Origin of the sequence: Candidatus Arthromitus sp. SFB-rat-Yit (assembly GCF_000283555.1) — a bacterium.
GTDB lineage: Bacteria > Bacillota > Clostridia > Clostridiales > Clostridiaceae > Dwaynesavagella.
Genome location: NC_016012.1, coordinates 807,400 through 1,038,085 on the forward strand (window position 1 = coordinate 807,400; position 230,686 = coordinate 1,038,085).

Consider the following 230,686-nt stretch of genomic DNA (forward strand, 5'->3'; position numbering starts at 1 on the left):
ATCAATCGACGCAAAACATATCCACGCCCTTCATTACTAGGTATCACACCATCACAAATGAGAAAAGCTATACTACGAGAATGATCTGCAATTACTTTTGAAGAATAATCTAATTGATCTTCCTTACATGATGGATTAGCTATACTCTTAACTTTATCAACTAAACATTTTAAAAGGTCTGTTTCAAAAACATTTTTAACTCCTTGAGTTACGATAGCTAATCTTTCAAGTCCCATACCTGTATCAATATTTTTGTATTTTAAAGTTTCATACACTCCATTTTCATTTTTGTTAAATTGCGTGAACACAAGATTCCATATTTCAAAAAGTTCTCCTCTATCTTGAAATTCTAAAAATTTTTCCTTAGAATCTATTTTCTCATCTAAAAAAGAATAGAATATTTCTGAGCAAGGCCCACAAGGTCCAACACCAATTTCCCAAAAATTATCTCCTTTACCAATTTTAAAAATTCTATCCTCTTCAATTCCAATTTCTTTTTTCCAAATATCAAAAGCCTCATCATCTTCATTATAAACACTTATGTACAATCTATCTGTTGGTATCTCAATAACCTTAGTCAAAAATTCCCAAGCATAAGCTATAGCATCTTTTTTAAAATAATCACCGAACGAAAAATTTCCAAACATCTCAAAAAAAGTACAATGTCTTGCAGTCTTTCCAACACTATCAATATCTCCCGTTCTTATACATTTTTGACATGTTGTAACTCGATTAGATGGAGGAGTTGCAGCACGAGTAAAAAACTTTTTCAGAGGTGCCATACCTGCATTAATAAGCAATAAACTATCATCATCTTTAGGCACTAAAGGAAAGCTACTCATTACATAGTGTGATTTGTTTTTAAAAAACTCAATAAATAAATTTCTCAAATCATCATAAGTATATTTTTTCATAACACATATCACTCCATTTTAATTAAAATCCGCTGAATCATATTTATTTTAAAAATATTTTACTATAATTCCTCCACCCAAAACTATATCGCCTTGATATAACACTAAAGATTGACCACAAGTCATTGCACGTTGTGGTTCGTCGAAAACAATTTTTATCTTATCATCACTAACTCTATATATTTTCCCGGAACAAAGTTTCGCCTGATAACGAATTTTACCCTCAACATTCAATCCATCTTCAAAACTGTCAATATGTACAAGATTAATTTTATCAATTATGGCATTCCTAAAAAATAAATCTTCCTCATCTCCAATAACAATTTCATTAGTCTTAGCATTTATATCTATAACATACGCTGGTTTTCCAAGTGATAAATTAAGACCCTTTCTCTGCCCTATTGTATAATAAACAATTCCTTTATGCTCCCCTAGTATCTCACCATCTTTATTAACAAACTTTCCTTTAACAACCTTTTCTATGTTTGATATAAAATTTCCATGGTTTCCATCAGGAACAAAACAAATTTCCTCACTATCTTTTTTGTTATGTATATCCATACCAATTTCCTTAGCAATTTGTCGAACTTGCTCTTTTGTATATTTCCCACACGGCATCAAAATATTCTTTAATTGATCTTGTTTAAGAACATACAGCATGTATGTTTGATCTTTTTTGTGATCAATCCCTCTTTTTAATATGAATTTTCCATCAACTTCTTCAATGTTTGCATAATGTCCCGTTGCTATATAGTCAGCACCTAAATTTTTAGCTCCTTTTAGAAATTCTCCAAATTTTATATGTCTATTACATTCAACGCAAGGGTTTGGAGTATTACCACCCAAATAATCATTTACAAAATAATCAACTACCTTATCTTTAAATACATCTTTGTAATTCAAAACATAAAAAGGTATATTTAGGAGCTCTGCAACTTTACGAGCATCAAGAACTGATGAAAGAGAACAACATCCACCTTCTTGAAGTAAATAAACTTCATCATTCTGTGATAAATTCAACATAATGCCTATAACTTCATATCCTTCTTTTTTCAATAGATACGCAGCAACTGCACTATCAACTCCACCACTCAAACCAATAACAACTCTCTTTTTATCCAAAACATATCACCCAAACCACAATCTTTTATCCTCTATATCTCTTAACTATAATCTTTAATTCCTCAAGTACATAATCTATATCCGATATTTTTGAATTTTTCCCCAAAGTAAACCTAACAGAACCTTGAGCCTCCAACGGAGAAAGACCTATAGCTTGAAGTACATGTGACGAATTCACAGATCCAGAATTACAAGAACTACCACTGGAGGCACATATTCCTTTTAAATCTAAAGCTAAAAGTATTCCCTCGTCTTTAATTCCGTCAAAACAAACATTTATATTATTGTTTGTTCTGTATTCAAGCGATCCATTTATACGACTATTTGGTATTTCCTTCAAAATCCTATCAATCATATAATCTCTAAGTTCTCTAAGTTTTTCATTCTCTTCTTCTCTTTCTCTGCAAGCAAGCTCAATTGCCTTACTAATACCAACAATACCATAAACATTTTCAGTACCAGATCTACGACCTTTCTCCTGACTTCCACCATGTATATAATTTTCAATATTTGTTCCCTCTTTTATGTACAAAACCCCAATTCCTTTAGGAGCATATATTTTATGACCCGATATAGATAATAAATTTACAAATTTATATTTATCGAGCGATATATCAATTTTCCCTATAGCTTGTATCGCATCAGTGTGAAAAATAACATTTCTATCATGACAAACTTTTGATATAGCATCAACATCTTGAATAGTTCCTATTTCATTGTTAACAAAAGCAACAGAAACAAGTATTGTTTTATCAGTAATTGCATTAATTACGTCGTTTACATTAACAATACCATCAGAATTAACATCTAAATATGTAACCTTAAATCCATTTTGCTCTAAATATTTGCAAGTATACAAAACAGAATGATGTTCTATCTTTGCTATTATAATATGATTGCCTTTTTTTCTATTAGCAAAAGCAACTCCCTTAATCGCCCAATTATTCGACTCTGTTCCACCACTTGTAAAAAATATTTCTTTCCTTTGACATTTTAAAGCATTAGCAATATTTTCTCTAGAATGTTCTATTGCATTCTTGGCAATTCTTGAAAATTCATGTATGCCCGAAGGGTTTCCAAAATTATCAAAAAGATATGGCTTCATTTCTTTCATAACTTCATCTCTTAAAAAAGTCGTAGCAGCATAATCCATATAAATTCGTTCATTCATTGATATCAACCCCTATATTAATAAAATTTAATTTATTATGTTCATCTATTATATCTTGAAGTGTAACCGATGAAAAAATATTGTTAATAGCATCTCTTATTTTAACCCACAAAACACGTGTAGCACATCTATCCAAATTATCACAAGTCGAATTGTTTTCGGCACAATCCGATATATTAATAGGTCCTTCGACTACATCTATAATATCCTTAATTGTAATTTCTTTAGGTTTTCTTGTTAATGAATATCCTCCCTTAGCACCTCTAACACTTTTAATAAGGTTCGCTTTCTTAAGAGTAGAAAACAATTGTTCTAAATAAAGTTCGGATATCTTTTGTTTCTGTGCGATACTACGTACAGACATCATTTCAGTATCATAAGACAGAGCAAGCTCAAGCATTGCCTTTATTCCATATCTACCTCTAGTAGACATTTTCATGTTAATTCTCCTTAAACTCTATAATAATTCAAAATTATAACAATTTCATTTTTTATAGTCAACATGACCCACCCATATAAAAATAAAAAATCTAATCTTAATAAACAATCAGATTAGATTTTTAAAATTACTCAATTCCATATTGTCCAATTTTTCTAAATTTTTGATATCTTTCCTCTTTAATTTCATTTCCTGATTTATTTTTAAATCTATTAATAAAGTCAACTATATCTTTCTTCAAAGATTCAGCAACCTTTTCTTTAGTCACATGTGCCCCTTCGCCGTATTCATCAATTATCTTATCTACAATTCCCAATTTCTTTAAATCGTAAGATGTGAGTTTCAAAACATCAGCGGCCTCTTTAAACTTACTAGAATCTTTCCACAAAATACTTGCACACGCTTCTGGAGATATTACTGAATAAATTGAGTTTTCAAGCATCCAAATTTCATTAGCTATAGAAATACCCAAAGCTCCACCACTTCCACCTTCAGATATTACAATCGATAATATAGGACAAGTAAATCCCATCATTTCAAACAAATTTTTTGCAATAGCTTCACCCTGTCCTCTTTCTTCGGCTTGTTTACCACAAAATGCACCAGGAGTATCAACAAAAGTTATTATTGGTCTATTAAATTTATTCGCCTGTTTCATAAGCCTTAAAGCTTTACGATATCCTTCAGGATTAGTCATACCAAAATTTCTCATAATATTATCTTTGGTATTTTCCCCCTTCATTTGTGAAATTATCGTTACAGGCATATCATCTATAAATCCAATTCCTCCAATCAAAGCTTTATCATCTGAATAATATCGATCACCATGAAATTCTTCAAACGAATCAAATATATTTTCTAAATAAAATTTAGCCGTAGGACGCATAGGCATTCTTGCAAGTAAAACCCTATCCCAAATACTCAAATTACTCATTCACATCTCTCCTATGTGCCTTTAATATATAAGTTATGATATTTTTCAAATCTTTTCTATGTACTATTTTATCTAGAAAACCTTTCTCTAAAAGGAATTCAGCTTTTTGAAAATTATCTGGCAATCTTTCATTAATGGTCTTCTCTATAACTCTTTTCCCCGCAAACGCAATATAAGCATTGGGTTCACTTATTATTATGTCCCCAAGCATAGCAAAACTCGCCGTCACTCCACCTGTTGTAGGATCTGTTATAACTGTTAAATAGATAAGACCACTATCAGATAATTTTTTAAGAGCCGCACTAATCTTAGCCATTTGCATTAAAGACAATGTTCCTTCTTGCATTCTCGCTCCACCAGATGCCGTGAAAATTATAACAGGAAGTTTATGTTCTATAGCATACTCTATGGCTCTAGTTATTTTCTCACCAACAACACTCCCCATGCTACCAATCATAAAAAAACTATTCATAACGCATACAACAGTTTTATACCCTCCGATTGAACATTTTCCAGAAACAACAGCATCCTTTTCATTTGAAACATTCTTAGCATCTTGAAGTTTTTTATCATAGTAAGGAAAATCCAATGGATTAACACTAACCATGTCGTTGTCAAATTCTTCAAAAGTATTCTGATCTGCCAAATATCTAATTCTATCTCTAGGACTTAACCTAAAATGATGCTCGCAAAATGGACAAACCATTAAATTATCTTGAATATCCTCTTTATATAAAATTCTTGAGCAATTATTACATTTAATCCAACGATCATTTGGAATATAAACCTTTCTCTCTTCCTCAAAAGGCATCGTACTTACAGTAACATATTTATTTTTCTTAAAAAAATCGATTATCATCATTTGATATTCACCAACTTATTCAAAAATCCTGTATTATAATTTCCTCTAGCAAAATCTTCGTCATTTAAAATATCAAAATGGAAATCAATATTACTTGTAATCCCATCGATAATAAATTCAGCCAATGATCTCTTCATTTTCATTATGGCTTCATCTCTCGTATTCCCATGAACAATAAGCTTCGCAATCATTGAATCATAAAACGGAGGTATTGTATATCCTTGATAAACAGCACTATCCAATCTAACGCCAAACCCCCCTGGAACATTCAACTGATCTATCTTACCTGGACATGGAGCAAAATTTCTATTAACATCTTCAGCATTAATTCTGCATTCAATTGAATGCCCTTTTATTTTTAAATCACTTTGGGTAAAAGACAATTTTTTACCACTAGCAATTTTAATTTGCTCTTTTATTAAATCTATTCCTGTTATCATTTCTGTTATAGGATGCTCCACTTGAATACGTGTATTCATTTCCATAAAATAAAAGTTTTTATTGTCATCAACCAAAAACTCAATTGTACCTGCATTTACATAATTAACAATTTTGCAAATCTTAACAGCAACTTCACCCATTTTCTTTCTTGTATCCTCATCCAAAAATGCAGAAGGTGCTTCTTCAACTATTTTTTGATTTTTTCTCTGAACTGAACAATCACGTTCAAATAAATGCACAACATTCCCGAAATCATCTGCTAAGACTTGAAATTCTATGTGATGTGGATTTCTGATATACTTTTCTATGTACACTACATCATTATTAAAACACGCAAGTGCCTCAGCTTTTGCCATTAAATATGAATCTTTAAAATCCTCTTCATTTTCTACAATTCGAATACCCTTACCACCTCCACCAAGTGCAGCTTTTATCATAACCGGAAAACCAATTGACTTAGCTATCTCAAATGCATAATGCTCATCTTTCAAATATCCTTCATAACCATCAACAATTGGAATGCCATTTTTTTTCATTGTAATCCTAGCATTTGCTTTATCCCCCATCATATCCATAGTTTTCGGATTAGGTCCTATAAATATAATGTTGCAATCCTTACACATTTTAGCAAATTTAGAATTTTCAGAAAGGAATCCAAACCCAGGATGAATGGCCTCTGCCCCACTAAGCGAAGTAGCTTCTAAAATATTTGGTATATTTAAATAAGAATCTCTAGCCGAATTTGGACCTATACAAATAGCTTCATCAGCAAGTTGAGTATGTAGTGCTTCCTTATCAGCTTCTGAATAGACAGCCACAGAAATTATACCTAATTCTTTGCACGCCCTTATTATTCTTACAGCTATCTCTCCTCTATTTGCAATTAAAATCTTATTTATCATAAAAATCTCCTAACTACTTAATAGCAAACAATATTTCTGCTTCACAAGCAATTTCACCGTTTACCTTAGCAACACCTGCTGCTTTCCCAAAACCAGATCTTATTTTCAAAATTTCACATTTAAGTTCTAAAACATCTCCTGGAACAACAATCCTTCTGAACCTTATCTTATCTGCTCCAGCAAAAAAAGCGAGCTTGCCTTTATATTCATCGCTTGCAAGTATAACTGCTGCACCTGTCTGAGCCAATGCTTCCAAAATCAACACTCCAGGCATTACGGGTTGAGATGGGAAATGACCTTGGAAGAAATTTTCATTAAAAGTAACATTTTTTATTGCTGTAACACTTTTATTCTCCTCAATGTCCACTATCTTATCTATGAGCAAAAAAGGATACCTGTGAGGAACAATCTTTAGTATTTCTGTTATATCAACTACCTTTTTCATTTGAAAATTCACCTTCTATTAATACTTTTTAATTTTAAATAATTTTTGTCCAAATTCCACCATTTGTGAATCTTTAACTAAAACTTCCAAAACTTTTCCCGAAAATTCACTTTCAATTTCATTCATTAACTTCATAGCTTCAACTATACATACAGTATCACCGCAAGATACACTCTGACCTACAGAAAAATAAGGTTGTTTCCCAGGAGCAGGTGACAAATAAACAGTTCCAACCATAGGGGATGTTATGTATTCAACATTTTCTTCAGAAACTTCTTCCTTGATTTCATTTAATGAATTTTTAGGTATTTCTATCTTGTTAACCTCATCTTTTACATTATTATTTACACTAGTTTTAGCAATTTGATTAACTGAACCAGTATCTAAACGATTCGATTCTTTATCAAGTTTTAAATATAAATCTTGATAATTTATCTCCATTAAAGAAAGGGTAGAATTATTTATCTTATCTATAAGCTCCATTATTTCTTTAAAAGATATCATTCTTTAACCCCTCCATTTCTTAAATAATAATACTGCATTATGTCCACCAAAACCCAAAGAATTAGACAATGCATAGTTCACTTCTTTTTCAATTCCTTTGTTTGGAACATAATTTAAATCGCACTCATCATCCTTAACTTTATATCCTGCTGTAGGATGTATAAAATTTTCTTCACATGATTTGATACAAGCTATAGCCTCAACAGCACCTGAAGCTCCCAAAAGATGTCCAGTCATAGATTTCGTTGAACTAACAGCAAGATTATACGCATGTTCCTTGAAAACTTTTTTAATAGCGCTAGTCTCAACAGCATCATTAATTTTAGTACTCGTTCCGTGTGCATTTATGTAATCCACCTGATTATAAGATATACCAGCCTCATCCAAAGCATTTTGCATGGCTTTAGCACTCATCTCACCATCTGGCATCGGGGCAGTAATGTGATAAGCATCTGTAGTTGAAGAGTATCCAACTATCTCAGCGTAAATATGTGCATTTCTTTTTCGTGCATTATCTAAAGTTTCCAATATTAATATACCTGCACCCTCTCCCATAACAAAACCATTTCTCTCTTTGTCAAAAGGTATGGATGCTCTCTCAATATCATCAGTTGTATTCAAAGCAGTTAACGCCGTAAAACCACCCAAAGCCAAACTAGTTATCGCAGACTCACTTCCACCAGTTAAACAAATATCAAGATATCCATGTTTCAGTAATCTATAAGCATCCCCAACTGAATGTGTAGAAGTAGCACAAGCAGTAACTACAGATTTACTTTCTCCCCTAGCTCCATATTTAATGGCAATATTCCCTGCAGCCATATTTATAATCAACTTTGGTATAGTCAATGGAGATAGCCGTACAGAATCTGTTTTCCTTATTTTATCTATAACATCCTCTAAAGTATTAAATCCTCCAACTCCAGATCCAACAATAACCCCAAATCTTTCTTTGTCGATACCATCTAAATCTATCTTCGAATCTTGCATAGCCTCCTCTGCTGCATATAATGCAAATGTGGAATAAGGATCTAATCTAGAACATTCTTTTGCATTAAGTCTTTTTGATACATCAAAATTTTTTATTGGTGCTATCACCTTAACTTTATCATTCCCAATATTTCTATCACCTATTGGATCTATTCCAACAACACCATTTTTAGCATTTTTCCAAAACTCAAAAACATCATTTCCTATGGGTGTAATGGCTCCCATTCCTGTAACAACAACTCTATTATTCATAAAGCACTTCCTCCTACATCACCATTCCGCCATCTACAGTTATAACTTGACCTGTTATATAGTCAGACAAATTACTAGCTAAAAACACTGCTAGATTTGATACATCCTCAGTTTTACCCATTTTTTTCAATGGTATATGAGATAAAATAGTTTCCTTAATTTCATCTTTCAATACATCTGTCATATCAGTTTCTATAAATCCTGGAGCTATAGCATTAACATTTATACCTCTTGAGCCCAATTCTTTTGCCAAAGATTTAGTCATCCCTATTATTCCTGCTTTAGATGCAGCGTAATTAACTTGTCCAGCATTTCCAATAATACCTATGACTGAACTAATATTTATAATTTTACCACTCTTTTGCTTAAGCATAATATTGGATACGTGTTTCGCGCAATTAAACGATCCTTTTAAATTCACATTAATTACATTATCAAATTCTTCTTCTTTCATCCTCATAATAAGTGTGTCTCTTGTTATCCCAGCATTATTAACCAAAATATCAATTTTCAAAAATTTTTCTTTGCAAAAATTTGTTAATTCCTCAGCAATAGAGAAATCACTCACATCACCTTTATGTAATAAGGCAACCCCACCATTTTGTTCAATCTCTTGTTTTACTTTTTCTGCTCCGATATCATCACTTCTATAATTTAAAACTACCTTAGCTCCATGCTTCGCAAAATTAATAGCTATAGATTTACCAATTCCTTTAGATGCCCCCGTAACAATTGCAACTTTGTCTTTAAGCATACCTACACCTCACTCAAAACTTTTAAAGATCTATTTAAAGATGATTCATCTTCTATATTTAACACTGTTACTTTTTTATCTATTTTCTTAACAAAACTTGATAAACTTTTCCCTGGGCCTATTTCAACAAAAGTATCAATTCCCATTCCAATAATTCTCAATATACTATCTTCCCAAAGAACAGAACTCATAATTTGATTAGACAGCAATTCACAAATCTTACTCATATCCATCTTTTCTGAAGTAACATTAGATATAACAGGAACTTTAAATTCAGAATTAAATTCTGTATTCTCCAACTCTGTTTTAAATTTCATCGCTGCCTCTTTAAGAAAACTTGTATGGAAAGGTGCTTTAATTGGAAGTCTTACACTCCTCAAAGCTCCTTTATCCTTAAACATTTTATCTGCCATATCAAGTGCAACAACTTCACCAGAAACGACAATTTGAGAAGGGCAATTATAATTTGCAATTTCCAAATGTCCATAAGACTTAACATCATCTATAACTTCCAATATTTTTTCCTTGCTTAATCCAATAACCGCTGTCATTCCATATAAATTTCCATCTAAAGAATTAACCATAAAATCTGCTCTTTTATTAACTAAAATAATCGCTTTTTCAAAATCCAAAGCACCTGAACACACAAGTGCTGAATACTCTCCCAAACTCAATCCAGCAGTACAAGATGGATTTATATTAACTAAACTTTTAAGTGCCTCAAGTATAGCAATACTTGTTGTCAATATAGCAGGTTGAGTTATTTTTGTATCACTTATTTCATCCATGCTACCATTAAATATTTTATCAGAAAGAGAAAACTCTAAAATTTCATTACTTTTTTCAAATATCTTTCTTGACTCAACAAAATTTTCGTAAAAATATTTTCCCATACCAACATACTGCGATCCTTGACCTGGAAATATAAACGCTACATTATTCATGATTTATTTCTCCTATGTTAATAATTACCATTCAATTAATATCGACCCATAAGTAAGTCCACCGCCAAAACCAACAAGTATAATCAAATCTCCCTTAGATAGATTTTGAGATTCGCTCAATTCAGTTAATGCAATTGGTATACTTGCCGCTGAAGTATTTCCATACTTATGCAAATTAATAAAAAATTTATCTACATCAATCTTTAATCGTTGAGAAGCTGATTCTATTATTCTTTTATTTGCTTGATGTGGCACAATAAACTTAATATCTTTTATAGAAATATTATTGTTTTTGAGCAATACATCAATTCCTTCAACCATAGATGAAACTGCAAATTTAAATACTTCTCTACCATCCATATGTATACTAAAATCACTATTAACCGATTCACCCAATATGAAATTAGATATAGGAACAGCTGCAGAAACTAAAGAATCAGATTTCTCCCCAACTGACCTTGTATATGTATCAACTATTTTATGTCCATTTTTAGATCTTTCAATATATGCAACACCTGCACCATCTCCAAACAAAACGCAGGTGTTCCTATCTTTCCAATCTATGATTTTCGATAACATTTCACTACCTATAACAATAGCATTTCTATATTTCTCGGATGATAAAAGAGCATCCGCCACAACAAGCCCATAAATAAAACCTGTGCATGCTGCATTTAAATCAAAAGCTGTAGCATTTGAAGCACCAATAGTTTTTTGAACTAAACAAGCACATGAAGGCGTGTTATTGTCAGGAGTAATAGTAGAAAAAATAATAAGATCTATATCTTTCGGATCCTTATTTAATTTATTTAATAATTTTTCTACTGACTTAGCCCCCAACACAGATGTATTTTCTGTAGAAATACGTCTTTCTCTTATACCAGTTCTACTGTATATCCACTCATCACTTGTATCAACCATTTTTTCTAATTCATTGTTAGTTAAAATTCTATCAGGCACATACATACTCATACCTAAAATGCAATTACGTATATAATTCATTTAAAATCTCCTCAGATTGTAATTAGCATTTTTAGTATATTACATTATAAAATACATGTCAACTCTTCCAGTTTTTTACATTTAAATTAATATCTAAATAAAGGGAATTGTTCTGTTATATCTCTTACACATTTTTTAAAATATTCAGAATTTTTTCCTCTATCCTTAATTACACCATCTATAATATCTGCTATTAACAACATTTCATTCTCACCAAATCCCCTTGTTGTAACTGCTGCAGTACCAATTCTTATACCACTTGTAATTAAAGCCCCACGTGTATCAAAAGGTATGCAATTTTTATTAACCGTAATACCTATACTATCTAATAACATTTCACATTCTTTTCCTGTTATATTTTTATTTGTTAGATCAATCAAAATCAAATGATTATCCGTACCATTGGATACTAATTTAAAATCTCTCTTTTTTAATTCTTCAGCCAACTTATTTGAATTTTTAATTATTCTTTTTGCATATTCCTTAAAATTATCACTCATAGCCTCTTTAAAACAAATTGCTTTAGCTGCAATCACATGCATTAAAGGACCCCCCTGAATTCCAGGGAATATAGCCTTATCAATCTTTTCTCCATATTCTTTTTTAGCAAGTATAGCTCCCCCACGTGGACCACGTAAAGTCTTATGTGTAGTAGTTGTAACAAAATCTGCATATGGCACCGGATTTTCATGAACACCACCTGCTATAAGTCCAGCTATATGTGCCATATCAACCATCATATAAGCTCCAACCTCATCACAAATTTCTCTAAACTTTTTAAAATCAATTTTTCTAGCATATGCACTATAACCACAAACAATCAATTTAGGTTTAACATTTAAAGCTAAAGTCCTAACCTCATCATATTCTATAACACCTGTTTCTTTATTCACTCCATAAAATTTAAAATTATAAGTCTTTCCTGAAAAATTAACCGAACTTCCGTGAGTTAAATGCCCTCCATGACTTAAATTCATTGATAAAATAGTATCATTGTGTTTCAAAACCGAAGAATAAACCGCCATATTAGCTTGTGATCCAGAATGTGGTTGCACATTTGCGTATTCAGCATTAAACAATAATTTCATCCTATTTATAGCCAAATCTTCAATTTTATCTACAACTTCACACCCACCATAATATCTTCTGTTTGGATAACCTTCAGCATATTTATTTGTTAAAATAGTTCCCATAGCACTTAACACATCATTACTAACAAAATTTTCAGAAGCAATAAGTTCTATATTATTAATTTGCCTATCCTGTTCATCTAAAATTAAGTTAGCTATTTCTCTATCTATTATCATCTATATCATCTCCTAAATTTAATTATAAAAAATAATGCTATGATAACATACCACTTTATCAAAGCAATTACATTAAACATAGCATTCTATTCAACAAATTTTCATTTCTCTATATTTATTCCAAGTTCACGTAGTTGCATATCATCAACTTTACCTGGTGCACTTGATAACAAACACTCACCTTTTTTGTTTTTAGGAAATGCTATAACATCTTTTATATCATTAACATTAGCCAAAAACATAATAATCCTATCAAGTCCAAAAGCAATTCCTCCATGTGGTGGAGTTCCATATTTTAAAGCTTCTACAAAAAAACCAAATTTTTCATTAACTTCATATTCCGAAAGTCCCAATGCCTCAAACATTTTATTTTGGATTAAGTCATTATGTATCCTTATACTTCCTCCCCCAATTTCCTCCCCATTCAAAACTAAATCATAAGCTTTAGCCCTAATCTTAGAATATTCCTTAGTTTCAAAATATTTAATGTCATCTTCATTAGGCATAGTAAATGGATGATGTGATGCGTAATATCTTCCGTCCTCCTCGCTGTACTCATAAAGTGGAAAATCTTTTACCCACAAAAATTTAAATTCTGTATTATCTTTAAGTATTCCAAGCATATCAGCAAGTTCAAGTCTTAAAGCTCCCAATGCACTTAACACAGTTTTCTTTATTCCTGGAATTATAAACAAGCAATCATTATTCTTCAATTCATACTTTTCTATAAGCATATTTTTATAATCATCAGTCAAAAATTTATTAATTGAGGACACAATCTGATCATCTTTATATCTTATATAAATTAATCCCTTAGCATTAAAGTGATCTTTTACAAAAGAGTTAAGGGCATCTAACTGTTTTCTAGTAAAATCAACTCCCTTAGCCTTTATCGCCCTTATCTCCAAGTAATTTTCAATGCATTCCTTAAACATAGGAAAATCTGAATTAACAAAATCATCCTTAACATCTATAATCTGCATATCAAATCTTAAATCTGGTTTATCTGTTCCATATTTATCCATACATTCTTCATAACTTAACTCAATAAATTTATCTTTAATATTTAAATCAAGCATAGAATTGAAAACATGTTTAATGAGCAATTCCATCTTTTCCTTAACATCATCTTCATCGACAAAACTCATTTCAATATCAACTTGAGTAAATTCTGGCTGCCTATTCGATCTAAGATCTTCATCTCTAAAACATGTAGCCACTTGATAGTATTTATCAAAACCACTTACCATTAATAATTGCTTAAAAATTTGGGGTGACTGAGGTAAAGCATAAAACCTCCCCTTATTAAGCCTACTAGGAACTAAAAAATCTCTTGCTCCTTCTGGAGTACTTTTATTCAATATTGGTGTACTAACTTCTGTAAAACCATCATTATGTAAAAATCCTCTAAATAAATTAAGTGCCTTACTCCTAATCCTAAATATGTCTTGATATTTATTATTTCTTAGAGAAATATATCTATACTTTAACTTTAAATTATCATTAACCTCAAAACCATCATCAATCATAAATGGTAATTGTTCTGATTTTGAGTAAATTTCTATATCATCACATATAACTTCTATATCTCCATTTTTAATTTGTGGATTCTTAGATTCCCTTTCTTTAACAATACCTCTAACCTTTATACAATATTCTGGTTTCAAACAATCCCCAATATCAAATATGGAGCTACCTTCTTTAAATACAATCTGTACTATTCCTTCTCTATCTCTCAAATCAACAAATATAAGAGATCCTAAATTTCTCTTTTTATTAACCCATCCTTCTAGCACTACCTGTTGATCCAAATATCGTCTATCAATTACTCCACAATACTCTGTACGACGCATTTTTTTAAATTCCATAAGATTATATCTCCCCTTACAAAAAATATTTTTGTATTTCAGTATCATGGTTTAAATTCAAATTAGTTATTTCACCAGTATCCATATTTTTTATTCTAATTACATTATTGCTTATCTCATCTTTTCCTATAACAACTATATTCTTAGCTTTAATTTTATTAGCATACTTCATTTGTTGCTTAAAACTTCTATTTAAATAATCTACATCACATTTAATATCAAACTTTCTTAATCTATTACATATTTCCAAAACATTCATCTTATATTCTTCCGTATGATTAATTAAAAACAAATCAATTCTAATATCTTTAACATAATCATACAAATTATCACCTAGTGCTAATAAAAGTCTTTCTATACCCATTCCAAAACCAACAGCTGGACAATTTTTACCACCAAGTTCCTCTATTAATTTGTTATATCTTCCTCCGCCACACAAAGTCATATTTGATTCATCTACTACCTCAAATACAGTTTTAGTATAATAATCTAACCCTCTAACAATGTTGCTCTTTACTTCAAAATCGACATTAAATAATTTTAAATATGATTGAACACTCTCAAAATGTTCACTACACGCATCGCATATGTAATCAAGTATACTGGGAGCATCTTTCGATACTATATTTTTACACTTTTCATTCTTACAATCTAATATTCTAAGAGGATTTTTTTTCAATCTTTCATTACAAATACTACATAATTCATGTCTAATATTTTTTAAAAACTCTCTTAATTTCTCATTATAAGTACTTCTGCATTTATCACAACCTAAAGAATTTATATATACTTTAATATTTTTCAATTTAAAATCAGTATATATACTATACGCCATACTTATAATTTCTGCATCAGATGCAGGCGAATCAGTTCCGAATACTTCAACCCCAAATTGATGATGTTGTCTTAATCTCCCCTTTTGCACATTTTCATACCTAAACACAGGTGTTATATAAAATAACTTTGTAGGTTGAGAATTTGAATACATAGAATGTTCAATAAACGATCTTATAGTAGGAGCAGTTCCTTCAGCTTTCAGGGTTATACTCCTATTTCCTTTATCTTTAAAAGTATACATTTCTTTCTGTACTATATCAGTAGTATAACCAACACCCCTTAAAAACAAATCTGTGTATTCAAATATGGGAGTCCTTATTTCTTTAATACCATATACACTAGACTTATTCCTTAAAAATTCTTCTATATATTGCCATATGTAAGTCTCCCAAGGTAAACAATCCTTTGTTCCCTTGGGAGATTTAATAATATTATCCATTTAAATTTTCACCACCTAGTATATGTTTCAAAAACTTATTACTAATTTTTTCTTCTTTAATAGTACTTTCCTCACCATGTCCTGGATAAATTATTGTACTATCTGGCAAATTAAATAGCTTATACCTAATACTTTCTATAATTATATCAAAATCTCCTCCATATAAATCTGTTCTGCCTATGGTTCCTTTAAATAATGTATCGCCGGTAAAAATCAAATCACCAATTCTATAAGTTACACTCCCTAAGGTATGACCAGGGGTAGATATTACATTCACAATAACACCATCAAAATTTAAAACTGAATTATCATATATAGGATTTATATGATTCAATTTTGTAAATAAATATGGTTCTTCATGTTGAGCTTGCATATCTGGTAAAGCCATAAAAAATGTTGTGCCAAAATGTTGTTGCATATATTCTACCCCATTAGTATGATCAAAATGTCCATGCGTAAGTAATCCATATTTCATATTTAAATTAAGATTATTTTTTTCAATATAGTTAACCAATCCTTCTCCATCACCACAATCGATAACAATAGTATTATTATTAATTATATTATGAACTAAATAACAATTACAATCGTAACTACCCAACGGAATTCTATAAACATTAATATCTCTCACAATTTTACCTCCAAAATAGAATAATCAACAATTTATAATATATCTATTCAAGTTAATTAATATTTGTATTTGGTCTAAATACATTATATACTCCCTTAACACTTTTCAAAGATGATATAAGTTTATCAAGTTTTTCTCTTGAATCAATATTAATCCTAATATCTATTCTGGATATCTCAGAATCAAGTTCCCTAAAATTAATACTTCTAATATAAATATTAAAACTTTTAACAAATTTTGAAACATCTTCAATAATAGATGACTTCACATTCCTAAAGGTTACACATATATCTACATCATATTTTCTATTAGCAATATTATACCAATCTAAATCTATGAGTCTCTCTTTATCTGAACATTTAATTATGTTTTTACAGTCACTCCTATGCACAGTTATACCTTTACCTCTAGTTATAAATCCTAATATTTCATCTCCACAAACCGGAGTACAACATTTAGCAAATTTGATTAATAAATTACTCTGACCTTCTATCAATATTTCATCTTTATAGCTAGATTTGCATGAATTATATTTTTTATATATTATATTATATTCTTTTTTATCATTTTTCTTATCTATAATATTTTCTGATAATAATTCAGATATCTTAGACAATACAAGATTAAAAGTTATATTACCTATGCCCAAATTAAAATATAATTCGTCTAAACTAGATAAAGATAAAATCTTTAATAATTTACTAATAAGTACATCATTTAATCGTATAGATCTTTTTTTACACTCTTTTTCAAATAAATATTTTCCCCTGTAAACATTGTCTTCTTTAGTTATTCTATTAAACCATTGACGTATTTTACTTTTAGTATGATTGCTCTTAACAAATCCTAACCAATCTATACTTGGACCTTTTATCTGTTTAGATGTAATAATTTCAACGATATTACCTGTTTCTAATATATGATCTAAAGTAACAATTTTATTATTAACTCTAGCTCCTTCACATCTATACCCTACATCTGTATGAATCCTAAAAGCAAAATCTACGGGTGTAGATCCAATAGGTAATGCTATAACTTTACCTTTAGGAGTGAAAACGAATATTTCTTGAAATATCAAATCAGTTTTAAAATTTTCCATAGCTTCTGTTGGGTTTTTTGTTTCAGTAAGCCACTCTACAACTTCTCTAATCCATACAAATTTTTCATCAAAACGATCTTTTGTATCTGTTTGCTCTTTATATTTAAAATGAGCTGCTATTCCTAATTCTGCAACTTTATGCATTTTTTTTGTTCTGATTTGTATTTCAAAAGGTTTTCCGCCTTTTGTAAGTACTGTAGTATGAAGAGATTGATAATTATTCGACTTAGGCATCGCTATATAATCCTTAAATTTATTAGAAATTGGATTATATTTTTCATGTGCTAATCCTAAAGCCACATAACAATCTTTTATACTGTCAACAATAACTCTTATGGCTATCAAATCAAAAATTTCATCTATAGTTTTATTCTTCTGAATTAATTTTTTATATATGCTATACAAATGTTTAGGTCTGCCCTCAATAACAGCATTTACATCAGATTGATTTAAAACTTCTTTAAACTCTTTTATTATTTCATTAGTTAATTTTTCCCTATCATCCCTTTTTTCAGAAACCAATTTAGCTATTCGATAATATTCATCCGGATTCAAATATCTAAAAGATAAATCTTCTAATTCCCACTTTATCTTACTTATTCCAAGTCTATGAGCTAATGGTACAAATATATTTAATGTTTCCTTAGACTTTTCTTGCTGTTTATACTCAGATAAATATTTTAGGGTTCTCATATTATGTAGTCTATCTGCTAATTTAATTAAAATAACCCTAATATCTTTTGTCATAGCCATCAGCATTTTTCTAATATTGTCAGCCTGAGCTTCCTCTTTTGTTTTATAATTTATTTTATCTAATTTGGAAACCCCTTCAACTAAGATAGCAACTTCTTCACCAAAAGTTGCTGATATATCCGAATACGTAAACTCAGTATCCTCAATAACATCATGTAAAAGACCACCTATTATAGTATTTACATCTAAATTCATCTCTGATAAAATGTACGCAACTTCAAGAGGATGCACTATATAAGGTTCACCATCTATTCTTTTTTGATTTATGTGCGCATTAAAAGCAAAATTAAATGCTGTTATTATTAACTCTCTATTTTCACTACTTAATCTACTTATTATAAACTCTAGTTTTTGATACATAACAACCCCTTGAAAATATAGTAATTTAGGGAGATCAAATATTATTGAAACTCCCTTAAAACATATATTAAATTATAAAATTTGTATTTGAATAATTATAATACATATAATTCAAAATTACAACTACACATCATATTTTACAAATGAATTAACATTATAATCTTTCAAAACATCTCTTCCACCAATTTTTTCTAGTTCTATAACAAAATCTAATTCTACAACTTTGCCCCCGGCTTTCTCTACTAGATCTGCCACAGCTTTAATTGTTCCACCTGTGGCTAATAAATCATCAATTATAGCAACTCTTGGATTATTTTCAAATGCATCTTTATGTATCTCTAATGTATCTTTCCCATACTCTAAGCCATAACTTACCTCTATAGTCTTACCAGGCAATTTACCCTTTTTCCTTACAGGTACAAACCCAATTCCTAAAGCATACGCAACAGGCATTCCAAATATAAATCCTCTAGCTTCTGGTGCAACTATCAAATCTATATTTTTATTTTTCAAATTATCAACAATTAAATCTATAGTATATTTTAGTGTTTTCCCATCCCGTATAAGAGTTGTTATATCTTTAAAGCTTATTCCTTTTTTAGGGAAATCTTCAATAATTTCTATACTTCTTTTTAAATCCATGATTTTTCCTCCATTTTATAATTCACCTCTTTAATCAAATATTTACATATTTGATTAGCCTTCAAAGAATTTGATACTGTAAGTAATTCAACTATTAATTTTGCATTTGTAATCTTATTTTTATTTATATATTCCGGATCAATAAAATTAATTAATTCATTAATAGTTATATTATTAGAGCAAGTTTTAACAAGCTCACATAATCCATAATTCTTAGTATTTTTCAAAAAATAAGATCCTTCTTTTAAAAGCTTATAATTCTCACCATACACTTTAACATTATCATTAAATAAACTTATAAAAACTAAATCTAAAAACTTGACCATACTCTTTAAATTATAAAATCTACTAATACCTTCTAAAATTTTATAAGTTAATGCTGGTAACGTTAAATCTTTAAATGAATATATACAATCATCTGAATATGGATTTATCAATATATATCTTGAAGAATTTAATATATCTGTTTCTTTATTTGAAATATTTATAACTTTTATAGATAAATCTTTATCTATAATTTTATTTAATGAAAACACTATGTCTATCCTCATAAATTCAACATGATCGTTAAACTGTTTCTCATCAAACTCTTGTGTATCATCGTAAATATAATGATATACATTTAATTTCAAATATCGTAATGCTAATATTAAAATGGATGTAGATAATACGCCATCCAATGTTCCTGGAGCATAAATTAATATATTAGTATGTTTACTGATCAAATCATCAATTATATCAATTACTTCTTTTATACCATTAATTTTAAAAGGATTATAATTATCACCAATATATCCCTTTTCAAAAACAAAATCACGATAATTTTCCATAAATATAATCCTCCAAATCACTAGAAAAACAAGTTCAATTATAATTTACAATGTTAATTTTTACAATATATTTAACAAAAATAATAGATAGATTATCGACTATCAAATAATCTATCTACAATTTAACATTTATTTATTTAATTTTCTATTTCCTTTAGAAGCCAACATTACCCATAACGGTGTAGCAATAAAGATAGACGAATATGTGCCTGAAATTATTCCAATTAATATGGGAAATGAAAATTCCCTTACACTAGGTACAAAAATATAAACACAAAGCACTATGATAATAGTTGTAACAGATGTATTAATACATCTAACTAAACTTTGCTTTATACTCAAATTTGCAATATAGTCATTAGATTTTCCTGTATGCAATTTCCTATTTTCTCTTATTCTATCAAATATAACTATAGTGTCATTAATTGAATATCCAACTATCGTTAATACTGATGCTATAAATGGAGAATTTATCGGAACCATAAATATAGAATATGCACTTAATGTTATCAAAACATCATGTATCAATGCTATTATTGCAGCGATACCAAAATAAATTTCAAATCTAATAATTATATAAATAAGCATTCCTAATGTGGCTATTGCCAGGGCTATCAAAGCTCTTAAAGTAAGTTCTTTTCCTATTGATCCACTTATTTCAGTTTGATGTAATAAATTTGAATCCTCTAATGAATATTTTGTTTTAAGTTCATTAAAAAAACTAACAACTTTATCAGTTTCAAAATTTTTACTCCTAACTTCAACTTGAGTTCCATTAATCTTTTTTGAAACAGCATCTTGAGAATATTTTGCTAATATTTCATCCACTTCTGACTTATCAAACTCTTTTCCAATATCTATTAATACCGTTGTTCCGCCAACAAAATCAATACCTATATTTATTCCTCTATAAAAAAACATAGCAACACCGATTAATACGGTAATTATAGATATAGAAAACCATATTTTATATTTTTTCATTATGTTCATCTATAATCACTCCTTTACTTTTCTTATGTTCATTTTCATCAAATCCGTAGCTCCTCTTAGATCTTAATCCCATATTATAGAAAAGCTTAATCAAAAATCTAGTTATAACTATAGAACTAAACATACTTAGAACTATACCTATTAGTAGAGTTGTTGCAAAACCTTTTACACTACCTGTACCAATAAAATATAAAACTAGACCTGCTATTATAGTTGTAATGTTAGAGTCTAGGATAGAATTCATAGCCTTATCAAAACCGATTTTGATAGATACTTTAACTGACTTTCCCTTTGTTAATTCTTCCCTTATTCTCTCAAATATCAAAATATTAGAATCAATAGCCATTCCCAAAGTTAATAATATACCAGCTATACCTGGCAATGTCAGTACAGCACCTATAATTGCAAATACAAATAAAAACAAGATCATATATATCGCTAAAGAAAATACGGAAATAATTCCAGGAAATCTATATCTAATAAACATAATGATTAATATAAAAACAAATCCTATTAAACCAGCCTTTATTGTATTTGGAAGAGATTCTGCTCCTAATGTCGGACCAACCTTATTCACAGATATAGTATTAAGTGTAACTGGCAATGCTCCTGATTGAATAATACTTGCAATTTTATTAGCCTCTTCAAAACTCATTGATCCTTCTATTACTGCTTCTCCATCAGTTATTTGAGTATTAACCACAGGCTTTGTTAATATCTGGTCGTCCATACTTATTTCTATAATTTTATTTATATTTTTACCTGTGGCTTCAGCAAATTTTTTCGTGCCTTCATCAGTAAATTTTAGTTGTATTATTGCTTTCCCATCTTGCGTTAAAACTGCAGTAGCATTTTTAACATCGCTACCAGTGAGCAGTACATTTCCTTCTTCATCTTTAAAATTTAATTGACCCGTAGATGTCAGAGTTTTAACTATATCATTAGAATCAAATTCACCCGCAAGATCAATTCTTATACGATTACTTCCCTCTATAGTAACAACAGGTTCGCTCAGTCCAAATTTATTAACTCTTAAAGATAATAACTCTCTAGTATTTTGAAGTGTTTCTTTGGTTACATTTTCATCAACTATTTCTTGTAAAACAGAAACTCCACCCTGAAGATCTAATCCCTTTAGTATAGAATCATTAAAATTCTTAAATTTGTATCCTAAAATTTCAAATCCCTTAAATCCCCAAAATGTACAAAATAAAAATAATAATAACACTAAAATAAAAATAAATAGTGAGGATCCTTTCGAAGTAAGTTTATCTTTTTTCACAATGTACCTCCTCAAATAGACTTATCCTATAGTAATAATAATTTTATTAACTAGTCACTTTTTCCTTAGACTTTTCATATGCTTTTAATGCTATAGCCATTTCAATTCTTTTTTTCTGTAACTTACATCCTATTTTATATGGATTTAATATAGAATTTGTAAATTCATGATTATTAGCCTGACATCCTCCACTACAATAAAATCTAGCCCAACACTTATTACAATCTTCCTTTTTATATATATTAGCTTCTTTAAATTCATTTATAATTTGGGGTTCTGATATTTTATCCTTATACAAAGAATTTATATTTCCAATAACAAACTCTCTCTTACCAACAAATTGATGGCATGGATAAATATCACCACTTGGAGTAACAGCTATATATTCGAATCCAGCACCACATGCAGAAACTCTTTTGTATACACAAGGACCTCCTTGTAAATTTATATTATAATGATAAAAATTAACCTTTTTACCTTCATCAATAGAATCTCTCAAATATCTATAAATTTTATCATACTCATCATAAATTTGTTCTAAATCTTCAAAGCGTATGGATATTTCCTCATTTTCTTTTACAACAACTGGTTCAAGAGAAATTTCCTTAAATCCTTTATCAACTAAATGTAAAAAATCATTTGAAAAATCTAAATTTTGATGCGTATAAGTGCCTCTTACATAGTATTCCTGACCTTCCTCTCTCCCATCTACAAGTTTCTTAATCTTATCAATTATAATATCGTAAGACCCAGTTCCTACCGCTGTCAATCTCATATTGTCATTAACTTCTTTTCTACCATCTATTGACAATATTATATTTTTCATATTTTTATTTAAATATTCACTAATTTCATCGTTTAATAAAATTCCATTTGTTGTTAGTGTAAATCTTATGTTTTTATTAACTTTCTTCTCTATACTTCTTGCGTATTCTACTAATTTCTTTATCATATCAAATGCCATAAGTGGTTCACCACCAAATAAATCAACTTCGATGTTATATCTTGGACCACTTTGGCTTATCAAAAAATCTAACGCTCTCTTAGCAACATCTAGAGTCATTATTTCTCTTTTTCCTTTATATTCGCCTTCATCTGCAAAACAATATTTACACTTTAAATTACAATCATGAACGACATTTAAGCACATTGCTTTCATATATTCTTGCTCATTATTTATTCTTACCTTCTCTTCATACATATCTTTCGTATACAAAACATTATCATTAATCAATTCTTGTATCTCTAATAAAACTTCATCTAAATCTTGTTTTAAGTATTTATCTCCAAATTTGTCCATAGCTTCATTTAATGTAAGTGGCTTGTCCGATCCCAATACATCATAAGTAATTTCATCAATTTCCATAAGAGATCCTGTGTTAACATCTAAAACATATCTTAAATCATCTATAAAAAATTTGTGAATCAATTCCATAATACTTTACCTCCGTAATCATATAAAAAATAAATAGACCGATCAAATCAGCCTATTTCAATACTTCCAAAAATTATCTGTCATATAGGTTGACAAATTGTAATTTATGCTCAATTATTTTTCACAAACTATATTTGCTACTGTACAAGAGGTCTTACACGCAGATTGGCAAGAATTTGCACATTCTTTACAATTTGTATCTTTTATAGTATCTTTTATAGTATTTTTAACTAAAATTTTAATATGTTTCACTAAAATTACCTCCAAAAATAAACTCCCCAAAATTATAACATATTTAATTCTTTACATCTAGAATTATTATTTTCATAAAACTATATAAAAAGTTCGATAGAATTAAATATTACTATCGAACCTTATTACAATTTTATCTATTAAATCTTTTCTGTTTCTGTAGTAGATTGTGGATTAGAATCATCAAATAAAAATTTCACTTTTTTATCAAACTCATCTGAATTTACCATTTCGTTTGCAATCTTAATTAAGACTGATGAATCATCATTTTCTTCAGCAAATAACTCTTTATAACGATTAGTCCAAAATTCAAATCCAGCATCATCAGGCTCACGATTAACTATCACTCGATAAAGACCTTTTATTTTATCATCAACTGTTTTGTTTTTATTAGTAAATTCATTCTCAGATAAGAGGTTTATTACAAAACTTTTAGGTGATACAGTCTTATTTCCAATTTCATTTACCCAATAAGCAAATCCCACCTCATCAGCATCTCTATCTAAAGCATTTCCATATACTTCAGCTACAAAATCTCTTACTTTATCAATACCACCTTTTGTTTTGAACTGTGATATATCAATAGTTTGATTAACAGAATTTTCATCCTTATAAGTTATAGTAAGATTTTTGTATATCTTACTTGGAACAAGTCCTTCTAATTTAAGTCTAGATGTACCATCAAATGATACTTTTATTCCTTTAGTATTAATAGAAATATCTTTAGCTTTCTTAAATCTATCTATTAAAGTTTGGTTGCTTAAAAGAATTGAAATACTTGTATCTGATATATCTGACCTAGTTATATCAGTAGATGTTATACTTAATATCTCAGTTTTATTATTAGTCATATTATTAGAAGATGTTCCAGAGCTTGATTCTAAAGTTTTAAATGTTTGTCTAGAAATTTCATTACCCAAATTATCAAATAAAGCAGCAATATAATTTGTATTTTGAGATAAATTATTTATCGTATATGATTGCTTTTTATGTTCTGCTCCGTCTAAAACAAGTTTTTCCTTAACAGTTCCAGATTCTTCTCTAATCTCAAGAGTTAACGGATATTGTTTATTCCCATTTTTATCATTACCATTTGTTCCAAAAAAAACATCAAAAGTTACACTATTTGAATCAAGTCTTGACCTTTCAAAATTAAATGTATTAAGTTGTGTATTAAACGTAATATCTAATAATCCATCTGCTTCACTTATAAAATATTCATTATTTTGTTTATCTGTACCTTTAAGAGCAATACCAACAAAACAACTGTATCCACTTTGTAAATCGTTAAAAGTTAAGTCTTCAATTTTATATTCACCATTACCTATTTTGTCAACTTTAGCCGTTTGTTCCATTGCTTGCTGTGAAATAGCTATATGTCCAATTGTAATTTGAACATCCAAATTATCCAATTCAATAGATGTATTTAATAAACCAGATAAAGTTATAGAATCTTGTCCAATAACTTTACTTGTAAAATCAAATTTAATTCCGTCTTTCAATTGATCAAGATTCAAAATACCCTCATTAAATTTACATGAATTAAATGTAACTTGTGTATTAGAAGCTATATCAAACATCGGTTCATTTAAATCCTTATTTGAAACCAACATCCCACTAATATTTAAAGGATTATTAGTTTCTATTCTTATTAAAGGACCTTTCACTTCATCATCTCTTGTTACTTCTAATAAATCATTAACATTTAAACTAGTAACATCATCACCTATTACTAAGGAACTATTATTACTAATTAAGATCTCTACAAGTTCTTCTTTTTTTGTTTTTTCTTCAATAGCATCAACAATTTTTTTAGTTAATTTAACTTGTCCTATTATAATCAAAGACCCATTGTCATTTATTCCTTTAATAAAATCTTCTTCACTTGTTTCAGATGTAATTTCTATTGGTTTTGATTCTGAAGGATTTCTATCATTTTTATTCTTTGAAACAACAGAATTTTGCATATTATTTGCAACTTCACTAGCCATAACATTAATAGAATTAGGTACTAAAACTAGTCCAACCATAACACTTAAAAGTAACTTTGATATTTTTTTAAATAACATTTAATCAATATCTCCTTATAATAAAAATTGATACTATTGTAACATTTTTTATTTATAATTACAATGTATGCTGAAAATATAAATAAAAAAAGGAAAGCCTGAATTAACTTTCCCTTCTGTGTTACGCATTATTAGACTCATTTTCAATTTTTTCTATAGATTCTGAAGCAATCGTTCCTATAGAATTTTTCAAAAAAGTTAATCTTGTTTTATCTGGACCTGTTTCTAAAACCACTTCATTTTTATCATTATCTATTGAAATAACTTTAGCAACAATTCCACCTCTAGTAACAACCTTATCATTAACTTTTATATTATCCAACATTGATTGATACTTCTTTCTTCTTCTTGTTTCTGGAAGTATCATTATTACATATAAAATTATTAAAAACCCTATAGGTATAAGTAGGTTAACAAAAGAACTCATAAAAATCTCCTTTTAGTGTATTCCCCATTCTCTAAACTTTTGATTCTTGAAATTAGAGAATTGATTTAATTCAATAGCTTTTCTACTCTCTTCTAATAGTTTATTATAAAAATTCAAATTATGCAATACACATAATCTCATGGATAACATTTCCTTAGATTTAAATAGATGACGTATGTATGCTCTAGAATAATTTTCACATGCCTCACAAGAACATTTTTCATCAATAGGTCTATCATCAAGTTCAAATTTTTTATTAATTAAATTTATTTTGCCTGTACTAGTAAAAAGTTGTCCATGCCTCCCATTCCTTGCTGGCAAAACACAATCAAAGAAATCAACACCTCTATATATCGATTCTAAAATATTTTCAGGAGTACCTACACCCATTAAATATATTGGCTTATGTTTTGGTAAATATGGAACTACTTCATCTATAATATGATACATTTCTTCTTTCGTTTCACCAACTGCCAATCCACCTATAGCATACCCAGGCAAATCTAAATCGGAAATTTGTTTAGCATGTTCAATTCTTATATCAGAATATACACCACCTTGATTAATTCCAAATAAAAGTTGATTAGGATTAATGGTATCATCCATCTTATTTAACCTGTCCATTTCAGCAATACATCTCTTTAGCCATCTAGTAGTACGAAAAACAGAATCAATAACATAACTTCTTTCGGAAGGATTTGGTATACACTCATCAAATGCCATCGCTATTGTAGAAGCCAAATTACTTTGTATTTTCATACTCTCTTCTGGTCCAATAAAAATTTTTTTGCCATCTAAGTGTGAATTAAACTCTACTCGCTCTTCTGTTATTTTTCTAAATTTAGAAAGTGAAAAAATTTGAAAACCACCAGAATCAGTTAAAATTGGTTTGTTCCAATTAATAAATTTATGTAGTCCTCCCATTTTTTTTATATTTTCATCACCAGGTCTAAGATGCAAATGATATGTATTGGATAATTCAACTTGACAATCTATTTTATTTAAATCCATAGTTGAAACTGCACCTTTAACAACCCCTTGCGTACCAACATTCATGAAAACCGGCGTTTGAATTGTACCATGTACTGTCTTAAATTCACCACGTCTAGCCCTACCATCTACATTCAATAATTTATACATAAATACTCCTCTCAAAAAACATATCTGGATTAAATTATAATCATACTATCACCAAAACTAAAAAATCGATACTCATTTAATATTGCTTCTTCATAAGCAGTCAATATTTTTTCTCTGTTATAAAATGCACTAATTAATATAATAAGCGTAGATTTAGGTAAATGAAAATTAGTTATTAGAGAGTCAACAGCGCTAAACTTATATCCAGGTTTTATAAAAATATCTGTATATCCCTTTTCTCCTACACATTTACCATTTTTACTAAATACAGTTTCAAGTACCCTAACAGTTGTAGTTCCAACAGATACAATTTTATTTCCTTTAGATTTTGCTAAATTAATAAACTCCGCAGCTTCATTGCTAATTTCATAATACTCAGAGTGCATATTATGATTATCTATATCATTTGTCTTAACTGGCAAAAAAGTACCCAATCCAACATGCAAAGTTATATATACAATTTTTACACCTTTATTTCTTATTTTAAGCAATAATTCATTTGTAAAATGGAGTCCTGCTGTAGGAGCAGCAATTGATCCTATTTTATTCGAATAAACAGTTTGATACTTTTCTTTATCTTCCAACACATCTTTTATGTATGGTGGTAATGGAATGGTTCCATTTTTATTTAAAATATCATATATTTCCCCATCATAAGTAAAATTAACAATCCTATTACCATCTGGATTTATACCTATTACTTCCATTTCAATTTTACCATTTATAAAATGAAATTTTTTGCCAACTAAAGCTCTCTTCCCAGGTTTACACATAACTTCCCAAATTTTACCTTCTATATTTTTAACTAATAGAACTTCTATCTTTCCACCATAACTGCTTTCTCCATAAATTCTAGCCGGAAAAACTCTCGTATCATTTAAAACCAATACATCATCTTTATTCATATAATTAATTACATTTACAAACTCACTATGTACAATATTTCCGTTCTTTCTATCAACAACCATTAACTTAGATGCATCTCTGTTCTTTAATGGTTTCTGGGCTATAAGTCTTTCTGGTAAATCAAAATCAAATAAAGCTATATCCATAAATTACCTCATATTATCTATTAATATTAAAATATTTGTAAGTCTTATCAGTTGCTACTCTACCTCTTGATGTTCTAATAATAAAACCTTGTTGTATAAGAAAAGGTTCATAAACATCTTCCAAAGTGCTGGTTTCTTCTGACAAGAAATGTGCTATAGTTTCAATCCCTGTAGGTCCTCCTTTAAAATTAAAAACTAAAGCATATAAAATTCTCCTATCTATTTTATCTAGTCCAAACTCATCGATTTCCAAAAGATCTAATGCATATCTAACCAATTCTAGATCAACAAAATTGTTTTTTTTAACTTGTGCAAAGTCACGAACTCTTTTTAAAATTCTATTAGCAACCCTTGGCGTACCTCGAGAACGTTTCGCTATTTCAATAGCTGCCTCATCAGTTATATCAATAAATAAAATTCGAGATGACCTAACTATTATTTCCCTCAACTCATCATTTGTATAATAATCCATTGCCAGTAATACACCAAATCTATCTCTCAAAGGGGGCGTTAAAAGTCCCAATCTAGTAGTTGCTCCGACTAAAGTAAACCTAGCTAAATCTATTCTTATCGATTTAGCTTGTGGACCTTTACCAATAATTATATCCAGGGCATAATCTTCCATGGCACTATATAAAATTTCTTCAACCGTACGACTCAATCTATGTATTTCATCTATAAACAGTACTTCCTTCTCTTCAAGAGATGTTAATATTGCTGCTAAATCTCCTATTTTTTCTATAGCGGGAGCTGAGGTTATCTTAATGTTACTATTCATTTCTTTAGAAATAATGGTAGCAAGCGTAGTTTTACCAAGTCCAGGTGGACCATAAAATAAAACATGATCTAATGAGTCACCTCTAATATTGGCTGCTTCAATAAACACTTTTAAATTATTCTTAACCTTACCCTGTCCTATATATTCATCAAAGCTTACAGGTCTTAAACTATATTCTTTTGAATCATTTATAGAAAATGATGTGTTAACCAATCTGTCATCCATAACATCACCTCATTAAATTTTTCAAGCACTCTTTTATTATAAATTCCAGCGGCTCATAAGGAAATTTTTTCACTACTTCATTTAACACTTTATTTACACTTTTATCATCAAACCCCAAAGATAATAACGCCTCCTTCGATTCGGATAAAATATCATTGGATTTGTGATCAACAATAATTTCACTCACCTTATCATAACTTCCTAGCACAATCTTATCCTTTAATTCAAGTATTATTCGCTGTGCTGTTTTTTTTCCAACACCATTTGCTTTCATCAACATAGATTCATCAGAATAATAAATAGCCTCTTTAAGTGTATCAACAGTATTAATCGACAATATTGACAAAGCAGCTTTAGCTCCGATTCCACTTATATTTATTAATTTTAAAAACATATCTAATTCATCATGATTTATAAACCCATACAAACCTATAAAATCTTCTCTAACTATTTGTTCAACGTAAAGTTTAATCTTTTTATCTATATCTGGCATCGAGCAAATACTATTTCCCGATGTAAAAATTTTATATCCTATACCATTATTTTCTATAATTACATAGTCTTTATTTAAACCTTTATAAATTCCCTCTATATACTCGTACATACATCATAACCTTTTCAAATTTTGAAATTAATTATTTTAATATTAATTTAACACTCGTAATAACTTTTTTCAACTAAACTTAATTAAATTGGCTAAGTTTCAAGTTCACTCAATATGTACTGCATTTCATCCCTGTTTTCTGAAGTTAATTGATAATTTAATACCAAATTTCTGTCTATCGCAGGTAAAGAATCTACTTTCTTACTACTTATATCTATTTTTTCATTTTCAATAAATAATTTTCCATTTTTATCTGATTTAAATACAGTTATATATCCATTTTTCTCTCCTATATAGTACATATTGGGATTAAAATTGTTTGTATCCTTTTCTTTTAAGATGATAGATTTATCATTGAAATCAACTATATCATACTTATCCATAGAATACATATCCGTAAGAATTTTATTAATATCCGTTAACTCTAACTTTATTCTATTTTTTTCCATAAACTCCCCATCATCATTTTGAGTTACTATAACAAGATCTCTAGTTCCATTTTTAGATATTGTTTCATAACTATTCTTATTAACAAAGTTAGTGTCACCTTTAAAATTAATATTTTTATATGTTATCATGTAAGCACTTAAAAAAACTAATATAGATATACAAATTATTCCCAGTATTATGAAATTGTTTTTGTTATTTAAAAATTTATTTTTCATTCTTTCTCACTCCTTGTTAGGATTATGTATAAAATATTTAATTTTTATACATATTTAGATAAAAAATGAAAAAAGTGTATTGAAGATTTAATACACTTTAAATTTTTAATTATCAATTTCATATTCTGCATTACAAAAAACTTCTTGAACATCATCATCATCTTCTAATGCATCTATAAACTTTTCTATTATATTAATTTTCTCATCAGAATCCAAAAAAACATTTGTATCTGCTTGCAACATTACTTCAGCTTCTAAAAAATCAATATTTTCAGATTCAAGCTCCTCCTTTATTTTTTTAAAATTTTCAACACTACTCTTAATTACATAAACATTATCACTTTCGTGAGTTTGAAAATCATCAGCACCACAATTAAAAGCAATTTCCATTATCTCATCTTCACTAATATCTTGAGAACTATCGACTACAATCTCACCAACTTCTTTAAACATATAACTGACACAACCACTAGATCCAAGATTTCCAGAAAATTTAGAAAATATATGTCTTACATTACCTGCAGTTCTATTTTTATTATCGGTCAACGCTTTAACTATGACTGCAACTCCAAATGGTCCATAGCCTTCGTAAACTAAATTTTCATAATTATCCCCGCTTAATTCTCCTGCCCCTTTCTTAATAGCTCTCTCTATTGTTTCTTTAGGAATATTATTATATTGTGCCTTTTCTATAGCATCTTTAAGTTTCGAATTTCCTTCGATACTTGATCCTCCCATTTTCGCTGCAACAGATATCTCTTTTACAAGTTTTGTGAAAATTTTTGATCTTTTCGAATCAACTTTACTCTTTCTCGCTTGTATATTATGCCATTTACTATGTCCTGACATTATTTCTCCTCCTTATTTTTTCTTAGGATATTTTATAGAATTTTTACGTAATTTTTCCATTATATTCTTGTACAAATCAATATCCAAGCTATTAGCCAAAGAAATTGAATATATCATAACATCTGCTAATTCTTCACAGAAATGTTCAAATTTATCGCTATTTTTAATGTTATTTGCTTCGTCGGTTGTATCCCACTGAAATATTTCCATAAGTTCTGCTGCTTCGATTGCTATACTCATGCTAAGATCTTTAGGATTCCTAAACTTATCCCATCCACGTTCTGACTCGAAATTTTTTATTATTATTTTCAGCTCTTCTAGATTAACTCTTGAATCATTTAACTCCATAATTAATTCTCCTAATTTATTATTGAATCTCATTATTTAAAAAATATCTTCCCTCATTTTTAAAATACATAACATCATCGCTAATTTCAACATCAAAATTATTCGAAGTTAGATCAGTTATATCGGATAAAAGCTTATTTACAATAATTTTTTCAATTCTAACTTTAAATATAACCTTTTCTTCATATAAAACATTATCTACATGAATTTTATTTACATCAAAAAAGTACTGTAATTTTCCAATAATCTCATACGGAACAATTATTGAGATTTCTTTACCTAAAACTCTATCAACTATCTTCGCTTTATCGATCACTCCACTGGCACCATTTACATAAGCCCTAGTCAATCCTCCAACACCTAAAAGAATTCCTCCGAAATACCTTGTTACTACAACAATAATATCTGTTAATCCTCTTTTCTTAATTAATTCTATTATTGGTATTCCTGCCGTACCTCGTGGCTCTCCATCATCTGTATATCTTTGAATCAACATATCATTACCAATTACATAAGCATAAACATTGTGCCTAGCTTCATGATGCTTAGTCTTTATATCATCTATAAATTTTTTAGCCTCATATTCTGACTCAATATGCTTAATGTATCCTATAAAAATAGATTTCTTTTCTTCAAACTTGTATTCTGTTTCACCTATTATAGTTTTGTAATCCAATTTCTAATTCTCCAAACCTTCAATAATATATTTTTTAAATCTATTTAGCTTACTTTTTGGTACATCAAAATTAACAAATGTTCCATTATCCAAATGTTTCTCTTGTATAATTTTGTAATCCTTATAGATAATGTTTAATATTGAATAATCCGAGTATGGAATCAATAATGACACGTTTTTATATTCCAAGCTTAATGTTTCCTCAATCAAGTTCAATAAGCTATCTATGTTAAATCCATTAAATGCAGAAATAAATATTGATTTTTCATTAGGATATAGTCTGTGTATTTTTATTTTAAATTCCTCTAATTCCTCATCTTTTAATTTGTCTACTTTATTAAATATCAGTATCCTATTTAAATTTTTAATTCCAATTTCTTTCAAAACATTATCAGTTGTATCTATTTCAATTTCAAAATTACTAGAAGAAGAATCTACTACATGCAAAAGTAAATTACTATAAATAACCTCCTCCAATGTCGATTTAAATGCATCCACCAAATCATGTGGCAATTTTTTAATGAAACCAACCGTGTCAGTTAAAGAAATTATGGTCTTTCTCGGTAATAAAATCTTCCTGACAGTTGTATCCAATGTTGCAAATAACATATCGGCTTCAAACACAAGTTTTTTATCTAACTCTGTTTCACCTTCATTAGATGTCATATAAATATAATTTCTTAATGTGGATTTACCTGCATTTGTATATCCTACTATTGATACTTGTGGTATATTGTTCTTTATCCTTGCGTCCCTTTGTACACTTCTCTCTAACTTTATTTTTTCAATTTCTTTCTTCAAATAATCAATTCTGCTTCTTATATATCTTCTATCCGTTTCAAGTTTAGTTTCTCCTGATCCTCCTCTTAAGCCTATACCACCTGACGTTCTATTTAAATCAGTATTTAATCCTCTAAGTCTTGAATATTTGTACTTCAATACAGCCAATTCAACTTGATATTTAGAAACTTTAGATTTCGCCCTTCTTGCAAATATTTCTAAAATTAAAGTCGTCCTATCTATAACTCTAATTCCTGATATCTCTTCAAGAGCACGTATTTGTGATCCTGATAAATCATCGTCGAAAATCAACAATTTTATGTTTCTATGATAAATAGAATTTATTATTTCTTTAATCTTTCCCTTACCTATGTAATACATCGAGTCAGCCTTATCTCTTTTTTGAAAAAATGTATCATCAACATTTATACTGCAAGCATAAGCCAACTCTTTTAATTCTTCAAGACTCTCTAAAGTGTCACATCCTATCAAAACGCAATTATCTTCAATTTTATTTTTATATATTTCAAGTTTAAAATTTTTCTCTATCTCTTGTATCTTTGTAAAAATGTCAAAATTCAAATAATTTTCTAAATCTGAAAAAATATATTCTTCATATCCATTTCCTTCATAATTTTCTCCATAATTTCCAAGCACTCCTATTGAAAATCCATCAAATAATTTTTCATTCGTAATATTAACAGCTGATATAGCATCCAATCTCAAATTTTTTAAACTAGCAATATCAACATTTGATAATTTAGGTGATGCATTTAAATGCGTATGAATTACCCTACATCCACTTAATTTTTTCTTCTCTTTCAAATCGATATGAATTTTGGCATCACTACTTGTTCCAATTGAAATGCTATGAACAACTCCAGACCTTTCTAAAACAATGCATATCTCTTTATTAATTTTTAAACTTATTTCACATACCTTATATAAAATTTCTTCACTGATAATTAAATTTTTATCTGTTTTAATATCATGTAACTTTTCAAGTTCATTAAGATAACTTTTTTTAACGCCACTAATATCACCATGTATCATAAAATCACTCCTAAGCTATAATTATTTTTTCAAGAATTATTCATTGTAAAAGTATAGATTATTAATTTCATGAAAGAATTAAAAATATAAGTCAAATAAAAAATAATTACAAATATCTTTAATATCTTTGAATTTTTCATTTGTTTCGATATTGCCATATTTACATTTTTTTTTGATAGTTATATAATTTAAGGGATTGTATAATCAAACAAGGAGCAAGAATTTACTGGGAGGAATATATGTCAAATAATAATAATTCTAGCAATAGTTCAAACTTAAATAATGAAGACAACAAGACTAAAACTATTCAGAATAATATTAACAATAAAAATAGTAAGAAATCAAAAAAAATTCTAACAACATTTTTAATTTTCATATTGTCAGTATTTTTAATTGGTGCACTTTCTGTTTTTGGATTTACTTTTGCAATAATTAAGACTTCTCCTCCATTAACTATAGAAGCCGTTACTGATCTTGATCAAGCATCTCAACTATTTGATGCTAATGGCGAGTTTATGGATGAAGTATTAAAAGCTGAAAAAAGATACGTTATTTCATTAGACGAAATACCTCTTCATTTACGTAATGCATTTATAGCTATAGAAGATGAAAGGTTTTACCAACACTCTGGTATAGATGTGCAACGTATAATAGGTGCAGTAATAACTGACATCAAAAAAATTCTAAACAAACAGACAGGATTACATGGAGCTTCTACATTAACACAACAAGTTATTAAAAATACTATTTTAACTAACGAAGTATCCATAGTTAGAAAAATACGTGAAATTTATTTAGCTTTAGAATTAGAAAAGCAATTAACAAAAGATCAAATATTAGAAATATACTTAAACACAATATTTGTAGGGGGTAATGCATACGGTGTTGAAGCTGGGGCGTTGCAGTATTTTTCCAAAAATGCAAAAGATCTTACTCTTGCACAATCCGCCTTTCTAGCTGGATCAACTCAACATCCTACAAGATATTACTCAAGTGCTATTAATTCTTCAGAGAGTCAATTTTATAAAAATAGGGCATTGACAGTTTTAAATAAAATGCTTGAACTTGGATATGTTGGTCAAGAGGATTATAACAAAGCTGTCGAAGAAATAAACAACGATCAAATTGGTTTCAATATCAAAAAATTTAATGATAGTTATAATTATGAGTGGTTTGCTAGACCTGTAGTTGAAGAATTAACTAAAGATTTAAAAGAAGTTTATGGATATACAGATGAAGAAATTAAGTTGCATTTAAGAAATGATGGGCTTAAAATTTATACTACAATGGATAAAACTTTGCAAGATCATGCTCAAAACATACTTGATAATGCAACAAACTATATAAATTTATCTGAGTGGACAGATGAAAATGGAATAATTCAACCTCAGATGTCTGCTGTTGTTATTGATTTTAAGACTGGTCATGTTAAAACAATTATTGGTGGACGTGGAACTCAAGATGCTAATTCGTATAACAGAGCTGCATCTGATAAATTCTTACGTTCTATCGGATCAACAGCAAAACCATTAACAGCCTACACTCCTCTTATTGACTTAAAATTAGGTCATGCTGGAACAGGAGTTGAAGATTCTCCTTTATCTAAGGAATTATCTGATAAATACGAAGGATGGGATCCGACAAATGAAGTTAAAAATAACTTTATAGGATACACAAATATTAGATACTCACTTGAGAGATCTATCAACTTATCAGCTATAAAAATAGTCGATACAGTTGGAATTAAAAACTCTTTAGATTATGGTAAAAAATTTGGATTACATTACAACAAAAAGTCAGAGAGTAGTATTGCAACATTAGCTTTAGGACAATTTAATAATGATCCTACTGATATAGATGGTGGTAACTCACTAATTTTAGCTTCAGCATTTAGCGTTTTTGCAAATGGTGGTGTTTTAACTGAACCTATTACTTACACTCATGTTGTAGATAAAAATGGTAAAGTAATATTAGAAAACAAACCTGATAAAACTCAAGTTGTTTCTCCTGAAACTGCTTATATAATGTATGATTTATTAAAAGGTCCTGTTGAAAGATATTCTTCTAAACCTGCTAAATTTAATGACATACCTGTAGTTGGTAAAACAGGTACAACTGAAAACAATAAAGATTTATGGTTCGCAGGTACAACTCCTTATATGTCTGCAGCTATTTGGATTGGAGCAGATAAGCCAACAGAACTTAAAGATAAATATGGTAACAAACCTTTTAGTGGATCTACTGCAAGTGCATTATTTGGAAAGATTATGGCTAAAGCTCATGAATCACTACCACCTATAGATATTCCAAGACCTCAAGATATTGTGTCAGCAAATATTTGTAGTGTATCAGGATTATTAGCTGGTCCATATTGTTCTTCTGATCCTAGAGGAAGTAAAGTTTATACAGAGATATTTGTAAAAGGAACTGTTCCAACTCATACTTGTGATATACACGTTCCTGTAACTATTAACTCATTGACGGGAGCTATAGCAACGGCAAGTACTCCTGAATATTTAAAAGAAACTCGTGTGTTCTTAAACAGAAAATATACTCCTAGCGTATATTTAAGTGATCAAAAATATGTTGCACCAAAAGTATACGATGATGGATCATATGAATTACCTGACAATAATGATAATTTAAACCAAGATGGTGTAGATCCAGATGAAGAGTGGTTTGATAAAAACGATACTACTAAACCACCTGCAGATAATAACAATACAAATACTACACCGCCACCTACTGACAATAATACTGAAACTACTCCACCTGCAGATAATAACAACACAAATACTACACCACCACCTACTGACAATAATACTGAAACTACTCCACCTGCAGATAATAACAACACAGATAATAACAACACAAATACTACACCACCACCTACTGACAATAATGCTGAAACTACTCCACCTGCAGATAATAACAATACAAATACTACACCGCCACCTACTGACAATAATACTGAAACTACTCCACCTACAGATGATAACAATACAAATACTACACCGCCACCTACAAATACAGATAAATTTGATCCACCGATAATTGAAGAAACTCCTACTATTCCAACACCAAATCCAACTCCTGAAGTAGGGAATGATTCTAATAATATTAACAACAACAATAACAATAATGAAACTACAAACCAATCAAATACAACAAATAATTCTGAAACAGAAAATACTCAAAATGAAAATCTAGATTCAGCTGATTTTGATTTCGGATAAAATTTTAAAAACAAAAAGGCCATATATCATGTAAATTATTTGATATATGACCTTTTTTTATATATTAAAAAATTTAACTTGAGGTTTACTCTCAATGTTCACTACTGCTAAGCTTATAGGTAGAGAAAATCTTCTTGGTCCAAAACTTCCTGGATTTAAAATTAATGTGTCATTAATATATTCTTCTGATGGTTTATGAGTATGTCCATGTATCACAATATCATAATTTGTATATTCCTCATTCATATAAGTCAAATCATGTATGACATATATACTAAGACTCCCATTCAAATTTAATTTTTTATAATCTGGATATATATTTTGATTTAACATAAAATCATTATTTCCACTAATAGCTTCAACTTTACATATGGATTCTAGTTCATATATGGTGCTTTCTTTCACTATATCTCCTGCATGTATAATAAGATCGCAATCTTTAAAAAATTCATATACTTCTGTTCTTATTAATCCGTGAGTATCCGAAATAACTCCAATATTTTTTAACAATAGATATCCTCCTTAAAACGAAAAACCCCTTCATATATTTATAAGGAGTTTTTTCATATCAATATTAATTTTTCTTCCACCATTTTTTTGAATTCTTCTTCGCATCTAACTTACTTCTTAAATAAGGAATATTCTCATCAAATTTTGATGCTCTTTCTTCAAGCATTTCTAAAGTTTTATAGTACATCGTTTCTTGTAACAATTGTTCTCTATCTTTTTCCATAAGAGATTGACTGTTTTCAATTATAGACATTAACTTTTTAATTTGATTGTCCTTTTCCTTAATTTGTGCAGTAAGAAGACTTATTGACTCATCTGGATTTTTTTTATCTAACGAATGTCCTCCATTAATATGTAAAGTTTCACTATTATTCTCAGAAGAGTCAGTAACCATCTCTATCTGTTCAATCTTAGGTTCATCTTCAACAACCTGTTCTTCCGATTCAATTTCTTTACACATTATTTCAGTTAAAATTTGTAATCCTGACTCGTCTAAGTATGTTTTCTTACTCTTATAAATAATACTCTCATTTAATTCTTTTGTCTTTCTTAATTCTTCATAAATACTTTTCTCTGAAACATTAAATTTTTGTGATAATTCTTTAATGCTATATAACTTTTCCAAAGCCATTCCCCTTTTGTCCCATTTTTTTCCATAATTATATGTTAATTATATAATCATCTTAAGGATTTTTCAAATATAATAATAAATATTTACATTTATTTAACTGTTTCAGTGAATATTTTTAATTTGCTTGTATTGAGTGAGCTTTTACAACATTGCTCAACAAATTAGTTACTGTCAGCAACCCAACTCCCCCTGGAACTGTTGTTATTTTTGAGCATTTCTCTATACAATCAAAAAAGTCAACATCGCCACATAATTTATCATCTAAAAAATTTATACCAACATCTAAGATAACTGCATCTTCTTTAATAAAATCACTCTTTAAAAAGTTTGGTTGCCCTATACCAATAACTATAATATCTGATTTTAAACATATCTCTTTCAAATTATTTGTATGTGAATGACAAACTGTAACCGTTGCATTATTTTGAAGAAATAAATGCATTAATGGTTTGCCTACTAAGTCACTTCTATTAATTATAGCTACATTTTTTCCATCTATATCTAAATCATTATGCTTTAATATTTCTATAACCCCTTGAGCTGTACATGGAATTAAACAATCTTTATTGCTGTATAACTTTCCTTTGTTTATAATTGAAAATCCATCTACATCTTTTGTATACAATATAGAATCATTTATAACTTGTGAATCAATATGAGCTGGTAATGGAAATTGAACAATTATTCCCGTCACATTATCACTTTCATTTAGTCTATGTATAATTTTTAGCAATTCATCCTGACTCACTTTTTCATCTAATTTTATTAGTTCTGATTCAATTCTACATCTTTCACATGCTTTTAGCTTATTATTAATGTAAGAATTACTTGCGAAATCATCACCAACTTGTATAATAACCAATCTTAACTTCAAAGAATTTTCCAATATATATTTTGCTATACCTACTTCTTTTAAATCTCTATATTCCTTACAATTAAGAATCTTATAAGAATAATCTTTCATGAATATCACCTCTTAATAATCATATAAAAATATTTTTTCAAACTCAATATTAAATAAATATAAAATCCTCTAACTCTTTCTTTCCTTGTATGATCAAGCTATCTATAATATTTTCATAATTGTATTTATCCAATATGAAGATATAATTTTTTGTTAAATCTGCAGACTTGTCGTTACTATATTCCTCAATACTCAAATCTCTTACTCTAATATCATTGTTTTTTAAAATTTTGTGTACAGCATTTGAATATTTACTTTTACCGATTATACAAACTTCTCTATTCCTTATATAAGATTGTAAAAATTTAACTTTAGATTTTATAATCTCCTCAGTGTATTTTTCATTTAAATGTTTTTGTTTATGAACAAATTCCGAATTAACCCTATTTAAATAAAGTTTCTTATCTATGATTCCAACTTTAAAATTTTTATTAATCAAATTAAATATAAAATCTAAATCTTCTGAAGATCTAAGTCTAATATCATACTTGATTTTATTAAAAATACTTGACCTACACATAAAAGTTCCATGACATATTTTGTGACCATTCAAAAATTTCACTGAAGGATTCTTATCATCAATTTTAAAATTAAATATTCTTTCACAAAATTTAATATCATCTCCATTTTGGTAATCTGTAAGTTCAATTTCAATAAAAGATCCAACTAATGCAACATCACCATTATCTTTCAAATATTTAAGTTGAACCTCAATACGTTCTTTAAATGAATGATCATCTCCATCCATTCTCGCTATGTAATCACCCTTTGCATATTCAAGCAACTCATCAATTGAATTTGCAACCCCTTTATTATCTCTAGAAATTAATCTAATGTTCTTATTATCCATAGCATACTTTTCAATAATTGAAAGAGAAGCATCTGTAGATCCATCATCTAAAATTAATAATTCAATATTTTTATAAGTTTGATTTAAAATACTCTCGATTGCATCAGCTAAATATTTTTCATTATTGTATACAGGCATTATTATCGAAACCAAATTATTTTCCAACTTTTATACCATCCTTTTCAACGAATTATTATAGAACATTATTATTATTTATCAATAAAATATTTATATACTAACTTTAAATATTAAAAAGGAGCAACTAAATGAATTTTTCAATTGATATAAGGGGATCTCATTTATATCATGGCACTGGAATAGGAACCTATACGAAAAACCTAATAACTCATTTACTTAAAATAGATAAAGATAATTTTTATAATCTGCTTTATTGTGGATATAATCCTACTCAATTTAAACAATCAAATTCCCAAATATATTTCATTTCAAGAAAACACAGCTCATATTTTGAGCAAATTTATATACCAAATTTGTTACAAAAAAATAATTTATCCCTCTTTCACATGCCGCAAAATGGAATTGGATATAAAGAACTTATCTCTTCGAAGAAATTTAAATCCATAGTAACGATCCATGATTTAATTCCTTACATTCTTCCTCAAACAGTTGGTAAATCCTATTTAAAAAACTTTTTGAAACAAATGCCCTATATAGTTGAAAATTCATCTGCAATAATAACAGTTTCAGAATACTCAAAACAAGAAATCATGAAATTTTTCTCCGTTGATCCAAATAAAATTTTTGTTACCCCCCTTGCAACTAGTAAAAATTTTAAACCTTTGAACACTTCATACTGCAAAGATATTTTAAAAGAGAAATTTAATATTGATTATGAATTCATTTTGTATATTGGTGGTTTCAGCAAAAGGAAAAATATATATAATTTGATCTCAGCTTTCAAAATGGCATACAAAAATTTTAATAAACCTTTAAAGCTTGTACTACTTGGTCAAATACGGGAAGAATTTAGAAAACTATTGAAAATGATCAATGAGAATGGTCTTTCAGATTACATTGTATTCACAGGGTTTGTTGAAGAAAAATATTTGCCAATATTCTACAATGCATCAGAATTTTTTGTATACATCTCCTTATATGAAGGATTTGGATTACCTCTTTTAGAAGCAATGAGCTGTAAAAAAGCAATAATCAGCTCTAATGTTAGTTCTATACCTGAAGTTGTTGACAGCACTTCTTATCAAGTTAACCCTTATGACATTTTGGAAATTTCAGAATCTTTATGTAAATTATCAAACGATAATAATTTGAAAAATAAATTATCTGAAAATGCGTACACACGTTCAAAGCTTTTTTCATGGGAAAAATGTACTTATTCAACCTTAGAGATTTATAAGAGTTTACACGAAAATATGAACTAGTTTATATACAAAAAGTAAAATGATCTTAAACATTTTACTTTTTGGGTTTAAATATTTTTCATTTATCTTGGAAATAATATTTTTCAAACAAATTTAAAAGGAGCTTTTTAAATGAAGTTGATAAATAAATTTTTTATACTATTTTCTATATTTGTTATACTAAGTTCAATTCCGACAAAAGCCATAGATGAAACTCAAAAAAAATATGTTTACTTAACCTTTGACGATGGACCAACAAAAGGAAATACTCCAAAATTACTAGATGAACTTGAACGCCTAAATCTTCCTGCTACATTTTTCGTAGTTGGAAATTTAGTTAAGGAAAACACGGAAGCGATGAAAAAGATAATTGATAAAAATCATTCAATAGGTCTTCATACGATATCTCATAATAAAAATAAGTGCTACGAATCTCATGAAAGTTTCATAAGAGAGAATTCAGAATTAAGGAATTTACTTAAAGAAAAATACAACATTGAAAGTAATATTCTTAGATTTCCCTTTGGATCTCAAAATTCTTATTTAAAGATGGATAAGGTATTCCTAGATAAATTACATAACAATAATTTTAAAATATTCGATTGGCATATAGACACAACGGATGCTTTAAATCCTCATAAAACTCCTCAAGAACTCTTAAATATATGTAAAAGACAATATGAAAAATTTTATAAAAATAATTCAAACATAATTATCTTAATGCACACAAATTCGAATAATAATAACACAATAAAAGCTCTTGAAGGAATTAAAAATTATTTTGTAGAGCTCGGATATGAATTTAAATCATTGGATGATAACTCAAAAGAATTATATAATGTAAAATAAATCAAAAAATAGCATAGCTAATTAGCTATGCTATTTTTATATCATTAAATATTGAAACATATTAAACAAATAACCAACGATTATAATTCCAATAATACAAATTGTAACGAATATTCCTAATAATTTTGGTTTTATAACTTTTTTCAGCATTATAAGAGAAGGTAAACTTAAAGTAGTTACTGCCATCATAAAACTTATAACTGTCCCAAGCTGTGCTCCTTTTGCAAGCAAAGCTTCTGCAAGAGGTATCATTCCAAAAATATCTGCGTACATCGGAACACCTATTAAAGTTGCAAGAACTACGCCAAAAGGATTATTATTTCCAAGAATAGTCTGAACCCAAGTTTCAGGAACCCAATTGTGTATAATTGCACCAATAACAACACCAATTAAAATATATATAAAAACTTTTCTAAAGGTTTCAATCACTTGATTCTTAGCGAACACCAATCTATTTCTCACTGTAAGAGTGTAAGATTCAATAGATACTCTCTTTTTATTATCTATAAATTTTTCTACATATTTTTCCATGTTCATTTTATCAATAATACTACCTCCAACTACAGCTATAACAAGTCCGATAAACACATATAAAACAGCAATTTTAGTTCCAAAAACACTTATTAATAAAACCAAACTTGCCAAATCAACCATTGGCGATGAAATAAGAAATGAAAAAGTTACTCCTAATGGTAGTCCAGAACTAGTAAACCCAATGAACAATGGAATAGATGAGCATGAGCAAAATGGTGTCACAGTTCCTAAAAGTGCTGAAACAATATTAGCTCCAATGCCACGAAAACGTCCAAGAATTTTTTTACTCCGCTCTTGTGGAAAATAACTTTGAATATATGAAATTATAAAGACCAGAAAACATAGTAAAATAGAGATCTTAAACATATCATAAATAAAAAACTGAATACTACCTCCAATTGCTGAATGAATATTTATTCCTAAAAAAGATATAGCATTTCCTATAAAATCATTTAACCATCTCATCCCAAGTAACTGATCTTGAATAAATCCCCAAATAGAATTTAAATTCATAAATTAAATCCTCCATTCAAATTGATACATTCAAAAGTATCGAAATATTATGCAAAATAAAAATCATCTTTTCAGATGAATTATTTATCATTAAAACAATTAATATTATCTTCATTAATTCTATTAATATTTAACTGCTGATCTAACAATTTCTTTGCACGCTCTACCCCATCAAGATTAATAGAATAATAAACCCACTTTCCATCTTTACGAGCTCTAACAATATCAGCATCACAAAGTAACTTCATATGATGTGAAAGAGTTGATTGAGTAACACATAAATAATCTAATAAGTCACAAGCACATTTTTCCCCTACTCTAAGCTGTTCCAAAATTTTTAAACGATTTTCATCACAAAGAGCTTTAAATACTTTAACAACATCACTATACAAGATTTCCATATAACATCATCTCACATTCATTCCTTTAGACTACCATTTTATTATATCCATATATTTAAATTTGTCAATATATTTCGTGAAATCTCCAAAAATAAATAGGAGCACTTAGATAAAAATTAAAATATAATCGCTCCTATTTCTCAATATTTAAAATTAACATATCTTAAAATTAAGCTTTAAACTTACTAACTAAATTTTTATATTCAATATCTGACTTCATTTTGTTGATTATTTCATTTATTGATTCTTCAGAACTTTTACCTTCCTTTTTTAATCCCTCAAATTCAGATTCCCAATATTTTTTACCGTCCTCATCTGCATCCCTTAAAAGAACCATCTTATAGATGTCAGATATAATTTCGTCATTTGATCCTCTAAGGGTCAAAAATTTAATGTCTTGAAAAGAATCTAAATTAAGAGAAATTGCATTTAACACATTAATTTTATCTTCTAAACTACAATTTGAAAGATCTATTTGATTTATTGCCCAAATTAAATTTACAGCTTCTCTAATTTTATCTTCAGTAAGATCTTTAAATTTATTTCTTATATATCTATCGATCTTATCATAAATTATCTTTTCTTCAGCATTTAATCTTGACTGATCAGTTATTAATACACTTAAAGATAATTTAAATAATTCTGCATCCGCACCAATCAATTTAGGATTTGCAGTTGTCAAAACGTTCGTAATTTCAATTGGTGTTAATTCTAAATATTTTAATCCCTCTATCATATTCTTATCGCCATAATACATTCCCTTAATAAATGCCCAGTATATTTTTGTCCTAATATGCAACTCCTTTTCTGAATAAAACTTATTCTTTTGCTTATAAATCTCAGATATTTTTTTAAAACTTTCATTATAACTATTTTTAGATTCTTCGTCTAAATAATTTATATCTATCTTCTCTACTTTGGCTAAAAAATCATCAAAACTTGTAGATTCCTGATTACTTTCTGATACCATCATTTCATTTGCATTCACATTAATAAAATTAAAACTAAAAAATGATGATAAACATAGTGAAACACTCACAATAATATTCGAAACTTTTTTTCTCATATTTTCACCCCAAATTTAATCACATAAAATAAGAAAGGACTACAAAATGCAGTCCCTTCTGTTAGTTAAACAAATTTTTACCCATTAAAGTCTTATACTCTTCTGACTCTCTTAATCTATTAACTATATCATTAATGGAATCTTTAAAACTTTTACCTTGATTTATAAATTTTTGCAATAAATCAACCCAAAACTTCTTCCCATCTTCATCTGCATTTCTTAGGAGTACAACATCATAAAGCTCATTTATGATTTCATCACTTATTCCAGAAATTGTTAAAGCCTTAAGATCTTGAAAAGATTCAAAATCTATAGGGATATTTTTCAACATCTTAACCCTATCTTCTAACACAAACTTAGATAAATTTATTCTGCTCATTGCCCAAAATAAATTTATACTACCTCTCATATCATCTGGTTTAAAATCTTTGAATTCATTTACAAACTCTTGCTCAATCAAAGAATAAATTTCACTATCTTCTCCAGATAATTTTGTTGGATCAGTTAACAATGAAGTAAATTTAAATTTAAATAATTCTAAATCAAATGGAGATAAATTCAACTCTAAGCTTGTCAATATTTCCATCATATCATTAATTGATAATCCTAAATATTTTACAGCCTCATCTATATTGCTTTCATCATTATATAAATCAAATATGTACGAAGCATATATATTAGATCTTAATTTCAATTCATCTTCTGAGTAAGACTTATTTTGTGATTTATATTTATCAGAAATTTTTTGATAAATTTTATCATAAGTTTCCTTACTAAATTTATCTTTTAATAAATCAATATTTAAATTCCCCACCTTCTCTAGAAAAGCTTCAAAAGTTTCATCAGATGATGAAGTTGATAATTCTGGTATATTAATTTGCGTTAATGAAATTGCCTGAGTTTTAATAGGTGATATATAACTCAAACACGCCAATGATAATGAACCCGCAATAACAAAACTTAAAAATTTACTTTTCATAATACCTCCTAAATATTGTAATGATTAAAATATAACACAATCAAATAATTATTTGAATAGAATTTCGAAATAAATTTATTTCTAAAACAAAAAGATACAGTAAGTAAAACACTTACTGTATCTTTTTAGCTAAATGTGGAGGCACCAGCGGGATTCGAACTCGCGAATAAAGGTTTTGCAGACCTCTGCCTTACCACTTGGCTATGGTGCCGTATCTTAATTATGTCGTGTCGTATCGTAAAATTTAGAAATTAATGTAAACACCATTTGAAAAGATATGGTGGCTAGAGCAGGAATCGAACCAGCGACACGAGGATTTTCAGTCCTCTGCTCTACCAACTGAGCTATCCAGCCACAATGATTTTTTAGTAATTTGGCGACCCAGAAGGGGCTCGAACCCTCGACCTCCGGCGTGACAGGCCGGCACTCTAACCAACTGAGCTACTGGGCCAATTACTCGCAAACATTTATTTACTGTTTACTTTATTAATTATATGCTCATTTTGTTTATTTGTCAATTATTTATTTCATTTTATTATATAAATTTTTCAAATTATTTTGATTAAACGTATATTTACTTTTGCAATAATCACAAATTATAGTTTCTTCCCTGCCTTCATCGATTATATTTTTGAGTTCCACCTTACCCAAACTTATCAATGCCTTCTCAACTTTTTCAACGGAACAATCGCATTTATACTCAAATAAACTTTCGTCTAGAATTTTAAGTCCCATATCATCAAACATAAAATTTAAAATATCGTAAATTGTCTTTCCATTCTGAAGATGTTCCAACATTTTTCCCATATCTTGAAACCTATATGATATTATATCTGCGAGCATCTCATCAGCTCCAGGCAACATTTGAACCATTAATCCTATTGAATTTTTAACACATCCTCCATTGTCAAAATCTATTTCAACAGAAATTGCCGTGGGTGTCTGCTCAGATAAAGTATAATAATACGCCAAATCATTGCAAATATCTGATTTGTACAATGGTACCTTGCTTGTATATGGATTTTTAAGTCCAAAATCTTTTGTTACAACCAAAAATCCATTTCCAATCAAATCGCTCACTTTTAAACTTTCACAAAATGCATCTGGATCTGAAATATATCCCTTTAAGGTTCCATCTCCTCGTGTAATTGTTGTCATATTCTTCAAAAATCCATCTCCATCAAATCTTATCATAATACTATCTGACTCCGTTTTATTTGTTGATGAAATCATAGCAGATGCGGTCATCAATTTTCCGAACGCTATCATTGTAAGCTCATTTAATTTATGTAATTTTCGGATTTTATTTAATAAATTTGTAGACGTAGTTGCAATTATTCTCACAGTATCATTTTTAGCAACAGCTTTAATAATTTTATCCTTCATAAAAATACCTCATCTTAATATTAATCACCTTATATTCTACAAGCTGAAAAAATTTTTTCAATAACCGCAACAAAAAAACATCTGCATATAAACAGATGTTTAATAAATTAGTGCAAATCCATTTGGATCAGATGACATTTGTCTTTCAACCATGGCCTTTGCATTTGGATCTAACTTTTGAAGATCTTCTTGAGTAACTGTTTTAAATATAATTACAGTTCCTTCTCCCTTTTCCAATATTTCATGATTACCATTTGCATTATATTTAAGTTTAGTTCCTTCTGCTAAAGTCACAATCTCACCATCTTTGTAAACACTCTCACTACTTTGATTTTCATTTCCCATGTTAACTTGTGGCTTTCTATTACCTGTTTCTCTATCAGTTTTAGTTGTATTAGAATTTTGGGTAACATTATTTTGCTGATTACCTCCACAAGACATAAATGATGTTGTTAATCCTGCAAATAATGCTACCGATAATAAAATATTTTTAATTAACTTATTCATATGTAATCTCCTCACATTTTTTGAAAAAATAAGAACCATCCAAACTAAGAGTTAGATGATTCTATTTTTTGAGTTTTTATATGAATTTATTCATTTATTTTCAATTGAAGCCTTATTTGCTTATTATTTCTTACCACCAAAACATTCAATGTGTCTTGTATAGTTTTCTTAAGTTCATTTATTTGATCAATAGAAAATATTTTTGTTCCGTTAAATTCAACAACGCTATCTCCTGGCATTATTCCAAGTCTATCTGATAAAGATCCCCTTTCTACTTCAACAACAAATATTCCAGATGAAACACCAACTTTAAATGGTAATTGATCAGTTATATTAACCCCAGATAATCCTAAAGTTATAACTGGTGTGCTTAATTCTTCAAGTTTAAGCTTTGCAATACTTATAGGAATTGACAAACCAATTCCTTCAACACCATCAACTGAAATTTTTGCAGTATTAATACCGATTACCTCACCTCTTAGATTAAGTAAAGGGCCTCCACTATTTCCAGGGTTTATTGCAGCATCTGTCTGTATAAATGTTGAAATACCATTTTTTGTCTCAACTTTCCTTGATAACCCACTTATAATACCAACTGTTGAACTTCCACTAAATGATAAATCAAGTGGACTTCCTATAGCAATTACCCATTCACCAACTCTTATATTATCTGAAGATCCAAATTGAAGAACTGTTGGACTTGCAAATCCTGGTGTCGTAACTTCTAAAAGAGCAATATCATTAGTAACATCCGTGTTTATTACTTTTGCATCAAGCCTCTGTCCATTGTAAAGTATTATGTTAACAGTTGAAGCGTTAAGTACAACATGTTGATTTGTTAAAATTCTAGTAGGAGTTATAAAAAATCCACTTCCTATACCACTAACTTGATTAGTCGTATTATAAGAATCTACAATAGAATTAACACTTACTGTTACAACTCCTGGACTTAATGCCTCTATTATATCTGCAATACTATTATGTTTAGGTATCATTTTTTCTTCTAAGCTAGATTGATCTGCTGAAACTTTAGCATCATTTTGGTTTTGAAGTTTACTATATACGCTTGTACCAAAACTAAATAAACTTAAAGATACAATTAATAACAACGCTACATAAATAACTGATACAACACTTCTCTTTTTCAAATCTGCTACACCTCTTTTTATTTTAAAAGTTAAAAAATTATTATAATAATTAAGTATTAACTAAAACTAATAAAAAAATATATATGTTTAAAATAATTTTAAAATATTGTTTTAATAAGATGATTAAATAAACTTTTTACATACTCTTCTTTAATATTTCTCTAACATCGTCACGAACTAATTCAACATATTCTCCTATTTTATCATTAATTGGAAATGTATTTTCTACTAAAATTTCTAAACTATCTTCTGTAATGCCACATTCTTTCAAAGATGTTTGTATACCAATGCTTTTGAAAAATTCTTTAAACTTATTTGCAACCTTATGACAAAATTCAATATCTCTAAGTCCACCTTGTTCAAAATCAAATAGTTTTTTACCTAATTTAATAATCTTATCTGGCTTTTTAGTTGCAACATATTCCATCCAATTCGGAGTAATTATAGCAAGTCCAACCCCGTGAGGAATATCAAATATACCACTAACAGAATGTTCAATCTCATGAGTAGCCCAATCACCACCTGCAACAGATAAAGTTCCATTCAATCCTACAAACGAAGTATACATCATTGCTTCTCTTAACTCATAATTATTTAAATCATTTAATAATTTAGGTGCTATTTCCATCATGTATCTAATAGAAGATTCACAAAATCTATCAACAAGTTCTCCATTTTCTCCAGCATTAAAGTATTGTTCCAATAAATGCGATATAGTATCAACAATACCATTTACTGTTTGATTACGTGGGACACTAATCGTATATGTTGGATCTAATATCGAAAAAACCGGAAAAGTAAACGGTCTATGTGCAAATCCTACTTTTTGATTATTCTCATCATTTGTAATAACACTATTAGGATTCATCTCTGTACCTGTTGCAGACAACGTCAAAATAGCCCCCAAAGGTATCCTATCAGTAGGAGTTTCTCTCTTGATTATTAAATCCCACACATCTGCATCACTCTTTGCTCCAATAGAAATAGCCTTAGATGCATCAATTACACTTCCACCTCCTACGGCTAAAATTAATTCAATATTTTTATCTTTACATATCTTAATTCCACTTTTCACACTGGATAGTTTTGGATTTGGTTCAATACCACTCAATTCATATATTTCACAATTTAATTTCTTAAGCATAGATATAATTTCATCATATAAACCATTCTTCTTTATACTTGAAAATCCATAAGTTAATAATACCTTAGTTCCTTCCATGATTTCTTTTTTTAAAACTTCTATCTTCCCTTTTCCAAAATAAACCTTGGTTGGATTATAAAATTCAAAATTCATCTAATCACCTCTTTTTAATACTTGTAAATAATTATACCTCATACTAAAATAAAAAAACAGATTGATTAAATCAATCTGCTTTCTAAATATGTACTATTTATTCCATTCTAGGATGGATTTTTTAGTATCTTTATTTTCCTCATTTTTAGAAGTTAACTCTATGTTAAACGGAACAAAAACATATATTCCTTTTTCAATTTCCTGAAGCTCAGCATTCAAAACATAACTTGCCCCACATAAAAAATCTAACATCCTATAAGATATTTTACTATCTAAAGCAGTTGTGTTAATCAAAACAATTTTTCTTTCTTTCAAATCTTCACATATTCCTAAAACATCACTGTAAACAACAGGTTTAATAATTTTCATTTTTGTATCACTATAAAATCCGTCACCTCCTCCTTTCTTAATTATAGATTTAAGATTCGTAACTTTACCATAGTCATTACTTTTTGTATCATTATCAGATTCCACATCTCCATCGAATTCAAATTCACCATCTTTAAGACCAAAAAACCCCCAAACTTTATCAGCAGCATTTTTCAATCCCATAAATACCCCTCCTTAATCACATACCTAACTACACTATACAAAACTAACTTACTATAGTTCTTAATCTATTGTTATCCATTCCAGTGAAATATATTTTGAATTAAACAATAACATTTTTTGAAGGTGATTTCTGTGATTCCTGAGATATTATGGGAATATTGGTTTTTCTTTAGCTCAGGTTCTCAATTACATTTTTAAAATGTTCCGGAAGATTTGATTTAAATTCAATATATTTCTTTGTCTTAGGATGAACAAAACCAATAATTCTTGCATGAAGCAATTGACCTTCTTTATAAATATTATCTTTCTTAAGTCCATACAAAGGATCTCCCACCAAAGGAAAACCTATATGGCTCATATGAACACGAATTTGATGAGTTCTTCCAGTATATAATTTACACTTAATGAGAGTACATCTTCTATATCTTCTCAAAACTTTATACTCGGTTATTGCCTCTTTACCCTTTTGTACAACCCCCATCTTAATTCTATCTTTCGGATTCCTCCCAATATTTGTTTCAATTAATCCTTTAGATTTTTTAATAATTCCATGAACCAATGCCACATATTCACGTTTAATTGAATGAACTTTAAACTGCTCACCCAAAAATTTATGTGCAAAATCATTTTTAGCCACAACAATAAGTCCAGAAGTATCTTTATCAATTCTATGTATTATCCCTGGACGCTCAACACCATTTATAGAAGATAAATCTTTACAATGATACATAAGAGCATTAACAAGTGTATCTTTATAAACATTTTGTGCTGGATGTACAATCATTCCCTTCGGCTTATTTATAATGATTATATCACTATCTTCATAAACAACATCAAGTACTATATTTTGTTCAAGAACTTCAAGGCGTTTAATCTCAAAATCTAAAATTGAAATTTCATCACCCATTCTCGTCTTATAACTAGCTTTAACACTTTTCCCATTAACAAATATTTTTTCATCATTAATAAGTTTCTGGACAAAACTTCTAGTATAAACATCACCAAAATACTCTAAAACAAATTTATCAATTCTCTCACTTAAATTCTTTTCATTATTAACAATAATTTTTTCCATAAAGCCCTTCCCATAATTATATAAAAACAAAAAAGCACCTAACGAAACAATCTCCTAGGTGCTAACTAAACAAATTTAACTCTCACTTATAAAAAACTTCTTTATATTCTCAAGATCTGAATCAACATCTTCTGATGTCTTAAGTCTTGATGATGAATCTTCATTTTCAAAAGAATTCGCACTAAATTTTGTTTGTACAGATATATCATTTTCATTAGATATTACCTCTGTCGTACATTCTTCTATTTCCTTATCTTTAAAATCTCTATCATTGTTTTCAAAGCTTGTCCTATCATTAACTTTATTTATATTATAATTCTTAATAAAATCTTTCTCCAAATCTTCAAAGGTATCCATTTGAACAGTAATAAAGTTTCTAAATTTTGCTCTAAATTTCACAAATTCTTGCTTAAGTCTATCATACTCTTGAGTTATAGAAACAACATCAGTATGAGCTTTATCCAAAATCTTTTTAGCTGAATCATTTGCATGCTTAATAACCATATCAGCTTCTTTTTGAGAAGAAACTTTCGCTTGTTCAGCAGCATTCTGAGCTAATAACAAAGTGTTTTGAATAGTTGACTCAATCTTTGAATAATGCTCAATTTTTTCATTCATTGCATTAATCTTTTCTTTTAAAAGAGAATTTTCCTTAAAAAGTTCTTCATAATCTTCCACAATTTGATCTAAAAACTCATCTACTTCTTCAGGATCATACCCCCTAAGCATTTTTCTAAACTCTTTATTTGTAATATCAACCGGAGTTATCTTCACGCTCTTCACCTCAAACCATAAATTTAAATAAATTTGTCTACAATGATCTTGTTTTTATTTTTAGATGTACTTCCTAAAATCTCTTTAAATTTAAATTTACCAAATCCAGTTACGACGATTATATCATTTTCACAAATTTTTTTATCTGGATTTGATTCAATAATTCCATTTATTTTAATCTTACCTTCCTTTACAAGAAGCTTAGACTTTTCCCTAGAAACATTTGTTAAGGACGATATTATATTATCAATACGTAATGACGACACAACTTTATATAAAATTTCGAATCTCTTCTGAGGCAACCTATTAAATAACTCAACAGCAACATTAACCGGAGAATGTTTAACTTTTATCAAATTTTGAATTATATAATCTACAAAATCAATAACTACTGGCACATAGACAGAATTATTCTCTATGACTAAATCGCCCATCTTTTCTCTCGAGAAGCCTAACGACATAATACTTCCCAAAAAATCCCTATGCGATAATTTATTGAACTTATCGTTATAAGATATTTTTAACACCTTCGCAACATCATCAAAAATCGAGAGATCAATCTCACCTATTGAAAAAGCGATCAAGCATCTCTCGGCATCATCAACAAAACCATAACATAAAACATTAAGCTCTTTAGTTGATAAAAAACTTTTAAGAACATTGCATACATTGACCGTATAAAATTCATTTGTAATCATCGTTTTTCCACTTTTAAGTGCAGATACATACAATGAAAATAGCTTGTTCGCATCTTCAATAGAATTACCACAGCTTTTTATAAAATCATTCTTAGATAACAATGTTTACTTTGCCCAACTAAACAAACTACTCTTAGTTTGTATTTCTTTTTTAAGCTCATTTGTGACTTCAACATTTGAAGGAGCTAATATGTAAATTGATTTTTCAACTTCTTGAAACTCAGCATCAAGAGCATAGCTTGCCCCACATAAAAAGTCAACTGTTCGCTGAGCAACCTTAGGTTCTAAAATTGTCGCATTAACAATAACTATCTTTCTGTTTTTTAAATCATCACAAATACCCAATACTTCCTCATATGCAACAGGCTTTATTATAGTCATTCGTGCTAAACTATTTCCCGTATGCAAGTTAACAACTTTATTGTTTAAATTTTGTGATTCTGATGTATTATTTTGTTTATTCATCGAAAAAATCTCATCATTATTTTTTTGTTTTTCTTCCCTTTCTAAGGAATCTTCATATTCATCCTTTAAACCAAAAAAGCCCCACACCTTTTCAGCTGCATTCTTTAATGCCATAATATCTCTTACCTTCCCCCATAAATTTCACATTATTTTAGTTAAATATTCTACATTTTTTTTTAAAATCCTTCTCAAAATATATAAAAATTTTATATTATTGAATCGAAATAATAGGATGATTTTTAGTCCTAACATCAATATATCCTGTCATCTTACTATATCCTTCATTAGAATTAATAGTATTTATAACTATATTAAATTTTTGTCTAAGATCCGAATTCTTTCCTATTTTAATTATTATATTTTTATATCCAATAATAACGTTATGGATATCTGTCAAATCAACGTAATCAAACTTTACATTTGTTTTATTTAATTCAAGTAAATCACTTATACTCCTAATCCAATCTAACTCTCTGCTCCCATCTTTCAACAATTGATCTCCAATATTCAAGTTTCCTGAAAAATCAATTCCCTTTATTTCCATAATATCAAGATCTTCTATATAATCTCGTACATCAACAAGCCTCAAATTAGAATCTAATATATAAAATGAATTATTATATGGAATATAATAATCCACTTTCTTTTCTTCGATAATGATATCCAATTTATTAGGAAAAATTTTTTTATACATAACCCCATCAACATATTTATTTTGTCTTAAAACAGAGAGGTTCTGCTCTATTGAATAAAACAGAATATTTTTATTATATAAAATATTTAATTCTTGCTTCACGTAATCCGCAGACAAAAGTTTATTTCCCACAATATTAATATACTTTATATTAAACAGAGGAGAATTGATTAAAACCAATAAAAATATTACAAATATTAAAAATAGTAAAATAATTCTCCTGATCAAAAATATTCTTCGTCTTCTTATTAATCTGTTCTTATTTATTATTTTATTATCCATAATAACGTAAGCTACCTCTTAATTACCATTTAACCCTATTTCTAGATACATTTAAAAGAATTCCAACAGCTGTCATATTAAATAACAGGGACGACCCTCCGTAGCTTATGAATGGAAGCGGAACTCCAGTAACAGGCATAGTACCCGTAACAACAGCCAAATTTATAATTGCCTGTATTGCAATAACAGATGTTATTCCCATCGCAAGTAATGTACCAAAATTATCTTTACATTTTATAGAAATAACCACTCCTCTCCATATCAAAATCCCAAATAAAAATATAATTATTATTCCTCCTAAGAATCCTGTTTCTTCTGCTATAACCGAAAATATAAAATCATTATGTGGCTCAGGTAAATAATACGCTTTTTGCCTAGACATTCCAAATCCCAACCCTAAAAATCCACCTGATCCAAGAGCTAATAGCGACTGGATTAATTGATATCCATCTCCTCTAGGGTCTGCCCACGGATCCATAAAACTAAGTAATCTCTTTAATCTATACGGAGCTACAAGTATAAGTGTCATACCAGCAGCAAGACCAATCCCTCCGAGCGTAAAAAGATGTTTCTTTTTAGCCCCTGATACTGTTATGAGAATAAATGCCACAAACATTATAACTGAAGTTATACTTAGGTTTTTTTCTGCAAGAACAAGACCTGCAAATATCCCAGCTACCATAAGTGTTGGAAATACTCCTGACCAAAAGTTCTTTATCCCATCACCTTTTTTATCTAAACTTCTAGCAAGATATATAACAACTACATACTTAGCCATTTCAGACGGCTGAAGTGACAAAGGTCCTAATTGTATCCATCTTTGAGCTCCATTTATTGGAGGAAACAAAAAAACAAGCAATAATAGTAGTATTGTTATACCCATAAGTACGATTACAAGCCTTGGATTTTTGAATTTATGATAGTCCCACTTTATAAAAAAGACTATAGCTGCTGCACCTACAAATACAAAAACCAATTGTCTTTTTAAATAATACATGCTATCTTGAAGCTCATTAGCAGCCCTATAGGAACTTGCACTATATATCATTATCGCTCCAACTGCAACAAGAAGTATTACTGTATAGAATAAAATATAATCAATCTCACCATGAGCTTTATTCAATTTAAAAAGCCTAGATATTCTAGTACTTTTAATATCCAATTCATTTTCTTTATTCCCCATACAACCCCCACTCCTTTCACAGCACTATCCAAGATAAAATACATGCTATTAATGTGATTGCACCAAAAACACAAACAATTTTATTTTCACTCCAACCCAAATGTTCAAAATGATGATGTATCGGTGCCATTTTAAACACCCTTTTCTTCGTACACTTGTAAACTAAAACTTGAATAATAACGGATAATGTTTCAATAACATAAATGATCCCAACAAAAACTAAAACAAATTCTATTTTCAATATAAAAGCAATAGCAGCAACTGCCCCTCCTAAAGCAAGAGATCCTGTATCGCCCATAAAAACTTTAGCGGGATTAATATTAAATATTAAAAACGCCATCAAAGCTCCAACGAGTATAAAAGCGAAAACACTTAAATGTATCTTTCCAAACATAAATCCAATTACAAACAGAAACAACAATACAATTATTGTTACAGTTGTAGCTAATCCATCTAACCCATCGGTTAAATTAACAGCATTAGTTACACCAGTAAAATAAATAAATAAAAATGGTACATAAAAATAAGATAGATTTATATAGCCGTTTAAAAATGGAATATATATGACTTTAAGATCTTCATAATCTTTCGTAACCAAATATATACCCAACGTTATAAGAATGAGAAAAAACATCTTTTGGTATGCTCTCAATCCTAAATTGTTCTTCCTCAATATTTTAAGATAATCATCTAAGAAACCAATGAATCCAAAGGCTAAAAATATACTCAAAGCTATAAATTCTTCTCCATCAGATGTTTCAGCAAAAAACACAGAATATAAAATCGTAACTACTGTTGTAGCCAATATAAAAATTAGACCACCCATCGTTGGAGTTCCCTGTTTCTTAAAATGGGATTGTGGTCCTTCTTCCCTTATACTTTGTCCATATTTCATACGATGTAAAATTGGGATTAAACCTTTGCCTAATATGTACGCTAAAACAAATGAACAAATCAAAGGAAGAACTAACAATAGTAACATTTCCATAAACACGCCTAAACTTATACGTCCATATAAGTTTAGTCCCTCCCTCTCATTTTTAAAATATATCTCTTATAATATCCAACACTCTTTCAAACTTCGCTGAACGTGAAGCTTTTATAAGTATCGTTTCATTTCCATTTAATATTTGCTCTATATTATTTCTAAGTTCATCTAAGTTTTCAAACTGAAAACACTTTTCCTTATTTTTAAAATTACTACAATATTCATTTCTAAATTTTCCAACAGCTATCAATTTATCTATCTTTTCGTTGGCATATCTAGAAACTTCTCTATGATATTCCTCTGCAAACTCTCCTGCTTCTCCCATATCACCAAAAATACCTACTTTTTCATTTTTGTATAACGAAAGTATATCTATAGCACTTTTCATGGAATTTAAACTTGCGTTATAGCAATCATTTATTATTGTAATATTTTTATAATTAATAATCTCCTGTCTCATACTAGCTGGAGTTAGCGAATTAAATTTATTTCTAAGCACATCCATAGGAATATTAAAAATTTCACAAAGCTTAAAAGCGATTAGAGAATTTAATATGTTATGTTTACCTTTAAGAGGTAATGAAACACCTTCTTCTTCTCCGTTATATAGGACATCAAACTTAATTCCATTTAAAGATACATCTTCATTAACAGCATACATATCACAACAATCTTTTGAAAAACCAACTCTGTTAATTAAAAAATCCGATGAGTTAATTGACTTCAAGAGATCATCTTCATAATTTACAATTAAAATATCATTATGATTAAAATAATTTACTATCTCCATTTTAGCTTTGAGTATATTTTCTTTAGTTTTTAAAAACTCTATATGACTCACTCCAATATTTGTTATAACCCCAATATGTGGTCTTAAAATATTAACTAGATAATCAATTTCACCTAAATTATTCATACCAACTTCAAACACGCCAATTTCAGCATCATCATCAATATTAATAAGAGATATTGGCATACCTAAATGATTGTTAAAATTTCCAAAATTTTTATAAACTTTATAATTTGAAGATAAAAAATCATAAATTAAATCCTTTGTAGTTGTCTTACCTACCGATCCCGTTACAGCTATTAAATCTATATCTAATTTTGATCTTACATAAATAGCAAGTTTTTTAAGTGCATCGAGAGTACTATCAACCAACACAACTGAAACATCATATAGTTCAAATTCTTTGTAAGAAAAATAATCCTTATCAATAATACAAAGTTTAACGCCTTCTTTTATAGCATCAAAAATATATTTGTTTCCATCAAAGTTCTCTCCACTTATTGCCAAAAATATATCTTCGCCATTTATGGTTCTCGTATCAATAGAAATTTTATTAAATTCACAATATGTACCCTTTATTAATAAATTACCTGAAACACATTTAACAATTTCCTCAATGTTAAGAATCATTTTATCACACCTTCAAAGTAAAATATCGCTAAATTATTTTTCTTTTAATATTTCATCAATTACTTCTCTTTCATCAAAATGTATAACCTTATTCTTTAATATTTGGTAGTCCTCATGTCCTTTACCTGCTATCAAAATTATATCATTAGTTTTTCTATTTTTTATAGATTTTTTTATCGCATCAAATCGACTTATCACAACTTCATAATTCGACTTATTAACGCCTGATACGATATCATTTATTATACTTTCTGGATCTTCACTTCTTGGATTATCAGAAGTTATATATACATAATCACTAAGTTCTGTTGCAATCTTACCAATCTGTGGACGCTTTTCTTTATCTCTATCCCCACCGCATCCCACTACACAAATAATTCTTCCTTTGGCAATATTTCTTAGAGTACAGATACAATTTTTAAGCCCATCAGGCGTATGCGCATAATCTAAATAAATATCGCAATTTAACCCATATTTTTTTGAAACATTTTCGAGTCTTCCAACTACAAAAATATTTTTTAAACTTTCTTTAATCACATTTATTGAAATTCCCTCATTGATAGCTATAGCAATGCACGGTATTGCATTATACACATTAAATTTTCCTACAAGATTATAATCAAAATTATATCTATTTCCAAATTTATCACATACAACAAATTCTGTTGAATTATCGTTAAGTACAATATCTTTTGCAACAAAATCATTCATGTTTTCTTCAATTCCATATGTAATAACATTAGAGGGAATTTTATCAATTATCTTTTTCCCATATTCATCATCCCTATTTATAATGATTCTTTCACTGTTTTCAAACAATTTAAACTTAGCATTAAAATACTCTGAGAAATTTTTGTGAAAATCTAAATGATCTTGAGTTAAATTTGTAAATATACCATAATCAAATTTAATTCCATAAACCCTATCAAGTTCTAAAGCATGTGATGAAACTTCCATAAAACAATACTCAACACCATCTTTAACCATTTCACTCAATAAATAATTTAATTGCAAAGCTCCTGGAGTTGTACCCTCAGCCTTTATCTTTCTATCATTAATAAAATTACTTATTGTTCCTATAACTCCTGTCTTAAATCCAGCATTACTAAAAATTTCTCTAAGTATATATGTCGTAGTCGTTTTTCCATTCGTTCCTGTAACACCAAGTATCTTAAATTTTTCATGTGGTCTACCATAAAAATTTATAGCTGCTATTGATAATGCCTTTCTAGTATCATTAACACAAATCAGAGTAACATTATTCCCAAAATCAAAATTCAGCTTGTATTTACTGTCAACAACTATAACTTTAGATCCTTTTGATAAGGCTAAATCGATAAAATTATGACCATCAAAATTATATCCTCTTATACAAAAAAATAAATCTCCATCTAAAATATCGTTTGTGTTGTCAGTTATTTTATTAATATCTACATCATCATTTCCAGAAATGACTCTATAATCGAATGATTTAAATAATTCTGATACTTTCATATTCCCTCCAAGTATTATAATTAAAGAAGGATAGAAATCCTTCTTTAATCTGTTTTATTAATGAAGATCTCTAACACTAAAGATAAGATCAACAACATCGCCTTTTTCTACTATTTTGCCAGCTTCAATGCTCTGACTGACCAGAAGTCCTTCACCACTTATATTGTATTTAAGTCCAATACTATCGAGTATTTCCATAACCCCTTGCTTACTATAACCATATAAATGCGGCATCAATACCTGTCGATCTATTTGTGCAGAATCACCTTTATATATAATTATCTTAGTTCCTTCCTTAACTGAATAACCTGGCTTTGGTGTTATATCTACGATCTTCTCTCCTTCTCCAACAGTTTCATAATCAAGATTCAAATCTTTAAGAAGCTGTTGACCATCCTTAACACTAAACTCCCTAATTTCAGGAACTATTACATCTTTAAGTAAACTCTTTCTAATTTCTTCATCTGTTGATTTAACATCTATCGCCAAATAATTAAATATATCTGAGAACAATTGTCTAGCAACAGGAGTTGTAATTACTCCTGCATAATATTCACCAGCTGAAGGTTCATCAATTGATATAAATATACTAACTTTTGGATCACTCGCTGGTGCAAAACCAACAAAGGATGAAATATATTTTCCTACTCCATAAGTTCCTGTTTCAGTATCAACTTTTTGGGCAGTACCAGTTTTACCAGCTATTTCATAACCCTCAATAAAAGCTCTTGACCCAGAACCCTCAGATATAACAGATTCAAGTATATCTCTCATAAGAACTGAGCTTTCTTCGCTTACAACACGTCTTTCAGAATAATCTTCAAATTTTTTATCAACAACATAATTAAACTCATTATCATAATGAGAAATTTCTTTCATAAAATGTGGTTTAACCCAAACCCCATCATTCGCAACAGCATTAACAGCAGCTAAAAATTGAATAGGCGTAGTTGTGTTTGTTTGACCAAATGAAATTGTTGCAAGATCAACTGTTGATATATTATCAACTTTCTTTATAATTCCTCTAGCCTCTCCAGATAAATCTAATCCAGTCTTTTGACCAAATCCAAATTTTTCTATATACTTGTTCAATGTTTCTGCTCCAAGTTTTTCACCAATTTCCATAGTCCCAACATTGCATGAATTTTGGAGAACTCCCCTAAAATCTAAAGTTCCATGACCTGTTCTCTTCCAACAATGTATAATTCTTCCTCCAACTTCCTTATGACCATTGCAAACAAAAGTATCTGATTCAGAAACGAGTCCTTCCTCAATGGCTGCGATCGCAGTAATAATTTTAAATATAGATCCAGGTTCATAAATGTCATTAACTGCCCTGTTTCTCCAGAGCTTTTGAAGTTCATCATAAGTTGCAACTTCATCCCTAACAGTATTAGGGTTAAAATCTGGCTTATTAACCATCGCAAGAATTTCACCATTTTCAGGATTCATAACAATAACCGAAACTGCCTTTGCATTATTATCATCAAGCGCCTGCTTTGCAACTTTTTCAGCAAAGAACTGTATTTTTTCATCGATTGTCAAAACTACATTTTTACCATCAATAGGCTCTATGTACTCACTTATAGAATAAGGTAGATCTCTTGATTTTGCGTCAAGCTCAACTATTCTAAATCCATCAACACCTGTAAGCTCATCATCATACATAAGTTCAATCCCCGTGAGACCTCTTCCATCAATATCAGTTGATCCAAGTACATGAGATAAATACGCATTGTTTGGATAATATCTTTTTGTATCAGGTGAAACAATTATTCCTGATATGTTAAGCTCTTGAACTTTATCTACTTTTTGCTTTTCAACCCTTCTTATCAAATAAGCTGAACCTGCTGGATTACCTTTACTATCTTTGGTATTTAATACTCTTAAAACTTTTTGCTCATCCATTTCTAAAGAAGCAGCTATTTTAGGTGCAATATCTTCATATGTTAAAGAATTTTTTTCCAAATATTCACGTATAGTTTTTAAATCTAAATCTACACGGTAAACATTAGCACTAACAGCCAACTCTTTTAAATTTCTATCTAAAATCGCCCCTCTCCTCGCTTGAATTTTCACTGAACTAGTCCATTGATTTTCTGCTATTGCGTAATATTCATCACCTTTTATAATCATAACCCTAAAAAGATTCACTAAAATGACTAATATCAAAAAGTAAAATATAAACATAGTCACTAATGCCCTTTTCTTCATCATGAATCTATCAGTAAACTTATGTTTCATGTCTCACCTCTGTAAAAATAAAGAATCTAGATGCTCCTTTAATTCTTTCCCGTTAATTTATCATACAGCTTAATAAGAAATGGTCTATCTGGTTCTTCTTTTACTTCAACATCAAAATTATCTTTGTTCAAATCAACAATCACAAAATCTCCAAGTTTAGGTGGCGTCATTCCCAAAAATTCTGCATACTCCATAACCTTATCAAAGCCTTTTAAATTTAAAATCTCAAGTTGTAAACTTTCAAGCTCCTCCGTCAGATTACTAATTTGAGATTTCAAAACATTAACTTCCCTTTGTTTCTTATAAACCTTCGAACTTCCATTAATAAGAAAAGCACCACAAATAATAAAACATATAAACACGTAAAAAAAACTTCGTCTAACATAAATATTAAAGGAACGTTTCTTTACAAACATCACCTCTTCTTCTTGATTATTAAAAATTTTTCTATTTTCTTCCATGTTTACTCACCTTTTAAGAAATTTATTACTTATTTTAATAAATTAATTTTTCTGCCACCCTCAATTTGGCCGAAGATGAACGTGAATTTTTGGAAATCTCTAAGCTTGATGGCAAAATAGGTTTCCTAGTTATGATTGATATTTCTTTTTTCTTTTCACATTTACAAATAGGAAAATCTTTTGGGCAAATACACTCAGTTGCCAAATAATTAAACGTGTTTTTCACTATCCTATCTTCTAAAGAATGGAAAGTTATAATAGCAATGCGTCCCCCAATTTTCAAATTATTCACAGAATCAACTATTGTATTTTCTAATATTTCAAGTTCCCCATTGACCTCTATACGAAGTGCCTGAAAAACTTTTTTAGAAAGATGACCTCTCTTTTTTATTTCAAATCTTGGTATAGTATCGTCAATTAATTTAACTAAATCATGTGTTGTAGATATCTTGTTTAATTTTCTTGATTCAACGATTTTACGAGCTATTTTTTTATGATACTTTTCTTCTCCATAAACCCTAAATATGTGACTAAGTTTTTCTTCATCATACTCATTTATGATATCATAAGCCGAAAAAGTTTGAGATGTATTCATTCTCATATCGAGCTTACCATTTCTTATATAACTAAATCCCCTTTCATCTGTATCAATTTGATATGAAGATACACCTAAATCCATTAAAATTCCATCGACCTTTTCTATTTCAAGAGTTTTAAGTATTAGATCAATATTTTTAAAATTATCCTGTACAAAATTTATGTTGGTATGATTCGAAAATTTTTGTTTGCAATAATCAATTGCATACTGATCTTGATCTATCGCTATAAGTCTTCCCGTACTATGTAATCTATGTAAAATTTCCGCTGAATGTCCACCGCCTCCAAGGGTGCAATCAACATAAATTCCTTCCTTTTTTATATTAAGAGCATGGATACTTTCGTCAAGCATTACCGAAAAGTGATTGAACTGCAAAATTTTTCCCCATTTCTATTTTTAACTAATTGTATATATTTTACTTAATTATATAAAAACCTTCTATAATCTTCAAAGTTTTTAATTAATAAAACAAAAGCCGAACCGAATAAATAGGTTCAGCTAAATTCTTAAACTACTCTGGAATATACCATGTTAACTTCTTTAAAAATACTTTTAAATTCAAATATAACATCATCGAGTGTAACTTTATTTAATTCATCAAAATAATCAAAGATATTCAAATTATTTTTTATAAGTTTAATCATAAGTTGCGAAATATGATCAATGTTGTTAAATAAATTAATATAATTCCCGTACATAGCTTTCTTAACTCGATCAAAAACAATCTTATCTTTTGAAAAATCATAATTATTATAATGGTCAAACAAAATTTCTGGAAGATTTTTGAACAAATCACCATCACCACCAAATAAATAATGACCATACTCATTTTCGTTTATATAATCTGTATAATAGCTTCCGTTTATTATCCCATCTTTATAAATCTTTTCATAAAAGTTTGATGTCGCTCTAAAAAACATTCTATGTATCATCTCAAAAATTATAAATTTCTTAACATAATTTGTAGATCTAGTCACATCTTTAAATCCTATTAGATTCGTAGGCACGCTCATTTTCATATCCTGCTCTACATAATGCTTACTAATTTCATCAAACATATCAAATTTTTGTCTAACTATATTTTTACTAAATTTGTTTACAATGAATCTCTCTAGCATCTCTTTACACTCTTCTGCCTTAACATTACCGACCAAAACTAAAAACATATTATTATTTGAATAAAATGTATTATAACAATCTTCCAAGTGACTCTTTTCTATAAGTTTTATTGTATTAACATCTCCGCCTATATCAAATCTAACAGGATGATTATTATACATTGCAGAAAGTAAATTTCTATAAACTCTATTGTATGGATCATCGTCATACATTTTAAGTTCCTGTTCAATAATAGGCTTTTCTTTATCAACTCTCTCAGTTGTTAACTTTAAGTTGTAAATCATATCGCAAAGATACTCGAGCGACTTTTCAAAATTGTTGATAGTGCTAAAATAATAATTCGTAATATTATTTGATGTATAAGCATTAACATCTGCACCAATATCCGAAAATTTTTTAAATACCTCATCATCACCCATACCATCAAACATTTTATGTTCCAAAAAATGAGCAATTCCCAATGGATATCTCTTAAATTCCTTTTCATCATTAAACTTAAATGAAATATCATTTGAACCATACTTTATAACAAAATAAGCTGATGCAATGGAAAATTCATTTTTTTCCATGACATAAACTTTAAGTCCATTTATCTCAAAACTTTTTACAGACTCCTTTAGTAAATCATTTTTCAAAATTTTCATTCATTCATCTCCCCACAAGGTCTAACAGAAAATATCGCCGATTTAAATATTCTTTTTGAAACTTCTATTATTCTCCCTTTATCAACCTTATCTATATTGTCTATAAATTCATCTACACCTATGTATTTATCAAAAATATATAACGGTGCAATAAATGCATGTATAGCAGAAATTCTATCATAAATGGACATCAAAATACGCCTTATTGTCATTTTAGCATTTTCTATTTCTAAATCCGTAATCTCTCCACTCTGCATACTCTCAATTTCTTTTAAAATAATTTCTTTTGTATAATCCAAATTTTTATCATCAATTCCGCATTCAATTGAAATTAAACCTTTAAACTTTTCATAATAAGAATTTATATAATAAACAAGACTTTGTTTCTGACGAACTTCTCTATAAAGTTTTGAATATCCACCACCCAAAATACAATTAAACACAAAAAAGGCATAATAATCACCGTTAAAAATCGTGATATCAGTTTTAAAGTTTATAACTAACTTTGTTTGTGTAACTTCATGGTTTTCAAATTCTTCAACAAAAGGAGTTTCTATAAATTTATTATTGTTTGTTGAAAACCTTTTTTGGATATTATCTCCAAATCTATCGCTGAGCATACTCTTTATTTTTTCTTCATCAAAATCGCCCATAACAATAAAATAATATGGAAGAGTCTTCAAATTTTCATAATACTCATAGAGATTAAATTCATCAATTTTATCGAGACTCTCAATACTTCCATAAAAATGGTTTGCATATGGCTCATTTTTAGTAGATAACTGTTCGCATTTTATGTACGCATAATAACCCTTTGAGTCTACAATACTCAAAATATTTGAACGAAGATTTTCCTTCTCTATATCGAGGAAATCCTTTTTAAAACAATTTCCATCATTTAAAGTGTTATAAAAAATTTCATATAAAAAATCAATCACATCTTCCCAAAGTGAAATATTTTCTATGATATATTTATCTTTCAAAAAACTTATGTAAATTGTAAATACAGCAACCTCTCCATATTTATTAAGATAACAATCAAATTGGGCTCCATACATCTCTTGAAGTTTGCTATAAAGTTTTTTGAATGAATCGTACTTCTTTGATCCTACCTTAATCATTTCCGCTATCAAATTTAGATCCGTAATCTTTTCATCTAAATCAATTGGGATATTCAAACTAATGCTATTGGACTTAAATTTATCATTTTTAATAAATTTTATGTTCATAAAAACAGAAACCTCGCTAACATTATTAAATTTGACACAACAAAATTAATCATCTATAATATCTAATATATCTTGGGGGTAGATGAGTTCTGGTGGACTTGCAAGTCTTCAAAACTATGTTATCGTGCTAATACCACGATAGGTGGGTTCGATTCCTACATACTCCCGCCACTAATTGCAATAAAAAGGCATATCTCACGATATGCCTTTTTTATTGAAAAAATATAACATATAAAATAAAATAAATCAATTATCTTTTTTGATATACAACTGTTGAAGTTCCACCATTACCTTCATAAGTTTTAGTGATACTATTGCCATCTTCAAGCACAGTAATCTTTGTTGTTGTATTATTCTTAGAGTCAGTTGTTTTAACCTCTTTTTTAAATTGTGATCCATCTTTAGTATTAGTAACTGTTACTTTCTTAGTTTTAGTTCCTCCGTCAATAGTATTATTACTAGTTAAAATTGTTGTACTATTACCTTGTTGATTTACAAATATATTTTTAGGAAGTCCATCTTTTGTCTTTGTTTCTATTTTAATCTGTCCTCCTAAGGGCACACGAACAATTGTATATGGGCCATTATTAGGATTAATATTTTTTATAATACCATCTCTAGTTATTGTAGTAACATTAGATCCTGGTCTTACATTAAGAGTCTCGTCTCCCCCAGTACCACCTGTAAATTTTACTTTTACAGCATAACCTCCAAATGTATCTCCATTAATAAAAGGTGATTTACCTAAACCCTGTTTTACACCTGTCATTAATCTAAGCATAATCTGAGTAACTCCAACCTTCAGACTAGCCTGAGCTTCAACTTTAGTAAACAAACTAAAACAAGACGCTAATCCCACTACTCCTAAACAACTACCTAAATATTTTTTGTTCATCATATTATGTCAACTCCTATATCCGATTAATAAAATGAGCTAATTAATTATTTTCGTATATGATTACCGTCTTATCTCCACCATGATATTTAGTAGTAGTACCTTCAGGATTTCTAGTTACAGAACGAGCCGTAAGAGAATTTGAATCTCCAAGTGTCATAGTTACAACAAGTGTTGTAGTTGAATCTTTTGTAGGATCAGTTGTTCTAACAGTTTTTGTGAGTTTTGACCCATTTCCACTACCAGTCACCTCATAAAATTTAAACTTACTTCCCCCACCTACAGTAGTCTTATAAGTTGAAGCATCTACTGAACCATCACCATTTGGTTTTATAAGCATCGTCTTAGGAGAACCATTACTCGTAGTCGTATCTATCTTCAATTGACCTCCTGCAGGTAACATAATAGTTTTAGGTCCATTCCCAGTAACATTAATAGGAATATTATCACCATTTCCATTTATCAAAGTATATTTAGATCCCGGTCTTAAATTAAGAGCAGAAGTATTATTTCCACTATCGTTCCCAACGAGCGTCTTAATAGAACTTCCTCCAAATACATTCTTTGTTATAAATGAATTTCCATTACCCAAACCATATTTAGTCAAAGTGGAAAGAAGAGTAGGTCTAGCCTGAGCTTTAGTTCCAGGCAGAAGGCTACTAACAGCTGCTACCCCCCCCCATACTCCTAAACAGATTCCCAAATATTTTTTCTTCATATGTACTTTAACCTCAATACTTAAATTTTTATTTATTAATAAATTGTAACACACTAATGAACAATTTTAAACCAAAACACCAAAATTAAATAATAAAATAAATCCATTAACTATTTTCATATATAATTGTCATATTAATTCCATCGCTATATCTTGTAATCCTCTCTTCTGGAGTTACGGTCACAGAACGAGCTGTACTGTTTGGATTTTCACTACCTCCCGTTACTATAGTAGTTGTTGTCGTTGAATTGTTCCGATCGTCTGTCTCTCTAATTATTTTTTCCATTTTTGAATCCACTCCCGTACCAGTCACAGTTAAGAACTTAATCTTAAATCCTCCATTATCATTTCGTTTTGAAGTTGTAAGAGTTACGCTATCAAAGCCAGTTTCTAATAACATAGTCTTAGGCATTCCATCCTTAGTTTTCGTATTTAATTGAACTTTTGAATCATTCTGAGTGTTTAAATACATCAACGATCCTTCACCAGCTAAATCCATACTCGTTCTTGTTCCATCTTTATCTATTACAATTACCTTAGTTCCTACTCTCACATTAAGAGCCGAAGGATCTCCTCCAGAATTTCCTACACGTATTTTATAAACATTCCCTCCAAATGGACCTCTAGTTAAAAAACCTCTAGACCCACCCATCATAAGTTTTACCATACTAGATGTTGCTCCAAGTTTTGGAATAGCTTTAACATCAACTTTTGTCAAAAAACTAAACAAGGACACTATACCCAATGTACTCAGACAAGTGCCCAAATATTTTTTATTCATATGTACTTTAAACCTCAATACTTAAAATATTTTTATTTGTTAATAGATTGTAACACACTAATGAATAAATTTAAATAAAAATAATAAAAGCATTTTTATTTTGATAATTTGTTTGGTATAATTTACTTAAAAATTTAAATTTTAAGGATAAAGATAGAATTATATGAACAAGTATTATTTAAAAACTTATATAGCTACATTTGGAGTAATGTCATCTTTTTGTTTTTTACCAAGCATCACTTCTAAAGCCACACCTTTAAGATCTACATCCAGAATTTTTAATGCTCTTTTAAGATTAGGTACTTCAAACGAATCGTTTGTAAAAAGATTAGGAGGCGGACGAGCTATCCTCACTCTAGATTACTCAGGTAATGGAAGCGGAAGAGGAATACCTGTACCGCCAAATTCCCTCGTCTTTATTGAAACTAAAGACGGGGTTAAATTAACTTCAACTACCACAAACGAAAAAAGTAAAAATATTTTATTAGATAGTGGTAGCTTCATCTATTACACTAAATTAAGTAAAAATGGTCAACCTTACAAAACTAAAGTAACAGTTGGGAGCAATTCCGTTACAGTCACTACACTTAAAAAAACTATTGACGGCTCAACAGTCAAAAAAGTCACAAAATTAACCGAGTCTTCTAATAAATATCCAGCAGGAAAAGTTCAACAAGACATTCACATGACTCCTTATCAAGGTAATTCTCTTACACATCGTTCGTATCAAAAATTAGATCTACATAATGAAAACAACTATACAAAATATGAAGAAACCAAAACCCCCGTTCACTTCACATCCAAATATGAAGATCCAAATAAATTAATTACAACAGAAAAACTTCCTGGATTTGATTATAAAAATACATTAATTAAAGCCACAGGTGAAACTCAAATCCAAGCTACAAATAAATTTGGAAGTGTAGTTACTACTACAAAAGGTGGTATAACTACAATACATAAATTTAATACAAATGGTGATCTAACTAAAGTATCTACTAAATCTCCTTCTGGACGTTCAGAAACAATATATAACTCTAGCGGAGCTATTGAATCTGGATACAAAATAACTCACCATTAAACAAAAACAAAAAGCAAGTACGATATGTACTTGCTTTTTATATCTTTGAGCTTTAAGCATTCTCCTCAAACTGACTATTATAAAGATCAGCATAAGAACCATTTTGAGCCATAAGCTCATCATGATTACCATGTTCAATTATATTACCTTGTTTCATTACAAGTATTAAATCAGAATCTTTTATTGTTGAAAGTCTGTGAGCAATAACAAAGCTTGTTCTACCTTCCATAAGATTCCTCATAGCTTTTTGAATTAACGCTTCCGTTCTTGTATCTACGTTACTTGTAGCCTCATCAAGAATAAGAATCTTCGGATCAGCAACAATCGCTCTAGCAATAGTTAAAAGTTGCTTTTGACCTTGTGATATATTTGACGCATCCTCATTTAATACTGTATCATACCCATTTTCAAACAATCTTATAAAATCATCCGTATGTGCTGCCTTAGATGACTCTATTATTCGTTCATCTGTCGCACCATCCAAACTATAAGATAAATTTTCTTTTATGGTACCATTAAAAAGCCAAGTATCTTGAAGAACCATTCCAAAGTTACTTCTCAAATAATCCCTGGTCATGTCATTAATATCTACTCCATCAATCTTAATACTTCCACCATTTATATCATAAAAACGCATTAAAAGATTTATAAGAGTTGTCTTACCTGCACCAGTATGACCAACAATAGCTACTTTTTGCCCTGGCTTAACCTCAAAACTAATATTATTCATAAGAGGTTTATCTGGATTGTATCCAAATTTAACATTTTCAAAAACAACTCTACCATGAACATCTGGTATCCTAGCATCTTTAGTAGACTCTGGAGTAAGTTCTTCTTCGTCTAAAAATTCAAATACCCTTTCTGCAGCTGCTAAAGTTGATTGAAATAAACTTGCAATACTTGCAATTTGGTTTATTGGCATTCCAAACTGTCTTGAATATTGAATAAATGCTTGAATATCACCTATTCCAATCTTCCCTATTATGCTGAAGTATCCTCCAATTATAGCTATAATAATATAGTTTATGTTATTAATAAACATCATTACAGGCATTATAATTCCAGATATAAATTGAGCTTTCCAACCGCTTTCATATAAACTTTCATTAATTTCATCAAATCTTTTAACATTATTTGGCTCACGTCCAAAAGCTTTCACAACATTATGTCCAGAATACATCTCTTCAATGTATCCATTAAGCTCACCTACGGTCTTTTGCTGGCTCTTAAAATATTTTTGTGACTTGCCAACTAAAGGTTTTATAAGATTAGTCCCAATAAACAAAATTAAAATAGTAAGTATCGTCATTATAGGACTTATCGTTATCATAGCAATTATAACTCCAACTATAGTTATAACCGAAGAAATAAATTGAGTTAAGTTCTCTTGAAGTGTTGTCGCAATTAACTCTATGTCATTAGTCAAACGACTTAAAATTTCTCCATGTGTTTTGGTATCATAATAATTCAAAGGAATTCTAGAAATCTTTAGATCCACATCTTTCCTCAAATCATACATAGTACTTTGTCCAAAACCAGCCATTATATAGTTCTGCAAATAAGTAAATAAACATCCTAAAGAATAAAGGACAATAAGTATTAGAATTATCTTCCCTATAAATTGAAAATCAATACCACCCATGCCTGTTGCTATTCTAATAGCACCATCAAACACTTCATTTATAGCCTTACCCATAATTTTTGGACCAACAATATTAAATACTTGACCTATTATAGCAAAAACAATAATCACTATTAAAATCCACAATCTAGGTTTAAAATATCCAAATAATCTCTTAGCAGTTCCTTTAGATGGTTTAGATTTTTTAATTTCCGAGAAATGTCCTACATCTTGTTTCCTCATGACAATTCCTCCTCTGATAATTGAGATTTTGCGATTTCTCTATATACTTCACAATTATTAAGTAATTCTTTGTGCGTACCTATTCCAACAACTCTACCATTATCCATTACAATAATTTTATCTGAATGCATTACGGAAGTTACTCTTTGCCCTACAATTAAAATGATTGCATTTTTTATATTCTCTTTAAGAGCAGCTCTCAATTTAGAATCTGTTTTAAAATCCAATGCAGAGAAACTATCATCAAACATATAAATTTTTGAATCTCTAACCAAAGCTCTTGCTATTGACAATCTCTGTTTCTGTCCTCCAGAAAAATTAGTTCCACCTTGAGCTACATAAGAATCAATTCCATCTTCAAGATTACTAACAAACTCATGAGCTTGAGCAATCTTAAGAGCCCTCTCGAATCTTTCATCTGTCGCAGATTCATCACCATATTTCAAGTTAGATCTTATAGTACCAGAAAATAATACTGCCTTTTGGGGCACATATCCTATACTTTCCCTCAATTCTTTCTGAGTTATATCTTTAATATCAACTCCATTTAAAAGTATTTTACCTTTAGTAACTTCATAAAATCTTGAAATAAGATTTAATATAGTACTTTTACCCGATCCTGTACCCCCAATTATCGCAACTGTATCACCTGACTTACATTCAAAATCTATATTTTCAAGATCATATTCTCCAGTATTATTATAAGAAAAACTAACATTATCAAATTTTAAAGTAACCTCATTTGAATCACTTAGTTTCTTAACATTCTCTATATCATTTATAGAAAAATCTGTTTCTAAAACTTCATTTATACGTTTTGCAGAAGAAATAGCTTTCGGTATCATCGCAAAAAGCATGAAAAATATCATAAGTGAAATCATAATCTGATTTGAATATTGTATAAATGCAATTAAATCTCCAACCATAAGAGTACTATCAGCAACTCTATAACTTCCAAACCAAACAACAGCTAAAGAGTTAAAATAAAATATGAGAAACATTATTGGTATTAACTTTGCAAAAATACGATATGCCTTCGTAACCGAATTACTCAAATCCCTATTTGCATCATCAAATCTATTTTCTTCATATTTTTGCTTATTAAAAGCTCTAATAACTCTTATCCCCGTTAAATTTTCTCTCGAAATCAAATTAACTTTATCAAGTTTCTTTTGTATTTTAGAAAATAACTTAATCGCCTTTTTCCCTATCATAAATACAACTATAAAAAGTATCGGTATTGATATCAAAAGTATGATTGATAATTTAATATCTGTATACATTGAAACAATCAAACCACCTATAGCAGTCATAGGTCCAAGTATCATCATTCTTAACATCAATAATGTCATATTCTGAACCTGAGTTATATCATTAGTTGTTCTAGTTATAAGTGATGCAACTCCAAACTTATCTACTTCTTTAGAAGAAAAACTTTGAACTTTAATAAATACCCTTCTTCTTATTTCTTGTCCAAATTTAACAGAAATTCTAGATGACAATAGTATTGATAATAAAGATACTATAATAGAAATCGAAATAACCACTAACATTTTCAATGCCTGAATGCCTATGATTCCCATATCTTTATTTACTATTCCTTCATCTACAACCTTTGACATTATATTTGGTAGCAATAATTCCATCATCGATTGTGCGAAAATAAGAAAAAATATAAGTAAAATCATGAACTTATATTTTTTAAGATATTTAAACAAAGATAACATTTTTTCACCCTCCTTAATCTTAATAATTTATAGCAATTAGACTATTATATCAATTTAAAAATAAAATTTGGTTTCAAATAGGTTAAATTTATTTATTAACCAAAAATTTTTAACTTTATTCAAACATGTAAAATCTTTTCTACTAATAACGCAAAAAACATTTTTTATGTAAAAAATTTATCTAAGTTAATTAAAACGAAATTTCATTTATTTTATGTGAATCAGGAAATTTATTTTTTAGCACAAATTTATTTAATTCCATCAGTTTTATTTTTGGCAATTTCGAATTCACGTAAAATATTTGAGATTTTGTTTTAAATTAAATTTTTTATGATGATGTAATCGTTAAACTAAACCATAAATTTCACATATTTTTAATGATAGTTTTTTAAAAATATGTTAAAATTAAAACATAATATTGGATAAATTTTGATGTATACTTAAGGTTTTGGAGGTAATTTAATGATTGAGGTAATTATAAATGATAAAAAAATATCATCTGAAAAAGGAAAAACCATTTTGCAAATAGCTAAAGATAATAATATAGAAATTAAAACATTGTGTTTTCTAGAGGATTGTCTAAATGTAAATCGTTGTGGTACTTGTATGGTTGAAATTGAAGGAAGTGGGGATGTCGTTCATGCTTGCTCAACTCTAGCTGAAGATGGAATGTCAATAAGAACAGACAGCGAAAAAGTGTCCGAAAAAATAAAAGAGAATATATCAAAAATTCTCGATTCTCATAACTTTACTTGTGGTAAATGTAAACGTCGTGAAACTTGTGAACTCTTACCTTTGGTTGTTCAAACCAAAGCTAGAGCATCCAAACCATTTATTGTAAAAAATCATGAAGAATACATAGACAATAGAAGTAAATCTATAGTTTTAGATAGATCAAGATGTATAAAATGCGGAAGATGTGTTGCAACTTGTAAAGAACGAGTTGGAACTGATTCAATAATTTTTCATGATGTAAATGGTGAAATTGTTGTTGGTCCACAACATTTAGATTGTTTTGATGATACAAACTGTATACTTTGTGGACAGTGCGTAAATATTTGCCCTGTTGATGCTCTATATGAAAAATCACACATTGAAAGAGTAAAGGAGGCTCTTGAAAATCCAGATATTCATGTTATAGCAGCTATGGCCCCATCCGTTAGAACTTCTTTAGGTGAATTATTTAAGATGGATTACGGAATAGATGTTACAAATAAAATTTACACTGCTTTAAGAAAAATTGGATTCGATAAAATATTTGATATAAATTTCGGTGCAGATTTAACTATAATGGAGGAAGCAACAGAATTTGCAAACAAAATAAGAAGTAACAATACAAATTTCCCAATGTTTACATCCTGCTGTCCTGCTTGGGTAAGACTCGCTGAAAATCATTTTCCAGAACTTTTGGATAATCTTTCTTCAACAAAATCACCTCAACAAATTTTCGGTGCTGCAAGTAAGTCATACTACCCTTCAATAGAAAATCTTGATCCAAAAAAAGTATTTACTGTAACTATAATGCCTTGTACTGCTAAGAAATTTGAGGCAGATAGACCTGAGATGATTAATAACGGAGTGCGAAATATTGATGCTGTTATAACTACTCGTGAGTTTGGAAGAATGTTAAAAGAATTAAAAATAGATTTCGCATCTCTTGAAGATGGAGAATTAGATGAGGCTATGGGACTTTATACCGGTGCTGGAGCAATCTTTGGAGTTACTGGTGGAGTTATGGAAGCAGCCTTAAGAAGTGCGAAAGATATGCTTGAAAATAAAGATCTTGATAAAATTGAATATAAAGATGTTCGTGGATTCGAAGGAATTAAAGAAGCAACTGTTGAAATTAACAATAAAGAATATAACGTAGCCGTTGTTAATGGTGCATCTAACTTCTTCAAAATGATGAAAGACAATCTTCTTGATAAAAAACAATATCACTTTATCGAAGTCATGGCTTGTTATGGTGGATGTATAAATGGTGGAGGGCAACCTTATGTTACACCTAAAATGAGAAACAAAATTGATTACAAAAAATTACGTGGAAATGTCCTATATAATCAAGACAAAAATTTAAAATATAGAAAATCACACCAAAACCCTGCCTTATTAAAAATGTATAAAACTTACATGGGAACACCTGGTGAAGGATTAGCACACGAAATATTGCACCAAAAATACAAAAAGAAAGAGAATTAAATATTCTCTTTCTTTTTAAATATCTCTATCGCTCTATCAAGTATTCCAGTCAAATAGGCTATTACAACTCCATAATTTGTGATACTAATCCCTTTCTCTCCACAAAAATTAACACGATTAATAACACTTTTCCTATTTATCATACAGGCACCGCAATGTATAACCAAATCATACTCATCAAGATTATCAGGAAAATCATTACCAACATAAAAATCATATTTTAATTCATAACCAACATGCTTATTTAACAATTTTGGGATTTTAAACCTCCCAATATCTTCATGTGAAACATTATGACTACAACTCTCTGCAATCAATATTTTTGAATCTTTGTTCAATTCTTCAATCTTTCTAACTCCATCAACAAAACTTTTTAAATTCCCTTTATGCCTTGCAAACAAAATTGAAAAACTGGTTAAAGGTATATTTTTTGGCACAACTTCCGAAACTTTTTTAAAAACTTGAGAATCTGTTATAACAAGATCAATATCTTTCAAATCCTTCAGTCCATCTTCAAGTTCTGTATCTCTTAAAACATAGCTTTTTATCCCATGATCCAAACAATCACGAATACATTGAACTTGTGGAAGAATTATTCTACCCTTTGGTGCCTCGGAATCTATAGGTACAACCATAACAACCTTACTATTATAAGGAAGAATATCTCCAATTATTGGAATTTCATACTCAGATTCACTAAAAATTTGGATAATTCTATTTTTTAAATTTTCAATACCTTCACCACTCTCGGTTGATACAAATATAAAATCATTAAAATCTTTAGAAATCTCTTCACGATCCGAATCTTTTAATAAATCAGCTTTATTTATAACAACAATATGAGGAACATTAAATTTTTTAAAATTAATCCTCATTTTCTCATACGAATCTTTATCCAAATCCATACAATCAAAAACATATATAGAAAGATCTACTCTCTTTAAAGTATCATATGTTTTGTTAAATCTTAAACTCCCAAGTTCACTATCATCGTCACTCCCAGCTGTATCTATAAATAAAACAGGCCCTATCGGTATAAATTCCATTGGTTTTGAAACTGGATCTGTCGTAGTGCCACCTATTGGTGAAACAATGGAAACATTTTGATCCATAATTTTATTAATTAAAGAAGATTTTCCAACATTTGTTTTCCCATAAATCCCAATGTGCTTTCTATTAGCATTCGGAGTACTAAACATATAAATCTCTTTCTCCCTTCCTTAATCTATCTATCCTATCTTCAACCATATCACGCACATGCTTCTTTTCAAAATCATTTTTAATATTATCAATAAGTCCATTAACTTGATTCATAATCTCATCATCACCATAATCAAGTGCATATTCTACTAAACTCATCAAAGCATTCGGTTCACAAACATTTTGTATTTGCCCAGTCTTAGCAAGACTCATAAATCTTTCACCAGTTCTACCCTTTCTATAACAAGCAGTACAATAACTAGGAATGTAACCATCATTCACAAGTTCCTTTAAAACTTCGAGAGGACTTCTATCATCACAAGTTTCAAACTGGTTAACATTTTTTCTATCCTCTTTTTCTTTATATCCACCAACTCCTGTTACAGAACCTGCACTAATTTGAGAAACACCATATCTAAGAAGTTCTCTCCTCATTTCCTTATTTTCCCTAGTAGACAGAATTATACCAGTAAACGGAACAGCTATCCTTATGACCGCAACAATTTTTTTGAAAGTTTCGTCATCTAAAACATTTGGAAAATCCTCGAGATTCATTCCTTCAGCCTTTTTAAGACGTGGTACAGAGATTGTATGAAAACCTACTTTAAACTTTTCTTCCAAATACTCATTATGTAACATAAGTGCCAAAACCTCAAATTTAGGATCAGCTAAACCAAATAAAACCCCCGCACCAACATCATCAATTCCTGCTTCCATAGCTCTGTCAAATGAATTCAAATGATAATTATAATCTCCCTTTATTGATTTCGGATGCATCTTTTCATATGTTGGCTTGTGATAAGTTTCTTGAAACAATATATAAGTTCCTATGTTCGCATCTTTCAACTTTCTATAATTTTCAACAGTAGTAGCTGCAATATTTACATTTATACGTCTAATCTCTCCATTATCATTTTGAGTTTTATAAATAGTATCAATACATTCTAAAATATAATCAATAGGAACATTTATAGGATCTTCTCCAACTTCAAGTGCAAGCCTTTTATGCCCCATACTCTCTAAAATCTTAACTTCATTCCTAATCTCATCTTGAGTTAATTTTCTTCTCTCAAATTTGTTATCTCTCCTATAACCACAATACAAACAGTTATTAACACAATGATTACTAACATACAACGGAGCAAACATAACTATTCTCTTACCATAAATAGACTCCTTTATCCCTCCTGCAATTTTATAAATACTTTCTAATTGATTCTTATCTTCAACCTGAAGAAGTATTGCAACTTCCTTATGATTAAGTCCTTCTTTCTTTTTAGCCTTATCAATTACAAATTGAACATCATCTTTTGATGCGGATTTGCTTTCATTTAAAATTTTTTCTATATAATCATGATCAATGAACATAACTACTCCTCCTAAATAAAAATTAAAATCCAAGTATACTATTTATAGAAACTTGTTGTTCATCATACTGTTTAACATCTGGATTATCATGACTCCACTTTACATTGTCACCCCTAGTTATTGCAACCTCAAAACCCGCATTATTAATTCTTCTCTCTATACATTTTCTACATTCTGCTGCTTCATCACCAGTACAAATTTTACCATCATAAAGAGCATATTTTTCTCTAACATTTGTAGGAGATAAATTCGGCATAACAACATTTCCTCCAGCCTTTATTCCCTTTTCTCTTCCTAACTTATCAATACTTCCAAGAGCTGTTGTTGCAGGTAATAAAACATTAGGTAAAAGCAATCTAACAAGTGCAAGCATAATCACTGTATCTTCCAAAGTTCCAGCTGGATATTCACCAAGAGATGTCTCTTTTTGAGGTATAAACGGACCAATGCCACACATATGAGGCTCAATTTCCTTAACAAATCTTAAATCCTTAACTAAATCTCTTTTTGTTTGCCTAGGTAATCCAACCATAAATCCAGCACCAAACTGATACCCTATCTCTTTAAGATTATAAAGACACTTTATTCTATCTCCAAAAATTTCTCCAGGATGAAGCCACTCATACAATTCTTTTGAAGCAGTTTCATGCCTTAACAAATATCTATCTGCCCCAGCATCAAACATTTTTTTATAAGAATCATAACTTCTTTCACCTAAAGATAACGTTATTGCATTATTAGGAAACATTTCCTTAATTCCTCTTATGATTTCAATCATTCTTTCATCAGTAAAATAAGGATCTTCCCCTCCTTGCAACACATAAGTTTTATATCCAAGCCTATCTCCAATAACCGCACACTCCATTATTTGATCATAGGTAAGCCTATATCTATCTGCATTTTTATTTTTACCTTGTATACCACAATACTCACAATTTTTCTTACAATAATTCGTAAATTCAATAAGACCTCTCATAAAAACTTTATTCCCATAAGTTCTCATTCTAGTTTCATGTGACTTTTCTATCAAATATTCTTTACTATCCTCATCAATATTTTCCAAAATATATAAAAGCTTCTCGTCTGAGAGATTATTAAATTCAAACAACTCATCAATATATCCTTTAATCACAACAACTCTCCTTAAAATAAAATACTTTAATTTAATTATACATAATATAAACTTTCACTTAAATAAAAATAAAGGTTATCCTTAAGATAACCTCAAATAAAAATTTAAACTACACATTAAATCTAAAATTTATGATGTCCCCGTCTCTAACTACATATTCTTTTCCTTCTAAACGATAATATCCTTTTTCTTTCGCAACAACCTCACTTTTACATTCGATCATCTTGTCGTATGATATAACTTCAGCACGTATAAACCCACGTTCAATATCTGAGTGAATTTTCCCTGCTGCTTGAGGTGCTTTAGTTCCTTCCGTTATAGTCCAAGCTCTAACTTCCTGAATCCCAGCAGTTAAATAACTTATAAGTCCAAGCAAACTATAACTCTTAACAATCAATTGATCCAATCCAGACTTTTTAATATCATACTCTTCCATCATTTGGGATCTGTCTACATCATCAAGTGAAGATAACTCCTCCTCAAATTTTGCACAAAGAGTAATTGCCTCAGATTTCTCACTCAAAGCAAATTCTTTAACCTTCTTAACCATAGCATTTTCTACTTTATCAACAAACTCATCTTCTGATATATTGCAAGCATAAAGAGTTTTCTTATTAGTTATTAAAAAATATTTTTTAACTCTTTCCTCTTCTTCCTTAGTTAAATCCATGCTCCTAACCATCTTACCCTGTTCCAAATGACTCTTAACCCTTTCAAGAATATCAAGCTCTATCTTAGAATCTTTATCTCCAGATCTTGCAAGTTTTATAATTTTATCTATCCTTCTCTGAACAATTTCCAAATCTGATAAAATCAATTCAAAATTTATAACCTCTATATCATCAAGTGGATTAACCTGACCACTAACATGAACAATATTACTATCTTCAAAACACCTTACAACATGTACTATCGCTTCAACTTCACGAATATGGGATAAAAATTTATTTCCAAGCCCCTCTCCCTTACTCGCTCCTTTAACCAATCCAGCAATATCATAAAATTCAATTGAAGCATAAACTTTTTTCTTCGTATTATATATCTTCTCCAATTCATCCAACCTATTATCAGGTACAGTAACAATACCAACATTAGGCTCTATAGTACAAAATGGGTAATTTGCCGATTCTGCTCCTGCCTTAGTAATAGCATTAAATAAAGTACTTTTACCAACGTTTGGTAACCCAACAATCCCTAACTTCATAAAAAACTACCTTTCTATATTAATTTTTAACATATATTTACACTTATTTATCAAATAAAATAAAGACATACTAAAATAATAAAATTTAAATTATTAAATGGAGGATTAAAAATGAAAAAAAGCATCATCGCTTCACTACTAATATTAACTACTTCACTGTCAACAAACTTCGTTCCCATCCAATCAAAAACATCATACATCACCACAAACAACTTTACAAATTCAAATACTCAAGAACTTGATTGGTACATAGTCCCAAACAAAGAAAATAAACCTCCTGAACCAAACAAAAATGCAATCCCAATATTAAATAACTTCTCAGGGTATTATCTGGGAGATACCGAAAAAAAAGTACTCTACCTAACATTTGATGAAGGATACGAAAACGGATACACTTCAAAAATACTCGATATATTGAAAAAACAAAATGTCCCAGCTGCATTTTTCGTTGTAAAACCTTACCTTAAAACAAATAAAGATCTAATATTAAGAATGGTAAATGAAGGTCATTTAGTTTGTAATCATTCCTCTTCACATCCATCAATGGCAAAAATAACAGATCCTAACAAATTTAAAAAAGAATTCACAGATGTAGAAGAAGAATACAAAAAAATAACAAACTCTGATATGCCCAAATATTTCCGACCACCTATGGGCAAATTTAGTGAATACTCTATGAAGCTTACAAATGAACTCGGATACAAAAGTATATTTTGGAGTTTAGCTTATAAGGATTTTGATGTCAAAAATCAACCATCAAAAGAAACTGCCAAAGATAAAATTTTAAGCAGAATACACAATGGATCTATAATACTATTACACGCAGTATCAAAAACCAACACTGAAATATTAGAAGAAATACTGATCGAATTAAAATCTCAAGGATATGAATTCAGAACTCTAACAGATTTTTAATTTATGATTCATCCTTAACATATCCCATAATTATCCAAAATATAATTCCAATTAAACTTGGTGTATAGACCAACACAGATTCAAACATACCTATAAACAAAAAACTAAGTACAGCAGAATACAAAACTATGTAATTAAATTTATCTATGTTTTTTCTCAATATTTTGTAGATTCTTATAAGATAGACGACTATAAACGAAACAAACAATACTAATGCCACACTACCATAAGATAATAAAATATCAAGAAAAGTATTATGAGTTCCTCCCTCTTTTACTCCAGATAAAAATCTTATAGTGCTATTATCTAAAACATTTATAGAGTGCGTCTTAGAATATCCAAATAAAATGTTATTTTTAATAATTGTTAAAACTTGCTCCCAAATTTCATATCTTCCATTCAATAACTTAACCAACAAAGTATTGTTAATTAACAAATATATCGAAAATAAACAACACCCTACAAAAAACGTTATAACTATCCACTTCTTTTTAAACGTTATCGCTGTAAACACAAAACAAAATACTAAAAATGCAATAACAGCACTACGTGCACTAACCAAAAACAACATTATAATCGACAATATAACATTAATTATCGCTATCTTCTTAAACAAAATTTCTTTATAATAATTCAAAAATATAAACGAGAATACAATACCAATAAAACAAATTATACCTAAAATATTTTCATTATCGTAAATACCCGTAAAAGATCCATCAAAATGAAATCCATAAACCTTAGTTAAAACAAACCTAACCTTAAATATGTAAAAAATTATACTAAATATATGTGATATAAAACAAACACCCAATATAACTGTGGAGAGTATTTTTAATTTAATATCCTTATTTTTATTAATAACATTAAAAAATATAAAAAATTGAAACATTCCTAATAAAATAAGCTTTATTTCATTTATATACTCACCAAAACTATACGAATTTAAATACATGCTAACAACCGTAGAAAATAAAAACAATATAAATACACAATTATAAAAAGTGAATTCAAACTTGTTTTTGTATACAGAATAAACAAATATCAAAATAAATACTACGTAAAATAAATAATTTAATATACTCACAATATGTGACAATTCACCTATTATACTGACATAAGAAAAATTAAATATCAAATATACCAATGTTATATAAAATTTAACCATATCAAAATCTAATTTAAGTCTGTCCCCTGCTGGCTGTAAATCTTTTGATTCTAATCTTTTAAACACGTTACATACACGTCCTTTAATTTATCTATGATAATACTTTTTTCGAAATTATTTAAGAAATAACTATGTATAGTTGTATAATTATATTTATTAATATTAAGAATCATTTGTACTATAGCTTTAGATAAATTCTCCTTACTGTTTGTATCTACTAATATGCCAACATCATCTATAATAATATCCTCAGCTCCTCCATTTTTTACTCCTATAACTGGTTTCCCACAAGCCAAAGCTTCTATATATACAACACCAAAAGTTTCATACGAAGATGCCAAAATAAACGCATCACATTTATTCATATAAAATGCAACTTCATCTCTACTAAGAATTCCCAAAAGCTTAACATAATTATGCAATTTTTTATCATTAATTTTCTTCTCTAATTCATCTCTTAAATATCCGTCTCCACCTATTTCTAATACAAAATCATATCCTATATCAATTAGATATCCGCAAGAATCTATTAAATTTTCGAACCCTTTACCCCTAACCAAAAAACCTAACGTAAAAAATGTAAATCTAAGATTGCGGTGCATTTCTTTTAAAATTTTAAACTTATTTCCATCAATAAAATTATGTATAACACTTATATCATTTTTTACAAACTTCCCTAACTCTTTTTTCAAAGAATTACTCACACTTACCAATCTGTCTGCACTATTGTACGAGTCATAAATATATTTCAAATAACTTTTCTTAATATTACTTGCATAACTTATACCAGTATGCTCAGTTAAAACATATGGTATATTAAATTTTTCCTTTATATACGGAGCACATATACCTGCCCAAAAACAAGAATGAAAATGAAATACATCTATTTTACCTTTATCAGCAATAACTCTATTTATTAATTTTTCAATCCTCTTGGCAAATACATTAAATCTCATACTACTATGTAATAAATAATTAAAATTTTTGTATCTGTATGTATCTAATCCATCCTCAATATCAAATGTTATCTTTTTACTAAATATTGTCTTAAATTCATCATAACAATATATCGGCAAAATTTCATTATAACAAATAGTAATATTTTCACCATGCTCTTTAAGTGCCTGTGCCTGTTCTTTAAAGAAACTACCTAAAACTTTATTTTTCCTGTTTGAATACCATGACGGTATAACCACAATATGCATAGATAAACTCCGCTAAATATTTAAAAATTTAGATAACCTTGATAAAACCATGCTACTATTAAACTCATCTCTATTAAACTCAATACCTCTATTAAAATTCTTCAAAATATTAACCATAATTTTCGTTATATCTTCACATTTATTAAGACAACAATATACTCCATCTACCTTATTAGATAATTTATACAACGGATCATCATAATCTTCAAGTATTACTAAGATAATCGCATTCGAACCCATATAATCATAAATCTTAGCTGGTATTTGTGAAAATTCTTTATTGCCAAATACAAGAAGTATATCTGCATTAACAATCATATTTATAATTTCAATGTATGAAACACGTGATTTCAATCTTATAATACTTTTATTAACTAATTCCTTTTGATCTACATCATTTATACTTCCAACAAAATTTACATTTAAACTTTCAAACACACCTAAAGAACTTTTTTGTATTAATTTCAATGCTTTAACAAACTCGTTTACATTTCTTACACCTTTGACAATATCGCCAGCATACAATATATTAATTTTATCAAATTCGAATTCAACAGGATAATTTTTTTTGGAATCAGCATATAATTTCTTATCAAATCCTCTATGGATTATCTCCATAGATTTTGGCATTAAGCCATATTCTTCTCTATAATATTCCATATTATTTTCAGTTACAAACAGAAACCTATCACTGTTATTCACTATCTTATTCTCAATTATTTTGTTAAAAATTTTTGGAATAATACCTCTATTTCTTCTACTTATCTCATTGCAATAAGGATCACTAAAGTATGATACAAGTCGCACATTTTTATTATACTTCTTAACTATTTTTTTAATTTTATACGCACAAATCAAACTAGATGGAGGTTCATGCATACCAATAATAATATCAAAATTTATATCACTTAAATATTTTTTAAAATATTTACAAGCATTATTAATCCAAGAAGTATATGGATCGACAATAACAATTTTATTTTTAATCCAAATTAAACGCTTAGATTTCTTATGTGTTTCATTTTCAGAAATCTTTTTTTTAGGTAGCATCTTATTTAATATAAAACTTCCATTGACTCTATGTACAACCACATCTTTATTTACAAACTTGGATAGTTCACTATCATAGTAAATACTATTACTAGGAAAATCTAAAGTTAAAAGATGTATTTTAACTTTCTTGTTACTAGCAAGTAAATTCATATAATAAACAAGCTCTATGCTGGCAGAATTGTTTATATCAACTGAGTAACAAGAAACAAATAAAATATTACTCATTACTACCTTTAAAATGATATTTAAAACTTCGTATCATAAATTTAGGTATGCTAATTAATCGTACTATTCTCACTGGCTCTTTCGATACTCTATAAAGCCACTCCAATCCCAAATTTATCATTATTTTTGGAGCTCTATTAAGCTTTCCAGCATACAAATCAAAACTACCTCCAACTCCCATAAATAATTTGCAATTGAACAAATCTATATATTTATTTATAAAAACATCTTGGCGTGGACTACCCATAGCAACAAGTACAACATGTGGTTCGCTTTTCATTATTCTTTGAGAAACACCATCTGAATCATTCCCAAAATACCCATCATCATATCCAGCAATTTTTATATTAGGATATTTTTTTGATATATTATTAACAGCTAATAATATATTTTCGTTCGTGCTGCCTACAAAATAAATTTTCAATAATTGTTCGTTGCAAATTTTTAAAACTTCATCCATTATATCAATCCCAGCAATCTTAGAAATCCTTATTTTATTTAATATCTTTAAGAGCATCGTTATACCCACACCATCCGGTATAATAATACTATCATCTCTACAAAAATACTTTTTAAGAGAACTATCATTCAATCCATTAAATAAGACCTCCGGATTACCAGAAACTATGTTTAATTTTTGATTTCCATTTGACAATAAATGTTTTCGTATTATATGTACCAAGTCATTTTTACTTCCTGTGTATATTTTGTATCCCGTTAAGTTTGTATACATAATTCAACTTATAAAATTAACTTTTCTAACTCCTTTAAAATTTCATCATTCTTGTTTATTCCACGAGCTATTTCAAAATATTTTTTAACATTCTCCATATCATTCAATTTTAAATAACTCATTATCATATTTGTACAAGATTCTATCGAATTTGTAACTTTAAATACTTTCTCAAAATATCTTATAGCATGAGAATACATTCCAAGAGCTGCATAATTCAATCCCAATTCATTTACGACCTCAACAATATCGCTATCTATTCTCCTAGAATTCTCTAAATAATAAATTGCTTGTTGATGCATATTTAGTTTCCTGTGTGCTACAGCAATATAGTAATATATTAAAGCATCATTTTTAAACATATCAATTAATGGAATTAATTTTTCTAATGCTTCTTTAGGTGAAGAATATATTTTTTCTTTACCATCCTGATAATTTTTGCATGACATTAGATGCTCTTTAAATTCTTTTACTCCTTTCTCATCTTGATCTTTATATTTTCCTATGCTTTCAAGTGCAAGTACATAGTTTCCCTCATCTCTTTCAATCATTGCCTTATATAAATATACCTTATTAAATGTTCTATAATTTTTTATTGCATCATCAATATGAAATTTTAATTCTGAATTAAAAAATTCATCCTTGTCTTTTAAATTTATCAAAACTACTATTAACTTTTCCTTGTACTCATCATTAAAATAAATTTTGCACAATCCCTTTAACATTATGTAAGCTTCAAATAATTCATCTTTTTGAATTAATGAATATATGTACCCCTTATAAAACTCCTGACTATTGTCAAAATTTAATATTATTTCTTCATAGTAATTATTGTATATAAAATTTTCATTTCCCCCGATGCATAAGAGCATTCCTACAAAAAACTTATCCATAGTAAGCTCACTACTCTTAGGATTATTTTTATCTGTTATAAGTTTTAAGTCTACAGGGAAAAGCACATCTTTACCCTGTAACTCTTTATACAAATAAGGACTTATTTTGTCTAAAATTTTCAAATCTTTTAACTCAATAAATATTAAATTCGAAAGTCTTTCATTAATATTATAACCCATGTTTACTCCTAATTTTAATCCATACATTTCTTTATTAAATTTAATACATTTTCTTCAAACTCTTCCATCTTAGCAGATATATCTTCCTTACTATTACTTCTAACGCTCATATAAAATTTAATCTTCGGTTCCGTTCCCGAAGGTCTAGCTGCAAACCAACTTCCATCTCCAAACAAAACTTTCAAAACATTCGATGAAGGTAAATCTATTTTACTTTTTATATTATTTATCACATCTTTTTCCACTCCACATTTATAATCTTGGACCTTAACTGTAATCATATTTTCAATATCAATTCGATCCATCCTTCTCAATTTTTCCAGACAATTAGAGATCTTATCTTGCCCTTCTTTACCACTCAACTCCATAGAAACTAATTTTTCAAGCGAGAAACCATATTTACTATATAAACATTCCAAAGCATCACATAAAGTTTTTCCATTCTTTTTATAATACAACGTCATCTCTGCTATAATATTCGTTGCAATAACAGCATCTTTATCTCTCACAAAATCCCCTAGTAAATATCCATAACTCTCTTCAAATCCAAAAATATATTCTCCGCTATTATCACTTTCAAACTCTTTTATCTTTTCTCCTATATATTTAAAACCAGTTAATACCTCAATTAAATTAACCCCATAACAACTACAAATATTTTTAATAACGTCAGTTGTTACAATAGTTTTAATAATAGTAGATTTGTTATTAAGTTTTCCTTGCTCCTTCAAAGAACACAATATATACTCAGATAATAAAATTCCTATTTGATTACCCGTAAAAAATTTATACTCACCATTTTTATCTCTAGATACAACTCCTACTCTATCGCAATCTGGATCAGTTGCTAAAATCAAATCGCTATTATTTTGATTAGCTAATTTTATAGATAAATCAAACACATCCTCAAGTTCAGGGTTCGGATATGATACAGTAGGAAAATTTCCATCAGGATTACTTTGTTCTTTTACAACTTCAACATTAATATACCCTAATTCATCTAGAACTTTTGTAACTGGAACAAGACCAGATCCATGAAGTGGGGTATACACTATTTTTAATTCTTGGCTATGATTCTTAACCAAATCTTTTCTTATAACCAAGCTTTTAACTTTATCAAAATATTTCCTATCTATTTCTTCCCCTATATACTCAAGTTTAAGTTCATTAATAGCTTCATCTTCTCTTAAAATATTTATATCTTCAAATATGTCAACCTCACATATTTTTTCATAAACTTCATTCGCTAGCTCATCTGTTAATTGACCTCCATCCTCTCCATAAACCTTATAACCATTATATTCCTTAGGATTATGTGAGGCTGTTATAACAACCCCTCCCTTACACTTAAGTTCCCTAAGTGCAAAAGAAAGCATAGGAGTTGGTCTCAAACTTTCATACAAATAAACTTTTATACCATTAGTCGCAAAAATAAGTCCCGCCCTTTTCGCAAACTCACTAGATTTATTTCTTGAATCATATGCTATAGCCACACTTATATCTTGATTCTTATATTTATCTTTCAAAAAATTTGCATACCCTTGTGTAACCTTACCTACTGTGTAAATATTAATCCGATTTATACCAGATCCAATTATACTTCTAAGTCCACCTGTTCCAAATTCTAACTCTTTATAAAATCTATCTTCTAATTCCTTTTCGTCTAAATCATATATTTCTTTTTTATAATCTTCGCTAATATTATTAGATGACAACCACTTATCTGCCAACTTTTTATACAAAATTACCACCTCATCAAGATAACATTAATTAATATCTTGATTATACTACATCCATGGGAATATATAAATATAACAGTACAAACAAGACGATTTGTACTGTTATATAACACAATTAATTAATCCCCGATTCAGTTGGTGGTATAACTTCACTCGAATCATCAACAACATTTTTAGCAAAATTTATCGAAGCTACTACAGATTCTAAACTATCCAATATAGTTATTTCATCTCCTATTTCCATATCAGAAATCCTAACAGCGTGTCCTAACATCTGTTCCTTTATAACCAAATCAATTTTATCCGGTATTTTACTTGCCTTACATCTAACCTTTATGCTACTTTTTTCCTTTTGTATAAATGCACCGTTTTTAGTTGCCACAAATTCATTAATATAATTAACTGGAATTTCTGCATTAATTACTTTATCCCCATTAAAACATTCAAAATCAACATGTAAAATATTATTTGTAATATGACATTTCTGAATTTCCTTGATTATTGCGTTGTATTTCTTACCTTCAACATTTACCTCTACAGTATTATGTTCACACCCATGAGCAATTAATTCTTCCACATCTCTTTTATTTAAAACTATTTTAGTCGATGGAATATCCGTCCCATAAATATTGCCAACAACCTTACCTTCTTTTCTTAATCTTTTAGTTGATCCTTTTGTTGTCCCATTATTAATCATTGCGTTTATCATTTTATCAACTCCCTTTGTCTGTATTATCACACTTTTAAATATTTCTTATACAACTTTTTTAACTTGTAGAAAATTTCTTCAATGTTATTGTAGAAATTATAATTTGTGTTATTATAACCATTAGTAATTGATATTTTGAAAGGATGGTTTAAAACTTTGTATAAACTAGATCAAAACAAAACACCAATTTTCGATTCACTAATGAATTATGTATATAATGACACGGTTCCATTCCACGTTCCTGGACATAAAAAAGGAATTGGTATACCTAATGAATTTAAAAATTTTATTGGACAAAACGCATTTAAGATAGATGTTACAGTATTTAAATCAGTCGATAGTTTGCATCATCCTACATCGTCTATAAAAGAAGCAGAAGAATTAGTCGCAGATGCATATAATTCCGATCATTCATTTTTCTGTATAAACGGAACCACCGTTGCAATACAGGCAATGATAATGTCTTCAGTATCTAATGGCGATAAAATATTAATCCCTAGGAATATCCATAAATCAATAACAGCTGGCATTATTTTAAGCGGTGCAATACCTATATACATGAATCCAGATATTGATGAATTTCTTTCTATTTCACACGGAATATCGTTCAATACAGTAAAAGAATCTCTAGAAAATAATCCTGATGTTAAAGCAGTTTTATTAATAAATCCAACATATTACGGAGTTTCAACTGATATTAAAAAGATCGCTGAACTCGTTCATTCATACAATATTCCATTACTTGTGGATGAAGCTCACGGTCCCCATTTAATTTTTAATGATAAATTGCCAATATGTGCCATGGATGCTGGAGCTGATATATGTGCTCAAAGTACTCACAAGATAACTTCTTCACTAACACAAGGATCATTCCTGCATGTAAAATCAAAATATATCGAATCATCAAGGGTAAGACAAAATTTGAATTTATTACAGACAACATCCCCATCATATATAATACTCGCATCTCTTGACTGTACAAGAAAACAACTTGTATTTTCTGGAAGAGAATTACTAAATCATTCAATTGAACTTGCAAATTATGCAAGAAAAGAAATAAACAAAATAGACTCTTTCTACTGTTTTGGTGAAGAATTAAAGAATGATGAAGGATTTTTCACATTTGATCCAACAAAAATCACAATTAATTGTAGAAAACTTGGAATGAGTGGATACGAACTTGAAAAAATACTTGCATCAAAATATAAGATTCAATTAGAAATGGCTGACGCATACAACGCATTAGCTGTTGGATCTTTCGGAGATACAAAAGAAAATATAGATAAATTAATAAATGCTCTCAAAGACATAAGAACAAATACTGAAAAAACAAAAACAAACACCTTTTCAATAACTGTACCTAAAATTCCTAAACAAATTTATTCTCCAAGAGAAGCGTTTCAAGCAAATAAAACATCAGTTAAACTTAAAGAAAGTGTAGGAAAAATTAGTGGAGAATTTCTACTTGCATATCCTCCTGGAATTCCTGTTCTATGTCCAGGTGAAATAATTACAGACGAGATAATTGAATATATCGAACATATCAAATCTTTAGGCTTATTTGTTCAAGGCACTGAAGACCCTAAAATCGAAAATATCAAAATATTAAATTAAAAAATTAAAAGAGTCACATTTATCAAATGTGACTCTAAATTTTCACTTTCAAACAATCACTTACCCTTAAAACTATTATTTAAAAAATAATTTAAAACTAAAATTTATAACTTAATTTGCAGCTCATCGAGGAGGGTGTAACCACCACAAAATATAACAATTAATAACTGCTATTCCTCTATATATAATTTGCTATTTAAATTTTCTCTTTCTTGCGGCTTCAGATTTTTTCTTTCTCTTAACGCTTGGTTTAACATAATGTTCTCTTTTTTTAACTTCAGACAAAACCCCAGCTCTTGCACACTTTCTCTTAAATCTTTTTAATGCACTTTCCAAAGACTCATTTTCTCCAACTTTTATTTCAGACATATATTTCCCTCCCTCCGCTAGTACAAAATACAAACCTTATACTCATTTTGGGTTAGCGATTTCATCTAGAATTATACAATAAATAGTTTTTTATGTCAATAAAGAAAACTTCAAGTATAAATCAGTTTTCAAAACTATATTAAATGATTTAGGCTATAATTAATTATGTACTTTTTTTAAATTAATTATTACATTTATTAAAATTATTTTTGAGAATTTAAAACATCTATTGGATTAAAATTATATGTTGCAGATGGATTGGAAAATATGAAATAAAATTCTTTAGATCCATCAACAATATATTTCGCAATATTTACACCATCAACGTTTGACATATTCCTCGTCCTTCCGAGTTTTACAATTATATCAAAGAAATTCATACCACTTTTTATTTCAGATAATTGAGATGAAGTTATAGCTCTAATTTTATTCCCTTTAGTTAATAACTCCGAATAAAATAAATTTAAATCAATCTTCTTGAAAATTATATTCATTCCTTTAATTCTATCTAAAAATTCTGTATTGTCAGCAATATTCAAAACTATATTAACCATTCTTTGAGTTGTCTTATCTTTTTGATATAGAGAATTCCAGTAATTGAGTCCATCAGAATCAGCTTCTCTATTAAATAATACCTTATATATTTCACCAATAAATTGTTTATCAGAAAGCTTTCTAGCCTTAAATTCATCTAATTTTATAAATTCATTTATTAAATCTATTGCTCCTTTATCATGTGACGTCAATTGACCTTTCCAGTAATTAAATCCTTCGCTATCATAATTTCTTCCTAAAAGATACTTATATGCATCACTTATAAATTCCTCAAGATCACTTAACTTTTCTGGCTGTACTACGATCTCCTGCTTAAATTTTTTAAATAAAATTCCTAAATTATTTATCTCACTCATAAATTCTTCACTATGAGCCATATCATTAATCAATTTTAATCTTTCACTTTTTGATTCACTATCTCCCAATACAGAAACCCAATAATCAAATCCATCTTGATCAGCTTCTCTATTTAATAACAACTCATAATTTTTATTTATAAATTCCTCATTAGACACATTAAGTTCATCAAACTCAGGCTGATCCAAAATTTGATTTAATAAATCCAAAACACCAATTTCTTCATTTAGTACCTTGTTTATCCAATAATATTTTCCTTCTTCATCAGCCTCTCTATTGAAAATTATTGAATATATATTTTCAACAATTTTATATAAATAATCTTCTTTTGTTTGAGCAAATGATGTGGTCGATCCTAAACATATTGATATTGATAGTAAACTACCAAAAATAATTTTTTTAATATTATTCTTTCTCATATTTAACCCTTTCAAACTTGATGTCTATTAACAAAATGTCGGTGAAAGCTCTTCTCCTCCAACAATATGAAAATGTAAATGTTTTACAGATTGGAAAGCATGTCCTCCACAATTATTTACAACCCTGTATCCTGTTTCTTCTATATTAAGAATCTTAACTATTTTCTTTATTGCCAGAAAAATATTCTCAATATATGAAATATTATTTTCATCAACATCATTTAAACTTTGAATATGTATCTTAGGAATCACAAGCACATGATTAGCTGCAGAAGGGTAAATATCCTCAAATGCAATTACAAAATCATTTTCATAAATTATTTTACACGGAACTTCGCCTTGAATTATTTTACAAAATATACATTCCATATTTATATATCCTCCTATTTTAAATGTTGTCCAATAAGATAATCATCTTTTAAATCAATGATATGTGTTGATACAATTTCCCCTAAATATTCTTTACCAGCATTTAAAACAACTTTTGTATAATTTTTTGTATATCCATAAACTCCACTACCATCTGAAATGGATGTACAATATAATACATCTAATGTTTGTCCTAAGTATTTCTTTTGAAAACCAAACTTGTTTACTTTATTAAGTTCTATAAGCTTTTTGCTTCTTTCATCTTTTATCCGTTCATCAACTTGGTTTTCCATCTCAGCTGCCTTTGTTCCACTTCTTTTGCTATATTTAAACACATGCATATCTTGAAGTTTTATATTTTTCAAAAACTCATATGTTTCATTAAATTCACTATCAGTTTCAGCTGGAAATCCAACTATAATATCAGTTGTTATACTAACATCATTAATTTCTCTTCTAAGATCTTCCACAACTCTCTTATAAAGAGCAACATCATACTTCCGCCTCATTCTCTTTAATACTGAATCACATCCACTCTGGAGTGATAAATGAAAATGTGGCATAAATTTTTTAATTTTGCTGATTCTTACAATAATTTCTGTCGTAAAAAATTCTGGATCAACTGATCCAACTCTAATTCTTTCAAGTCCATCTATCTCATCAAGCAGTTCTATTAAACTAACCAAATTAATATTTTCGCTCAAATCATCACCATAAGAAGTCGAATTAATACCTGTTAATACAACTTCCTTATATCCATTACTTACTAATGATTTAACCTCATCAAAAACTTTACGTGGCTCTTTACTACAAACTCCCCCACGTGCAAACGGAATTATACAATATGTACAAAACTTATTACAACCATCTTGAATTTTTATAAATGCTCTATGTTTATCCTTTAAAGTTTTTATACTTCTATCTTCGAATGTTATATTTCTCAAAATATTATCATCAACTTTTATAACCTGATTCCTAGTTTCCAAAAACAATCGTATGTAATACGCTAATTGGCTCTTAAACCTATTGCCCAAAATAATATTTACATCTTTTATATTGGATACTTCATCTTTAGAAACCTGCGGATAACAACCAACCATGGCAATAATCGCATTTGGATTAATTTTTTTACATTTAGCTATAAACTGTCTTGATTTTTTATCGCTTGTATTGGTAACTGTACAAGTATTAATACAATACACATCTGCAAATTCATCATAAGAAACAACTTCAAAATTATCTTCTTTCAATGCAGAAATCATAATTTCTGTATCATAAATATTAACTCTACAACCTAGTGTAGAAATTGCAACTTTCATTTCTTATTCCTCTTAAATTTCAATTTATCTATCACCAAATTCATATTTTAATATAGATGAAATAAATACCGTGGCTGTTTCTGTCCTTAATATATTCTGACCCAAACCAACAGATATACCACCTAAACTTCTTACAAAATCAACTTCACATTCTTCAAAACCACCTTCAGGTCCTATAAATACACAAACATTTTTAATCTCATCCATATCAAAACTACTTATAACCTCTTTTAAATTAAATTCTTCTTTTTCATATGGAATCAATATCAAATCAAACTTTTTTATTTCATCCTGATCTACATCTATAAGCTTAATTGGAAATTTTATTGTTGGAATTGTAGAAATTCCACACTGCTTGCAAGCTTCTTTAGAAATTTTATTTAATCTATCCCATTTAAACTTACTTATATCGATTTTAGCATTAACCCTATTGGTTACTATAGGCACTATTTCCTGAATACCGATTTCTGTGAGTTTCTGTACAATGAATTCAAGCTTATCAAATTTGGGATATCCCTGGAATATTGTTATATTAACTCTGCTTTTATTTGTAATATCTATTCTATTTAATAATTTTACCTTACAAATTTTCGAACTCGTATCTACTATCTCTGCTTCAAAACTTTGATCATTAAAATTGCTTATTATAAACCTATCACCAAGCTTCAATCGCAGCACTTTCAAAATATGTTTTGCTTCCTGTTGATCAATCGATAAAATTTCATTACCTTCTGTAAATTCAAAATCTGTAAAAAATTTACGCATTTTTAAATACCCCACCTATAGATTATACCATATTACCTTTGATTTTTACAGCAAAAGCACACCAACCATTTTCCATAATTTCATCTATAATTTCCATATTATATTTATCTAAATTATTTTTAATGAGGTTAACCTTATCTTCAATTATACCTGATATAATAAAAACCCCGTCTTTATCCATTACTTTTGTAACATCCGGTATCAAATCACAAATTATTTCTGCAATAATATTTGCAACTACAATATTCCCCTTCTCACTCATGTTATCTAAAAGATTTCCCTCAATCACTTCAATATTTGAAATATCATTTAACTTAACATTGTAATTTGCAGCACTAACAGAAACTTTATCTAAATCAATCGCAACAACTTTGCGTGCATTTAATTTAGCTGCCAAGATTCCAAGAATACCAGATCCAGTACCAACATCATAAACAAAATAACCATCTTTCATATATTTACACATCATTTGGATACACAGCTTAGTCGTTTCATGAGTACCAGTTCCAAAAGCCATACCTGGATCTATATTTATCAAAATTTCATTATCTAATTTTTCATAATTTTCCCACTCAGGTTTAATAACAACTTTATTATCAATTTTAAAAGTATGATAATATTTTTTCCAATTATTAGCCCAATCTTCCTCAATAACTTCTTGAGTTTCAAAAGAGAACTCTATGTTTTCATATTGAATCATCGATTTTATAATATTTAAAAATTCAGCAACATTTTCTCTCTCACTTATGTAATATTTAACTGTACAAATTTCTTTTCCATCTACAAGGATCTCATCTTCATTAAAATAAGTATCCAAATTCAAACTATTTTCTTCATATAAATATCTTGGATCTTCAACATACAATTCAAATCTTCCAAGCTTATAAAAAATATTCTCAATCTTTTCTAGATTCTGTATATTAACTTTAATTTTAATTTCCAAATAACTGTTATCCATTATTTCCTCCAACACAAAACATTATTTTTAAAATTATAACACCTAAATTAAATAAATTTCCATTACATAAATAAAACTTTGAAATATAAACTGTGGTATAATTAAAGTGTAAATAATTTTGGGAGATATATGATGTATGACATTTATACGGCTGTGATACAAACTGGTCTTAATAAAGACCGAAAAATCCTAAACCTTAATGATGAAGTAATTTTACTTAAAGAACCTGAAAACATTTATGATACGGAAGCTATAATCTGCGTTGTTCCTGCATTCGGAAAAATAGGATATGTTATAAACAATTTTAAAACTTTACCTAAAGGATGTTTTAGCAGTGGTAGAATATATGACATATTTAAAATTGGAATTTTTGCAGAAGTAAAATTTATAATAAATGATATTTCTATATTAAAATTGAATTTAGAAAGCAGAAACGTTTTAAATGATATTTACAAATCATCTTCTCTATCAAATTTAATATAAAAATAATTAGAGCCACTTTTTTAGTTAGACTTAAAAGTGGCTTTGATATCTTAAACAACTAAAATATTATTACTTTTTAATTCCACAGGATAATCTGGATTAAACTCTATACTTTTTTCACCAATATGTATAGTTTTGAACTTTATATTATTAAGATCCTTCCTGAATTCAATAAATTTTTTCTTGAACAATTCAATATTTTTAACCTCAAACTTCCTCTTTTCTTTATTGATTTTCATATTTCTTATGAATCTACCTATTTTTTTATCAAGCTTCCTTATATATTTAGAAAGTTGCTTTTCTACACTCAAAACGCTATTTTTTATCAACTCATTAACATTTTTAAATATTTCTTCTTTAATATTTTCAAAGGCTTCCTTAATTTTACCTAAAAAATTATCTTTAAACTCTGTAATATCAACAGAATAAATAATCTTCTCTCTTATCCGTGTACTTTTCAATTTTTTTATGTAAAAATATAGTAAACCTATACCCGCTCCGAAAGTTGCCCCTATAGCTGTTTCTAATACGGAAAGATTTTTCCCAAGTATTCCACCAACAGCACTTCCCGCAACACTTGTAGCTGCCATTCCTAAACTAAAAGTTGAAGTGTTAAATTCATCACATTCTTTAACTTTACTTTGGGTTTCCATTATATTTAATTCATTAAAATCAATATTACTCATACAAATATCATCAAAATTATAAATTTGAAATTTGAATTTTATGTGTTCATTCACATATTTATTGAACTCATCTCCAATTTTCCTAAAAGCTTCATTTAAATTTTTATTTATCTCTATCTGAGTATTAAAAAATTCATTATAAATATGATCATTTACTTTATTTAAAGTAACATTCAAACTTTCCTTAATGTTGTTTTCTATTACATTAATCTTATATAACAAATCATCTTTGTTATCAAATTCCAAAATATTTTTCACAGGCAACATTTCATTCACAATATTATCTAAATATTGCGACATTTCATCAAGTTTATCATTAATACTATCTTTTAAGATATTAAGAGAAATTTTAGGTATATTGATAACTTCAATAAATTCTTTTTTCAAATTATGTAATCTACGTTTAACATTTTCAATTTTAGCAAAGGAAATATTATATTTATTGTTTATTAAAGCTATATCGTTATCAATACTATTTATTATATCATTATTAAGCTCAATAATTTTTTCAATTCCAACTTCCAAACTCTCCTCAGCAAAAGTTGAAAATATACAATTCAAAATTTCATCTTCTACTATTTCAATTCTACTTTCTTTCAATAATTTATCACAATACTCATGTGGTTCAAGTTTAAATTGTCTAAGACATCCATTTATCTCTATACTTTCTGTATACTTTGATCCATAAAATTTGTCAATCTCATCTAAAATTTCCTTTGATGCGAAATTATTTTTAACAATTCTAGCTAAAAGTGCCTGTCTTGCAGAAATGTAATTAATATTCGGATTTTTAATTGCAGGTATATATTCCATAATCATATTTCTAGCTTTTTCAATACAATCGTCTATACTTTCATCCTTACTATTAAGTAAATCGATCTTGTTGATAATAAAAAATATCTTATTTTTATCACGTTCTATTAACTTTTCATTACTAGAAATTAATTTCAAAATTTTACCGTTTATATCTGACATGAAATTTTGATAATCCAACACAATAATAAGAGCATCAGAATCTCTAAGTTCCTTAAAAGAAATTTTCTTAACATGCTCAGTATTAAAATTGCTTGTGGAAATTTCATCCAATCCCGGAGTATCTAATAATATAAATTTCTTTATTACGTCCCCGTACTTAGAACCCTCTATACCGCTTATAGGTGTATGTACCAAATACTTTTCTATATTAAAATGGGTGTTATTTTTTCTAACATTTTTTATGTCATTATGAAACATTTGCTCCAAACTAAATCCCTTATTGGATATTATATTTTCAGAGCTACCGTCCTTAAATTGTTTTTTTACATAATTACAACATTCGTTTGAATGAAAAATTTCTATAGATGAAACTGTACATGGTGCATTTTGATTTGGAAGCAAATCTCTCCCAATAAAAGCATTTAACATTGTAGATTTACCAGATTTTATAGCTCCAACAACAGCGACTTTAAAAGTTTTTTGTGTTAAAATATATTTTATATTGTTTAGTGAAGTGCCAAACTCATCATTATCAATTAATTCTTTGTTAGAACTTAACTCTAAACTAATATCATCAATTAAAGAAATAGCCTTCTGATATTTATCAATATACAAAACTAATTTCACCTCAAAAATGGAATATTTTTACAATTATTATAATATATTTAATCCATTTTTAAAATATATTTTTTATTTTTATTTGGAGGATACTATGAAACCATTAGCTGATAAAGTTAGACCTGAAAAAATTGAAGATTTTGTTGGCCAACCACACTTAATAGGAAAAAATAAAATTATAAGCAGCATTATCAAATCAAAAAAAATACCAAACATGATAATGTATGGTCCACCTGGAACTGGTAAAACTTCTCTAGCGAACATTCTCTCTAAACATTGTAATAAATCATTTTATAAAATAAATGGCACAATGACAAACACCGATGAAATAAAACAAATAGTAAATAATGCTTGTAGCATTTCAGATCATAACGGTATTATTTTATTTATAGATGAAATTCATTTCCTTTCAAAAAAACAACAACAAATTATTTTAAAATTCATTGAAAATGGATACGTAAACTTAATAGGAAGTACTACTGAAAATATTAATTTTTCAATTGTTGATTCAATCATTAGTAGATGTATTCTAATTAAATTCGAACCATTAACTAACTTTGATATCGAAAATAAATTAATAAATGTTATTAATGAAAATTTTAAAAATTATGATTTCAGGAAGGATAGTATAGAATACATCTCATATATCTCTAATGGCGATCTCAGAAAAGCACTAAATATTTTAGAATTATGCCTAATTACATTTGAACCAAACACAACCATAACTACAAATGAAATAGAATCACTCTCCCAATCTCCAATAAATCTAAGTATTAAAAATCAAGACAACCTCTATAACAGTTTAAGCTATCTCCAAAAATCAATAAGAGGATCAGATCCAGACGCATCACTAATAGCTCTATCCCTATTAATAAATTCTGGGGATTTAAATTCCATCTGTAGAAGATTACTCGTAATAGCATCAGAAGATATAGGTTTGGCATATCCCCAAGCCATATCTATTGTTAAATCATGTGTTGACTCTGCACTAATGCTTGGATTTCCTGAAGCAAGAATACCTCTTTCACAAGCAACAATACTATTAGCTACATCACCAAAATCGAACACATCATATTTGGCTATAAACAAAGCTCTAGAGGATATACAAAGAAAACAAATAGAAATTCCAACGCATTTATGTTCAAATTACTCAAATAATAAAATAAATATCAAATCAGAATACATATATCCCCATAATTATCCTAATAATTACGTCAAACAAGAATATATTCCAACCAACCTTAAAGGAAGAGTCTATTATAAATATGGTAATAATAAGTTTGAACAATCAATTAAAGATTTTTGGCAAAAAATAAAATAAGTAGCCTAATAGGCTACTTATTAAAATGAGAAAAATTTCTTAAAACCCTTCTTCTTATTCTCTTGTTTCTTCTCAGAAAAATACTCTTTATTCCCTGCATAAGTTTCCTTAAGCATTTCAACTGCTTGTCGTTGACTCTCGTTATGAATACTAGGTATATCTACTATTATATTAACATGATGTTCTCCTCTAAAGTTTGAATTAACCTTATGAACACCCTTACCTTTTAAAACTTGAACAGTCCCTGACTGAGTTCCTTCCTTAATATTAATCTTATATTCACCATCTAGTGTTTCAATAACACTCTCACCACCAAGTATAGCAAGCCAAATAGGTATATGATGATCAGTAAAAACATCATTTCCCTTACGTTTAAACTTATTGCTATTCATTACATTTATCGTAATATATAAATCTCCAGAAGGTGCTCCAAGATCTCCTACTTCTCCCTCACCTCTCATAGAAATTACTTGACCAGTATCGATTCCCCTGGGTATATCAATAGTTATCTTTTTCTCAGCATTAACTTTTCCATTACCTCTACAATTAACGCACGGATTCAAATTTATCTTACCCGCACCAGAACATTTTGAACAAGTAGTCATAGATACCATACTTCCAAATGGAGTATTCCTTTGAACTTTTATTTGTCCACTTCCATGACACTTATCACATGTAGTTTTATCAGTTCCTGCCTTACTTCCTGTTCCGGAACACACACCACATCTATCTTTACGCTTTATAAATATATCTTTAGTGCATCCAAAAACCGCTTCATCAAAAGTTAATGTTAATCTATATTCTAAGTCTTCTCCAGGCTTAGGCCCCCTCTTAGTTTTGCCTCCACCAAATCCTCCAGTGAAAAAACTAGAGAATATATCTCCTAAATCAAAATCCATATCAAATCCTTCGAATCCACCACTTGAAGAAGATCCATAGCTAGCTCCTTTTGTATAGGCATCATGTCCTACCCTATCATAACTAGCTCTTTTATTGGCATCACTTAAAACTTGATATGCTTCATTTATTTCTTTAAATTTCTTTTCGGCTTCAGCATTACCCTTATTTCTATCTGGATGATACTTTATGGCTTGCTTTTTAAAAGCACTCTTTATTTCTGAATCTGAAGCATTACTATTAACTCCTAAAATTTCATAGTAATTCTTATTAGACATAAATCACCTCAATTTATTGACCAAAATTATAACAACAAAATATAATTATTAATTATTATCTTCTACCTTATAGTCTTTAGCTTCATATGTTTGTTGATTTTCAGAATTTTCTGTTCCTGCAGCATTTGGATCTTGCTGATACATTTTACTTGATAACGCATAAAATGCCTGAGTTAATTCTTCCTGATTCTTTTTAATCAATTCTAAATCTTCGCCTTTTAAAGCATCTTTCAATAAATTTAATTTTGATTCTATATCTGTCTTTTCTTCATCGCTTATTTTTTCACTTAATTCTTTTAATGAATTTTCAATCTGATAAACAGAACTTTCAGCGTTATTCCTAACTTCTATTGATTCCTTACGTTTTTTATCTTCTTCAGCATACTTTTCTGCTTCTTTAACTGCTTTATCAATTTCATCATCACTTAAGTTAGTAGTAGCAGTTATTGTTATATCTGCTTTCTTACCTGACGCTTTATCCATAGCACTTACTTTAACGATACCATTTGCATCAATATCATAAGTAACTTCTATTTGTGGAACCCCTCTTGGTGCTGGTGGTATTCCAGCTAGAGTAAACCTTCCTAAGGTTTTATTATCTGCAGCCATCTGTCTTTCACCTTGAACAATGTGTATTTCAACTGATGTTTGATTATCTGCAGCAGTAGAGAAAACCTGACTCTTTGTTATAGGTATCGTAGTATTCCTTTCAATAATAACTGTAGACACTCCTCCTAAAGTCTCAATTCCCAAACTAAGAGGTGTAACATCTAATAATAACAAATTAGAATTCTCATAATCACCAGCTAATATTCCCCCTTGTATAGCTGCTCCAACAGCTACACATTCGTCAGGATTAACCCCTTTTGACGGTTCTTTACCTGTAAAATTTTTTACGGCATCTTGTATAGCTGGAATTCTAGTAGATCCTCCAACTAAAACAACCTTATTTATATCACTAATTTGTAATCCAGCATCTTGTAATGCTTTCTTCATTGGCTCTAAAGTTCTATTTACAAGATCTAAAGTTATTTCATTAAATTTAGATCTTGATAATTGTAAATCAATATGTTTAGGTCCTGAAGAATCAGCTGTTATAAATGGTAAATTTATATTAGTTTGTTGCGAAGATGAAAGCTCAATCTTTGCTTTTTCAGCAGCCTCTTTTAATCTTTGAAGTGCCATTTTATCATTTCTTAGATCTATACCATTATTAGACTTAAAATCTTCTGCTATAAAATCCATTATTTTTTGGTCGAAATCATCACCACCTAAAAATGTATCTCCATTAGTTGCAAGGACTTCGAATACTCCATCACCTAACTCTAATATAGATACATCAAATGTACCTCCACCTAAATCATATACCAATATTTTTTCTTGAGTTGAAGTTTTATCAATACCATAAGCAAGAGAAGCTGCAGTTGGTTCATTTATAATACGCAACACTTCTAAACCAGCTATTTTACCAGCATCCTTTGTTGCCTGTCTTTGACTATCATTAAAATAAGCTGGAACCGTTATAACTGCTTGAGTAACTTTTTCACCTAAATATGCTTCAGCATCTAATTTAATTTTTTGGAGAATCATTGAAGATATTTCCTGTGGTGAATATTTCTTACCATCTATATCAACTTTATAATCTGTCCCCATATGCCTTTTAATAGATATAATTGTTTTATCAGGATTTGTAATTGCTTGTCGTTTAGCAACCTGACCTACTAATCTTTCTCCTCCATTTTGAAATGAAACTACTGATGGTGTAGTTCTACCTCCTTCAGAGTTAGGAATTACAACTGGTTCTCCACCTTCCATTACGGCAACACATGAATTAGTTGTTCCTAAATCAATACCTATAACCTTTCCCATAATAAACCTCCAAATTAAATTTATTTTTTATTTGTTAATTGGCAACTTTAACCATACTATGTCTTATAATTTTATCATTTATCATATATCCTTTTTGCAATACTTCTACTATAGTATTTTTTTCTAAATTTTCATCATTTACATGAATCACAGCTTCATGAATATTTGGATCAAATCCAGATTCACAACTTATTTCTTTAACATTCATCTTATCTAAAACATTGTTAAATAATTTAATTACCATACTAATTCCTTGTTTAAATGAATCCATATCATAACTGGAAGAATTGGCTCTTTCCAAATTATCTAATATAGGTAAAACCTCAAATATTACATCTGCACAAGAATTATTATATATTTCACTCTTTTCTCTTACACTTCTCTTTCTAAAATTATCATACTCTGCACTAATTCTCAACATCTTATCTTTTAAAGAATCTATCTGTGATTTCAACTCTTCATTTTCTTTTTCTAATTCTTGAATTTTATCTACAATATTGTTCTGAGATTCGTCCTCTAAATTTTGTTTTAAATCTTCTTCTACATTCTTTTCTTCTACATTTTCTTCAGAAGTTACATTATTTTCATCCGTCATGTTTAATAACACCTCCATAATATTAGATTTTTAATCAATATTCCTATTTATAAAATCTATTAAAAATTTAGTTATTGTCACTATCTTAGCATAATCCATTCTGGTAAGTCCTATTATGCCTATAGTTCCTAATATTTTCCCATTCCTTACACAATTACCTAAAACAACACTATAATTTTTAGCCTCTTCTACACTATTTTCTTCTCCAATCTTAATCTGAATATTATCAATACAATCACAGCTAAGTAAATCATTAAATCTATTAATATTATTGAAAAAAAACACTAAATCCTTAACTTTATCAATACTATTAAATTCTGGATAACTTAAAACATTGTCAATACCTTCAAAATAATAACTTGCCTCTGTATCATGCATAAATAAATTGTGTAAAATCATTCTTAATTGATCGAATATATTTCTATCTAAATTCAGACATTTTATAGACTCATACACCAATTCAAAATCAATATCTTCAAATTTATACGAAATACAATGATCATTAATTATTTTATTAATCAAAGTAATAGTTTCATAATCCATAGGTCTATTTAATTTAATGATATTACTTTTTATAATACCTTCATTGGTTATAATAACAGTCAATAAATTGTAGGTATTTATTTTTATAAATTCAATTGATTTTATAGAATTTTCAATTACTGGTGGTATTTTTAATACACAAGCCAAATTTGTCAATCTAGAAATGAGAGATAATTTAGATTTTAAAACATTTTCAAGATCAAATAAATCTAAATTTAATAAATTATCTTCAATATACTTTTTTTCCTCATTGGTAATTTTTTTGGGTTTCATTAATTTATCTACATATAATCTATATCCTTTATTTGATGGTTTCCTACCAGAAGAAACATGAACTTGTTCTAAAAATCCCAATTCTTCTAAGTCAGACATTTCATTTCTAATTGTTGCTGAACTTATTCCTAAATCGTATTTCTTTAGTAACGTTCTGGATCCTACTGGCTCACCTGTACATATAAAATCCTGGATTATCGAATATAGTATTTTGGTTTTTCTCTCATTCATAATAATTAACCTCTCTTTATTAGCACTCTATTTATTAAAGTGCTAATGGCTTGAAAATAAAATAACATTTTAAAATCAATTTGTCAATTTTTTTATTATAATTTATTTTGTATAAAATCTTTTAAAATTAAATTCATTAACATCAACCCATCATTTGTTATAAAAATCCTGCCATCCTTCACATTTATTAATCCATTTTTTTTATATTTTTCAATGACTTTTTCAAATCTAGAAACAAAATCTATATTAAATCTACTATAAAAATCCTCTATTGATATACCTCTTATTTTCCTTAGACCTACCATTATATATTCTTCAATATTATCAATAAAAGAATTATCATGAATATTTTTATAAATAATTTTATTATCTTGTTTAAGTGCTCTTATATATTTATTCAAATCTTTTATATTTTCAATTCGCTTATTTTTGTAAAAGGAATGAGATGAAACACCTATACCTATGTAATCATCAAAATTCCAATATATTAAATTATGTAAACAAGGTTTGTTATTTCTACAATAGTTTGAAATCTCATAATGTTCAAATCCATTTGATTCCAAAAAATATTTGGTGTAATTATACATATCTATTTGAATATTTTCATCCAATTCAGTAAACTCACCTTTTTTATACATATTATAAAATTTGGTATTATTTTCTAATATTAAATTGTAAGCAGAAATATGGGATAAATCATATTCTACTAACTTTTGTAATGTAACTTTATAAACATCTAAATTTTCATTAGGTATCCCATATATAATATCTGCATTTATATTTTTAAAACCAATATTTTGTGCATAATTTATACTTTTTTCAAAATCATCAAACGAATGAGTTCTACCAATAAAATTTAAAGTAGATGAATTTGCACTCTGTAATCCTATACTAAGTCTATTTACTCCATAATATTTCATAATATTGAGTTTATTATATGTTAATGTTCCAGGGTTACATTCAATTGTAAATTCCAGAACCTTCGTTAAGTCACATATGCTACTTATACCTTTTAATAATATTTCTAACTGTTTATCATTAAGATAGCTTGGAGTTCCTCCACCAATAAATATGGTGTCGAATTTTTCATGTTTATATAAATCTAGCTCTAACAATAGTGCATCTATATAATCATTAATTAAATATTCATTTTTAATATAAGATGTAAAATCACAATAATAACATTTACTAGCACAAAAAGGTATATGGATATAAAGACCAATCATACTAATCTACCTTTAAAACAGATATAAATGCTTCTTGTGGTATTTCAACTGCCCCCACTTGCCGCATCCTCTTTTTACCTTCTTTTTGCTTTTCAAGTAACTTCTTCTTTCTAGTTATGTCCCCACCATAACACTTAGATAATACATCTTTTCTAACTGCCTTAACTGTTTCTCTTGCAATTATTTTAGCTCCAATAGCTGCCTGTATAGGTATTTCAAACAATTGCCTAGGTATGATAGTTTTTAATTTATCCACAATCGCTTTACCTCTTTGATATGCTTTCTCCTGTGGAACTATCATAGATAAGGCATCAACTGCATTTCCATTTAATAAAATATCTAATTTAACCAACTTAGTTTTTTGATATCCACTTAATTCGTAATCAAATGAGGCATATCCTTTGGTTTTAGATTTTAAGGTATCAAAAAAATCGTAAATTATTTCATTTAATGGTATTACGTACTTTAAAATTACTCTCGATGTATCTAAATACTGCATATCAATAAAATTAGCACGTCTTCCTTGACATAATTCCATAACCCCTCCAACAAACTCTGAAGGTGTTATTATAGTAGCATTAACCACAGGTTCTTCTGTAGATTCAATTTCTGTAGTTTTAGGCATATTATATGGATTTGTAATCTCAATAACACCGCCTGAGGTCTTATTAACTTTATAAATAACAGACGGAGCTGTTATTATTATGTCTAAATTAAATTCACGTTCCAATCTTTCTTGTATTATTTCCATATGTAATAAACCTAAAAATCCACATCTAAATCCAAAGCCCAATGCCAACGATGTTTCGGGTTCAAAGATCAATGCCGCATCATTTAATTGCAATTTCTCTAAAGCTTCTTTGAGTTCATCATACTTATCTCCAACTATAGGATATATACCACTAAAAACTGTAGGTATTGCAGATTTATATCCCTCCAATGGCTCACTAGCTGGATTTTTAATTGACGTTATAGTATCTCCAACTCTAGCATCTTTTACATTTTTTATAGCTGCTGCTACATATCCAACTTCTCCAGCTTGCAAAATATTTACTGACTTATAACTCGGTGTAAAAACGCCTACCTCTGTAACCTCATATTCTTTATTAGAAAACATGAATTTAATCTTCATTTGAGGTTTTATGTATCCTTCTTTCACTCTTATATAACAAATTACACCTCTATATGAATCGTATACAGAGTCAAAAACAAGTGCTTTTAATGGATTATTCACATCCCCTTTAGGTTTAGGTATTTTTCTAACTATAGCCTCTAAAACATCACCTATATTCAATCCTGTTTTAGCAGATATAGCAGGAGCATCTTGTGCTTCTATTCCTATAATATCCTCTATTTCTTCTCTTACTTCTTCAGTTCTCTGACTGGGTAAATCAACTTTATTTAAAACCGGCACAACTTCAAGTCCCGAATCAGATGCTAAATAACAGTTTGCCAGAGTTTGTGCTTGAATTCCTTGACTAGCATCAATAACAAGTATAGCACCTTCACAAGCAGCTAAACTTCTAGAAACTTCATAATTGAAATCAACATGCCCAGGGGTATCTATTAAATTTAATATATATTCTTCATTATCAATAGGACTAGTGTATATAAGCCTCACAGCTTGAGATTTAATTGTTATACCTCTTTCTTTTTCTAATTCCATATTATCCAATACTTGAGATTCCATCTCCCTTTTAGTCAAAGTACCAGTAATCTCTATTAGTCTATCTGCTAAAGTCGATTTGCCATGATCTATATGTGCTATAATACAAAAATTACGTATATTATCTTGTTTTTTATTGTTCATCCAAAAATCACCTACAAATTAATTAAATATACATTAATATAGATTATAAAATATAATTTTAAAAATTAATACTACCTAATTTTGTGCATTGTTCATCTTTTCCATGGAAATTTTATACTGAAAATCTTATTTTCTCCATTAATTCTTAAAATCACATCGTATCCATAGCTTTCTTTATAAATACTTATCAATGTTTTATCATCAAAAGTTGATATGCTTAAATCATTATTGCTATTATCTTGAACTTCTCTAACGTTATTTACAATTCCTGTAGACGAGTATACAACATTGATTTTTACAAAACCCACAGTAAAAACACATATAAACAACAAAATTCCAAAAATATATTTAAATTTTTTTTCCTTAAAAAACAAAATAACACCACCTAAATAGTTTTATTTAAATGATGTCATTTTTTATATTTCTTATTCCATTTTTTTACAATTATTGTGCTAAATATTCTCCTATAACATTTGAGAGTAATTTTGCTGAATTTATAGCTTCTTCCATGGTATTAAGTTGAGCGCCCATCTCAATCAAGGCTAACTTAGAAGACTTGGTTTGATTAAATGCGTTACTTCCACTTTCATAATGAAAAACGCTCCTTGCAAACCCTGGATATAAATCATTTGCTAAACTTGTTAAATCCATAGCAAGTTCCTCATTGTCTAAATAATTAGGATTGTTATGAGCAACAACAAACATTATTTTTGCAACATTTTTTCCTTCTATATTTGCAGTAACTAGATTTTTATTTTCTAAAGAATCTCTATGCAAGTCCAATATCAAATCAAAATCCTCAATCTCAGATAAATATTTATCTAATGTTTCTGCTGATCTCTTATAACTTTCTAAATAACTCGTGTTATGTATAGTTTTGTCATGTATAACTTTAATATTATAATTTTTCTCTAATTCAGTTTTAAGAACATCTCCTACACCTACAATATTATATTGTTCATAAAATGAATCATTTTGAGCTGGTTTAAATGCTTCTGTTGTATGTGTATGATATATAAGTATTCTCTTCTGAGTATTGTTTAAGTTAACAATCCCATTTGTAGTTTTATCATCCGAATTTAAGTTTTGAGATGAATTATTGTACATATTAGATGATAATTCCATTTCATTAATATCAGATGATTTTAAAATATTTATCTCTTTTTCAATTATAGAAATTGGATTCATTAAATCAATTCCTAAAATATTTTTTATGTCTCTAATAAAGGCTTCCTTAGAATTTTCAAAATATTCACCATCCACAAAAGCCATATAATTATTTTTTAGTATCGAGCTATAAGCATAATTAAAATTTCCCGATATATTGAAATATGTTATGTAGGTTTTCAATATTATCCACAAAATAATAATAGAAACTACAGTAACAATTCCTATTATTTTAAAATCTCTTAAGTTAATCTTATATTTTTTCGTCAATTGCATCTAATTAACCCTCCCATATAAAAAATATATGAAAGGGATAATATTTTATTATATTTTTTCTATTTTTTTATTTTAAATCTATAAATTTATTTAACTTGTCCATATCTAAATTAGGATGTAGTGCAATATTTATACCCATTGCAATCATCTTGGACATTGATTCTATTACTGAATCTACATCTTTAGGTGCAACTATCATCTCACCCATAGATATAGACAATGTTTTACGTATCATATCCATCCTTTGTCTTTCTCCCAATAAATTTTTTTCTATATAACTCTCATCTATATCTTTGATTATGGTATCTAAAATTAAATTAACGCTATCACTGACAATTGTGAGTGAATCAACAACTGTGGGTATACCTATTCCAATTACTGGCACACCTAACGTTTCTTCATTAAGTGGTATTCTATGATTATTCACCCCAGCCCCAGGATTTATCCCCGTGCTTCCTACTTGTATCGTTGTATTGAGTCTAGATACTTTTCTTGCGGCTAAAGAATCAACACAAAGAACATAATCAGGTTTAATTTTATTTACAAGAGATTTTACTATTTCGCTTGTTTCTATTCCTGTAGTTCCAAGCACTCCTGGCGAAATAGCACATACAGATGAAATATCATCTTCGATATATTTAGGCATAAATTCTTTAAGATGTCTTGTAACAAATAATTTTGATATAACTTTAGGGCCAAGAGAATCTGAAGTTACATTCCAATTTCCTAGTCCTACAACAAGAGCCGTTTTACTTGAATCCATAGTTATAAATTCTTTTAATACTCTCCCAAATATCGAGCTAATCTTGTCCATCATCTCAACATCATAATATGTTAATTTTGGTAATTCCAAAGTTGAATAGTATCCCATCTTCTTACCAAGAAGTTTTTCACCATATTTATTTTTAACTCTTATATTAGATATTCTTATATTCGAATCTTCGATTTGTTTAAAATCTATATTTGGATTCCCTTCAAATATCTTATTAAAATCATTTTCCGATACTCTACCTTTAACCATAACTTGTCTCCTTATTTTGTAGACATTTTTAAAAATTACACTTATTTATTTTGTGTAGTTTTTTTTAAATTATTTAATTATGTCTTGAAATTATTTTTAATTAATGTTACTATATTGGCATTATTGGTGTTCGATCTAAAAGGATGGTGAAAAATATGGCAAATATTAAATCAGCTAAGAAGAGAATTAAAGTTACTCAAGCTAAAACTTTAAGAAATCAAATGGTTAAATCTGCATTGAAAACTGCTATTAAAAAGTTTGAAACTTGTTTAAAAGATAATAATATAGAATCAGCAAAAACTGAATTCTCTCAAGTTACTAAAGCTTTAGATATGGCTGCTTCTAAAGGTATTTTACATAGAAATAAAGTTGCTAGAAAGAAATCTAGTTTAGCTATAAAATTAAATAAAGCTCAAGCTTAAAAAACCTAATACCAATCGGTATTAGGTTTTTAATTATCTACATACTACATATTGAAATAAGCAAAATTTCAAATTCTGAAAATGCATCAATATCTGTTGATGATCTAATTTTATATTCTAGATCCAAAAAATTATCGAGAACATTTATAATATTTTTCAAACTATATTGTTTTGATAACTTAATAAAATTATTTAAACTATACTTATTAATACGTGTTTTTTTAGTAATTTCATCAATATTGATCCCTTCTTCTAATAATAACTTCACATCTAAAAATTTAGAAAATTGACTACTAATCATGCTAAATATATAATTAAAATCATTTCCGGTCAATGAAAGTTCCCTAAAGCTTGTTATAGATTTATTTAATTTTTTCTCCATAACATTATTTATAAGAACAAAAACATTATTTTCTAAACTTTTAGTAATAACATCATCTATATCTTGTTTAGTTACTTCCCTTCCTTCTACAAAAAATTTCAACTTATTAATTTCATTTTCTATATGAAAAAAATCATTTTCAACTCTAGAACAAAAATATCTAATAAGCTCTTGTTTTATATTAACCCTATTTAATAAAAACATCTTAGAAACTTCTTTGTAAAAGTCATCTCCCTTTAGCTCTTGAATATTGCAAACTTGACCAAATTTAGAAAACGCTTTTAAATTGTCCTTATTCTTCTCCTTATTCCCAAACACATAATAAAAAACTAAAACACAATATGAAGGTAAATCGGCTAAATAATCTTTAATTTTCTGAACAAAATCCCTATTTTCATAATCACTTCTTAAAAATAGTGCGTTCTCAACTACTACCATTTTTTTATCTTGCATCATTGGAATTGTATTACAACATTCAGAAAAATAATTTATATCAAAATTATTATCAAACTTAATTTGATTATAATTAAATTGTTTAAAATCCCTCAATATCAATCTTTTCTCTATGCTTTTCAAAAAATTTTTAATAAGTTTCCCATCATAACTATAGATAAAATAACAATTTTTTATATTATCTACTTCCTTCATCAATAAATCATAATCTAACATATAACTCCCTAAAATATAAAATAATATTTTTGTGGATAAATATCCGAATAATATTTAAAATTATCTTCCATATTATTCACTTCTATCTTTTTCTTATCAACATATAAAACAACCTTCTTATTTATAAATTCCACTTTAACCCCACTTATTATAGATGAATCTTGATTATTATTAATATTTGTAAATACTTTATCAACTCCAAGCTTATCAATTAACTGATCTATATTTTTTAAATTACCATCTAAATACAAATAACTTCTATCTTTATTTCTGATTATAACATAGTTTTTATCATAGTATTTCCCTACTTCCACGCTAGAATTAATCATCGTAATAGTTCCAATATAAACAAATGATAATATAAGCACTAATTTATTAAAAGTTTTAAATGAAATCTTTTTCCTAAAAAAATATAGTATGTACAACATAACTATAAAAATAATCAAAATATTTATTAAGTATATACTTTCTGGGGTAAACATCTTTATTAAAATAATCCCACCATCAATTACATCAAAAATAATCTTTATTAAATAAACAGTGATTTCCTTAAAAAGTGGTATGAAACTAAAAAATACAAATACAATACTCAAAATCACTAACAAACTATAAAATGGAACTAAAAATATATTTGAAAGTAAAAATCCTAACTCTAACTTCCTATTAATTATTAAGTTAACAGGAATAATAAAAATTTGAGCACTAATTATAAGTGAAATGGGTTCACTCAATAATTTAGGTAATCTATATAAATAATCTTTAATTTTACTATTAAATAATAAAATCCCAAGTGTAGATACAAAAGAATATATAAACCCTAATCTCAAAACTTCATATGGTCTTATAAGCAATATTAAACTACCAGCAACACACAACGCATTTATTCCATCATAATTTCTATGTACCCTAGGCGACATTTCTCTTATAAACACCATAGAAAATGCTCTTATCCCAGACACCTTAAATCCAGTAAGCACAAGATAAATAAACGTCGCTATAATAGATGGTAAAAAACTTAATATTTTTGATAAGATTCCAAAAATCAAATTAATATGAAAACCCGAAACACTTAAAATATGTACAATACCTAACTCTTTTAAATCATTTTTATACTCCTTGTCCAATGACGATGTATCGCCGAACACTAGGCTCGACAAAATATTTCCACGTTCAACTCCAAAATTATCTGTAAATAGCTCTTTTATAATAGATTTCATCCCTATAAAAATAGAATAAAGATCTTTTTGATACGAATTAATAGTATAATCAATAATCTCTCCAACCACACCAATATCATAATAATTAGATTTTTCTATATTTCCATTCAAATTCAAAACCATACCAATATCAACTTTGTCTATATTTTCAAAGTTTTTAATCAAATATCTTTTGGGTATTATATTTTTTGAAGAAACAACTATATCTTTTGATAATTTTTCTGATATTCTAAAATTTTTATTAGTTACAAGATTCTGATTATTAGAATAATACGATAATATGTTGAAGAAACTAATTACACTCAATATGATTAGAGTTAATTTAAACACTTTATATATTACATTTCTAAGCAAAAATGTAATCAATAAGAGTAACACAAAACCAAATGATATAAAATCATCTTTCATTAGTTGAATTCCTAATAAATTAGACAATATGATCACTGTAAAACAATAAACAAAAAACTTCATAAGCCAAATGTCCTTCTAATATTTGTTATAATAATTTCAAATTTTCAAGATATTTATTCAAAAAAATAAACCTCCAGAAAATAATTCCAAAGGTTTTATTATTATTTTAAAGACTTAGTTTTAGCCGTAAATATAAAAGAGAATATAAAAGATATAAAAATAGCAAATGTTATTCCAGCAGATACCCCACTAAGTCCTCCCGTTATCACACCAAAAAGTCCACTCTCTTTAACTTTTTCAATAACAGAACTTCCCAAGCTATACCCAAATCCTATTATAGGTATGCAAGCTCCACCAGATGCTTTCTTTATCAAAAAATCATATCCAGGAAATAGTGATAAAACATTACCAAGACAAACCATAAAAACCAAAATATATGCAGGTAATATTTTAAACTTATCCATAAAAATCTGACTAATACCACATATAATTCCTCCAAGCAAAAAACTCCATAGATAATTCATAAACGCATCACCCCCTATTATTAAACTCTATAGCAACAGCATGTGCTATTCCTGGAACACTCTCACCTTGAAATGAGGTTGTTGGACTCATTAATGCTCCTGTAGAAATTATAAGTATCTTGGTAATTTTACCTTCCAATAATTTTTTATAAAAATATCCTGTAAAAACTGAAGCGGAGCATCCACATCCACTCCCTCCTGAACAAGTATCTTGTCTTCCATTATCATAGATACTTTCACCACAATCTACATACACTTTCGAAACATCGTACCCTAACTCTTTAAGCATAGTTTCTGTTACTTGTCTTCCAAATTTGCCTAAATCACCTGTCGCAATACAATCATAATAACTTGGATCTCTTCCTGTATCTTGAAAATGTTTATAAATTGTATCTACTGCTGATGGAGCCATAGCAGCCCCCATATTATTTACATCCTTAACTCCATAATCTTTAACTTTACCCGTCGTTATGTGTGTAATCTCTGGATAATTACCTTCTCTTCCAAGAAGAACTGTTCCTGCTCCTGTAACAGTCCACTGCGAAGTTATCGCTCTTTGACTCCCATACTCTAGAGGAAATCTAAACTGCCTCTCTGCAGAACTGAAATGAGATGATGCTCCAGTTACAACATAATTAGCAAATCCTCCATCAATAAACATCGCACCCAATCCTAATGATAAAGAAAATGTAGAACAAGCACCATACAAACCTATAAACGGTATTTTTATTTCACGAGCTGCAAAATTCGAAGATGTTATTTGATTCTGCAAATCTCCACATAACAAATAATCGATATCATCTTCAGTAAGATTCCCTTTTCTTATACTTTCACTAATTGAAGTATATAAAATACTCGACTCTGCCTTTTCATAAGTTTCCTTACCGTTTTTATCATCTTTAAGAGTAATATCAAAATAAGATCCAAGTGGACCTTCACCCTCTTTAGGTCCTACAACACTAGTCGCAGATATGATTTTAGGTCTATTTTTTAATTCAACCGTCTGAGTTCCAACTCGTTTATTATCATACATAACTTATCTATCACCTATCCTACAAATTTACTAAAAATAAAATATCCAATTCCAACTAAAACAGATGAAGTAACACCAAAAGCTATTACGGATCCAGCTATTGTGAACATCTTTACACACGTTCCAAATACAACTCCCTCTTTTTTAAATTCTATCGCTGGAGAAGTCACAGCATTAGCAAATCCAGTTATTGGCACTATACTTCCTGCCCCTGCAATATTCGCAATTTTATCGTATATACCAATTCCCGTTAAAAATGATCCTATAAATATCATTGTTATAGATCCCAAAGCTCTTACCTGAAGCTCATCAAATATATAATTAGCATAGAATTTAAATAAAAGTTCTCCAATTACACAAAATATCCCACCAATAATAAATGACATAACAAATCTTTTAATGTAATTTGGCTTCGGTTCATAATTTTTGGAATAATCCTCAAATGTCTTTCTTAACCTCTTTTCATCAAAACTCAATCCTTTTATCCTCCGAATATACATGATATTTTTCACAAATATATTATAGGTATATTAAAGTATTTTATACTTTACTTTTTTTCCCAACGATTTAATTAATAAAAGGTTTCAAAAATTAATTTTTATTGAATTATGTTTAAATTTATATTATTATATATACAATTAGTTAATTTTCTAATTGTGAGGTGCCTATGTCAAAGTATTTTAATTTTACAAATGATAAAAGTTTGGATTTCGAGCGTAATGAATTCAAAAATAATTCATTAATTGAAATTGATTATTTAAATAAACGTCTTTCTTTCTTAGAAAGAGTAATTCAAGACAAGTATTCTGATATCATATCTCTTGCATCCGAAATTTGTAATGTTCAGAATATGAACTTAAAATATGATTTGATTGACATATTAATAAAACATGGTTATAACTTATCTAATTACAAATCTGAAAGAAATGACATTAGAGATATACTAATAAACGCTAATAAAAATAAACAAACCAAATCCGAAAATAATGTTTCTGTAGGAACAGATATGGAAATTATAATTAATGACATTGACGACAAAGAACCTCATAATTCTGATAGCGATACAAACAAAATAGTTTCAAAAAATGAATCAAAAGTTATAATAGAAGTCACCGATCAAAATAAAGACTCTAAATCTCAGGATATCAAAGATATTGGACAAGCTGATTTAAAAGCAAAAGAAATTGAAACAACTCAAAAAAGTAAATCAGATACTGCTCGTGAAAAAATTTTAAATAATCTTAATAGACTGATTTCATATAAGGAAAATACATTTAATGATTTAATAGAAATGGTTGACTTTAATACAAGTTCTAATGCAAACAAATCAAATTTAAGTAAATTTATTGAATGTTTAGAAAGCCAGATAGTTGAGCTTAATCAATATAAAGATAATATTTTAAAAAATTACTCTCTAAGTAAGGCAATTGAACTCGGATCAAATGGCAAAATTACTTTTTCAAGAGTGTTTATTGAAAAAGAACGTTTAATTGATAAAAATAAAGATGAATATATAAAAATTGTTAACGAAATGTATGAACTATATTCTGAGTTTGTTGATACTTATCTAAATAATATTAGTTCAATGAAACCTTACCTTGATCATGAAAAAATTACATCAATACAAAATAATTGTGCAAAAGTTATATATGATCTAAAGTTGATAAGAACACTTTATTCTTCTTTGGATAAAATAAAGAGTGTATAGAACCTAGTTCTCTACACTCTTTTTATATTGATAATGTATTTTTCGATTAAACTCTATAATTCTTCTTATAACTTCATCAATACTTTCCTTAACTATATACGTTTTTCCATTTAGTAAAATTATTGCCGTTTCTGGTATAAGTTCTATTCTTTCAATTTCATTTGAATTTAAATAAAACACAACATCATTTGTTCTTGTAAGCTGAATCATATTTGACCTCCTTGACCTTCTCTTAAATACAAGTTTTGCAAATTTTAATTTATATATTCCTCACCATCAACTCTCACAACTCTATTAAGTGTTACTGTTTCTATTTCATTAGTCGTGTTTATTTTCACTCTGAGTTTAATCTCATGATTCTCAATTACAATTCCCTCAACTCTTCCTGTCATAGTTTCATATAAATTTCCATTACTTTCATATGTTACAACTTCACCATTCGCTTTCCTTCCTTCTCTAATGTCCTGTTCCAATATAGATTCCAATTCATCTTGAGCTTCTATTTCATCTGTCATGCCACCATCTATTGTTATGTCATCTTCATAATCTTCATCGATATTTGAATATATAAATTCTACTTCTTTATTTATCATGGATGAACCAACAAGCACAGCTATATTATTATTTATATAATCAAGTCTGTTATCTTGTACCCCAATAACATTCATAATATCATCTCTTTCAAAATCTCCAATTACAAATTCCCCTTTTTCATTCATGTACTCAACATTAACAATTATTTTTGATCCATTTTGAGCAACACCTCGCACAACACCAGTAATTGCATTTCCATTATTGTCGTAAGAATTAAGCATAACTCCCTGTCCCAATAACGATCTAGCCGAATATTCATTCATTGTAGTGTTTAAATTAGACATTTGTTCCATAGCTGCAAACTGTGCAAATTGTGATACATATTCAGTACCATCTTGCGGTTGTGTTGGGTCTTGGTTGGACATCTGGGTTGCCAATATTTTTAAAAATGCATCCTTATTCATATCTTCTCCAGGCTGAATAATTTTTGTTCCTTTTTCTGTATATTGCCCATTATAAACATTTCCTGATCTTGAAAATGCTGAGTTGTCCACTTCATTTTCACTATTTTTACTTGCTTCAGTTTTTTTCTGAATCTCCTCAACCAAATCATTAAATGAACCATCAGAATTACTTGAATTACCTATATTTATAGATTTATTTTTATTAATTGGTGTTATTTTAATATTGTTATTTATCATACTTACTTACCTCAATTTAAACTAAAATTCCATCTCTTAAATTATTTCTATCATCATTGTCATTACCTTCATTATCTATCTCTATTGTTGGAGATTTTAAATTTTTAAAATCAACATTTTCATTATTTCGCTTGTTATTTCCACCACCATCATTTGCATTAAATGAAAATTCTTGGAGATCAACTTGTATATTTTCCAAATTTATATTATGTGTTTCCTTTATCATATTTCGTATATCAGTTATTGTTGATTCCATAACCTTGAATGCATCTTTATTTTCAACTCTTATCATAAGTCTAACATTATCCTTAACTACTTCATACTTTACATCCATTCTCCCTAAATGATCTGGATTAAGTTTAACAACCATTTGATTTTTATTATTTGATGCCATATATTCTATATTTTCAATAAATTCTTTAACAATATTTTGATGGTTTGAAGTATCTAATATTTTATTGAATTTTACATTTACATTCTCTTCAGTATTATTTCTAAATGCATTAACAAAATAATTTTCAATATTTTTATTAATTTGTGCTTCCCCAGAAATTTCCTTTAATATGTGTTCATCACTATTACTCTTATCATCAATTCTAACCATATCACTTATACTTTTAAAATTATGGAGTACTTTATAATCTGAATCATCAGTTTTATTAACCGAAACTTCATTATTTAATTTTGTATTAAGCTTAATACTAATTTCATTTTCTATATTTCTTATTAGTTCCTTATCGTTTAATAAAAATCCCTCAAAATTAATTTCATCTAAAAATTTAACATCTGAATTATTTTCCCCTATCTTATCAAATTCATTCCTTACTAAATTTTTAAAGCCATCAACATTATCCATTACCTTTTGTATAATTTCCCCATTTGAAATATCTTTTGAATTAATCTTTTTCAAATCAAATCCCATTTCAATTAAAACATTCTGTATACTTTCATTGTCAAAACTTGAAATTTGTATTTTTTCTATTTCGTTAAACTCTGGTTTTGATACGTTTTCAAATACATTCATCTTATTTAAAGAATCACTATAAAGTTGTTTTGTATTATCAAATTCAATATCTTTAACTTCTTTCAAATCTCCAATAGTGAAATTATCATTAAACTCAAAGAAATTACTTTGAGTATCAATTTTTTCTGATCCCAAAACGTTTAATATACTTAAAATAACTTGTAATAATTGTTTATCATCCTCATTTAAAGTATCATACAAAGTTTCATCAAAAACTTTCTCTTCTATTTTATGTTTACTATTTAGTTGATTCTCACCTTGTAAACTTAGAGATTCATCAAGAGAATTTTTAAAACTACTCACACTTAAATCACTTTTAATATTTTTGTTATTTTGTTTAACTTCATCTTTTTTAGATACTCCATAATTCAAATTATCTATCTTCAAACTCATACTCTCCCCTCTCCTTCTCATCTTTTTCATCGTAATCTTCTGGTTTGTGTAAATCCTTGTAATACATATTCAAAGACAATTCATCTAAAAAATCTTGCTCTTCCTTATCTTGTGCATGCAAAAATTCTTTATATTCTTTATCTTTAAGTTTATCTAAAACAGTTCTATTTTGCTTCTTTTTCTTATAATCTTCAAATCTATAATCATACTCTTTACTCATTTTTTCCTTTTGTTTTTTATTATAAAGGATTGAATTTTCTAAGAAATATGCATAATTATTTTTTATAATTTCATCAACACGAGTTGTACAAGTTGAAAAAGAATTCTTTTTATACAACTCATTTAAAGTTTCAATGTTATCATTAATAACCCTTATTCTAGCACTGATATCTGTAAATTTTTGAGATGCCTCTTTTTCAAGCCCAAGCCGCATATTCAATAATTTATTGAGCGAATACTTAAACCTTTTCATAACAATCACTACCTTAAATCAAATTATTAAATATTCCTTTTAGTATAGTTAAATTTTGTTCATAACTAGTAAATTCCATTGTTTTTTGCCTCAAATATTCATTTATTTGATTAATATATTGAATAGCCTTATCTATATCTGGATTACTCCCATGAACATATGCTCCAATGTTTATCAAATCTTCAGCATCTTGATATACTGCAAGTAAATTTCTAACCGTTCCTGCTAACTCCTTATGTTCATCAGAAACTATTTTAGACATAAGCCTACTAACACTCTTTAAAACATCAATAGCTGGATAATGATTTTTCTGTGCTAAAGCTCTAGATAATACAATATGTCCATCCAATATTCCTCTCACAGTATCTGCTATTGGATCATTCATATCATCACCATCAACAAGCACTGTATAAAATGCTGTTATAGCCCCATTTTGGGAAGGTCCTGTCCTTTCCAAAAGCTTTGGTAAAAGTGCAAAAACTGATGGAGTATAACCTTTTGTTGCTGGTGGTTCCCCAATAGCAAGACCAACCTCTCTCTGTGCCATAGCAAATCTCGTTACAGAATCCATCATTAAAATTACATTCTTACCTTGTTCTCTAAAATATTCTGCTATTGCTGTTGTAACAAGAGATGCCTTAAATCTTATAAGTGCAGGTTCATCTGATGTTGCACAAACTACAACGGATTTTTTAAGTCCTTCCTCACCCAAATCATGATGTATAAATTCCTTAAGCTCACGCCCTCTCTCGCCAATAAGTCCAATCACATTAACATCTGCAGACGCATTTCTTGCAAGCATTCCCATTAAAGTACTTTTACCAACTCCGGAACCTGCAAATATTCCAACTCTCTGACCAACGCCACAAGTAAGAGTTCCATCAATTACTCTTACACCTGTTTGCATTATTTCTGTGATTTCTTTTCTTTTCATAGCAATTGGCGGCTTATTATCTACAGTAAATTCTGTATAATTTTCTGGTGGATTACCTATTTGAACTCTTCCAAGCCCATCCAAAACACAACCTAACAATTCATCTGAAATTTTAACAGATAATAATTTTTTAGTCGCAATAACCTTACTGCCAGTAGATATACCACGCACATCCCCAAATGGCATTAATATACTTCTTTCTTGATTAATTCCAACAACCTCACACTCTATCTCTTCTCCGTACTCATTATATATGTAACAAATTTCTCCAATGAATGGAATTATACCTTCAGCCTCTATAGTCAATCCAACTAAACGTTTAACTCTTCCTTCTTCATAAATTGGCTCAACTTTTTCAAGAGAATTCTTCATTTTCCTAAAATCTATAAACATATCTAATCCTCACCAAAAATTATCTTCCTTAAAATTTCTATATTTTCATTTACATCGTACTTTATGATTCCTCCATTTCTTTCAATTAAAAACTCTCCTTTGTTTATATCCTTACTAATAACAACATGAAAATCTCCAAGTATTCCAGCTTTCTCTTTCAGTATGTGAATTTCTTCACTTATACCTTTGTAGTTAACTTCGTTACACTTTATAATAACTGGCATCTTATCTTTTATATTTTTTATACGTTCATAAATTATATCATTTAATATTTTTTCATCATTCAATTGACGCTTAATTATTTTCGCAACCATTGTAAATATCATATCTTTAATTTCGTTTTCTTTAGCTGTTATAAATTCTTCTGCTTCTTTTTTAGCATTTTCATAAAAACACATAACATCACTTAATATTTTATCTTTTTCAGCCATAATTTCTTGCATTGCCTTAGCTTTTCCCTCTTCGAAGCCTTCTTTATATCCTTGAACTTTACTTGCAACCCTCTGACGAACTACTTCAACTTGTGCATTTTCAATCATATCAGCAAAAATTTTGGACGATTCTTTCTTTGCTTTAGATATCAACATATCACTTATCTTTTTAAATTTTAAAATTTCATCTCTTCTAACTCTATAAGTTTTTGTCCTTATACGTTTAATTATTTCATTATTAGTTTTAATTTCTCTTGATATATTGTTCTGCGTACTGTATGCATCATATATATTTGGACTAATTATTGTTTTAGTAGAATGTGGATAATTTTTATTATTGCCACCGCTACGAATAATATTTTTATTTGAACTACTGAATAATGTCATCATCTCCTCCTCGAACAATTAATATTTCACCTTGCTCATCTAATTTTCTAATCTGAGAAACAATAACTTGTTGAGCCTTCTCAACATCAGACAATTTAACAGGACCCATATATTCAATTTCTTCACGAACATTTTCTGCTGCACCTTTTGATAAATTGCTAAATATAAGTTCCTTAACAGAATCACTACTACCTTTAAGTGCAAGAGCTAATTCTTTTTGATCTATACTTCTTAAAACTTTTTGTATATCTTCGGATCCCAGAGTCACAATATCCTCAAACACAAACATAGATGCTCTTAATTTTTCCGCAAGTTCTTTATCATGATTCTCAAGACCTGAAGTAATATTTCTCTCCGTATTTCTATCAACTCTATTAAGCATATCAACAAGCGACTCAATTCCTCCGATAACTGTCGCTTCAGGCTTCACAAAATTCGATAATTTATATTCCAAAACCCTCTCAACTTCTTTAACCGCATAAGGCGAAGTGTTCCTAATCGTAGCAACCCTATACGCTACATCGTTTTGGAGATGATCAGGTAAAGAGCTCAAAATTTGTGCTGCCTTCTCTGGTTGAATATAACACAAAACTAATGCAATAGTCTGTGGATGTTCATCAATTATTATATTTAATAACTGAGTTGGATCAGCTTTACGTGCAATGGTGAAAGGTCTATATATATCTGTTGCCTCTTTTATTTTATCTAAAATTTCAATAGCCTTATCTGATCCTAGTGCTTTACTTAAAATATTTTTAGCGTAATCAAATCCTCCTTCAAGCAAAAACTCTTTCGCTTTATTCATCTCTATAAATTCATGCAAAATCTCTTTTCTTTCTTCAATTGTTACCGAATTTATAGTTGCTATTTCAAAAGAAATCTTATTTATTTCATCTTCATTCAAAAACTTCATTATTTCTGAGGCTACTTCTGAACCCAAAGTTATTAATAGTATTGCCGTTTTTTGAACTCCTGATATTTTCTTCTTCAAAAGCATCTCCTCCCATTGTTCTATTTTGCGTAAAATTTATATTTTTAAGCATAATTTAAACAAATAAAAAAACTTCTATCACATTACTCGCGATAGAAGTTATAAATTTACTTTCCTATTTCTAATGCTTTCATAAACATTTGCTTGTTTGCATTAAAATTATCAGCATTAGATTCGTATGATCTAGTAGCTAAAATCATTTCAGCCATTTCATTCAATATATTAACATTGCTTCCTTCAACAAATCCTTCTTCATTTGCATAAGGATGAGTTGGATCTAAAATCATTTTAGATGGAGAGTTATCCTCCATTATCTTTGAAACCTTAACTCCCTTAAATTTATTTAATCCAGACATTGATCTATCTAAATGTTCTTGGAAAACTGCAATCTTGCGTTTATATGCATCTGTTGTATCTGTTTTAATAGAATTATAGTTTGCAATATTTGATGAAATCAAATCCATTCTCATTCTTTCGGCAGCAAGTCCACTTGCACTAATTCTCATTGACCTAAAAGCATTATTAAGCATACATCATTCACCTTCCATTTATGTTCTATCTTCCACTTATAATTGTTGAAATATTTTGATACCTACCATTTATAGCAGAAATCAAAGTATTATACATAAGTGTATTTGCAGCTTGATTTGCTTTTTCTATATCCAAATCAACGTTGTTACCATCACTTCTCATAACTGTTGAATTATCTTGTATAATGCTATAATGTTCATTATCAATTTTTATATGTTTATCATTGCTTGTCTTAAATTCAACCCTCGGTATTCCAAAATTCAAATACTTCTCAAACACAACATCAGAACGTTTAAAATCTTTAGTATTAACATTAACCAAATTATTGGATATAACATCCCTTCTAACAGAAGAAACATCTAAGGCAGTTCTTAATAATTGATACATATCAACTTCTCCTAAACTATTTATATAATTTCCCTAAAACTCCTATCAGATCATTAGGCAAATAAATTGTTTTACTCATATTTTTAATATTAGCTTCAGTTAATAGTAACGTTCTAGAAAATTCAATCATCTCCAAAGCAACATCAGCATCTTCTATCTTACTCTTAGCACCTGTAACAACTTCCTGTATTGATTCCGATTGGTCAATTTTACCCTCAAAAGTCGTACTTATAGCTCCAAGCTTTGTCCTCGCATTAATAACCTGTGATGCTGCATTATCTAATTTTTCCAAATTAACCCCAATATCATCTCGAATATCCATCCCCTCAATACCTAAATTTTTAATAGACAAATTAAATGATGGTATTTCAGCAAACTCTCCAGAGTTACCTGTTGTTAGCACACTCATCAACTTTGGATTAATATTATCAGTGACATCTTCATTTCCCAAAATATTTACTTCATTAAATGAAAAATGTTCAATATCATAGTTCATGCTTTCAAGAATACTATTAACCTCATTTTGAATAACATCTTTTTCCTCCCCTTGAATACTTCCATTTCCCAAACTGATAGTTATTTCTCTGAGTCTCGTTATTCTATCATTAAGCGATCCCATAACATTATCTGCAGATTGAATCATGCTTACAGTATCTTGTATATTTTTTCTAGAACTTTGATATCCCCTAATCTCCTTTTCAAAGTTTGCAAGCTTAGAAATTCTACTAGGATTATCTTTTGCAGAATTAATTTGTTTACCTGTTGATATATTATTTATACTTTTCGAATGATTCGAAATATTTTTTTTATAATTCATAAGCGTTTTTGTAGCATTAGAATTAAAAGTTAATTTCATACTAAAACCTCTCATTTAACAAAGATTAAATATTTTTCAATTTCGATTGCCATTTAAATAAAATATATTTCAACTCATACTTAAGTATTTGACTACAAAGCTCATAATCATTATTACAAAAAGCATCTCCAAAACTCTCAAGTGCAAATTTCAAATCAGTTTCTTTTGAAAATATTACCAAATTCAATTGCTCATTTTCTTTTATAAACTTTACTAATAATTCTAATTGTCCTCCAAATTCGGCAACATAAGTTTTAAGAAGTTCAATATTATTTTTTTTAATAATTACATCACAAACCTTATCTAAAAAATAAGACAATTGAACTAAATAATGATTACATTCATCAATAATATCATTATCTAAATTTATCATAATAATTGTTCTCCCATTAATAATATGTTCATTTTTTTCTTAATTATTTCGTATTATTCTGAAAAATTTAATATTAGGATTTAAATAATTCAATAATAAATATTTGTCATTTATTATACCAATTTTCACAAAATTATATTAAAATAGTAATTATTGATTAATTTTAATAAGGAGTTTTTAAAATGGAAAATAGTTTTTTAAAAGAGTTTCTTATGATATCTTCTTTTAATACACTAGTATGTTTAGTAGTATTAGTATTACTTTTTGCACTTATGTTTTTTTTCAAGAAAAAACATATAAACTTCTCAAATAGAATGTTTATAGGTACAGGTCTTGGAATAATTTTGGGACTTGCAATTCAATTCATATCTAAATTCCCTAAAAATCCACTTGAAATAACTTGGATAAATGAATCTACAAAATGGTTTTCTTTATTTGGAAATGGTTTTATAGATTTAATTAGAATGATTGTTGTGCCCCTTATTATAATTTCAATCATTCATATAATAATCAACATGAAAAAAGAGGCAAAAATAAAGCAACTTACAATCTATACTTTAATAACATTGCTCTCAACTGTAATTATATCTGCAATAATAGGATTAATAGTTTCCTCTGTATTTAAAATAGGATTAAACTCAACTATAACTTCTGGATCATCTAACATAAAAGAAGTACAATCTTTAGTTGACATATTCAGGAATTTAATACCAAAAAATCCGATAGAGGCAATGGCTAATTCAAATGTTATAGCTGTTGTTATATTTTCTATTTTTATTGGTACAGCCGCAAAAAAAATGGGAAAAATATATCTAAAAACAATGGAAACATTCAATAAACTAATAGATGCTCTTCACAAAATAATAGTTAGTGTAACAATGACTATAATAAACTTAATGCCTTACGCTGTAATTCCACTATTAGCTAATACAATTGCCCAACGTGGTATTAAGTCAATTTTAGACGTTATACTGTTCATAATCGCTCTATATATAGCAGTAATTCTAATGTTTATAGTTCATATGATTTTATTATCTTTATTTGGTTTCAATCCTATTACTTATATTAAAAAAGCTATTCCTGTACTTGTACTAGCATTTACATCTAGATCAAGTCTTGGGTGTTTACCTGTAACTATTGAAACACTTGATTCTATGGGATGTAATTCATCGACCTCAACTTTTGTTTCTAGTTTAGGATCAACTACAGGAATGAATGGATGTGCTGGTATCTTCCCTGCAATGCTCATTATAATGATATCAAATATTACAGGGTATCCAATTAATTTGAATTTTATAATAATGACATTACTTGTAGTGACTATTAGTTCTATTGGGATAGCCGGTGTTCCTGGAACGGCAACAACAAGTGCATCAATAAATCTTTCTGCTGTTGGATTAGGTCAATATTTTGACTTAACAAGCCCAATACTTGCTGTTGATCCAATCTTAGATATGGCTAGAACCATGTTAAATATAAATGCTGTTTTAACAACTTCCTTAATTGTAGATAAAAAATTAAAACAAGTAGATATGAATAAATTCGATGACATGAATTCCAAAATAGATGGTTCATTTATGTAAAATAATAAAGACAGGAACATGTTCCTGTCTTTATTTGTCTATGTATTTGATAACCCTTGCTGGTACTCCCGCAACTACAGAGTTACTTGGTACATCCTCGTTAACAATAGATCCATCTGCTACGACAGCTCCGTCATTAATTTTAACACCAGACAAAATTGTCGCTCTAGAACCAATCCAAACATTTTTACCTATCTCAATTGAATTAGTATGAAGTATATCCCTTTTATTTGGATTTAGGTCATGATTTAATGTAGCCAAAATTACATTGTGTCCAATCAAAGCACCATCTCCTATATATATTCCACCTTGATCCTGAAAACAACAACATGAATTTATAAAAACATTTTTACCTACACTTATATTTTTCAAAATCAGTATAAAAAGGTGGAAATAACATAAAAGTTTCATCAACTTCTTTACCAATTAATTCTGAAAACAATTTAACAATTTCTTCTTTAGTATGATAAGTATAGTTAAGATCATTCATTATCTTTCTAGAATTCTCATTTACCTCCATCATAAGATCATACATTTCTGATCCATATATATCATTACCGCCTTCAATTCTCTTAATAAAATCATTTAATTCCATTTAGTAAATCAACTTTACTTTAAATCGTTTTCTTTAAATTTTTTATAAACATCAATGAATTCTCTAGCAATTATTTTAAATCCTTCAGCACTCATCAATTGATCTTCAGCATGCATCAAAATCAAACTAAATGGTAATTTTTCATTATTAGCTTCCATTTGTATTAAGTCAGCATGTGCAGCATGACCAGATTTAAATGCATCAATTCCATCTTTCATTAATTTTTCAGCCATCTCAAAATCAAATTTCTTAGCATAAGAAATAGCCTCGATATAAAACGATCTAGCACTTCCAACATTAGATATTATTTCAAAACTTTTCAACTCTAAATCATTCATTTGTAACTACCCTCCTCATCACGTACAAAACTTATCATAAACTTTAAATTTTTTATTCAGATTTACTTATAACTTTCTGAACAAATACATTTATCTCCTGCATTTTAACACCTGTAAACATTTCCACCTGAGTTTTAACGTTTTCTTGAAGTTCTCTAATAACACTTGGAATCTTAATTCCATATTCAACAGCAACACTTATATCTATACTTGTTTTATTATCACTTAAATTAACCTTAATTCCTTTAGCAATATTTTTCTTATTAAAAGAATCGATCCCACTGTTACTATTAAATAAAGGATATACTCCCTTTACTTCACTTGCAGCTATACCTGCTATGACAGTTATAACATCATCAGATATTTTAACAATTCCAATACTATTATTCACTTACTCAACCCCTCTGCTTAATTACAATTTAATTATATCAAATGATAATTTTAAATACCATATTGTAAAATAAAAAACTACTGATATCATAATCAGTAGTTTTTTAAGTTTTATTTCTTTAACTCAATTTCTACATTTTTAATTTTAGCTACACTCATAACCACTTCTTGAATTTGCTTTCTTTGACTATCTGTAAGCTCAGAATTTTTAACAAATATTCTAGCCTTATCATTCTCAATTAAACATAAAATTTCTTCAAATCCTTTACCCTTAAGAGCAAGTTCAATTTTAGTTTCATTTTCTTGGTCCATAACTAGAGCAATTTTTTGCTTAGCTGCTGTATCTCTATCCATTTGTGATACTTTTTCACTATCTATTATTTCTGCTAAATACTCAAGAGTTTCAGATGATTTCTTATCTCTAACAGATTTTGCTTCATAAAAGAAGTCATACCCAACTTCATCTTGTTTAGAATTATTTATATTTATAACCTCATCAGTATCAGTTATAGAAACTGTTCCTAAATCTTGCATCGAACTATTAACCTTTGCAGCTAATACTCCCGCACATACAATTAATGCAAGTAATGCAAGTATAACTCCAGCTTGTTTTTTATTCATAATTAAATCCCCCTAAATTTTTCAAATTAGTTTTCCATTTTTTCAAAATAATAATTGCTATTTCATGGGTATGATATTAACTTTACTTTCACTTATATCATAAAGAGAAGACACCATTTTAGTTAATTCATATGAAAGTTTATTATCTTCTGCCCCTTCAGCAACTATAAGTATCCCAACTATTTTAGGATTATACGTTTTTAAAATTAATGGTTGTGTACTATTACCTTGATTTGACATTACAACTTTATTACCATCCCTATTGTTATTATTAACTCTATTTCCTCCATTACTATCGCGTTCTTCTGTTACTGTATTTGATTTTTCACTATCAAGTGCTGGAATTTTTTCCTCTCCACCTTCAAAATGTATAACAACATCAACTTCTCCTACTCCCCTTACTTTAGATAAAATATTTTTTAATTCTAATTTAACTTTATCTTCATAAGAAATTTGACTATAATCAATTGTATTTTTATTTTGTTGTGATACATCATTTTTTGAAACATCTAAAAATGTTGGAGTTGAGCTATTAAAATAACTAACTGCAAAAATCATAATTCCAGCTATAATAATTAATATAATCATATAAGTAAATTTATTACTTTTTTTTATAATTTTTTGTTTTATCTTTTCCATTTATTGTAATGCTCCTCAATTTAAATATACCTTTATAATATTTTCTGAAATATTTAACTCACTAGATAAAAATATTTTTATTTCTTTAGCTTTTGATCCTTCTTTAGTTGTAACCTTATTAATTTGTTTGTTATCTATAATCACATCTTCAATTATTTCTACTTTCTTAATACCTGACTCTTGTGCTCTTACAATAATTTCTTGTATCTTAAAATCTCCAGCCTCATAAATACCTGATGTTTCAACATCAAATTTATTATTTTTAAATTTATTTTCAAGTAATATCTTGCAATTATTAGAAAGATTTAGCTCAAAACTTTCTATAGTTGTTTTCCTTGCTCTCTCACTATATTCTTCAAAATTATTGTTAAGGTAATCATCAAATTTATCTATATAATTTTCATTTACGGATATATCCTTATACAAATTATTATCCTGACTAACAAAATTAATAATTGGATTTATCACAACAACTATAAAAATAAGACCTAATACAAATTTTGCATACCTTTTAATGCTATTCTCAGGTAAAATAAGTTCTATTGCTGTCATAAACAAAATAGTTACACAAATATCACTTACCCAATCTTTTAAAATATCCATCTATAATAACTCCTAAACACCTATTATTAATTTCCCTGCAGATGCAATTATAGAAATCATTACAAAAAATAAAATAGACACTACTATAACACATGACATTATAAGGATTAACGAATCACCCACAGAACTTATAGCAGAAACTATCCTATTATCAGAAATAGGTTCAATAATAGCTGCTGTTAATCTGTATAATGTTGCCATTATAAAAATCTTAATTATTGGAACCAATACAATAGCTATAACAATTATAAGTCCTAAAGAACTAACAGCATTTTTTAAAAGTATGGAATAACCTGCAACAGTTGCAATTGCATCAGAAATTGCCTTTCCTACTATTGGAACAAAATTATCTACTGCAAATTTAGCCGTTTTAGCTGTTACAATATCCAAAGACTCTGACGTAAATCCTCTTATAGTTAACATACTTATAAAAAATGTTATAAAAATCCCTTGTGCCCAAAGTACAATTTGATTAGTATGCTTTACCAAATTTGATATCTTAAAATTATTTGATATATTGTTTGCAAATTGTAACATAAATCCCAAAAGTATAATCGGAATCAAAATATTTAAATAAAATGTTGGTCCTATATTTGTAAGCAAAATTATTATTGGGTCGAGCGTCGCAATCTGACTAATTCCTCCTGCAGATAAAAGTAACGTACTAAGCACTGGTATCAATACTAATAGAAAATTATTTAACTCTTTTATGGTTTCTTTAGCTATATCAATTCCTATAAGAAAAGTTTTAGAAAGTACTATTATAAGTAGGGCATAACACGCATAAAAAGCAACGTTTGACAACGTTTGGTTTGAGAAAGCAGTTTGAAGATTTTGTATAAGTGAACAAATGACGGCTATTATTATTACAGTCGAAACTCCTTTCAAAACTAGAATAACTTCTTTTACAACGAATGACATGATGTTCCTAAATATAGTTTTACCAATACTCATTTTCTCATTTCCATGACTCATAAGTGATTTTACATATTCCCTTGGATCTAAATCTTTCAATATTTCAATATCATCTTTCATATTAGTTATGTAATTATACAAGCTTGATATTTCTTTTTCATTTTCTTTAATTATTCGCTGTATATCGTTATCACTAAATACATTTTCAGTATTACTATTACTAACATTAACGCTTGCACTTGTACTTAAATTCGGTAAAAACAAAGTTAATAAAAATATTAACAAGAATATCTTCTTTATCATAAACAATTCCCTACATGATATTTAATATTGATTGCAGGACAGCCATTAATATAGGAACTGCCAAAAATAATATTAAAACTTTTCCACCGAATTCAACCTTTGATGCAATATTATTAGATCCTGCATCTTTACATATTTCACTACAAAAAGATGCTATGTAACTTATTGCCAATATTTTTAAAACAATATTTAAATAAACCGTATTTATATTTGCTTTTAACGCCATCTCCTGAATGAATAATATAATCGCATTAAATTTTCCAAATATAAATATAAAAATAGAAACACCAACAAATAAAGAAATTATAACAGCCAAATCTTTCCTACTTTGTTGAACAATTATTATAAAAAATAATGCTATTAACGCAAAAAATGCTATTTTTATAATTTCCATTCGATCACCTATAATTGAAACATAGTCTTAATCGTATTAAATAAATCACCTATGAGTTGTATAACCATAAATAAAATTAAAACTATCCCCAAAATATTAGATAATGTCGCATACTCTTCCCTACCAATACTTTTTAAAACCTTATCAAGAATTGCAACAAGAATTCCAACCCCACCAATTTTAAATATCATAGAAAAATCTAACATTTTATACACTCTCCCCTATATGAGAAAAATAACAATAATAGCTCCTACTCCAATTCCTAAAGTATTATAAACTTTTTTGTTCTTATTCCTAAATTCTATTGCCTCTCTCAATTGATCCTCTAAACGTTTTGTAAAAACTTCAAATACATTTTCGAATGAATTAAGATTATTATTTTCAATGTTATTGAAAAAATCATATATCATATCTAGATCTGATTGATTCAAATACAATCTATCCTTGTTATTTTCAAAGACTTTCTTAACACAATCAACTAAATTGTAAAAATCCCCATTTTCAATTTCATCTGCAACCATATGTAAATTTGCACTAAGTACAGATTTTTGAGTGCAAGATTCTCTTATTGCATAAGCTATTGGAGTTTTCATGAACATTATATTATTTTTAAATGAGTGAAAAATTGTTTCAAATTCCTGAAGCTCTTTTACTCTAAATTTGTAACTATTCCCAATCATTATTCCAATCAAAGAAATACACACAAAAATTATTAATAAGGCTATAAATTTCACACTTATCATATTTAAATCCTCTTCACTCTTTCCAGAGTTCCAACTCCATTCTTATTACTGAGTATCAAAATACATCTAAATATTTTCTCCATACTAGTATTCAGATTACTCATACGTAACTTATTATAAAAATCTTCCTCACTATTTCCATGTATTGTTGAAATTATAGACACACCCGAATTATACGCAACTAATATACTCTCAAAATCCTCTCTAGTCCCAATCTCATCACAAACTATAACTTCAGGAGCCATAGATCTTATAGCAAGAATTATTCCCTTACTTTTTAAACAATTATCATATATATCAGTTCTAATACCTATATCTAATTGAGGAACTCCCCTGAAACTCGCTGCTATTTCACTTCTTTCATCAATAATAGATACCTTAAATCCTCTATTAAGAGGACTATCACCGTTTGAAATAATCTTGGACAAATCTCTTAATAGAGTTGTTTTACCACATTTGGGCGGAGAAATTATAAGAGTATTTAAAATCTCACCACCTTTGTATATATGGTTAATAAATTTTTTCCCAAATCCTGAAACTTCCCTACATATCCTAATGTTCAATGATGAAATATTTTTCAAATACTTTACTTCTCTATTTTCAAAAACCCATTCACCAGTTATTCCAACTCTATGCCCACCTTGTATCGTTATAAATCCTTGCTTAACATCTTCCTCAAAAGCAAAAATAGAATACTTACTAATTTTATTTATAGTAGCTCTAATATCCTCAATGGTCATTTTTATATTCAACACAATTTCTCTATCTGAAAAAATTAATATAACAGGCTTGTTTACCTTCAATCTAATTTCTTGCAAACCATCTAAAGAACCATTTTTTTCCAATTGTTGTCTTAAATTAACGGAAAATAAATTTATTAAATCACCTAACTTACTAATGACTATATCCCTCCTTTCTAATAAATTATATTTTTTTTATTCTTTTTTAGTACAAAAAATAAAAAAGTTATTAGTAAAATCACTAATAACTTTTTAAAAATACTATTAATTACGCTCTTTCCATGTACTCACCAGTTCTAGTATCTATTCTTACTTTATCGCCTTCATTTATAAATAAAGGAACTTGAATTACAGTGCCTGTTTCAAGTTTAGCTGGCTTTAAAGTATTTGTTGCTGTATTACCCTTAAATCCTGGATCAGTTTCAATAACTTCTAATTCTACAAAATTAGGAGCTTCAACAGAAAAAGCTTCTCCTCTATAAAATTTTATAACAGCATTCATATTTTCTTTTAAATATTTTATTGCATCTTCTACTTTTTCATAATTCAAAGGGATTTGTTCATACGTTTCTAAATCCATAAAATAGTATAAAGATTCATCATTATACAAGTATTCCATTTCTTTTCTTTCAATAACAGCCTCTTGAAATTTCTCTGATGGGTTAAAAGTTCTCTCAACAACTCCTCCAGCTATTACATTTCTTAATTTAGTTCTAACAAACGCTGCTCCTTTTCCTGGTTTTACATGTAAAAAATCTATAACTATGTACACTTGACCATCATGTTCAAAAGTGGTACCTTTTCTTAAATCTCCTGCTGTTAACATAACAATAATTAAACCTCCACATCTTTTATTTCGCACATTAATTCTAACAAATTAAATTAAGGTATTCAATATATACGACTACATTTCAGCTGATATATTAAAGCTAAATTCCAATTTATTTTTCATAATATTGATCCTATTTATTCTTAAATGAGTAATATTATTTAAAAATTCTAAAAAACTATATGCATCATCGATGTACATATTTTGGTTTATATCAAACCTAACCATATCATCTGTTAAATATTCAATATTATCTAAAATGATATTATTATTTAATAAGTCATTCTTAAAATTTAAAAATGCATTTTTTTTAGCCTGCTTAAATTCATCCTCATACGATCCAATACTATGTTGCATTAGCATAAATTTATCTACTTTAATTTTAGTTGATAGACTTATAAATATCATAATAAGTAAACAAAAAATTAAAATTCCTAATACAAATTTATATCTCTTAATTAACTTATTCATATCTATACCCCTATGTCTATCTTATACAAATATAATCCATCATTTTCAGATACATATCCATATGACTTAATATCCAAATTGTGTTGTCTTAAATTATCAACTATACTATATATATATTTTTTATCTGCAATCTTCACATCAACACTTATATGATTTGAAGTACAAACTATATTTTCTATAAATGGTTTTACATTATCAATTAATAGTAAAATAGGTTCAATATTATTTTGATACTCTTGACTTATTTGATTTATAACACTAGATTGTCTTAAATTCATCAAATCATTGTAAATATTCCTATTTGTTAAAATATTTTTAGCTAATACGCCTATCAATATTAAAATTATAAAAATATACGATATATACTTTCTATGCGTTCTTTTTAAAATCCTCTCTCTTTTTCCAAAACTTAGAAAATTTACTTCTAATGTAGTCATGTTCTCTTAATATTCCCTCCACATCATGATTTAAAAATGTGCATTTGAATTTTTCACTAAGTAATATACTATCTTGATCACAATTCAAGAAATATATATCATTATTAATTGAAATTTTAAACTCTTCTTTAACTTCTTTAATATTATCAATTATATACATATCTAAATTGTTGAAAGTTTCTTTATTAATATAATTATTCAATAATATCAAAGAATTTTTAAACATAATAATGTTATAATTCAAATCATCGATTTTATTTATTAGAATACCATTTTTAGTATTAAATTTATTTGATATATACTCAATCATTACAAATTGCAAAGGTCTAACTACTAGATACGATTTATCTATATATTTTAAAATTTCTTGTATATCGTTTTTTATCTTCATAGCATATAACAATATACGAACCTGTCCATTATTAATTTCTGAATCCAAAAGGAAATAATCATACAATATATCATCATCAAATCCATTAAAATAAAACTTTAATGAATTCAATATTCTATCCCCTATATAATTATCCAAAGGCATTATTAGAGATTTAATCAAAAAATCTCTAACCTCAAATATAATAATTGAATTTTTTATGTTGAATCTATTTATATCTTTAATATAAACATCTGATATATTTGATTTTTCATATTTATTTGTTATTTTTTTAAAATATATATCAAATTTATCCTTGTTATAATATATTAAATTCTTCATAATCCCTCCAAAATGTTAAACTCTAAAAATACGAGCAAGATCTAATTTAATATCTCTTCCATTTTCTTCAGCATAAAAATAGTAACCCTTTTTAGTTATCCTATCATAATAAAGTAAAATTTTATCTCCATTTGGATTAATACTATTTCCTAATTTAAAATTCAATATATATAAATCTCCTTTAAATAATTTAATATTATTATTTATTACGTAATTCAAAAACGTCGTATCATCTGCTATTAGAGATTCATCTATAGCACTATAATAATCGTCTTTGTACATTTTAAATTTAAATAAAAAATCATTAATTGGATCTATTTTATCTATTTCAGAAATATTTTCGTAATCCAAATAAGCTGAAATATTTTTGCTCATATAATTTGAATTCATTATCAAACTGAAAATTAATGTTAATACCATTAAAAATGGTATATAAACTATCCCTCTCTTCTTCAAAATAATTATATATTATAAGACATAGATGAAATCGGTTTTATTAATTCTATATCCCCCAATAAGATCTTAATAAAAACTAAATTCCCATTCTTATAAATTTTAAAATCATCCACATTTTTAAGTAAATTAGTTATATTTCTATCATCGTATTTTAAAGTTATTGTGCCATTTCCAAAAGTAATATCTCGTTTTTTTACATCACATCTTGTTGTATTTACAGGAATAATTTTCTTATAAGATAGTTTGTTTTCACTATTCATTTTAAAATCAAACGCATATTCATTCAATTCACTATTTAAAAATGCCTCTAATTCACGAATTTTTAAAACATCTGTAGATGTATTAATATTTGAAATAAGATATTTAACACTACTTATAATGTAATTATTAATAGATAATGCAATAACAATGAATATTGATAAGCTTATAATTGATTCTAAAAGTATATATCCCCTCTTTTTATGTCTTATAATATCAAGTCCACCTCCAATATCAAATTTTTAATTTATCTTCAAATATCTTTTGATCACCTTTAATGTACTCTATATTGATATCATTCATATCTTCATTAAAATATAAATGAAAATATTCAAAATTATCGTACTTGTAATTTTCGAAATGTTGGTTTAATTCTTTATATCCACCGATTTTTATATTATTTGCATTTATGTAAACATCTCCTTTAATATGAAGATATTGCTTATTATAAAATAATTCGTGTTTTACAATATCAACTTTATTTGTAATATCATTTGTTAATAAAACAGATCGCATGGTTTTAAGATTTATATTTATCATTCTTGAAATTGAAATACATAGCGTAGTTACCAAAATTATCGAAAATAAACTTTTAAACAATATTGATCCTCGCTTTTTATATTTACGCATAATTCACTTTCCCTGTTATAGTTGAAATTGTAATTTTGTTCAGCTTATCGTGAAAATAATATGAGAATGTAGCTCCTCTAGTTATAGCTCCATTATCTTCTATAATTAATCTAGAATTATAAATTCCATTAAAATTTACCATCTTTATATATTTTGGAAAATCAAATCTATCTACAATTTCATTTTGATTATTTGAAAGCAAAATCCTTTTCTCATAAAATTTTAATATATAAATGTTCGAAGTATTAATTGCAGAATATTTTCCCCTATTTACAAAATCTATAAATTCCAATTTAAATTTTGTATGAGTATAATTGTCATAAATTTTTTTGATCACAAATAAATTAAGAGTCAGAGCTCCGACTATAATCATCAATATAACCAATGAAGTTATATTTTCTAAAAGTAATATTCCACTTTTCCTCATATCATCCACCCCATAAGGAATTAAAATTCTCATATGATATCAAAGGAATAATAAATATTGAAATAAATACCAAAACGATTATTCCACAAATTACTATAAAAATTGGCTCTATCAATTTTGAATATCTTTCAAAACTTTCATAATGTCTTTTAGAATAGGTTGTCCAAATATTTTTTAATGCTAATGCTAAATTTGAACTTTTCTCACCAACGCTTATTATAGAGATGACTTCTGAATCAAAGATCTTAGTATTTGTTAATGCCTCACAAAAATCAGATCCTTGATTAATCTCCCCATAAATATAATTTGCATATTTACTGCAATCATCATTACCTAAACTACCTATTATCTTTAATGCTGTAGCTAGATCTATTCCACTATCTATTATGTAATATAACATCTGAATAAATTTAAGCTGACACTTCTTAAAATGAATTTTACTAATTATAGGGATCTTAAATATTATCTTGGCAAAACACACTCTATTCTTAATCAAAGTCATAAATAAAGTTATACTTCCTATCATTAATGTACAAAATGTAAAATAGTTGTCTTTTATAAACAAACATACATCTATAAAAATTCTACTTAAATTTGGTAAATTAGAAATTTGTGATTGAAATGAATTGAAATAACTAGGTATAAAAACTAGAATACATAAATTAAACATAATTATTAAAAATGTAAATAATAAAATCGGATATGACATAGAAGATTTAATTTTATTAGATATGTTGATCTTATCTTCATAATATTTATTCAAATTGTTAAGTACATCTGATAGTTTACCTGTTTCTTCACTAACTGATATCAATGATAAAAATATATTATCTAACTTATAATTCATCTTGCTCAAAGCATCATAAAATAAATTACCTTTTAATAACTTGCTGTAGAGAGAATCATAGAATTTATATTCTGATTTAAGTCTTGCGTTATTCTTTGAGTTATTACTAAAAATTTGAATAGCTTCTGTTAATGAAATTCCACTCTCTAAAAGAAAATATAAGTCCTCACAAAATCTCTTGTACCAAGTAATTTTCAATTTCTTCTTGAATACAAAAATTTTAGGGATTTTAAGCTTAAAATAAATTTTTAACTTGCATTTATATAAGAAATCTCTAAAATCACCTTCATAAAACTTAAATTTAAATTTTCTTTCCTCTTTAACCAAAACAAAATAATTCCCAATCATTTCAGAATCTCCATATCTTTTATATAAACTTCTCCACTTTCAATAAGAGTTTGTACATTTTGACTAAAAGAGTACTCAAAATATTTCATTTCAATATATTTTCTTATATCTGCCATTATTTTTTTCTTTAAGAGCATATCCTTTATTATATCATCTATCACTAAAATCTCACTTAATAAAATTCTTCCACTATAACCTGTAAATTTACATTTTTCACATCCATTTGGTGAATAATATTTTGCTTTTTCATATTTCTTGTTAAATACTATCATTTCATCAATATATTTTTTCTTCTTACATCTACATAACTTTTTTACAAGCCTTTGAGATATAACCAAATCCAATGCGTCTATAGCTAAAAATTCACTAACTCCCAAATCAATTAACCTTGTTACTACAGATAATGAATCCTTAGCATGTATTGTTGAAAAAACCTTGTGTCCAACTACAGAAGACGACACAGCAACTTTTGCAGTTTCTTCATCACGAATTTCTCCAATCATTAATACATCTGGATCATGTCTTAATATATTTTTTGATATTTCATCAAAAGTAAGCCCTGCTTTTTCATTAATAGAACTTTGATTTATTCCATCAATTTCATATTCAACTGGATCCTCTATAGTATAGATGCTTACTTTTTCAGTATTTATATGCTCTATAAATTTATATAAAGTGGTTGACTTTCCGCTTCCAGTAGGTCCTGATAATATAATCATTCCATTTTTTTTCATAAGATACTTTTCTATAATTTCGATTTGTTCTTCACTAAATCCAAGATCAATTATATTTTCATATTCATTCCTATTATTATGGATTCTTATAGAAATTTTTTCTCCCTTAGATGTAAGGAGTGTCGAAACCCTCAAATTATATTTAAAATCATTGTATTTATATGTAATTTTTCCATCTTGAGATATCCTCTTCTCGGTTATATCTAAATTACTCATGACTTTTATCTTTGTTGATATGAATTTATGTGCTCGAAATGAAAGTTTTTTAAACATCTCAAGCTCCCCATTACGCCTAAAACGAACATTAGATCCAGATTTATTTGGTTCAATATGTATATCACTTACCTTCATATCTATAGCTGTCCTAATGGTATCATCATATATATCATCTAGGTTTTCATCCGATAAATTTTGTCTCGATTTAAAAACTTCATAATAATGAGCTATATTTTGTTGCACACTTTCTATAGAGCGTATATATGGAACAACGTTATCATTAAACATAACCTTTAAATCATTTATAACCTTGTCCATAATTTCAGAACAAATTATTATAACTCCATTATCATATCTCCTAATTGGTAAAACATTAAATTTTGTCGCAAAATCATAATTAACATAATTTAATAAATCCAATTCAATATCTTCTAAAACCAAACTTATCACCCCGATTAGTTAAATATATTTTGATTATTTCATTAAATTTTCAAAATATACAGACTTTATATTAAATAATAAAATTTTTAATATTTGTATGTTATAATTTAAAATGAGGTGATATATATGCCATTAGACGGAATTTTTCTATATTCATTAATTGAAGAACTAAGACCTAAAATAATAAATGGTAAGATTAGGAAAATTAATCAGTTTGATAAATATAGTTTTGTTTTTAACGTTAGGTGCAGTGGTGAAAACCAAAATTTATTGATAAGTGCGAATTCCAAATATAATTCAATAAACCTAACTAACCAAAAACATGAAACACCAAAATCAAATTTTATGTTTTCAACTATTTTGAAAAAATACATATTAAATGGAACAATCAAAGATATTTCCCAAATAGAAAATGATCGAATTTTAAAATTATATATAGAAAACAGAAATGAACTTGGAAATGTAAAGGAATTTGAACTTATAATTGAGCTAATGGGCAAACATAGTAATGTTTCACTTGTTGAAAAAGATACTCAAAAAGTTTTAGATTCTATAAAACATCTTTCATTAAATAATAATTCTTACAGAACTCTTATACCGAATTCAATTTATAAATATCCACCAAAAGATGATTTAAAATTAAATCCAATGGATTTCACAATACAAAACTTTAAAAAAATATTAAATATCATAGAAAACGAACCGTCAATGTATTCAAAAATATTTCAAGGAGTTTCACCCCAACTATCAAAATTCATATTTGAATTAATCTCAAATGAATCCTTTGATAAAAAATTTGAAATTCTAAGTGAAATATTTAAAAACATAAAACTCAATCCAACTCTATATAAAGTAAATAATACATATAAAGATTTTTATAGTTTTGACATCAATATAAGCAATGATAAAATCACAAAACAAAACTTAAACGAATTAATAGATGATTTTATTATAAACAAAAATATATCTGACGATATAAATGGAAAACTCACAAATATCAAAAAGATTATAAACTCTATCATACAAAAATCTTCTAAAAAAATCTCAATTTTTAAAAATGAAATTAAAAACAGTGAGGATAAATATAAATTTAAACTTTATGGTGATCTAATTTCTTCAAATATCTACATGCTAAAAGGTAAAGAAGATCACATAATGGTTCAAAATTATTTCAGTGAAAATCTGGAAGAAATTAAAATTCCATTAAATCCTAAAATGACTCCATCGCAAAATATAGAGTATTATTATAAAAAATTTAAAAAGCTGAAGAAATCTGAAGAAATAAATTTAATTAACATTTCATCCTGTGAAAAAGAAATAGATTATTTAAACTCTGTACTTCTTAACTTAAACAACGCACAAAGCATTAATGACATTGATGATATAAGAATTGAGCTTGGAGAAAGTGGCTATTTGAAAGTTATAAAAACAAAAAATAAAGATAGCATAATAAAATCATCTCCACACCATTATGTAACCTCGAATGGAATTTCAATTTTTGTAGGAAAAAATAATATACAAAATGAATCACTAACTTTTAAGATTGCAAAAAAAGACTACACATGGTTTCATGTTAAAAATATTGCAGGCAGCCATGTTATACTTGCACATAACAATCCAAATAACAAATTAATAGAAATAGCATCCATGTTAGCAGCATTTTACAGCAAATCATCTTCTTCCTCAAATGTTCCAGTAGATTATACAAAAGTTAAGAACGTAAAAAAAATGCCACACGCAAAACCTGGAATGGTCATTTATACATCATATAATACTGCTTATGTTACTCCCCCCACTAGTATAGATGAACTTAACTTAACAATAAAATCTTAGTTAATTTAATACATAAATAATAATTAAAATTCTAATAATATAAGTGTATTCTAAAATAAAAGGTGGTTTATATTATGGGAAGAAATGTTCAAGATCACGTAGATTCAAGTATAAATTCAATGCAAAACATAATAGATTCTCTACAAAAAGCTGAATGTAATTGTGAAAAAGAATCTAACAAAAAAGTTATAAGATCGGCAATAGAATCTATAAATTGTGCTTGTAATCATCTTTGTGATTACTGCGATTAAAACAAAAATCCTATGAAAATTATTCATAGGATTTTTTGCTATTTATTATGTGCAGGGGCTTTCTTATCTATAAATACTTGTTTTTCAATCCAAGTATTATCTTCATATGTTATATCAAAGGCTTTACCGAAACCTTTAACTAATCTTCCATTTAAAATAGTTATTTCGAAAAAGTCAAAATCCATTCCATACAATACTTCCATCATTCTCTTTCCATGTATTTCCTCAAACTTTTCTCTAATACAATCTGGAACTTCTTCAACTTTTTTTGCATTACCATTAAAACTTACTCTTTCTCTAGCAAATAAATTTTGAGATTTAGATTCATCAGCTACGACCATTAAGCTTATATTTCCATTCTCATCTATATTCTTATGATGATCTGCAATTCTACTTATATAAATATAAACTTTATTATCTACCATTATATAAGGTGAATAACTTATTTGTGGAAACCCTTCACTATTCAAAGATGAAATCATTATAGTTTTTTGTGAATTTAAAATTTCTTTCATTTAATTTTCCTCCAATATTTTAGGATTTATAATTACTAATTGGTATTATTATTGATTTATTTTTGTACTCACATATATGACAATTTATATCATATACCTCTCTTAAATTTTCACAATTTATAACTTCTTTAGGTTTACCATAATCAAAAACTTTGCCATCCTTCATTAATATAATTTTATCACTATATTGAATAGCTTGGTTCAAATCGTGTAAAACCATAACTATAGTTATACTTTTGCTAATATTTATATCTTTAATAAGTTCCATAAGCTCCAACTGATGTGATATATCCAAGTATGTTGTTGGTTCATCCAATAACAATAAATTTGGAGTTTGTGCAAGAGCCATAGATATCCAAACTCTTTGTCTTTCTCCACCAGATAAACTATTAATACTCGTATTCCTATATTTGAAAACTTTTGTGTATTTCATAGCTTGTTCCACTATTTCACAATCTATATTACTTTTCTTTTCATACCATCTCTTATGAGGTGACCTTCCATACTTAACTAACTGCTCTACTGTTATATCCCCTATTAAATCGTTATGCTGCGATAAAATAGCTACTTGTTTTGAAAAATCTTTTAAAGATTTCAAATAAATATTTTCATCCTCAAAATAAATATCCCCAGACAAAGGTTTAAGATATCTAGTTAAACAATTAAGAAGAGTAGATTTACCCGAACCATTAGGTCCTAAAATTGTTACAATTTCCCCTCTTTGTATCTCAATAGATAATTTTTCTATTATAACCTTGTCTTCATATCCAACTTTTAAATCTTTTACACTTAACAAAAATCACTACTCTCCTTTCTTTTTTCTTAATAAATATAGGAAAAATGGGGCTCCTAATAATGACATTATTATACCAACAGGTAATTCTATACTCCCTCCTATTACTCTAGATAATGTATCGGCTAAAAGTACAATTATCCCACCAAAAGAAATAGCTAAAGGTAAAGAATATTTATAATCATACCCAACTATCATTCTACAAATATGCGGTATTACAAGCCCAACAAATCCTATGATACCAACAATAGATGTGCATACTGCTGCTAAAAACACTCCAACTATAGATACAAATAATCTCAAATATGTAATATTGAATCCTAAATTTAAAATTGTTTTTTCTCCAAGAGCTAATATATTAGCTGGTTTTATACAAAACAAAGCCAATATTAGTCCAATAATCACATAAATACTCAAAAGCTTAAAATCAGACCACGTCTTCTGTGACAAACTCCCATTTAACCAAAGCAGTGCACTCTGTATTCTATCACTATAAAAAATTGTAAATATTGATATTATACTTCCAAACACAGCATTAACAGCAACACCAGATAATATAATTCTGCTAGGAGAAATCCCTCCATCTTTCCATGCTAATAAAAATACTAACATGCACGCTATAAGTCCACCCAAAAAAGATGCTATAGGTAAACCATAAGAAAATGAAGGAATAACCAAGAGTATTATAATTGCTACAACACTAGCTCCCGAAGATACTCCAGTTATTCCTGGATCTGCCAATGGATTTTTCATGACAGATTGTAAAAGCATACCTGAAACAGATAAACCAGCACCAACCAAAACAGCAATAAGATTTCTCGGTAGTCTAATTTCATAAACTATTACGTTTAATAAATTGTTTCCCTTACCAAAAAGTGATAACAAGATTTCTTTTAATTCAAACTTTACACTACCAAAGATACACAATACAAATGCCAAAATAAATAATACTACATATGAAATAACTATAATTGCTACTGATTTCTTTTTACTAACCATTAAATATTCTTCCAAGTTCAGTAAGTGCTTTATCAATATTAATATTTGCAGATGTACCAAATAAATTGGAATCTAAATTATAGATCTTGTTATTTTTTACAGCATCCAAATTCATCCAAGCTGGATTCTCTCCAAATAATTTTTCAAGTGACTTATTAGCCTCATCTATATTTCCATGTCCAAAAGTTAATATTAAATCTGGTTGATTTACTAGCAATTGCTCCAAATTTAAGTTAACATAATTGTTCACTGCTTGCACATCTGAATTGCTCGCCATTATCTCATTAACTATATTTTTTACTCCCAAAGCTTTAACCAAACTTCCAACATAAGAATCTTCCGTCGCAAGCATATTGCTTTCTGAAGTACCGGATATTATAGCAACTTTAAGATCTTTATTTACAGCACTTAAATTATTTAGTGGCTCTCTAAATCTTTCTACCAACTTACTTGCTTCTTTCTCTTTGTTTATCTTTTTCCCTAATTCTTCTATATCACGTAAAAATTTATCATAACTAGAAGTGTCAATATAGAATGTGTCAATTCCATATTGTTTTGCTGAATTTTCAATTTTATCCTTAAACAAATAATCGCCAATCAAAAGTTCTGTTCCAACAGATAGAACCTTTTCAAAATCTGGAGAAAAAGAACTACCTATTTCAGGAATATCAACATAAGTAGCTGGTAATTCTAACTTAGTTGTTGGTCTTCCAACTATCTTTTGATTAAGCTCAGATAGAACATGTGAAATCGCAACACTAGCTACTGATATTTTAATTTCTTTTTGTTGCTGATTAATTGACACATTGCTACTATTCGTATCATTTTCTTTAGATGCTTGTCCAACAGAACTACATCCAAGAAGCAAAAAGCTAACTAAAATGATACTCGATACTCTTTTAAATTTCATAAATATACTCCACTATTTTAATATTGATAATCAAAATCATTTATTTTATTTATAATTTTAGGAGCAACATAAATTATTGCCCCTTAAATCATTTATTAAAGTTTTCCAACCAAATCAATTCCTGGTTTTAATGTTTCACTTCCAGGTTTCCACTTAGCTGGGCAAACTTGATCACCATATTGTGCTACAAACTGGCTAGCTTGTAACTTACGAAGTAATTCTGAAGCATTTCTTCCAACATTACCAGCATTAACTTCATAACATACTATTTTACCTTCTGGGTTAAGGATGAAAGCTCCACGCTCAGCTAATCCATTTTCATCTATGTATACTTCAAAGTCTTTTGAAAGTACATGCGTTGGATCTGCAAGCATAACATATTTAATTTTTTTGATACTATCAGATGCATCATGCCAAGCTTTGTGAACAAAGTGAGTATCTGTAGAAACTGAATAAACTTCACAATTATTGCTTTTGAATTCTTCATAAAGATCTGATAAATCTTCTAATTCTGTAGGACATATAAATGTGAAATCTGCTGGATAAAAGAAAAATATACTCCACTTTCCTAAAACATCGCTCTTATTAATCGTTTTAAATTCACCATTACAAAATGCTTGAACACTAAAATCAGAAATTTCCTTATTTATCAATGACATAACACTAACTCCTTTTTAATTGATATTTATTATTATATCAGATTGAATATATATTGTAAATATTAATAATTAATATCATTTAATTATTATTTTAAAATGTCATTATAATTGTTCCAAATACAATCAATATTAATCCCATAAATGAAACCTTGCTTAATTTTTCTTTTAAGAATATACACGAGAATATTATAGAAACAACGATACTCAATTTGTCTATTGGAATTACTAAGCTTACAATTCCATTCTTTATTGAGTAATAATAACATAGCCATGATACTCCCGTGGAAATTCCTGAAAGTAGTATAAATCTTAATTCACGCTTATCAATTTTTGTAATTCCTTTGTATTCTTTTGTTACAAAAATAATAATCCAAGAAATTATAAGTATAACGATCGTTCTTATTAATGTTCCAAGATTTGAGTCTACATTATCTATACCAATTTTCCCAAGTACTGAAGTTAGCGATGCAAAAATCGACGAAAGAATTGCATATAAAATGTAAATGTTCTTCTTTTTGTTCTTATTTATTTGTTTCCTTTCAATCATCAAAATGGTCCCAATTGAAATAAAAATAATACCTATCAATTTAATTAATAAATTATCCGTTTCATTAAATAAAACTATAGCAAAAAGTATGCTTAACACTACACTTGACTTATCTATAACAACAACTTTATTTAAATCACCTATTGATAAAGCCTTGAAATAAAGTATCCAAGAAAACCCTGTCATGATGCCCGACAATAAAAGAAACACAAATGATCTCAACGTAATGTCCTTAATAGAGCTAAACGCTCCGCTTATAATAACTATCACTAATGAAAATATTACAATTATAATTGTTCTTATTGCCATTGCAACATTTGAATTTGTCTTTCTTATTCCACACTTTACAAGTATCGATGTTATACCTGCAAAGAATGCAGACACTATAGCCATAATAAACCACATTTTCAAAACCTCCACTGTTAATTTTAATACATAACAAAAAGAGTAACAAACTAAAACGTTCGTTACTCTTTATTGGATTTTATATATGACTCGATATATCTTATACGTTTTGATGCTCTTTTCCTCGATCTTTTCTTATAGAAAAAATTCATTATCTTAAAATTTAAATTTGCAGTGCCAGTCTTGCCTACAAACTCTTCTTTATATATAACATCAATATTTTCATCATCAATTTCATCAATAATATAACATATAGTATTAACTCCAGATGCCGATTTAAAATTTGCACTGTACATTTTGGGAGAAGCAAAATGTGTTATTACCACCTCAACCTCTCCTCTTCCTCCAAGTTTATTTTTAAGGTTCTTCGTATATTTAAAACCATTGCGTATATCACTAACAACCATTTTTTTGCCCATTGATTGCTCTATATCATAAATTACAGATTCCTCTATCTTACTAAAAAAATCTTTTGCACTTACATTAAGTCTTTCTTTTATCTCAATCATTTTTATCTAAAACCCATTATTATCATGTAATTCTTTAAACCAATATCCAGACTTCTTAATTGTTCTTTCTTGAGTATCAATATTAAGCTCTATTAATCCATATCTATTTTTATATGCATTTATCCAACTCCAACAATCTATAAATGTCCAAACTTGGTATCCGATACAATTACTTCCTTCACTAATTCCTTTATGAAGCCACATCAAATGTTCTTTGTAAAAATCTATTCTATAATCATCCTCAATGCGTCCATCTTTTTTAAAACGCTCTTCACCTTCTACTCCCATTCCGTTTTCAGTTACCATCCACTCAATATTACCGTAATTTTCTTTTATATTTATAGCAATATCATACAATCCTTTAGGATAAATTTCCCAACCCCTATATGGGTTCATTCTCCTACCTGGCATTACGTAATCATCAAAATAATATTGTGGGAAGAATGGTGAATCTGGGTTTGGCATATTCGCTTTTGCACAAACTCTAACTGGATGATAATAGTTAACTCCTAAAAAGTCTACTGTATTTTCCTTTATAATTTTCAAATCTTCATCTGTATATGTTGGCATCAAATCATGTTTTTTGATTATATCAACTAACTCCCTACTATACTCCCCTTTAACCGCTGGATCTAAGAAACTTTTGTTAGCAAATAGCTCAGCAATTCTTGAAGCCTCTACATCTTTTTCATTGTTACTTCTTGGATATGCCGGAGTAAGATTAAGTACTATTCCAATTTTCCCTTCCTGATTCAAGTTGTGATATTCTCTTATAGCAGATGCACTTGCAAGTGCTGTATGGTATGCAACTTGAACAGCAGCCTTTGGATCAACTTTGCATGGATAATGATAGCAAAGCAAGTATCCACATTCAACATGTACAATTGGTTCGTTAAATGTAAACCAATGTTTAACTATATCTCCATAGAGTTCAAAGCATTTTTTTGCATAATCTCTATAATGATCTACAACTTTTCTATTTTCCCATCCACCAATTTTTTGAAGTTCATATGGCATATCAAAATGAAACAAACAAACAAAAGGTTCTATTCCTTCTCTTTTGAGTTCCTCAAATACGTTTCGATAAAATTTTACAGCATCTTGATTTAAATCCCCATATCCATTTGGGAATAATCTAGACCAACTTATAGATGTTCTAAAAGAATTGTGACCTGTTTGTTTCAATAGTTGTATATCTGATTTATAATTTTTATAAAAAGTTGATGTGTCTTTTGGTCCAATGCCATCGAAAAATTTATACGACTCCTCCTCATACCAAATATCCCATATATCTTGTCCCTTTAGACCATCATCATGTGCACCTTCACTCTGAGTTGCACTAGTAGCACTACCATAATAAAAATTATTTGGAAACTTAATCATCTCTTTTTACCTCCGGATTTATTTTTTTTAAATAAAATTACTCCTAACAAAATAATTAACAATCCTCCAATGATCATTATCATAGGATTCGAGTTTCTTGGCGATAACATAATAAATAGCAATCCAATTGATATTAAAAACAAAATCCAAGCTGATTTTTCATCTTTCTTCATTTAATTACCTTAATTTCCTAAAAATTAAGAGTAGGGCTAGCCTACTCAATTAATTTGTTCATTTATCTTTAACTCTGTTTGCTAACAGAATGAATGGAGTCCATATACAAGTAGCTATAACAACATTCAATAATGCAACTCCAGCTGCTAAAATACTTCCACCTGTTGAAAAGAAAGCATATAACCCAACGGGCATTACCCAAGGTACTTGAATATATACAGGCGGAATAACTCCAATAGCTGTAAAAAAGTATGCAACCATTCCACAAATCGGCGGAACAATTAACCAAGGTATCAGGTAAACAGGATTTAAAACTATCGGCATACCAAATATTACAGGTTCATTTATATTGAACACTCCCATTGGTGCCGAAAGTTTTGCAACAGCTCTAGCGTCATCACGCTTTGAAAAAATAAAAATTGCAATTATCAATCCAAGAGTTATTCCTGATCCACCCATTTGTGCAAAGGCATCAATCGATCCTCTAGTCCACAAATATGGCATTCCTTGAGTTGTTCCATTTTGTGTAAAGTATTCTAAATTTTTAAGCAGTGCTGGAGTATAAACTCCTTCTATTATTGGAGCCATAACATTTGATCCATGCAATCCAAAGAACCATAATAGTTGTACTAGGAACAATATTATTATGACACTAAAGAAGCCTTGTGATAAAGATAAAAGTGGTTCTTGAACCCATTTTATTATTAAATCATTCGGATACAATCCTGTTGTTGAAATACAAATTTGTGTCAATATACCAAATGTGTACACAGTCACAACTCCTGGTATAATAGCAGCAAACGCATTACTTACTGCTGGTGGCACTGATTCTGGAAGTTTAATTGTAACTTTTTTAATCATCAATTTTATGTAAATCATTGATGATAAGAATCCTACTATAAGACAAGTAAACAATCCAGATGCACTAGTATAACCTTGACCTATATATCCCCAAGCACTAACTCCTTGAAGAACAACGTCATTATTACTATTTAAAGCTACATTAAGTCCCATATTCCTAAGAGCTTCTAAAGAAGATAAATTTACATTTGGCAATATAAAATCAAAAATAGCACTCTGGTTCATACATGTAACAACCGACGCAAAAGCTACAATACCCCCAGCAACTGGATTAACATTATATGAGCGTGCTAAATTATATCCAAAGGCAAACGTAAATACGATTCCTAAAATAACAATCGAACCAAAATAAACATTACCGTTAATACTTATAATTTGGGACATTGATTCCACGAATTTATTTCCAGGACCAAACCAAGTATTTGGAAGATCTCTCAAAAAAACATTCAGAAGTACAGCAATACTTCCAACCATTGTGATTGGCATTATTGCAACAAATCCGTCACGAATAGCAACTAAATGCTTTTGACTTCCAATTTTGGAAGCAAAAGGCATAAAGTACTTTTCCATCCATTTTAAAAATGCATTCATTACTTATATATCTCTCTCCCTGATAATAATATAACTTACTTACCAACTAGGCTTAAAGCTTGTTCTAAAACTTTTTCTCCATTCATAGTTCCATATGCTACCATATCTATAACAGCTACTGGTTTATCCCCTGCAATACCCTTCATCTTTGTTTCTAAGAATCTAACTTGAGGTCCCAAGAGCAAAACATCAGCTTTTGGCAAATTATCCGTTGCTTCAGATTCAGGAACAGCCCAAATTTCAGCTTCAATACCTTTTGATTTTGCTGAATCCTTCATTTTTGTAACCATCAAACTTGTTGACATACCTGCAGAACATACAAGTAAAATATTGATCATAATAAAACCTCCTAATTATCTCTTCATAAATATCAGATATTCAGAACAATATCATGTTTAAAACATTTAAGCAATCATTTAGCAAAATTTTATTTCAAATTTTGAAAACGTTTCATATTAATTTAATCATATTTATATAGACATGTCAATTTAAACATGTTATAAAATTACTTATATTTGATTTAAGGAAACTATCAATTTAAAACTAATGAATTTTACATCAAATTTAAATATATTTACATTTAATAATTCTAAAAAAACTTCAAACAGTTAAACAAACTTTCTTAAATAATATGTTCATCTAATAATCTTATATAATTTTAAAAATAAGGAGACATTTTAGATTATGAAAGCAATCAAAATTGTTACAATTGGTGGTGGAAGCAGTTACACCCCAGAATTAGTTGAAGGTTTTATAAAAAGATATAGCAACCTACCTGTAAAAGAATTATGGCTCGTTGATATAGAAGAAGGTCGAGAAAAATTAGAAATCGTTGGAAATCTTGCAAAACGTATGGTTAGAAAAGCAGGTATACCGATGGAAATAATTCTTAGTTACGATAGACGTAAAGCTCTAAAAGGTGCTGACTTCGTTACAACTCAAATGCGTGTTGGTAGATTACCTGCTCGTATACTAGATGAAAGAATTCCTTTAAGTCATGGAATGATTGGACAAGAAACAAATGGTGTTGGTGGAATGTTTAAAGCATTCAGAACAATCCCAGTTATACTCGAGATTATTAAAGATATAGAGGAAATTTGTCCTAATGCTTGGCTCATAAATTTCACAAATCCAACTGGAATAATTACAGAAGCAATTTTAAAATATACAAATTTCAAGAAAGCAATAGGTCTATGCAACGTTCCTGTTAATATGATTGAAGGATTTGCAAAAATACTTGGTGTCAATGAAAAAGACGTAACTATGGAAATACAAGGTACAAATCATTTCATATTTGCGACAGATATATTTGTAAATGGTAAATCAAGATTTCAGGAAGTTTTAGAAAAATACGCCTATTTGTCCGAAGAAGATTCAATACAAATGAAAAATTTCGTTTCCCTTCCCTACTCCCCATCATTTATAAAAGGTCTAAATGCAATACCTTGCCCATATCACAACTATTACTTCTTCACAAAAGAACAACTCGAAGAAGAACTTGAACAATTTAAAAAAGGCGAAGTTCGTGGAGAAGTTGTATATAAAACTGAAGAGGAATTATTTGCACTATATAATAAAGAAGAATTACAAGAAAAACCTGAACAATTATCTATGCGTGGTGGTGCTAAATATTCTGATGCTGCATGTAATCTGATTCAAAGTATTTACAATAACACAGGCGATATACAATATGTAAACGTAAAAAATAACGGTGCTATATCAGACATACCAAATGATTGTGCTGTTGAGATTGCTTGCAGGATAACGGCAGATGGTCCAAAGCCAATTGCAACAGGCAATTTAAAACTTCAAATAAGTGGATATATACAAATGATAAAATCATTTGAAAGAATGGTTGCTGATTGTGCTATAAGTGGAGATAGAAATCTTGCTGTTACTGCACTCAACATGAACCCACTTTGTCCTAGTGACACTATTGCAAACATTGTTATTGATGAGCTTATCGAAGCACACAAAGAATACTTACCACAATTCAAAAAAAAGATGTAGCTTAATGCTACATCTTAAACACATCATCCAAAATATTCCTCAAAAATTTCACAGCATCCACACAAACTTCTCTCCAATTTTCATTACCAACATACCAAAACTCACCATTAAACATTCTAACTCCCATTTCTCTAAGAAGTATCACATTCTCTTTGAATTCCGTATGACCACGCCCAAACTCTATTTCTCTATAATGGTTAGGTATCGTTTCCTTAAGGTGTGCTGCAAATATATGACCTTTTCCACTTTTTATATCATCATTAACACTATGATTATACAAAAGGCTCGCATTTTTAAGATTCCCAATATCTGGATAAACTCCAAGATATGGACTATTAATTATATTTACATAATGCATTGCCTTCTTAACTGTGTCCATAAAACTTGTTTCCATAGTTTCAAACCCAAGAATAACACCCTTAGTTGATGCAAGTTCTACGCATTTATATAAATTTTCTTCAAATATTTTTTCAGTTTCACTTGTTGATTCTTCATAATAAACATCATACCCAGCAAGCTGTATTATTCGAACTCCTAGATCACTTGCGATATTAATAGCTTTCTCCATTATATCAAGAGATTTTTTTTGTATTTCTTTATCCAAATGTCCTAAAGGGAATTTTCTATGAGCACTTAAACATATAGAGTTTATTTTTTGTCCACTCTCAAAAATATCATCTCTTAAAGACTTAATTTCATGAGAAGTCCATTCAAGTCTTTTTAATTTTTCATCAGTTTCATCAATGCTCATTTCCAAATAATCAAATCCAAATTCACGATTCAAAGTTAACTTATCAATCCAACTCAAATTTGATGGCATACTTTTTTCATACTGACCTAGCAAATAAGGTTTCATTTAAAATCACCCCTGTCCATAATAAGAGTTTGGTCCATGTTTCCTCTTAAAATGTTTATTTAAAAGTACTGTATCCATTTTTTCTAATTTATTACCTGTTAATTGATTACTCAAATATGCCATATTTGCACATTCTTCAAGTACAACAGCATTATGAACTGCATCAAAAGCATCTTTACCCCAAGAAAAAGGTCCATGACTTTTAACAAGCACAGAAGGAACATGGTTCGCATCTATATTTCTTGTATTAAAAGTTTCAACTATAACTTTTCCAGTTTCAGCTTCATACTCTCCATTTATCTCTTTTTCATTCATATCCCTTGTGCAAGGAATATCTCCATAAAAATAATCTGCATGAGTAGTTCCCAAAGCTATTATATCTCTTCCAGCTTGTGCCCAAGCCGTAGCATATCTCGAATGAGTATGAACAACACCTCCCACATCTTTAAAATTCTTATAAATTTCAATGTGAGTCATAAGGTCAGAACTAGGTTTTAAATTTCCTTCAATAACTTTACCATCCAAATCACAAACAACTATATCGCTTTCTTTCATAACCTCATAATCAACACCGCTAGGTTTTATTAAAACTAATCCAGTTTCCCTATCAATTGCAGAAACATTTCCCCAAGTCATAATTACAAGATTATATTTTGGCAATAATAAATTTGCCTCAAATACTTCTCTCTTTAAATTTTCTAACACAATAACCCCTCCTTAATCTTCAACAATATAAACAACAGCCTCATTTGCAGTGTGGTTTGCACTCAAAATCAAATCCCTATTACCTTCATTTACTAAATGCAGATTTGCAGGACCTACACCCTTGTCTATTATATTAGTAACAAATTTTCCATCAACATATTGAACATAAAATAACTCAGCATCTATACGTCTAACTCCTGCAATAAATGTTGGAACACCTCTCAAGGTTCCAGATGTAAGTGAATGTGCAAAATCAATTTCATTCTCATAAGTATAAACTTTTTTATACTCTCCATCTATCATCTTGTGAATATGAATTTTGTTTCCGTGAAATGCCTCTATTGTCATAATTTCCTTAACTCCATCATTATCAATATCGATTAAAGAAACCTCTCCAACCATTCCATCCATAACTTTCTCCACACTCCACTCACCTCCTAAATTTTTAGGTGGCTTAACCTTATAAAGACCATCATCACAACCAAAGTAACCGCAAACACTTCCATCTGAATCATAATCTCTAGAATATCCATGATTTCTGAACATTCCATCTCTTAAAACTTCAACTTTCAATTCTTCTTCTGGACTTTCTGGGAGAACTCCTACATAAATTTTCCCAGCACGACTCCAATCCTCTTTGTTATCTTTTAATTCAGCTATAGTTGCAACTATAAAATAATTCACATCTCCAACTCTATAAATATCAAATCTATGAATATATGGGATTTGTAAAATATCTTTATATTCCCACTTCCCATCAACAAGTTTTCCCCAAACAACCTTAGCAAGAGATGGTGAAACTTTCATATAAAATTCTTGAATTGCAAGGAACTCTTTTTCCTTATTTGGTATCGGGATAAGTGACATACATCCCCCTGCCTTTTTCCAAAGCTCGCAATCAAATTCAAAATTTTCTCCCTTAAAACTTTCACAAATAACATCAGGATCTTCACTTGCAAAAATGTAATGATTTACACCATCATAATTCATGCTACTAACTGCATAACATCTTTTGATATCATCTAACTTCTTTTTAGTAATCTTCATTTTAAACACTCCTTAACAATTTTCAGATACAAGAAAAGCTACCTTTACGGTAGCCTTAATTATTTTATACCAGCACCAAGTAAAGACTCTTCAATTTCCTTTACTGACATAACGTTTTTCAATCCAACAATTTTTGTTCCTTTTTTCTCTGCATCTTGAAACATTGGAACAAAGTTCTTAGAACATAATACGACGTCATATTGTGATGCTAATGATTTCCCTTCTGATATTGCACAATGGTAAATTGATTGAACATCTAAACCAATTTTTTTAACAACCTTCTCAACATTTAATTTTATCATCATACTAGTTCCTGCACCATTTCCACAACAAACTAGCAATTTTAATTTTCCTGCCATAATATACACCTCAATTATTTATTAGTCTTTTCTTTATAAGCTTCCCAATCTTCAACAATCAAGAAATAAGTATCTGGTCTTTTACGATATTGAAGCTGTGGAATAATAATTAGAATTAGAACAACTATAGCTATTCCAATATATCCAGCAAACTTCATAATAACTGTAAATATTGGCCATACAGTAGCCCAGTCAAACATTCCTATATATCCTCCAAATGCCGCAAGTCCAACCCATCCTGCAATAAGAGCTGAGCCAAATACTTGTATAAGTCCAGATATAAATGGAAATAACATCGCTGCTCTTATTCCTCCGCGGTTATCTGCATAAACAGCTATTACCGCATTATCAAAGAATAAAGGCACAAATCCCGCGATAATAAGCGTTGGAGATTTAATAAGTAAAAGGATTAAAATAGCCAAAAATTGTCCTAATGCTCCCATAATAAATCCAACAGTTACTGCATTAGAAGAACCAAATCCAAACACTGCAGCACAATCGATTCCTGGAACAGATCCTGGTAAGAATGAATTTGAAATTCCTTGGAAAGATTGAGTAAGTTCTGTTACAAACGTCCTAACTCCAAGTTGCAATATCGATAAATAAACTGCAAAGTTTAATGAAGTTGTTAATGTATAGAAGAAGAAATTATCACTCGCACTAAGGAATTGAGATTGAACTAAATAATCTTTTCCCAAAACTGCAAGTATAATTCCAAAGAACACGAACATTAAACATGAAGTCGCAACTATATTTTCATTAAATATTGATAAAAATCCTGGAAACTTTATGTCATCAAGTTTCTTACCGTCGGCTCTCTTAAGTTTCTCTGCGAGTTTTGAGAAAATAGCTATTCCAAACATTTGTTGGTGAGCTATACAAAACCCTCCACCATCAGTTAATTCTTGAGTAATCTCAACTGTTAAGTTTGAACCAACAGCCCAGTAAAGTCCCAATATAATTCCCATTGTTATAAGTATCCAAACATCATTTAAAAATGGGAAACAAAATAGTATAAGCCAAAAAGCAGTTGATGCCTGTTGTACTTGAACGTGACCTGTTGTAAATACCGCTCTCATTTTTGTATATTTTTTAAATTTAACCAACAATAAATTCATTATAAAAGCAATCAACAACAATATTAAAACATTAGAAAAAGTTCTACCAAAAACTGGTGACAAACCTGCATTTACAGCATTCTGTCCAAAATAAGGATCAATAACAGCTGCACTTAAATTAAATCTCTCTTTAAGTCCAACAAGAATTGGTCTAAAATTATTTACAAGTCCTGATGATCCAACCGATAAGATCATATATCCAACGGTAGCTTTTATAAAACCAGAAAATGCATCATATACAGGTTTTTTTAACAATAAATAACCAATTAAAACCATAAAACCTATAAGATAAGCTGGCTTAGTTAAAATATTGTTCGCAAAAAATTCCCAAATACCAATTAAAAATTCCATAATAATACTCCTATTTGTATTTATCTACAATTTTTCGGAACTCCTGTTCATTATCAGCCTCTAAAAGTTCTGATACCAATTCTTCATTTTCCAATACTTCCATTAAACCTTGTAAATTTTTAATGTGCTCCTCGTTATCCCGTATTGAAAGTGAAAAAAATAATCGTGCCTGCTTTTCACTATCATTGGGATCAAATATTACTGGTTTTTTCACTTTCATGAAAGCTATACTAGTTTCTTTACACCAATCTTCATTTACATTTGAATGGGGCATCGCTATATCTTTCATAAGAACGATATAAGGTCCATATTCTTCTACACTTTTAATAACAGCATCTACATAAAAATCGTTTACAATTCCATTTTTAAGAAACGGAACATAACTAGCTTTAATTGCTTCTCTCCAATCGTCAAAACTTTCATGAAATGAATAATAAGATTTATCTAATATTTTTTTTAGCACTAAAATCATCTCCTATAAAATTGAACGGAATGGAACGTTAGGTTCATCTGTGAAACAATCTTCAAAACCTCTTCTATAATGATACTGACGCTTATCTTTATCATTTGGATAAATAAATTTTCCTCCAACATCCCAAATAAATGGTTTAAACTTATATTGAAGTACATCTTTCTTGTACTCATAAAGCATATTAACTTCTTGAGGATCAGCTTTAAAATTAGTCCAAACATCATAATGGAAAGGAATTACAACCTTGCATTGAAGTGCTTCAGCCATACGCAATACGTCAATTGATGTCATTTTATCTTGATTTCCAATAGGATTTTCCCCAAAAGATCCAAGAGCAACGTCTATTTCATAATCTTTCCCATGTTTTGCGTAATACACAGAATAATGTGAATCTCCACTATGGTATATACTTCCAGCATCAGTCTTTATTAAATAGTTAACAGCTTTTTCATCCATATCAGTTGGACAAACTCCTCTGATATCTTCATCAGCAGTAACCAAACAAGTTCTATCAAAACTATCTAAAACTACAATTTCAACCTCATTTATCTTAACTACATCACCAGGTTTAACTTCAACACATCTATCAGCAGGCACTCCATAAGAAAGCCACTTCTCTATACATTTTTTAGGTCCAATGAATGGAACTTTTTTCTCAACATTTTTCATAACTGCAGCTGCATAAAAAGGATCTATATGATCGTTATGGTAATGTGTGGATAAAACTGCATCAACATTTTTAACAGCAAATGGATCAAATACAATTGGAGCTGCCCTTAAATTAGGCTGAGTTGCTCTACCACCCGTCATATTTCTCATTTGATGATACTTATCCATTTCTTTAACTTTTTTACTTCTTTTACCATTTCCAAACCATAAATCGATTGAGATATTAGTATTTTGATGAGTTTTAACCCAAATACCTGTACACCCAATCCACCACATTGCAAATGTTCCTTTTTCTACAACTTCTTCATCTATCTCTTCATTAAGCCAAGTTCCCCACTCAGGAAATGCCCCAAGTATCCAAGACTCTCTAGTTATTTCATCTATCTTACTCAATTTAAACACCCCTAACATTTATTATATATATTTTAAATTTACTATAAGACATTGTCTAAATTCAATTGTTTTTAAGAACATTTTTATTTTTATATGATCATTTTTATTTAATCAATTGTTAATAATAATATAATAATATTTGACAAACCATAATTTTAAACAGTTATAATAAAATTAATCATAAGTGCAATGGTACAATTATTTATTTGATAAAGTGGTGAGTATTTTGAAAATATCCAAGAAAATAATCAATACTCGTAGAGGCAAAATACTAATGGAAATACAAACCTCCGACAAAGTATTCGTAAACACTCTTTCTAAAAAACTTAAAGTATCCCCTCTAACAATTAGACGTGATTTACAAGTACTTGAAGACAATGGTTTTATTGAGAGATTCTATGGAGGTGCAAAATTTAAAAACAAAAATTTATACATAAAAGAAAGGAAGGATTATATTGATTCAATCGCAAAAATAGCTTCAAATTATGTTGAGGATAATGATATTATTTTTGTAAACACTAGTAAAATAACTTTAAAAATGCTTGAATATATACACAATAAAAATGTAAATGTTATCACAAATAACGCAAACGCTATACTCATAAATAATCCAAACATATCAGTTATTTTAACTGGCGGTGATTTAAACACAAACAAAAAATCATTAACTGGTGAACTTGCAGTTAGAACATTGAATAATATTATTGCCACTAAATGCTTTCTTGGATGCAGTGGAATCACTACAAATGGATTTACCTCAATAATCCCACAAGAAGCCTGCGTAAATGAATGCATGATTAAAAGATGTATTGGAAATGTATTTATCTTAGCCGAAACTTCAAAAATCGGACGTGAATGTAACTTTTTAAGTGGTACGATAAATATGATAAATACTTTAATAACTGACTCTTCTCCATCCGATGAACTCATAAATATCCAAAAAAAGGGTATAAAAATAATTTATTCCCATTAAAAACACCAAAAAGAGTATTTGAAAAACAAATACTCTTTTAATTTATAATTTTATTTTTTCCATCTCTTAATTTTAGTTTTTCCATCTTTAGTGCTAGAAATTTTTTGTACAAAGCCCTTAACTTGATCAAAAATATCCATTGCTATCTTTTTGTTATTTTCATTTGTAACAACTGCTTTTGCTTTTCTAAAAATTTCTTTTACAGAAAATTTATCATATCCTATGGTATGAACAACATTTCTCTTTGGTTTTTTCTTAGATTTACTATCGATGATTTTCCTTAACTCAGATATATCAAATTTAAAATTCATAACTATACTTCTCCTCTATTTTTCAGAGTAATTATTTAAAATATTTTTTGCTTTTCTTATCTCATCTTCGTTCGTTACCCACAATTCATATTCACTTAACCCTTGTACACCCATACTCACATTGCTATTTCTAAATTTCATTCCACTATCCAAAACCTGTTTAGCTGACATATGAAACGCTTTAACTTTGGTTTTCAATAAAAATTCCTTCATCACATCTGTATTCATACCTGAACCTGCCATTATAGAAATTTTACCACTCGATTTTTCATTCAAATTATTTATTAAATCAATTCCATTTAAACAATTATTTTGTTGCCCAGAAGTCAAAATTGTATGAATTCCAAGATCTATTGATTGATTCAACACTTCAAATGGATCTCGACAAACATCAAAAGCTCTATGAAGTACGATATTTATATTCCCACTAACTTCCTTTATCTCTTTCATAAAATCATAATCAAGTTCCCCATTACTTTTTAATGCTCCTACAACAATTCCATCAGCTCCAGCATCACGAAATAGTTCGACCTCATATTTCATAATATTTTTTTCATAATTTGTATATAAAAAATCTCCAAATCTAGGTCTTAAAAGAACATGGATAGGTATATTAGATATCTTTCTAATTTCTTTAAACAAGAATATACTCGGACTCGTCCCCCCAATTATCAAATTCGCACAAAGCTCTAGTCTATCTGCACCGCCATTTATTGCATTTATAGCTGATTCAACACTATCAATACAACACTCCAAAATAAATTTATTTTTCATGTAAAAGCCCTCTCACAATTAAAGATATCATTAATAATAAGATACTTTAAAATGAGGATGTTTTAAAGTATAATTTAAATTAAAATTATATAATTTTGAGGTCACAATACATGAAATATATTTATATATTCTTAGGGGGTTTATTTTTTATAATTGGAGTAATTGGAATAGCTCTACCTTTAATACCAACAACTCCCCTATTTCTATTAACACTAGTTTGTTTTACAAAATCTTCTCCCAAACTTGAAAAAAAATTTATCGAATCTAAATTCTACAAAAAATATCTAGAAGACTTCATGAAAAATAAAAGACTTCCTCTAAAACGCAAAATATTTTTGTTATGTTTGGCTACAACCATGATGTCTTTTCCCTTAATAATACTTGATAACCTAATAATTAAACTTATAGTTATAATACTACTTGCATATCTTTATTACTATTTTTTATTCAAAATAAAAAATTATTGAGACCATAATTCTTTTAATGTATAATTAGGAATATAGTAAATTTAAGGAGGTTAATGATGTTAGATTTTAAAGTTAAAAGTATAATAAAAGACTGCGTTCCAGTATTAAGAGAACGTGGAGTTGAATTAACAGAAAATTTTTATGATTTAATGTTCACCAACAATCCAGAAGTTAGACCTCTTTTTGATGAAGATAGACAAAAAAGTGGTAAACAAGCTAAAGCCTTAGCTGCTTCGCTTCTTGCGGTTGCTCAAAATATCGATGACTTAGAAAAAATTCTTCCAACTGTTAAAAAAATTGGAGAATCTCATGTTAAAGCAAAAGTTTTACCTGAACACTACCCAATAGTTGGAAAAAATCTCTTATTAGCAATCAAAAAAACTTTAGGTGATGCTGCAACAGATGATGTTATTAATGCATTTTCTGAAGTTTACACATATATTTCTAAAATATTTATAGACGTAGAAAAGGAACTTTATAATAATCTTTAACATAGTAAAGAGGAACAATTAATTATTTTTATTAATTGTTCCTCTTATCATTTTTTAGACAATTAAAGTTGTATTGAATATCTTTTTGTTGTAAAATCCAAAATATAAATAAACAATTACCTAATTTTTTTTAAATATAAGGGGGATACACATAATGAATCAAAATAACAAAGAATTTATACAAGATCCTTGGGCAAGAGTAACTACAAGAAATGGTCTTGCTGGGGATGAGGTTATATCTTCACTACAAAAATGTATAAGACGTGGACTTGTTGAGGAAGCTTGTAAATTTGCTTACGAAATGTATATAACATCACCCCAAATGGAGGATAAACTTTGGAGAAGACTCATCACTATAACTGTTGAAGATATTGGTATGGGTGACGTTAATGCTCCAATACTAATAAACAACTTAAATGAAATGAGAAAAAATTATGCTTACGCTGATGGCGATAGACCAATATTTTTCATACACGCAATCAGATATCTATGTGAGTGCCAAAAAGATCGCTCAAGTGATTTACTTAAAAATATAATTATAAAGAATTTTGCTATGGGCTTTGTTCCTGAAATTCCAGATTTTGCTTTAGATAAGCACACTATAAGAGGAGCAAAAATGGGAAGAGATTCATTCCATTTCTTGAATGAAGCAAGTAAAGTAATTCCTCAACTCCCTATAAACAACGACTATAAAGAGCGTTACGAAGAAATATTAAAAAAATATAATCCTAATGATGTTTGCGATTCAGCATTTAAATATAATCCTTGGCAGGAATAATAAAACGAAAGGTTTAATGAGAAATGAAATCGAATTCAATATTTGAAAAACTAGATAAAACGTTATCACCAATAAGCACAAAAATAGCAAACCAACGTCATTTAAGAGCCGTTTCAACTGGTATGATGCTCACACTACCTCTAATTGTAATAGGCTCCCTTTTTCTAATAATAGCAAACCCACCAATAAATCCAGATATAATTGATCCAAATACAACAAATATATTTTTAAAATTTCTTCTTTCATGGAAATCGTTTGCAGTAGAAAATTATTCCTTAATCACTACTCCATATGATATGACAATGGGACTTTTAGGTGTTGCATCAGCATTTACAATTTCATATGCTTTAGCTAATGAATATAAGATGAAAAGCATAATGTCAGGGCTTATATCAATGTGTGTATATTTTATGGTATCTGCAACTGTAATTGAAGGAAATATATCGACGGCATTTTTAGGGTCTGACGGGTTATTTGTTGCAATAATCATTGGTCTTTTATCAGTAGAAATAACTAGATTAATAGAAAAAAAGGGGTTTCAAATTAAAATGCCAGACAGTGTTCCCCCTGCTGTAACATCGTTTATAAATTCAATGTTTCCACTACTTGCAAACATCCTAATCATATATGGAATAAACATAATAATAAAAGTTAACTTTAATATGTCAATTCCTCAAGCTATAATGTCTATATTGAATCCTGCTCTTTCTGTCGTAGATAATTTATGGGGATTTTTATTAATCATGACATTTGGAAATCTATTGTGGATTATAGGCGTTAATGGTACATCAATAATTTTCCCAATTGTATTTACTCTTGGGATAACTAACACTGGACTCAATGCTGATTTGCTTGCATCAGGTCAAACTCCAAATCTTTTAATGAACCTACAAATGTTTAGAATTACAGTTCTTGGTGGAGCTGGGAATACATTGGGACTTATAATTTTAATGATGTTTAGTAAATCTGTTCATTTAAAATCATTAGGTAAGCTATCGATTGTTCCAGGAATATGTGGAATCAATGAGCCTATAATTTTTGGTGCTCCAATTGTATTTAATACAATGCTCGTTATACCATTTTTATTAACTCCAATAGTTACAGTAAGCATGACATATTTTGCACAAAAAATTGGATTAATAGGTCTTGGATATTTAGTTGATCCATCATTTACTCCATTCTTTGCTCAAGCTTACTTATCATCACTTGATTTTAGAAATGTTATATTTTCATTCTTTTTAGTTCTCGTAAGTCTTGTTATATACTATCCGTTCTTCAAAGTTTATGAAAAAAATACACTAATCAAAGAAACTAAATAAAAACAATTAAAAGGCATATCAATCTTGATATGCCTTTTATCTTTTTAAATAATCTTGCAAATTTTTAGAGTATTTAAATCAAATATCGGGAATAATATTCATGTTTTATGTTCAATAATTTTTTTCACATTGTAAATTACAAGGAGTGAGATGAATGAAAGATATGGAAAACAACAATTTATTTCCAATTAGTTTGCTAATAGATCGAATAATTTCTAAATTTAATCCAACTAATTGCGAAAATTTATATATTATTTATTCGTTTATATTTGACGATAACGATCCTATATATTTAGAAGTTAAAGATGGTTTTTGTAAAATTTTAAATCATACTCCTTTACATATAAATACAACTATTAGAACAAGTCATAAAATTTGGCAAGAAATTTGTTTAAATAAAGCATCATTAAAAAATGCACTAAAAGAAAACCTAATTAAATGTGATGGTGAAATTAAAAATTACATATTGCTATGCAACCTACTTGAAAAAGATTTACCTAATGACATAAAAAATTCCAATGCATTCTCTATCTCAAAAACTTCATCTAATGAAAACACTTCAAAAAATAAAGAGTTAACCCAAAATCAAAACACCATAACTAAAATCGAAACACCTTCAAACATAATAACCATAACAGAACCTAATCTTCCAGAAATTGAGGTAGATGAATCTACTATTTCAGATAACAAGACATCCATACTAATCAATACCGTACCAAATGATAACATAAAAACAGAAGATAAGAATGCAAATAAAAAATCAATAAAACATCATAAAAAAAGGAAATTCAAGAAAAACATCTTTAGTAAAGATAAGAAACCTAAAAAGAATAAAACTCCCAAAATAAAATCAAACAACATAAAATATCTTTCAATAAGATCTCTATTAAATGTAATGGTAGCAAATTTTAACCACGCTCTTGCAAACGACCTAAACATAACATACAAATTTATATTTGAAAATCCAAAACCAATTTATCTTGTAATTAAAAATAAAACTGCAAAATTACGCTATCAATTAAATGACGAAATAAACACTACAATAATATCAAATTATAAAACTTGGTACAAAATAATTTTTAAAAATTTAAAAATCGAAACTGCACTATTGGACGAAAAAATTAAATGCATTGGGGAAACTAAAAATTTAGAGTTGTTAAACAAATTGTTTAAACATGTCGAAGAAAACAACGAACAAAAAATTACAACTTTAAAACTTAATCCCATAATTTGGTTTGTTTTAGCTATAATACCCTGGTTATTTTACTGGACACTTTTACACATTTGTCAACCACTATTCACTTCAACTTTCGCTGTTTTATACACTACAATTTTTATAACAATCATAAAACCTAGACATTTTAAAAAAATCACAAAACTTGAAGCGTTAACATTAATTATTTTTCCATTTTACAATCTATTTAATGTTTTAAATCCAATTGTATTTAACGATATTGTTTCATCATTTTTCCTCAACATAATATTAATTTTAACTCTTTTCATGAGTTCAGGATGCGAAAAATCAATTATGTCGGAATATTCCGAAATTTCTTATAATTCAGAAATTGCTAAAACAATTCTCTTCAAAAATATAAATAAAAATTTAACAATATTATGGTCAATTTTATTTACAATTAGATTCATTTTATCATTAGTTTTAGACACACCTTTGCACACTATATCTTATATATTTATCGGATTTGGGATATTCATTTCATGGATATATTTGAAATTAAACCTAAATATCAAAGGCTGAATATTTATATATTCAGCCTTTTGTTTACATTTAATTCATTTTTTTGATATTGACTTAACAATAAATTTTTTTTATACTATATTTATGCAATCAAGTTATTGCATAAAAAATATTACAAAATATCACATAGTAATAGTTTTTTAAGAGTTGGTATTTTATTTTATATAGAATTCATTTATAGTATGAATTCTTACATAGTAAATACTCTTTCTATACTTATATCTTTAATTTTAAATACTATAATTGGCATCTTAGTATTTGAGAATAAAAATATAAGTGTTCCTAATTAATACAATAGGTGATTTTAGCTTAGTATTTATTAATTTGAGTGTTAATTGTTTTGTAGCCTGATTAATATTCTTGCTTACGGTTTTACTAAGTTTCCCATTTACATATTTAAATAGGACAAGTTAGAGTGTAAGGCTTAATGCTTTATTCCTATTATTATAAATAAATTATTAACTCAAAACCGATTGTAGAATAAAAAGTCAATACAATCAAAACAACTGGGTATAGGTTTTAAAAATCTATACCCTACTCTATTTTTTAATCAGTAATCTTTTAAAATGCCTTTTAACTTTGCTAATATCTTTTTTTCAATACGAGAAACTTGAACTTGACTAATCCCAAGTACAGAAGCTACCTGTATTTGTGTCTTATCTTTAAAATATCTAAGCATTATAATTTGCCTACTTTTCTCATCAAGTTTACTTATCATTTCTTTCAATACAAGTCTGTTTAAAATAATAGAATCATCAGATGCCTTTTCTTCAATTTTATCAATCAAAAGAATCGGCGATCCATCATCTTGATGCACAGTATCATATAAATACTGTGTACTAGAACAAGAATCTATAGCTAAAATTATATCTTCAACACTCAACTTAGTGTATTCAGCCAATTCATAAACTGTTGGTTCTCTATTTAGCTCTTTTGTAAGCTCATCACGCTTAAACATTATTTTTCTCGATATCCCTTTTACATTTCTGCTAATTTTAACGATACCATCATCTCTTAAAAACCTTTTTATTTCACCCAAGATCATAGGAACAGCATACGTAGAGAATTTAACATTATACTCACTATTAAAATTTTTAATAGCTTTAATAAGTCCAAGTGCCCCGACTTGGTAAATATCATCGTAGTCGTATCCTCTACCCAAAAATTTCTTACTTAGTGATGCAACTAATGGTAAATTAACCTCCAAGAGCAAATCTTCAGCTTTTTTATCTCCATTTCTTACTCTCTTTAAAAGTTCATCATTTTCATAATGACGTAAAGCATTGCTGAAGACTGAATTTTCATATGCCATTATACACTCACCTTACTTTTTTATATACTTTACCATTTTAATATGAGTTCCCTTATCTCTGCTACTATCAACATATAATTCGTCCATAAAACTTTCCATCACTGAAAATCCCATGCCCGAACGTTCAAGATCAGGTCTTGATGTATATAGAGGCTCTCTTGCCTGATCAATATTATCAATTCCACATCCATAGTCTATAATACTTATTGTAACTTTATATTTGTCATTGTCATTATTGTCTTCTTCATTATCTTCAATACCAACATTAATAACTACATTAGTATTTTTATCTTCATTATAACCATGTATTATAGCGTTAGTAACAGCCTCTGACACTGCAGTTTTAACATCGCTAATCTCTTCAAGTGTTGGGTCAAGTTGAGCAATAAATGCAGCGACAGCAACCCTAGCAAAACTTTCATTGCTAGACCTACTGCTTAAAGTTAAACTCATACTATTTTGCATACAAATCCCCCTAAGCATTATTCATAACCTCTGTTAAATCACTATGTATTTTTACAATTTTATTAATACCCGACAATTCAATAACTTTTTTAATTGTTTGATTCAAATTAACTAAAAACACTTGTCCATTCTTAGCTGTTATCTTTTTATGTCTTCCAATTATTATTCCAATGCCTGAACTATCCATAAACGAAACATTTTTAAAATCAAAAACTAAATTTTTAGAAGTGGAAGTATCTATGTAGTAATCTATTTTTATCCTTATATATTCAGCTGAATGATGATCTAATTCTCCATTAAGATAAGCTACAATAGTATTATTTTGCTCTTCACAAAAAACTTCCAAAAAAAACATCCTTTCTAAAAAACGAATTTGGGATATCTTGAATATGTAAAAATTTTACAATATTATAATAATAAATTCAATATAAAAATGTAAATATTTTCTATATTCTTATAAAAATTCAATATACCAAAATTTTTATATGCTAAAATCTTATACTACTTTACTAATTGTATAATCTTGATATCATTATTTATCCTATAAACTAAATGATCACTATTTTTCATAACAAGACAAATATCTTCATCATCATAAAGTTTTTTGAAAAGCTTCAATTTATTTTCAACACTCAATAAAAATTTTTCATTTATTGTTTGTATTGGAACATCATTTTTATATGTAACAGAATCATTCATCTTATTTAATATAAAGCTCAAAACACTATCCAAATCTTCATTCAATAAATACAAATAAATCTCCATAATACATGAAAGATCTATCTCTTCTAAAAGATCTACAAGTTTTATATACAACTTAATATCAAAATTATTTTTAAATTTCATTCCAACTAATATTGAATCGATCTTGAATAAAATATTTTTAATATCTTTATTACTAAAAATTCCATCGCAAATATTTTTGATATGTTTAATATTAATTGGTTGACTTGTATAATGCACATTTAAATTTAATCTACTAACATAACCTTCTATAATTCCAAAAATATTTTTATTAAAATTATTAAAAATCTTATAGAAAACATTCCGAATTTCGTTTAATATAGTCGCCTGGTCAAATGAGTCTTCTAAATCATTCAATAATTTTATAACATTATAACCATCACCAAATAGGAAAAAATATCTTTCACTACAATATTTCATCTATTTTTTACTCCTCATTATTACAAAATTGTTAACTATTTATTACTATTTTAACACATTGTTAACTTTTCACACAATATATTAAAAACAAAAAAACCTCCATTAGGAGGTTAAATACCATTTAATATAAACTCTTTGATCAAACTTACATAATTCGTTAAACGCTCTTTTATTCTCTTGTCAAAAAAATTCTCTAGAAAGTTCATATTATCCATTGGTGTGTGAATTATTCTTCCAAACATTTCGGTCTGTGTACGTCCGTCATTTTCCCCAGCGTTCCAATTTGTCGATTCAAAATATAAAACAGGTATTCCGCTTTCAAAAAAAGGGTAATAATCGCTTTTGGTATTCGTAAAACTTACATCTTCCCCATCTCTTAAATTAACTTTTATATCTATCTCCATATTTTGAGCAATCTCCATAAGCTTCTCCAGAAATAAATTATCTGTTTCTTCAATTTTTTCATCTTTATAAACATTATAGACATACATATTATCTCCAGATACTAATGTATCCAAGTTAATCATGTATTTTATTCTTTCCTTCTCCGAATCACTCAATGACTCTACATAATTATAAGATCCGTGAAGTCCACGCCCCAATAAATTTATCTCTTCCGCTCCAAAAAATATAAATTTTAAATCATACGGGGTATTGATATCTCGAAAAATTTTGCAAAGTTCTAAGAGTATAGAAATTCCTGAACCATTGTCATCAAATGCATTTCCTTCGATACGTCCATCATAATGTGCTCCTAAAATTATAACTTTTGAAGAATCCATACCTTTTTTATTCACTTCGATATTTTCAGTTTCGTGTCCATCGACATCAAATTTATCTATATTGACCTTATAACCCAAATCTTTCAAAACATTTTTTATGTACTTTCTTGAATTTATTTCACTTTGTGTTAAGAACACTCTATTCCCTATCGATGAAAATTTTAATAAATGTTTGTATGCAATATCTCCATTTATAGCCATTACATTAAACGAATCAAAATTATAAATCAATATTAATAGAACTACAACTATATGAATATATTTCTTCAATGCAATATCACCCCTCATAATACTATTTTCTCAAAATTATTTCGTCATAATAAAATGTTTTAAATATGTTAACTGAATTTATTCCAAAAATTCTTCTATTATAAACATCAAATTTCTTACATTGAAACAATGGAATCACAGGCAAATCTTCTTTTAAAATTTCATAAGCTTCAATATAAAAATCCTTATTTGACTCTATATCAAAATTTCTATTGATATGCGTTAATATTTCATCTAATCTTTGATTCGAATAAAAAATATGATTATCCATCCCCGACGTGTGAAAACTTCTATACCAACTACTACCAGAAATAAACCCATCGCTTACTAAAAATAGATCATAATCATTTTTCTTCGAAATAAAATCAGAAATATTATAAATATCGAATTCTTCTTTAATCAATGAGATCCCAGCATTTTTCAAATCTAACTCTATTTTTGGATAAATATTCTGACATAGCTTATCATTTTTTTGGACAAGAATTTTAAATTGTAAGGCTTTTCCATCTTTTTCAAAAATATCGTACCTATTTTTAATCCATCCTTGCTCATTCAAAACCCTAACTGCTTCTATTTTGTTAAAAGTATTTTTCACATTATCCTTGTCATAAAAAAATTTATAAAAAATCCTATCAATCGGACTATCTATAACATTTAATTTTAAGTTTGATACACTTTCCGCAATTTTATTTTTATCTATAGCCAAATTAATGGCTTTCCTAACAGGAATCTCCTTTAACGATTCATTTGAATGATTAATTCCAATCGAAACATAGCCATATGAATCAAATATGTATCCATTTAAAAATTGAGCATTCGCTGTTTTTTCGATATTTTCATTATTGAATAAAACATCATACGCTATATCAATATCACCTGAAATTAAATTTCTTATGTAATTTTCCTCGTCAACTTTTTTAAAAGTTAATGTTTCAATATCTGTTTTACCTTTATAATAGTTTTCATTTGCTTTAAGAATTAAATAATTTTCATCCTCATAACCTAAAAATTTAAATACCCCATTTCCAAAAGGTCTCAAATTTCTTTCAAAAATTTCATTTGCCCTACCCTGATAATAATATTGACCATAATACAAATAAGAAAGAGGATAAATATTTAAAAGTCCTATCGTTTGAACGCTTGGATTTTCCACAGTAACTCTAAAATTATACTCATCTATAATTTCAATACCTTCAATAAAATCCACCGATCCACTGTTATACTCCCTCCAATTTTTAATATCCAAAGTTTCTCGATCAAAACTTCCTCTATAATTTGAATCCATCAAAAATTTATATGTAAAATCAACATCCTTCGTAGTGAGCTTCGTTCCATCTTCCCAAACTAAATCTTCTCTAAGCGAAAAAAAATAAGTCTTTCTATCCTCTGATACTGTTGGAAGTTGTTTCAAAATGTTTGGAAAAAACTCACCATCAAGCCCTGTTTTCATTAAAGGTTCCCAAATAGCATCAATCACCTGATAATCATAATTAGATTCAATTAAATAAGGATTAAAATTAAACTTGTTTAAATACTTTATCCCAACATTCAATATATCTTGCTTTACGATAGCATTATTATTTGAAGAATTAAAATTGCTAGCACTTATGTATAATGTATCTTTATCAAATTTTCCCGATCCTTTATATATGTTATCAACTTGTATTTTATTTCCTGTTTCTCCCTTATTAGATTTGCATGATGAAATGAAACAAAAAATCATAAATATACTCAAAATTAAATTAATTTGTCTTATAAATTTCCTCATTTATAAATGCCTCCACAATTTGTATTAAATATAGTATTTACAACAAAATTGTAATTTATTTAAAAAATAAAAAAGGAGAGGAAAAATCCTCTCCAATTATTAATACGCCAATCCCATAGAAGCAACATATTGTTTGAATTCTGATTCATTCATCATCTCACTAGCTATTTTTATTCTCAAATCTGCTAATGACTCTAATTGTACTCTATACTCATCATATTTTCCTATCCAATATTTTTGTCCTTCTTCTTCTGGATCTCTTCCTACAACTATTTGGTACATCATTTTTATAAAATCTTCTTTGTTTAGATATCTATTTATGAATTCATCTTGTTTCATTAAGCCATAAATAAATTGAGTTACTGTTAATTCTTTAGATTCTAATCTTTGAACCCAGAATTTCCATCCTTCAACCTCTGGCTGGCGTCCAAGTGAAGCAAGATAAATTTTTGATACAAATTCTGCAACTTTTCCAGTAGGTGGCTCTATTGCTGGTTTTGTTGTGAAAGTATTGATTTTATATCTAGTCAATAAACCATTCTCAAGTTTGAAAGTTATTTCTAGACTATTGTATTCAGTCATTGGTTTCAAGTCACTTAATCTTAAAGTTAATGTGCTTACATCCCAAGTAAATTTAATACTTTCATTGTTTAATGCTACGCTAGATATTTTAGATTGTGGATTTGAAAACAGTTCAAACACGATTTCTGCTGTTGTATCTGTAGTAGTTATTGTAGTTCCTTTTACATCTACAGATGAAGCTTGAGGTGTAGTTATCTTTGCGTACTTTGATAAAGTTTGTTCTTTATTATCTTTATCTCTCCAAATGAAATCAAGTTTGTATACTGTTTCAGTTTTTGGCTCTAGATTTGTAAACTTCAACAATCCACCTTCTAAAACCAACTCTACATTAGGATTATTCGCTGGCTTTTGGAAATCAATTCTTACAAATCTATCATTCAAATCATCAACTAACACTGGAATTTCAGCTTTTCTAGCCTCTAATGTCTTAGCATCAAATAAAGTTACATTAAATGCATCTGTTCCTGTTAACTCTGGACCTGTTTCGTTATCAAGATTTACACCTGGAACTTGATGAATACCTGTAGTTGTAAAAACTACTCCTGTGACTGCAGAAGGTGCTGTAGCTATACTAATATTAGTTATTTTATTAATCGTATTTAATACTTGTCTTGTAACAAGCTCTCTCTTATCAATATCAACGTAGCTGAGTTCAAGAATTAAGAATCCATAATCTCTCTTCTCTGATAAATTGTAAAGAGTTAAGATGAAATATATTTTGTCTTTTCCTTCAATTCTCTCAACCTTAAACTTCTCATCACCTTTGAGTCCATTAACAGTTAAATCTTTAATAGTTACATCACTATTATCAACTTCTATAACATACCTTAGAGCTGTTTTATCATTTTTAACAGCAGGCATTACTAACTTATTTGGAAGTTCAACATTTAATTTTGGATAGAATACCTCAACAGTATCACTTCCAGAAACAGTTGATGTAAACATTCCACTTGTAGTATTAACATATTTCTTCTCTGGATCAAGCTCTATATAAAGTTTAGGCTCTGTAAAATTTGAAGTCCTAATAGATAAAGTATGAGTAAGCACAGTTGTTACTGTTGTAGTACCACTTATACTAGATGTCATTATTTGAGATAAAAATATAGTCTTTGTTACATCCTTTTCTTCTGGTTTTGCTGTTACATGTAACTTTCTAAATGTGTATGGAGTTGACCTCTCTAGTCCTGTTACATGCAGGTATCCACCCCTCTCTGGTTTATCTGTATCAATTAAAGCAACAGATGCTGGATATTTATTTAATCTATCATCTTCAACTTCCATTTTTGTTATAGTCTTATCTTTATCAAATATCTTTAACGTATTAAATCTTACACTGTTACCATTAGTTCTCAATGCTATATTTGAAGCTGTAGTTGATATCATTTGTTCATAATCAAAATAAGTCGTATCATCAATTGAATTAAAATCAATATTCATCGCTGAAGGTGTACTATTAGTATGCGTATATATCATTTCTGCTGCTGTTAATGTAGAATTATCTACCTTATAAGTTTCAAATAATGGTAGCTGTTTACCAGTCTTGAAGTTTGTCATACTGAATCCTTCAAGATAATTAACAACACTCTTTGTGTTAGGATCAGAGTAATAGGTAACGTTCTTATTAAGTGCAACAAACTGATAATTTGTATTTGTCTTCATTTTTTCAAATGCTTGGTAATCCTCAGGGTTCTTTATATCAAATCTAACAGCCATTCCCTCTGCATTTAGATTCATATTGGACGTTGTCGTTGTTCTAACATTATTAGTTACAGCGTTATTAACCAATGAATCTTCCGCTATAATACTTCTCAAGTAATCCATACTATCTGGAAATATTGATTCCCCATCATAGAGTACTGTAACTTGCTTAGGAGAAATATCATCAACATCTTTAAATGTAAACATTAAGTTTGGAATTCCACCAGTATAACTCCCAGTATTGGATTCAAATATTGCTCTAAGAGCCCTTGCTAATTGTGCTCTGTGAGTTATCTCTGGTATACCTGCTGGATGAGAAGGAGCAGATGTTGATAAATTAGTTCTAACTCCATTGATATCATCAATCATTTCATTTGCAGCTTTAATCATAAAATCTCTTAAACTAGCTGTTACAGTTGTTGGTGTTGTTCCTCCGGTAATACTTGAATCCATAAAAACAATATTCTGAGAATCAAAAGAAGATACAAGAGATACTGTTGCTAGAACATCAAGCACCTTACCAGTTAATATGAAATCTGCCTTCGCTTTCCCTTGGAAAGTATACATTCCACTTTCAACTGTAGTTTCTGTAGTTGATATTATTAAATCTACTCCACCAATTGTACTTCTAAACTGTGAAATAGTACCAGATGGCTTAGCTGTAGGATCTATCCTATTATCATTTATCGCTCTTGGAGTTAACCCATAAGTTGCTATACGACTCATATCGGCTACAACATCAAAAGCATCTTCTGGAATTTCTTGAACATCAAATGAATCTTGAACATTATTATCGATTATTACTTCCTCTGTTACTTCATCTACTTTTTCATTTCCTTGATTATTTTCTCCTGATCCGGACATGGCAACTCCATCCTCTTGATTATTTTTTTGATCTTGTAAATCGTGTACGCTGTCATCACTGCTGCTGTCAATTTGTATTTGACTGTCTTGACTGATTGTTTCGTCGACCTCAACAACTTTTTCAAAATCTTCTTGCTTTTCAAATTCCACTTCTTCAAAATCTCCTTCCTCCACTAATATTGTTTTCTCGTCATTAGTAGATTCTTGAGAGTTTTGAAATGATTGTTCATTTTCACTCGTGACCGTTTCTATATGTTCTGATATTTGCACCTCTTCTACGCCTTCAGCTGTATTTTCACCAATTCTACTTTTATTAATTCCTCCATTAGCTTGCTCCATAATTTTGTTATAAATTGTATTAAAATTTAAAGAATTATTATCGTTTTGGTCTTTCATGAATTTTGATTCCTTTAAAATTAATTGATTCAATATCATTATTAGTTGTAAGAATAATGTTTTATGACAAATTTAATGAACTTTATTTCACAAAACAAAAAAAAATTAAAGAGTCAACAATAATTGACCCTTTTTATAAAAATTATACTATAGATGTTACTCTATATTAAATTACTCCATTACACTATCTATTAAGTTAGTTGTAACAACTTTAATATCATATCTTGTGTGTTCAATTACTTTTGATACAGATTTTGCTACTTCACTTAAAGCATCATTTGTTGCTCCTTGCTTTATACCTGAAATAGTTTTTGTAAATCTTCTTATCGTTCCATCATCCTCATCAAAATAAAAAGTTATTACCAAATTACTTGTTAATGTTGTAGATGTTATAACTTGTGCATCCATTAAATCAATTTGTTCCATATTTTGTTCCATATTCATATTCTCCAAAAATATATTACTTAAAAATAATAGATGAACTCAATGCAAGGGGTTCTTCTGTGAAATACGGGTGAACTTGAGTTCATCTACTCTAAATAATATTATCTACAACAAAATTTATTACAAAAAATTTTAAAACTTTAATATATAAGTCCTATCCTACTCACTAACTCTTTAAATTCCGGCTGATCCATCATTTCTCTCGCTATCTTAATTCTTAGCTGTGCGATAGTCGAAACTTCATTCCTATATTCAACATATTTTCCTTCCCAATATCTTTGCCCTTCCTCTTCTGCCTCTCTGTCTACTATTAAAGTGTACATTGTTGAAACAAATTTCGATTTAGTAAGTTCCCTGTCAACAAATTCTGGTTGAGTCATTAAATTCTCAGCTATAAATTCCGTAGCTGAAAGCTCTTTACTCTGAAGTTTTTCTATCCAGAAATTCCATCCTCCACCTTCAGGCTCACGTCCAAGAGCAATATTATATACTCTTCTTACAAATTCAGCTACCTCTCCTTTTGGTTTATTCTCATCGACAACCGTTTTAAAAGTTCCCAGTGGATATTCAACACTCTTTCCATTTTCTAAATTTATCCTTATAATTACGTTCGTGTATGTGTATTCTGGTTTAAGTCCTTCTAATTTTATTGTGTTTGTATCGTTATCCCATGTTGATTTAAAAACATTATTTAAATCATCATAAACTGATACAGATTTTACTTTTGATTTTGGCTCTGAATATGTGTTTAATTTAATATTTACCTTAGTTGGATCAACTACATTTATATCTGCAGATTTAATATCATAATCTGGTGTTTCTGTTGTTGTTAATCTAACATATCTTTTTATTTGATTCGCTTCTCTAGCAGTCGTATTATTACAATTAAATATTACAGTAAACATTCCACTTGTTTCTGGTTTCAAATCACTAAATTGTAATACAAAGTTGTCATAACTTACTTTTGCATCTGGATTATCGTCAGGATTTTTAACCTCGATTGAATCTATCCTATTTTCCAAATCATCAATTAAAATTGGAACTCTTGCAACTCTTGCGTACGATGAACTAAAATTATCATTTAATGAAATTTGTACAGCTTCTTCAACTGGTAATGGTTCACCCTCAGTTGTGTTATCATATTTAATGTTTTCACCTTTTGATGGATTTAATGTTGATAAACTTTTTCTAGCAATCTGAACATTTCCATTGCTATCTAAATAATTTAATTCCAAAATTACAAATCCATAATCTTTATTCTTCGTCAAATTATTAAGCGTCACTATATAATAATTTTCCTTCTGCGTTTTATCTATCATCTTTTCTACTCGGTATGTTTCAGAGTCCGTAAGACTTGTAACATTAAGATCTAAAACATTCCCTTGTTTATTATCAACTTTAAATACATATCTTAATGCAGAATCAGAATTCTTAACAATGTTAGTATCAAGACCATTTGGAAGCTTAATCATCGAAGAATTCGTGCCAGCTAATTGAATTTTTGGTTCTGGCTCTTTTAATGTAACTACAGGTTCATAATTTTGTTTAACAGTTCCATTATCATAATAACCTAAATTCAATTCTTGAGTTGTCGTTCTTCCATTCATATCTGATGTTATAAATAATTTTGTAAACACATATGGCGTACTACTCTTAAGCCCATTTACCTCAATTGAAAAAGTATCCGTATTCTCCAAAGTCAAACTACAATTATATCTATAACCTTGATCATCCTGAATCTCAACTCTTGATATACTTCTATCAGTATCTTTGAAAGTTATATTTCTAAATCTTATAGAATTTGTTGTAATAAAAATATCTTGCTCACTTGTCCCATATGATTTCATATCCAAATAAACGCCATCTTTAAATTGAGTGACATACATATCATTTTTAGCAGTACCTTGTAAATTTTGTGAAGTCGTTTCATATAAATTAGATTTTCCTGCATTTTTAGATACAAATAACGCTGGAGCTTTTCCAGTTTTACAGTTACTCAATCCCGTTAAAGTCAACTTAACATCATCACCAACAGTTATATCTCGATTCACTTCCTGTTCCTCTAAAGCATTCAAAGTATAAACCGTATTAGTACGAAGCTTATCTCCAATTGTGTTTTCATTCTCATTTCTAATTACAATTCTTAAAGCAACATCACTAGCTCTTATTTCACCTTCTGAACTCATGCTTGATAAATCAATAATATTTTTAATATACTTTTCTTTATCTGGTGCAAAGTCCGAACTCATCTTAACTTTTTTCACACCACCATTACCATCAAATGATAATTGTGCATTCATATCATCTAAAATTTTAGAAAGAGCATCACGAAGTTTTTTCCTCTCTACAGTTTCATTTGAATTTTTCTTCGCTTCCTCATATGCTTTAATAATTAAATCTCCAAGAGTGCCTTCATCATAATTTCTTATTACATAAGTTGAAATTTTAACTTCTTGTTCTGTATCTTCTTGCTCTGCATCATCTTTTTCCGTAGTGTCTTCTTCTGTATCAGTATTATCATCCTCTACAGAATCATCATCACCTGTAGTTCCATCTTCTCCAGGTTTTGAAGGTTCTGAAGGTTCTTCAGGTGATGGAGTAGTTTCTGATGGTGGTTGTGGTTGAGAGGTTTCTCCATTTTCTTCATTTTCATCTCCTGCTTCACCTTGACCAGGGTTTGATCCAGCATTGTCGCTTCCACTTCCATCTTGTACACCATCTTCAGTTTCGCCCCCTTCTACCTCATCTCCATCTTCTTCTGAACCTTGGTCACCATTTGGCTTATCGCTATCACCTTCACCTTCTGAAGGTTTATCCACTTCTTCACCTTCTGAATTTTCTGGAGGTGTTGTTTCAATCACTTTTTTATTTAATATTTCACCTGATAATTTTAAACTCAACTCTATTGTTCCATAAGGTGTGTATGATTCTCCAGAACCAAGCAATTCAGAACTACCTAAGCTCTTAATAATTTGAACTTGGCTTTGATTTGTTTTATCTGGTTGTGATGGTTGTTCAGGACTATTCTCAACATTAGGTGGTTCTGTACCATTTGATGGTGGAGTTACTGGTGTAGTCGACGGATCTTGAACACTATCCCCCTCACTACTACTTTCATCTTGATCTACAGAACTGTCGTCTGTTGTTGGGGCATCAACTACAACATCTCCATCTCTCAAACTTGAATTTAAATATGCATAAATCAATTTATTATCTTCACCCGTTTCAACAGCCGCACGATCCAAAGCCATTGTAACTTCCATATTTTTTTTCATATTATAAGGCATAAGATGTCCTGAAAAAATATTTGATGTAATAAACATCACAACTAACATAAAGCTAACTTTCCTCTTATTCATTTCAAAACCCTCCCTAGTATAAAAAAAGAGATGGCAGATAAGCCATCTCTCTTTTTTGAAATGATTAATATATCAATTGAAGTTTAGTCACTAACTCTTTAAACTCTGGTTGATCCATCATTTCTCTCGCAATCTTAATCCTTAACTCAGCTATAGACTTAACTTGATCTTTGTATTCATCATATTTTCTTTCCCAATAGTTTTGGCCATCACCGTCTGGCTCTCTATTAACTATCAATGAATACATTGTCGTAACAAACTTCGATTTACTTAACTCTCTATCAACAAATTCTGGCTGAGTCATTAAATTCTCTGCAATAAATTCTGTAGCTGAAAGTTCTTTTGATGTCAATTTATTAATCCAGAAATTCCATCCTTCAACTTCTGGCTCACGTCCAAGTGCTATTGTATAAACTCTTGAAACAAAATTTGCAATATCTCCTGTTGGCTTAACAATTTCTTCACTTGTTGTAAATGGACTCAACTCATACTTACTTGTTAATTTATTTTCTAACGTAAATGTTGCAACAAGTTCACTATATTCTTTATTTGGTTCAAGATTATAAAGTGTTATGGTATTGGTATCTTTGTCCCAAGAACTTCTTATAACATTAGAATTTTTATCTCTAACTTCTACTGATTTAATACCTGATTTTAAATTTTCATAATAATCAAGTTTTATACTTACTTCATTTCCTTTTACACTTGCAATATCAGACTTAACATCTACTTCTGGAACAGATGGCGTCATAACTTTCAAATATCTTGTTAACACTTTATCATTGCCACTTGCATCTTTATAATTAAATTCTAGAGTTATCGTTGTAGTAGAATTAGGTTTTAATCCTGTTATATCTAAATATGAATCTTTAAATTCAACCTTTGCATCTGCATTATTTGCTACAGGTTTAAAAGTCATTCCTGATATCCTTCCATGAATATCATCAACAAAAATTGGAACTCTTGCTTTTCTTGCATAATCACTCTTAAACTCATCGTTTATTACCACATTGATATCATTCAAGCCTGTTAAAGCTTCCTTCTCTGTCCTGTTATCCATTTTTGTATTATTAGGATCAGACTTATAAATATTTCCTATTGATTGTCTTGTTGATTTTTCTGTACCTGTTTCATCTTTATAGCTAAGTTCAAAAATAACATGACCATAATCAGTGTTAGGTGTAAGATTTGTTAAAGTTACTATATAATAATTAGTTTTTGTTTTGCTATCCTCAATCTTTTTAACTTCAGATTTTTCAGTTGAAGTTAAAGAAAGAATTTGCAAATCTCCAATATTTCCTTCACTGTTATCAACCTTAACTATATATCTAAGTGCTGTAGAATCATTTTTAACTGGTTTTACTTTTAACCCATTAGGTAAAGTAACATCGTCATTTACATTACCAGAACCTAATTCTATTTTTGGTTCAGAAACCTTAGTTGTCCTAACTGTCAATTGGTTAGCCGTAATATTATTACTTGAATCTACGTTAGCTAAATCGATAGTAACTGTTTCATCTTGCACTCCAATATTTGAAGTTACAAGAAGTTTCGTGAATGTGTATGACGTATCTCTCTCAAGGCTATTTACTTGAATATAATATCCCTTATCTTTATTTGATGGGTCAACAGGCACCAAACTACATGCATACTTTGTTCCTCTAGCATCTTGCATTTCAACTTTTGTAATTGTGCTATCTGGATCATCGAAAACTATATTTTTATATTTAATAAATGTTCCACCAGTTACTATTCCATCTTTAATATTTTGGTAATCTGTCATATCCAAATAAATTCCTGGTTTAATCATTGTTGTTATATATTTTTGTTTTTCAGTTCCTTTATTATTGCTTGCTGTAGTTTCATATATAAGAGTATTACTACTATCATTCTTAACAGTTAAAGTTGAAGGTGATTTACCTGTTCTACACTCTGGAACTGTAAAACCTGATATAAATTGATTGTCATTTGCATCAACTTTCAAACTATTTCCATCACTATTAGTTCCACCTATACCGACGAATGTATAATCGGTATTAGTTTTAAGTGTTGTATTATCATTTGAAGCCGAACTACTTCTTATCATCATTCTTAATACAATATCTTTAGAATTAATAGTTCTTGCACTTCTCAAAGTTCTTCCTGTTGTCCTCATACCATTTAAATCTATAATACCTCTTACATAATCCTTGTTGCTTGTTGCATCTGGGAATATATCAGAAATAGAAACGTTTACAAGAGTTCCTTTTGGATCTCTAAACATCAATGTTTTTCCTGTATTATTATCAGAAATTACTTTTTTAAGTGCCTTTTGTAATGCTTCCCTAGCTGTTGTTACTTGTCCTGACCACCCACTATTAGAATCTTTAATTGCTTCATCAAAAGCATTTGAAACTAATCCACTTAAATTCTCTTTATTTAATACTTCTCCTGATAATTTAAAGCTTAAATAAATAACACCTTGAATATTCCCAGCATCACCTGTACCTACCACTTCACTTGATCCAACACTTCTTACTGGAATAATTTCTCCTATCGTTGTTTTTTCTGCAGTAGCCTGTGGAACAATACCGCTATCTTGTGTATTTTGTGGGGCAACTACATTAGCTTTATTTTGAGATTCACTAGCTGATGGTGTTACTTCTGCACTATTGATTGCATTATTTAAACTTCCAGTATTTCCTTGAGATGAACTATTTATTTTACTATCAGTTGTATCATTTATCATTGAATCAACATCATCTTGAACAATAGCTCCACCAAATCCTGTCATAGTATTTCCATTATTAAACGAATTAACATTATCGTTTGATATTATTTCATCAGATGGAGTCATTTGATAATCTGTCATTGTTTGATCAAATAAGTTTACATCATTTGATTCTGGATTCATTTTTAAGTTATCTGTTACTTCATTATCTTGAGTTCCATAAATATCGTATGGAGCTACATCATATGGAGCTACATTATTATCAAAATTATTTTTTTCATCTATTATTGATGTTTCATCTATAATTTCATCACCATAATTAACATTTGGATAAGTTTCAGAACCATAATCTTGTGAAGTGTTATTAGTATAAGGATTATTTACTCCATATCCATCTCCTGTATATTCCGTAACAGTTCTATCTGCTGCTCTTCTAAATCCACCCTCTCCTTGTGCTACATTTGCACCATTATCCGCACTTTTATTGTTATTTGATGTGCAACCTGTTAACATACTTGAGGCAACAACTAATCCAGTTAATAGAAGTGTAATCTTTTTTCTATTCATAACCTTCTTAAAACCTCCTAATTCATAAATAACATTTGTTAATTTATATCAACTAATAATTTAATCCCAATGAAGTTACTAAATCTTTAAATTCTTTTTCATTCATCATTTCTCTTGCAATTTTAATTCTCAAACTTGCAACTGTACTTGTTTGTTCTCTATATTCGTTATATTTTCTTTCCCAATAGCTTTGTCCATCTTCATCTGGAGTTCTGTTAACTATTAATGAATACATAGTTGTAACAAACTGTTGTTTATTTAATTCTCTTTCAATAAACTCTGGTTGAGTCATTAGGTTTTCTGCAATAAACTCTGTAGCTGAAAGTTCTTTTGATGTTAATTTATTAATCCAGAAATTCCATCCTTCAACCTCTGGCTCACGCCCAAGAGCTATTGTATAAACTCTAGATACAAAGTTTGCAACATCTCCTGTTGGTTTTGGAGTAACTGTTCCAGTTTTAAATGTAGTTAATGGATATTCTACAATTTCTGTATTTTCAAGAGTAAATTTAGCTATTAATCCTTTAAATTCTGTATTAGCATCCAATCCTTGTACAAGAATTGAATTTGTAGCAGAATCCCAATTAGAAGTATATTTTTTACCTGATGAATCTTCAACTGATACAGATTTAATAGGTGATTTTGGAGTTGAATAATAATCAAGTTTAATTGTCGCCTCATTATCTTTAATAGTAGCCGTATCTGTTTTAATATCTAAATTTCCTATAACTGGAGTTTTTATAGTTACATATTTCCTAATGCTTTGCTCTGTATTTGAATCATTATTATAAACAAATTCAAGGGTAATAGTTGTATTTGTATTTGGAGTTAAACCTGATACGTTTACATAAGAACCATCATACTCAACTTTAACATCAGGATTTGATTCTAATGGAATATAATTCATTCTAACGAATCTTCCATTCATATCATCAATGAATAAAGGAACTCTTGTACTTCTTGCATAATCAGACTTATGGTTTGTTTCAATATCTACTGTAAAAGTACTTTGTCCATTAACAGGGTTATTTTCTGTTACGTTATCAACTGTTGCATCATCTCTCTTGCTATTGATTTGAGCTAATGTTGTTCTAAGAACCCCATTTTTACCATCATAATCTTTATAATCTAATTCTAAGTTAACAAAGTTGTAATCTGTTGCTTTAGAAAGATTACTCAAAGTTACTACATAATAATTAATCTTAGCTTTCTTATCTACTATTTTTTGAATCTTAGACTCTTCTCCTGGTCTTAAACTTGTTACTCTTAATTCACCGATATTATCTTCAGAATTATCAACCTTCAATACATATCTTAATGAAGTTGCATCGTTCTTAACAGCTTGTACGTTTAATCCTCCTGGAAGCGTAACCATTTGTTTAGGTCCACTTGCTCCTAATTCTAATTTTGGCTCACTAAATGTTGTTGTTTTAATCGGCTTAGTATTTTTAGTTGCAGCTCCGGTTGTTTGCTTCTCTTTTAATTGAAGAACACTAACTTGTTCTTTACCATCAGTGTTTGAAGTTATATCAATTTCAGTGAAAATATAGTTACTATCAGTTCTTAATCCTGAAATCTGTAAATACTTACCTTTTGTTTTATCGTCAGGATCAACTTGAATTAATGATCCTGTATAAGTTTTATCCTCTGAATCCTTCATTTCAATCTTTACTATACTATCATCAGGATCAACAAATTTAATTCCTTTAAATCTTATAGTTGTACCTCTAGCCTCAACATTATCAGCACTAGTAAAATCAAAATCTCCTACATTAAGATAATATTTTTTTGCTAACTGGCTTGTATAAAATGTTCCACTAACCTGTGTAGTAGTCGTATTACCACCAGTAGTAGTTTCTTCATATATTGCATTATTCATTACATTTATAGTAGAAGGGGCTTTTGCTGTTGTCGCTTGAGGAATATTTAATCCCGTTAAAATTTTATCATCTTTTATTGGAAGCTCATTATTTTTAATATTGCTTCCTGTTAAACCAACAAATGTATAATTTGTATTTGTAGCTAATTCATCATTACCTTGTCCATCCGCACCTTGTAATCTCATAATAAGAGTAATTGGAATATCTTGTGAAGTAGCTCTTACAGATCTTTGTCCACTTCCTTTATACATACCATCAATATCAATTATTCTTCTTACGTACTGTGAATTTTGATTCTTTGGAGGACAGATATTAGCAGCAGTGTATGGTATATTAACTATTTGACCTTTGCTATCTTGGAATGTAAAATTATTACCAGCTGTCACATTAAATATTTCAGCTAATCCAGCTTGTAAAGCTTCCCTTGCTGTAGTATCTTTAGCTGCTCCTTCAAAATTTGTATTAGCATCTTGTAAAGTTTCCTCATAAGCCTTTTGTATTAAATCAGCTAAAGCAACCTGAGTACCACTTCCATTATTAACTTTAGTAGAAAGTACATCTCCTGTTAACTTAAAACTAAACCTAATAGTTCCTTGTGGTTTTTTCTGTCCTTGAGCTCCAGTTAATTCGACACTACCAATACTTCTAACAGGCACGATATTACCAGCTACATTAGTTTGTGTATTTCTAGCATCTTGTGCTTGTACTTGAGATTGTTGTGGCAATACATTCATAACTTGTCCATTACCATCAACATCTGTACCTGAAGTAACTCCATTATCTTTAACATCATTGGAGTTTATATCATTTGTTGATTCATCAATCCCATTTATATCGTCTGACAATCTTCCAAAACCATTTAATGGTTCCATAATAGACGCATTATTTTGAAATTCATTCATCCCATTTGTTCCAAAAATATTTTCTGATGAAGCCAAATTATTTTCCGTTCCATTTCCATTCATTGATCCATCAGACGTTATATTTTCTGAATAGTTATTTAAATTCTCATCTGCTGAGTTATTAAATCCATTATTAATTTCATTATTTGATTCATTAACTGTATTTGTTCCTGTTTTATCATCAGCATAAGCAATATCTGGATATCCTCCAGATTGATATTGATCATTAGAATTGTATGGATACTCTGCTGCTTCTTTAAATTCTGTTACAATTCTTTCTGTTGCTCTCTGCAATGCATTCTCATCATATCTAGAAACTTTAGTGTTATTATCTTGAGAGTTCTTGCTTGATGATGTACATCCCGTAAATATACTTGAGGCAATTGCTAATCCAGTTAATAGAAGCGTAATCTTTTTTCTATTCATAACCTTCTTAAACCTCCTAAATTTTAAAATAGCACTTATAAAAATAAATAACTCGAACCTTTTAAAAAATTTTTTAATAAATCAGCAATTTCTTAACTACTGATAAAACTATTATGAACATTTTATTTTTTTATATTCATAATTTTAAAATAAAAAAATGGCTATTTAAAATAGCCATTTTTTAATAATCATATTCACTTAATTTTTGTTTGAAAATTTCAAGATCACTTCCACCTGGAATACTAACTCTTTCCATCATCATATAATGATCGAAAAATTTTCCTGGCTCTGTTGATAATGCCCATTCATATCCTACATTTTGTGCAACTCTTATGACCTCAGAATTAAATGAAGAATTTGGATAAACCAAAAATAAAATTGGTTTATTTAACGTTTCTTCCAATATTTTTTTACTTGTATACATGGACTTATGAACTTGAGCAAGTGATGTATTAATAAAATCTTCATTGTTATGACCTTGGCTTTCAATATCTTGACCAGCTTTATGCATCTCTACAAGATTTTCTTTTGTCACGTATCCCTTTTCTCCAAGTTGTCTCGTTGTTACAAAAAAACTTGCCTTTAAATTCCGTTTTTGAAGCTCAGGAAATATAGTATCATATGAACTTTTATCACCATCATCAAAAGTTAAAATTAATGTTTTAGCCGGAATCTCTTCATAAGATTTACGTAATCTATATAATTCTTCCAACGTAACTACATTATATCCATTCTCAACTATATAATCTAATTGCTCTCTAAAATCATCAATATGTACATATAAGTCATCCTCTTGACTTACCTTCTTACTATTTGTCACGTTGTGATAAAGCAAAATTAATACTTCATTTTTTTCCTTCCTATTTAACATTTCTTCATTAATAAGTGCTGGCTTTACTTCATCGTATATTTTTTTCGCATCATAGTATGATTTTGCAACCTGACCACCTATAAATAAAAAGAATATCAAAATTAGCGATGATATAAAAACCTTATATACTTTCCTTCGTTTCAACTAAACACCTCCTTACAAAGATAAAATTAAGTATAGAAAATATGTTAATATACTTGCTAAACTCAATAACAAATAAACAAATTTTAACTTTTTGTTGGAATTTTTAACTATAAGCAAAATTGCAATAAATATCGTTGCAATAAATCCAAATAATAATAAAATTTTCGTTTGTATATGATTAGTAAAATAAAGTGATGTCCTTGTATACAAAAGATCTATTATCGAAATTATAAATAGATTAAACATATTACTTCCAATAATATTTCCTACTACTAAATTAAATTTTGATTTTTTAGCAAGTGCCAGACATGATGTAACCTCTGGGAGTGATGTTGCTATTCCTAAAAATAAAGCACCACTCAAACTTGCAGCTAAATTTAATTTTATAGAAATTATATCTGTTACATACGTTATAGCAATACTTGCAATAACCAATCCTATGCTAGAAAGTATAAATCTTATAAAAATTTGTTTAAGTGTAAGACTATTCTCCTCATCTTCTTCTCCATCTTGACCACCATCTATATCATTAGTAGCCATAAATTTCAAAGAAGTAAAATATAAAATCGAAACTAAAATTGAAACAACACTAATATTAAAAATGTTAAAATCTTTTGAAAAATAAGCTGGTAAAAATAAAATTATATTTATTACTATAATAAACATGGTTATTTTAGTATGACTTTTACTTATTTGGCTTTGTACAAAACCCCTTATAAATAAAATAACAATAACAGACAATGTAGCTAAATTAAAAATATTGCTACCTAGAATATTTCCCAAAACAATCTCAGAATTATTTAAAATAAGCGCTCCAGAAATACTTGTGAATAACTCAGGAAGAGATGTCACTGCTGCAAGCACAACTCCTCCTATAAAAGCCCCAGATATATTTGTTTTTTTATCGATTAAATCAACATAATCAGCTGCTTTTATCGAAAATACTATTACAGCTATTGCCAATATTATATAAATCAAATATACCAACAATGTTTCCTCCCTTAATTTTTTTAAACTTTATCACAAAACTATGTTTTATTATAATAGCTAATCTATTTTTATACAATATATATTAAAATTCCAAATCATGCTACGATTAATATTAGTAAGGCTTATTTACAAGGACGTATATTCTTGATCAAGGAGGATCTAACTATGAAGATAAATAAAAATTCTAACATCACAAAAGCCTTAAATGTTTTTAAAATTGAAAAAATAGATAATAATTTATCCAAAGATAACTCAACTTCTGACCATGTTCAAATTAATTATCTTATGGATGAGCTAACAGAATCACAATATATAACACGCAATTATCAAATAGGTATAACTTATGTGCAAATAGCTAAGTCAACTTTAAGTGAAGTAAAAAAAACCATCATAGAAATGAAAGAAATTTTTGATAAATGTAAAAATGAGAATAATACTTCCTTTGGTCGTGAATCGCTAAATTTTAAATTCGAAGAATTACGTCAAAAATTTAATAAAGATTCAGATAAATTAAGCGTTGATATACGTGAAAATTTATTTTACAACAGCAAAAATGAACTTGTATTTAAAGTATTCGATTCAAAATCTCTAGAAAATTGCATTCTCATTCCAAAACTCGATGCAAACAAATTAAATCTTAAAAATATAAATATAAAAAATGAAATCAATGCCAATGAAGCCTATGAAAAAATTACTGAAGTTCTCGATTACATTATATATTCAGAAAGAGCGATAAAAAATTCTGAAGAGAAACTTCTTAAGGTTAATCTTACAGATATTATGTCTGCAAATCTTATGGCATTGAGCAGCAACGAAAGTAAAGAATCTATCCAAAAATTGTTAGACCTAACAAGAAAAGGACTACTTAAAGAAGGTAATACCTATTTGAAAGACTTGAATAAAGACAAATAGTCAAAATAAAAACGGAAAGTATCATAAATTATGTGATACTTTCCTTTTTTGTATACATATTTCTTTTTAATTTAATACTGTTCTTATCCTACTAAAACATTCTTTCAACATTTCTCTAGGATAGGCCATATTAATTGCAATCTTACCTTGAAGACTTCCTTCAATTTCTTCTCCAAACTTAACTGTAAGTTTACCATTTTTTAAAATTCTATATTCAAGTTCCTCAGGCATATATCCATATTTCGATAAATCAATAAATGCTAAAGTTCCACTCTCAGGTTTTTCAAGTTCCATTGTCCCAAATATATTTTTAAGATAAGTATCAAATAATTCAAAATTTTTATTGACATAATCTCTGAGCTTCCTCAACCAAATATCTATTCTACTATAAAATACATTAAATATTTCAACATCTATTGCGTTAATCGCAAACCTACTATTTTCACTTAACTGGTGCTTCATAAAATCTCTAAATTTTTTATTATTTATAACCAAATTACCCATAGTACTATCCATCAAATTCAATGTTTTGCATGGACTTAAATATGTTATAACATTACTACTATTGTTCAATGCTTTAGAAAGAGGAATATATTTAACTCCTTCTCTTGTTAATTCATACCCTTCTTCAATACTCAAAATCCAAAGATTATTCCTTCTCGCAATATCTCCAAGTTTTTTTAGCTCCTCTTCAGTAAAACATCTTCCAGAAGGATAATGCGGATTACTTATAACCATAACCTTAGAACCCTTAGAATATTTTTCTAAAAGCTCAAAATCAAGTTCCACTTTATCTCCTTCATAAATAAGTGGTATTGATATAAGATTCCTACTTGATGCCAAAATCTTATAACGTAGTATTTTTTCTAAAGGAGAAAGTACAACCACATTATCATTCACCTGAGTCAATGACTCAAATATTAACGTATACGCCATTTCATCACTCGGTATATACTGTATATTTTGTATATCAATCTCCCACTCATACTCTTTCATAAAATAAGCACTCATAAGCATCTTGTATGATTCTTTATCATAATAACCTTGCTTTATCTGATTTTCAAAAAGATCATAATTCTGTATCACAAACATTATAGGTTTTGGACTTAAGAAATACATTTTCTCAGTTTCGTGCATTATTAAATCAAATTTATTAGTATCCAAATTTGAATATTGATAATTATTTTTAATATTAGTTGCTCCCATACTTCTCCCCCTTAACACAAAACTTTTATTCTATGTCGTCAACTTTTTCTCCATTATCTTCAAAATTATTTTGATTCATGGAATACTCCTGATTGCTTTCTACTATTTGTAGATGAAGATCCTCTGAAATTTTAAATTTGTTTACAATATTATTCAATTGAGCTGTTGTAAGTTTATTTTCCTTAATAAAATGTTTCAAACTATCTATCTTCTCAACAATCTGAAAATTCTTATCAGAAATATTTGACAATCCAATAGTTCCAGTATTAACAGTAGTTGAAATTTCAGTTATTGATCCAACTATTGTTTCAACTGCATCACTTACTTTCTTAGATATATCCAAGAAATTTTTCATAAAATCATTAATCTTAAATGTGTCACTTCTATATTCTTCACTGCTATCTATAAAGCTATCATAATCAAGAATAATTTTATTATCTATAAAGTCCAAAATTTGTCTTGAACTTGTAATCAAACTTTCAATAGATGTATTAACATTCTGAGCTATACTCTTAATATTGTTTGCTGTAACTGAACTTTCTTCCGCAAGAGTCCTAATTTCCTCTGCAACAACAGCAAATCCTTTTCCTGCCTCTCCTGCTCTCGCTGCCTCAATTGCCGCATTAAGTGCAAGTAAATTTGTCTGACTAGCAATACTCAAAATAGATTCTGTAAGAGTATTAATTTCATCAACTTCTTTTGATTTATCTATTGCTGTTTCCAAATCACTCTTAACATTTTCATAAATCTGTATAGCTTTATCTTTTGACTCTGTGATATTACTCTTTATCAAATTAGTTCTCTTAGAAATATCTTGAGTACTATCATATCCTTTTTCAGCGTTCATTTTTATGTTAAACATCTCATCACTTATAAGTTTTGATGAAGCTGTTATTTCTTGAAGAGTCGCATTTGTTTCTTCCATACCAGCATATAAATTATCCGTTTCAGACGATGTAATTGTAGTGGAATCTTTCAATTCTTTTGTTAAAAATTCAATATCGTTATACTTAGAGTTCAAATCAACTATCTTAATCTTAATTGTTTTTATCATTTTCCCAATATTTAATCTCATTCTAATTAAACTATTATAAGATTTACTCAACTCATCCTTGGAATTATTATTAAGCTTGTAATTATCTATAAGTTCAAAATTTGATGTCTTATCAATTATCCTATCATTTTCTTCTAATCTTGATAAAATCAGGAATTTAAGTGTAAACAATGATATAATCGTAAGTAAAATTACAAATGCTCCTAACAATATACAAGTAATTATTTGATTCTTTGTAAACGACTCATCCATAGATGATACAGATGCAAAATAAGAAATCTTCCATTTAAGTCCTGAAATATAATAAGTCAACATCTTATAATCTCTTTTCCCGATATTTATATCACTTAAATATAAAAGATTTCCGGAATCAGATTTTGATATATTAGTCAGCATATTTTCATCATTTAAGTACTCTCCAACAATATTTTTAAAATCAGAATAAACAACTCGCTTATCAGCAGTATAAATTTCAACATTGCTATCATGTAATATATCAATTTTCATATTGGAAACGATTTCTTTAATTAAATCAGATGATAATATTCCACACAAATATTTATCCGATAAACCATTAGTATTAGGAATATTCGATACTAAAACAATATCAACTTCCCCTTTATTAGAATCAAAGTCTAAATACACACCATAATCATCTTTTAATTTGTTATTTTTTACAATATCATCTAAATTATCTACCTTTGTTCCCTCTAACCTTCTGTTTGTAGATACTTCAACTACACCTTCAGAATTAATAATTGTTACATCTTTTACAAAATTATTATTCAAATTTATATAATCTCTAATAATAGAATAAGGTTTATCATTATTTATTTGACTATCTTCAACTATGTACTGAGAGTCTTTAATCATTGTTCCTAAAAATTTAAAATCTAAAATATAATTATTTATTTGATTTTCAATCTGTAATGATGTAATTTGTGACTTTCCTCTTAAAGCATCAACTTTTTGAATTAAAAAATCATTTTTAATTATAGAAAGTCCGAACGAAGCAATTAAAACGTTTAATATAGAAATAACTATACTGAATAATAATATCTTAAATTTAAGAGACATATAAAAATTCCCACTTTCTTAAAACCACAATAAGCATAAAATATATAAAATATTATTTGTTATTTTTCTTCATTTAAAACATGATTTATCTAAATTTTTAAAGGTAAAAAAAGCAAGGAATTACATATAATGAAATTCCCTGCTTTAAAATATGTCATTAATAACTTCATGTATATATTTAAAAGCTTTTATTTCTATATTTTTAAAATTTCCCACCCTATAATTCTCACCATAAGGAACATAAACTCTTTTAAATCCCAATCTATCAATTTCTTTAAGTCTAAGTTCCATAGATGGAACTCTTTTTATTTCCCCTGTAAGTCCAACATCACCAATAAACACATAGCCATTATCTATAGCTTTGTTCTTTATAGAAGAAACTATACTAATAATGATGGATAAATTAACACACTGTTCCCTCAATCTAATACCACCAGTAGATTTAATTACAATATTTTTATCAAATAATTTTATTCGTCCTCTCTCTTCTAAAATTGAAATAAGAGTGTTTAATTGATCTCTCTTTAAACAATCAGAAATTCTTGAAGGGTATGGCGTTATAGAATTTGAAACAAGACTTTCAATTTCAACAACAATACATCTATTACCTTCTTTCACAACACCTAGACAACTTCCAAAAACTTCATTATTTTCATCTCTCTGTGTCATAAAAAACTGTGATGGATTATCAATAGAAACCATACCTCTCTCTGTCATAGAGAAAAATCCTACCTCTCCAGTACTTCCAAATCTATTTTTTGTACAAATAAGAGATCTCAATTCCTCAAAATTATCTCCTTCTATCATAAGCACACAATCAACCAAATGCTCTAAAGCTCTAACACCAGCTAATTCATCTTCTTTAGTCATTTGTCCTACTATCATAACAGCTCTAGGCCTATTTGAACTTTTTGCAATTCTCAAAAGCTCATTTGCACACTCCATTGTTTGAGTGGGTGATCCTGGTCTTGACGAATATTCTTCTAGTATAAAAGTTTGTATACTATCGATTATTATAAAATCTGGATCAATGTCATTAATTACGCTAATTACATTATTTAATGAAATATCAGAATATATCCATATATTTTCATCAGATAATTCAGGAATTATTCTATCAGTTCTTTTCCTTATTTGACTTTCACTTTCTTCCCCAGATGCATACAAAACTTTAAACCCTTTTTTTGAAATATCATAAGCAACCTGAAGTAATAATGTTGATTTCCCTGCTCCTGGTCTTGCCGCGAGTATACTTATAGAATCTCTTACAATCCCACCGCCAACAACTCTATTAAACTCACTAATATCAGTTACTATTCTATCGCTATTAAGTACTTCTACATTTAAAAGTTTTTGAGCCTTCTTAGAAGTAGTCAAAGTTTTTGTGTATGTATTAACCTTAGCATTTGCCTTTTTAAGTACCTCAGACTCTTCAAAAGAATTCCAAACATTACAATTAGGACATTTGCCCGACCATTTAGCTTGTTCAAATTTACAATTTGAACATGTATAAACCGTTTTAATTTTCAAATTTACCTCCAACAAATTTTAAATAAAAGGTAAATCGATTATATCATAATATAAACAAATATAAACACTACTTAAAATAAGTAGTGTTTATATTTAAAATACTATTCTCCAAATTCTACCTATGAAGTCTTTAACCATAACAACTTATAAAATTAATATTATAAAAATTAAATCAAAACATTTCACATCAAATATCAACAGCTACCTTATTGTTTAATATTTTGTGTTTCATATAAAAGGCTGTAGGAACTGAAATATCTAAATTTTTTGCAGCTTTCCTTATAGTATTGTCGCTAGTTACTTCTTTTACACACATTTGAATTTTTTCAAACGGTAACTTCGCATTATGAAATATTGTATTTGTTGTATCCGAAAAAGTTTTTCTGCACTCTTTACATCTGAATCTTTCTTTTGTAACTCCATCCTTATATTTAGTATACTTTTGATGTCTTGATATAAATCTACTATCACAATAAGGACATCTTCTATTACTCTTGTCATTTATAATTTTTAATAAAGATATAATTTCTTTTCTGCTCAATATAATTTCGTCATTTGACTTAAAAATATTTATAAGTGCATTATAGTCAATCCTATCTGTGCTTTTAAGATAATTTATTATATCTTCCTTACTTTCAATTTTTATATCTATATCTGTAACTTTAATATTATCCATATTAAATACCCCCGCAGTCATATTTATGTTGTGATTATTTCAATCTTAAAATTTTTTATACACAAAAAAAGCTTACTAAAAAAATTTTTTTAGTAAGCTAAAAATTTTATCTTAAAACATCAAATACGTTTCTTATATTTAAAATTCCATATCCCCAATATCTATTTGGATATTCATAACCTTTTGGAGTTACAGCTGAACTCACAAGCAACCACATTATAATAGTAGAATCTAAATTTAATTTATTTTTTCTTACAATTCCCCATTCTAAAATTAATGCGATACCTCCAGCAGCTACAGCTGCAGCAACAGAACTTCCAGTCATAAAAATTTCCCTTCCACCTTTTCCTATGGTCAAAATATCTACGCCACCTGCAGCAAGAAGCGGTACAATTCTATTATCGAGTGTAAATCCCTGACCCGACTTTGTTACAATTGAAGTAAGGTTTTGATTATAATAAGCCATAGCAATGGCAAGGTGTGCTGAGCTTGGTTGAGTAACTGTACTAATTGATGTTGAATTCAAAAACCTAGTATCTGGTTTTAAAAGTTCCTTAATCGGCAAATAGGCATCATACTTTAATTTTATATCATCTTTTGATACAATAACTATCTGCCAAATTCCTGATTTCAAATTCACAAATGAAATCCCAACATATTGAATAATAGAAATAGATGTTTCTTTAATCTCACAAAATATTTTCATCTCTGTCTGCTCTAACAGAAATTTAAAATTATACTTATTATAAGTAACTCCCTTAACATCAAATTCTCTGGTTCTCTCACCTGAAGGAGAAATTATATAAAATGCTGCCTTTGCATAATATTCTATAAATATATCAATTTTTAAACGCGTTTGTCCTCTATCTGAAAAAAATTCTATAACTTCTTCTCCATTTTTTTTATCAATTTGACCCTCAACATGTATTTCTTTGTTTGCCTGATCTCCACATGGAACTGAAACAATAAATCCTGAATTTTTCGAATACTCTGTAATTTGTTTTGAAATAAAGGATTCTCCAGTATGATATCCAGCATTAGATTGAACTGGCAATAAAACAGAAACTGGTTTATTATATTTAAATCTAATTGACCTCAAATACCTAAGTGCTAAATATATTACAACCTCATTATATATAGCTATATCTTTAGGAAAATCCAATACATCTCTTAAAGTATCATACACTTCTCTTAATTTCACAACAACTATATTACTTGCAGGTGCCGCTCCTCTAATCAAACCAACCCCAGAGGAACTTGTAATTCCAGCCATCGATGTTCCATGTCCATTTATATCTCTAGATGGAACAATTGTATATGGATCTCCTCCGCTTTTTTTAAGCCTGATTGCAGAATCTATATCTTCCTTTGTATAAATTTTCCCAAAAAGAACATTAGGTTGATGTACATCATCATCAATTGTTTGATCCCAAATTTCTAAAATCCTAGTTTGATCAAGCTCATCCATAAAATTTTCATTCAAATAATCAATTCCTGTATCTATTATTCCAATTATCACATCTCTTCCTGTTAAATCCAAATATTCATTACTTTGTGTTTGGTAAATTCCTGAATCTGATAATGGAGATATACTCTCACTACAGAGTGTATAATAATAGGAAGCTTCAATATTTACTGATCCATCCGGAACATAATTTTCATATAACATATCTAATTTATTTATCGGGAATGATAATATTGATAGGTAAACTTCTTCATTTTCCTCTTTTAAAGGATAAATACAATAATCTTTATCAGTAAAGTTCACATTATTTTGAACAGTCACTAAAAATTGTGCTCTACTATCATCGCTAAGATTATTAAGCGAACAAATATTAATATTCATGTCATCATATTTTAAAATATTTATATTTTCAAGTTGATCATAAGTTTGAATAGGGTTTATGATTTCTTGCTCCTCCAATTCTCTATTCTTGCCAAATTCATCCCTTCTTATATCGTATAAAATATTATCAACGCTATCCTCAATATCTATAAATGCCTTAGATCCACAAATAAATCCATATCCATAAGAATTATTCGGATAATCTATTCCCCTAACTCTATTTGCTCCCCTAACTAAAAAATATTTTATAACTTCTCCATACAAATTGGGTTTATTTTTTTTAACAATTCCCCACTCCATCAAGAGTGCACATATTCCAGAAACGATTGGAGTCGAAAAACTTGTACCCGAAACCACATATTCTCTTCCACCAATTCCTATAACTCTAACGTTCTCTCCCGGAGCTAATACATCAGGCTTTAAATTATTTTTGTCGTCAATAGATCCCTTACCTGAGAAAATAGAAACACTTTCACGCCTATAGTTATAACTTCCAACAGAAATTACATTATATACAGTAGCAGGAGAACCTAAAGTATCATTATTATCAGGTTTCAAAAATCGAGTACTTCTACCAATAGACTCAGTTGTTGGCAACCACATATTGTAAGTACTCTCAAACTCATTATATAACTTAATGTTTATATTCCAGATTCCTTCCTCAATAGTTGAATTTCTATATGCTCCAATACTAATTAAACATTCACCAAAAACATTATATCTTGTAGGACCGGTATACAAAACATCAACAACATCTGCTCCTACTCGTGCACGCTGATTACCCTCAAACAATCTTATAGGACGACTTACTCCTGTAGAGGGTGAACTTATCGTTACAACCACATCAGACAGAACTCCTTTATATAATGAAACTATAACAAGCTCATGATTACCTGAAATTTCAATTCCAACATCTTCTCCATCTTGAACAATAGTTCCACTTTTGTGATGTGCTGCACCTCCTTCATTACCAGCAGACACTACAACAGTAGTATTTTCTCTCGTAGCAAAATTTCTTACATATTCTGCAAATAAACTTGTCCCAGTATGAGCTCCATAGTTAGTACTAAAACTTAAATTTACAACTAATGGGAACTTCTCTTCATCTTGTTTTTTTGCTAAAAAATCGAGTCCCATCATAATAGTGTGAAAAAGTACAATAGTTGAATCAATATTTGTTGTACTATTTACACTAATTATAGATGCTCTAGGTGCTACACCATATGAATTAATATTTATATTTCCTCCAGCACAAGCAAGAGATGCAACTTCTGTTCCATGACCTTTATAGTCACGCTCACTAATAACGCTAAAAGGATCTTCACTTCTAAGTGCCTCATTTATTTGATCCGAATTATAAAGATCTCCTGTTGTAGCGTTATACATATATTTAATTCTTGTTGTTCCATCCTCATTTCTAAAAGCATTGATAGTATAATCAATGCCCGAATCTATAAATGCAATAACAACATCTGATCCATATAATTTTTGAGAATTATTAAGATCAGTAACACAGGAATTAAAATTAGAATTTGAATCATTTAATACAATTGGATATGAAAAATCAAAATAAATTTCATTTTTAAAATCATTAAAAATTTCATTTACTATATCAAGCTCACCAATATTTAAATGAATAATACCAAAATTACCTTTTAAAGGATATTGTTCAATCTCCAAATCTTTTAAATAATTTTCAAAATCAACTTCACCTAAGTAACTATAAATTATCGGCACTTTATCATTATGTTTAAACTTATCATGCACAATTGTTTTATAAAGTTTTGATCTATTATAAATAGATTTTTCTTTTAAAACTAATTTTAAAATTTCACTCATTTACTACCTATTTTAAAAAATTATTCTATAATAAACTATATTTTTAAATACTAATAGTTGATTGATATCAAAAATATTTTTTGCTAGAATTATATGGAAAGTAATAATTTTTGGAGGTATTGTTATGTGCGGTATAATTGGATATACAGGATCAAAAAATGCCTTACCTATATTGATTCATGGACTTAAAAAACTTGAATATAGGGGATATGATTCAGCAGGAATAGCCTTATTATCTCAAGGATCTATATTTATCGAAAAGTCAAAAGGCAACATCTCAAATTTAGAAAGAAAGTTATCTAACATAAAACTAACAAGCAATATCGGAATAGGGCATACAAGATGGGCAACTCACGGTGAACCCTCAGATATAAATGCTCATCCGCACACAAATTCAATAAATACAATTGCAATAGTACACAATGGAATAATTGAAAACTACATTGAACTTAAAGAGTTATTGGAAAAAAATTTTAATATTAAATTAAAATCAGAAACAGACACAGAGGTTATAGCACATTTAATAGATCATCTATGGAATGGGAATTTATTAAGTACACTCTATAAAGTCACTCAAAAATTAACTGGATCATATGCTCTGAGTGTAATTGCAAAAGATGATCCTAACAAAATAATAGCTGTAAGAAAAGACAGCCCACTCATAGTTGGTGTTGGTGAAAATGAAAATTTCATAGCATCAGATATACCTGCAATTTTAAAATACACCAAAAATGTAATATTAATTGAAAATAATGAATTTGTAGAGATTACAAAAGATTACATAAATATATACGATGAGTCTGGAAATTCTATTGAAAGAGAATCCATTGAAATCACATGGCAAGTTGAAGAAGCTGAGAAAGAAAATTTTGATCATTTCACACTTAAAGAAATTCATGAACAACCAAAGACACTGAAAAACATATTAAATCACAATATAATTAAAAATAAATTAAATATTCAAAACCTAAATATAACAGAGGAAGAACTGAGAAATTTTAATAAATTTTACATTGTCGGATGTGGTACAGCCTATAATGCAGGGTTAATCGGAAAATATATTTTTAGAAAATTTGTAGGAATAGATATTATATGTGAAATAGCCTCAGAATTCAGATACAACGATCCAATAATTGATGACAAAACTTTAGTTATTTGTATTTCACAGTCAGGTGAAACTTTAGATACGATTCAGAGTATAAGACTTGCAAAAGAAAAGGGAGCAAAGATATTAAGCATAGTTAACATTATCGGATCTTCAATAACTCGTGAATCGGATTATATATTCTATACAATCGGTGGACCTGAAATAGGAGTTGCATCAACAAAAATTTTCACATGCCAATTACTTGCTTTAAATCTTATTGCACTAGAGTTTGGAAAGTTGTTGAAATTTTTAAACGATAACCAAATTGAAAAATTTTTAAAAGAGCTTCAAACAATTCCAGAAAAAGCCCAGACAATACTAGATAATACTCAAAAAATTAAAGACATTGCACATAAACAATTCCAAAATGAAAATATTTTTTATATGGGACGAACTCTAGATATGGATATTTCATTTGAGGCAAGTCTTAAACTCAAAGAAATTTCATATATAAATTCTTTTGCAATAGGTGCTGGAGAATTAAAACATGGAACAATAGCACTCGTTAATGATAAAACCTTTGTTGTTGCTCTCTCGACTCAAGACAAATTAATAGAAAAAATGATGGCCAATACAAAAGAAGTTAAAGCACGTGGAGCAAAAGTTTTAGCTATTACAAAAGAAACTTTAAAGTTCCCAAATGATTGTTGCGACGAACTTATATTAATACCTAATACATTAGATATTTTTACTCCACTATTATCTATAATTCCATTGCAGCTTTTTGCTTATTATGTTTCAACATTTAGAGGTAACGACGTTGACAAGCCTCGCAATCTTGCAAAATCTGTAACAGTTGAATAAAAGGCTACTAGTTAACTAGTAGCCTTTTATTTAAGCAATTTTCTTTAATGATCCCTTTAAATTTTTAACTATATTTTTAAATTCATTTTCATTAACCATAGTTTCAGCAACAACTCTTAAGGCAAATTCATTAGAGCATCCCTTGGAAACAATCGTATCATACTTACTAACCCAATATCTTAACCCCTCATTATCAGACTCTCTGTTAACGATAACTTTATAAAGTCCCTCAATTTTTGATTCAGTTGTTGATCTTAATGTTAAAAATTCCTCTTCAGATAATAAATTTATCACAAAATTTTCAAAACTAACTTTTCCACTAGATAAGCTATCAATCCAAAATTTAAATCCTTTTTCATCTGGATTTCTATTTAAAGAATTAAAATATACAGATCTTACAAAATTATTAATGTCGCTTGTTTCTTGAAGAGTTTTAAATGGTGCAACGTTTAAAACTATCCTATTTCCATCTTTTGAATCAAAATATATTTTTAAATCTGAATACTTCTTTGATGGAACTAAATTACTAACAGTCAATTTACCATTTAAAAATTTTATATCTAAGCCTTCTATATTACTTTTAAAATCCGTTACTCCTATTGCAAATTTTTTAATATCATCATTTAAATTTAAATCAATTTTAATATCTTCAATATTTGAATTGTTTATATCATCACTCGTTAGTGTATAATATAAAATTTTTGAATTTGATGATCCTTGATTTTCATTTTTATCGGATTGAAGCGTTTTGAACATACCATTATCTACAACTTTCTCAATATTTTCACTTTTAGTTACGATATCATAAGTATAATTTAAATTTTCTCTTAACCCTGTAAGATTTAAAACCAAATTATCTCTCTTAGGTAATTCAGCAGTTTTAAATACTTTCCCATCAAGTTTCAAAACTAAATAAAGAGGATAATATTCGTTTGGCAAATTATTTTCTAAAATCTTAATTTTCACATTGTCCGTTCCTTCAAACTCAACTTGTGTTTTAATCTTAAGAGTACTTGCCTCAATTGACGGAGAAAATATTGTATTCTTAGAACTACCTTCACCATATGAGCAAGAAACATATAAATTGTAATTCTTTGATTGATCTAAATTTTTAATTTCTGTAGCAAATTGCCCTCTTCTATTTAAAGTTAATTTTTCGCTTTCATAAACCTTATTATTGTTTTCATCTAAAGCCAAAACACGTAAATCTCCATCACTAAATTTTGGATCAACGTTTCCAGTAAATGAAATTGAGTTTCTATGGCTTATCATATTTACATTTTGAACAACCATTACTTGTGATGCACTTGCAGAAGTTGCAGATACCCCACATACTAAGATAGGAAATGATGAAAGTAAAGCAGACAATTTTTTATACATAAATTTTCTCCTTAGATTACAATTCATTTAAATCTTTATCTTAATATTATTTTAACAATTATGTAATAAATTTGCAACTATTTTTTTAAATATTTTAAAAAATAAAAAGCTCACCAATTAATGGTAAGCTTTCAATTAATTAAATTAAATACCTAAATCTTTAAGTCTAGCTTGGAATTCTGATTCACTAATCATTTCATTAGCTATTGACGTTAAAGCTGATGAATCAGACTGATTACTTCTCTTAAGATCTTCAAATTTATCTGTCCAATATTTTAAACCTACAGCGTCAGAATTTCTATTAACTATTACTTTATATAAAGCGTCTATTTTTGCACTAGTTGTAGTATTTAAAATTGAAAATTCTTTCTCTGATAATAAATTCATAATAAAATTCTCAGGTGATATAACTTTTTTTATTAATTGGTTTTCCCAATAAGAAAATCCTTTTTCATCAGGTTGTCTATTTAAAGAATATTTGTAAACATCAATTATAAATTGTCTTACTTTAGATTCGCTAGATTTAGTTGTAAATGATGCAACCGTTACTCTTCTACTAGTTCCACTCTTATCAGTGTAAGATATAGTTAAATTTCCATAATGTCTTCCAGGAATTAATCCTACTAACTCTATATTTCCATTTCTATATGTTACAGTAACATCATTAATACTAGTAGAAAAATTTCTACCCTCATTCATACTGCTAACCAAACTTGTATTTGAAACTGGTATAATTGCTGTAGTATCTTTTATTGTTGCTCTGTTTATATCAGCTTCCTTAATTTCATAAATGTTTGATGAAATTGAACTATTGTTATTTGAACTTCCACTAGACGATGATGATGAAGTTAATGTTCTAAATGATCCTCTATATAAAGAGCTTTTATTTGATTCATTAATTATTTCATAATAATAGTCAGTATTTGGGTTAAGATTTGTTAATCTAAACTTTCTTGAACGCCATGCATCTTCAGCATAATTACCAATATATGTACCATTATAATAATCTCTATACAAATACAATCTTAATGAATCATTAAGATTCGTACGCACTTCTATATTAGCTGAATTATACGTTCTATCTAAAACTGACACATTTATACTATAATTTGGCGAATATGAATTAGATAATGTTCTAAATGATCCTCTATATAAAGATCTGTTATCTGATTCACTAACTATTTCATAATAATAATCCGTATTTTGGTTAAGATTTATTAATCTAAATCTTCCTGAAAGCCATGAGTCTTCACTATAATTACCAACATAAGTACCATTATAATAATCTCTATACAAATACAATCTTAATGAATCATTAACATTTGTACGTACTTCTATATTGGCTGAATCAGTAGTCCTATCTACAACTGACACACTTATACTGGAATTTGATGAAGATGAAGAAGATGATGATGATAAAGGTAACGTTCTAAATGTTCCACTATATACAAGTCGATCTGATTCATCAAATATTTTATAAGTATAATCTGTTTCTGGAGTAAGACCCGATAATCTAAACTCTCTTGATCCCATTGAAGATTCATTATAACTATAAATTTTAACATCATCATAATCTCTGTATAAATCTAAAGTAAACGAATCAGTGGAATTAGTATATATATCCACAATAGCTGAACTAGTAGTCTTGTCTACAACTGATGCACTTACATTTACAATAGGATCAAACTCAATAACTTCATCTCCTATTCCGCCGTTAATAGTTATGTCATACTTTGGAACTATAATTTTCGATGTTGTATCTGCTGTATCCTTTGTAGTTTGAGATGATATAGCAAAAGCTGTAACAGTCCCACATACTGAAATAGACAATGATAAAATCAAGGTAAGTAATTTTTTATACATAAATTTTCTCCTTAGATTACAATTCATTTAAATATTTGTCTTAATATTATTTAAACAATCATGTAACAATTTTACAACTATTTTTTAAAAATTTTCTAAAAAAATATAAAGCCTACCATAAAGGTAAGCTTTAAATTAAAGACCTAATGACTTAACTCTAGCTTGGAATTCTGATTCATTAACCATTTCATTAACTATAGATGATAGAGCTAAAGAATCAGTGTAACCATTACCCTTTAAAGCATCAAATTTATCTGTCCAGAATTTTAATCCTGTTGCATCAGATTTTCTAGCAACAATTACTTCATATAAAGCTTCAACTCTTGAAGCAGTTGTTGAGTTTAAGTTTAAAAATTCTTTCTCTGATAATAAGTTTGTAACAAAGTTTTCTGGAGTTGTAACCTTAGTTGACAATTGGTTTTCCCAATAAGCAAATCCTCTTTCATCTGCTTGTCTTCCTAAAGAGTATATATACACATTACATATAAATTCTCTTAATTTAGTTTCAGAAACTTTTGTTGTAAATGTTGCAACATTAACTCTTCTACTAGTTCCATTTTTATCAGTATAAGTTATGTGGAAGTTTTTGTATTCTTTTTCAGGAACCAATCCTACTAATTCTACATTACCGTTTCTATATTCTACAGTAACACCTTCAACATTAGTTGAGAAATTTCTTCCATCTCTCATGCTGTTAGCTAAACTAGTATTTGAAACAGGTATAGATGCTGTGATATCTCTTATATTTCCTTTATTTATGTCAGTTGTTTTAATATCATAAGTAGTTGAAGATGAACTACTTGAGCTTCCTCCAGATATTGTTGATGAAGATGCTGTTCTAAACTTTCCTTTAAGTACAACAGTTGTTCCATCTAATATTTCATATGTGTAATCTGTATATGAAGTAAGACCTGTTAATCTAAAATCTACTGGAAGTTTTGAAGTACCTGTAGATGTACCATTAAATGTTTGTCCATTTGGAGTTAATTTTAAAGTTAATCCATTAGTTGCAGTTACTGTATATGTTCCGTTTGCTGTAACAGTAGCTGAACTTGATCCTATATTTGAAACATTTGAACCTAAGTCTAATGTTTTAAAATCTGTTTTGTTTTCAGCAGTTATTCCTTGATATGTATTACCATCTAGAACAACTTCTGCAGTTCCTTTTACTGTGTATTGAGTATTTCGTTTTAAATCAGTAAACTCATGATTTATAATATTTGTACCTGTTGGCTGATCAATATTGATATCTGTTGATGTTGTTCCCTCAATTATGCTTAATTGAGCTTTACCAATAGTTATACCAGCAGTTGATGTACCTTCTGTAACTGTAAATCTAGCATCTGCAAAGTTACCACCAATATTAACTTTAGTTATTTCCATTTTCATATTTTGTCCTACATACAACTGAGATCCTGGAGTAAATATGTTTCCTGTAACTCCTGTAGCAGGCACTGCAGGTTTTGTATCAAATAAAATACCTGTTATAGTATTGTTTTGTATAGTAACATTTTTATTAGTTGTAGTTTTAATAAACGCATCCTTAGCTGGTGAAACTGTATCTTTAAATGTAACATTTGATATAGTTAAATCTTCTTGAGCATCTATAACTGCACCAGTGCTAGTTGTATCTCTAGTTATTGTTAAAGCACCGTTACCGTCTAAAGTTAATCCAGTAGTCTTTACTTCAAATGAACCATTTTTAAAGTTTAAAGTCAATGGATTAGCAGTTGTTACGTTTGCCTTTATAGCATCTACTACAGCTTGAGTTAACTGAACAGTTCCAGTTACATCTGTTGTAGCTTTAGTTGTAGTAGTTGTCTTAGTTAAATCTATATTAATTGTTTTAATTCCTAAATCTTTACTAGCTGTTATAATATTTGCTAACTTAACATCTGCAGATGCTTGTGTAGTACTACTTCCACTACCAGTAACAAGATCATTATTAAATTCAAGTACACCATTAACTACTGGATATTTATCAGTTGTGCTTCCACCATTGTTGTTATCCCCACCAGTATTGTTATCTCCACCATTTCCTTGATCTGGTGTAGGTGTAGTTGTTCCACCATCTGTAGATGGCTTATCTGTTCCTTCTCCACCTGTTCCTGGAGTTGTAGTTTCACTTCCACTTTCAGTGTTTATTGTATCTGTAGTTGCGTTTCCGTTTTCAGTGCTTCCTGAAGCTGTTTCAACATTTGCATTGATTAATTGAACTTGGTTTGCTTTAACAACTTGTCCCATTCCTAAAGATGATGATGTAAATACTCCAAGCATTACTGCACCTAATATGAATTTAGCTAATTTTTTTCTTAACATATAAATTCTCCTTAACATCTATTTCATTTAATATAAAAATTAATTGAATTCTGTTTAACATTTTTGCTACATAGTTTTGTCGTTAATTTTTATCTAGCCACATCATTTCGTCATCTTTTTTACAATTTTATTAAATTTTGTAATATTTTGCAATACTTTTTTAATAATTTTGTTATATTTTTTTAATTTTAAAATTTTTAAAAAAATGAGGGACCACTTTAAAGTGATCCCTCACGATTTATAACTAACCCCATTTATTACATTTCCATGTATTGAAAATTCTTGTAGATTAATCCTCAACTGATTAAATAATCTCTCTCTTGTTTCAAGTGGACACCATCCATAATGCGGTGTAATCACACAGTTCTGAACGCCTAACAAAACATTTGACTCTAACATCGGCTCAACTTCAATAACATCTAGAAAAGCAATCCCTACTTTCCCATTTTGAAGTGATTCTTTTAAGGCTTGTTCGTCTATAAGTTTCCCTCTTGCTGTGTTAATAATAATTACTCCGTCTTTCATAATTGAAAGCGTTTCTTTATTTATAATATGTTTTGTGTCATTTGTCAATGGACAATGCAGAGATAATATGTCACTATTTTTGAATAGCTCTTCTTTTGATACAAATTTTATATTGTCTGTGTCTTCTCTTTTTGTGGTTGTATGAACTAGTACTTTCATTCCAAATGCTACGGCAATCTCAGATACTTTCTTCCCAATATTTCCATATCCAAAAATTCCAAGTGTTTTACCTGCGATTTCAGATACTCTTCTATCGTAGAAACAAAAATCTTTTGACTTCACCCATTCACCGCTGTGAACTCGCCTATTATGTAATGAAACTTTTCTAAAATATTCAAAAATATATGCGAACACGAGTTCAGAAACTGCGTTAGTTGAATAATCTGGAACATTTGTGACTGTTATATTATTTTTTGAGCAAAAATCAATGTCTATGTGATCAACTCCTGTTGCCATTGATCCAATGTACTCAAGTTTTTTACATCTGTCAAGAACTTCACCTCTTAAAGGTACTTTACATGTTAGAACATAAGTTGCATCTTTGACTCTTTCAAAAACTTCATCTTCTTGTGTTCTATCGTGAACCTCAACTCTATCGGCATAATCTAAAAATACACCCCAATTAAATTCTCCAGGGTTAATAGTGTACGCATCTAAAACAACGACTTTATCCATAAAATCTAACCCCATTCATTTTAAATTACTTATATAGTATATAGATAATATCATATAAACAAGTAATATTCAAATTTATTTAAAATTTATAGTGAGTGTGTATTTAGAAATGATGTCTATGAAACCATATATCGCCCCAAATAATATAAACTTTAGAAATAATTAGCAAAATTTTAAAATTAATTTTCATGAATTAAATATTTAATCAATAGTTACGATAATTTTTAAAAAACAATTAAAACCTTGTAACTTGATTAATATAAAATTTTGATTTATATTAATATTACATTAATTATGTTAACTTTATATTAATTTCATTAATTATCAATAATTAATTGAGAATCTAATTTAAGGAGATCAATTATTATGAAAAAAAATACAAAATTGAAGCGTGCAAAAATAATTTGCTCGGCAATCATATTATCATCAACCGTCATAGCATCCTCAGCTCAAGCTGCAAAAGCTGCAGGTTTGGGTACTCGAGTTAGAAATGTAGGTGCTTCTGTTACTTCTGGAATTAGAGGCATTGGTGATTTTTTCAGTGGATTAGGAACTAGAGTATCTAGATGGACTAGTGGTTTAACTTCTTGCTTTGGACGTGGAAATACTACTAGTGGTGGTTATACTGTTGAAGGTACAGTAGGTCCCGACGGAACAGTATATTCTACAATAAAACTTAAGAATAATGGGGGTGGACCTAATAGTGTACTACCTAAAGATGCCGTTTTGATTGAAGAAGTAATATATACTACTGTTAAAAAAACTAACAGCGGAAATAATGGCAGCAGTAGTGGAAGACAAAATAGGCTTTCAACATTCAGTACTGATAGTGGTGGAAGTACATCTCCATATGCTGTTGTTGATTCTAATGGAAAGATTAATGCTCCTTCTAAAAACCCAACTAGCGGATCTACATCAGGTAATAATGGACCAACATATGAAAATTTAGGATATCATGGTCATTCCTCAACTGGCGATCCAACATATGCTGATATTAATGCTACAAACAAAACACCTAAACCAACAGTTACTAGCACTACAACATCTAGCACCACTTCTTCTACAAGCCCAACTAAAACTCCACCACCTGTTGCACCTAAGCCAAAGCTTAATACCACTGGAACATCTACTAGTACTACTACCACTACATCTACTAGTACTTCTACTTCTTCTAGCACTACTTCTTCTAGCTCATCTGGGAATCAAACTAAAACTCCACCAGCTACTCCACCTAAACCAACAAAACCAACACCTCCACTAAGAACTACTTCATTAGGTCCTAATAGTATACCAATAAAAAATAAAGATGGTAATGGAAATACAACTGGTACTAAATTAACACCAATAACTGAATCAGGTACATCACAGACTAAATTAACACAAACTAAATTTTAATTCTACTAGAAGTGATATCTATTTAAGATATCACTTCTTTTTTTTGTAAATTTTCAAAAAGTTGGGACGATAATAAGATTAAATATGAAATGTATTAAATTTTTAAGGATATGCGAGGTTTTAAATTATGAATAAAATATTAAAATCCTTGTTGGCAGGGAGTGCCATAATCGTTCCAATCATCGCACTGTTTAGTTCCCAAAAAGAAGCTGAAGCATTTAAAATAAGTGGTATAAGATTACCATCAAGAGTAACAAGCCCAACTGTTAAACTTAAATCTCCAAATATAACTCCAGTAAAATTTTCTGGAACAACAGTTAGTAACATAAAAAAATCTCCTTCCCAAACTACTACTCCTAAGAAAACTCTAGATAACCTTCCGCAAACTGACCCACAGCTTGCTAAAAGTCTAGATAAACTCGGAGAAATAATAACAACTCACAAACTCAAAATAGTTAAAGTTAATGGTAATGGTAGTACTAAAGCCCCTACAGTACCTCAAAGAGGTGACCAGACATATTCAACTGTGGGAGAATCTCCATATGAAACTCCTACTACTGATCCTATTTACGAAAATGTTCTAACTATTAAACAACCTACTACCAAACCTACTACTAATAATGGGAATTCTACAGGATTAAAAAAGAGACCTGCACATAACCCAAATAAAGGACCAGCTCCTCAACCTCCAAAACAACAACTAAAGCCTGTTGAAGAACACATCTATGAAGAAATCCCTTAAAAACGTTGTTATTAAGGGGTGAAGACAATGAAAAATAATAAAGATAAAATATTGTTAACTGCTTTAATCCTCGGAATACCAACGATTACAACGTTAACAAAATCTGAAGACTCGAACGCTATGTTGAGAGCTGCAAGTGTTAATTCAGTTAAAACTATGGCATCAATGATTAATAAAGCAGCTCTTATTAAACCACCAGTAGCACCAAAGCCCTCTAATATAAAAGTAGTAAATAGTGGTCTTGTTAAAAATGCAGCATCACTATTTAACAATACTACAACTGCAACAAACAAAGTAGCCACAGTAAAGCGTACTCAATCAGTTGGAAGACTAAATCTTAAAAGCACTTTTGCTAGTAACTTAGATAGCCTTTTGGGAGCTACTCATGGATCAGGTGCAGGATTAAAGAAATCTAATAGCGTATCTGTTAATAAATTAGATTCTTCACAAAAAAATAAACTCAGTAGTCTTCTTGGTGGTGGAACGTCATCAAAAGGTTATAGTCTAGACCTTAGCAATCTTCCAAAAACTCCACCACCGCCACCTACTCAGTCACAAGGAACACCTATAACAAGTTCACAACAATTAACAACCACTACAACAACGACTAATACCACACCACCACCTATACCAAACGCTCCACCTCTTCCTGCACCTAAATTAAGTTCAACAAATACTACAACGAACGGAGCAGGAAATTTAAAAAATCAGCTATCAAATAAATTAAGCAGCGGACTCAATAAAACAAATACAACTACTCAAACACAAAAACAACCTACTCCTCAAGATGATTTATTAAAAGAGCTTAAAACAAAACTCCAATTAAGAACAAAATAAAAAAAGTGCCTGTAAAAATTTTTACAGACACTTTTATTTTGTACTCACTGATTTAATTTCAAAAGCTTTCGATATATTATTCAATTTATCCACTCTATCTAAACAACCCATAATTTTTTGAATATATACTTTCTCTTCTCTCAATCCCTGTATTCTTATATCATCATTAATTATAACAAAAGGAACTCCCGTAAGATCGACATCTATAGCATGAGAGGCATCGTTTGAATATTCAACATAGCACTTCTTTAACTCTTCATCAGTAAGATTTGTTGGAATACCAATATTTGCAAATACCTGCTGTATTTTATCAAGATCACTTATATTATCAAGATTTTCAAACATCATTTTATAAATGGCATTTATATATTCCGATTCTTTATTGTATCTTTTCGCAAATTTAGAAAGTATTAACGCTGTCTTCGTATTATATTTCATCTTAACATCATTAATTTTAATTCCATATTGCATTCCTATATTACTTAATATTTGTAAAATAGATGAATAGTTAGGCAACACATCTAATAATTCAGATGTCCTAATTCCATTCTCAGAAATATCAACATGCAACTCTTTAGTATAATATTCAACTTTAATCGGATATTCTTTTTCCAACTTATCAAACATTACCTTACACACATAACTAAATGGACAAATAAAGTCGTAAAACAATTTTACACTTATCAATCTTACTCCTCCTACAAATTACTACGAACTCATAGGCTTATTATTTGTGTAAATATAATTTATATTCACCTATTGACTACCAATCTGCAAAAAAAGATTTCACTATTGCAAAAAATTCTCTTAAAACATTAATTTTAAAAAATTTACTCCGATCTTTGCTTCCTTTTAAATAAACTTTTTTAAATCCAACTCTGTGGGCAATCATCATCGCTCTAAATAAATGATAATTACTTGAGATTATCATAACTTTCTCTATATCCCCTATAATTTCCCTTGAATTTCTCAAATTCTCAAAAGTATTCCTAGACTTATCCTCAACCAAAATCCTATTAATATCAATTCCATGATTAATCAAATATTTTTTCATTACACTAGCCTCAGTCGTAACTTCATCAATTCCCTGACCACCTGTAACTATAATCTTTGACTCAGGAAACTTATTCAAATAATCAATCGCACATATAAGACGATTTTCTAACGCCCTACACGGCCTATTCTCATCCAAAACTCTAGCACCAAGAACTATAACGTAATCACAAAACCTATCACAATTACTCATACTAAATAAAAAAACCGAACACACAAATATTAATATCAAAATCAAAAATATTGTAAGTATAAACACGCTGAATTCACCTCTTAAATTTTAATAACTATTTTTGAAAAATTTAAGAATATTTTTTGCCATTTATTTGCAAACTATAAATATAATAAATTTTTTGGTACATTAAGGAGAACATTATGGCATTAATACAAATTTATCTAGACAAATCAGATGATTCTTCAAGACAATATATAGAATTATTGAGAAATAAAAATATTGATTTCTTACAAACAAACCTCAAAAATGAAACAAGCATTCTAAAACTTCACAAATTAAGCAGTCTACCTGCTATAAGATTTCAGAACAGCTTAATTTACGACATAACAGAAAAATCAGTACATAAAATTGTTAAAAAATTTAATCAGTATGTGTATAATCTAACAGACCTAGGCTCAAACCAAAAGATATTAAACAATTTCAAAAAATCCATAGAGCAAGAAAATTCTAAAGAAAACAAATTTAAAAAAGCCAATACAGATAAAATCAGAATTGGAAACCTCCAAAAATTTTTAAAACTAACTAAAACTATGCTGAAACCAAAAAAATAAAGTCCCCCACTTCATATAATAATTAATTTCCCTAAATGTGTTCTAATTTCCAAAAAATAAAACACCTTTTTAGGTGTTTTATTTTTAATTATTTATTTAATTAATTCCTAGAAACTGATTGAGCTTGTGCAAGTCTTTCTTGATATCCATCTGCTAATTTTCTATTTAAAGATTCAGCAAAGTTAGGATCTACTTTAAGCTTTGTAACATTAGAATCTGTTAAAATCACTTCTGAAGTCTGAGATGAAATTTTAACCTTTCCATCTTTACTTTCAACATTAATGCTTAGAGTTCCATTCGTATTAGACGCTTTTGGTTTTTTATCTTCATCAGATTTCGTTTCAAAAAACTTAGTAAGTACTTGTACACTACCACTTCCTGAAATATCTTCTCTATTTATTTTAACATTTTTTTGTAAATCCGCATCTTTCCTAGATACATCTTTAGTATTAATCAATGCTCCTGAAGATGAAGATCCTGAAGTCGTTGTTCCTCCAGAAGTAGAAACTGGTTTTAATTTTGATTTCACATCATTAATTTCTAAAGTAGATAGAGTATATCCTTTTTCTCCTGTAGAACTACTAGTCCCTATATTTTTTTTTTGACCTGAAGCCTCAGCAGTTTGAGAACTTCCGGTTTTATCTTGAGTTTTTACGTTAGTAGTCGTTGTTGTTCTCGATGCTGGAGATGGAGTAATAATTATTGTACTTGTAAATTTTTGATCAGGTTGTTGTCCACTTGTACCAGTTCCAGTGGATGGCGTAACTGTTGTTTGAGTAGTAGTAGGAGTTTGTGAAGGTTCTTCCACCTTAAGTTTACTTGCAATTTTAGTTGCTGGACCCATAACTTGAGGATTGCTAAACTTAACTGTACCACCAGTACCTGTTTGTTGTTGAGTAGTCGGTTTCGTATCTGTACCAGTTATTTTAGTTACATCTCTTGTTGTATCTGTAGTAGTCGGAATTTTCAACGTAATATTTTTTACTGAAGTTATATAATCTGGGCTAGTGCTTGTCCCCCCAAGTTGCACTCTTAACTCAGTACGATATATATTGTTTCCTTCAGTTTGACTACTCTTGTCTGAAGATGATTGTGTAGTAGATTGAGTTTGTACATTTAATGTTGTTATCTTTGAAGTTTGAGATCCTGTGGCAGCAGTAGAACCTTGTGAAGTTTCTTTCACCTTAAGTTTACTTGCAAGTTCAGCAGCTGGAATCATTACTTGTGGATTTTTAACATTAACTGTTCCTACTGAAGATTGTTGAGTTCCTTGTTTATCAGTTTGAGTAGATGTAGTTGAAACCGGTATTTTATCTGTCTGAGTAGCTTTAGTTCGGTCATTTAATCCGCTTCCATTTACTTTAAATTTACTTGCAATTTGTTGAGCCTTCTGGATAATATCTGGATTATTAACTTTAACTTTAGGCGTTTCTTGTACGAAATTAACATTACCATCCTGATTCTTAACCATCTGCAATTTCAAACTACTAGTAGTAGTGTTGCCTACTCCAGTTCCACTAGCAGCACTTCCACCTGAAACTGCACTACTTCCAGTGCTAGCATTTTGATCATTCACTTTAAGTTTATCTGCAATTTGCTGAGCCTTCTGAATAATATCTGGATTATGAACCTTAACTTCAGGTATTTTTTCTACAAAATTAATACCACCGTCACCATTCTTAATCATTTCTAAGTTTAATCTTGAAGTATACAAGCTACTAATTCCACTCGATCCGCTAGCAATAGAACCTGTTTCTTGTGCTTTAGATTGCTGTGCATTTATTATATCTGCTCCAGTTATCCATCTTGGCTTTGATCTGTATATGTAACTTACTATTCGTCCAGTAGTAGGGTCTACGTATTTATCCCTTCCAACTTTCGTATCACTAAGGAATATTTCAAAACGTGTCCCAAGATTTTTCTCATATGTTTTTAAAGTACCAGAGTCACTAACATATTGCGTATATTTTTTATTAGGATCGATAGGTCCAGTAGCTACAAAAGTATCCGCAGTTGCTCCAAATTTATGTTGAACCTTATGTGTTGGCAACACATTTTCTGGCTGCTGTACTATTCCACTAACATTTCTTACACTAACCCTAGAAGAAGCAGCACTTACACCACTAACACTACTTGTACCACTAGCTATACTACTTGCACGACTTAAACTTCTTGCAAGTCCTGAAGCAACTCTACCAACCATAGCATTGGCCTTTTTACCGTCACCCAAATATAAAGACATGGCCGCAATTACCGATAATACATAAAGACTTCCACTATAAAGCCCGACATTTTTATTATTTCTAACACCCATGTATTCTCCTCCGTATTTATTTAATTAAAATCAAAAACAGCCTACCTATCTTTGTTTAATTCATTTTTTTGTAATAATTATAACATTTTTTTCTAAAAAGTTCATCATTTTTTAATTTTTTATATAAATTTAATTCACATTCTAACAAAATAACTGTTAAAAAAAAAGAGATACAAAGATCTCTTTTAAGATTTCACACTAATTATTTAGCATATCTCCTATATTTACTTAATATTTGTTGAACTTCTTGACTATCAAATATTCCCTTATAATCTACACCATCTGAACCACTTGAACCTAATGAACCCCTTCTTGAATTCTGTCCTGATCCTCCTTCATCACCTTCAGGTATTGTTGCAAGACTTGGTCTGTATCCACCATCATCTACAGTGTCAAATTCTCGATTTTGTCTGCCCTTTGGTCTTGCTCCTTCTCTTCCGTCTGAAGAAGAACCTCCCGTACTTAAACCTGAACTTGAAGAGCTTGAGCTACTAGATGATGTTGTTGTAGTCGTGCTAGAAGTAGTACTTGTAGTTGACGTAGTTTTTGAGCTTGTACCACTAGAGCTTGAAGAACTTGAAGAACCACCTATTTTAGTAACAGTTCTTGAGCTACTCGAACTTGTTTGTGGTGATGATAATTTAGGTCCTGATAATGTTGTAGTTGTTGTTGTAGATGATTTGCTGCTGTTTTTTAAAGATTCTTCAAGTGCCTTTTGAAGATTTGGATTAGAATCATCAGGATCCAATCCAGTAGGTGGAGCAGTTTTAGGTGCTTTAGTGTCAGGATTTTTAGTTTGAGCTGTCACTTGTTTTTCAGTACCATTAGGACCCTTTAAAGTTACTGTCACAGTTCCAGGAGTCGCACTCGAACTTGAACCAGTAACAGTCGGCGTAGGAGTAGTTTTAGTGCTAGTTGTAACTGTTGTAGTTGCTCCACTACTGGAAGATGTAGTCGTTCCTGTTGAAGTTGTAGGCGAACTACTACTTGTCCCTGTTCCAGTAGTTGGAGTCGTTGTTAATTTAGTTGCTCCTCTAGTAGGAGTCGAAGTTGTTTGTGGAGATGACAACTTTACACCACTTAATGTGCCAGTAGCTGAACTTGTACCACCTGGACTAGTTGTGGTACTAGTTTTTGTACCTGTAGTAGAAGTTGTAGTTGTCCCTGAAGTACTAGTCGCTGTTGTAGTTGTCACTGTCGTAGTTGTCGATGATCCAGAACTTGTACTTGGTCCACTTGACGTTGTAGTAGTTGGTGTTGACGTACTAGAGGTTGAACTACCTTGTACTTTCAACTTGTTAGCAATCTGTTGACCCTGTTGAGTAACCTTCCCATCAAATTTAACCTTGTTTTGCTCTACAAATATAATTTTATCCCCATCTTTAGTCATGAGTAAATTCAACCTAGAAACATAGGCTTTAGTGCCACTTGAGCCTCCAGATCCAATACCACCACTTCCATCAACTCCGTCTTGATTATTTCCAGCACCGCCACTTGTTGCACTTGATGAGCTTAATCTGCTACCTGAACTTCCAGAAGCAGAAGTTGATGAACTTGATCCACTAGCACTTGTGCCAGAACTTGTCCCACTACCACTACCACTAGCACCAGTACTAGAACTAGTACCACTACCTACTTTATATGCAATCCTTTTAGGGGTTCCATCACTTCCAGTATATTTTAAAACACCATATGTACCTGGTCCCCATGTCAATTTCTCCATAGCACTTGTTGGCTCTTTAGGTAATACTTTTACTGTTCCAGAACCATTAGCTCCTTCTTCAAAAAGTAAAACTAGTGTTTTAACCTTACCACCAGATACAGTGCCACCACCTACAGTTTGTTTAACTTTAAGACCTTGATTTACATTTGCAAGACTCGAAGTGCTACTAAGTCTAGCTTTATTAACAGCACCATTAATACTATCTCCAATTCCTCTAAATGCATTCACAACTTGGGAAGCAAGAGCACTAACCCTACTTCTAAGAGCAGCTTTAGCATTCTTACCTCCAACTACACACAAAGAAGTAGCGGTAACTAAAGATAACACACAAAGTTTACCGCTATATTTTACAACTTTCCCTTTATTTTTCACATCCATGCACTAACTCTCCTTTTTAAAACAATTCAAAATTAACTTAAATCATAATTTATGTATATTTGATTCATTTTTATTTAACAATTGTACCATTATTTTTACAAAATTTCATTATTTTTAAAATTTTTACTAAAATTTTCATGATCCCATAAAAAAATTGATAGATATTAAAATCTATCAATCATACATACAAATCACTTACTATCTATTAAAATATTTCGGTCTTGCACCTAGATTAGTAGTCGAATTACCTCCATTAATACCACTTACTACAGTAATAAGCATTCCCGTAGGACCAGAATCTACACTTGAAGGCATAGTTAAACTCTTTGGACCGCCATTAGTTGACGTAAACAAATCTTTATACTGACTTCCTGACCCACCTCTTGTCCAACCTCTACTAGTTAAACCACTTATTCCAGTTTGAGTATGACCCCATCCACCAAGTATAGATTTAGGTCCAGAATCTACACCTGTTACTGTGGCACTCAAGTTTCCACCACTTCGAGTAAATCCATCATCTCTTAAAGGTTGTGGACCAAGACCAGTTCCATCATAAATGCTAGAGCCTTTACTTCCTGTCGACGATCTTGTCCAATCAGACAAACTTGGATAACTTGGATCACCATTTTTATTTACACCTAAAATAGAATTAGGTCCTGATTGTTTCGAAAATCCTCCATCAACTAATGTAAGACTTTTAGGTCGAATGCTAAATCTACCATTATTTACAAATAACTTGATTCCCGAAGTGAATCTAGGTCCGCTACTTGATAGCATAGCTTTAGTAGCTGACCCCCCCCGTCATAAATGACGAAACACACGCAACAACTGACAAAGCACAAAGATGACCACTATATTTTGCAAATCTTTTTCTGCTCTTTAAACCCATAATTAATTCTCCATTTATCAAATAATTTTAAAACACATAACGTCATATCTTAAATGTTTGATTCATTATTTTGTTAACATATTAACATCTTATTAAAAATATTGCAATAAAAAAGAGAGGTCACCCCTCTCTCAATAATCTATTTATCTATATAATTCTCAATCCTAACCAAACCTTTTTCAAGTTCATCAATAGAATTACAATAACTAATTCTCATATATCCTTCACCCATTTCTCCAAAAGCACTTCCAGGGACACATGCAACCCCTGCATATTTAATCAAATCAACGCAAAAATCATAACTATCCTTACTCGCAATACCTTCAAGAGATGGGAAAATATAAAAAGCCCCCATCGGTTTCTCAACTTTAAATCCCATTTTAATTAATCGATTATATACAAAATCTCTTCTTGCCCTAAACTCTTCTCTCATTATCTCAACATCATAAAGAGCTTTATCAAATCCATACAAAGTTCCATACTGAACAATAGATGCCGCAGAAGACGTAGCATACAAATGAACTTTATTAAGCTCATCTATATAAGGGCTCTTTGCACAAATAAACCCAAGCCTTAATCCCGTCATGGAAAACATCTTAGAAAATCCAGAAACCAAAATAGTTCTATCTAACAATTCTTCATATTCGCAAATCGTCTCAAATTTATCATAAACAATAGTGCTATACATTTCATCACTTATTATTTTACATTCTGGATATTTTCGTAAAATTTCATAAAACTTGATCTTATCATTTTCAGTTAAAGAAATTCCAGTTGGATTATTTGGAAAACACATAACAATTCCTTTAATATCTTTCGATTCAAAAGCATCTTCTATTCCACCAAAATCAATCTTTCCATTTTTATTTACATCATAAAAAATAGGATTAGCTCCAACAAATCTGAGAGTATTTTCATATGCGGGATAACCCGGACTAGGTGTCAAAACATTATCCCCTTCATTAAAAATTGTATTAAACGTTACAAAAAGTGCCTCACTTCCACCAACTGTTAAAATCATCTCATCTTTATTAAATTTTATAGAATACTCATCATCTAAATATTTGCATATCCTCTCCCTAAGCTCAGGTATCCCCTGATTCATCGTATAATAGGTTTTCCCCTCGCTTATAGCCTTCAAAACTCCATCTTCAATAGACTTTGGAAGCTTGAAATCAGGTTGTCCAACAGTTAAAGAAATAGCATCTGGATAATTTTTAACTTCATTGAAAAATTTTCTGATGCCAGAATATTGAACATTTTTCATGCGTCTATTCATAACATATTCCTCCTAAAAACTTTTAATATTCTATGCCAACTCTAGCTAAAATGCCATTATCATAATAATGTTTAACCTTATCAATTCTACTAACTAGATCAGCATTATCAATAATGTCTTTAGATGCATTCCTTCCTGTCAAAATTAGCTCTAGATTCTTCGGCTTATTTTTCATAATCTCTATTATTTCGAATTCGTCTATAAATCCTCCTTGAATTGCTCCAAGAACCTCATCTAAAATTATCAAATCATAATTCCCAGAATTTATAAATTCTTTCGCTTTATTCAATTCAATTTTAATTTCCTCTCTGAGAAGTTTAAGCTCCTCTTCATTAAGGTTATACGTGAAATCCTTTTTACTCTCAATCCTAAAAATTTCAAACTTATCCCCCAAAAGTTTAATACTATCGAGTTCTGATGTGTGCCAATTCTTAAGAAACTGAACCATCATAACTTTAAATCCAGCTCCAATACTTCTAAACGCAAGCCCCAGAGCACACGTAGTTTTTCCCTTACCATCACCCATATAAACATGTATGTATCCGTTATTTTCCAAAATCCTCACTCCTCTGACATAAATTTTACCTTACGAACCTATATTAATCCATTACTATTTAATTAATTTTCATCCAAACCCCCTAACATATAGTATAATACTTATAAATTAACAAAAAGGAAGGAATGTTTATTTAATGAATTACGATATGAAAAATCCCTATGACATTGCAAGATACATAAAAGATTCTAAAAAATCAACTCCTCTAAAAGTCTACCTAAAAGGGGATTTAACAGATAAAGATTTTGATAATTTAGAATTCTACGGATCAAATGGAAATTACACTCTATTTGGTGAAAAAGAAGATATCCTTTCATTTTTATCTAAAAATCAATCCAAAATACACAAACATAGAATTGAAAATACAAAAAGAAATTCTGCAATTCCAATGTTAAACCTAATAGACATTGAAGCAAGAATTGAGCCTGGAGCAATAATACGTGACATGGTAACCATAGAAAAGAATTGTGTAATCATGATGGGAGCAGTTATAAATATAGGTGCAGAAATTGGGGAAGGTACAATGGTAGACATGAACGCTGTTGTTGGTGCTCGTGGAAAACTTGGGAAAAATGTACACCTAGGAGCTGGTGCTGTTGTGGCTGGAGTTCTCGAACCTCCATCAAAAGAACCATGTATAATAGAAGATAATGTTCTTATAGGAGCTAATGCCGTAATACTAGAAGGAGTTCATGTGGGCAAAAACTCTGTAGTTGGTGCGGGTGCAATTGTAACAAATAATGTACCTCCAAACACAGTAGTAACTGGATCTCCTGCAAGAATTATTAAAGAAATTGACCAATCAGTTAAAGACAAAACTAAAATTTTAGAAGACTTACGAAGCCTCTAAAAAACAAATAAAGATCATCATTACGATGATCTTTCTTTTATCCAACATCTTCAGAGGATTCAATAATCTTATTATCTTTATCTACTTTTTCCATCTTTGAAACTGATACTTCATATGCTATCTTTATTATTTTCTCAGTTTCAGAAATTTTCTTTTGATATTCACGACTCTGTAATCTTCCCCAAACTCTTATATTATCTCCAATTTGTAGATTTTTACAAAATCTCGAATTCCTTCCCCATGCTATAGTAGGTATGTAATCCGATTTATTGTAAGCCCTATTAACTGCTAAAAGTACATCTGCAATTTCTCTGCCAAAAGGTGTTGTCCTATAAAGTGGCTGTTTACAAATATATCCATCTAAATAAATTTCATTTGGATTTTTACTTTTTTCAGTACAAGGAGTAACATTCCGAGCAAAAACAGTTAATATCAATTTATTTCTTCCATCTACAATTTTATTATATGATCTTAATTGACCCTCTAACATTATTTCTGTTCCTATTAAAAAATCTATTCCAACCATTATCCTCTCTGATATAGTTACACTCAAAATATCTCTCGAATCGCTTAACCGCATAACTTCTATATCAAAATTATAAAATCCCTCTCCAAACATTTCATGACTAAATTTTGGTTCATTTACTACCTTCCCTTCAAGCCATATCCTATTATTAACTAAGTTTATGTCCATACTACACCTCTCCACATTAGTTTTTATTCTCTAATATGTATATTAGTCAGGATTTTTTTTATTACTTTGATTATATACAATACATTATAAAATTCATTAAATCATTTTTCGTATTTAATTTTATCAACATTCACGTAACATTCTTAATAAGTTTTTGAACTCCCATGCTATCTATTTCATAATTATCTTTATAAAGAAGTTCAGATAATGTAACAAATTCATATCCTTGATCTTTGAATTCTTTCAATATCCTCTCTAAATTCTCTGGTGTATTCTTAGCATTAGTATGAAATAGTGCAATTGATCCAGGTTGAAGTTTACTTTGAACACGTTTATATTCGATTTCTAAACCTTCCTCTTTCCAATCAATAGAATCAACATCCCATTGAATCGGAATATATCCCAATCCTTTAATTATTTCAACGGAATTTTCATTATATTCTCCCTTAGGGAATCTAAATAATTTACTCCTCTTATTTGTAACTTCATAAATCTTACTATCAGTTATTTCAAGTTCTCTAACTATTCTATCTCTATCTATCTTTGTAAAATCTGGATGAATGTTGCTGTGATTTGCGACCTCGTGCCCTCTATTATTCATTTCCTTTACAAGTCCAATATTTTCTTCACTGTAATCAATCCATTTTCCAATTAAAAAGAATGATGCTTTTGAATCGTATTTATCTAATATATCTAATATTTGTTTCGTGTAATCTTTCCCCCAATTCACGTCAAAAGTTATAGCAACCTTCTTTTCCTCCGTATCAACTCTATAGACTGGTAAAGATTTTTGAGTGCTAAATGTAAGTACTGCTGGATTATTAAAATATACATATGTAACCATCACTGTTAAAAATAGTATAAAAAATATTCCGATAAATGAATTTTTTCCCTTCCTTTTCTTTTCAATTTTAACTTTGTTATCCAATTTCTTCCTCCTAATAATTATTTTCTCTAAAATATATGCTAATTTAGTTTTTAATATTAAAATTTCATAAAACAAAAATATTTTTATTTGTATTATTTATATTTTAAGATTAGAATAACTATATGTGCTTAGTGAGGTGAATTAATTTATGATGAAAGATATTATAGAGCTGGCAGATAACAAACTCCTGATTTTATATATAGTAAAAAAATTAAAACACCCTTGCTCAAATAACCATATAACAGACATTATACTTAGTAATAATTTTTTGAATTATTTTTTGCTTCAACAGTACTTAATAGAATTGGTTGAAAGCAATTATTTAATCATTATAAATTTTAAAAACAAAGAGCTGTATAAAATTGCCCCTCTTGGAAAAAAAGTACTCGAAATGTTCCAAAATAGAATATCTCAATTTAAAATTGATTGCTTTAATAATTACATGTCAACGCTTGATAAAAAAAATCAAGTCATTTCATCAAAAGTAAATGTTAGAACTGACAACATCGAAATTACATTTTTAAAAAACAATAAAACTATATTAAATTTAAACTTACCTAATCAATCCAAAAATCAAATTCAAATAATAACCCAAAACTGTAAAGACAATCCTGACCAAATATACAACTTAATTTTATCCAGCATAACCAACCAAAAAAATGATACTTAGTTAAGCTACAAAACTTCGCTTATTCTAAGTATCATTTTTTAACACCCATATATTCTAGATGGATCTTCTCCAATTTCTATAACTTCATTATTATGAGTATACAAATCATATTTTATTAAGACTTCCTTGTCACTTAATACAACATATAAAAACCTCCCATTTCTATAAACTCCACTAGGATTTCCATTTACATATATCCTCCCAATCTCTTTAAGTTCTGATAAATCTACTACACTCACACAATTTCCCAAATAGTTTGATACAAAAACACATCTCGATTCATAATCAATAAACATATCAATCGGTGCATTATTAAGCCTTATACTTTTATAATTTTGACCGCTATCAAAATCATAAATACTGAAATTTCCACTACTATTATCCCCAAATCTACTTTCACAAACAAAGATATATTTGCTATCTTTATAAAATTTTGAGTTCATTGGAAAACTATAAGTTCTAAATTTTTTTACAATATCATTGAGATTATAATCAATCACATTTATTTGATCACTTTTGGAACTCGTAACACAAAGCAATTTATGTTTATCATTTATGTCCATACTTTGCGGATAATTTCCACATTCAATTTGATAACATAAATATTTATTTCTCATATCGTAAACCACAAGACAATTTGTATCGCTACCTATTAAATACATAGAATCATTTATAATTTTCAAATCATTCGTAAACATTCCAATATTCCAAACTTTAATTCTCAATGTATTTACATCAATCTCATAAAAATTGTAACTATTGTTTGTTGCAATATAAACTTTATCATTAAAAAAATCAATACCATGTATGCCTATAATTCTACTTTCATTTTCTAAATATATTTTTTGATGCAAATTATCTATTAAGTTAATCTTTGAAATATAATTTGATGATCCATTACAAATATAAAGATCATTCATAAACTTTCCTTTCAATAATTACTCAATACTTCATGATATTCAAGAAACAATTTATTTCCAAACGTTTTTTAATTGATACACAAAAAAGGTAAGACTTAAATGTCTTACCTTTCATATACAATTTTTGCAATATCTGCTATTACTTTCTCTGCATTGCTCAAATCTTTAGTATAAATCGCCAAAATAAATGGTCTATCTCCAAAAACAATTCCCATGTCATGATAATTCCCTTGAAATGATCCATACTTGTTTGCAACAATTGCCTCTGGTATATATCTTCCTATTCTAACACCAGTTGAACTATCTTTTAAATACTGTATGATATTTTTATAATATGGGTTATTATCTTTATTTTCATATAATTTAAATAAAAACTTAGTCATATCATTTGTTGAAAAAAGGTTGCCTGTCCTATCTAATGGTGCTCCCAGAATCTTTCCATATTCTCTATAAAGACTTGTAACTTCGCTAATTCCACTTATCAACATATTAGCTGCAATATTATCTGAATTTAGGAGAGATCTTTTAGATAATTCACTGAATGTCTGTGGAGATAAGTATTCATTTACTACATAATTTTGTAAAATTCCAGAACCACTTTCATAGTGTTTTGAATGAATATATTCAACTCTACTATTTAAATCTATTTTACCAGCTTGTACAAGATCGTATAAAACAATATTAAGTGGAACTTTATGAGTACTTCCCGCTTTAAACAACACATCTCCATTTATACTAAATGATTCTTTTGTTGTAATATCATAAAATGTAACACCAACATTATCAACTCTATCACCCAAATAAGTTAAAATTTTATTTTTCAGCTTAGAAGATCCCAAGCTATTAATTAAATTTTTCTCAAGTTTAAGTGCCTCTTGTTTTCTTCTTTCAATCTCATCAGTATAATCCAAAACTTTTATATCATTTTCCAAAGAATTGTATATACTCAGAGCACTTGTTCTATTTTTCGGTATATTAATATTACCTTCATCAAGTTTTATATTCATAAGAGATACCCTTATAGCAAATTCATCACTAAAAATCAATTTATTCATTACATCACTAATAACTTTTGGGGAATCATTTATATTCCATCTTAAAGTAAGAATTTCATTATCCTTATATGTTAAAGGGTACTCATCTTTGTAATAGTATAAAATTCTTTGATCTATATAGTTTGACCAATATTGTTTCCCCTGCTTGTCCGTATCCCTTCCAAATATAAATCTATAAATCTTACTTATAAACTCTTCCTTAAGTTTAACTGACTCTAAAAACTCATTAGATTCTAAAACAAACTTCTCTATAAAAGTTTTTGCAGATGACATACCCTTACTAAGCATATTGTACCAATAGGTAAAACCATCTAAATCAGCCTCACGTCCATAAAAAATGTTATAAGCTGAACCAATAAAATTTCCTAATAGCTTGTCTGACGTTTGAGTTACAACCATATTCGTCTTAGAAGATACTTCTGTAACTTTATACAAAAAAGAACATATTATTAAAATTAAAAACAACGCTGAAAAACATTTGGAAATTCTTTTCATTATTCTCTCCTTATTTTTTAACTATTATATATAAATATATAGTTATATATAAAGTAAATCTTCCTCGAATTTTATATTCAAGGAAGATTATTTGCATATAAAATAAAATTTATTCAAATATAACTTTATTTCAATTAAGAATTATATTTAAAATTATCAATACTTTTATTTACTTCATCAAGCATAGATTCATATTTTTTAAGTTTATCTTTCTCTTCCTCTATAACTTTTTCTGGGGCTTTACTCACAAACCCTTCATTTGATAATTTTTTATTCAAACGCTCAATCTCTTTATCCAATTTATCTTTCTCCTTAGATAAACGTTCAATCTCCTTATTAATATCAACCAAATCTAATAAAGGAATATACATATTTGCCGATGATGAAACAACCGTTACTACTTTATTAGAACTCACAAGCTCCTCATTAATTTTTGAAACAATTTCTATATCTTTTGATAAACCTAATTTTTCTATATAAATCAGAGATTCTTCATAAATATTTTTAAGATTACCTTTAGGCACAATGTAAAGTTTAGCTTTCCTTGAAGGAGGTATATTCATTTGTGACCTTAAATTTCTTATAGCTCTAATTGATTCTATAACATAATTCATGTTATCCTCAAATTCGCTAAAATTTAAATCTTGATCAAATACTGGGAAATCAGAAGTAGTTATAAATTCTTTCTCAGAATCTTTTAAATTTGTATATAATTTCTCAGTTATGAATGGCATCACTGGATGCAATAATTTGAGTGAATCTACCAAAACTCTCTTTAACACTCTTAATGTAACACCTTTTTGCTTATCACTGTCACCATACAAAACAGGTTTTGATAACTCTATATACCAATCACAAAATTCCGTCCATATAAAATCATAAATTTTGGATAATCCAATTCCAAGTTCAAATTTTTCAAAATTATTTGTAACTTCAAAGATTAACGTATTTAATTTATTTAAAATCCATTTATCAGCTAAACTATAATCATTACAATCTTTATATTTTTCAATCAATTCATCATCTAAATTCATCATAACGAACTTAGATGCGTTCCATATCTTATTTGCAAAGTTAGATGCCGATTCAACTTTTTCTTCAATATATCTAATATCATTCCCCGGTGAAATTCCATTTATGAGCATAAACCTCAACGCATCTGCTCCATATTTACTAATAACATCTATAGGATCGACACCATTATCAAGAGATTTTGACATTTTTCTTCCCTGAGAATCTCTTATAATCCCATGGATAAATACCTTTTTAAAAGGAACTTTGCTCATATTATGTAATCCTGAGAAAATCATTCTAGCAACCCAGAAAAATATAATATCATATCCTGTTACTAAAGTTTCATTCGGGTAAAAATATTTAAGATCTTCCGTATCATTTGGCCATCCCAAGATCGAAAACGGCCATAACGCTGAACTAAACCAAGTATCTAATACATCTTCATCTTGATAAATTTCTGTCGATGAACATTTATCACACTTCTTTAATTCGTCAGTAGAAACCATAACATTCTCACAATCTTTACAATAAAAAACTGGAATTCTATGTCCCCACCAAAGCTGTCTAGAAATACACCAATCCTTAATATTTTCCATCCAATTAAAATAAATCTTTTCAAATCTATCTGGTATGAACGAAATCTCTTTATTCTTAACACACTCTATTGCAGGCTTTGCTAGTTCTTCCATCTTAAGATACCATTGAGTAGAAATAATTGGTTCAATAATCGTACCACATCTATCATGACAACTCACATTGTGATCATGATCCTTTATAGATAATAACAATCCTCTTTCTCGTAAATCTTCAACTATCCTTTCACGAGCATCATATCTATAAAGCCCCTCATACTCAAAACCATTTTCATTTATACAAGCCTTATCATTCAACACTTTAATTTGTGGTAGATTATGTCTTAAACCAACTTCATAGTCATTTGGATCGTGTGCTGGAGTTACCTTAACAACTCCTGTACCAAATTCCATATCTACGTATGAATCTGCTATAACAGGTATTTTCCTACCAACAAGAGGTAGAATAACATTCATTCCTATATATTTTTTATATCTCTCGTCTTCTGGATGAACCATAACAGCAACGTCACCAAGAAGAGTTTCTGGTCTAGTTGTAGCAATCTCTAAATATCCTTCCCCATTCTCTAACAGATATTTAATGTGCCAAAACTTGCCTTTCATTTCTTTATACTCAATTTCAGCATCTGAAAGAGCCGTAGTACATTTTGGACACCAGTTTGTAATTCTATTTCCTTGATATATGTAACCCTGATTATATAATTTTACAAAAACTTCTCTAACAGCTCTACTAAGATTATCATCCATAGTAAATGCTTCTCTTGAAAAATCACACGATGTTCCAAGCATTTCAATTTGACTACGTATTTTTGATCTATATGTATCTGTCCATTCCCAAACTTTTTCAAGAAACTTTTCGCGTCCCAATTCATTCTTTTTTATTCCACTTTTTAAAAGCTCATTATCAACCCTTACTTCAGTTGCAATACTAGCATGATCTTCTCCCGGAATCCACAAAGCTTCAAAACCTTGCATTCTTTTAAAACGTATTAAGATATCTTGTAATGTCAAATCCAAAGCATGCCCTAAATGTAATTTCCCTGTTATATTTGGAGGAGGCATTGATATAACATAAGGTCTTTTATCTTCATTAACTCTAGCTCTAAATAGATCATTTTCCTGCCAGGCATTGAAAATGTCTTTCTCAAATTCTATAGGACTATACTTACCTAACTCTTCTCTCATTTAACCCTCCGTAAACTTTACAATTATCTACTAAATTTTTTCTTTTATATTATCAATATTTTATCACATCGTATACTATTGTCAAAAATATTTATATATCAAACTGTATAATCAAGGTAATTTTTGGAATAATATTACTAAGTTTAACAAGAGGTGATTAATTTTGGATTTTTACTTTAAAAAGGCGAATGATTATTACAATAAAAAAGATTATAAGAAGGCTCTTTCATTATATAAAAAATCTATCGAAAATCAAGTAGGTGAAGCATGTTCGCTTTACAATGCTGCTGTTTGTCACATAAAACTAAAGGAATATAATGAAGCAATCGATTTATTAAAACAAGCTCTTGAAATAAAACTTGATCATAAATATTTATTTAATTTAGCTTATTGCTACTCTCTGCTTGGTGATAATGCTAAAGCTCTTACATATTTTAATTGGTCATGGGCTATTAATAACGATGACTACGAATGCAAGAAGGCAATTTCTATGATACTAGATTCATTTAATAAAACAAAAAAGTAACAAAATAAAAAGGGTAGTCTTAATCCCCCAATTAAAACTACCCTCATTAATTATATTTTAAACTGAAAATTCCCATATGACTCTTTCCCTTATGTGGTCTTGTTCAAAATTGTTAATATCAAAATAATTACCCGTTTCTCCGAATGTAGTATCAACTTTGATCCAAACATTAGATTCTTCAATATAAACTTCATTCCAAGCATGATTTATCCAACTATTTCCATCATATCCTTTCCCAACAACAATACGAGTTGGTAACTGTATACTTTCAGCAAGTACTGAATAAAGACTCGCATAATCAAAACAAATTCCCCGTTTGCTTTCAAATGCAGAAATAGCTCCAGATAAATTGCTAAAATCTTCATTTAATATATCATTTGATTTTTTTTCATCATATTCAAGCATATTTACAACATCATCATATAATTTTTTTGCTTTATCATATGATGTGCTTAATCCTTTCGTACTTTGTATAGCAAATTCTACAATTTCATCAGTACTCTTTGTAGCCTCATCTATTGTAACTCCATTATACAAATACTTTACGTTATTCGTTTTAATATCTTCAAATGTTTCTAGAATAGGACTAAAAATATTAAGCATGATCTCATTCAAATCATATTTAAATGGAGCTATAATCCTACTAGATATGTTTTTATACAAATTAGATGAATTCATAATTTGATTAATCCTATTATTGTCTGTTAAAAACACAGAAAATGTATCAAGAGCGAAAATAAAAATCAATACAACAAGGATTGCCTTAGGAGCTTTTATAATTCCAAATATTATATTTTTAAATATATTTGGAAGTTGAAATAAAAACTTATGAGACTTAATTACCATGTTTTTAAACAATAAAATATGAATACACCTACACATTAAATTGCAAATAATAAATGCTAAAACAAATAACACTATCTTCAATATAAATCCAATCAATGTATTATCCACATGATTGATATTAAGAGATTTTAAAATTAAATAATATAACTCGTAAGCAATAAAATCATAAGATAAATAAACAAGATAAAGTGAAATAATATTTATATAAAATCTTATATCATGAAAAATATATTGTAACTTATTATACTTAATAATCCCTCTAAATATAGTAAATGTAAACAATACCACAATGAAGACAGAAATAATACCATTGTTCAAGATATCTATCAATAAATTAAACAATCCGTAATCCCCTTTAAAATAGATATCTGATATAACAAAATTATTTAATTTCTTGAATAAACCTGATCTAATATTTTTGTTGCTAAGTCGTAATCATATCCTTTTCCAATTAAGTGACAAAAAAGCTTGTGTCTAATTTTAAATCCTTCAAACTTATCTTTAATAGCATCGTACTTCTTTTTACATATTTTAACGCCTATCTCTATCTTTTGTTCATCAGATATTTTTGAAAATTCCGCTTTTAAAAATTCACTATCTAATCCTTTCAGGATTAAATCAAAGAATATTTTCTTTTCCCCGTACTTTAACAAGTTTTTATTTATGTAATTTCTGGCATATCTGCAATCATTTATAAAGTTATACTCTAATAAATATTTGATCACATTATCTGCCACATTTGGATCAACACATTTATCCAAAAGATATTTTTTCATTTCCTTTTGCGTTTTATCATACCGATTCAATAACTTTAATGCTAAATTTTTCGCGATTATAAATTCTCTACTCATAACTATTTCCCTTTGAGAATATGAACTGTTGGATTATTAAGATGTTTTTTACAAACTTCCATTATTTGTTCTTTATTAACACTTTCTATTTTTTTTAAATCTTCTATATATGATTCGATATTTTTACCATAAATAAGTTTTTCTATCAAATACAATCCAAGCTTCCTATTATCTTCAAAAATTGAATATATAGCTATTAATTGTAGTTTTTTCATAAGATTCAAGTTATAACAATCAAAATTATAACTACAATTTTTTATTTCCAATATAGATTCGTCTATAATCTTCTTAGCTCTATCTACATTTTCTTTGCTAGTCGTACAAAAAATATACATACCTTGAAATTCATCGCTAATTTCTAATTGTGTATAAATATCATAAGCTAACCCTTCTTCATCTCTTACCTTCTTAAATAATATAGAATTCGAGCTTCCACCAAGTTTATACTCTGCTAATTTTAAAAGTATTTTCTCGCTTTGTTTTAAATCTTTAAACATAAACAAATATGTAATAGTACTTACTTCTAAATCGCTCTTTTCAGTAACTATAGTCTTTGGAATATTTACCTCTTCAATTAGTTCTCTATGTGAAATATGTTTTCTTTGCCAGGAGTTAAAATATTTTTTAAATAAACTAATTATGTAATCTTCACTGTATGAACTAATAATAACTGCATACGCATTATTAGGAACATAATATTTATTGTGGAATTCTATCAAATCGCAACTAGTTACATTTTTCAATAATTCTCTATTTCCTGCTACGTCATACTTTATATGAGATTTTTCAAAAGCTTGCTCATTTAGCTTTGAAAAACTAAATTCCTCATAGTTTGCATAGCACGAATCTAACTCTGAAATTATTATATCTCTCTCAATATCAAGCTCTTCACTATCAAATTTAGGAGCTATAACCATAGATGAAATTAGTTCTATGCATTTCTCCAAATCATCATCCAATCCATTCACAGATAAAACGGTTGAACCATAATCAGTAAATGCATCATAATCTCCTCCTAAAAATTCAATAATGTTATTTACCTCGTAATCCTTAAATTTATTATTTGATCTGAATAACATATGTTCAACAAAGTGACTGAATCCTCTCTCGTTATCCGTTTCATATGCACTTCCAATTTTAATTCCAAGATTAAAATTAAAAAATTTACACTGCCTATTTAAAACGAGGATCTTAAATCCATTTTCTAAAATAAATTCTTTAAATTTAATTTTTAAACTTTCCATACTTTCTCCTAACATTAGATAATAATACAATGTTTTGTAAAATTTTTCCAGTTTATGGGAAATAAATTTATAACTTTTTAATATATAAATTTTTATTTAACTTTTATGATACAAAAAAACTATGATTTAAACTTAATTAAATCATAGCCATATTTTAAATTTTCAATCCTAGTTCATTCATCAATCTTACATATTCTTCACAAATTAACATCTGTTTTAAAACATCTTGGCGTGATGTCCTTTTAACTTCACTAACCCAATATTTCTTACCATCCTCATCTGGGTCACGATTCAGTATAACTCTATAAACTCTGTTTATAAACTCACCATTAGACATTAATTTATTTTGAAATTCAATGCCCTCAACGATATTTACAATCAATGTACTTGGTGACAATGTTTTATTGATTAATGCTTGTACATTATTTTTCAACTCCGTAGTAGTTGGATTTCTTTTCAGTAAACTACTATAAA

General features: G+C 28.7%; 220 protein-coding genes and 4 tRNA genes (2 of these 224 running past the window's edge). 31 read left to right on the forward strand and 193 right to left on the reverse strand.

The genetic code is table 11. The features are described 5' to 3' along the window. The 35 genes from alaS to hflX form a co-directional block, all read right to left on the reverse strand. Positions 1–914, reverse strand: partial view of an alanine--tRNA ligase gene (gene alaS / locus RATSFB_RS03770; RefSeq protein ID WP_014094722.1) — the 5' end (the start) only. 1,720 nt of this gene lie to the left of the window's left edge; the window shows 914 of its 2,634 coding nt (coding positions 1–914); it begins with the start codon at positions 912–914; its stop codon lies beyond the left edge, outside the window. Positions 915–962: 48 nt separating this feature from the next. Further along, entirely contained in the window at positions 963–2,036 is a 1,074-nt protein-coding gene (gene mnmA / locus RATSFB_RS03775; protein WP_014094723.1) for a tRNA 2-thiouridine(34) synthase MnmA, read from the reverse strand. A gap of 25 nt (positions 2,037–2,061) precedes the next feature. Next, positions 2,062–3,207 (reverse strand): cysteine desulfurase family protein, encoded by a 1,146-nt coding sequence (locus tag RATSFB_RS03780; RefSeq protein ID WP_014094724.1) that lies wholly within the window; start codon positions 3,205–3,207, stop codon positions 2,062–2,064. Continuing rightward, on the reverse strand, positions 3,200–3,646 hold the full coding sequence (locus RATSFB_RS03785; RefSeq protein ID WP_014094725.1) for an RrF2 family transcriptional regulator: 447 nt from the start codon (positions 3,644–3,646) through the stop codon (positions 3,200–3,202). The genes RATSFB_RS03780 and RATSFB_RS03785 overlap by 8 nt, the downstream gene beginning before the upstream one ends. 127 nt (positions 3,647–3,773) lie before the next feature. Then, entirely contained in the window at positions 3,774–4,580 is an 807-nt protein-coding gene (locus RATSFB_RS03790; RefSeq protein WP_014094726.1) for an acetyl-CoA carboxylase carboxyltransferase subunit alpha, read from the reverse strand. Then, positions 4,573–5,439: an acetyl-CoA carboxylase, carboxyltransferase subunit beta gene (gene accD / locus RATSFB_RS03795; RefSeq protein ID WP_044035647.1), complete on the reverse strand. Its 867-nt coding sequence runs from the start codon at positions 5,437–5,439 to the stop codon at positions 4,573–4,575. The genes RATSFB_RS03790 and accD overlap by 8 nt, the downstream gene beginning before the upstream one ends. Beyond that, on the reverse strand, positions 5,439–6,785 hold the full coding sequence (locus RATSFB_RS03800) for an acetyl-CoA carboxylase biotin carboxylase subunit (RefSeq protein ID WP_014094728.1): 1,347 nt from the start codon (positions 6,783–6,785) through the stop codon (positions 5,439–5,441). Before RATSFB_RS03800 ends, accD begins: the two co-directional genes overlap by 1 nt. Before the next feature lie 13 nt (positions 6,786–6,798). After that, positions 6,799–7,230 (reverse strand): 3-hydroxyacyl-ACP dehydratase FabZ, encoded by a 432-nt coding sequence (gene fabZ, locus RATSFB_RS03805; RefSeq protein WP_014094729.1) that lies wholly within the window; start codon positions 7,228–7,230, stop codon positions 6,799–6,801. Between the two features lie 18 nt (positions 7,231–7,248). Then, on the reverse strand, positions 7,249–7,734 hold the full coding sequence (accB, locus tag RATSFB_RS03810; RefSeq protein ID WP_014094730.1) for an acetyl-CoA carboxylase biotin carboxyl carrier protein: 486 nt from the start codon (positions 7,732–7,734) through the stop codon (positions 7,249–7,251). Between the two features lie 3 nt (positions 7,735–7,737). Then, the gene (fabF, locus tag RATSFB_RS03815; protein ID WP_014094731.1) at positions 7,738–8,976 is read right to left on the reverse strand and encodes a beta-ketoacyl-ACP synthase II; all 1,239 of its coding nucleotides are present in this window, start codon (positions 8,974–8,976) and stop codon (positions 7,738–7,740) included. A 13-nt stretch (positions 8,977–8,989) separates the two neighbouring features. Then, positions 8,990–9,730, reverse strand: a complete 741-nt coding sequence (gene fabG / locus RATSFB_RS03820; protein ID WP_014094732.1) for a 3-oxoacyl-[acyl-carrier-protein] reductase — start codon at positions 9,728–9,730, stop codon at positions 8,990–8,992. A gap of 2 nt (positions 9,731–9,732) precedes the next feature. Then, on the reverse strand, positions 9,733–10,674 hold the full coding sequence (fabD, locus tag RATSFB_RS03825) for an ACP S-malonyltransferase (protein ID WP_014094733.1): 942 nt from the start codon (positions 10,672–10,674) through the stop codon (positions 9,733–9,735). Positions 10,675–10,698: 24 nt separating this feature from the next. Continuing rightward, complete coding sequence (locus tag RATSFB_RS03830; RefSeq protein WP_014094734.1) at positions 10,699–11,676, reverse strand: beta-ketoacyl-ACP synthase III; 978 nt, start codon at positions 11,674–11,676, stop codon at positions 10,699–10,701. Between the two features lie 86 nt (positions 11,677–11,762). Next, the gene (gene glyA, locus RATSFB_RS03835) at positions 11,763–12,983 is read right to left on the reverse strand and encodes a serine hydroxymethyltransferase (protein WP_014094735.1); all 1,221 of its coding nucleotides are present in this window, start codon (positions 12,981–12,983) and stop codon (positions 11,763–11,765) included. A 101-nt stretch (positions 12,984–13,084) separates the two neighbouring features. Next, positions 13,085–14,851, reverse strand: a complete 1,767-nt coding sequence (gene aspS / locus RATSFB_RS03840; RefSeq protein ID WP_014094736.1) for an aspartate--tRNA ligase — start codon at positions 14,849–14,851, stop codon at positions 13,085–13,087. A gap of 16 nt (positions 14,852–14,867) precedes the next feature. Beyond that, positions 14,868–16,127 carry a histidine--tRNA ligase gene (gene hisS / locus RATSFB_RS03845; protein ID WP_014094737.1) on the reverse strand — a complete coding sequence of 420 codons (1,260 nt, stop codon included), beginning with the start codon at positions 16,125–16,127 and terminating at the stop codon, positions 14,868–14,870. Next, a complete protein-coding gene (locus RATSFB_RS03850) occupies positions 16,120–16,758 on the reverse strand; it encodes an MBL fold metallo-hydrolase (protein WP_014094738.1) in 639 nt (212 codons plus the stop codon). Before RATSFB_RS03850 ends, hisS begins: the two co-directional genes overlap by 8 nt. Positions 16,759–16,810: 52 nt before the next feature. After that, positions 16,811–18,970, reverse strand: a complete 2,160-nt coding sequence (locus RATSFB_RS03855) for a RelA/SpoT family protein (protein WP_014094739.1) — start codon at positions 18,968–18,970, stop codon at positions 16,811–16,813. Positions 18,971–19,093: 123 nt separating this feature from the next. Then, positions 19,094–19,612 carry an adenine phosphoribosyltransferase gene (locus RATSFB_RS03860; RefSeq protein WP_014094740.1) on the reverse strand — a complete coding sequence of 173 codons (519 nt, stop codon included), beginning with the start codon at positions 19,610–19,612 and terminating at the stop codon, positions 19,094–19,096. After that, a complete protein-coding gene (locus RATSFB_RS03865; protein WP_014094741.1) occupies positions 19,603–20,442 on the reverse strand; it encodes a DHH family phosphoesterase in 840 nt (279 codons plus the stop codon). The genes RATSFB_RS03860 and RATSFB_RS03865 overlap by 10 nt, the downstream gene beginning before the upstream one ends. 129 nt (positions 20,443–20,571) lie before the next feature. Next, positions 20,572–21,432, reverse strand: coding sequence for a protein translocase subunit SecF (secF, locus tag RATSFB_RS03870; RefSeq protein ID WP_014094742.1), 861 nt, complete (start codon positions 21,430–21,432; stop codon positions 20,572–20,574). Further along, positions 21,410–22,714, reverse strand: coding sequence for a protein translocase subunit SecD (gene secD / locus RATSFB_RS03875; RefSeq protein WP_014094743.1), 1,305 nt, complete (start codon positions 22,712–22,714; stop codon positions 21,410–21,412). The genes secF and secD overlap by 23 nt, the downstream gene beginning before the upstream one ends. A 46-nt stretch (positions 22,715–22,760) precedes the next feature. Beyond that, positions 22,761–24,149, reverse strand: a complete 1,389-nt coding sequence (scfB, locus tag RATSFB_RS03880) for a thioether cross-link-forming SCIFF peptide maturase (RefSeq protein WP_014094744.1) — start codon at positions 24,147–24,149, stop codon at positions 22,761–22,763. Between the two features lie 114 nt (positions 24,150–24,263). Continuing rightward, positions 24,264–24,401, reverse strand: coding sequence for a six-cysteine ranthipeptide SCIFF (gene scfA, locus RATSFB_RS03885; RefSeq protein WP_044035543.1), 138 nt, complete (start codon positions 24,399–24,401; stop codon positions 24,264–24,266). A 140-nt stretch (positions 24,402–24,541) separates the two neighbouring features. Then, entirely contained in the window at positions 24,542–26,470 is a 1,929-nt protein-coding gene (locus RATSFB_RS03890) for a DUF4214 domain-containing protein (RefSeq protein WP_014094746.1), read from the reverse strand. Between the two features lie 121 nt (positions 26,471–26,591). After that, the gene (gene yajC / locus RATSFB_RS03895; protein WP_014094747.1) at positions 26,592–26,897 is read right to left on the reverse strand and encodes a preprotein translocase subunit YajC; all 306 of its coding nucleotides are present in this window, start codon (positions 26,895–26,897) and stop codon (positions 26,592–26,594) included. Positions 26,898–26,909: 12 nt separating this feature from the next. Next, a complete protein-coding gene (gene tgt, locus RATSFB_RS03900) occupies positions 26,910–28,037 on the reverse strand; it encodes a tRNA guanosine(34) transglycosylase Tgt (protein ID WP_014094748.1) in 1,128 nt (375 codons plus the stop codon). A gap of 29 nt (positions 28,038–28,066) precedes the next feature. Further along, on the reverse strand, positions 28,067–29,089 hold the full coding sequence (queA, locus tag RATSFB_RS03905; protein ID WP_014094749.1) for a tRNA preQ1(34) S-adenosylmethionine ribosyltransferase-isomerase QueA: 1,023 nt from the start codon (positions 29,087–29,089) through the stop codon (positions 28,067–28,069). Positions 29,090–29,102: 13 nt separating this feature from the next. Next, positions 29,103–30,092 carry a Holliday junction branch migration DNA helicase RuvB gene (ruvB, locus tag RATSFB_RS03910; RefSeq protein ID WP_014094750.1) on the reverse strand — a complete coding sequence of 330 codons (990 nt, stop codon included), beginning with the start codon at positions 30,090–30,092 and terminating at the stop codon, positions 29,103–29,105. 4 nt (positions 30,093–30,096) lie between these two features. Next, positions 30,097–30,696 carry a Holliday junction branch migration protein RuvA gene (gene ruvA, locus RATSFB_RS03915; protein WP_014094751.1) on the reverse strand — a complete coding sequence of 200 codons (600 nt, stop codon included), beginning with the start codon at positions 30,694–30,696 and terminating at the stop codon, positions 30,097–30,099. A 92-nt stretch (positions 30,697–30,788) separates the two neighbouring features. Beyond that, positions 30,789–31,361, reverse strand: a complete 573-nt coding sequence (locus tag RATSFB_RS03920; RefSeq protein ID WP_014094752.1) for a hypothetical protein — start codon at positions 31,359–31,361, stop codon at positions 30,789–30,791. A 105-nt stretch (positions 31,362–31,466) separates the two neighbouring features. After that, on the reverse strand, positions 31,467–32,210 hold the full coding sequence (locus RATSFB_RS03925) for a YebC/PmpR family DNA-binding transcriptional regulator (protein ID WP_014094753.1): 744 nt from the start codon (positions 32,208–32,210) through the stop codon (positions 31,467–31,469). 12 nt (positions 32,211–32,222) lie between these two features. Further along, entirely contained in the window at positions 32,223–32,558 is a 336-nt protein-coding gene (locus tag RATSFB_RS03930; protein ID WP_014094754.1) for a nucleotide pyrophosphohydrolase, read from the reverse strand. A 19-nt stretch (positions 32,559–32,577) separates the two neighbouring features. Then, on the reverse strand, positions 32,578–33,234 hold the full coding sequence (locus RATSFB_RS03935; protein ID WP_014094755.1) for a YigZ family protein: 657 nt from the start codon (positions 33,232–33,234) through the stop codon (positions 32,578–32,580). Positions 33,235–33,237: 3 nt separating this feature from the next. Beyond that, positions 33,238–35,067 carry a GTPase HflX gene (gene hflX / locus RATSFB_RS03940; protein ID WP_014094756.1) on the reverse strand — a complete coding sequence of 610 codons (1,830 nt, stop codon included), beginning with the start codon at positions 35,065–35,067 and terminating at the stop codon, positions 33,238–33,240. Between the two features lie 239 nt (positions 35,068–35,306). On the opposite strand from hflX, the gene RATSFB_RS03945 reads away from it, so the two are divergent. Beyond that, complete coding sequence (locus RATSFB_RS03945) at positions 35,307–38,303, forward strand: transglycosylase domain-containing protein (protein ID WP_014094757.1); 2,997 nt, start codon at positions 35,307–35,309, stop codon at positions 38,301–38,303. A gap of 57 nt (positions 38,304–38,360) precedes the next feature. Here RATSFB_RS03945 and RATSFB_RS03950 read toward each other — a convergent pair whose 3' ends face one another. The 4 genes from RATSFB_RS03950 to RATSFB_RS03965 form a co-directional block, all read right to left on the reverse strand. Then, entirely contained in the window at positions 38,361–38,813 is a 453-nt protein-coding gene (locus RATSFB_RS03950; RefSeq protein ID WP_014094758.1) for a metallophosphoesterase family protein, read from the reverse strand. 64 nt (positions 38,814–38,877) lie between these two features. Beyond that, positions 38,878–39,444, reverse strand: coding sequence for a hypothetical protein (locus RATSFB_RS03955; RefSeq protein WP_014094759.1), 567 nt, complete (start codon positions 39,442–39,444; stop codon positions 38,878–38,880). Between the two features lie 115 nt (positions 39,445–39,559). After that, positions 39,560–40,408, reverse strand: coding sequence for a bifunctional 5,10-methylenetetrahydrofolate dehydrogenase/5,10-methenyltetrahydrofolate cyclohydrolase (locus tag RATSFB_RS03960; RefSeq protein WP_014094760.1), 849 nt, complete (start codon positions 40,406–40,408; stop codon positions 39,560–39,562). Between the two features lie 49 nt (positions 40,409–40,457). Then, complete coding sequence (locus RATSFB_RS03965; protein WP_014094761.1) at positions 40,458–41,423, reverse strand: glycosyltransferase family 2 protein; 966 nt, start codon at positions 41,421–41,423, stop codon at positions 40,458–40,460. 101 nt (positions 41,424–41,524) lie between these two features. Here RATSFB_RS03965 and RATSFB_RS03970 point away from each other — a divergent pair, with 101 nt between their 5' ends. Together RATSFB_RS03970 and RATSFB_RS03975 are read left to right on the forward strand one after the other, a co-directional pair. After that, positions 41,525–42,658 (forward strand): glycosyltransferase family 4 protein, encoded by a 1,134-nt coding sequence (locus RATSFB_RS03970; protein ID WP_014094762.1) that lies wholly within the window; start codon positions 41,525–41,527, stop codon positions 42,656–42,658. 111 nt (positions 42,659–42,769) lie between these two features. Next, the gene (locus tag RATSFB_RS03975) at positions 42,770–43,486 is read left to right on the forward strand and encodes a polysaccharide deacetylase family protein (protein ID WP_014094763.1); all 717 of its coding nucleotides are present in this window, start codon (positions 42,770–42,772) and stop codon (positions 43,484–43,486) included. 36 nt (positions 43,487–43,522) lie between these two features. On the opposite strand, the gene RATSFB_RS03980 is transcribed toward RATSFB_RS03975, so the two are convergent. The 26 genes from RATSFB_RS03980 to yfmF all read right to left on the reverse strand — a co-directional run bounded on the left by RATSFB_RS03980 (position 43,523) and on the right by yfmF (position 67,237). Continuing rightward, positions 43,523–44,533 carry a permease gene (locus RATSFB_RS03980; RefSeq protein WP_014094764.1) on the reverse strand — a complete coding sequence of 337 codons (1,011 nt, stop codon included), beginning with the start codon at positions 44,531–44,533 and terminating at the stop codon, positions 43,523–43,525. Between the two features lie 80 nt (positions 44,534–44,613). Then, on the reverse strand, positions 44,614–44,934 hold the full coding sequence (locus RATSFB_RS03985) for an ArsR/SmtB family transcription factor (RefSeq protein ID WP_014094765.1): 321 nt from the start codon (positions 44,932–44,934) through the stop codon (positions 44,614–44,616). 169 nt (positions 44,935–45,103) lie between these two features. Then, the gene (locus RATSFB_RS03990) at positions 45,104–46,000 is read right to left on the reverse strand and encodes a hypothetical protein (protein ID WP_014094766.1); all 897 of its coding nucleotides are present in this window, start codon (positions 45,998–46,000) and stop codon (positions 45,104–45,106) included. 61 nt (positions 46,001–46,061) lie between these two features. After that, complete coding sequence (locus tag RATSFB_RS03995; RefSeq protein ID WP_014094767.1) at positions 46,062–46,979, reverse strand: hypothetical protein; 918 nt, start codon at positions 46,977–46,979, stop codon at positions 46,062–46,064. A gap of 136 nt (positions 46,980–47,115) precedes the next feature. Continuing rightward, positions 47,116–47,190 (reverse strand) — tRNA-Cys (locus RATSFB_RS04000). Between the two features lie 67 nt (positions 47,191–47,257). Next, positions 47,258–47,333: transfer RNA gene (locus RATSFB_RS04005), tRNA-Phe, on the reverse strand. A 20-nt stretch (positions 47,334–47,353) separates the two neighbouring features. Further along, a tRNA-Asp gene (locus tag RATSFB_RS04010) sits at positions 47,354–47,430 on the reverse strand. Positions 47,431–47,501: 71 nt separating this feature from the next. After that, positions 47,502–48,365 carry an Hsp33 family molecular chaperone HslO gene (hslO, locus tag RATSFB_RS04015; RefSeq protein WP_014094768.1) on the reverse strand — a complete coding sequence of 288 codons (864 nt, stop codon included), beginning with the start codon at positions 48,363–48,365 and terminating at the stop codon, positions 47,502–47,504. 99 nt (positions 48,366–48,464) lie between these two features. Continuing rightward, positions 48,465–48,872, reverse strand: coding sequence for a hypothetical protein (locus RATSFB_RS04020; protein WP_014094769.1), 408 nt, complete (start codon positions 48,870–48,872; stop codon positions 48,465–48,467). Positions 48,873–48,958: 86 nt separating this feature from the next. Continuing rightward, positions 48,959–50,020 (reverse strand): S1C family serine protease, encoded by a 1,062-nt coding sequence (locus tag RATSFB_RS04025; RefSeq protein WP_014094770.1) that lies wholly within the window; start codon positions 50,018–50,020, stop codon positions 48,959–48,961. 136 nt (positions 50,021–50,156) lie between these two features. Then, a complete protein-coding gene (locus tag RATSFB_RS04030) occupies positions 50,157–51,317 on the reverse strand; it encodes an iron-containing alcohol dehydrogenase (protein ID WP_014094771.1) in 1,161 nt (386 codons plus the stop codon). A gap of 93 nt (positions 51,318–51,410) precedes the next feature. Continuing rightward, positions 51,411–51,869: a cell division protein SepF gene (locus RATSFB_RS04035; protein WP_014094772.1), complete on the reverse strand. Its 459-nt coding sequence runs from the start codon at positions 51,867–51,869 to the stop codon at positions 51,411–51,413. Positions 51,870–52,038: 169 nt separating this feature from the next. After that, entirely contained in the window at positions 52,039–52,944 is a 906-nt protein-coding gene (locus RATSFB_RS04040; RefSeq protein WP_014094773.1) for an RluA family pseudouridine synthase, read from the reverse strand. A 75-nt stretch (positions 52,945–53,019) separates the two neighbouring features. Continuing rightward, a complete protein-coding gene (locus RATSFB_RS04045; protein ID WP_044035544.1) occupies positions 53,020–53,718 on the reverse strand; it encodes a DivIVA domain-containing protein in 699 nt (232 codons plus the stop codon). Positions 53,719–53,741: 23 nt separating this feature from the next. Then, positions 53,742–54,518 (reverse strand): YlmH/Sll1252 family protein, encoded by a 777-nt coding sequence (locus RATSFB_RS04050; protein WP_014094775.1) that lies wholly within the window; start codon positions 54,516–54,518, stop codon positions 53,742–53,744. A 3-nt stretch (positions 54,519–54,521) separates the two neighbouring features. Next, positions 54,522–54,995 carry a cell division protein SepF gene (locus RATSFB_RS04055; RefSeq protein ID WP_014094776.1) on the reverse strand — a complete coding sequence of 158 codons (474 nt, stop codon included), beginning with the start codon at positions 54,993–54,995 and terminating at the stop codon, positions 54,522–54,524. A 97-nt stretch (positions 54,996–55,092) separates the two neighbouring features. Further along, entirely contained in the window at positions 55,093–55,857 is a 765-nt protein-coding gene (locus RATSFB_RS04060; RefSeq protein ID WP_014094777.1) for a cell division protein FtsQ/DivIB, read from the reverse strand. A gap of 22 nt (positions 55,858–55,879) precedes the next feature. Next, on the reverse strand, positions 55,880–57,040 hold the full coding sequence (gene spoVE / locus RATSFB_RS04065; RefSeq protein ID WP_014094778.1) for a stage V sporulation protein E: 1,161 nt from the start codon (positions 57,038–57,040) through the stop codon (positions 55,880–55,882). 16 nt (positions 57,041–57,056) lie between these two features. Next, complete coding sequence (gene mraY, locus RATSFB_RS04070; protein ID WP_014094779.1) at positions 57,057–58,028, reverse strand: phospho-N-acetylmuramoyl-pentapeptide-transferase; 972 nt, start codon at positions 58,026–58,028, stop codon at positions 57,057–57,059. Between the two features lie 52 nt (positions 58,029–58,080). Next, positions 58,081–59,448, reverse strand: a complete 1,368-nt coding sequence (locus RATSFB_RS04075; protein ID WP_014094780.1) for a UDP-N-acetylmuramoyl-tripeptide--D-alanyl-D-alanine ligase — start codon at positions 59,446–59,448, stop codon at positions 58,081–58,083. A 33-nt stretch (positions 59,449–59,481) separates the two neighbouring features. Beyond that, complete coding sequence (locus RATSFB_RS04080; protein ID WP_014094781.1) at positions 59,482–60,942, reverse strand: UDP-N-acetylmuramoyl-L-alanyl-D-glutamate--2,6-diaminopimelate ligase; 1,461 nt, start codon at positions 60,940–60,942, stop codon at positions 59,482–59,484. 57 nt (positions 60,943–60,999) lie between these two features. Continuing rightward, positions 61,000–63,186, reverse strand: coding sequence for a stage V sporulation protein D (locus tag RATSFB_RS04085; RefSeq protein WP_014094782.1), 2,187 nt, complete (start codon positions 63,184–63,186; stop codon positions 61,000–61,002). A 38-nt stretch (positions 63,187–63,224) separates the two neighbouring features. Next, positions 63,225–63,647: a septum formation initiator family protein gene (locus RATSFB_RS04090; protein WP_014094783.1), complete on the reverse strand. Its 423-nt coding sequence runs from the start codon at positions 63,645–63,647 to the stop codon at positions 63,225–63,227. Positions 63,648–63,681: 34 nt separating this feature from the next. After that, on the reverse strand, positions 63,682–64,620 hold the full coding sequence (rsmH, locus tag RATSFB_RS04095; protein ID WP_044035545.1) for a 16S rRNA (cytosine(1402)-N(4))-methyltransferase RsmH: 939 nt from the start codon (positions 64,618–64,620) through the stop codon (positions 63,682–63,684). 131 nt (positions 64,621–64,751) lie between these two features. Beyond that, positions 64,752–66,008, reverse strand: a complete 1,257-nt coding sequence (gene yfmH, locus RATSFB_RS04100; RefSeq protein WP_014094785.1) for an EF-P 5-aminopentanol modification-associated protein YfmH — start codon at positions 66,006–66,008, stop codon at positions 64,752–64,754. Next, the gene (yfmF, locus tag RATSFB_RS04105) at positions 66,005–67,237 is read right to left on the reverse strand and encodes an EF-P 5-aminopentanol modification-associated protein YfmF (protein ID WP_014094786.1); all 1,233 of its coding nucleotides are present in this window, start codon (positions 67,235–67,237) and stop codon (positions 66,005–66,007) included. The genes yfmH and yfmF overlap by 4 nt, the downstream gene beginning before the upstream one ends. 74 nt (positions 67,238–67,311) lie before the next feature. Here yfmF and RATSFB_RS04110 point away from each other — a divergent pair. Continuing rightward, positions 67,312–67,408: transfer RNA gene (locus RATSFB_RS04110), tRNA-Sec, on the forward strand. Positions 67,409–67,487: 79 nt separating this feature from the next. Here the strand turns inward: RATSFB_RS04110 and RATSFB_RS04115 are convergent. From RATSFB_RS04115 to RATSFB_RS04125, 3 genes are all read right to left on the reverse strand, one after another. Beyond that, positions 67,488–68,135, reverse strand: coding sequence for a hypothetical protein (locus tag RATSFB_RS04115; RefSeq protein ID WP_014094787.1), 648 nt, complete (start codon positions 68,133–68,135; stop codon positions 67,488–67,490). Between the two features lie 40 nt (positions 68,136–68,175). Beyond that, a complete protein-coding gene (locus tag RATSFB_RS04120; RefSeq protein WP_014094788.1) occupies positions 68,176–68,850 on the reverse strand; it encodes a hypothetical protein in 675 nt (224 codons plus the stop codon). A gap of 106 nt (positions 68,851–68,956) precedes the next feature. Then, positions 68,957–69,631, reverse strand: a complete 675-nt coding sequence (locus tag RATSFB_RS04125) for a hypothetical protein (RefSeq protein ID WP_044035546.1) — start codon at positions 69,629–69,631, stop codon at positions 68,957–68,959. A 163-nt stretch (positions 69,632–69,794) separates the two neighbouring features. On the opposite strand from RATSFB_RS04125, the gene RATSFB_RS07170 reads away from it, so the two are divergent. Then, a complete protein-coding gene (locus tag RATSFB_RS07170) occupies positions 69,795–70,712 on the forward strand; it encodes a hypothetical protein (RefSeq protein WP_014094790.1) in 918 nt (305 codons plus the stop codon). Positions 70,713–70,764: 52 nt separating this feature from the next. Here the strand turns inward: RATSFB_RS07170 and RATSFB_RS04135 are convergent, their stop codons facing one another. Both RATSFB_RS04135 and RATSFB_RS04140 read right to left on the reverse strand, forming a co-directional pair. Then, positions 70,765–72,576 (reverse strand): ABC transporter ATP-binding protein, encoded by a 1,812-nt coding sequence (locus RATSFB_RS04135; RefSeq protein WP_014094791.1) that lies wholly within the window; start codon positions 72,574–72,576, stop codon positions 70,765–70,767. Next, a complete protein-coding gene (locus tag RATSFB_RS04140) occupies positions 72,573–74,303 on the reverse strand; it encodes an ABC transporter ATP-binding protein (RefSeq protein ID WP_014094792.1) in 1,731 nt (576 codons plus the stop codon). The genes RATSFB_RS04135 and RATSFB_RS04140 overlap by 4 nt, the downstream gene beginning before the upstream one ends. A 462-nt stretch (positions 74,304–74,765) precedes the next feature. On the opposite strand from RATSFB_RS04140, the gene RATSFB_RS04145 reads away from it, so the two are divergent. Beyond that, complete coding sequence (locus RATSFB_RS04145; RefSeq protein ID WP_014094793.1) at positions 74,766–76,502, forward strand: ferredoxin hydrogenase; 1,737 nt, start codon at positions 74,766–74,768, stop codon at positions 76,500–76,502. Here RATSFB_RS04145 and hydF read toward each other — a convergent pair. From hydF to ychF, 4 genes are all read right to left on the reverse strand, one after another. Beyond that, positions 76,499–77,701, reverse strand: coding sequence for a [FeFe] hydrogenase H-cluster maturation GTPase HydF (gene hydF / locus RATSFB_RS04150; protein ID WP_014094794.1), 1,203 nt, complete (start codon positions 77,699–77,701; stop codon positions 76,499–76,501). The two genes, RATSFB_RS04145 and hydF, sit on opposite strands and share 4 nt — an antisense overlap. Next, positions 77,694–79,070 carry a [FeFe] hydrogenase H-cluster radical SAM maturase HydG gene (gene hydG / locus RATSFB_RS04155; RefSeq protein WP_014094795.1) on the reverse strand — a complete coding sequence of 459 codons (1,377 nt, stop codon included), beginning with the start codon at positions 79,068–79,070 and terminating at the stop codon, positions 77,694–77,696. The genes hydF and hydG overlap by 8 nt, the downstream gene beginning before the upstream one ends. A gap of 22 nt (positions 79,071–79,092) precedes the next feature. After that, the gene (gene hydE / locus RATSFB_RS04160) at positions 79,093–80,202 is read right to left on the reverse strand and encodes a [FeFe] hydrogenase H-cluster radical SAM maturase HydE (RefSeq protein WP_014094796.1); all 1,110 of its coding nucleotides are present in this window, start codon (positions 80,200–80,202) and stop codon (positions 79,093–79,095) included. A gap of 109 nt (positions 80,203–80,311) precedes the next feature. After that, positions 80,312–81,406, reverse strand: a complete 1,095-nt coding sequence (gene ychF, locus RATSFB_RS04165; protein WP_014094797.1) for a redox-regulated ATPase YchF — start codon at positions 81,404–81,406, stop codon at positions 80,312–80,314. Positions 81,407–81,517: 111 nt separating this feature from the next. Between ychF and pdaA the strand changes: the two genes are divergently transcribed. Continuing rightward, on the forward strand, positions 81,518–82,321 hold the full coding sequence (pdaA, locus tag RATSFB_RS04170; protein ID WP_014094798.1) for a delta-lactam-biosynthetic de-N-acetylase: 804 nt from the start codon (positions 81,518–81,520) through the stop codon (positions 82,319–82,321). Position 82,322: 1 nt separating this feature from the next. On the opposite strand, the gene RATSFB_RS04175 is transcribed toward pdaA, so the two are convergent. The 7 genes from RATSFB_RS04175 to RATSFB_RS04205 form a co-directional block, all read right to left on the reverse strand. Then, the gene (locus tag RATSFB_RS04175; protein WP_044035547.1) at positions 82,323–83,555 is read right to left on the reverse strand and encodes an O-antigen ligase family protein; all 1,233 of its coding nucleotides are present in this window, start codon (positions 83,553–83,555) and stop codon (positions 82,323–82,325) included. Next, positions 83,540–84,694, reverse strand: a complete 1,155-nt coding sequence (locus RATSFB_RS04180) for a glycosyltransferase (RefSeq protein ID WP_014094800.1) — start codon at positions 84,692–84,694, stop codon at positions 83,540–83,542. The genes RATSFB_RS04175 and RATSFB_RS04180 overlap by 16 nt, the downstream gene beginning before the upstream one ends. Before the next feature lie 12 nt (positions 84,695–84,706). Then, positions 84,707–85,972, reverse strand: coding sequence for a glycosyltransferase (locus RATSFB_RS04185; protein WP_014094801.1), 1,266 nt, complete (start codon positions 85,970–85,972; stop codon positions 84,707–84,709). Next, entirely contained in the window at positions 85,965–86,705 is a 741-nt protein-coding gene (locus tag RATSFB_RS04190; RefSeq protein ID WP_014094802.1) for a WecB/TagA/CpsF family glycosyltransferase, read from the reverse strand. The genes RATSFB_RS04185 and RATSFB_RS04190 overlap by 8 nt, the downstream gene beginning before the upstream one ends. 8 nt (positions 86,706–86,713) lie before the next feature. After that, positions 86,714–87,805 carry a tetratricopeptide repeat protein gene (locus RATSFB_RS04195; protein WP_242821381.1) on the reverse strand — a complete coding sequence of 364 codons (1,092 nt, stop codon included), beginning with the start codon at positions 87,803–87,805 and terminating at the stop codon, positions 86,714–86,716. Next, a complete protein-coding gene (locus tag RATSFB_RS04200) occupies positions 87,793–89,520 on the reverse strand; it encodes a phospho-sugar mutase (RefSeq protein WP_083832993.1) in 1,728 nt (575 codons plus the stop codon). The genes RATSFB_RS04195 and RATSFB_RS04200 overlap by 13 nt, the downstream gene beginning before the upstream one ends. 112 nt (positions 89,521–89,632) lie before the next feature. Next, positions 89,633–90,226 (reverse strand): 50S ribosomal protein L25, encoded by a 594-nt coding sequence (locus tag RATSFB_RS04205; protein ID WP_014094805.1) that lies wholly within the window; start codon positions 90,224–90,226, stop codon positions 89,633–89,635. A 156-nt stretch (positions 90,227–90,382) separates the two neighbouring features. On the opposite strand from RATSFB_RS04205, the gene RATSFB_RS04210 reads away from it, so the two are divergent. Then, positions 90,383–91,840, forward strand: a complete 1,458-nt coding sequence (locus RATSFB_RS04210; RefSeq protein WP_014094806.1) for an aminotransferase class I/II-fold pyridoxal phosphate-dependent enzyme — start codon at positions 90,383–90,385, stop codon at positions 91,838–91,840. A gap of 192 nt (positions 91,841–92,032) precedes the next feature. Here RATSFB_RS04210 and rpsU read toward each other — a convergent pair whose 3' ends face one another. The 6 genes from rpsU to prmA form a co-directional block, all read right to left on the reverse strand. Continuing rightward, positions 92,033–92,209 carry a 30S ribosomal protein S21 gene (gene rpsU, locus RATSFB_RS04215; protein WP_005805980.1) on the reverse strand — a complete coding sequence of 59 codons (177 nt, stop codon included), beginning with the start codon at positions 92,207–92,209 and terminating at the stop codon, positions 92,033–92,035. Positions 92,210–92,412: 203 nt separating this feature from the next. After that, positions 92,413–93,540 (reverse strand): DUF4214 domain-containing protein, encoded by a 1,128-nt coding sequence (locus RATSFB_RS04220; protein WP_014094808.1) that lies wholly within the window; start codon positions 93,538–93,540, stop codon positions 92,413–92,415. A gap of 27 nt (positions 93,541–93,567) precedes the next feature. Further along, positions 93,568–93,909: a histidine triad nucleotide-binding protein gene (locus tag RATSFB_RS04225; protein ID WP_014094809.1), complete on the reverse strand. Its 342-nt coding sequence runs from the start codon at positions 93,907–93,909 to the stop codon at positions 93,568–93,570. Between the two features lie 14 nt (positions 93,910–93,923). Further along, on the reverse strand, positions 93,924–95,228 hold the full coding sequence (mtaB, locus tag RATSFB_RS04230; RefSeq protein WP_014094810.1) for a tRNA (N(6)-L-threonylcarbamoyladenosine(37)-C(2))-methylthiotransferase MtaB: 1,305 nt from the start codon (positions 95,226–95,228) through the stop codon (positions 93,924–93,926). Positions 95,229–95,252: 24 nt separating this feature from the next. Beyond that, entirely contained in the window at positions 95,253–95,993 is a 741-nt protein-coding gene (locus RATSFB_RS04235; protein ID WP_014094811.1) for an RsmE family RNA methyltransferase, read from the reverse strand. Between the two features lie 22 nt (positions 95,994–96,015). Further along, entirely contained in the window at positions 96,016–96,951 is a 936-nt protein-coding gene (gene prmA, locus RATSFB_RS04240) for a 50S ribosomal protein L11 methyltransferase (RefSeq protein ID WP_014094812.1), read from the reverse strand. Between the two features lie 132 nt (positions 96,952–97,083). Here prmA and RATSFB_RS04245 point away from each other — a divergent pair, with 132 nt between their 5' ends. Continuing rightward, entirely contained in the window at positions 97,084–97,434 is a 351-nt protein-coding gene (locus RATSFB_RS04245) for a hypothetical protein (RefSeq protein ID WP_014094813.1), read from the forward strand. A gap of 50 nt (positions 97,435–97,484) precedes the next feature. On the opposite strand, the gene RATSFB_RS04250 is transcribed toward RATSFB_RS04245, so the two are convergent. Continuing rightward, positions 97,485–99,710, reverse strand: a complete 2,226-nt coding sequence (locus RATSFB_RS04250) for a dynamin family protein (RefSeq protein WP_044035548.1) — start codon at positions 99,708–99,710, stop codon at positions 97,485–97,487. A gap of 97 nt (positions 99,711–99,807) precedes the next feature. On the opposite strand from RATSFB_RS04250, the gene RATSFB_RS04255 reads away from it, so the two are divergent. Then, positions 99,808–101,034 carry a replication-associated recombination protein A gene (locus tag RATSFB_RS04255; protein ID WP_014094815.1) on the forward strand — a complete coding sequence of 409 codons (1,227 nt, stop codon included), beginning with the start codon at positions 99,808–99,810 and terminating at the stop codon, positions 101,032–101,034. A 20-nt stretch (positions 101,035–101,054) separates the two neighbouring features. On the opposite strand, the gene dnaJ is transcribed toward RATSFB_RS04255, so the two are convergent. The 9 genes from dnaJ to gpr all read right to left on the reverse strand — a co-directional run bounded on the left by dnaJ (position 101,055) and on the right by gpr (position 111,220). After that, positions 101,055–102,209, reverse strand: coding sequence for a molecular chaperone DnaJ (dnaJ, locus tag RATSFB_RS04260; protein ID WP_014094816.1), 1,155 nt, complete (start codon positions 102,207–102,209; stop codon positions 101,055–101,057). A gap of 48 nt (positions 102,210–102,257) precedes the next feature. After that, complete coding sequence (gene dnaK / locus RATSFB_RS04265; protein WP_014094817.1) at positions 102,258–104,078, reverse strand: molecular chaperone DnaK; 1,821 nt, start codon at positions 104,076–104,078, stop codon at positions 102,258–102,260. Between the two features lie 34 nt (positions 104,079–104,112). Continuing rightward, positions 104,113–104,691 carry a nucleotide exchange factor GrpE gene (gene grpE, locus RATSFB_RS04270; protein WP_242821382.1) on the reverse strand — a complete coding sequence of 193 codons (579 nt, stop codon included), beginning with the start codon at positions 104,689–104,691 and terminating at the stop codon, positions 104,113–104,115. A gap of 12 nt (positions 104,692–104,703) precedes the next feature. Further along, positions 104,704–105,720, reverse strand: a complete 1,017-nt coding sequence (hrcA, locus tag RATSFB_RS04275; protein ID WP_014094819.1) for a heat-inducible transcriptional repressor HrcA — start codon at positions 105,718–105,720, stop codon at positions 104,704–104,706. 95 nt (positions 105,721–105,815) lie between these two features. Beyond that, positions 105,816–106,946 carry a radical SAM family heme chaperone HemW gene (gene hemW / locus RATSFB_RS04280; RefSeq protein ID WP_014094820.1) on the reverse strand — a complete coding sequence of 377 codons (1,131 nt, stop codon included), beginning with the start codon at positions 106,944–106,946 and terminating at the stop codon, positions 105,816–105,818. A 1-nt stretch (position 106,947) separates the two neighbouring features. Then, on the reverse strand, positions 106,948–108,756 hold the full coding sequence (gene lepA / locus RATSFB_RS04285; protein WP_014094821.1) for a translation elongation factor 4: 1,809 nt from the start codon (positions 108,754–108,756) through the stop codon (positions 106,948–106,950). 92 nt (positions 108,757–108,848) lie between these two features. Then, positions 108,849–109,130 carry a hypothetical protein gene (locus tag RATSFB_RS04290; protein WP_044035549.1) on the reverse strand — a complete coding sequence of 94 codons (282 nt, stop codon included), beginning with the start codon at positions 109,128–109,130 and terminating at the stop codon, positions 108,849–108,851. Positions 109,131–109,200: 70 nt separating this feature from the next. Next, positions 109,201–110,199 carry a stage II sporulation protein P gene (locus RATSFB_RS04295; RefSeq protein ID WP_014094822.1) on the reverse strand — a complete coding sequence of 333 codons (999 nt, stop codon included), beginning with the start codon at positions 110,197–110,199 and terminating at the stop codon, positions 109,201–109,203. Between the two features lie 67 nt (positions 110,200–110,266). Beyond that, positions 110,267–111,220: a GPR endopeptidase gene (gene gpr / locus RATSFB_RS04300; RefSeq protein ID WP_014094823.1), complete on the reverse strand. Its 954-nt coding sequence runs from the start codon at positions 111,218–111,220 to the stop codon at positions 110,267–110,269. A 155-nt stretch (positions 111,221–111,375) separates the two neighbouring features. Here gpr and rpsT point away from each other — a divergent pair, with 155 nt between their 5' ends. Next, positions 111,376–111,642 carry a 30S ribosomal protein S20 gene (gene rpsT / locus RATSFB_RS04305; protein WP_014094824.1) on the forward strand — a complete coding sequence of 89 codons (267 nt, stop codon included), beginning with the start codon at positions 111,376–111,378 and terminating at the stop codon, positions 111,640–111,642. A gap of 37 nt (positions 111,643–111,679) precedes the next feature. Here rpsT and holA read toward each other — a convergent pair whose 3' ends face one another. The 5 genes from holA to spoVAC form a co-directional block, all read right to left on the reverse strand. Next, positions 111,680–112,693 (reverse strand): DNA polymerase III subunit delta, encoded by a 1,014-nt coding sequence (holA, locus tag RATSFB_RS04310; protein ID WP_014094825.1) that lies wholly within the window; start codon positions 112,691–112,693, stop codon positions 111,680–111,682. Positions 112,694–112,701: 8 nt separating this feature from the next. Further along, positions 112,702–114,381, reverse strand: a complete 1,680-nt coding sequence (locus tag RATSFB_RS04315; protein ID WP_044035550.1) for a ComEC/Rec2 family competence protein — start codon at positions 114,379–114,381, stop codon at positions 112,702–112,704. A gap of 101 nt (positions 114,382–114,482) precedes the next feature. Next, the gene (locus RATSFB_RS04320) at positions 114,483–114,845 is read right to left on the reverse strand and encodes a SpoVA/SpoVAEb family sporulation membrane protein (RefSeq protein ID WP_014094827.1); all 363 of its coding nucleotides are present in this window, start codon (positions 114,843–114,845) and stop codon (positions 114,483–114,485) included. Between the two features lie 7 nt (positions 114,846–114,852). After that, complete coding sequence (gene spoVAD / locus RATSFB_RS04325) at positions 114,853–115,878, reverse strand: stage V sporulation protein AD (RefSeq protein ID WP_014094828.1); 1,026 nt, start codon at positions 115,876–115,878, stop codon at positions 114,853–114,855. Between the two features lie 14 nt (positions 115,879–115,892). Beyond that, positions 115,893–116,354 carry a stage V sporulation protein AC gene (gene spoVAC, locus RATSFB_RS04330; RefSeq protein ID WP_044035551.1) on the reverse strand — a complete coding sequence of 154 codons (462 nt, stop codon included), beginning with the start codon at positions 116,352–116,354 and terminating at the stop codon, positions 115,893–115,895. Between the two features lie 191 nt (positions 116,355–116,545). Here spoVAC and RATSFB_RS04335 point away from each other — a divergent pair, with 191 nt between their 5' ends. After that, positions 116,546–117,586, forward strand: a complete 1,041-nt coding sequence (locus RATSFB_RS04335) for a hypothetical protein (RefSeq protein ID WP_014094830.1) — start codon at positions 116,546–116,548, stop codon at positions 117,584–117,586. Positions 117,587–117,589: 3 nt separating this feature from the next. Here RATSFB_RS04335 and RATSFB_RS04340 read toward each other — a convergent pair whose 3' ends face one another. From RATSFB_RS04340 to RATSFB_RS04390, 11 genes are all read right to left on the reverse strand, one after another. Continuing rightward, complete coding sequence (locus RATSFB_RS04340) at positions 117,590–117,796, reverse strand: flagellar FlbD family protein (protein WP_014094831.1); 207 nt, start codon at positions 117,794–117,796, stop codon at positions 117,590–117,592. Positions 117,797–117,840: 44 nt separating this feature from the next. Continuing rightward, positions 117,841–118,821, reverse strand: a complete 981-nt coding sequence (locus RATSFB_RS04345) for a flagellar hook assembly protein FlgD (protein ID WP_014094832.1) — start codon at positions 118,819–118,821, stop codon at positions 117,841–117,843. Between the two features lie 16 nt (positions 118,822–118,837). Further along, positions 118,838–120,238: a flagellar hook-length control protein FliK gene (locus RATSFB_RS04350; RefSeq protein ID WP_014094833.1), complete on the reverse strand. Its 1,401-nt coding sequence runs from the start codon at positions 120,236–120,238 to the stop codon at positions 118,838–118,840. Then, the gene (locus RATSFB_RS04355; RefSeq protein WP_014094834.1) at positions 120,219–120,710 is read right to left on the reverse strand and encodes a flagellar export protein FliJ; all 492 of its coding nucleotides are present in this window, start codon (positions 120,708–120,710) and stop codon (positions 120,219–120,221) included. The genes RATSFB_RS04350 and RATSFB_RS04355 overlap by 20 nt, the downstream gene beginning before the upstream one ends. 13 nt (positions 120,711–120,723) lie before the next feature. Further along, complete coding sequence (fliI, locus tag RATSFB_RS04360) at positions 120,724–122,037, reverse strand: flagellar protein export ATPase FliI (RefSeq protein WP_014094835.1); 1,314 nt, start codon at positions 122,035–122,037, stop codon at positions 120,724–120,726. Positions 122,038–122,039: 2 nt separating this feature from the next. Continuing rightward, complete coding sequence (locus RATSFB_RS04365) at positions 122,040–122,855, reverse strand: FliH/SctL family protein (protein ID WP_014094836.1); 816 nt, start codon at positions 122,853–122,855, stop codon at positions 122,040–122,042. After that, positions 122,839–123,852: a flagellar motor switch protein FliG gene (gene fliG, locus RATSFB_RS04370; protein WP_014094837.1), complete on the reverse strand. Its 1,014-nt coding sequence runs from the start codon at positions 123,850–123,852 to the stop codon at positions 122,839–122,841. The genes RATSFB_RS04365 and fliG overlap by 17 nt, the downstream gene beginning before the upstream one ends. Positions 123,853–123,953: 101 nt before the next feature. After that, positions 123,954–124,376, reverse strand: coding sequence for a flagellar basal body rod protein FlgC (flgC, locus tag RATSFB_RS04375; RefSeq protein WP_014094838.1), 423 nt, complete (start codon positions 124,374–124,376; stop codon positions 123,954–123,956). A 25-nt stretch (positions 124,377–124,401) separates the two neighbouring features. Continuing rightward, a complete protein-coding gene (gene flgB / locus RATSFB_RS04380; RefSeq protein WP_014094839.1) occupies positions 124,402–124,764 on the reverse strand; it encodes a flagellar basal body rod protein FlgB in 363 nt (120 codons plus the stop codon). Positions 124,765–124,780: 16 nt separating this feature from the next. Continuing rightward, complete coding sequence (locus tag RATSFB_RS04385) at positions 124,781–125,620, reverse strand: flagellin (RefSeq protein WP_014094840.1); 840 nt, start codon at positions 125,618–125,620, stop codon at positions 124,781–124,783. A 25-nt stretch (positions 125,621–125,645) separates the two neighbouring features. Further along, positions 125,646–125,993, reverse strand: coding sequence for a hypothetical protein (locus RATSFB_RS04390; protein WP_014094841.1), 348 nt, complete (start codon positions 125,991–125,993; stop codon positions 125,646–125,648). 182 nt (positions 125,994–126,175) lie between these two features. Here RATSFB_RS04390 and RATSFB_RS04395 point away from each other — a divergent pair, with 182 nt between their 5' ends. Then, positions 126,176–127,576, forward strand: a complete 1,401-nt coding sequence (locus RATSFB_RS04395) for a cation:dicarboxylate symporter family transporter (protein ID WP_014094842.1) — start codon at positions 126,176–126,178, stop codon at positions 127,574–127,576. A 30-nt stretch (positions 127,577–127,606) separates the two neighbouring features. On the opposite strand, the gene RATSFB_RS07570 is transcribed toward RATSFB_RS04395, so the two are convergent. The 22 genes from RATSFB_RS07570 to RATSFB_RS04500 all read right to left on the reverse strand — a co-directional run bounded on the left by RATSFB_RS07570 (position 127,607) and on the right by RATSFB_RS04500 (position 140,672). Next, a complete protein-coding gene (locus RATSFB_RS07570; RefSeq protein WP_371136974.1) occupies positions 127,607–127,948 on the reverse strand; it encodes an acyltransferase in 342 nt (113 codons plus the stop codon). Next, positions 127,926–128,171, reverse strand: a complete 246-nt coding sequence (locus RATSFB_RS07575) for a hypothetical protein (protein WP_371136975.1) — start codon at positions 128,169–128,171, stop codon at positions 127,926–127,928. Before RATSFB_RS07575 ends, RATSFB_RS07570 begins: the two co-directional genes overlap by 23 nt. Positions 128,172–128,185: 14 nt before the next feature. Continuing rightward, positions 128,186–128,509, reverse strand: coding sequence for a PTS lactose/cellobiose transporter subunit IIA (locus RATSFB_RS04405; protein WP_014094843.1), 324 nt, complete (start codon positions 128,507–128,509; stop codon positions 128,186–128,188). A 52-nt stretch (positions 128,510–128,561) separates the two neighbouring features. After that, entirely contained in the window at positions 128,562–128,900 is a 339-nt protein-coding gene (locus RATSFB_RS04410) for an Asp23/Gls24 family envelope stress response protein (RefSeq protein ID WP_014094844.1), read from the reverse strand. Positions 128,901–129,010: 110 nt separating this feature from the next. Next, the gene (locus RATSFB_RS04415) at positions 129,011–129,520 is read right to left on the reverse strand and encodes a SpoIIIAH-like family protein (protein WP_014094845.1); all 510 of its coding nucleotides are present in this window, start codon (positions 129,518–129,520) and stop codon (positions 129,011–129,013) included. A gap of 57 nt (positions 129,521–129,577) precedes the next feature. Then, positions 129,578–130,159, reverse strand: coding sequence for a stage III sporulation protein AG (gene spoIIIAG, locus RATSFB_RS04420; RefSeq protein WP_014094846.1), 582 nt, complete (start codon positions 130,157–130,159; stop codon positions 129,578–129,580). 15 nt (positions 130,160–130,174) lie between these two features. Continuing rightward, a complete protein-coding gene (gene spoIIIAF / locus RATSFB_RS04425; RefSeq protein WP_014094847.1) occupies positions 130,175–130,762 on the reverse strand; it encodes a stage III sporulation protein AF in 588 nt (195 codons plus the stop codon). 12 nt (positions 130,763–130,774) lie between these two features. Then, positions 130,775–131,980, reverse strand: a complete 1,206-nt coding sequence (spoIIIAE, locus tag RATSFB_RS04430) for a stage III sporulation protein AE (RefSeq protein WP_014094848.1) — start codon at positions 131,978–131,980, stop codon at positions 130,775–130,777. 10 nt (positions 131,981–131,990) lie between these two features. After that, positions 131,991–132,374, reverse strand: coding sequence for a stage III sporulation protein AD (spoIIIAD, locus tag RATSFB_RS04435; RefSeq protein ID WP_014094849.1), 384 nt, complete (start codon positions 132,372–132,374; stop codon positions 131,991–131,993). Positions 132,375–132,382: 8 nt separating this feature from the next. Further along, on the reverse strand, positions 132,383–132,580 hold the full coding sequence (spoIIIAC, locus tag RATSFB_RS04440; RefSeq protein ID WP_014094850.1) for a stage III sporulation protein AC: 198 nt from the start codon (positions 132,578–132,580) through the stop codon (positions 132,383–132,385). A 15-nt stretch (positions 132,581–132,595) separates the two neighbouring features. Then, entirely contained in the window at positions 132,596–133,117 is a 522-nt protein-coding gene (locus tag RATSFB_RS04445; RefSeq protein WP_014094851.1) for a stage III sporulation protein AB, read from the reverse strand. Between the two features lie 2 nt (positions 133,118–133,119). Continuing rightward, positions 133,120–133,995 (reverse strand): stage III sporulation protein AA, encoded by an 876-nt coding sequence (spoIIIAA, locus tag RATSFB_RS04450; protein ID WP_371136982.1) that lies wholly within the window; start codon positions 133,993–133,995, stop codon positions 133,120–133,122. Between the two features lie 130 nt (positions 133,996–134,125). Then, complete coding sequence (gene efp, locus RATSFB_RS04455) at positions 134,126–134,683, reverse strand: elongation factor P (RefSeq protein ID WP_014094853.1); 558 nt, start codon at positions 134,681–134,683, stop codon at positions 134,126–134,128. A gap of 78 nt (positions 134,684–134,761) precedes the next feature. Beyond that, complete coding sequence (locus RATSFB_RS04460) at positions 134,762–135,157, reverse strand: hypothetical protein (RefSeq protein ID WP_014094854.1); 396 nt, start codon at positions 135,155–135,157, stop codon at positions 134,762–134,764. Between the two features lie 2 nt (positions 135,158–135,159). Next, the gene (locus RATSFB_RS04465) at positions 135,160–135,594 is read right to left on the reverse strand and encodes a hypothetical protein (protein ID WP_014094855.1); all 435 of its coding nucleotides are present in this window, start codon (positions 135,592–135,594) and stop codon (positions 135,160–135,162) included. Beyond that, entirely contained in the window at positions 135,527–136,306 is a 780-nt protein-coding gene (locus RATSFB_RS04470; protein WP_014094856.1) for a hypothetical protein, read from the reverse strand. The genes RATSFB_RS04465 and RATSFB_RS04470 overlap by 68 nt, the downstream gene beginning before the upstream one ends. Positions 136,307–136,321: 15 nt before the next feature. Then, positions 136,322–136,726 (reverse strand): hypothetical protein, encoded by a 405-nt coding sequence (locus RATSFB_RS04475; RefSeq protein ID WP_014094857.1) that lies wholly within the window; start codon positions 136,724–136,726, stop codon positions 136,322–136,324. Between the two features lie 41 nt (positions 136,727–136,767). Further along, positions 136,768–137,049 carry a hypothetical protein gene (locus RATSFB_RS07465; protein WP_014094858.1) on the reverse strand — a complete coding sequence of 94 codons (282 nt, stop codon included), beginning with the start codon at positions 137,047–137,049 and terminating at the stop codon, positions 136,768–136,770. 205 nt (positions 137,050–137,254) lie between these two features. Next, the gene (locus RATSFB_RS04485; RefSeq protein WP_014094859.1) at positions 137,255–137,650 is read right to left on the reverse strand and encodes a hypothetical protein; all 396 of its coding nucleotides are present in this window, start codon (positions 137,648–137,650) and stop codon (positions 137,255–137,257) included. Further along, entirely contained in the window at positions 137,643–138,077 is a 435-nt protein-coding gene (locus RATSFB_RS04490; RefSeq protein ID WP_014094860.1) for a hypothetical protein, read from the reverse strand. Before RATSFB_RS04490 ends, RATSFB_RS04485 begins: the two co-directional genes overlap by 8 nt. A 1-nt stretch (position 138,078) precedes the next feature. Beyond that, positions 138,079–139,272, reverse strand: coding sequence for a type II secretion system F family protein (locus RATSFB_RS04495; RefSeq protein ID WP_014094861.1), 1,194 nt, complete (start codon positions 139,270–139,272; stop codon positions 138,079–138,081). Continuing rightward, positions 139,269–140,672 (reverse strand): GspE/PulE family protein, encoded by a 1,404-nt coding sequence (locus RATSFB_RS04500; protein WP_014094862.1) that lies wholly within the window; start codon positions 140,670–140,672, stop codon positions 139,269–139,271. The genes RATSFB_RS04495 and RATSFB_RS04500 overlap by 4 nt, the downstream gene beginning before the upstream one ends. A 117-nt stretch (positions 140,673–140,789) precedes the next feature. Here RATSFB_RS04500 and RATSFB_RS04505 point away from each other — a divergent pair, with 117 nt between their 5' ends. Both RATSFB_RS04505 and RATSFB_RS07400 read left to right on the forward strand, forming a co-directional pair. Next, the gene (locus RATSFB_RS04505; RefSeq protein ID WP_014094863.1) at positions 140,790–142,496 is read left to right on the forward strand and encodes an Rqc2 family fibronectin-binding protein; all 1,707 of its coding nucleotides are present in this window, start codon (positions 140,790–140,792) and stop codon (positions 142,494–142,496) included. 74 nt (positions 142,497–142,570) lie between these two features. Next, positions 142,571–142,747: a hypothetical protein gene (locus RATSFB_RS07400; protein WP_173362857.1), complete on the forward strand. Its 177-nt coding sequence runs from the start codon at positions 142,571–142,573 to the stop codon at positions 142,745–142,747. A gap of 38 nt (positions 142,748–142,785) precedes the next feature. Here RATSFB_RS07400 and RATSFB_RS04510 read toward each other — a convergent pair whose 3' ends face one another. The 11 genes from RATSFB_RS04510 to RATSFB_RS04560 all read right to left on the reverse strand — a co-directional run bounded on the left by RATSFB_RS04510 (position 142,786) and on the right by RATSFB_RS04560 (position 151,431). Continuing rightward, entirely contained in the window at positions 142,786–143,262 is a 477-nt protein-coding gene (locus RATSFB_RS04510) for a HugZ family protein (protein ID WP_014094864.1), read from the reverse strand. Positions 143,263–143,281: 19 nt separating this feature from the next. Next, entirely contained in the window at positions 143,282–144,058 is a 777-nt protein-coding gene (locus RATSFB_RS04515) for an ABC transporter ATP-binding protein (RefSeq protein WP_014094865.1), read from the reverse strand. A 6-nt stretch (positions 144,059–144,064) separates the two neighbouring features. Further along, positions 144,065–145,054, reverse strand: a complete 990-nt coding sequence (locus RATSFB_RS04520; RefSeq protein ID WP_014094866.1) for a FecCD family ABC transporter permease — start codon at positions 145,052–145,054, stop codon at positions 144,065–144,067. Beyond that, positions 145,047–145,964, reverse strand: a complete 918-nt coding sequence (locus tag RATSFB_RS04525; RefSeq protein ID WP_014094867.1) for an ABC transporter substrate-binding protein — start codon at positions 145,962–145,964, stop codon at positions 145,047–145,049. Before RATSFB_RS04525 ends, RATSFB_RS04520 begins: the two co-directional genes overlap by 8 nt. 95 nt (positions 145,965–146,059) lie before the next feature. Further along, complete coding sequence (gene ahpC / locus RATSFB_RS04530; RefSeq protein WP_014094868.1) at positions 146,060–146,623, reverse strand: alkyl hydroperoxide reductase subunit C; 564 nt, start codon at positions 146,621–146,623, stop codon at positions 146,060–146,062. A 91-nt stretch (positions 146,624–146,714) separates the two neighbouring features. After that, positions 146,715–147,575: an EamA family transporter gene (locus tag RATSFB_RS04535; protein WP_014094869.1), complete on the reverse strand. Its 861-nt coding sequence runs from the start codon at positions 147,573–147,575 to the stop codon at positions 146,715–146,717. Positions 147,576–147,637: 62 nt separating this feature from the next. Then, positions 147,638–148,084 carry a DUF3284 domain-containing protein gene (locus RATSFB_RS04540; protein ID WP_014094870.1) on the reverse strand — a complete coding sequence of 149 codons (447 nt, stop codon included), beginning with the start codon at positions 148,082–148,084 and terminating at the stop codon, positions 147,638–147,640. A 6-nt stretch (positions 148,085–148,090) separates the two neighbouring features. Continuing rightward, on the reverse strand, positions 148,091–149,467 hold the full coding sequence (locus RATSFB_RS04545; protein ID WP_014094871.1) for a glycoside hydrolase family 1 protein: 1,377 nt from the start codon (positions 149,465–149,467) through the stop codon (positions 148,091–148,093). After that, the gene (locus RATSFB_RS04550; protein WP_044035554.1) at positions 149,464–149,640 is read right to left on the reverse strand and encodes an LPXTG cell wall anchor domain-containing protein; all 177 of its coding nucleotides are present in this window, start codon (positions 149,638–149,640) and stop codon (positions 149,464–149,466) included. Before RATSFB_RS04550 ends, RATSFB_RS04545 begins: the two co-directional genes overlap by 4 nt. A gap of 58 nt (positions 149,641–149,698) precedes the next feature. Further along, entirely contained in the window at positions 149,699–151,072 is a 1,374-nt protein-coding gene (locus RATSFB_RS04555; RefSeq protein ID WP_242821383.1) for a PTS sugar transporter subunit IIC, read from the reverse strand. Positions 151,073–151,128: 56 nt separating this feature from the next. Further along, entirely contained in the window at positions 151,129–151,431 is a 303-nt protein-coding gene (locus RATSFB_RS04560) for a PTS sugar transporter subunit IIB (RefSeq protein WP_014094873.1), read from the reverse strand. A gap of 346 nt (positions 151,432–151,777) precedes the next feature. Here RATSFB_RS04560 and RATSFB_RS04565 point away from each other — a divergent pair, with 346 nt between their 5' ends. Then, positions 151,778–153,103 (forward strand): 6-phospho-beta-glucosidase, encoded by a 1,326-nt coding sequence (locus RATSFB_RS04565; protein ID WP_014094874.1) that lies wholly within the window; start codon positions 151,778–151,780, stop codon positions 153,101–153,103. Between the two features lie 7 nt (positions 153,104–153,110). On the opposite strand, the gene RATSFB_RS04570 is transcribed toward RATSFB_RS04565, so the two are convergent. From RATSFB_RS04570 to ulaG, 7 genes are read right to left on the reverse strand one after another with little or no spacing between them, the layout of a single operon-like run. Next, entirely contained in the window at positions 153,111–153,959 is an 849-nt protein-coding gene (locus RATSFB_RS04570) for an L-ribulose-5-phosphate 3-epimerase (protein WP_014094875.1), read from the reverse strand. A 6-nt stretch (positions 153,960–153,965) separates the two neighbouring features. Further along, positions 153,966–154,664, reverse strand: coding sequence for an L-ribulose-5-phosphate 4-epimerase (locus RATSFB_RS04575; RefSeq protein ID WP_014094876.1), 699 nt, complete (start codon positions 154,662–154,664; stop codon positions 153,966–153,968). Positions 154,665–154,676: 12 nt separating this feature from the next. Continuing rightward, positions 154,677–155,711, reverse strand: a complete 1,035-nt coding sequence (locus tag RATSFB_RS04580) for a hypothetical protein (RefSeq protein ID WP_014094877.1) — start codon at positions 155,709–155,711, stop codon at positions 154,677–154,679. Between the two features lie 59 nt (positions 155,712–155,770). Beyond that, positions 155,771–156,070 carry a PTS sugar transporter subunit IIB gene (locus tag RATSFB_RS04585; RefSeq protein ID WP_014094878.1) on the reverse strand — a complete coding sequence of 100 codons (300 nt, stop codon included), beginning with the start codon at positions 156,068–156,070 and terminating at the stop codon, positions 155,771–155,773. A gap of 14 nt (positions 156,071–156,084) precedes the next feature. Beyond that, complete coding sequence (locus tag RATSFB_RS04590; RefSeq protein WP_014094879.1) at positions 156,085–157,539, reverse strand: PTS ascorbate transporter subunit IIC; 1,455 nt, start codon at positions 157,537–157,539, stop codon at positions 156,085–156,087. A gap of 10 nt (positions 157,540–157,549) precedes the next feature. Beyond that, entirely contained in the window at positions 157,550–158,011 is a 462-nt protein-coding gene (locus RATSFB_RS04595) for a PTS sugar transporter subunit IIA (RefSeq protein WP_014094880.1), read from the reverse strand. A 3-nt stretch (positions 158,012–158,014) separates the two neighbouring features. Continuing rightward, positions 158,015–159,073 carry an L-ascorbate 6-phosphate lactonase gene (gene ulaG / locus RATSFB_RS04600; protein WP_044035556.1) on the reverse strand — a complete coding sequence of 353 codons (1,059 nt, stop codon included), beginning with the start codon at positions 159,071–159,073 and terminating at the stop codon, positions 158,015–158,017. Between the two features lie 217 nt (positions 159,074–159,290). Here ulaG and RATSFB_RS04605 point away from each other — a divergent pair, with 217 nt between their 5' ends. Further along, positions 159,291–160,046 carry a DeoR/GlpR family DNA-binding transcription regulator gene (locus tag RATSFB_RS04605; RefSeq protein ID WP_371136983.1) on the forward strand — a complete coding sequence of 252 codons (756 nt, stop codon included), beginning with the start codon at positions 159,291–159,293 and terminating at the stop codon, positions 160,044–160,046. 50 nt (positions 160,047–160,096) lie between these two features. Here RATSFB_RS04605 and RATSFB_RS04610 read toward each other — a convergent pair whose 3' ends face one another. Beyond that, positions 160,097–160,357: a hypothetical protein gene (locus RATSFB_RS04610; protein WP_044035558.1), complete on the reverse strand. Its 261-nt coding sequence runs from the start codon at positions 160,355–160,357 to the stop codon at positions 160,097–160,099. A gap of 15 nt (positions 160,358–160,372) precedes the next feature. Beyond that, positions 160,373–161,131, reverse strand: coding sequence for a copper homeostasis protein CutC (locus tag RATSFB_RS04615; RefSeq protein WP_014094883.1), 759 nt, complete (start codon positions 161,129–161,131; stop codon positions 160,373–160,375). Between the two features lie 110 nt (positions 161,132–161,241). On the opposite strand from RATSFB_RS04615, the gene RATSFB_RS04620 reads away from it, so the two are divergent. From RATSFB_RS04620 to RATSFB_RS04640, 5 genes are all read left to right on the forward strand, one after another. Then, complete coding sequence (locus tag RATSFB_RS04620) at positions 161,242–161,598, forward strand: YbaN family protein (RefSeq protein ID WP_044035559.1); 357 nt, start codon at positions 161,242–161,244, stop codon at positions 161,596–161,598. Between the two features lie 56 nt (positions 161,599–161,654). Beyond that, positions 161,655–162,089 (forward strand): globin domain-containing protein, encoded by a 435-nt coding sequence (locus RATSFB_RS04625; protein ID WP_014094884.1) that lies wholly within the window; start codon positions 161,655–161,657, stop codon positions 162,087–162,089. 154 nt (positions 162,090–162,243) lie between these two features. Beyond that, the gene (locus RATSFB_RS04630; protein ID WP_014094885.1) at positions 162,244–162,867 is read left to right on the forward strand and encodes a hypothetical protein; all 624 of its coding nucleotides are present in this window, start codon (positions 162,244–162,246) and stop codon (positions 162,865–162,867) included. A gap of 23 nt (positions 162,868–162,890) precedes the next feature. After that, the gene (locus tag RATSFB_RS04635) at positions 162,891–164,186 is read left to right on the forward strand and encodes a PTS sugar transporter subunit IIC (protein ID WP_014094886.1); all 1,296 of its coding nucleotides are present in this window, start codon (positions 162,891–162,893) and stop codon (positions 164,184–164,186) included. Between the two features lie 154 nt (positions 164,187–164,340). Next, on the forward strand, positions 164,341–165,942 hold the full coding sequence (locus tag RATSFB_RS04640) for an alkyl sulfatase C-terminal domain-containing protein (RefSeq protein ID WP_014094887.1): 1,602 nt from the start codon (positions 164,341–164,343) through the stop codon (positions 165,940–165,942). A gap of 550 nt (positions 165,943–166,492) precedes the next feature. Here the strand turns inward: RATSFB_RS04640 and sigF are convergent. The 13 genes from sigF to RATSFB_RS04705 form a co-directional block, all read right to left on the reverse strand. Beyond that, on the reverse strand, positions 166,493–167,254 hold the full coding sequence (gene sigF / locus RATSFB_RS04645) for an RNA polymerase sporulation sigma factor SigF (RefSeq protein WP_014094888.1): 762 nt from the start codon (positions 167,252–167,254) through the stop codon (positions 166,493–166,495). 12 nt (positions 167,255–167,266) lie between these two features. Next, a complete protein-coding gene (gene spoIIAB / locus RATSFB_RS04650) occupies positions 167,267–167,719 on the reverse strand; it encodes an anti-sigma F factor (protein WP_014094889.1) in 453 nt (150 codons plus the stop codon). Positions 167,720–167,729: 10 nt separating this feature from the next. Beyond that, entirely contained in the window at positions 167,730–168,074 is a 345-nt protein-coding gene (spoIIAA, locus tag RATSFB_RS04655; protein ID WP_044035560.1) for an anti-sigma F factor antagonist, read from the reverse strand. A gap of 146 nt (positions 168,075–168,220) precedes the next feature. Continuing rightward, the gene (locus tag RATSFB_RS04660) at positions 168,221–168,883 is read right to left on the reverse strand and encodes a hypothetical protein (protein ID WP_014094891.1); all 663 of its coding nucleotides are present in this window, start codon (positions 168,881–168,883) and stop codon (positions 168,221–168,223) included. A 110-nt stretch (positions 168,884–168,993) separates the two neighbouring features. After that, positions 168,994–169,935: a M28 family metallopeptidase gene (locus RATSFB_RS04665; RefSeq protein ID WP_044035656.1), complete on the reverse strand. Its 942-nt coding sequence runs from the start codon at positions 169,933–169,935 to the stop codon at positions 168,994–168,996. Positions 169,936–169,957: 22 nt separating this feature from the next. Next, positions 169,958–171,703, reverse strand: coding sequence for an ABC transporter substrate-binding protein (locus RATSFB_RS04670; protein WP_014094893.1), 1,746 nt, complete (start codon positions 171,701–171,703; stop codon positions 169,958–169,960). 99 nt (positions 171,704–171,802) lie between these two features. Further along, positions 171,803–175,282: a DUF4214 domain-containing protein gene (locus RATSFB_RS04675; protein WP_242821385.1), complete on the reverse strand. Its 3,480-nt coding sequence runs from the start codon at positions 175,280–175,282 to the stop codon at positions 171,803–171,805. Between the two features lie 132 nt (positions 175,283–175,414). Next, on the reverse strand, positions 175,415–175,681 hold the full coding sequence (locus tag RATSFB_RS04680) for a hypothetical protein (protein WP_242821386.1): 267 nt from the start codon (positions 175,679–175,681) through the stop codon (positions 175,415–175,417). A gap of 146 nt (positions 175,682–175,827) precedes the next feature. Next, the gene (locus RATSFB_RS04685; RefSeq protein WP_014094895.1) at positions 175,828–179,046 is read right to left on the reverse strand and encodes a DUF4214 domain-containing protein; all 3,219 of its coding nucleotides are present in this window, start codon (positions 179,044–179,046) and stop codon (positions 175,828–175,830) included. A gap of 64 nt (positions 179,047–179,110) precedes the next feature. Then, positions 179,111–182,323 carry a DUF4214 domain-containing protein gene (locus RATSFB_RS04690; protein WP_014094896.1) on the reverse strand — a complete coding sequence of 1,071 codons (3,213 nt, stop codon included), beginning with the start codon at positions 182,321–182,323 and terminating at the stop codon, positions 179,111–179,113. A 52-nt stretch (positions 182,324–182,375) separates the two neighbouring features. Then, the gene (locus tag RATSFB_RS04695; protein WP_014094897.1) at positions 182,376–185,531 is read right to left on the reverse strand and encodes a DUF4214 domain-containing protein; all 3,156 of its coding nucleotides are present in this window, start codon (positions 185,529–185,531) and stop codon (positions 182,376–182,378) included. 181 nt (positions 185,532–185,712) lie between these two features. Further along, positions 185,713–186,546: a polysaccharide deacetylase family protein gene (locus RATSFB_RS04700; RefSeq protein WP_044035561.1), complete on the reverse strand. Its 834-nt coding sequence runs from the start codon at positions 186,544–186,546 to the stop codon at positions 185,713–185,715. A gap of 12 nt (positions 186,547–186,558) precedes the next feature. Continuing rightward, positions 186,559–187,533: a sodium:calcium antiporter gene (locus RATSFB_RS04705; RefSeq protein WP_044035562.1), complete on the reverse strand. Its 975-nt coding sequence runs from the start codon at positions 187,531–187,533 to the stop codon at positions 186,559–186,561. 147 nt (positions 187,534–187,680) lie between these two features. Between RATSFB_RS04705 and RATSFB_RS04710 the strand changes: the two genes are divergently transcribed. Continuing rightward, a complete protein-coding gene (locus tag RATSFB_RS04710; protein ID WP_242821387.1) occupies positions 187,681–188,448 on the forward strand; it encodes a flagellin in 768 nt (255 codons plus the stop codon). Between the two features lie 66 nt (positions 188,449–188,514). On the opposite strand, the gene RATSFB_RS04715 is transcribed toward RATSFB_RS04710, so the two are convergent. The 5 genes from RATSFB_RS04715 to RATSFB_RS04735 all read right to left on the reverse strand — a co-directional run bounded on the left by RATSFB_RS04715 (position 188,515) and on the right by RATSFB_RS04735 (position 197,676). Continuing rightward, positions 188,515–189,654: an aminotransferase class I/II-fold pyridoxal phosphate-dependent enzyme gene (locus tag RATSFB_RS04715; protein WP_044035563.1), complete on the reverse strand. Its 1,140-nt coding sequence runs from the start codon at positions 189,652–189,654 to the stop codon at positions 188,515–188,517. 25 nt (positions 189,655–189,679) lie between these two features. Next, on the reverse strand, positions 189,680–191,785 hold the full coding sequence (locus tag RATSFB_RS04720; protein WP_014094902.1) for a methyl-accepting chemotaxis protein: 2,106 nt from the start codon (positions 191,783–191,785) through the stop codon (positions 189,680–189,682). A 144-nt stretch (positions 191,786–191,929) separates the two neighbouring features. Continuing rightward, on the reverse strand, positions 191,930–193,315 hold the full coding sequence (radA, locus tag RATSFB_RS04725) for a DNA repair protein RadA (protein ID WP_014094903.1): 1,386 nt from the start codon (positions 193,313–193,315) through the stop codon (positions 191,930–191,932). A 187-nt stretch (positions 193,316–193,502) separates the two neighbouring features. Beyond that, positions 193,503–193,991, reverse strand: coding sequence for a transposase (locus RATSFB_RS04730; protein ID WP_014094904.1), 489 nt, complete (start codon positions 193,989–193,991; stop codon positions 193,503–193,505). Between the two features lie 106 nt (positions 193,992–194,097). Then, a complete protein-coding gene (locus tag RATSFB_RS04735) occupies positions 194,098–197,676 on the reverse strand; it encodes a S8 family peptidase (protein ID WP_014094905.1) in 3,579 nt (1,192 codons plus the stop codon). Between the two features lie 124 nt (positions 197,677–197,800). Here RATSFB_RS04735 and glmS point away from each other — a divergent pair, with 124 nt between their 5' ends. Beyond that, the gene (gene glmS / locus RATSFB_RS04740) at positions 197,801–199,627 is read left to right on the forward strand and encodes a glutamine--fructose-6-phosphate transaminase (isomerizing) (protein WP_014094906.1); all 1,827 of its coding nucleotides are present in this window, start codon (positions 197,801–197,803) and stop codon (positions 199,625–199,627) included. 30 nt (positions 199,628–199,657) lie between these two features. On the opposite strand, the gene RATSFB_RS04745 is transcribed toward glmS, so the two are convergent. From RATSFB_RS04745 to RATSFB_RS04760, 4 genes are all read right to left on the reverse strand, one after another. Further along, positions 199,658–201,007 carry a DUF4214 domain-containing protein gene (locus RATSFB_RS04745; protein ID WP_014094907.1) on the reverse strand — a complete coding sequence of 450 codons (1,350 nt, stop codon included), beginning with the start codon at positions 201,005–201,007 and terminating at the stop codon, positions 199,658–199,660. Between the two features lie 144 nt (positions 201,008–201,151). Beyond that, positions 201,152–202,870 (reverse strand): DUF4214 domain-containing protein, encoded by a 1,719-nt coding sequence (locus RATSFB_RS04750; RefSeq protein WP_014094908.1) that lies wholly within the window; start codon positions 202,868–202,870, stop codon positions 201,152–201,154. Between the two features lie 135 nt (positions 202,871–203,005). Then, positions 203,006–205,189, reverse strand: coding sequence for a DUF4214 domain-containing protein (locus RATSFB_RS07175; RefSeq protein WP_014094909.1), 2,184 nt, complete (start codon positions 205,187–205,189; stop codon positions 203,006–203,008). A gap of 231 nt (positions 205,190–205,420) precedes the next feature. Beyond that, positions 205,421–206,389: a D-2-hydroxyacid dehydrogenase gene (locus tag RATSFB_RS04760; protein ID WP_014094910.1), complete on the reverse strand. Its 969-nt coding sequence runs from the start codon at positions 206,387–206,389 to the stop codon at positions 205,421–205,423. Positions 206,390–206,755: 366 nt separating this feature from the next. Between RATSFB_RS04760 and RATSFB_RS04765 the strand changes: the two genes are divergently transcribed. The 3 genes from RATSFB_RS04765 to RATSFB_RS04775 all read left to right on the forward strand — a co-directional run bounded on the left by RATSFB_RS04765 (position 206,756) and on the right by RATSFB_RS04775 (position 209,363). Then, on the forward strand, positions 206,756–207,784 hold the full coding sequence (locus tag RATSFB_RS04765) for a hypothetical protein (protein WP_014094911.1): 1,029 nt from the start codon (positions 206,756–206,758) through the stop codon (positions 207,782–207,784). A gap of 127 nt (positions 207,785–207,911) precedes the next feature. Continuing rightward, the gene (locus RATSFB_RS04770) at positions 207,912–208,526 is read left to right on the forward strand and encodes a hypothetical protein (protein WP_014094912.1); all 615 of its coding nucleotides are present in this window, start codon (positions 207,912–207,914) and stop codon (positions 208,524–208,526) included. 27 nt (positions 208,527–208,553) lie between these two features. Further along, positions 208,554–209,363, forward strand: a complete 810-nt coding sequence (locus tag RATSFB_RS04775; protein ID WP_014094913.1) for a hypothetical protein — start codon at positions 208,554–208,556, stop codon at positions 209,361–209,363. Between the two features lie 33 nt (positions 209,364–209,396). Here the strand turns inward: RATSFB_RS04775 and RATSFB_RS04780 are convergent, their stop codons facing one another. Together RATSFB_RS04780 and RATSFB_RS04785 are read right to left on the reverse strand one after the other, a co-directional pair. Next, the gene (locus tag RATSFB_RS04780) at positions 209,397–210,050 is read right to left on the reverse strand and encodes a DsbA family oxidoreductase (protein ID WP_044035564.1); all 654 of its coding nucleotides are present in this window, start codon (positions 210,048–210,050) and stop codon (positions 209,397–209,399) included. Positions 210,051–210,126: 76 nt separating this feature from the next. Next, the gene (locus tag RATSFB_RS04785) at positions 210,127–210,609 is read right to left on the reverse strand and encodes a YdcF family protein (protein ID WP_242821388.1); all 483 of its coding nucleotides are present in this window, start codon (positions 210,607–210,609) and stop codon (positions 210,127–210,129) included. Positions 210,610–210,791: 182 nt separating this feature from the next. Here RATSFB_RS04785 and RATSFB_RS04790 point away from each other — a divergent pair, with 182 nt between their 5' ends. Continuing rightward, the gene (locus RATSFB_RS04790; RefSeq protein ID WP_014094916.1) at positions 210,792–211,202 is read left to right on the forward strand and encodes a hypothetical protein; all 411 of its coding nucleotides are present in this window, start codon (positions 210,792–210,794) and stop codon (positions 211,200–211,202) included. A 100-nt stretch (positions 211,203–211,302) separates the two neighbouring features. On the opposite strand, the gene RATSFB_RS04795 is transcribed toward RATSFB_RS04790, so the two are convergent. The 5 genes from RATSFB_RS04795 to RATSFB_RS04815 all read right to left on the reverse strand — a co-directional run bounded on the left by RATSFB_RS04795 (position 211,303) and on the right by RATSFB_RS04815 (position 218,341). Beyond that, positions 211,303–213,516 carry a hypothetical protein gene (locus RATSFB_RS04795; protein WP_014094917.1) on the reverse strand — a complete coding sequence of 738 codons (2,214 nt, stop codon included), beginning with the start codon at positions 213,514–213,516 and terminating at the stop codon, positions 211,303–211,305. Positions 213,517–213,718: 202 nt separating this feature from the next. Further along, positions 213,719–215,617 carry a hypothetical protein gene (locus RATSFB_RS04800; protein ID WP_014094918.1) on the reverse strand — a complete coding sequence of 633 codons (1,899 nt, stop codon included), beginning with the start codon at positions 215,615–215,617 and terminating at the stop codon, positions 213,719–213,721. Positions 215,618–215,815: 198 nt separating this feature from the next. Beyond that, complete coding sequence (locus tag RATSFB_RS04805; protein WP_014094919.1) at positions 215,816–216,394, reverse strand: hypothetical protein; 579 nt, start codon at positions 216,392–216,394, stop codon at positions 215,816–215,818. A 251-nt stretch (positions 216,395–216,645) separates the two neighbouring features. Continuing rightward, positions 216,646–217,785 carry a pyridoxal phosphate-dependent aminotransferase gene (locus RATSFB_RS04810; RefSeq protein WP_014094920.1) on the reverse strand — a complete coding sequence of 380 codons (1,140 nt, stop codon included), beginning with the start codon at positions 217,783–217,785 and terminating at the stop codon, positions 216,646–216,648. A gap of 22 nt (positions 217,786–217,807) precedes the next feature. Continuing rightward, positions 217,808–218,341, reverse strand: a complete 534-nt coding sequence (locus RATSFB_RS04815; protein WP_044035565.1) for a cob(I)yrinic acid a,c-diamide adenosyltransferase — start codon at positions 218,339–218,341, stop codon at positions 217,808–217,810. 136 nt (positions 218,342–218,477) lie between these two features. On the opposite strand from RATSFB_RS04815, the gene dapD reads away from it, so the two are divergent. Then, complete coding sequence (gene dapD, locus RATSFB_RS04820) at positions 218,478–219,191, forward strand: 2,3,4,5-tetrahydropyridine-2,6-dicarboxylate N-acetyltransferase (protein ID WP_014094922.1); 714 nt, start codon at positions 218,478–218,480, stop codon at positions 219,189–219,191. A gap of 37 nt (positions 219,192–219,228) precedes the next feature. Here dapD and RATSFB_RS04825 read toward each other — a convergent pair whose 3' ends face one another. Together RATSFB_RS04825 and RATSFB_RS04830 are read right to left on the reverse strand one after the other, a co-directional pair. Continuing rightward, the gene (locus tag RATSFB_RS04825; RefSeq protein WP_014094923.1) at positions 219,229–219,885 is read right to left on the reverse strand and encodes a single-stranded DNA-binding protein; all 657 of its coding nucleotides are present in this window, start codon (positions 219,883–219,885) and stop codon (positions 219,229–219,231) included. Positions 219,886–220,015: 130 nt separating this feature from the next. After that, the gene (locus RATSFB_RS04830; protein WP_014094924.1) at positions 220,016–220,813 is read right to left on the reverse strand and encodes a polysaccharide deacetylase family protein; all 798 of its coding nucleotides are present in this window, start codon (positions 220,811–220,813) and stop codon (positions 220,016–220,018) included. 148 nt (positions 220,814–220,961) lie between these two features. Here RATSFB_RS04830 and RATSFB_RS04835 point away from each other — a divergent pair, with 148 nt between their 5' ends. After that, positions 220,962–221,483, forward strand: a complete 522-nt coding sequence (locus RATSFB_RS04835; RefSeq protein WP_014094925.1) for a DUF4364 family protein — start codon at positions 220,962–220,964, stop codon at positions 221,481–221,483. 38 nt (positions 221,484–221,521) lie between these two features. Here the strand turns inward: RATSFB_RS04835 and RATSFB_RS04840 are convergent, their stop codons facing one another. The 3 genes from RATSFB_RS04840 to RATSFB_RS04850 form a co-directional block, all read right to left on the reverse strand. After that, a complete protein-coding gene (locus tag RATSFB_RS04840) occupies positions 221,522–222,403 on the reverse strand; it encodes a YncE family protein (RefSeq protein WP_014094926.1) in 882 nt (293 codons plus the stop codon). Between the two features lie 104 nt (positions 222,404–222,507). Beyond that, positions 222,508–223,953, reverse strand: coding sequence for a serine hydrolase (locus RATSFB_RS04845; RefSeq protein WP_014094927.1), 1,446 nt, complete (start codon positions 223,951–223,953; stop codon positions 222,508–222,510). A 134-nt stretch (positions 223,954–224,087) separates the two neighbouring features. After that, a complete protein-coding gene (locus RATSFB_RS04850) occupies positions 224,088–226,745 on the reverse strand; it encodes a valine--tRNA ligase (protein WP_014094928.1) in 2,658 nt (885 codons plus the stop codon). A gap of 163 nt (positions 226,746–226,908) precedes the next feature. On the opposite strand from RATSFB_RS04850, the gene RATSFB_RS04855 reads away from it, so the two are divergent. Continuing rightward, positions 226,909–227,271 carry a tetratricopeptide repeat protein gene (locus RATSFB_RS04855; RefSeq protein WP_014094929.1) on the forward strand — a complete coding sequence of 121 codons (363 nt, stop codon included), beginning with the start codon at positions 226,909–226,911 and terminating at the stop codon, positions 227,269–227,271. 57 nt (positions 227,272–227,328) lie between these two features. On the opposite strand, the gene RATSFB_RS04860 is transcribed toward RATSFB_RS04855, so the two are convergent. The 4 genes from RATSFB_RS04860 to RATSFB_RS04875 all read right to left on the reverse strand — a co-directional run. Continuing rightward, positions 227,329–228,459: a transglutaminase-like domain-containing protein gene (locus tag RATSFB_RS04860; RefSeq protein WP_014094930.1), complete on the reverse strand. Its 1,131-nt coding sequence runs from the start codon at positions 228,457–228,459 to the stop codon at positions 227,329–227,331. Between the two features lie 44 nt (positions 228,460–228,503). Continuing rightward, positions 228,504–228,968: a regulatory protein RecX gene (locus RATSFB_RS04865; protein WP_014094931.1), complete on the reverse strand. Its 465-nt coding sequence runs from the start codon at positions 228,966–228,968 to the stop codon at positions 228,504–228,506. Between the two features lie 2 nt (positions 228,969–228,970). Further along, positions 228,971–230,212, reverse strand: a complete 1,242-nt coding sequence (locus tag RATSFB_RS04870) for a M16 family metallopeptidase (RefSeq protein WP_014094932.1) — start codon at positions 230,210–230,212, stop codon at positions 228,971–228,973. A gap of 154 nt (positions 230,213–230,366) precedes the next feature. Continuing rightward, positions 230,367–230,686, reverse strand: partial view of a DUF4214 domain-containing protein gene (locus RATSFB_RS04875; RefSeq protein ID WP_044035566.1) — the 3' portion only. Its footprint extends 763 nt past the window's final position; only the last 320 of its 1,083 coding nucleotides appear in the window; its start codon lies off the right edge, out of view — the gene reads right to left on this strand; it ends in the stop codon at positions 230,367–230,369.

What these genes read in the sequence shown, in the direction of transcription:
- aspS (WP_014094736.1), bottom strand. Translation starts at nt 14,851, where the DNA reads ATGGAATTTAAAAAAATGCGTCGTACAGAGTATTGTGGAGTAATTGAT.
- RATSFB_RS04415 (WP_014094845.1), bottom strand. Translation starts at nt 129,520, where the DNA reads ATGAATAAAAAACAAGCTGGAGTTATACTTGCATTACTTGCATTAATT.
- RATSFB_RS04235 (WP_014094811.1), bottom strand. Translation starts at nt 95,993, where the DNA reads ATGCGTAAATTTTTTACAGATTTTGAATTTACAGAAGGTAATGAAATT.
- RATSFB_RS04030 (WP_014094771.1), bottom strand. Translation starts at nt 51,317, where the DNA reads ATGAATTTTGAATTTTATAATCCAACCAAGGTTTATTTTGGAAAAGGG.
- RATSFB_RS04630 (WP_014094885.1), top strand. Translation starts at nt 162,244, where the DNA reads ATGAATCAAAATAACAAAGAATTTATACAAGATCCTTGGGCAAGAGTA.
- RATSFB_RS04220 (WP_014094808.1), bottom strand. Translation starts at nt 93,540, where the DNA reads ATGAGAAAGAATAATATTAAAAAAATTATTTTTGGTAGTTTACTATCA.
- RATSFB_RS04320 (WP_014094827.1), bottom strand. Translation starts at nt 114,845, where the DNA reads ATGAATTATCTATGGAGTTTTTTGCTTGGAGGAATTATATGTGGTATT.
- RATSFB_RS07575 (WP_371136975.1), bottom strand. Translation starts at nt 128,171, where the DNA reads ATGGAATTAAATGATTTTATTAAGAGAATTGAAGGCGGTAATGATATA.
- spoIIIAG (WP_014094846.1), bottom strand. Translation starts at nt 130,159, where the DNA reads ATGGAAAAGATAAAACAAAAAATTATAAAAAAAAGTAATAAATTTACT.
- holA (WP_014094825.1), bottom strand. Translation starts at nt 112,693, where the DNA reads ATGTTAGATTATGATTTATTGATGAAGGAAGTAGATAATATAAAAAAT.
- RATSFB_RS04750 (WP_014094908.1), bottom strand. Translation starts at nt 202,870, where the DNA reads ATGTATAAAAAATTACTTACCTTGATTTTATCATTGTCTATTTCAGTA.
- RATSFB_RS04135 (WP_014094791.1), bottom strand. Translation starts at nt 72,576, where the DNA reads ATGAGGAAACAAGATGTAGGACATTTCTCGGAAATTAAAAAATCTAAA.
- accD (WP_044035647.1), bottom strand. Translation starts at nt 5,439, where the DNA reads ATGATAATCGATTTTTTTAAGAAAAATAAATATGTTACTGTAAGTACG.
- RATSFB_RS03800 (WP_014094728.1), bottom strand. Translation starts at nt 6,785, where the DNA reads ATGATAAATAAGATTTTAATTGCAAATAGAGGAGAGATAGCTGTAAGA.
- RATSFB_RS04315 (WP_044035550.1), bottom strand. Translation starts at nt 114,381, where the DNA reads ATGAAGTTTTTTGTTTATTGTTTTACAGTGATCATATTGTCTAATTTA.
- RATSFB_RS04555 (WP_242821383.1), bottom strand. Translation starts at nt 151,072, where the DNA reads ATGGAAAAGTACTTTATGCCTTTTGCTTCCAAAATTGGAAGTCAAAAG.
- queA (WP_014094749.1), bottom strand. Translation starts at nt 29,089, where the DNA reads ATGGATATAGCTTTATTTGATTTTGATTTACCAGAAAGACTTATAGCC.
- RATSFB_RS04385 (WP_014094840.1), bottom strand. Translation starts at nt 125,620, where the DNA reads ATGAAATTAACTTTTAATTCTAATGCTACAAAAACGCTTATGAATTAT.
- flgB (WP_014094839.1), bottom strand. Translation starts at nt 124,764, where the DNA reads ATGTATCAATTATTAAGAACTGCCTTAGATGTTTCTTCTGTTAGAAGG.
- rpsU (WP_005805980.1), bottom strand. Translation starts at nt 92,209, where the DNA reads ATGTCTGAAATAAAAGTTGGAGAAAATGAGTCTTTGGAAAGTGCATTA.
- RATSFB_RS04720 (WP_014094902.1), bottom strand. Translation starts at nt 191,785, where the DNA reads ATGTCTCTTAAATTTAAGATATTATTATTCAGTATAGTTATTTCTATA.
- RATSFB_RS04675 (WP_242821385.1), bottom strand. Translation starts at nt 175,282, where the DNA reads ATGATATTGAATCAATTAATTTTAAAGGAATCAAAATTCATGAAAGAC.
- mraY (WP_014094779.1), bottom strand. Translation starts at nt 58,028, where the DNA reads ATGGAAATGTTACTATTGTTAGTTCTTCCTTTGATTTGTTCATTTGTT.
- RATSFB_RS07170 (WP_014094790.1), top strand. Translation starts at nt 69,795, where the DNA reads ATGAACAAGTATTATTTAAAAACTTATATAGCTACATTTGGAGTAATG.
- RATSFB_RS03975 (WP_014094763.1), top strand. Translation starts at nt 42,770, where the DNA reads ATGAAGTTGATAAATAAATTTTTTATACTATTTTCTATATTTGTTATA.
- fabD (WP_014094733.1), bottom strand. Translation starts at nt 10,674, where the DNA reads ATGAATAATGTAGCGTTTATATTTCCAGGTCAAGGATCGCAGTATGTT.
- RATSFB_RS04680 (WP_242821386.1), bottom strand. Translation starts at nt 175,681, where the DNA reads ATGGAACAAAATATGGAACAAATTGATTTAATGGATGCACAAGTTATA.
- RATSFB_RS04580 (WP_014094877.1), bottom strand. Translation starts at nt 155,711, where the DNA reads ATGAAGATTACTAAAAAGAAGTTAGATGATATCAAAAGATGTTATGCA.
- RATSFB_RS03955 (WP_014094759.1), bottom strand. Translation starts at nt 39,444, where the DNA reads ATGGCTTTGGAAAAGTTATATAGCATTAAAGAATTATCACAAAAATTT.
- RATSFB_RS04845 (WP_014094927.1), bottom strand. Translation starts at nt 223,953, where the DNA reads ATGAAAAGAATTTCCAAATGTTTTTCAGCGTTGTTTTTAATTTTAATA.
- dapD (WP_014094922.1), top strand. Translation starts at nt 218,478, where the DNA reads ATGAATTACGATATGAAAAATCCCTATGACATTGCAAGATACATAAAA.
- RATSFB_RS03865 (WP_014094741.1), bottom strand. Translation starts at nt 20,442, where the DNA reads ATGGAAAATTATCGTGATTTTGTTTTTGAAAAGGGATATATTGGTGAT.
- RATSFB_RS03890 (WP_014094746.1), bottom strand. Translation starts at nt 26,470, where the DNA reads ATGTTATTTAAAAAAATATCAAAGTTACTTTTAAGTGTTATGGTTGGA.
- RATSFB_RS03920 (WP_014094752.1), bottom strand. Translation starts at nt 31,361, where the DNA reads ATGAAAAATAAATTTTTAAATAACAAAAACAATTTCATAATACTGGGA.
- RATSFB_RS04185 (WP_014094801.1), bottom strand. Translation starts at nt 85,972, where the DNA reads ATGAGTAATATTTTATTTGTTTCTTGTTACTCAGTTGATATAAACAAT.
- hemW (WP_014094820.1), bottom strand. Translation starts at nt 106,946, where the DNA reads ATGATTGGTCTTTATATCCATATACCTTTTTGTGCTAGTAAATGTTAT.
- RATSFB_RS07400 (WP_173362857.1), top strand. Translation starts at nt 142,571, where the DNA reads ATGGGAAGAAATGTTCAAGATCACGTAGATTCAAGTATAAATTCAATG.
- RATSFB_RS04800 (WP_014094918.1), bottom strand. Translation starts at nt 215,617, where the DNA reads ATGGATGTGAAAAATAAAGGGAAAGTTGTAAAATATAGCGGTAAACTT.
- RATSFB_RS04660 (WP_014094891.1), bottom strand. Translation starts at nt 168,883, where the DNA reads ATGAAATATTGTAGTGAAAGATATTTTTTCCTATTTGGTGATGGTTAT.
- efp (WP_014094853.1), bottom strand. Translation starts at nt 134,683, where the DNA reads ATGTTAACAGCAGGAGATTTAAGAAAAGGTACCACTTTTGAACATGAT.
- RATSFB_RS04590 (WP_014094879.1), bottom strand. Translation starts at nt 157,539, where the DNA reads ATGGAATTTTTAATTGGTATTTGGGAATTTTTTGCGAACAATATTTTA.
- RATSFB_RS04490 (WP_014094860.1), bottom strand. Translation starts at nt 138,077, where the DNA reads ATGAGGAAAAGTGGAATATTACTTTTAGAAAATATAACTTCATTGGTT.
- RATSFB_RS04775 (WP_014094913.1), top strand. Translation starts at nt 208,554, where the DNA reads ATGAAAAATAATAAAGATAAAATATTGTTAACTGCTTTAATCCTCGGA.
- RATSFB_RS03985 (WP_014094765.1), bottom strand. Translation starts at nt 44,934, where the DNA reads ATGGAAATCTTGTATAGTGATGTTGTTAAAGTATTTAAAGCTCTTTGT.
- spoVAD (WP_014094828.1), bottom strand. Translation starts at nt 115,878, where the DNA reads ATGTATGATAATAAACGAGTTGGAACTCAGACGGTTGAATTAAAAAAT.
- RATSFB_RS03830 (WP_014094734.1), bottom strand. Translation starts at nt 11,676, where the DNA reads ATGAATTATATACGTAATTGCATTTTAGGTATGAGTATGTATGTGCCT.
- hflX (WP_014094756.1), bottom strand. Translation starts at nt 35,067, where the DNA reads ATGATACATGGTGATATTAGTGGCGTTAAAAAAAGTTATCTTAATGAA.
- RATSFB_RS04505 (WP_014094863.1), top strand. Translation starts at nt 140,790, where the DNA reads ATGCCATTAGACGGAATTTTTCTATATTCATTAATTGAAGAACTAAGA.
- secF (WP_014094742.1), bottom strand. Translation starts at nt 21,432, where the DNA reads ATGAACATAATGAAAAAATATAAAATATGGTTTTCTATATCTATAATT.
- RATSFB_RS03960 (WP_014094760.1), bottom strand. Translation starts at nt 40,408, where the DNA reads ATGAAAGATTATTCTTATAAGATTCTTAATTGTAAGGAATATAGAGAT.
- RATSFB_RS04595 (WP_014094880.1), bottom strand. Translation starts at nt 158,011, where the DNA reads ATGATTTTAGTGCTAAAAAAAATATTAGATAAATCTTATTATTCATTT.
- RATSFB_RS04445 (WP_014094851.1), bottom strand. Translation starts at nt 133,117, where the DNA reads ATGATAAGTGTGAAATTTATAGCCTTATTAATAATTTTTGTGTGTATT.
- RATSFB_RS04835 (WP_014094925.1), top strand. Translation starts at nt 220,962, where the DNA reads ATGATGAAAGATATTATAGAGCTGGCAGATAACAAACTCCTGATTTTA.
- RATSFB_RS04080 (WP_014094781.1), bottom strand. Translation starts at nt 60,942, where the DNA reads ATGAAAGTATCAGAATTATTTAAATCATTCGATTATAGAGTCATTTCT.
- RATSFB_RS04090 (WP_014094783.1), bottom strand. Translation starts at nt 63,647, where the DNA reads ATGGAAGAAAATAGAAAAATTTTTAATAATCAAGAAGAAGAGGTGATG.
- RATSFB_RS03970 (WP_014094762.1), top strand. Translation starts at nt 41,525, where the DNA reads ATGAATTTTTCAATTGATATAAGGGGATCTCATTTATATCATGGCACT.
- fabF (WP_014094731.1), bottom strand. Translation starts at nt 8,976, where the DNA reads ATGAATAATAGAGTTGTTGTTACAGGAATGGGAGCCATTACACCCATA.
- RATSFB_RS04040 (WP_014094773.1), bottom strand. Translation starts at nt 52,944, where the DNA reads ATGGAAAAAATTATTGTTAATAATGAAAAGAATTTAAGTGAGAGAATT.
- RATSFB_RS04810 (WP_014094920.1), bottom strand. Translation starts at nt 217,785, where the DNA reads ATGAATAGACGCATGAAAAATGTTCAATATTCTGGCATCAGAAAATTT.
- spoIIAB (WP_014094889.1), bottom strand. Translation starts at nt 167,719, where the DNA reads ATGCAAAATAGTATGAGTTTAACTTTAAGCAGTAGGTCTAGCAATGAA.
- sigF (WP_014094888.1), bottom strand. Translation starts at nt 167,254, where the DNA reads ATGGCATATGAAAATTCAGTCTTCAGCAATGCTTTACGTCATTATGAA.
- scfB (WP_014094744.1), bottom strand. Translation starts at nt 24,149, where the DNA reads ATGGAATTGATTCACAAATTTTTTATAGATGATTTAAGATATGTTTTA.
- hydF (WP_014094794.1), bottom strand. Translation starts at nt 77,701, where the DNA reads ATGTTTAGTACTCCGAATGCTAATAGAAAGCACATTGGGATTTATGGG.
- RATSFB_RS04865 (WP_014094931.1), bottom strand. Translation starts at nt 228,968, where the DNA reads ATGAGTAGAGAATTTATAATCGCGAAAAATTTAGCATTAAAGTTATTG.
- RATSFB_RS04570 (WP_014094875.1), bottom strand. Translation starts at nt 153,959, where the DNA reads ATGAAACCTTATTTGCTAGGTCAGTATGAAAAAAGTATGCCATCAAAT.
- RATSFB_RS04730 (WP_014094904.1), bottom strand. Translation starts at nt 193,991, where the DNA reads ATGGATAATATTAAAGTTACAGATATAGATATAAAAATTGAAAGTAAG.
- rpsT (WP_014094824.1), top strand. Translation starts at nt 111,376, where the DNA reads ATGGCAAATATTAAATCAGCTAAGAAGAGAATTAAAGTTACTCAAGCT.
- RATSFB_RS04085 (WP_014094782.1), bottom strand. Translation starts at nt 63,186, where the DNA reads ATGAAACATAAGTTTACTGATAGATTCATGATGAAGAAAAGGGCATTA.
- RATSFB_RS04405 (WP_014094843.1), bottom strand. Translation starts at nt 128,509, where the DNA reads ATGAATGATTTAGAGTTGAAAAGTTTTGAAATAATATCTAATGTTGGA.
- RATSFB_RS04485 (WP_014094859.1), bottom strand. Translation starts at nt 137,650, where the DNA reads ATGCGTAAATATAAAAAGCGAGGATCAATATTGTTTAAAAGTTTATTT.
- RATSFB_RS04640 (WP_014094887.1), top strand. Translation starts at nt 164,341, where the DNA reads ATGAAAGATATGGAAAACAACAATTTATTTCCAATTAGTTTGCTAATA.
- RATSFB_RS04785 (WP_242821388.1), bottom strand. Translation starts at nt 210,609, where the DNA reads ATGAGTAATTGTGATAGGTTTTGTGATTACGTTATAGTTCTTGGTGCT.
- hisS (WP_014094737.1), bottom strand. Translation starts at nt 16,127, where the DNA reads ATGGATAATATTATTAAATCTCCCAAGGGAACAAAGGATTGTTTACCT.
- RATSFB_RS03980 (WP_014094764.1), bottom strand. Translation starts at nt 44,533, where the DNA reads ATGAATTTAAATTCTATTTGGGGATTTATTCAAGATCAGTTACTTGGG.
- RATSFB_RS04790 (WP_014094916.1), top strand. Translation starts at nt 210,792, where the DNA reads ATGGCATTAATACAAATTTATCTAGACAAATCAGATGATTCTTCAAGA.
- RATSFB_RS04525 (WP_014094867.1), bottom strand. Translation starts at nt 145,964, where the DNA reads ATGAAATTTAAAAGAGTATCGAGTATCATTTTAGTTAGCTTTTTGCTT.
- RATSFB_RS03790 (WP_014094726.1), bottom strand. Translation starts at nt 4,580, where the DNA reads ATGAGTAATTTGAGTATTTGGGATAGGGTTTTACTTGCAAGAATGCCT.
- RATSFB_RS04475 (WP_014094857.1), bottom strand. Translation starts at nt 136,726, where the DNA reads ATGGTATTAACATTAATTTTCAGTTTGATAATGAATTCAAATTATATG.
- RATSFB_RS04615 (WP_014094883.1), bottom strand. Translation starts at nt 161,131, where the DNA reads ATGAAAAATAAATTTATTTTGGAGTGTTGTATTGATAGTGTTGAATCA.
- RATSFB_RS07175 (WP_014094909.1), bottom strand. Translation starts at nt 205,189, where the DNA reads ATGTTAAGAAAAAAATTAGCTAAATTCATATTAGGTGCAGTAATGCTT.
- RATSFB_RS04805 (WP_014094919.1), bottom strand. Translation starts at nt 216,394, where the DNA reads ATGCTATCAAGTAGCGGACCTAGATTCACTTCGGGAATCAAGTTATTT.
- RATSFB_RS04060 (WP_014094777.1), bottom strand. Translation starts at nt 55,857, where the DNA reads ATGGATAATAAAATAATAAATAAGAACAGATTAATAAGAAGACGAAGA.
- fliG (WP_014094837.1), bottom strand. Translation starts at nt 123,852, where the DNA reads ATGCTTTTGAAGAAGAAAATATCAGGAGTTCAAAAAACGGCAATACTA.
- RATSFB_RS04635 (WP_014094886.1), top strand. Translation starts at nt 162,891, where the DNA reads ATGAAATCGAATTCAATATTTGAAAAACTAGATAAAACGTTATCACCA.
- RATSFB_RS04035 (WP_014094772.1), bottom strand. Translation starts at nt 51,869, where the DNA reads ATGGGATTGAAAAATGCTGCTGATAAAGTTTGGGGGTTTTTTGGTCTT.
- glmS (WP_014094906.1), top strand. Translation starts at nt 197,801, where the DNA reads ATGTGCGGTATAATTGGATATACAGGATCAAAAAATGCCTTACCTATA.
- prmA (WP_014094812.1), bottom strand. Translation starts at nt 96,951, where the DNA reads ATGGATAACAGTTATTTGGAAATTAAAATTAAAGTTAATATACAGAAT.
- RATSFB_RS04850 (WP_014094928.1), bottom strand. Translation starts at nt 226,745, where the DNA reads ATGAGAGAAGAGTTAGGTAAGTATAGTCCTATAGAATTTGAGAAAGAC.
- yajC (WP_014094747.1), bottom strand. Translation starts at nt 26,897, where the DNA reads ATGAGTTCTTTTGTTAACCTACTTATACCTATAGGGTTTTTAATAATT.
- RATSFB_RS04225 (WP_014094809.1), bottom strand. Translation starts at nt 93,909, where the DNA reads ATGGAATGTATATTTTGTAAAATAATTCAAGGCGAAGTTCCGTGTAAA.
- RATSFB_RS04180 (WP_014094800.1), bottom strand. Translation starts at nt 84,694, where the DNA reads ATGCATATTGTGGTTATACCGTCATGGTATTCAAACAGGAAAAATAAA.
- RATSFB_RS04145 (WP_014094793.1), top strand. Translation starts at nt 74,766, where the DNA reads ATGATTGAGGTAATTATAAATGATAAAAAAATATCATCTGAAAAAGGA.
- glyA (WP_014094735.1), bottom strand. Translation starts at nt 12,983, where the DNA reads ATGATAATAGATAGAGAAATAGCTAACTTAATTTTAGATGAACAGGAT.
- RATSFB_RS04535 (WP_014094869.1), bottom strand. Translation starts at nt 147,575, where the DNA reads ATGTGGTTTATTATGGCTATAGTGTCTGCATTCTTTGCAGGTATAACA.
- fliI (WP_014094835.1), bottom strand. Translation starts at nt 122,037, where the DNA reads ATGTTTATAGATTTTAGGAAAATGAAGAATTCTCTTGAAAAAGTTGAG.
- RATSFB_RS04365 (WP_014094836.1), bottom strand. Translation starts at nt 122,855, where the DNA reads ATGACATTATTCAGTAGTTCAAATAAAAATATTATTCGTAGCGGTGGC.
- spoIIIAD (WP_014094849.1), bottom strand. Translation starts at nt 132,374, where the DNA reads ATGGAAATTATAAAAATAGCATTTTTTGCGTTAATAGCATTATTTTTT.
- RATSFB_RS04495 (WP_014094861.1), bottom strand. Translation starts at nt 139,272, where the DNA reads ATGATTGGGAATTATTTTGTTTTGGTTAAAGAGGAAAGAAAATTTAAA.
- RATSFB_RS04460 (WP_014094854.1), bottom strand. Translation starts at nt 135,157, where the DNA reads ATGAATAAGTTAATTAAGAGATATAAATTTGTATTAGGAATTTTAATT.
- hydG (WP_014094795.1), bottom strand. Translation starts at nt 79,070, where the DNA reads ATGTTCATTGATCATGATTATATAGAAAAAATTTTAAATGAAAGCAAA.
- RATSFB_RS03780 (WP_014094724.1), bottom strand. Translation starts at nt 3,207, where the DNA reads ATGAATGAACGAATTTATATGGATTATGCTGCTACGACTTTTTTAAGA.
- RATSFB_RS04120 (WP_014094788.1), bottom strand. Translation starts at nt 68,850, where the DNA reads ATGAAGAAAAAATATTTGGGAATCTGTTTAGGAGTATGGGGGGGGGTA.
- mtaB (WP_014094810.1), bottom strand. Translation starts at nt 95,228, where the DNA reads ATGAAAGTTGCAATTTCTACACTAGGTTGTAGAGTTAATATTTATGAT.
- lepA (WP_014094821.1), bottom strand. Translation starts at nt 108,756, where the DNA reads ATGAACAATAAAAAACAAGATAATATACGTAATTTTTGTATTATAGCA.
- RATSFB_RS04340 (WP_014094831.1), bottom strand. Translation starts at nt 117,796, where the DNA reads ATGATTCAGCTTACAAGAACAAATGATGTTGTGTTTTATTTAAATTCA.
- spoVE (WP_014094778.1), bottom strand. Translation starts at nt 57,040, where the DNA reads ATGGGGAATAAAGAAAATGAATTGGATATTAAAAGTACTAGAATATCT.
- RATSFB_RS03995 (WP_014094767.1), bottom strand. Translation starts at nt 46,979, where the DNA reads ATGAAAAGTAAATTTTTAAGTTTTGTTATTGCGGGTTCATTATCATTG.
- RATSFB_RS04695 (WP_014094897.1), bottom strand. Translation starts at nt 185,531, where the DNA reads ATGAATAGAAAAAAGATTACGCTTCTATTAACTGGATTAGCAATTGCC.
- grpE (WP_242821382.1), bottom strand. Translation starts at nt 104,691, where the DNA reads ATGGAGGTGTTATTAAACATGACGGATGAAAATAATGTAACTTCTGAA.
- RATSFB_RS04355 (WP_014094834.1), bottom strand. Translation starts at nt 120,710, where the DNA reads ATGAAAAGGTTTAAGTATTCGCTCAATAAATTATTGAATATGCGGCTT.
- RATSFB_RS04190 (WP_014094802.1), bottom strand. Translation starts at nt 86,705, where the DNA reads ATGTATACAAACTTAACGGGATACAAAATATACACAGGAAGTAAAAAT.
- RATSFB_RS04825 (WP_014094923.1), bottom strand. Translation starts at nt 219,885, where the DNA reads ATGGACATAAACTTAGTTAATAATAGGATATGGCTTGAAGGGAAGGTA.
- pdaA (WP_014094798.1), top strand. Translation starts at nt 81,518, where the DNA reads ATGAAAAAAAGCATCATCGCTTCACTACTAATATTAACTACTTCACTG.
- RATSFB_RS04690 (WP_014094896.1), bottom strand. Translation starts at nt 182,323, where the DNA reads ATGAATAGAAAAAAGATTACACTTCTATTAACTGGATTAGTTGTTGCC.
- RATSFB_RS03860 (WP_014094740.1), bottom strand. Translation starts at nt 19,612, where the DNA reads ATGGATTTAAAAAGAAGTATAGAAATTATTGAAGATTTCCCTAAAAAA.
- RATSFB_RS04520 (WP_014094866.1), bottom strand. Translation starts at nt 145,054, where the DNA reads ATGGTTAGTAAAAAGAAATCAGTAGCAATTATAGTTATTTCATATGTA.
- tgt (WP_014094748.1), bottom strand. Translation starts at nt 28,037, where the DNA reads ATGTATAAATTATTGAATGTAGATGGTAGGGCTAGACGTGGTGAATTT.
- RATSFB_RS04745 (WP_014094907.1), bottom strand. Translation starts at nt 201,007, where the DNA reads ATGTATAAAAAATTGTCTGCTTTACTTTCATCATTTCCTATCTTAGTA.
- RATSFB_RS03785 (WP_014094725.1), bottom strand. Translation starts at nt 3,646, where the DNA reads ATGAAAATGTCTACTAGAGGTAGATATGGAATAAAGGCAATGCTTGAG.
- RATSFB_RS04195 (WP_242821381.1), bottom strand. Translation starts at nt 87,805, where the DNA reads ATGTATGGATTAAAATTAGGAGTAAACATGGGTTATAATATTAATGAA.
- RATSFB_RS04345 (WP_014094832.1), bottom strand. Translation starts at nt 118,821, where the DNA reads ATGATAAATAACAATATTAAAATAACACCAATTAATAAAAATAAATCT.
- hslO (WP_014094768.1), bottom strand. Translation starts at nt 48,365, where the DNA reads ATGAAGGATAAAATTATTAAAGCTGTTGCTAAAAATGATACTGTGAGA.
- RATSFB_RS04350 (WP_014094833.1), bottom strand. Translation starts at nt 120,238, where the DNA reads ATGAGTTTGAAGATAGATAATTTGAATTATGGAGTATCTAAAAAAGAT.
- RATSFB_RS04205 (WP_014094805.1), bottom strand. Translation starts at nt 90,226, where the DNA reads ATGATAAACGCAATGATTAATAATGGGACAACAAAAGGATCAACTAAA.
- RATSFB_RS04585 (WP_014094878.1), bottom strand. Translation starts at nt 156,070, where the DNA reads ATGGCAGGAAAATTAAAATTGCTAGTTTGTTGTGGAAATGGTGCAGGA.
- dnaK (WP_014094817.1), bottom strand. Translation starts at nt 104,078, where the DNA reads ATGGGAAAGGTTATAGGTATTGATTTAGGAACAACTAATTCATGTGTT.
- RATSFB_RS04870 (WP_014094932.1), bottom strand. Translation starts at nt 230,212, where the DNA reads ATGGAAAGTTTAAAAATTAAATTTAAAGAATTTATTTTAGAAAATGGA.
- RATSFB_RS04395 (WP_014094842.1), top strand. Translation starts at nt 126,176, where the DNA reads ATGGAAAATAGTTTTTTAAAAGAGTTTCTTATGATATCTTCTTTTAAT.
- RATSFB_RS04295 (WP_014094822.1), bottom strand. Translation starts at nt 110,199, where the DNA reads ATGCAATTGACGAAAAAATATAAGATTAACTTAAGAGATTTTAAAATA.
- RATSFB_RS04545 (WP_014094871.1), bottom strand. Translation starts at nt 149,467, where the DNA reads ATGATTAAGTTTCCAAATAATTTTTATTATGGTAGTGCTACTAGTGCA.
- RATSFB_RS04510 (WP_014094864.1), bottom strand. Translation starts at nt 143,262, where the DNA reads ATGAAAGAAATTTTAAATTCACAAAAAACTATAATGATTTCATCTTTG.
- RATSFB_RS04670 (WP_014094893.1), bottom strand. Translation starts at nt 171,703, where the DNA reads ATGAGGAAATTTATAAGACAAATTAATTTAATTTTGAGTATATTTATG.
- accB (WP_014094730.1), bottom strand. Translation starts at nt 7,734, where the DNA reads ATGATATCTTTTAAAGAAATAATGGAGCTTATAGATAAGATAAATAAT.
- spoIIIAF (WP_014094847.1), bottom strand. Translation starts at nt 130,762, where the DNA reads ATGGATATTTTAAAAGATTGGGTAAGTGATATTTGTGTAACTATTTTG.
- RATSFB_RS04735 (WP_014094905.1), bottom strand. Translation starts at nt 197,676, where the DNA reads ATGAGTGAAATTTTAAAATTAGTTTTAAAAGAAAAATCTATTTATAAT.
- RATSFB_RS04140 (WP_014094792.1), bottom strand. Translation starts at nt 74,303, where the DNA reads ATGTTATCTTTGTTTAAATATCTTAAAAAATATAAGTTCATGATTTTA.
- yfmH (WP_014094785.1), bottom strand. Translation starts at nt 66,008, where the DNA reads ATGAAAATTTTGAAAAATGATTTACTAAAGGAGTCTGTAAAAAGTTTT.
- spoIIAA (WP_044035560.1), bottom strand. Translation starts at nt 168,074, where the DNA reads ATGTTTTTTTTGGAAGTTTTTTGTGAAGAGCAAAATAATACTATTGTA.
- RATSFB_RS04715 (WP_044035563.1), bottom strand. Translation starts at nt 189,654, where the DNA reads ATGGGAGCAACTAATATTAAAAATAATTATCAATATTCAAATTTGGAT.
- RATSFB_RS04335 (WP_014094830.1), top strand. Translation starts at nt 116,546, where the DNA reads ATGTCAAAGTATTTTAATTTTACAAATGATAAAAGTTTGGATTTCGAG.
- spoIIIAE (WP_014094848.1), bottom strand. Translation starts at nt 131,980, where the DNA reads ATGATAAAGAAGATATTCTTGTTAATATTTTTATTAACTTTGTTTTTA.
- RATSFB_RS03855 (WP_014094739.1), bottom strand. Translation starts at nt 18,970, where the DNA reads ATGTATCAAAAACTAGAGTTTATAATAAGTAGATTAAGTAGTGAAAAT.
- RATSFB_RS04840 (WP_014094926.1), bottom strand. Translation starts at nt 222,403, where the DNA reads ATGAATGATCTTTATATTTGTAATGGATCATCAAATTATATTTCAAAG.
- RATSFB_RS04625 (WP_014094884.1), top strand. Translation starts at nt 161,655, where the DNA reads ATGTTAGATTTTAAAGTTAAAAGTATAATAAAAGACTGCGTTCCAGTA.
- RATSFB_RS04760 (WP_014094910.1), bottom strand. Translation starts at nt 206,389, where the DNA reads ATGGATAAAGTCGTTGTTTTAGATGCGTACACTATTAACCCTGGAGAA.
- RATSFB_RS04765 (WP_014094911.1), top strand. Translation starts at nt 206,756, where the DNA reads ATGAAAAAAAATACAAAATTGAAGCGTGCAAAAATAATTTGCTCGGCA.
- RATSFB_RS04020 (WP_014094769.1), bottom strand. Translation starts at nt 48,872, where the DNA reads ATGAATAAGTTAATTAAAAATATTTTATTATCGGTAGCATTATTTGCA.
- RATSFB_RS04795 (WP_014094917.1), bottom strand. Translation starts at nt 213,516, where the DNA reads ATGGGTGTTAGAAATAATAAAAATGTCGGGCTTTATAGTGGAAGTCTT.
- RATSFB_RS04770 (WP_014094912.1), top strand. Translation starts at nt 207,912, where the DNA reads ATGAATAAAATATTAAAATCCTTGTTGGCAGGGAGTGCCATAATCGTT.
- RATSFB_RS03990 (WP_014094766.1), bottom strand. Translation starts at nt 46,000, where the DNA reads ATGAGAAAAAAAGTTTCGAATATTATTGTGAGTGTTTCACTATGTTTA.
- RATSFB_RS04125 (WP_044035546.1), bottom strand. Translation starts at nt 69,631, where the DNA reads ATGAATAAAAAATATTTGGGCACTTGTCTGAGTACATTGGGTATAGTG.
- gpr (WP_014094823.1), bottom strand. Translation starts at nt 111,220, where the DNA reads ATGGTTAAAGGTAGAGTATCGGAAAATGATTTTAATAAGATATTTGAA.
- RATSFB_RS04255 (WP_014094815.1), top strand. Translation starts at nt 99,808, where the DNA reads ATGAAACCATTAGCTGATAAAGTTAGACCTGAAAAAATTGAAGATTTT.
- RATSFB_RS04560 (WP_014094873.1), bottom strand. Translation starts at nt 151,431, where the DNA reads ATGATCAATATTTTACTTGTATGTTCTGCAGGTATGTCAACAAGTTTG.
- RATSFB_RS03930 (WP_014094754.1), bottom strand. Translation starts at nt 32,558, where the DNA reads ATGGAGTTAAATGATTCAAGAGTTAATCTAGAAGAGCTGAAAATAATA.
- ruvB (WP_014094750.1), bottom strand. Translation starts at nt 30,092, where the DNA reads ATGGATGACAGATTGGTTAACACATCATTTTCTATAAATGATTCAAAA.
- RATSFB_RS04565 (WP_014094874.1), top strand. Translation starts at nt 151,778, where the DNA reads ATGAAAGCAATCAAAATTGTTACAATTGGTGGTGGAAGCAGTTACACC.
- RATSFB_RS04685 (WP_014094895.1), bottom strand. Translation starts at nt 179,046, where the DNA reads ATGAATAAGAGGAAAGTTAGCTTTATGTTAGTTGTGATGTTTATTACA.
- fabZ (WP_014094729.1), bottom strand. Translation starts at nt 7,230, where the DNA reads ATGAAAAAGGTAGTTGATATAACAGAAATACTAAAGATTGTTCCTCAC.
- spoIIIAC (WP_014094850.1), bottom strand. Translation starts at nt 132,580, where the DNA reads ATGTTAGATTTTTCTATGATATTTAAAATTGGTGGGGTTGGAATTCTT.
- RATSFB_RS04550 (WP_044035554.1), bottom strand. Translation starts at nt 149,640, where the DNA reads ATGAAGAAAGATGAAAAATCAGCTTGGATTTTGTTTTTAATATCAATT.
- RATSFB_RS04075 (WP_014094780.1), bottom strand. Translation starts at nt 59,448, where the DNA reads ATGATTCTTAACATTGAGGAAATTGTTAAATGTGTTTCAGGTAATTTA.
- hrcA (WP_014094819.1), bottom strand. Translation starts at nt 105,720, where the DNA reads ATGAATGAGAGAAAAACCAAAATACTATATTCGATAATCCAGGATTTT.
- ahpC (WP_014094868.1), bottom strand. Translation starts at nt 146,623, where the DNA reads ATGTCATTGATAAATAAGGAAATTTCTGATTTTAGTGTTCAAGCATTT.
- flgC (WP_014094838.1), bottom strand. Translation starts at nt 124,376, where the DNA reads ATGCTTAATAATGCTTTTAGGTCAATGAGAATTAGTGCAAGTGGACTT.
- RATSFB_RS04390 (WP_014094841.1), bottom strand. Translation starts at nt 125,993, where the DNA reads ATGATAAATTTAGATAATGATATTATTGATGAATGTAATCATTATTTA.
- yfmF (WP_014094786.1), bottom strand. Translation starts at nt 67,237, where the DNA reads ATGAACATAAAATTTATTAAAAATGATAAATTTAAGTCCAATAGCATT.
- RATSFB_RS03945 (WP_014094757.1), top strand. Translation starts at nt 35,307, where the DNA reads ATGTCAAATAATAATAATTCTAGCAATAGTTCAAACTTAAATAATGAA.
- RATSFB_RS04610 (WP_044035558.1), bottom strand. Translation starts at nt 160,357, where the DNA reads ATGAATTTTAAATTTGATATATCTGAGTTAAGGAAAATCATCGATAGT.
- RATSFB_RS04245 (WP_014094813.1), top strand. Translation starts at nt 97,084, where the DNA reads ATGTATGACATTTATACGGCTGTGATACAAACTGGTCTTAATAAAGAC.
- ruvA (WP_014094751.1), bottom strand. Translation starts at nt 30,696, where the DNA reads ATGTACGAGTATATAGAGGGAATTTATAAAGGTTTAAATAAAGACTAT.
- dnaJ (WP_014094816.1), bottom strand. Translation starts at nt 102,209, where the DNA reads ATGTCTAATAAGAATTACTATGAAATTTTAGGAGTTAATAGTAATGCT.
- RATSFB_RS04620 (WP_044035559.1), top strand. Translation starts at nt 161,242, where the DNA reads ATGAAATATATTTATATATTCTTAGGGGGTTTATTTTTTATAATTGGA.
- RATSFB_RS04470 (WP_014094856.1), bottom strand. Translation starts at nt 136,306, where the DNA reads ATGAAGAATTTAATATATTATAACAAGGATAAATTTGATATATATTTT.
- RATSFB_RS04465 (WP_014094855.1), bottom strand. Translation starts at nt 135,594, where the DNA reads ATGACTACATTAGAAGTAAATTTTCTAAGTTTTGGAAAAAGAGAGAGG.
- ychF (WP_014094797.1), bottom strand. Translation starts at nt 81,406, where the DNA reads ATGAAGTTAGGGATTGTTGGGTTACCAAACGTTGGTAAAAGTACTTTA.
- RATSFB_RS03925 (WP_014094753.1), bottom strand. Translation starts at nt 32,210, where the DNA reads ATGTCAGGACATAGTAAATGGCATAATATACAAGCGAGAAAGAGTAAA.
- RATSFB_RS04540 (WP_014094870.1), bottom strand. Translation starts at nt 148,084, where the DNA reads ATGATTGAGATAAAAGAAAGACTTAATGTAAGTGCAAAAGATTTTTTT.
- fabG (WP_014094732.1), bottom strand. Translation starts at nt 9,730, where the DNA reads ATGCTTAAAGACAAAGTTGCAATTGTTACGGGGGCATCTAAAGGAATT.
- RATSFB_RS04115 (WP_014094787.1), bottom strand. Translation starts at nt 68,135, where the DNA reads ATGATGAACAAAAAATATTTAGGTAGTTGTTTAGGAGTAGTGGGATTA.
- RATSFB_RS04055 (WP_014094776.1), bottom strand. Translation starts at nt 54,995, where the DNA reads ATGGCATTAAAGAATGCAGCTGAAAAGGTGTGGGGCTTTTTTGGTTTA.